At 72.3% G+C, this 228652-nt stretch carries 207 protein-coding genes, 4 tRNA genes and 3 pseudogenes (2 of these 214 running past the window's edge); 126 read left to right on the plus strand and 88 right to left on the minus strand.

Going from position 1 to position 228652, the window contains the following annotated elements:
* Positions 1-432, plus strand: the 3' portion of a protein-coding gene (locus ACIRRU_RS04880) for a hypothetical protein (protein ID WP_403676184.1). Its footprint begins 48 nt before the window's first position; the window shows 432 of its 480 coding nt (coding positions 49-480); its start codon lies off the left edge, out of view; the stop codon is at positions 430-432.
* 118 nt (positions 433-550) lie between these two features.
* Complete coding sequence (locus ACIRRU_RS04885; protein WP_403676187.1) at positions 551-1564, plus strand: lysostaphin resistance A-like protein; 1014 nt, start codon at positions 551-553, stop codon at positions 1562-1564.
* Positions 1565-1598: 34 nt separating this feature from the next.
* Here ACIRRU_RS04885 and ACIRRU_RS04890 read toward each other — a convergent pair whose 3' ends face one another.
* The gene (locus ACIRRU_RS04890; RefSeq protein WP_403676190.1) at positions 1599-2234 is read right to left on the minus strand and encodes a TetR/AcrR family transcriptional regulator; all 636 of its coding nucleotides are present in this window, start codon (positions 2232-2234) and stop codon (positions 1599-1601) included.
* Positions 2235-2350: 116 nt separating this feature from the next.
* On the opposite strand from ACIRRU_RS04890, the gene ACIRRU_RS04895 reads away from it, so the two are divergent.
* On the plus strand, positions 2351-4684 hold the full coding sequence (locus ACIRRU_RS04895) for a glycoside hydrolase family 3 N-terminal domain-containing protein (RefSeq protein ID WP_403676193.1): 2334 nt from the start codon (positions 2351-2353) through the stop codon (positions 4682-4684).
* A gap of 259 nt (positions 4685-4943) precedes the next feature.
* Here ACIRRU_RS04895 and ACIRRU_RS04900 read toward each other — a convergent pair whose 3' ends face one another.
* Entirely contained in the window at positions 4944-5678 is a 735-nt protein-coding gene (locus tag ACIRRU_RS04900; RefSeq protein ID WP_403676196.1) for a hypothetical protein, read from the minus strand.
* Between the two features lie 453 nt (positions 5679-6131).
* Here ACIRRU_RS04900 and ACIRRU_RS04905 point away from each other — a divergent pair, with 453 nt between their 5' ends.
* Positions 6132-6773 (plus strand): TetR/AcrR family transcriptional regulator, encoded by a 642-nt coding sequence (locus ACIRRU_RS04905; RefSeq protein WP_403676199.1) that lies wholly within the window; start codon positions 6132-6134, stop codon positions 6771-6773.
* A gap of 77 nt (positions 6774-6850) precedes the next feature.
* Here the strand turns inward: ACIRRU_RS04905 and ACIRRU_RS04910 are convergent, their stop codons facing one another.
* The gene (locus tag ACIRRU_RS04910) at positions 6851-7615 is read right to left on the minus strand and encodes a GDSL-type esterase/lipase family protein (RefSeq protein WP_403676202.1); all 765 of its coding nucleotides are present in this window, start codon (positions 7613-7615) and stop codon (positions 6851-6853) included.
* Here ACIRRU_RS04910 and ACIRRU_RS04915 point away from each other — a divergent pair.
* Positions 7614-8678 (plus strand): WD40 repeat domain-containing protein, encoded by a 1065-nt coding sequence (locus tag ACIRRU_RS04915; protein ID WP_403676205.1) that lies wholly within the window; start codon positions 7614-7616, stop codon positions 8676-8678. The genes ACIRRU_RS04910 and ACIRRU_RS04915 overlap by 2 nt on opposite strands.
* Before the next feature lie 188 nt (positions 8679-8866).
* Here the strand turns inward: ACIRRU_RS04915 and ACIRRU_RS04920 are convergent, their stop codons facing one another.
* Complete coding sequence (locus ACIRRU_RS04920) at positions 8867-9679, minus strand: TetR/AcrR family transcriptional regulator (protein WP_403676207.1); 813 nt, start codon at positions 9677-9679, stop codon at positions 8867-8869.
* 100 nt (positions 9680-9779) lie between these two features.
* Between ACIRRU_RS04920 and ACIRRU_RS04925 the strand changes: the two genes are divergently transcribed.
* Positions 9780-10319: a GNAT family N-acetyltransferase gene (locus ACIRRU_RS04925; protein ID WP_403676210.1), complete on the plus strand. Its 540-nt coding sequence runs from the start codon at positions 9780-9782 to the stop codon at positions 10317-10319.
* On the opposite strand, the gene ACIRRU_RS04930 is transcribed toward ACIRRU_RS04925, so the two are convergent.
* Complete coding sequence (locus ACIRRU_RS04930; RefSeq protein WP_403676213.1) at positions 10291-10755, minus strand: MarR family winged helix-turn-helix transcriptional regulator; 465 nt, start codon at positions 10753-10755, stop codon at positions 10291-10293. The two genes, ACIRRU_RS04925 and ACIRRU_RS04930, sit on opposite strands and share 29 nt — an antisense overlap.
* A gap of 169 nt (positions 10756-10924) precedes the next feature.
* Between ACIRRU_RS04930 and ACIRRU_RS04935 the strand changes: the two genes are divergently transcribed.
* The 5 genes from ACIRRU_RS04935 (at position 10925) to ACIRRU_RS04955 (ending at position 13888) form a co-directional block, all read left to right on the plus strand.
* On the plus strand, positions 10925-11578 hold the full coding sequence (locus tag ACIRRU_RS04935; protein WP_403676217.1) for a hydrolase: 654 nt from the start codon (positions 10925-10927) through the stop codon (positions 11576-11578).
* A 242-nt stretch (positions 11579-11820) separates the two neighbouring features.
* Positions 11821-12129 carry a GNAT family N-acetyltransferase gene (locus tag ACIRRU_RS04940; protein ID WP_363200358.1) on the plus strand — a complete coding sequence of 103 codons (309 nt, stop codon included), beginning with the start codon at positions 11821-11823 and terminating at the stop codon, positions 12127-12129.
* 32 nt (positions 12130-12161) lie between these two features.
* Positions 12162-12422: a (4Fe-4S)-binding protein gene (locus tag ACIRRU_RS04945; protein ID WP_363200359.1), complete on the plus strand. Its 261-nt coding sequence runs from the start codon at positions 12162-12164 to the stop codon at positions 12420-12422.
* A 273-nt stretch (positions 12423-12695) separates the two neighbouring features.
* Positions 12696-13409, plus strand: a complete 714-nt coding sequence (locus ACIRRU_RS04950; RefSeq protein WP_403676220.1) for a class I SAM-dependent methyltransferase — start codon at positions 12696-12698, stop codon at positions 13407-13409.
* A 65-nt stretch (positions 13410-13474) separates the two neighbouring features.
* Entirely contained in the window at positions 13475-13888 is a 414-nt protein-coding gene (locus ACIRRU_RS04955) for a DUF4259 domain-containing protein (protein WP_403676223.1), read from the plus strand.
* Positions 13889-13901: 13 nt separating this feature from the next.
* On the opposite strand, the gene ACIRRU_RS04960 is transcribed toward ACIRRU_RS04955, so the two are convergent.
* From ACIRRU_RS04960 to ACIRRU_RS04995, 8 genes are all read right to left on the minus strand, one after another.
* Positions 13902-14513: a Uma2 family endonuclease gene (locus ACIRRU_RS04960; protein ID WP_403676226.1), complete on the minus strand. Its 612-nt coding sequence runs from the start codon at positions 14511-14513 to the stop codon at positions 13902-13904.
* Between the two features lie 160 nt (positions 14514-14673).
* Positions 14674-15792 (minus strand): phosphoserine transaminase, encoded by a 1119-nt coding sequence (serC, locus tag ACIRRU_RS04965; RefSeq protein ID WP_403676229.1) that lies wholly within the window; start codon positions 15790-15792, stop codon positions 14674-14676.
* 96 nt (positions 15793-15888) lie between these two features.
* The gene (locus ACIRRU_RS04970; protein ID WP_403676232.1) at positions 15889-17121 is read right to left on the minus strand and encodes a cytochrome P450; all 1233 of its coding nucleotides are present in this window, start codon (positions 17119-17121) and stop codon (positions 15889-15891) included.
* Complete coding sequence (locus ACIRRU_RS04975; RefSeq protein ID WP_403676998.1) at positions 17118-18335, minus strand: cytochrome P450; 1218 nt, start codon at positions 18333-18335, stop codon at positions 17118-17120. Before ACIRRU_RS04975 ends, ACIRRU_RS04970 begins: the two co-directional genes overlap by 4 nt.
* A gap of 182 nt (positions 18336-18517) precedes the next feature.
* Positions 18518-19195 carry a GTP-binding protein gene (locus tag ACIRRU_RS04980; RefSeq protein ID WP_403676235.1) on the minus strand — a complete coding sequence of 226 codons (678 nt, stop codon included), beginning with the start codon at positions 19193-19195 and terminating at the stop codon, positions 18518-18520.
* On the minus strand, positions 19176-19547 hold the full coding sequence (locus tag ACIRRU_RS04985; protein ID WP_363200365.1) for a DUF742 domain-containing protein: 372 nt from the start codon (positions 19545-19547) through the stop codon (positions 19176-19178). The genes ACIRRU_RS04980 and ACIRRU_RS04985 overlap by 20 nt, the downstream gene beginning before the upstream one ends.
* Entirely contained in the window at positions 19544-19966 is a 423-nt protein-coding gene (locus ACIRRU_RS04990) for a roadblock/LC7 domain-containing protein (RefSeq protein ID WP_363200366.1), read from the minus strand. Before ACIRRU_RS04990 ends, ACIRRU_RS04985 begins: the two co-directional genes overlap by 4 nt.
* Complete coding sequence (locus tag ACIRRU_RS04995; RefSeq protein WP_403676239.1) at positions 19963-21681, minus strand: ATP-binding protein; 1719 nt, start codon at positions 21679-21681, stop codon at positions 19963-19965. Before ACIRRU_RS04995 ends, ACIRRU_RS04990 begins: the two co-directional genes overlap by 4 nt.
* Before the next feature lie 359 nt (positions 21682-22040).
* Between ACIRRU_RS04995 and ACIRRU_RS05000 the strand changes: the two genes are divergently transcribed.
* Entirely contained in the window at positions 22041-24932 is a 2892-nt protein-coding gene (locus ACIRRU_RS05000; RefSeq protein ID WP_403676242.1) for an FAD-binding and (Fe-S)-binding domain-containing protein, read from the plus strand.
* On the opposite strand, the gene ACIRRU_RS05005 is transcribed toward ACIRRU_RS05000, so the two are convergent.
* Entirely contained in the window at positions 24925-25854 is a 930-nt protein-coding gene (locus tag ACIRRU_RS05005; RefSeq protein WP_403676245.1) for a LysR family transcriptional regulator, read from the minus strand. The two genes, ACIRRU_RS05000 and ACIRRU_RS05005, sit on opposite strands and share 8 nt — an antisense overlap.
* Positions 25855-26049: 195 nt before the next feature.
* Between ACIRRU_RS05005 and ACIRRU_RS05010 the strand changes: the two genes are divergently transcribed.
* From ACIRRU_RS05010 to ACIRRU_RS05050, 9 genes are all read left to right on the plus strand, one after another.
* The gene (locus tag ACIRRU_RS05010) at positions 26050-27039 is read left to right on the plus strand and encodes an EamA family transporter (RefSeq protein ID WP_403676248.1); all 990 of its coding nucleotides are present in this window, start codon (positions 26050-26052) and stop codon (positions 27037-27039) included.
* A gap of 150 nt (positions 27040-27189) precedes the next feature.
* Positions 27190-28104 (plus strand): TIGR03084 family metal-binding protein, encoded by a 915-nt coding sequence (locus ACIRRU_RS05015; protein WP_403676251.1) that lies wholly within the window; start codon positions 27190-27192, stop codon positions 28102-28104.
* A complete protein-coding gene (locus ACIRRU_RS05020; RefSeq protein ID WP_403676254.1) occupies positions 28101-29954 on the plus strand; it encodes an acyclic terpene utilization AtuA family protein in 1854 nt (617 codons plus the stop codon). Before ACIRRU_RS05015 ends, ACIRRU_RS05020 begins: the two co-directional genes overlap by 4 nt.
* The gene (locus ACIRRU_RS05025; RefSeq protein WP_403676257.1) at positions 29951-31558 is read left to right on the plus strand and encodes an acyl-CoA carboxylase subunit beta; all 1608 of its coding nucleotides are present in this window, start codon (positions 29951-29953) and stop codon (positions 31556-31558) included. Before ACIRRU_RS05020 ends, ACIRRU_RS05025 begins: the two co-directional genes overlap by 4 nt.
* Positions 31559-31650: 92 nt before the next feature.
* Complete coding sequence (locus ACIRRU_RS05030; RefSeq protein ID WP_403676260.1) at positions 31651-33747, plus strand: biotin carboxylase N-terminal domain-containing protein; 2097 nt, start codon at positions 31651-31653, stop codon at positions 33745-33747.
* Complete coding sequence (locus ACIRRU_RS05035) at positions 33744-34913, plus strand: acyl-CoA dehydrogenase family protein (protein WP_403676263.1); 1170 nt, start codon at positions 33744-33746, stop codon at positions 34911-34913. Before ACIRRU_RS05030 ends, ACIRRU_RS05035 begins: the two co-directional genes overlap by 4 nt.
* Before the next feature lie 158 nt (positions 34914-35071).
* Positions 35072-36664 carry a 4-coumarate--CoA ligase family protein gene (locus tag ACIRRU_RS05040; protein WP_403676265.1) on the plus strand — a complete coding sequence of 531 codons (1593 nt, stop codon included), beginning with the start codon at positions 35072-35074 and terminating at the stop codon, positions 36662-36664.
* A complete protein-coding gene (locus tag ACIRRU_RS05045) occupies positions 36661-37404 on the plus strand; it encodes an enoyl-CoA hydratase family protein (RefSeq protein WP_403676268.1) in 744 nt (247 codons plus the stop codon). The genes ACIRRU_RS05040 and ACIRRU_RS05045 overlap by 4 nt, the downstream gene beginning before the upstream one ends.
* On the plus strand, positions 37392-38009 hold the full coding sequence (locus ACIRRU_RS05050) for a TetR/AcrR family transcriptional regulator (RefSeq protein WP_403676271.1): 618 nt from the start codon (positions 37392-37394) through the stop codon (positions 38007-38009). The genes ACIRRU_RS05045 and ACIRRU_RS05050 overlap by 13 nt, the downstream gene beginning before the upstream one ends.
* A 45-nt stretch (positions 38010-38054) precedes the next feature.
* Here the strand turns inward: ACIRRU_RS05050 and ACIRRU_RS05055 are convergent, their stop codons facing one another.
* A complete protein-coding gene (locus ACIRRU_RS05055) occupies positions 38055-38441 on the minus strand; it encodes a DUF4440 domain-containing protein (protein ID WP_403676274.1) in 387 nt (128 codons plus the stop codon).
* 91 nt (positions 38442-38532) lie between these two features.
* Positions 38533-39750, minus strand: a complete 1218-nt coding sequence (locus ACIRRU_RS05060; protein WP_403676277.1) for a MarR family transcriptional regulator — start codon at positions 39748-39750, stop codon at positions 38533-38535.
* A 369-nt stretch (positions 39751-40119) separates the two neighbouring features.
* Between ACIRRU_RS05060 and ACIRRU_RS05065 the strand changes: the two genes are divergently transcribed.
* A complete protein-coding gene (locus ACIRRU_RS05065; protein WP_403676280.1) occupies positions 40120-40569 on the plus strand; it encodes a hypothetical protein in 450 nt (149 codons plus the stop codon).
* A gap of 108 nt (positions 40570-40677) precedes the next feature.
* Here ACIRRU_RS05065 and ACIRRU_RS05070 read toward each other — a convergent pair whose 3' ends face one another.
* Positions 40678-41277: an HD family hydrolase gene (locus ACIRRU_RS05070; RefSeq protein ID WP_403676283.1), complete on the minus strand. Its 600-nt coding sequence runs from the start codon at positions 41275-41277 to the stop codon at positions 40678-40680.
* Between the two features lie 277 nt (positions 41278-41554).
* Between ACIRRU_RS05070 and ACIRRU_RS05075 the strand changes: the two genes are divergently transcribed.
* Positions 41555-42202 (plus strand): HAD family hydrolase, encoded by a 648-nt coding sequence (locus ACIRRU_RS05075; protein WP_403676286.1) that lies wholly within the window; start codon positions 41555-41557, stop codon positions 42200-42202.
* A 78-nt stretch (positions 42203-42280) separates the two neighbouring features.
* On the opposite strand, the gene ACIRRU_RS05080 is transcribed toward ACIRRU_RS05075, so the two are convergent.
* Both ACIRRU_RS05080 and ACIRRU_RS05085 read right to left on the minus strand, forming a co-directional pair.
* Entirely contained in the window at positions 42281-42595 is a 315-nt protein-coding gene (locus tag ACIRRU_RS05080) for a hypothetical protein (protein WP_403676289.1), read from the minus strand.
* A 133-nt stretch (positions 42596-42728) separates the two neighbouring features.
* The gene (locus ACIRRU_RS05085; RefSeq protein WP_403676292.1) at positions 42729-43370 is read right to left on the minus strand and encodes a hypothetical protein; all 642 of its coding nucleotides are present in this window, start codon (positions 43368-43370) and stop codon (positions 42729-42731) included.
* A gap of 5 nt (positions 43371-43375) precedes the next feature.
* Here ACIRRU_RS05085 and ACIRRU_RS05090 point away from each other — a divergent pair, with 5 nt between their 5' ends.
* On the plus strand, positions 43376-44461 hold the full coding sequence (locus ACIRRU_RS05090) for a methyltransferase domain-containing protein (protein WP_403677001.1): 1086 nt from the start codon (positions 43376-43378) through the stop codon (positions 44459-44461).
* Between the two features lie 146 nt (positions 44462-44607).
* Here ACIRRU_RS05090 and ACIRRU_RS05095 read toward each other — a convergent pair whose 3' ends face one another.
* Together ACIRRU_RS05095 and ACIRRU_RS05100 are read right to left on the minus strand one after the other, a co-directional pair.
* On the minus strand, positions 44608-45159 hold the full coding sequence (locus ACIRRU_RS05095; protein WP_403676295.1) for a VOC family protein: 552 nt from the start codon (positions 45157-45159) through the stop codon (positions 44608-44610).
* Positions 45160-45243: 84 nt separating this feature from the next.
* A complete protein-coding gene (locus ACIRRU_RS05100) occupies positions 45244-46353 on the minus strand; it encodes a citrate synthase 2 (RefSeq protein WP_363200387.1) in 1110 nt (369 codons plus the stop codon).
* 433 nt (positions 46354-46786) lie between these two features.
* On the opposite strand from ACIRRU_RS05100, the gene pdxH reads away from it, so the two are divergent.
* Positions 46787-47512 carry a pyridoxamine 5'-phosphate oxidase gene (pdxH, locus tag ACIRRU_RS05105; protein WP_403677004.1) on the plus strand — a complete coding sequence of 242 codons (726 nt, stop codon included), beginning with the start codon at positions 46787-46789 and terminating at the stop codon, positions 47510-47512.
* A 489-nt stretch (positions 47513-48001) separates the two neighbouring features.
* Positions 48002-49441 carry a PAS domain-containing protein gene (locus ACIRRU_RS05110; protein ID WP_403676299.1) on the plus strand — a complete coding sequence of 480 codons (1440 nt, stop codon included), beginning with the start codon at positions 48002-48004 and terminating at the stop codon, positions 49439-49441.
* A 235-nt stretch (positions 49442-49676) separates the two neighbouring features.
* On the opposite strand, the gene ACIRRU_RS05115 is transcribed toward ACIRRU_RS05110, so the two are convergent.
* The 4 genes from ACIRRU_RS05115 to ACIRRU_RS05130 form a co-directional block, all read right to left on the minus strand.
* Positions 49677-50885 (minus strand): ABC transporter permease, encoded by a 1209-nt coding sequence (locus ACIRRU_RS05115; RefSeq protein WP_403676302.1) that lies wholly within the window; start codon positions 50883-50885, stop codon positions 49677-49679.
* Entirely contained in the window at positions 50882-51631 is a 750-nt protein-coding gene (locus ACIRRU_RS05120) for an ABC transporter ATP-binding protein (RefSeq protein WP_403677007.1), read from the minus strand. Before ACIRRU_RS05120 ends, ACIRRU_RS05115 begins: the two co-directional genes overlap by 4 nt.
* Positions 51632-51843: 212 nt before the next feature.
* Positions 51844-52905, minus strand: a complete 1062-nt coding sequence (locus ACIRRU_RS05125; protein WP_403676305.1) for an efflux RND transporter periplasmic adaptor subunit — start codon at positions 52903-52905, stop codon at positions 51844-51846.
* Positions 52902-53414, minus strand: coding sequence for a hypothetical protein (locus ACIRRU_RS05130; RefSeq protein ID WP_403676308.1), 513 nt, complete (start codon positions 53412-53414; stop codon positions 52902-52904). Before ACIRRU_RS05130 ends, ACIRRU_RS05125 begins: the two co-directional genes overlap by 4 nt.
* Before the next feature lie 159 nt (positions 53415-53573).
* On the opposite strand from ACIRRU_RS05130, the gene ACIRRU_RS05135 reads away from it, so the two are divergent.
* On the plus strand, positions 53574-54257 hold the full coding sequence (locus ACIRRU_RS05135) for a response regulator transcription factor (RefSeq protein ID WP_403676311.1): 684 nt from the start codon (positions 53574-53576) through the stop codon (positions 54255-54257).
* Positions 54254-55426, plus strand: coding sequence for a sensor histidine kinase (locus tag ACIRRU_RS05140; RefSeq protein ID WP_403676314.1), 1173 nt, complete (start codon positions 54254-54256; stop codon positions 55424-55426). The genes ACIRRU_RS05135 and ACIRRU_RS05140 overlap by 4 nt, the downstream gene beginning before the upstream one ends.
* A gap of 145 nt (positions 55427-55571) precedes the next feature.
* On the opposite strand, the gene ACIRRU_RS05145 is transcribed toward ACIRRU_RS05140, so the two are convergent.
* Positions 55572-56327 (minus strand): SIS domain-containing protein, encoded by a 756-nt coding sequence (locus tag ACIRRU_RS05145; RefSeq protein ID WP_403676317.1) that lies wholly within the window; start codon positions 56325-56327, stop codon positions 55572-55574.
* 232 nt (positions 56328-56559) lie between these two features.
* On the opposite strand from ACIRRU_RS05145, the gene ACIRRU_RS05150 reads away from it, so the two are divergent.
* Both ACIRRU_RS05150 and ACIRRU_RS05155 read left to right on the plus strand, forming a co-directional pair.
* A complete protein-coding gene (locus ACIRRU_RS05150) occupies positions 56560-57252 on the plus strand; it encodes a metal-dependent transcriptional regulator (RefSeq protein WP_363200395.1) in 693 nt (230 codons plus the stop codon).
* A 680-nt stretch (positions 57253-57932) separates the two neighbouring features.
* Positions 57933-58826 (plus strand): alpha/beta hydrolase, encoded by an 894-nt coding sequence (locus ACIRRU_RS05155; RefSeq protein WP_363200396.1) that lies wholly within the window; start codon positions 57933-57935, stop codon positions 58824-58826.
* Between the two features lie 201 nt (positions 58827-59027).
* On the opposite strand, the gene ACIRRU_RS05160 is transcribed toward ACIRRU_RS05155, so the two are convergent.
* From ACIRRU_RS05160 to ACIRRU_RS05170, 3 genes are all read right to left on the minus strand, one after another.
* On the minus strand, positions 59028-60674 hold the full coding sequence (locus tag ACIRRU_RS05160) for a transporter (RefSeq protein WP_403676321.1): 1647 nt from the start codon (positions 60672-60674) through the stop codon (positions 59028-59030).
* The gene (locus tag ACIRRU_RS05165) at positions 60671-61513 is read right to left on the minus strand and encodes an ABC transporter ATP-binding protein (RefSeq protein WP_403676324.1); all 843 of its coding nucleotides are present in this window, start codon (positions 61511-61513) and stop codon (positions 60671-60673) included. Before ACIRRU_RS05165 ends, ACIRRU_RS05160 begins: the two co-directional genes overlap by 4 nt.
* An 81-nt stretch (positions 61514-61594) precedes the next feature.
* Complete coding sequence (locus ACIRRU_RS05170) at positions 61595-62257, minus strand: bifunctional DNA primase/polymerase (protein ID WP_403676327.1); 663 nt, start codon at positions 62255-62257, stop codon at positions 61595-61597.
* A 288-nt stretch (positions 62258-62545) separates the two neighbouring features.
* On the opposite strand from ACIRRU_RS05170, the gene ACIRRU_RS05175 reads away from it, so the two are divergent.
* Both ACIRRU_RS05175 and ACIRRU_RS05180 read left to right on the plus strand, forming a co-directional pair.
* A complete protein-coding gene (locus ACIRRU_RS05175; protein ID WP_403676330.1) occupies positions 62546-63928 on the plus strand; it encodes a transcriptional regulator in 1383 nt (460 codons plus the stop codon).
* Between the two features lie 143 nt (positions 63929-64071).
* The gene (locus tag ACIRRU_RS05180) at positions 64072-65970 is read left to right on the plus strand and encodes a hypothetical protein (RefSeq protein ID WP_403676333.1); all 1899 of its coding nucleotides are present in this window, start codon (positions 64072-64074) and stop codon (positions 65968-65970) included.
* A 147-nt stretch (positions 65971-66117) separates the two neighbouring features.
* On the opposite strand, the gene ACIRRU_RS05185 is transcribed toward ACIRRU_RS05180, so the two are convergent.
* On the minus strand, positions 66118-67389 hold the full coding sequence (locus ACIRRU_RS05185; RefSeq protein WP_403676336.1) for an ABC transporter substrate-binding protein: 1272 nt from the start codon (positions 67387-67389) through the stop codon (positions 66118-66120).
* A 174-nt stretch (positions 67390-67563) separates the two neighbouring features.
* Here ACIRRU_RS05185 and ACIRRU_RS05190 point away from each other — a divergent pair, with 174 nt between their 5' ends.
* On the plus strand, positions 67564-68010 hold the full coding sequence (locus ACIRRU_RS05190; RefSeq protein WP_363200643.1) for a hypothetical protein: 447 nt from the start codon (positions 67564-67566) through the stop codon (positions 68008-68010).
* 28 nt (positions 68011-68038) lie between these two features.
* Positions 68039-68914, plus strand: coding sequence for a formyltetrahydrofolate deformylase (gene purU / locus ACIRRU_RS05195; protein WP_403676339.1), 876 nt, complete (start codon positions 68039-68041; stop codon positions 68912-68914).
* 147 nt (positions 68915-69061) lie between these two features.
* Here the strand turns inward: purU and ACIRRU_RS05200 are convergent, their stop codons facing one another.
* From ACIRRU_RS05200 to ACIRRU_RS05210, 3 genes are all read right to left on the minus strand, one after another.
* Positions 69062-69766 (minus strand): GPR1/FUN34/YaaH family transporter, encoded by a 705-nt coding sequence (locus ACIRRU_RS05200; protein ID WP_363200404.1) that lies wholly within the window; start codon positions 69764-69766, stop codon positions 69062-69064.
* A gap of 157 nt (positions 69767-69923) precedes the next feature.
* Positions 69924-71441: a zf-HC2 domain-containing protein gene (locus ACIRRU_RS05205; RefSeq protein WP_403676342.1), complete on the minus strand. Its 1518-nt coding sequence runs from the start codon at positions 71439-71441 to the stop codon at positions 69924-69926.
* On the minus strand, positions 71438-72031 hold the full coding sequence (locus ACIRRU_RS05210) for an RNA polymerase sigma factor (RefSeq protein ID WP_403676344.1): 594 nt from the start codon (positions 72029-72031) through the stop codon (positions 71438-71440). The genes ACIRRU_RS05205 and ACIRRU_RS05210 overlap by 4 nt, the downstream gene beginning before the upstream one ends.
* Positions 72032-72409: 378 nt before the next feature.
* Between ACIRRU_RS05210 and ACIRRU_RS05215 the strand changes: the two genes are divergently transcribed.
* Both ACIRRU_RS05215 and ACIRRU_RS05220 read left to right on the plus strand, forming a co-directional pair.
* Entirely contained in the window at positions 72410-72784 is a 375-nt protein-coding gene (locus ACIRRU_RS05215; RefSeq protein ID WP_363200407.1) for an STAS domain-containing protein, read from the plus strand.
* Positions 72785-72889: 105 nt separating this feature from the next.
* Positions 72890-73417 carry an EF-hand domain-containing protein gene (locus ACIRRU_RS05220; RefSeq protein ID WP_403676347.1) on the plus strand — a complete coding sequence of 176 codons (528 nt, stop codon included), beginning with the start codon at positions 72890-72892 and terminating at the stop codon, positions 73415-73417.
* Between the two features lie 166 nt (positions 73418-73583).
* On the opposite strand, the gene ACIRRU_RS05225 is transcribed toward ACIRRU_RS05220, so the two are convergent.
* Positions 73584-75155, minus strand: a complete 1572-nt coding sequence (locus ACIRRU_RS05225) for a class I adenylate-forming enzyme family protein (protein ID WP_403676350.1) — start codon at positions 75153-75155, stop codon at positions 73584-73586.
* A 172-nt stretch (positions 75156-75327) separates the two neighbouring features.
* On the opposite strand from ACIRRU_RS05225, the gene ACIRRU_RS05230 reads away from it, so the two are divergent.
* The 4 genes from ACIRRU_RS05230 to ACIRRU_RS05245 all read left to right on the plus strand — a co-directional run bounded on the left by ACIRRU_RS05230 (position 75328) and on the right by ACIRRU_RS05245 (position 79914).
* On the plus strand, positions 75328-76749 hold the full coding sequence (locus ACIRRU_RS05230; RefSeq protein WP_403676352.1) for an amidohydrolase family protein: 1422 nt from the start codon (positions 75328-75330) through the stop codon (positions 76747-76749).
* Between the two features lie 11 nt (positions 76750-76760).
* A complete protein-coding gene (locus tag ACIRRU_RS05235) occupies positions 76761-77915 on the plus strand; it encodes an acyl-CoA dehydrogenase (protein ID WP_403676355.1) in 1155 nt (384 codons plus the stop codon).
* 5 nt (positions 77916-77920) lie between these two features.
* Positions 77921-79009, plus strand: coding sequence for an acyl-CoA dehydrogenase family protein (locus ACIRRU_RS05240; RefSeq protein WP_403676358.1), 1089 nt, complete (start codon positions 77921-77923; stop codon positions 79007-79009).
* A 407-nt stretch (positions 79010-79416) separates the two neighbouring features.
* Positions 79417-79914 carry an ATP-binding protein gene (locus ACIRRU_RS05245; RefSeq protein ID WP_403676359.1) on the plus strand — a complete coding sequence of 166 codons (498 nt, stop codon included), beginning with the start codon at positions 79417-79419 and terminating at the stop codon, positions 79912-79914.
* Positions 79915-80079: 165 nt separating this feature from the next.
* Here ACIRRU_RS05245 and ACIRRU_RS05250 read toward each other — a convergent pair whose 3' ends face one another.
* Complete coding sequence (locus tag ACIRRU_RS05250; RefSeq protein ID WP_403676362.1) at positions 80080-81006, minus strand: cyclase family protein; 927 nt, start codon at positions 81004-81006, stop codon at positions 80080-80082.
* Between the two features lie 84 nt (positions 81007-81090).
* Here ACIRRU_RS05250 and ACIRRU_RS05255 point away from each other — a divergent pair.
* The 3 genes and pseudogenes from ACIRRU_RS05255 to ACIRRU_RS05265 form a co-directional block, all read left to right on the plus strand.
* Positions 81091-82014, plus strand: a pseudogene (locus ACIRRU_RS05255) (SDR family oxidoreductase); the annotation flags it as partial.
* A gap of 273 nt (positions 82015-82287) precedes the next feature.
* Positions 82288-83442: an acyl-CoA dehydrogenase family protein gene (locus tag ACIRRU_RS05260; protein ID WP_403676363.1), complete on the plus strand. Its 1155-nt coding sequence runs from the start codon at positions 82288-82290 to the stop codon at positions 83440-83442.
* Positions 83439-84488 carry a Zn-dependent alcohol dehydrogenase gene (locus ACIRRU_RS05265; protein WP_403676366.1) on the plus strand — a complete coding sequence of 350 codons (1050 nt, stop codon included), beginning with the start codon at positions 83439-83441 and terminating at the stop codon, positions 84486-84488. Before ACIRRU_RS05260 ends, ACIRRU_RS05265 begins: the two co-directional genes overlap by 4 nt.
* 56 nt (positions 84489-84544) lie before the next feature.
* Here the strand turns inward: ACIRRU_RS05265 and ACIRRU_RS05270 are convergent, their stop codons facing one another.
* Positions 84545-85120, minus strand: a complete 576-nt coding sequence (locus ACIRRU_RS05270; RefSeq protein WP_363200411.1) for a TetR family transcriptional regulator C-terminal domain-containing protein — start codon at positions 85118-85120, stop codon at positions 84545-84547.
* Positions 85121-85239: 119 nt separating this feature from the next.
* Between ACIRRU_RS05270 and ACIRRU_RS05275 the strand changes: the two genes are divergently transcribed.
* Positions 85240-87705 (plus strand): PEP/pyruvate-binding domain-containing protein, encoded by a 2466-nt coding sequence (locus ACIRRU_RS05275; protein WP_403676369.1) that lies wholly within the window; start codon positions 85240-85242, stop codon positions 87703-87705.
* A gap of 90 nt (positions 87706-87795) precedes the next feature.
* Here the strand turns inward: ACIRRU_RS05275 and ACIRRU_RS05280 are convergent, their stop codons facing one another.
* Both ACIRRU_RS05280 and ACIRRU_RS05285 read right to left on the minus strand, forming a co-directional pair.
* Positions 87796-88788, minus strand: coding sequence for a GlxA family transcriptional regulator (locus ACIRRU_RS05280; protein WP_403676371.1), 993 nt, complete (start codon positions 88786-88788; stop codon positions 87796-87798).
* A gap of 110 nt (positions 88789-88898) precedes the next feature.
* The gene (locus ACIRRU_RS05285) at positions 88899-89204 is read right to left on the minus strand and encodes a zinc-binding dehydrogenase (RefSeq protein WP_403676374.1); all 306 of its coding nucleotides are present in this window, start codon (positions 89202-89204) and stop codon (positions 88899-88901) included.
* On the opposite strand from ACIRRU_RS05285, the gene ACIRRU_RS05290 reads away from it, so the two are divergent.
* Entirely contained in the window at positions 89185-90489 is a 1305-nt protein-coding gene (locus tag ACIRRU_RS05290) for an MFS transporter (RefSeq protein ID WP_403676377.1), read from the plus strand. The genes ACIRRU_RS05285 and ACIRRU_RS05290 overlap by 20 nt on opposite strands.
* On the opposite strand, the gene ACIRRU_RS05295 is transcribed toward ACIRRU_RS05290, so the two are convergent.
* The 4 genes from ACIRRU_RS05295 to ACIRRU_RS05310 all read right to left on the minus strand — a co-directional run bounded on the left by ACIRRU_RS05295 (position 90479) and on the right by ACIRRU_RS05310 (position 95010).
* Complete coding sequence (locus ACIRRU_RS05295; protein ID WP_403677011.1) at positions 90479-91078, minus strand: flavin reductase family protein; 600 nt, start codon at positions 91076-91078, stop codon at positions 90479-90481. The genes ACIRRU_RS05290 and ACIRRU_RS05295 overlap by 11 nt on opposite strands.
* 81 nt (positions 91079-91159) lie before the next feature.
* Positions 91160-91747 carry a CGNR zinc finger domain-containing protein gene (locus ACIRRU_RS05300; RefSeq protein ID WP_403676380.1) on the minus strand — a complete coding sequence of 196 codons (588 nt, stop codon included), beginning with the start codon at positions 91745-91747 and terminating at the stop codon, positions 91160-91162.
* Positions 91748-91969: 222 nt separating this feature from the next.
* Positions 91970-92791: an enoyl-CoA hydratase/isomerase family protein gene (locus ACIRRU_RS05305; RefSeq protein ID WP_403676383.1), complete on the minus strand. Its 822-nt coding sequence runs from the start codon at positions 92789-92791 to the stop codon at positions 91970-91972.
* A complete protein-coding gene (locus ACIRRU_RS05310; protein WP_403676386.1) occupies positions 92782-95010 on the minus strand; it encodes an acetate--CoA ligase family protein in 2229 nt (742 codons plus the stop codon). Before ACIRRU_RS05310 ends, ACIRRU_RS05305 begins: the two co-directional genes overlap by 10 nt.
* Positions 95011-95472: 462 nt before the next feature.
* Between ACIRRU_RS05310 and ACIRRU_RS05315 the strand changes: the two genes are divergently transcribed.
* Entirely contained in the window at positions 95473-96348 is an 876-nt protein-coding gene (locus ACIRRU_RS05315; RefSeq protein WP_403676389.1) for an NAD(P)H-binding protein, read from the plus strand.
* A 160-nt stretch (positions 96349-96508) separates the two neighbouring features.
* Here ACIRRU_RS05315 and ACIRRU_RS05320 read toward each other — a convergent pair whose 3' ends face one another.
* Both ACIRRU_RS05320 and ACIRRU_RS05325 read right to left on the minus strand, forming a co-directional pair.
* Positions 96509-97474, minus strand: coding sequence for an AraC family transcriptional regulator (locus ACIRRU_RS05320; RefSeq protein ID WP_403676392.1), 966 nt, complete (start codon positions 97472-97474; stop codon positions 96509-96511).
* 118 nt (positions 97475-97592) lie between these two features.
* On the minus strand, positions 97593-98786 hold the full coding sequence (locus ACIRRU_RS05325) for a flavin-containing monooxygenase (RefSeq protein WP_403676394.1): 1194 nt from the start codon (positions 98784-98786) through the stop codon (positions 97593-97595).
* 412 nt (positions 98787-99198) lie between these two features.
* Between ACIRRU_RS05325 and ACIRRU_RS05330 the strand changes: the two genes are divergently transcribed.
* A complete protein-coding gene (locus ACIRRU_RS05330; protein ID WP_403676397.1) occupies positions 99199-99666 on the plus strand; it encodes a Zn-ribbon domain-containing OB-fold protein in 468 nt (155 codons plus the stop codon).
* A 48-nt stretch (positions 99667-99714) separates the two neighbouring features.
* Here the strand turns inward: ACIRRU_RS05330 and ACIRRU_RS05335 are convergent, their stop codons facing one another.
* The 4 genes from ACIRRU_RS05335 to ACIRRU_RS05350 form a co-directional block, all read right to left on the minus strand.
* Positions 99715-100398: a hypothetical protein gene (locus ACIRRU_RS05335; protein WP_403676400.1), complete on the minus strand. Its 684-nt coding sequence runs from the start codon at positions 100396-100398 to the stop codon at positions 99715-99717.
* A 95-nt stretch (positions 100399-100493) separates the two neighbouring features.
* Positions 100494-101402, minus strand: coding sequence for a zinc metalloprotease HtpX (gene htpX, locus ACIRRU_RS05340; RefSeq protein ID WP_363200418.1), 909 nt, complete (start codon positions 101400-101402; stop codon positions 100494-100496).
* A 111-nt stretch (positions 101403-101513) separates the two neighbouring features.
* Positions 101514-102236, minus strand: a complete 723-nt coding sequence (locus ACIRRU_RS05345; RefSeq protein ID WP_403676404.1) for a pyridoxal 5'-phosphate synthase — start codon at positions 102234-102236, stop codon at positions 101514-101516.
* Positions 102237-102457: 221 nt separating this feature from the next.
* On the minus strand, positions 102458-103654 hold the full coding sequence (locus tag ACIRRU_RS05350) for a thiolase C-terminal domain-containing protein (protein WP_403676407.1): 1197 nt from the start codon (positions 103652-103654) through the stop codon (positions 102458-102460).
* Positions 103655-103886: 232 nt separating this feature from the next.
* Between ACIRRU_RS05350 and ACIRRU_RS05355 the strand changes: the two genes are divergently transcribed.
* Both ACIRRU_RS05355 and ACIRRU_RS05360 read left to right on the plus strand, forming a co-directional pair.
* Positions 103887-105203, plus strand: coding sequence for an acyl-CoA dehydrogenase family protein (locus ACIRRU_RS05355; protein WP_403676410.1), 1317 nt, complete (start codon positions 103887-103889; stop codon positions 105201-105203).
* A gap of 68 nt (positions 105204-105271) precedes the next feature.
* Positions 105272-105679 carry a nitroreductase/quinone reductase family protein gene (locus tag ACIRRU_RS05360; RefSeq protein WP_403677014.1) on the plus strand — a complete coding sequence of 136 codons (408 nt, stop codon included), beginning with the start codon at positions 105272-105274 and terminating at the stop codon, positions 105677-105679.
* Positions 105680-105931: 252 nt separating this feature from the next.
* On the opposite strand, the gene ACIRRU_RS05365 is transcribed toward ACIRRU_RS05360, so the two are convergent.
* Positions 105932-106579 carry a TetR family transcriptional regulator gene (locus tag ACIRRU_RS05365; protein WP_403676413.1) on the minus strand — a complete coding sequence of 216 codons (648 nt, stop codon included), beginning with the start codon at positions 106577-106579 and terminating at the stop codon, positions 105932-105934.
* Positions 106580-107085: 506 nt separating this feature from the next.
* Here ACIRRU_RS05365 and ACIRRU_RS05370 point away from each other — a divergent pair.
* Together ACIRRU_RS05370 and ACIRRU_RS05375 are read left to right on the plus strand one after the other, a co-directional pair.
* A complete protein-coding gene (locus ACIRRU_RS05370; protein WP_403676416.1) occupies positions 107086-107895 on the plus strand; it encodes a VOC family protein in 810 nt (269 codons plus the stop codon).
* Positions 107896-108176: 281 nt separating this feature from the next.
* Positions 108177-110606, plus strand: a complete 2430-nt coding sequence (locus ACIRRU_RS05375) for a PQQ-binding-like beta-propeller repeat protein (RefSeq protein ID WP_403676419.1) — start codon at positions 108177-108179, stop codon at positions 110604-110606.
* A gap of 40 nt (positions 110607-110646) precedes the next feature.
* On the opposite strand, the gene ACIRRU_RS05380 is transcribed toward ACIRRU_RS05375, so the two are convergent.
* Positions 110647-111381, minus strand: a complete 735-nt coding sequence (locus ACIRRU_RS05380) for a hypothetical protein (protein WP_403676421.1) — start codon at positions 111379-111381, stop codon at positions 110647-110649.
* Positions 111382-111599: 218 nt separating this feature from the next.
* On the opposite strand from ACIRRU_RS05380, the gene ACIRRU_RS05385 reads away from it, so the two are divergent.
* Complete coding sequence (locus tag ACIRRU_RS05385) at positions 111600-112097, plus strand: hypothetical protein (RefSeq protein ID WP_403676424.1); 498 nt, start codon at positions 111600-111602, stop codon at positions 112095-112097.
* Between the two features lie 144 nt (positions 112098-112241).
* On the opposite strand, the gene ACIRRU_RS05390 is transcribed toward ACIRRU_RS05385, so the two are convergent.
* The 3 genes from ACIRRU_RS05390 to ACIRRU_RS05400 are packed head-to-tail and all read right to left on the minus strand — an operon-like array spanning position 112242 to position 114652.
* Positions 112242-113036: an enoyl-CoA hydratase/isomerase family protein gene (locus ACIRRU_RS05390; RefSeq protein WP_403676427.1), complete on the minus strand. Its 795-nt coding sequence runs from the start codon at positions 113034-113036 to the stop codon at positions 112242-112244.
* A gap of 3 nt (positions 113037-113039) precedes the next feature.
* A complete protein-coding gene (locus ACIRRU_RS05395) occupies positions 113040-113495 on the minus strand; it encodes a Zn-ribbon domain-containing OB-fold protein (protein ID WP_403676429.1) in 456 nt (151 codons plus the stop codon).
* A gap of 8 nt (positions 113496-113503) precedes the next feature.
* Positions 113504-114652, minus strand: a complete 1149-nt coding sequence (locus ACIRRU_RS05400; protein WP_403676431.1) for a lipid-transfer protein — start codon at positions 114650-114652, stop codon at positions 113504-113506.
* Positions 114653-114750: 98 nt separating this feature from the next.
* On the opposite strand from ACIRRU_RS05400, the gene ACIRRU_RS05405 reads away from it, so the two are divergent.
* On the plus strand, positions 114751-116304 hold the full coding sequence (locus tag ACIRRU_RS05405) for a FadD3 family acyl-CoA ligase (RefSeq protein WP_403676433.1): 1554 nt from the start codon (positions 114751-114753) through the stop codon (positions 116302-116304).
* Positions 116305-116509: 205 nt separating this feature from the next.
* On the opposite strand, the gene ACIRRU_RS05410 is transcribed toward ACIRRU_RS05405, so the two are convergent.
* Entirely contained in the window at positions 116510-116689 is a 180-nt protein-coding gene (locus ACIRRU_RS05410; RefSeq protein ID WP_403676436.1) for a hypothetical protein, read from the minus strand.
* A gap of 230 nt (positions 116690-116919) precedes the next feature.
* On the minus strand, positions 116920-119889 hold the full coding sequence (locus ACIRRU_RS05415; protein ID WP_403676438.1) for a BTAD domain-containing putative transcriptional regulator: 2970 nt from the start codon (positions 119887-119889) through the stop codon (positions 116920-116922).
* Between the two features lie 305 nt (positions 119890-120194).
* Between ACIRRU_RS05415 and ACIRRU_RS05420 the strand changes: the two genes are divergently transcribed.
* Positions 120195-121415: an amidohydrolase family protein gene (locus tag ACIRRU_RS05420; protein ID WP_403676441.1), complete on the plus strand. Its 1221-nt coding sequence runs from the start codon at positions 120195-120197 to the stop codon at positions 121413-121415.
* Positions 121416-121552: 137 nt separating this feature from the next.
* On the opposite strand, the gene ACIRRU_RS05425 is transcribed toward ACIRRU_RS05420, so the two are convergent.
* Complete coding sequence (locus tag ACIRRU_RS05425) at positions 121553-121756, minus strand: cold-shock protein (protein ID WP_003967102.1); 204 nt, start codon at positions 121754-121756, stop codon at positions 121553-121555.
* Positions 121757-122053: 297 nt separating this feature from the next.
* Between ACIRRU_RS05425 and ACIRRU_RS05430 the strand changes: the two genes are divergently transcribed.
* The 5 genes from ACIRRU_RS05430 (at position 122054) to ACIRRU_RS05450 (ending at position 127430) form a co-directional block, all read left to right on the plus strand.
* Positions 122054-122932 (plus strand): menaquinone biosynthetic enzyme MqnA/MqnD family protein, encoded by an 879-nt coding sequence (locus tag ACIRRU_RS05430; protein ID WP_403676444.1) that lies wholly within the window; start codon positions 122054-122056, stop codon positions 122930-122932.
* A 482-nt stretch (positions 122933-123414) separates the two neighbouring features.
* Complete coding sequence (gene mqnC / locus ACIRRU_RS05435; protein WP_363200429.1) at positions 123415-124614, plus strand: cyclic dehypoxanthinyl futalosine synthase; 1200 nt, start codon at positions 123415-123417, stop codon at positions 124612-124614.
* Positions 124615-124621: 7 nt separating this feature from the next.
* Positions 124622-125305, plus strand: coding sequence for an imidazolonepropionase-like domain-containing protein (locus ACIRRU_RS05440; protein ID WP_403676447.1), 684 nt, complete (start codon positions 124622-124624; stop codon positions 125303-125305).
* A gap of 478 nt (positions 125306-125783) precedes the next feature.
* Positions 125784-126707 (plus strand): TauD/TfdA dioxygenase family protein, encoded by a 924-nt coding sequence (locus ACIRRU_RS05445; protein WP_403676450.1) that lies wholly within the window; start codon positions 125784-125786, stop codon positions 126705-126707.
* A gap of 30 nt (positions 126708-126737) precedes the next feature.
* Positions 126738-127430 (plus strand): demethylmenaquinone methyltransferase, encoded by a 693-nt coding sequence (locus ACIRRU_RS05450; protein WP_403676453.1) that lies wholly within the window; start codon positions 126738-126740, stop codon positions 127428-127430.
* A gap of 129 nt (positions 127431-127559) precedes the next feature.
* Here ACIRRU_RS05450 and ACIRRU_RS05455 read toward each other — a convergent pair whose 3' ends face one another.
* A complete protein-coding gene (locus ACIRRU_RS05455) occupies positions 127560-128087 on the minus strand; it encodes a GNAT family N-acetyltransferase (RefSeq protein WP_403676456.1) in 528 nt (175 codons plus the stop codon).
* A gap of 97 nt (positions 128088-128184) precedes the next feature.
* On the opposite strand from ACIRRU_RS05455, the gene ACIRRU_RS05460 reads away from it, so the two are divergent.
* Complete coding sequence (locus ACIRRU_RS05460) at positions 128185-129468, plus strand: geranylgeranyl reductase family protein (RefSeq protein WP_363200434.1); 1284 nt, start codon at positions 128185-128187, stop codon at positions 129466-129468.
* A gap of 22 nt (positions 129469-129490) precedes the next feature.
* On the opposite strand, the gene ACIRRU_RS05465 is transcribed toward ACIRRU_RS05460, so the two are convergent.
* From ACIRRU_RS05465 to ACIRRU_RS05475, 3 genes are read right to left on the minus strand one after another with little or no spacing between them, the layout of a single operon-like run.
* Positions 129491-131212 (minus strand): ABC transporter ATP-binding protein, encoded by a 1722-nt coding sequence (locus ACIRRU_RS05465; protein WP_403676459.1) that lies wholly within the window; start codon positions 131210-131212, stop codon positions 129491-129493.
* Positions 131213-131268: 56 nt separating this feature from the next.
* Positions 131269-132543 carry an asparagine synthase-related protein gene (locus ACIRRU_RS05470; protein ID WP_403676462.1) on the minus strand — a complete coding sequence of 425 codons (1275 nt, stop codon included), beginning with the start codon at positions 132541-132543 and terminating at the stop codon, positions 131269-131271.
* Between the two features lie 18 nt (positions 132544-132561).
* Positions 132562-132714: a hypothetical protein gene (locus ACIRRU_RS05475; RefSeq protein WP_403676464.1), complete on the minus strand. Its 153-nt coding sequence runs from the start codon at positions 132712-132714 to the stop codon at positions 132562-132564.
* Between the two features lie 523 nt (positions 132715-133237).
* Here ACIRRU_RS05475 and ACIRRU_RS05480 point away from each other — a divergent pair.
* Both ACIRRU_RS05480 and ACIRRU_RS05485 read left to right on the plus strand, forming a co-directional pair.
* Complete coding sequence (locus ACIRRU_RS05480) at positions 133238-133909, plus strand: helix-turn-helix domain-containing protein (RefSeq protein WP_403676467.1); 672 nt, start codon at positions 133238-133240, stop codon at positions 133907-133909.
* Between the two features lie 14 nt (positions 133910-133923).
* A complete protein-coding gene (locus ACIRRU_RS05485; RefSeq protein WP_403676469.1) occupies positions 133924-134823 on the plus strand; it encodes a GNAT family N-acetyltransferase in 900 nt (299 codons plus the stop codon).
* Here ACIRRU_RS05485 and ACIRRU_RS05490 read toward each other — a convergent pair.
* The gene (locus tag ACIRRU_RS05490) at positions 134775-135386 is read right to left on the minus strand and encodes a CGNR zinc finger domain-containing protein (RefSeq protein WP_403677017.1); all 612 of its coding nucleotides are present in this window, start codon (positions 135384-135386) and stop codon (positions 134775-134777) included. The genes ACIRRU_RS05485 and ACIRRU_RS05490 overlap by 49 nt on opposite strands.
* A 410-nt stretch (positions 135387-135796) precedes the next feature.
* Between ACIRRU_RS05490 and ACIRRU_RS05495 the strand changes: the two genes are divergently transcribed.
* Positions 135797-136024 (plus strand): hypothetical protein, encoded by a 228-nt coding sequence (locus tag ACIRRU_RS05495; protein ID WP_403676471.1) that lies wholly within the window; start codon positions 135797-135799, stop codon positions 136022-136024.
* A gap of 365 nt (positions 136025-136389) precedes the next feature.
* On the opposite strand, the gene ACIRRU_RS05500 is transcribed toward ACIRRU_RS05495, so the two are convergent.
* Positions 136390-137241 (minus strand): C40 family peptidase, encoded by an 852-nt coding sequence (locus ACIRRU_RS05500; protein ID WP_403676474.1) that lies wholly within the window; start codon positions 137239-137241, stop codon positions 136390-136392.
* A 785-nt stretch (positions 137242-138026) separates the two neighbouring features.
* On the opposite strand from ACIRRU_RS05500, the gene ACIRRU_RS05505 reads away from it, so the two are divergent.
* The 15 genes from ACIRRU_RS05505 (at position 138027) to recQ (ending at position 156485) form a co-directional block, all read left to right on the plus strand.
* Positions 138027-138386: an NADH-quinone oxidoreductase subunit A gene (locus ACIRRU_RS05505; protein ID WP_363200439.1), complete on the plus strand. Its 360-nt coding sequence runs from the start codon at positions 138027-138029 to the stop codon at positions 138384-138386.
* Positions 138387-138404: 18 nt separating this feature from the next.
* Complete coding sequence (locus ACIRRU_RS05510) at positions 138405-138959, plus strand: NADH-quinone oxidoreductase subunit B family protein (protein ID WP_363200440.1); 555 nt, start codon at positions 138405-138407, stop codon at positions 138957-138959.
* Positions 138956-139681, plus strand: a complete 726-nt coding sequence (locus tag ACIRRU_RS05515) for an NADH-quinone oxidoreductase subunit C (protein WP_403676478.1) — start codon at positions 138956-138958, stop codon at positions 139679-139681. Before ACIRRU_RS05510 ends, ACIRRU_RS05515 begins: the two co-directional genes overlap by 4 nt.
* Positions 139681-141003, plus strand: coding sequence for an NADH-quinone oxidoreductase subunit D (locus ACIRRU_RS05520; protein WP_403676481.1), 1323 nt, complete (start codon positions 139681-139683; stop codon positions 141001-141003). Before ACIRRU_RS05515 ends, ACIRRU_RS05520 begins: the two co-directional genes overlap by 1 nt.
* Positions 141004-141032: 29 nt before the next feature.
* Positions 141033-141875: an NADH-quinone oxidoreductase subunit NuoE gene (gene nuoE, locus ACIRRU_RS05525; RefSeq protein WP_363200443.1), complete on the plus strand. Its 843-nt coding sequence runs from the start codon at positions 141033-141035 to the stop codon at positions 141873-141875.
* Complete coding sequence (gene nuoF, locus ACIRRU_RS05530; protein ID WP_403676484.1) at positions 141872-143254, plus strand: NADH-quinone oxidoreductase subunit NuoF; 1383 nt, start codon at positions 141872-141874, stop codon at positions 143252-143254. Before nuoE ends, nuoF begins: the two co-directional genes overlap by 4 nt.
* Positions 143251-145761: an NADH-quinone oxidoreductase subunit G gene (locus ACIRRU_RS05535; protein ID WP_403676486.1), complete on the plus strand. Its 2511-nt coding sequence runs from the start codon at positions 143251-143253 to the stop codon at positions 145759-145761. Before nuoF ends, ACIRRU_RS05535 begins: the two co-directional genes overlap by 4 nt.
* Positions 145758-147161 (plus strand): NADH-quinone oxidoreductase subunit NuoH, encoded by a 1404-nt coding sequence (nuoH, locus tag ACIRRU_RS05540; protein WP_403676489.1) that lies wholly within the window; start codon positions 145758-145760, stop codon positions 147159-147161. The genes ACIRRU_RS05535 and nuoH overlap by 4 nt, the downstream gene beginning before the upstream one ends.
* Complete coding sequence (gene nuoI / locus ACIRRU_RS05545; RefSeq protein WP_403676491.1) at positions 147154-147903, plus strand: NADH-quinone oxidoreductase subunit NuoI; 750 nt, start codon at positions 147154-147156, stop codon at positions 147901-147903. The genes nuoH and nuoI overlap by 8 nt, the downstream gene beginning before the upstream one ends.
* Complete coding sequence (locus tag ACIRRU_RS05550; RefSeq protein ID WP_363200448.1) at positions 147900-148769, plus strand: NADH-quinone oxidoreductase subunit J; 870 nt, start codon at positions 147900-147902, stop codon at positions 148767-148769. Before nuoI ends, ACIRRU_RS05550 begins: the two co-directional genes overlap by 4 nt.
* Positions 148766-149065 carry an NADH-quinone oxidoreductase subunit NuoK gene (nuoK, locus tag ACIRRU_RS05555; protein ID WP_363200449.1) on the plus strand — a complete coding sequence of 100 codons (300 nt, stop codon included), beginning with the start codon at positions 148766-148768 and terminating at the stop codon, positions 149063-149065. The genes ACIRRU_RS05550 and nuoK (ACIRRU_RS05555) overlap by 4 nt, the downstream gene beginning before the upstream one ends.
* Before the next feature lie 13 nt (positions 149066-149078).
* Positions 149079-150974 (plus strand): NADH-quinone oxidoreductase subunit L, encoded by a 1896-nt coding sequence (nuoL, locus tag ACIRRU_RS05560; RefSeq protein WP_403676495.1) that lies wholly within the window; start codon positions 149079-149081, stop codon positions 150972-150974.
* Positions 150975-150978: 4 nt separating this feature from the next.
* A complete protein-coding gene (locus ACIRRU_RS05565; RefSeq protein WP_403676498.1) occupies positions 150979-152550 on the plus strand; it encodes an NADH-quinone oxidoreductase subunit M in 1572 nt (523 codons plus the stop codon).
* A complete protein-coding gene (gene nuoN, locus ACIRRU_RS05570) occupies positions 152547-154211 on the plus strand; it encodes an NADH-quinone oxidoreductase subunit NuoN (RefSeq protein WP_363200452.1) in 1665 nt (554 codons plus the stop codon). The genes ACIRRU_RS05565 and nuoN overlap by 4 nt, the downstream gene beginning before the upstream one ends.
* Positions 154212-154367: 156 nt before the next feature.
* A complete protein-coding gene (recQ, locus tag ACIRRU_RS05575) occupies positions 154368-156485 on the plus strand; it encodes a DNA helicase RecQ (protein ID WP_403677020.1) in 2118 nt (705 codons plus the stop codon).
* Between the two features lie 170 nt (positions 156486-156655).
* On the opposite strand, the gene ACIRRU_RS05580 is transcribed toward recQ, so the two are convergent.
* A complete protein-coding gene (locus ACIRRU_RS05580) occupies positions 156656-158125 on the minus strand; it encodes an alpha/beta hydrolase (protein ID WP_403676501.1) in 1470 nt (489 codons plus the stop codon).
* Positions 158126-158511: 386 nt separating this feature from the next.
* Here ACIRRU_RS05580 and ACIRRU_RS05585 point away from each other — a divergent pair, with 386 nt between their 5' ends.
* Both ACIRRU_RS05585 and ACIRRU_RS05590 read left to right on the plus strand, forming a co-directional pair.
* The gene (locus ACIRRU_RS05585) at positions 158512-159690 is read left to right on the plus strand and encodes a sensor histidine kinase (RefSeq protein WP_403676504.1); all 1179 of its coding nucleotides are present in this window, start codon (positions 158512-158514) and stop codon (positions 159688-159690) included.
* 2 nt (positions 159691-159692) lie between these two features.
* A complete protein-coding gene (locus ACIRRU_RS05590) occupies positions 159693-160385 on the plus strand; it encodes a response regulator transcription factor (RefSeq protein WP_363200455.1) in 693 nt (230 codons plus the stop codon).
* A gap of 63 nt (positions 160386-160448) precedes the next feature.
* Here ACIRRU_RS05590 and ACIRRU_RS05595 read toward each other — a convergent pair whose 3' ends face one another.
* The 7 genes from ACIRRU_RS05595 to ACIRRU_RS05625 form a co-directional block, all read right to left on the minus strand.
* The gene (locus ACIRRU_RS05595) at positions 160449-160715 is read right to left on the minus strand and encodes a DUF4235 domain-containing protein (protein WP_363200456.1); all 267 of its coding nucleotides are present in this window, start codon (positions 160713-160715) and stop codon (positions 160449-160451) included.
* Positions 160712-161365, minus strand: coding sequence for a DUF3618 domain-containing protein (locus ACIRRU_RS05600; protein WP_403676508.1), 654 nt, complete (start codon positions 161363-161365; stop codon positions 160712-160714). The genes ACIRRU_RS05595 and ACIRRU_RS05600 overlap by 4 nt, the downstream gene beginning before the upstream one ends.
* On the minus strand, positions 161362-161778 hold the full coding sequence (locus tag ACIRRU_RS05605) for a phage holin family protein (protein WP_363200458.1): 417 nt from the start codon (positions 161776-161778) through the stop codon (positions 161362-161364). The genes ACIRRU_RS05600 and ACIRRU_RS05605 overlap by 4 nt, the downstream gene beginning before the upstream one ends.
* A gap of 176 nt (positions 161779-161954) precedes the next feature.
* Complete coding sequence (locus ACIRRU_RS05610) at positions 161955-162665, minus strand: GPP34 family phosphoprotein (protein WP_403676510.1); 711 nt, start codon at positions 162663-162665, stop codon at positions 161955-161957.
* Positions 162662-163891 carry a fumarylacetoacetase gene (fahA, locus tag ACIRRU_RS05615; RefSeq protein WP_403676513.1) on the minus strand — a complete coding sequence of 410 codons (1230 nt, stop codon included), beginning with the start codon at positions 163889-163891 and terminating at the stop codon, positions 162662-162664. Before fahA ends, ACIRRU_RS05610 begins: the two co-directional genes overlap by 4 nt.
* A gap of 157 nt (positions 163892-164048) precedes the next feature.
* Positions 164049-166043 carry a CocE/NonD family hydrolase gene (locus ACIRRU_RS05620; protein WP_403676516.1) on the minus strand — a complete coding sequence of 665 codons (1995 nt, stop codon included), beginning with the start codon at positions 166041-166043 and terminating at the stop codon, positions 164049-164051.
* 131 nt (positions 166044-166174) lie between these two features.
* Positions 166175-167674 (minus strand): peptide MFS transporter, encoded by a 1500-nt coding sequence (locus ACIRRU_RS05625; RefSeq protein ID WP_403677023.1) that lies wholly within the window; start codon positions 167672-167674, stop codon positions 166175-166177.
* 169 nt (positions 167675-167843) lie between these two features.
* Between ACIRRU_RS05625 and ACIRRU_RS05630 the strand changes: the two genes are divergently transcribed.
* The 6 genes and pseudogenes from ACIRRU_RS05630 to ACIRRU_RS05655 all read left to right on the plus strand — a co-directional run bounded on the left by ACIRRU_RS05630 (position 167844) and on the right by ACIRRU_RS05655 (position 174303).
* Positions 167844-168854 carry a polyprenyl synthetase family protein gene (locus ACIRRU_RS05630; RefSeq protein ID WP_403676519.1) on the plus strand — a complete coding sequence of 337 codons (1011 nt, stop codon included), beginning with the start codon at positions 167844-167846 and terminating at the stop codon, positions 168852-168854.
* Positions 168855-169105: 251 nt separating this feature from the next.
* Positions 169106-170386, plus strand: coding sequence for an outer membrane lipoprotein carrier protein LolA (locus ACIRRU_RS05635; protein ID WP_403676522.1), 1281 nt, complete (start codon positions 169106-169108; stop codon positions 170384-170386).
* Between the two features lie 158 nt (positions 170387-170544).
* A complete protein-coding gene (locus ACIRRU_RS05640; protein WP_403676524.1) occupies positions 170545-171582 on the plus strand; it encodes an ABC transporter ATP-binding protein in 1038 nt (345 codons plus the stop codon).
* Positions 171569-172502: pseudogene (locus tag ACIRRU_RS05645) on the plus strand (ABC transporter permease). The gene ACIRRU_RS05640 and the pseudogene ACIRRU_RS05645 overlap by 14 nt, the downstream one beginning before the upstream one ends.
* 247 nt (positions 172503-172749) lie before the next feature.
* Positions 172750-173340: a TetR/AcrR family transcriptional regulator gene (locus ACIRRU_RS05650; RefSeq protein ID WP_363200466.1), complete on the plus strand. Its 591-nt coding sequence runs from the start codon at positions 172750-172752 to the stop codon at positions 173338-173340.
* Positions 173341-173526: 186 nt separating this feature from the next.
* The gene (locus ACIRRU_RS05655) at positions 173527-174303 is read left to right on the plus strand and encodes a class I SAM-dependent methyltransferase (RefSeq protein WP_403676528.1); all 777 of its coding nucleotides are present in this window, start codon (positions 173527-173529) and stop codon (positions 174301-174303) included.
* Between the two features lie 334 nt (positions 174304-174637).
* Here ACIRRU_RS05655 and ACIRRU_RS05660 read toward each other — a convergent pair whose 3' ends face one another.
* The 3 genes and pseudogenes from ACIRRU_RS05660 to ACIRRU_RS05670 all read right to left on the minus strand — a co-directional run bounded on the left by ACIRRU_RS05660 (position 174638) and on the right by ACIRRU_RS05670 (position 176009).
* The gene (locus ACIRRU_RS05660; RefSeq protein WP_403676531.1) at positions 174638-174865 is read right to left on the minus strand and encodes a DUF397 domain-containing protein; all 228 of its coding nucleotides are present in this window, start codon (positions 174863-174865) and stop codon (positions 174638-174640) included.
* Between the two features lie 109 nt (positions 174866-174974).
* Positions 174975-175178: a DUF397 domain-containing protein gene (locus tag ACIRRU_RS05665; RefSeq protein ID WP_403676534.1), complete on the minus strand. Its 204-nt coding sequence runs from the start codon at positions 175176-175178 to the stop codon at positions 174975-174977.
* Between the two features lie 11 nt (positions 175179-175189).
* Positions 175190-176009, minus strand: a pseudogene (locus tag ACIRRU_RS05670) (helix-turn-helix domain-containing protein).
* Positions 176010-176117: 108 nt separating this feature from the next.
* On the opposite strand from ACIRRU_RS05670, the gene ACIRRU_RS05675 reads away from it, so the two are divergent.
* Genes ACIRRU_RS05675 through ACIRRU_RS05685 form a run of 3 tightly spaced genes read left to right on the plus strand, consistent with a single transcriptional unit; the run spans position 176118 to position 177600 of the window.
* A complete protein-coding gene (locus ACIRRU_RS05675) occupies positions 176118-176378 on the plus strand; it encodes a hypothetical protein (protein ID WP_403676536.1) in 261 nt (86 codons plus the stop codon).
* Positions 176375-176956, plus strand: a complete 582-nt coding sequence (locus ACIRRU_RS05680) for a hypothetical protein (RefSeq protein ID WP_403676539.1) — start codon at positions 176375-176377, stop codon at positions 176954-176956. The genes ACIRRU_RS05675 and ACIRRU_RS05680 overlap by 4 nt, the downstream gene beginning before the upstream one ends.
* A gap of 11 nt (positions 176957-176967) precedes the next feature.
* Complete coding sequence (locus ACIRRU_RS05685; protein WP_403676542.1) at positions 176968-177600, plus strand: hypothetical protein; 633 nt, start codon at positions 176968-176970, stop codon at positions 177598-177600.
* Between the two features lie 13 nt (positions 177601-177613).
* On the opposite strand, the gene ACIRRU_RS05690 is transcribed toward ACIRRU_RS05685, so the two are convergent.
* Positions 177614-178069, minus strand: a complete 456-nt coding sequence (locus tag ACIRRU_RS05690) for a VOC family protein (protein WP_403676545.1) — start codon at positions 178067-178069, stop codon at positions 177614-177616.
* 22 nt (positions 178070-178091) lie between these two features.
* Here ACIRRU_RS05690 and ACIRRU_RS05695 point away from each other — a divergent pair, with 22 nt between their 5' ends.
* Complete coding sequence (locus ACIRRU_RS05695; protein WP_403676548.1) at positions 178092-178799, plus strand: CGNR zinc finger domain-containing protein; 708 nt, start codon at positions 178092-178094, stop codon at positions 178797-178799.
* Between the two features lie 27 nt (positions 178800-178826).
* Positions 178827-179216 carry an SRPBCC domain-containing protein gene (locus ACIRRU_RS05700; RefSeq protein ID WP_403676551.1) on the plus strand — a complete coding sequence of 130 codons (390 nt, stop codon included), beginning with the start codon at positions 178827-178829 and terminating at the stop codon, positions 179214-179216.
* A gap of 65 nt (positions 179217-179281) precedes the next feature.
* Here the strand turns inward: ACIRRU_RS05700 and rarD are convergent, their stop codons facing one another.
* Both rarD and ACIRRU_RS05710 read right to left on the minus strand, forming a co-directional pair.
* Complete coding sequence (gene rarD, locus ACIRRU_RS05705; protein ID WP_403676553.1) at positions 179282-180370, minus strand: EamA family transporter RarD; 1089 nt, start codon at positions 180368-180370, stop codon at positions 179282-179284.
* Positions 180371-180778: 408 nt separating this feature from the next.
* Positions 180779-181645: an SDR family oxidoreductase gene (locus tag ACIRRU_RS05710; RefSeq protein ID WP_403676556.1), complete on the minus strand. Its 867-nt coding sequence runs from the start codon at positions 181643-181645 to the stop codon at positions 180779-180781.
* A gap of 107 nt (positions 181646-181752) precedes the next feature.
* On the opposite strand from ACIRRU_RS05710, the gene ACIRRU_RS05715 reads away from it, so the two are divergent.
* On the plus strand, positions 181753-182136 hold the full coding sequence (locus ACIRRU_RS05715; RefSeq protein ID WP_403676559.1) for a winged helix-turn-helix transcriptional regulator: 384 nt from the start codon (positions 181753-181755) through the stop codon (positions 182134-182136).
* Between the two features lie 181 nt (positions 182137-182317).
* Here ACIRRU_RS05715 and ACIRRU_RS05720 read toward each other — a convergent pair whose 3' ends face one another.
* The 5 genes from ACIRRU_RS05720 to ACIRRU_RS05740 all read right to left on the minus strand — a co-directional run bounded on the left by ACIRRU_RS05720 (position 182318) and on the right by ACIRRU_RS05740 (position 189615).
* Positions 182318-183391 (minus strand): 2-oxoacid:ferredoxin oxidoreductase subunit beta, encoded by a 1074-nt coding sequence (locus ACIRRU_RS05720; RefSeq protein WP_403676562.1) that lies wholly within the window; start codon positions 183389-183391, stop codon positions 182318-182320.
* Complete coding sequence (locus tag ACIRRU_RS05725; RefSeq protein WP_403676566.1) at positions 183384-185348, minus strand: 2-oxoacid:acceptor oxidoreductase subunit alpha; 1965 nt, start codon at positions 185346-185348, stop codon at positions 183384-183386. The genes ACIRRU_RS05720 and ACIRRU_RS05725 overlap by 8 nt, the downstream gene beginning before the upstream one ends.
* Positions 185349-185618: 270 nt before the next feature.
* Positions 185619-186278: a response regulator transcription factor gene (locus ACIRRU_RS05730; protein ID WP_363200650.1), complete on the minus strand. Its 660-nt coding sequence runs from the start codon at positions 186276-186278 to the stop codon at positions 185619-185621.
* Between the two features lie 377 nt (positions 186279-186655).
* Entirely contained in the window at positions 186656-188017 is a 1362-nt protein-coding gene (locus ACIRRU_RS05735; RefSeq protein WP_403676569.1) for a sensor histidine kinase, read from the minus strand.
* Between the two features lie 425 nt (positions 188018-188442).
* On the minus strand, positions 188443-189615 hold the full coding sequence (locus ACIRRU_RS05740) for a sensor histidine kinase (RefSeq protein ID WP_403676572.1): 1173 nt from the start codon (positions 189613-189615) through the stop codon (positions 188443-188445).
* Positions 189616-189797: 182 nt separating this feature from the next.
* Here ACIRRU_RS05740 and ACIRRU_RS05745 point away from each other — a divergent pair, with 182 nt between their 5' ends.
* The 14 genes from ACIRRU_RS05745 to ACIRRU_RS05810 all read left to right on the plus strand — a co-directional run bounded on the left by ACIRRU_RS05745 (position 189798) and on the right by ACIRRU_RS05810 (position 203383).
* Positions 189798-190250 carry an NADH-quinone oxidoreductase subunit A gene (locus ACIRRU_RS05745; RefSeq protein ID WP_403676575.1) on the plus strand — a complete coding sequence of 151 codons (453 nt, stop codon included), beginning with the start codon at positions 189798-189800 and terminating at the stop codon, positions 190248-190250.
* On the plus strand, positions 190241-190996 hold the full coding sequence (locus tag ACIRRU_RS05750) for an NADH-quinone oxidoreductase subunit B (RefSeq protein WP_403676578.1): 756 nt from the start codon (positions 190241-190243) through the stop codon (positions 190994-190996). Before ACIRRU_RS05745 ends, ACIRRU_RS05750 begins: the two co-directional genes overlap by 10 nt.
* On the plus strand, positions 190996-192285 hold the full coding sequence (locus ACIRRU_RS05755) for an NADH-quinone oxidoreductase subunit C (protein ID WP_403676581.1): 1290 nt from the start codon (positions 190996-190998) through the stop codon (positions 192283-192285). The genes ACIRRU_RS05750 and ACIRRU_RS05755 overlap by 1 nt, the downstream gene beginning before the upstream one ends.
* Positions 192282-193250 carry an NADH-quinone oxidoreductase subunit H gene (locus ACIRRU_RS05760; protein WP_403676584.1) on the plus strand — a complete coding sequence of 323 codons (969 nt, stop codon included), beginning with the start codon at positions 192282-192284 and terminating at the stop codon, positions 193248-193250. Before ACIRRU_RS05755 ends, ACIRRU_RS05760 begins: the two co-directional genes overlap by 4 nt.
* Complete coding sequence (locus tag ACIRRU_RS05765; RefSeq protein WP_403676587.1) at positions 193250-193939, plus strand: NuoI/complex I 23 kDa subunit family protein; 690 nt, start codon at positions 193250-193252, stop codon at positions 193937-193939. The genes ACIRRU_RS05760 and ACIRRU_RS05765 overlap by 1 nt, the downstream gene beginning before the upstream one ends.
* A gap of 8 nt (positions 193940-193947) precedes the next feature.
* Positions 193948-194730: an NADH-quinone oxidoreductase subunit J gene (locus tag ACIRRU_RS05770; protein WP_403677026.1), complete on the plus strand. Its 783-nt coding sequence runs from the start codon at positions 193948-193950 to the stop codon at positions 194728-194730.
* The gene (nuoK, locus tag ACIRRU_RS05775) at positions 194730-195203 is read left to right on the plus strand and encodes an NADH-quinone oxidoreductase subunit NuoK (protein ID WP_403676590.1); all 474 of its coding nucleotides are present in this window, start codon (positions 194730-194732) and stop codon (positions 195201-195203) included. Before ACIRRU_RS05770 ends, nuoK (ACIRRU_RS05775) begins: the two co-directional genes overlap by 1 nt.
* Positions 195200-197200, plus strand: a complete 2001-nt coding sequence (locus ACIRRU_RS05780; protein ID WP_403676592.1) for an NADH-quinone oxidoreductase subunit L — start codon at positions 195200-195202, stop codon at positions 197198-197200. The genes nuoK (ACIRRU_RS05775) and ACIRRU_RS05780 overlap by 4 nt, the downstream gene beginning before the upstream one ends.
* Positions 197197-198951, plus strand: coding sequence for a NuoM family protein (locus ACIRRU_RS05785; RefSeq protein WP_403676595.1), 1755 nt, complete (start codon positions 197197-197199; stop codon positions 198949-198951). The genes ACIRRU_RS05780 and ACIRRU_RS05785 overlap by 4 nt, the downstream gene beginning before the upstream one ends.
* Positions 198952-199109: 158 nt before the next feature.
* On the plus strand, positions 199110-200636 hold the full coding sequence (locus ACIRRU_RS05790; RefSeq protein WP_403677029.1) for an NADH-quinone oxidoreductase subunit N: 1527 nt from the start codon (positions 199110-199112) through the stop codon (positions 200634-200636).
* Positions 200637-200742: 106 nt separating this feature from the next.
* Positions 200743-201201, plus strand: a complete 459-nt coding sequence (mscL, locus tag ACIRRU_RS05795; RefSeq protein WP_403676598.1) for a large conductance mechanosensitive channel protein MscL — start codon at positions 200743-200745, stop codon at positions 201199-201201.
* Between the two features lie 362 nt (positions 201202-201563).
* Positions 201564-202427 carry a zinc metalloprotease HtpX gene (htpX, locus tag ACIRRU_RS05800; protein WP_403676601.1) on the plus strand — a complete coding sequence of 288 codons (864 nt, stop codon included), beginning with the start codon at positions 201564-201566 and terminating at the stop codon, positions 202425-202427.
* Positions 202424-202816, plus strand: coding sequence for a YccF domain-containing protein (locus ACIRRU_RS05805; protein ID WP_403676604.1), 393 nt, complete (start codon positions 202424-202426; stop codon positions 202814-202816). The genes htpX (ACIRRU_RS05800) and ACIRRU_RS05805 overlap by 4 nt, the downstream gene beginning before the upstream one ends.
* 294 nt (positions 202817-203110) lie before the next feature.
* On the plus strand, positions 203111-203383 hold the full coding sequence (locus ACIRRU_RS05810) for a GlsB/YeaQ/YmgE family stress response membrane protein (protein WP_403676607.1): 273 nt from the start codon (positions 203111-203113) through the stop codon (positions 203381-203383).
* Between the two features lie 74 nt (positions 203384-203457).
* On the opposite strand, the gene ACIRRU_RS05815 is transcribed toward ACIRRU_RS05810, so the two are convergent.
* The 3 genes from ACIRRU_RS05815 to ACIRRU_RS05825 form a co-directional block, all read right to left on the minus strand.
* Positions 203458-204117, minus strand: a complete 660-nt coding sequence (locus ACIRRU_RS05815) for an alpha-ketoglutarate-dependent dioxygenase AlkB family protein (RefSeq protein WP_403676609.1) — start codon at positions 204115-204117, stop codon at positions 203458-203460.
* Between the two features lie 33 nt (positions 204118-204150).
* Positions 204151-204738 carry a methylated-DNA--[protein]-cysteine S-methyltransferase gene (locus ACIRRU_RS05820; RefSeq protein ID WP_403676612.1) on the minus strand — a complete coding sequence of 196 codons (588 nt, stop codon included), beginning with the start codon at positions 204736-204738 and terminating at the stop codon, positions 204151-204153.
* Positions 204739-204996: 258 nt separating this feature from the next.
* The gene (locus ACIRRU_RS05825; RefSeq protein ID WP_363200493.1) at positions 204997-205485 is read right to left on the minus strand and encodes a YajQ family cyclic di-GMP-binding protein; all 489 of its coding nucleotides are present in this window, start codon (positions 205483-205485) and stop codon (positions 204997-204999) included.
* 164 nt (positions 205486-205649) lie between these two features.
* On the opposite strand from ACIRRU_RS05825, the gene ACIRRU_RS05830 reads away from it, so the two are divergent.
* Positions 205650-205731: transfer RNA gene (locus ACIRRU_RS05830), tRNA-Tyr, on the plus strand.
* A 104-nt stretch (positions 205732-205835) separates the two neighbouring features.
* On the opposite strand, the gene ACIRRU_RS05835 is transcribed toward ACIRRU_RS05830, so the two are convergent.
* Together ACIRRU_RS05835 and ACIRRU_RS05840 are read right to left on the minus strand one after the other, a co-directional pair.
* Positions 205836-206492: an SDR family oxidoreductase gene (locus tag ACIRRU_RS05835; protein WP_403676614.1), complete on the minus strand. Its 657-nt coding sequence runs from the start codon at positions 206490-206492 to the stop codon at positions 205836-205838.
* Between the two features lie 33 nt (positions 206493-206525).
* Complete coding sequence (locus tag ACIRRU_RS05840) at positions 206526-207824, minus strand: amidohydrolase family protein (protein WP_403676617.1); 1299 nt, start codon at positions 207822-207824, stop codon at positions 206526-206528.
* Between the two features lie 312 nt (positions 207825-208136).
* On the opposite strand from ACIRRU_RS05840, the gene ACIRRU_RS05845 reads away from it, so the two are divergent.
* The 6 genes from ACIRRU_RS05845 (at position 208137) to ACIRRU_RS05870 (ending at position 210851) form a co-directional block, all read left to right on the plus strand.
* Positions 208137-208209, plus strand: a tRNA-Thr gene (locus ACIRRU_RS05845).
* A 43-nt stretch (positions 208210-208252) separates the two neighbouring features.
* Positions 208253-208325, plus strand: a tRNA-Met gene (locus ACIRRU_RS05850).
* A gap of 88 nt (positions 208326-208413) precedes the next feature.
* A complete protein-coding gene (rpmG, locus tag ACIRRU_RS05855) occupies positions 208414-208578 on the plus strand; it encodes a 50S ribosomal protein L33 (protein ID WP_003948671.1) in 165 nt (54 codons plus the stop codon).
* 120 nt (positions 208579-208698) lie between these two features.
* The gene (locus tag ACIRRU_RS05860; RefSeq protein ID WP_363200496.1) at positions 208699-209151 is read left to right on the plus strand and encodes a MaoC family dehydratase N-terminal domain-containing protein; all 453 of its coding nucleotides are present in this window, start codon (positions 208699-208701) and stop codon (positions 209149-209151) included.
* Positions 209151-209579 (plus strand): MaoC family dehydratase, encoded by a 429-nt coding sequence (locus tag ACIRRU_RS05865; RefSeq protein ID WP_363200497.1) that lies wholly within the window; start codon positions 209151-209153, stop codon positions 209577-209579. Before ACIRRU_RS05860 ends, ACIRRU_RS05865 begins: the two co-directional genes overlap by 1 nt.
* Before the next feature lie 216 nt (positions 209580-209795).
* A complete protein-coding gene (locus tag ACIRRU_RS05870) occupies positions 209796-210851 on the plus strand; it encodes a UDP-N-acetylmuramate dehydrogenase (protein ID WP_403676621.1) in 1056 nt (351 codons plus the stop codon).
* Positions 210852-210877: 26 nt separating this feature from the next.
* On the opposite strand, the gene ACIRRU_RS05875 is transcribed toward ACIRRU_RS05870, so the two are convergent.
* Together ACIRRU_RS05875 and ACIRRU_RS05880 are read right to left on the minus strand one after the other, a co-directional pair.
* Positions 210878-211891, minus strand: a complete 1014-nt coding sequence (locus ACIRRU_RS05875; protein ID WP_403676623.1) for an adenosine deaminase — start codon at positions 211889-211891, stop codon at positions 210878-210880.
* A gap of 115 nt (positions 211892-212006) precedes the next feature.
* The gene (locus ACIRRU_RS05880; RefSeq protein ID WP_363200500.1) at positions 212007-213233 is read right to left on the minus strand and encodes a pyridoxal phosphate-dependent aminotransferase; all 1227 of its coding nucleotides are present in this window, start codon (positions 213231-213233) and stop codon (positions 212007-212009) included.
* 211 nt (positions 213234-213444) lie between these two features.
* Here ACIRRU_RS05880 and ACIRRU_RS05885 point away from each other — a divergent pair.
* From ACIRRU_RS05885 to fusA, 13 genes are all read left to right on the plus strand, one after another.
* Positions 213445-213517 (plus strand) — tRNA-Trp (locus tag ACIRRU_RS05885).
* Between the two features lie 106 nt (positions 213518-213623).
* Entirely contained in the window at positions 213624-213911 is a 288-nt protein-coding gene (secE, locus tag ACIRRU_RS05890; protein ID WP_363200501.1) for a preprotein translocase subunit SecE, read from the plus strand.
* A 73-nt stretch (positions 213912-213984) separates the two neighbouring features.
* Positions 213985-214863 (plus strand): transcription termination/antitermination protein NusG, encoded by an 879-nt coding sequence (gene nusG / locus ACIRRU_RS05895; protein WP_403676627.1) that lies wholly within the window; start codon positions 213985-213987, stop codon positions 214861-214863.
* A gap of 176 nt (positions 214864-215039) precedes the next feature.
* Positions 215040-215474 carry a 50S ribosomal protein L11 gene (gene rplK, locus ACIRRU_RS05900; protein WP_018550660.1) on the plus strand — a complete coding sequence of 145 codons (435 nt, stop codon included), beginning with the start codon at positions 215040-215042 and terminating at the stop codon, positions 215472-215474.
* Positions 215475-215553: 79 nt separating this feature from the next.
* The gene (rplA, locus tag ACIRRU_RS05905; protein WP_363200503.1) at positions 215554-216276 is read left to right on the plus strand and encodes a 50S ribosomal protein L1; all 723 of its coding nucleotides are present in this window, start codon (positions 215554-215556) and stop codon (positions 216274-216276) included.
* A 171-nt stretch (positions 216277-216447) separates the two neighbouring features.
* On the plus strand, positions 216448-217362 hold the full coding sequence (locus ACIRRU_RS05910; RefSeq protein ID WP_403676631.1) for a hypothetical protein: 915 nt from the start codon (positions 216448-216450) through the stop codon (positions 217360-217362).
* Between the two features lie 276 nt (positions 217363-217638).
* Positions 217639-218196 (plus strand): 50S ribosomal protein L10, encoded by a 558-nt coding sequence (gene rplJ, locus ACIRRU_RS05915; RefSeq protein ID WP_103534810.1) that lies wholly within the window; start codon positions 217639-217641, stop codon positions 218194-218196.
* An 84-nt stretch (positions 218197-218280) separates the two neighbouring features.
* Complete coding sequence (gene rplL, locus ACIRRU_RS05920; RefSeq protein ID WP_114246089.1) at positions 218281-218664, plus strand: 50S ribosomal protein L7/L12; 384 nt, start codon at positions 218281-218283, stop codon at positions 218662-218664.
* Between the two features lie 616 nt (positions 218665-219280).
* Positions 219281-222766, plus strand: a complete 3486-nt coding sequence (gene rpoB / locus ACIRRU_RS05925) for a DNA-directed RNA polymerase subunit beta (RefSeq protein WP_363200505.1) — start codon at positions 219281-219283, stop codon at positions 222764-222766.
* Between the two features lie 98 nt (positions 222767-222864).
* Positions 222865-226764 (plus strand): DNA-directed RNA polymerase subunit beta', encoded by a 3900-nt coding sequence (locus ACIRRU_RS05930; RefSeq protein WP_363200506.1) that lies wholly within the window; start codon positions 222865-222867, stop codon positions 226762-226764.
* A gap of 452 nt (positions 226765-227216) precedes the next feature.
* Positions 227217-227588, plus strand: a complete 372-nt coding sequence (gene rpsL / locus ACIRRU_RS05935) for a 30S ribosomal protein S12 (protein ID WP_003948652.1) — start codon at positions 227217-227219, stop codon at positions 227586-227588.
* 2 nt (positions 227589-227590) lie between these two features.
* On the plus strand, positions 227591-228061 hold the full coding sequence (rpsG, locus tag ACIRRU_RS05940; RefSeq protein WP_003966970.1) for a 30S ribosomal protein S7: 471 nt from the start codon (positions 227591-227593) through the stop codon (positions 228059-228061).
* Between the two features lie 37 nt (positions 228062-228098).
* A protein-coding gene (gene fusA / locus ACIRRU_RS05945) for an elongation factor G (RefSeq protein ID WP_363200507.1) crosses the window boundary here: on the plus strand, positions 228099-228652 show its 5' end (the start). 1576 nt of this gene lie beyond the right edge of the window; 554 of the gene's 2130 nt are visible here — the first part of the coding sequence; the start codon lies at positions 228099-228101; its stop codon lies beyond the right edge, outside the window.

Genomic DNA, 228652 nt, shown 5'->3' on the forward strand with positions numbered 1-228652 from the left:
ACGGTCGGGGCGATCAAGCCCGAGATCGCATGGGTCAGCGACAGTACGACCACCGGTAGCTGTGATGTGACGCGCTACTGGACCGTGATGACGATCGTCTCCGAGCAGCGCCGGGGCAACTTCCTGGGGCTGGTCGAGCGCTTCTGGAAGGCGAGCGACTACCGGATCGACACGGTCAATCCGAGTAAGGACATGCCTGAGATCATCGCCACGTCCCCGGACGGCTTCGGTATCAGCGTGCTGTTCGGCCACAAGGGGCAGGCGTTCTTCGAGGTCACCAGCCCCTGCGTCGACAAGTCGGAGGTGGCCCCGCCCGCGAAGGCGGCGAACGGCCGCTCGTACGGGATCGAGGACGAGATTCCGCCGCCCGACGTCCGCTCCGACTTCTGGTCCGCCGAGTCTCCGGTGGCGAGCCCCGGTCCCTCGTCCTGACCCTCGGGTTTCGCCGCGATGCGGGTGGCCCTCACGGTCCTGACGTGGATCAATGGGGCCGGAAAGGCGACACCGCGGCTCGGGCTCCCCGGGCCGGCCCGTACAGAAGGCGAACGCTGTGGCATCTGATTTTCCTCCGCCCCCGGCCGGACCGGCGGACCGTGGAACCGCACCCGTCTGGCAGGGGTGGGACCGGCCGCCCGCGTGGTCCCGGACTCCGTCCGGGCCGACCCGGGCGCCTGCCGGGTCGCGTTACGACGAGCAGGGGCGTAACGGGCGGGGTGGAAAGGGGGCGTGGGTCGGGGAGTTCTTCGCCGTCCTCGGGGTGCTCGTGGCGGGGCTGCTGGTCGTCCTCGGCCTCGCCGGGCTCATCGCGGCGGTGTTCGACCTGGGACCCGCCTCCGGCGACAGCGACCTGCTCTTCGCCGATCCGGTCGCCGAACTGGCCGTGTCGCTCGTCAGTATCGCCATCGGCATACCCGCCGTGCTGTTCGGCGCCCGCTGCCTGGGCAAGCGCCCGGCCGGGACCGCGTCCTCCGTCGTCGGCCGGCTGCGCTGGGGGTGGCTCGGGTGGTGTGCCGCCGTGGGCGTGCCGTTGATGATCCTGCAACTGGGCCTGATGATCGCGTGGACCTGGGACGAGGAGCCGGTGGGGGACACCGGTGCGGGGTTCCCCGGCTGGACCGCCTTCGCGGTGAGCCTTGCCGTCGTTCTCGCGCTCGTCCCGTTCCAGGCCGCCGCCGAGGAGTACCTCTTCCGGGGCTGGCTGGTCCAGGTGATCGGCCGGTTCGCCCGCTCGCCGTGGCCCGCCGTGGTCCTGGCGTCGCTGCTGTTCGCCCTGGCCCACGGGTTCGGCGAGGTGACCGGGTTCGTCCTGCTGCTGTACTCGGCGCTGTGGTGGGGGTGGCTGGTCATCCGTACCGGCGGTCTCGAAGCGGTCATCGTCGTCCATGTCGCCAACAACGTGCTCGCCTTCGGCCTGGCGGCGGGGTTCGGTGCGCTCGACGACACCAGCACCGCCGCCGACGCCCCCTGGCAGGCCATGGTCGTCGAACTCGTCTTCGCCCCGCTGTACTGCCTGACCATCGACCGGATGGCCCGCCGCCGTGCCGTCGCCCGGGTGACCCCCTGAGCCCGTCGGCCTCCCGCCTTCCGGGGCACGCGGCTCAGAAACGTACCGTCAACTGCGCCTGTACGTGGGCCCGCAGCACCCCGGCCATGTCCGTCGTGCAGCCGCTGATCAGCCACTGGATCTGGAGGCCGTCCATCAGGGCGATCAACTGCTGGGCGGCGGCGGCCGGTTCGACTTCGTCACGCAGTTTCCCCGCCGCACGGGCCTGGAGGTAGGCGCGTTCGGTATTGGCGACCGACGTACGGTAGCGGTCCTCGAAGTACGCGTGCGCCGGGTGGTCCGGGGCGGTGGCCTCCGCCGCGACCACCGAGAACAGCTCGACGATCCCGCGCCGCTTGGCGTTCAGCTCCGCCAGGTCCACCAGGCGGCGCAGGTGGTCGACGCCCCGCGTGACGCCCAGCGCCAGCCACTCGTCGTCCACGTCGTCCCGGCGCTGGAGCACCGCGAGGAGCAGGGCCTCCTTCGTCGGGAAGTGGTGCAGGAGGCCCGGGTGGGAGATCCCGCAGCGCGTGGCGATGACGCGCAGGGACGCGCCCCGGTAGCCCGCCTCGCCGAACAGGGCCATCGCCTGGTCGAGGATCTCGACGCGCTTGGCCCGGCCCTTGGCGTAGCCGCGCCGCCCCCCGGGACCGTCGGACGCACCGGAGCGCCCCGTTTCGGCCGCTGTCATCGAACGAACGCCTTTCCTCGTGCTGTCGCCCCGGCCCAGATTCTCACATCAATACTTACCAAGCGGTCGGGATTGAGCGTACGGTACTGCGGAGTGCCGTCGTGAAAGGAACGCCCGTGGGTCTCTTGCCGCCGTACCTCGACCCCGCCCGGCCCGTCGCGGAGCGGGTCACCGACCTCCTGGGGCGGATGACGCTGCCCGAGAAGGTCGGCCAGATGCTCCAGCTCAACGCCAAGGAGGGCGTGCGGCACCTCGTCGAGGACCTGCACGCGGGCTCGATCCTGCACGCCTCGCCGGAGCGGGTGCGGGAGGCCGCCGAACTCACCGCGGGGACCCGGCTGCGCATCCCCCTGCTCGTCGCGGAGGACTGCATCCACGGGCACTCCTTCTGGGAGGGGGCCACGATCTACCCCACCCAGCTCGGGATGGCCGCCACCTGGGACCCGGAGCTGGTGGAGCGGATCGCGCGGGCGACGGCGGTGGAGGTCGCGGCGACCGGCGTGCACTGGACGTTCTCGCCGGTGCTCTGCATCACCCGGGACCTGCGCTGGGGCCGGGTCAGCGAGACGTTCGGCGAAGACCCCTACCTCATCGGTGAGTTGGCGTCCGCCATGGTGCGCGGCTACCAGGGCGACGGCCTCGGCGACCCGACCGCGATCCTCGCCTGCGCCAAACACTTCGCCGGGTACTCCGAGACCCAGGGCGGCCGGGACGCCAGTGAGGCGGACATCTCGCGGCGCAAGCTGCGCTCCTGGTTCCTGCCGCCGTTCGAGCGGGTCGCCAAGGAGGGCTGCCGGACGTTCATGCTCGGCTACCAGTCGATGGACGGCGTGCCCATCACCGTCAACCACTGGCTGCTGAACGAGGTCCTGCGCGGCGAGTGGGGGTACACCGGGACGCTGGTCACCGACTGGGACAACGTGGGCCGCATGGTGTGGGAGCAGAAGATCTACGCCGACTACGCCCAGGCCTCGGCGGCGGCGGTGCGCGCGGGCAACGACATGGTGATGACCACGTCGAACTTCTTCGAAGGTGCTCAGGAGGCGGTGACACAAGGGGAGTTGGCGGAGTCCGAGATCGACGAGGCCGTACGGCGCATCCTCACGCTCAAGTTCGAGCTGGGCCTCTTCGAGAACCCGCGCCACCCGGACCCGGCGCGGCAGTCCGAGGTCATCGGCAGCGGGGCGCACGCAGCGCTCAACCTGGAGGCCGCCCGGCGCTCGCTGGTGCTGCTGACCAACGACGGGACGCTCCCGTTCACGGCCACCCCGCCCGCTGCCACGGCCTCCGCGTCCGCTGCCACGGCCTCCGCATCCGCCGCCATCAGGGCCACTATCGCCGCCGACGAGCCCGCCGCCCCCCGGTCCGTAGCCGTCATCGGGCCCAACGCCCATGACGCGCAGACCCAGTTGGGCGACTGGGCGGGCTCCTCCGGGCAGGCGGACTGGCTCCCGGACGGCCAGCCGCGCGCCATGATCCGTACCGTGCTCGACGGGTTCCGCGACCACGTGCCCGACGGCTGGACGGTCACGTACGCGCCCGGGGCCCGGATTCTCGATGTGGGACCCGACCCGGAGGGGGCCTTCTTCCCGGACGGGCAGCCGCGCCCCGAGGTCGTCCACCCGGCCGCTCCCGACGAGGCACTGATCGCCGAGGCGGTCGCCGCCGCCGAGGCCGCCGACCACGTGGTGGCCGTCGTCGGTGACCGGATCGAGCTGATCGGCGAGGGCAAGTCCACGGCCACCCTCGAACTCTTCGGCGACCAGGTCGCGTTGCTGGACGCGCTGGCGGCGACGGGCAAGCCGCTGGTCGTCGTGGTCATCAGCTCCAAGCCGCTGGTGCTGCCGCCGTCCGCGCTCGACGCGGCGGCGATCGTCTACGCGGCCAACCCGGGCATGCTCGGCGGCCGGGCCATCGCCGAACTGCTCCTCGGGCTCATCGAACCGACCGGACGGCTGCCGCTGTCCTTCGCCCGGCACGCGGGGCAGCAGCCGACGTACTACAACCAGGTGCGCGGCCAGCACGGCACGCGGTACGCGGACCTCACCCAGCGCCCGGCGTTCGCGTTCGGGGAGGGGCTGAGCTACACGACGGTCCGGTACGCGGACCTGGAGGTGCTGACCGCCGTCGTCGACGAGTCGGAGACCGTACGGGCCCGGGTCACGGTCAGCAACACGGGGGAGCGGCCCGTGCTGGAGACGGTCCAGCTGTACGTCAGCGACACGGTGACGTCGGTGACGTGGGCGGAGAAGGAGCTCAAGGCCTACCAGCAGGTGGAGTTGGCTCCGGGCGAGTCCCGCGAGGTCCTCTTCGAGCTTCCGGTCGCGGACTGCACGCTGGTGGACGCGGCGGGGCGGCGCGTCGTCGAACCGGGCCGCTTCGAGCTGCTGGTGGGCCCGTCGTCCCGCGACGAGGTTCTGCTGCGGGGGGAGTTCACAGTCAAGGCGTGAGCGGGGGGAGAGGGAGAAGGGGAGAGACGGAAAGGGAAGAGCCAGGGCCCGGGGTGATGGGAAAGGAAGGGCCAGGGCCGGGGTGAGCGTCGGCCGGGGCGCGCGTGGTGCGCCCCGCCGCCACGCAGCCCCGCCGCCACGCAGCCCCGCCGCCACGCCGCCACGCAGCCCCACCCCACTCGTCGGTCGGCGCCCTCCACCCGTCGGTCGGTGCACCCACCTGGCGGTCGGTGCACCCACCCCTTGCGCGGCCGGTGGTTCAGCGGACCTCGTAGAAGTCCACGTTGTACCGGTTCACCTTGATGGCGAGCTTCGTGTAGCCGCCCTGGCGGTCCTCGCCCCCGAACTTGCTCCAGTACTGGCAGTGCAGACCGGTCTCGGTCTCCTCCTCCACCGCCTTGGCCGCGGGCAGGTCCTCGCAGGAGAGCTTGCTGGCGTCGGACCGGCTCTTGTACGAGGCCCAGAGGCGGTCGTACGCGGACTTCGCGACCAGCAGCCCCTTCTGCGGGGTGCTGTTGTAGAACGTCATGAAGCTGCCCGGCTTGTACGAGTCGCTGATCTTGATCTCGTGCGGGATGACCGCGCCCTCGTAGGTGACGTTGCAGACGCTGACCGCGCTCGCCTTCTGGGTCACGCCGTCGGGGCACTCCGCGCTGGTCTTGCCGGGGACCTTCACCCCGGCGAGCAGGTCCTCCTGGAGCTTGTGCTCGACCTTCTCGGTGAACGAGGCGCCGTTGTCCGGCTTCGGGAGAACCTTCAGCTTCGGGTCGGAGCTGGAGGCGAGGACGTCGGGCTGCGGGCCGGTGACCGGGACCGCCAGGTCCGCGCCGGGCTCGGGGGCCTTCTCCTGCTTCTCGGGCGCCCGGCTCGCGGACCCGGCCGAGTCGACCGACGCGCCGGAGTCGCCGTCCGAGGAGCCGCAGCCGGTGACCAGGACACCGACGGCGGCGAGTCCTATGAGGTTCTTCCCAATGAGGTTCTTCGAGATACGCATAAGCGGAGCCTAAGTTGTGCCTGTGACAACGCTGTGTGGCCGAAAGGGCCGTTCAGGGCGCTGGGCGGGGTGATCAAAAGGGGCGAGAAGCGGAGTGATCCGGGTATTCCGGCCCGCTTGTCGCACGCAGCGTGAGGTTGATGGTGACTCAGTCGGGAAAGAGCCGTGGCGCGAATGTGACGGTGGGCCGCGCCGCACCCGGTCCTGCGGCCCGTCCCCTTCCCCATCGCTTCCGCCGCGCTGATCATCCCCAACCCGTTTGAACGCGTTCAAACCAAGGGGTGGCAGAAGGGCACGCCGAGGGCGCGCTGAAAAAGCGTTTCCGCGTGCGGGGATTCGCCCGTACGGGTGTGGCGCGGCCCTCCGGGCGGCGGCGGGGCGAGCACAATGGGGCGGCGGTTCGTGCAGAGGGGCTGAGGTCCCTCTCCCGCACCTTGCGCTCAAGGAGGACCGGTGGCGGACAGCTGGACGGTTCAGCGGACCGGGCCCGGGGATCTGGCCCGTACGCAGGCGCGTGAACAACTCTTCGAGGCCGCGAGGGAGTTGTTCGGCGCGAACGGTTACCGCGAGACCTCCGAGCGGGACCTGTGCGAGGCGGCCGGGGTCCCGGTGGAGGTGCTGCGTCAGGAGTTCGGCTCCCGGGAGGGGCTGCTCATCGCCCTCCACAACCGGGTCACGACGGCGGGCCTGCGCGCCTCGGAGGCCGCCCTGCTGTCCGAGGGCATGGACGACTGCTCGATCGCGGAGCGGGTCCGCCGGCTCTTCGACGCGTACGTGGAGGCGGTCACCCTGGACCCGCGCGAGGCCCGGGTGACGTTCGTCGAGGTGCTGGGCGTGAGCGCCGTGGTGGACGAGCACTGCAAGCTCTGGCGCGCCCTGTGGACGGAGTTCCTGACCGGCGAGACCGAGCGCGCGGTGGAGCGGGGCGAGGCGGAGGACCGGGACTACCGGGTCGACGTGATGGTCATGGTGGGCACCGTCCACGAGCTGATGGCCCATCACGCCCGCCGCTGCCGCCGGGCCCGCCCCGGCGAGGTCTCCGGCGAACTGACCCAGCTGGCGCTGTCGATGCTCGGGTCGTCCTCGGCGGAGTGAGGAGTTCCCCCGCCCCTGGGGCCGCTGGACGGTGCGGCGGGGTGCGTGGGGCGGGACCGCAGGCGGCGGGGCTCGCGTCAGACCGATCCGGCCTGCGCCGGGCGTGCGGTGTACGGGCCGCCGAGCCGCCACGCCTGGTGCATCGCGTCGGCGTAGGCCGCGGCCAGCTTGTGCTCGCCGGTCGGGCCGGGGTGGGTGCCGTCGTAGGTGTCCGCGCGGACGTCGTACCCCGTGGGGCGCGAGGCCAGCAGGAGCGGCGAGGCGGCGGTGTCCAGGTCGGCCACCGCCTTGGCCAGGAGTTCGTTGAAGTGGTCGCAGGAGGCGGCGAAGGAGGCGTCCGTCGCGGCCCGGATGTTCGGTATCACCGGAAGCAGCACCATGCGGACGCGGGGGTTCGCCGTGCGGGCCGCCGCGATGAACGCGCGGGCGTTGGCCGCCGTCTGCTCGGCGTCCGTGTAGAAACCGAGGTCGATCAGCCCGAGCGAGACCAGCAGGACGTCCGGCCGTGCCGCGCGCACCGCGTCCGCGATCACCGGGGCCAGGTGCAGCCACCCCTCGCCCCAGCCGGACAGATGGCGGCGCGCGGGCGGCGGGAAGGCCGGGTCCGCGTAGCTCTCGGAGAGCGGGGCGTCGGCCTCGGCGTCGTACAGCGTCGAACGCGGGCCGACGATCTCGTAACGGAGGCCGGGACACGACTCCAGGTGCTGCCACATCCGGTAGCGCCAGGTGACGTCGCCGGCGCGTCCGATGGTCATGGAGTCGCCGACGAAGAGGAAACGCATGGCGTCATCATGGCCGATCACGGCTCCGGCCTGCGACGTGACGATGGACACTGGGGCCATGCCTTCGTATCCGACGGGGCCGGTGGGCGCCCGCGCAGCCGCTCCTGCCGCCGCCCTCGCCGCCGCTCTGCTGCTCCTCGCCGGGGCCGGGCCCGCCCGCGCCGACGAGGGGCGGCCCGACCGGGACTTCACCATCGAGGATCCCCGGATCACCGAGTCCAGCGGCCTCGCCGCCAGCCGCCTGCACCCCGGCGTCTACTGGACGCACAACGACAGCGACGACGGCCCCTACGTCTTCGCCGTCGACTCCCGCACCGGGAAGACCGTCGCGACGATCACGATGCGGGGGGTGGGGGAGCCGCGCGACGTGGAGGGCATCTCCATCGGGCCGGACGGGGACATCTACGTCGGTGACATCGGGGACAACCTGGACGGCACCTGGGACCACGTCTGGATCTACCGCTTTCCCGAGCCCGCGGAACTGCGCGACGCCACCGTCACCGCCGCCCAGTACGACGTGAAGTACGCCGACGGGGCCCGCAACGCCGAGGCGCTGATGGTCCACCCGAAGACCGGCCGCGTCTACATCGCCTCCAAGAACGAGGACGGCGGCGGGCTCTACGAAGGCCCCGCGAAGCTCACCACCGGGGCCGTGAACACCTTCCGGCGGGTCGGCGAGGTGCCCTGGGTGACGGACGGGGCCTTCTCGCCCGACGGGAAGCGGCTGGTGCTGCGCTCGTACTTCAGCGCTCGCGCGTACGCCTTCGAGGACGGCCGCCTCGGCGAGGACCGGGCGGTCGCCGCGCCGTTCCAGCGGCAGGCGGAGTCGGTGACGTACACGGCGGACGGCTCGGCCCTGATGTTCGGGTCCGAGGGGGCGCGGAGCGGTGTCGTCCGCGTGGACGTGGAGGGCGGCGGCGCCGATGGCGGTGGCGGCGGGGAGCGGGACCGGGAGGAGCCCTCGGGGAGCGGCGGCGGCGGGGGTGAGGACGCCGGTGGCCGGGACGAGGCCGGTGGCCAGGCCGGTGACGGCAAGGGCAGCGCCGGGCTCGGGGCGGTGATCGTCATCGGGGTGGGCGTGCTGTGGTTCGCGCTCCGGCGCAAGCGCGGCGGACAGGGCTGAAGGGCTGCGGGCTGCGGCCGGAGGGCCTGCGGGGCTGACCGGGCAAGCCGGGCAGCCGGATGGTCGGCGTCGGCGGCTGACCGGGCTGGCCGGACGGTCAGGGGCTGATCGGGTCAGCCGGATGGTCGGCGTCGGGGGCTGACCGGGCAGCCGGATGCTCGGGGGCTGACCGCCTGCCGGACGAGCTGTCACTTCCGGTGGTGCCGCCCCGCTGCGGTCCGCTCCGCGACCAGGGCGTCGAACCCCGCGATCAGCCGCTGGAGCCCGAACTCGAACGGGTCGAACGCGGGGCTGAAGCTGTCCTCCGCCAGTGTCGCCACCATCGGGTACGCCCCGCTGAGCACGGCCCGCTCCAGGTAGGGGCGCTGGCGCTCCCGGAACTCCTCGTCACTCAGCCCGTTCTGCGCCCTGGCCTCCGCCGCGTCGGCCTGGGTGCGGGCGAGGCCCTCGACGAAGCTGTTGACCGCGATGATCACGCCGATCAGCTCGGGGTCCGGCAGGCCCATGCCGCGCAGTCCGCTCAGCGCCAGTTCCAGTCCGCGCAGGCCGCTGGGGCCGAGCACCGTACGGGCCTGGTTGATCTTGAGCAGCCAGGGGTGGCGGCGCAGGGTGTCCAGGTGCCCGCGGGCCATCCGGTCGACCGCCTCGCGCCAGTCGGCGGGGGGCGCGCCGGGGTGGTCGGCGAAGAGTTCGCCGAGCACGCGGTCGACCATCAGGTCCAGCAGCTCCGCCTTGCCGGGGACGTAGCGGTAGAGCGACATCGTGCCCGCGCCCAGTTCGGTGGAGAGGCGGCGCATCGAGACGGCGGCCAGCCCCTCCGCGTCTGCGACGGCGACGGCGGCGGTGACGATCCGGTCCAGCGAGAGCCCCGGTTTCGGGCCGCGTCCTGGCCGCTCGGCGGTGCCCCACAGGAGCTCCAGGCTGCGGGCGATGTCGCCGCTCCCGGTGGCGGTCCCGTCCGTCCTCGGCGCGGACCCGGCCGTCGTTCCGTCGTTCGTCATGACCTCAGCGTAATGGCCCGGAAGGAGAACTGCGTACGTCGTACGCGGCGATGGGTGCGCGCGTCGGTGGGTCCGGACGGCACCCCGTAGGGTCGGTGCCGTGCCGACGAACTCCGGGCTCGGGCCCCGTGCCTTCACCACCGCGCGCCTGGACGCGCTCCCCCTCGATCCGGCGCACGCCGACGAGATGGCCACCGTCCTCGCGGACCCGGCGCTGTACGGGTTCACCGGGGGCGGTCCGCCGGACCCGGTCGCGCTGCGGGCCCGGTACGAGCGGCAGGCCGCCGGTTCGCCGGACCCGGGGGAGCGGTGGTGGAACTGGGTGCTCCGGGTCCGTACGGAGGGTCGCCTCGCCGGGTACGTCCAGGCCACCGTCCGGGGCCCGCGGGCGGAGATCGCCTGGGTGGTCGGGGTCCCGTGGCAGGGCCGGGGCTACGCGAGCGAGGCGGCGAAGGGCCTGGCGGCGCACCTGGCCGCCGCGGCGGACGTCCATACGCTCGTCGCCCACATCCACCCCGGCCACACCGCCTCGGCCGCGGTGGCGGCGGCGGCCGGGCTCGCGCCCACCGGGGAGTGGGAGGACGGCGAGCGGCGCTGGGCGGGGAGCCCGGTCAGTCCGGCTGCTTCTCCATGTGAGTGAGGACGCGGTTCGCGATCCGGGCGAGGGTGTCCAGATCCTCCTGGGTGAGGGCGTCGATGAAGAGCCGGCGGACGTGTTCGACGTGGACGGGCGCGGCGCTCTCGATGGCCTGGTAGCCGTCGGGGGTGGCGACGATGAAGGAGCCCCGTCCGTCGTCGGGACACTCCTCCTTGGTCACGAGTCCGCGCTTGGTCATCCGGCCGACCTGGTGGGACATGCGGCTCTTCTCCCACTCCACCGACTTGGCCAGGTCCATGAAGCGCAACCGCCCGCCGGCCTCGGTGAGTTTGGCGAGGACGAGATAGTCGGCGGGTGACATGCGGGAGTCGGCCTGGACTCGTCGGGAGAGGCGTCCGATGAGCTTCTCCTGCATACGGATGAAGCTGTCCCAGGCGGCCTGCTGCTCCGGGGCCAGCCAGCGAGGCGTTGCGTTCATGGCAAGGAGCCTAGCGAGACACCCGGCGGCCCATCCATCCCGTGGGGGTGGCTGATTCTCCGCACCGGCAAATCGGCTCCGCCGAAGGGTAGTTGACGCTTCAAAGATCCCTGCCCTAACGTAGATGACGCGTCAACCAAATGACGTACAGCTTCCGGAGGGGAATTCCATGAGCACCCAGAACAAGGCCGGACTCGACGCGCTGCTGACGCCCGAGGAGAGCGTCCTGGTGCTGATCGACCACCAGCCGTTCCAGATCGCCAACCTGAACAGCCATGAGCCGACGATGGTCATCAACAACGTCGTCGGACTCAGCAAGGCGGCCAAGGCGTTCGACGTGCCGACCATCCTGACGACCGTCATCGAGGAGCGCGGCGGTCTGATCCTCCAGCAGATCCAGGACGTGTTCCCCGAGCAGAAGCCGATCAACAGGACCTTCGTCAACACCTGGCAGGACCAGCGCGTCGTCGACGCCGTCAAGGCGACCGGGCGCAAGAAGCTGATCCTCGCCGGGCTCTGGACGGAGGTCTGCCTGGCGATGCCCGCGATACAGGCGGCGGGCGAGGGGTTCGAGGTCTACGCGGTCACCGACGCCTCGGGCGGCGCTTCGGTGGAGACGCACGACATGGCCGTGCGGCGCATGGTCCAGGCGGGTGTCGTGCCGATCACCTGGGTGGCCGTGCTCGCCGAGTGGCAGCGCGACTGGGCCCGCGAGGAGACCGTGCCGGCCGTGGCCGAGATCCAGGCCCAGCACGCCGGGGCCTCCGGCGTCGCCTACGCCTGGGAGCAGCAGCTTCTCGCGACGCCCACCGGCGGCGCCTGACCTCTTGGCGTCGGCCGCTGTCGGCGGTGGCGCGAGACCTTTCACCCCCGTCGGCGGTTGTCGGAAGCCGTCGGTGGCGGTGCGTGACCTTTCAGGCCGTTGACGACGGCGTCGGACTTCTCCGGGCGTCGGCAGCGGTGTCCGCCCTTCCGGGGCGCACGGTGGGGATGCCGTGCGCCCCGGAAGTTGATGCATCAACCTCGTTGGGGTTAGGCTCGGGAAAAAGGACGGATGGAGGACCCATGGCTGTAGAAGTGCACGACGTTCCCGACGCCAAGCGGTACGAGGCCCGGATCGAGGGAGAGTCCGAGCTGGCGGGCTTCGCGGACTATATCCGTACGCCGGAGCTCGTCGCGTTCGTCCACACCGAGGTCTCGCCCGCCTACGAGGGCAAGGGGATCGGGGGCGCGCTGGTGCGCACCGCCCTCGACGAGGCCCGTGCCGCGAAGTTGTGGGTGCTGCCCACCTGCCCGTTCTTCGCGGGGTGGATCGCCCGGCACCCCGACTACCAGGACCTGCTGTACCAGTCCCGCAGCAGGGTCAGTGACTGAGACGGCCGGGCAGGGCCGTGACGGAGGCGGAGATGAGTAACGGTACGGGGAGGAGGTCCTACGAGGGCCGCTCGGTCACCGTGACCTTCGAGGCCGCGCTGTGCCGGCACGCCGCGGAGTGCGTCCGCGGCCTGCCGGAGGTCTTCGACACGGCCCGGCGCCCGTGGATCCAGCCCGACGCCGCCGACGCCGGACGCGTGGTGGACGTGGTGCGGCGCTGCCCCTCGGGTGCGCTGCGGTACGAACGTCCGGAGGGCGGGGACTCTTCCCCCGTCGGCACCAAGGAGACATGACCGCAGGCGAACTCCCCGCGGCGGACCAGGCCCGGCGCGACATCGGGACCGTCCTCACCGCCATGCGGGAGCTCTTCGGGGAGAGGGACCTCTCGGCGCTCGACCGCTACTGGGCCGAGCCCTGCGTCCAGCACAGCCCGCGGATGTCCAGCGGCCTGGACACCCTCCGTGCCGCGGGGGTCCGGTACCGGGGGTCCGGTACCGGGGACCGGACATGGGCCGGGGCATGGACCGGGCCGGATCATGGACCGGGACCCTCTAGGGTTCCGGTCCATGACCGCCGAAGCTGACTTCCTGCGCACCACCCGGGACTCCTACGACGCCATCGCCGACGGCTACGCGAGCTGGACCCGCGACGAACTGGCGGCCAGGCCGCTGGAGCGCGGGCTGCTGACCGCCTTCGCCGAACTCGCGGCGGCGGACGGCGGCGGGCTTCCGCTGGCCGATGCCGGCTGCGGTACGGGCCGGGTCACCGCGTTTCTGCACGGACTGGGCCTGGGACTCGACGTGTTCGGGATCGACCTCGCCCCGGGGATGCTGGCCGCGGCGCGGCGCGACCACCCGGGGCTGCGCTTCGAGGAGGGGTCCCTCCTGGATCTCCCGTCGGCGGACGCGTCGCTGGGCGGGCTGCTCGCCTGGTACTCCACGATCCACGTCCCCGATGAGCAACTGCCCCTCGCCTTCGCGGAGTTCCATCGCGTGCTGGCCCCGGGGGCCCCGGTGCTGCTGGGCTTCCAGGTGGGGGACGAGCCGCTGCGGCTGACGGAGGCGCTGGGCGAAGAGGTCGCGCTCGTCTTCCACCGGCGGCAGCCGGAGCGGGTGGCCTCGCTGCTGCGGGAGGCGGGCCTGGAGGTGCGGTCCCTGGTCCGTCGGGAGCGGGAGACGGACGGGCCCTTCCCGGAGCGGACGCCGCAGGGGTTCGTGCTGGCGCGCAGGCCGACTGTCAGTGGTGGCTGTGAGGATGGGGACATCGACACGGCGGACTGAGCACGGCGGGTCGTGCACAGCGTGTTGCGCGCGGGGGGCCGCGCGCTCGGACTGAGGGGGACACCATGGGCGCCTGGGACATCGGCCACTTCGACAACGACACCGCGGCCGACTTCGGAGGGCGGGTCGACGACGCGGAGCCCGCGAAGAAGGCGGACGTGCTCCGGGAGGTCCTGGCCACGGTCGCCGGGACCGGGCCGGAGGACTACGTGGACGGCGGCGAGGAGGCGGTGGCCGCCGCCGCGCTGGTCGCCGCCCAGTGCGCGGGCGGTGAGCCCGTCACCACGCCGTACGGCCCGAAGGAGCCCCTGCCCGCGCTCCCGGCGGACCTCCGCCCACTCGCCGTCCGCGCCCTGGACCGCCTCACCGCGAAGAACGCGGAGCCGCTGGACCTGTGGGCCGACGCCGGGGCGGACCAGGAGTGGCTGGCGGGGATAGCCACGCTGCGCGCGGTGCTCGCCCGGACGCCGGGGGAGTGACCTCCGGGCCCTCTCAGCGCTTCGGGCGGCCCGCGCGCACGATCTCGTCCACGTCCAGGGAGACGTCACCGCCGATGGACGCGGGCAGCGGGGCCGCCTGACCGGGGGCGTAGACCTCGTGCCGGTCGTAACCGTCGGGAAGCGGCTCGGTCAGGACGTGGACCCGGTCGTGCCGGCGGTCGACGATCACGTAGACCGGGATCTTGGCCTGGGCGTAGGCGGCGACCTTGTTGCGGAGGTCGTTCTGGTAGTTCCCGGAGGTGACCTCCAGCACCAGGCGGAAGCAGGCTGGATCGTAGCTGTTGTTCTCGCGCAGGTGCTCGTCGAAATCGGCGTCGACGATCGCCAGATCGGGGATCGCGAAGTCCTGAGGGCCGCCTGGGAGCCAGAGGCCGACGCCTTGGAGGACTTCGCTCTCACCGCCGTCGAGACCTGCGGAGACGAAGGGGCGCATGAGCTTGGTGAGCGCGCGTGCGTGCGGGCCGTCCGCGGGTGGTGCCACGGTGATGACGCCTCCGATGATCTCGACGCGATGCCCCGGAAGCTGCTCGGTGAGACGGTTGGCCGTTTCCAGCAGAGTTTCCGGCTCATCGTCACAGGGGTGCTCGACTGCTGCTGCAGACATTGCGGGCCTCCTGGAATGGGCTGGTGTCGAGGGCATCATCGTAGGGCGGAACCGCTCAGGATCGCGCTCCTGGCATATGCCACCCGGTCGAGTGAAGCAGAAACGGCCCGGCACCCACGAGGGGTGCCGGGCCGTCCCCGGGAAGCGGAGAGCCGAGCGGCTACAGCTTCTCGATCACGTAGTCGACGCACGCCGTCAGCGCCTGGACGTCCGCCGGGTCGATCGCCGGGAACATCGCCACGCGCAGCTGGTTGCGGCCGAGCTTGCGGTACGGCTCGGTGTCCACGATGCCGTTGGCGCGCAGCACCTTGGCGACGGCCGCCGCGTCGATCTCGTCCGCGAAGTCGATCGTGCCGATGACCTGCGAGCGCTTCGCCGGGTCCGTGACGAAGGGGGTGGCGTACTTGGACTCGTCGGCCCAGCCGTAGAGGTGGCCCGAGGAAGCGGCGGTGCGGCCCGTCGTGAAGTCGAGGCCGCCCTGGGTGTTCATCCACTTCAGCTGCTCGTTCAGCAGGAAGAGGGTGGCGAGCGCCGGGGTGTTGTACGTCTGGTTCTTCAGCGAGTTGTCGATCGCCGTCGGCAGCGAGAAGAACTCCGGGACGTGCCGGCCCGAGGCGTGGATGCGGGCGGCGCGCTCCAGGGCGGCCGGGGAGAACACCCCGATCCACAGGCCGCCGTCGGAGGCGAAGGACTTCTGCGGGGCGAAGTAGTAGACGTCGGACTCGGTGATGTCGACCGGCAGGCCGCCCGCGCCCGAGGTGGCGTCCACCAGGACGAGTGCGCCCTCGTCGGCGCCCGCGACGCGCTTGACCGGCGCCGCGACACCCGTGGAGGTCTCGTTGTGGGTGAAGGCGTACACGTCGACGCCCGCCTCGGCCCGCGGGTCCGGGTGGGTGCCCGGGTCGGAGGCGATGACGGTGGGGTCGGACAGCCAGGGCGCGAGCTTCGCGGCCTTGGCGAACTTGGAGGAGAACTCACCGAAGTTCAGGTGCTGGGACTTCGTTTCGATCAGACCGTGCGTCGCGATGTCCCAGAAGGCGGTGGAGCCGCCGTTGCCGAGGATCACCTCGTATCCCTCGGGGAGGGAGAAGAGCGCGCGCACGCCGTCCCGTACCTCGCCGACCAGGTTCTTGACCGGGGCCTGGCGGTGGGACGTACCGAGGAGAGAGGTGCCGGTGGCGGCCAGCGCGTCGAGCGCCTCCGTCCGCACCTTGGAAGGACCGGCGCCGAAGCGTCCGTCTGCGGGCTTGATGTCAGCGGGAATCTGGATGTCGGCCACGTGTCGGAGCGTAGTCCCTCGGTGGCACGGCTTTGTAGCCGTGTCCGTCCGGTGAGACGCCTGCTCCGACCCGTGGACGCGGCCGGTGCGGAGCTGCTATGGGGCGTCGTGACCGAACGGGCAGCCCAGTTTCACGGGCAGCTCGTGCAGGTCGTTCTGCGTCACGATCGGCTTGTTGCGCAGCTCGGACGCCGGGACCGCCAACTCCAGCTCGGGGAACCGCTCGTAGAGGGCCGGGAGTGCGATGCCCGCCTCCAGGCGGGACAGCGCCGCGCCGGGGCAGACGTGCGGGCCGTGGCCGAAGGCGATGTGCCGGTTCGGGCTGCGGGTGGCGTCGAACTCGCCCGCTGTGGGCCCGTGTTGCTCCTCGTCCCGGCCCAGCGCTCCGAACGAGACGATCAGGCCCTCGCCCTTCGGCAGCACCGCGTCGCCGACCTCGATGTCCTCGGTCGCGAAGCGGATCAGGACGTGCGAGGTCGGGGTGTTCCAGCGCAGCGTCTCCTCGATCACGCCCTCCCACCCGATCTCCCCGCCCAGGACCTTCTTGCGCTGCTCGGGGTGGGTCTGGAGCGCCTCGACGGCGTTGACGACCAGGCTGATCGTGGTCTCGTGCCCGGCGGCGATGATCAGTTGCAGCGTGTTGACGATCTCCTCGTCGGTGAGGTGGTCACCGTTCTCGGAGGCCGCGATCAGCGCGCTGGTCAGGTCGTCGCCGGGGTTCGCCCGCTTGTCGTTGACGATCTTCGTGAAGAGCGCGCCCAGGTCCGCCATCATCCGCGGGACCTCCTCCGGCGGCGTCTGCGTCGAGAAGAACTTCTCGAACAGCTCCTTCAGCCGCGGGTGGTCCGCCGCGTCCACACCCATCAGCTCGCTGATCACGTTCATGGGCAGCGGATAGGCGAACTCCGCCTTCAGGTCCACCGGCTCTCCGGCGGGCAGGGCGGCCAGCCTCTCCAGGCTCGCGTCCGTCAGTGCCTGGATCCCGGCGCGCAGCCGCTCCACCCGGCGTACGGTCAGCGCCTGCGCCACCAGCGTACGGAGCCGGCGGTGGTCGGCCCCGTCGACCGTCAGCATCGAGCGCCCCGGGTTGACCAGGCCGATCAGCGGCCAGTCCATCGGTATCTCGCCGCGCTGCCAGGCGGTCCAGACGTTGATGTCCTTGACCACCCGGCTGTCGGTGAGCAGCGCGCGGGCCTCCGCGTGGCGGGTAACCGCGTACACGTGTACACCGCCCGGCAGCTCCACCTCCGCCAGCGGACCGGCGGCCCGCAGCGCGGCCCCCTCGCCGTCGAGGTCTCTGACGAACGGGTCGAGCGCGATGCGGGTCATGCGGGGCCTCCGTGGCTCGCGGGTCTGCCGAGGGCGGGTGTGGGTGTGAAGGTCACCGGCAGGTCCGTCAGTCCGCGCAGCCACGGCGAGGGGCGGCGGGTGAGCTGCTCGGCGGGGACGGCGAGGTCCACGTCCGGCAGCCGGTCGAGCAGGACCTCGATGCCGGTACGGGCGACGACCTCGGCGGTCTCCTGGGCCGGGAAGGGGCAGCGGTGCTCGCCGTGGCCGAAGGAGAGGAAGGCGTTGTTGCCGCCGGTCAGCGACGAGCCGTCGGTCCGCACCTGCGGGTCGCCGTTGGCGGCGGCGAGGCCGAGGAGCAGCAGGTCGCCGGAGCGGATGTGGCGGCCGCCGAGGTGGGTGTCGCGGGAGGCCCAGCGGCCCGCCACGTTCTGCGTCGGGGTGTCCTCCCAGAGCACCTCGTTCATGGCCTCCGCGACGCTGTGCCGGCCGCCGGAGAGGGAGGCGGCGAACCGGTCGTCGGTGAGCATCAGGCGCAGCGAGTTGCCCATCCAGTCGGCGGTCGGCTGGTGTCCGGCCGCCATCATCACCATGAGGTCCTGGACGACCTCCTCGTCGGTGAAGCCGCCGGGGTCGGCGAGCATCCGGGTGGCCACGTCGTCGCCGGGCCGGGCGTGCTTGTCCGCCAGCAGCCGGAACATCGAGGTCCCCAGGTGCTGCTGTCCGGCCAGCGCCCGCTCTCCGCCGTCGATCAGGTCGTTGATCGCGCCGACCAGCGGGTGGGCCTCTTCGTCGGAGAAGCCGTAGATCCTGGCCAGTACGAGGGCGGGCAGCAGCTTCGCGTACGCGGCGATGATGTCGACCGAACCCCGGGTGCAGAACCGGTCGATCAGCTCGTCCGCGAACTCCTCCGCGTACCGCTTGAGGGAGAAGGGGTCGACGCCCTCCAGCGCGTTGCTGATCATCATGGCCCGGACGCTGTGGCGTTCCCCGACCGTGTAGAGGATCGAGGGCTGACCGCGTCCGATCATCGGCAGCAGCGGCCAGTCGTCGGGGATGCGGTCCCACTGGTTCCACAGCTCGGAGTCCCGGCTGAAGAGGGCCGGGTCGCCGGTGACCTGGTGGAGTTCGCGGTAGCCGAGGACCAGCCAGGCGGGGACGTCGCCGTGCAGGACGACCGGGGCGACGGCGCCGTGGTCGCGCCGCATGTCCCGGTAGAGCTGGACGGGGTCGCTCTGGAAGCGGGGCCCGGACAGCGGGACGGACCCGTGGGTGACGGGGCAGCCGGAGACAGCGGTCGCGGCTGCTGCGGGGGCGTCGGCGGGGCCGGGTACGTCGACGGGTCCGGCAGTCCCGGCGGCGGCGGTTCCGGCCGTGCCGGGGACGTCGGCGGCGGTTCCGCTCGTGCCGGGGGCGTCGGCGGTTCCGGAGGCAGTGGTCACGGGGCGGGCTCCGGGGTCGGGGCGGCCGCCGCCAGCGCCGCTTCGGGGGCGTTCGCCCCGGCGGCACGCATACGGGCGGCGGAGAGTTCGGCGAGGTGCTCGACGAGCGTGATCAGCACGTACTTGCTGGAGGACCGGTCCCGGGCGTCGCACTCCACCAGCGGCACGTCGTCCGAGAGGTCCAGGGCCTCACGGATCTGCTGCTCGCTGTGGAGCGGCCCGCCGAAGTCGTTGCACGCGACGATGAACGGGGTGCCGTGGTGCTCCAGCCGGTCGATGGCGTACCAGGAGTCGGCGAGGCGGCGGGTGTCGACCAGGACGACCGCCCCGAGGGTGCCGGAGAACAGGCGGTCCCACAGGAACCAGAAGCGTTCCTGGCCGGGCGCGCCGAAGAGGTACAGCACCGAACGCGCGTCGAGCGTGATGCGGCCGAAGTCGAACGCCACGGTGGTGGACGTCTTGGACTGGACGCCGTCGAGGTGGTCGACGGCCTCGCCCGCGCGGGTCATCGTCTCCTCCGTGTTGAGCGGACGGATCTCGCTCACGGATCGGACCATGGTGGTCTTGCCGACGCCGAAGCCGCCCACCACAACGATCTTCAGTCCGTTGTCGGCGGTGTCGCTCAGGGCGGCGCGGCCCGAGGCGGCGGGGCGGTCAGAGGTTGCGGAGTCCAACGAGCACCTGTTCCAGGATGTCGGGGTCGGGGAGCCGGTCCGCGACACGGGCTGTACGGGGGTGGCGGGCGCTGACCCGGCCGGTGTCCAGCAGATCGCACAGCATGATGCGCACGATGCTGACCGGCAGGTTCAGGCTCGCGGATATCTCGACAACGGCGGTCGGAGCCTGGCACATCCGCAGGATCGCGACGTGCTCCGACTGCATGCCGGGGGCCGGATCGCACTCGGCGACGACCAGGGTAACCAGGTCGAAGGCGGCCGAGTCGGAACGGCTGCGTCCCCCGGTGAGGGTGTACAGCCGGTCCGGATCGTCGTCGCGCCCCGGGCGGGGGCGGGGCGCCGTCGTCATAGGGCCGGACCCTCTGCCGCGGGTGTGCGCGGCGGGGCGACCAGGTGTTCGCCGAGCTGTTCGACCAGTTCGCTCATGTTGTGGCCCACCAGGCCCACGTCGGAGTCCTCGTCGGCGACGACGGCCAGGTGGGCTCCGGCGCCCGCCTCGACGATGAACAGCACGCCGCCGTAGAACTCGGCCATCGCGGACCGTACGCCGCCGGTGCCGTCGCCGAACTCGATGGACGCGCCGTGCGAGAGGCTCTGGATGCCGGCGGAGATCGCGGCCAGCTGGTCGGCCTGGTCCACGGAGAGTTCGGGGGTGCGGCACAGCTTGAGGCCGTCGCGGGAGAGGACGAGGGCGTGGCGGGTGCCGGGGGTGCGGTCGAGCAGCCCCTCCAGCAGCCAGTTGAGCTTCTCGTCGGTGGTCGCGGTCATCGGGTGTTGCCCTCCGGGTTCGGGGAGTTGGCACGTACGGCCCGGCTGAAGGTGCTGAAGCGCGCTGCCTGGACCTTCGGGTCGGTGGTACGGGCCTGGGGGGTGTCGGCTCCGCCGGGGGAGGCGTTGCCGTTACGGGCTTCGGCGGCGGCCAGGGTGCGGCCGCGGCGGCGCTTGGGGAGCCCGCTCTCGCCGAACGTGGGGACGCTGCCGGTGGATTCGGACGCGGGCTCCGCCTCCGCCCCGGGAGCTGCCGGAACCCGGGAAGCGGGCATGTGACCGGCGCCGGTGTCCGTTCCAGCGCCGGTGCCGACGCCGGTTCCGGCTCCGGTGCCGGAGAAGGCGCCCGTGCTGGAGCCGGTGCCGGTGCCGTTGTCCGGGGAGGTCCGGGCCGCCGGGAGCGCGCCGGGGGTGCCCGTGTCCGTGTGGTCGGCCGCGGCGTGGGCGGGCTCCGGTTCGACGGGGACGGCGGGTACGGCAGGCGCGGCGGCGGCCGGGATCCCGGTGCGGGGCTGGGCGGCCGGGAGCGCGTTCGCCGGGGCCGCGGAGGCCGCCGGGGCCGCAGGCGTCGCGGGGACGGCAGGCGTCGCGGGCGTCCGGGCGATGAGGTCCTGGGGGAGCATCATCAGCGCGCCGGTGCCGCCGCGCGCGGACGGCCGGAACGAGACGGTCAGCCCGTGCTTACGGGCCAGTCGGCCGACGACGGCGAGGCCCAGCCGGGTGCCGGACAGGTTGGTGAGGTCCTGGTTGTCGGCGGCGACGGCCTTCTCGGCGCGGCGCAACTGCACCTCGCTCATGACGAGCCCGCTGTCCTCGACGGTGATGACGATGCCCGCCGGGACCTCCTCCACGTACACGTGCACCTCGGCGGTGGGCGGCGAGAAGTTGGCCGCGTTGTCGAGGAGTTCGGCGAGCGCGTGCATGACGCCCTCGGCCGCGTGACCGGCGATCGCGACATCGCTGGTGGAGTGCAGGCGGACCCGCTGATAGCTGCCGATCCGGCCCATCGCGCCGCGCAGGATCGACTCCATCACGATCGGCTTGGCCCAGCGGCGGCCGGAGCGCGCCCCGGTCAGCACGGCGATGGAGTCGGCGAGCCGGCCCGCCTGGGCGGTGCGGTGGTCCAGGTACAGCAGGTCCCCGAGCACGGACTCGTCGGTGTGCCGGTGCTCCATCTCGCGCAGGTCGGCCAGCATGCTGGTGGCCAGGGCCTGCATCCGCCCGGCCGCGTTGGCGCAGGCGGCGACGGCCGCGGAGCGCTCGGTCTCGGCGCGGGTGGCGCGGGCGGTCAGCCGGTCGACGGTGACGGCGAGGCGGGCCTGCTCGGTACCGGCCTCCGCGGTGATCCGCTCGTTCTCGGCGCGGGCGTCGGCGGCGACCCGGGCGGTCTCGGCGGAGGCGACGGCCTTGATCCGGGCGCTCTCCGCCGTGAAGCGCTGGGCCTCGGCGGCGGAGGCGGAGACCAGGCGCGAGGTCTCGGCGGTGAACCGCTGGGAGTCGGCGGCCCGCAGGGCGCGCAGGTTCCGCGCGGAGCGCAGGGTGTGGACGGTGACGGCCACACAGACGCTCAGCAGGACGGCGGCGGCTCCGGCGCCCCACGCCAGCGGGGTCCGTACCGCTTGGGGGGCCGCGGCGACGGCCCACAGGGCGGGCGCGCCGGTTACGGCTGCCGAGATCAGCAGGGCGAGTGCGGTGGGCCGGAGTGAGGGGCGCAATCGGAGTCCTCGGTGGCGGACGGTGCGGGACGAGGTGGAACCGGGTGGAGCCGGTGGTACGCGGTGGAGCGGGATGGAGCCGGGTGGTGCGCGGTCGAGCCGGTGGTACGCGGTCGAACCGATGGTGCCAAATCGAGCCGGTGGAGCGAAGGGGGAACCGCCCCGGTCGAATCCGGACAGTTCGCCATCGAGAGGACGATCATGCACAACTGGAGCTGACAATTCCTGCTCAAGTCTTGGTCACTATAGGAGACTTGACAGTCTGTTTGGGAAGAACTTCTGGGGTTTTTTGTGCCGCTTGCCCGTGTTTGACCGTCCACATCCCAAGAGTTCATCTGGACCGACGGCATCCTGAAGCCATGGCCGAACAGCACCGCCCGCATACCGGACCATCCCACCCCGCCACCGGACCATCCAGCCCCGCCACCGGGCCGTCCCACCCCCTCGCCGGACCGTCGCCCGCCTTCGTCCGGGCGCTCCGCTCCGCCGTGCGCGGGGGGAGCGACTTCGGGCCCGCCGCGCGCGCCCTGGCGACGATGGACGCCTCCAACTACCGCCGCGTCCCCCTGGGAGTGCTGGCCCCGCGCGACGCCGACGACGTGGCGGCCGCCCTGGCCGTCTGCCGGGAGCACGGAGTGCCCGTCGTCCCGCGCGGCGGCGGCACGTCCATCGCCGGGCAGGCCACCGGGTCCGGCCTGGTGCTCGACCTCACCCGCCATCTGGACGCCGTCCTCGACGTGGACCCGGCCGCGCGCACCGCCGTCGTCGGGCCCGGCGTCGTCCTGGACGACCTGCGGGCGGCCGCCGCCCCCCACGGGCTCACCTTCGGCCCCGACCCGTCCACCCACAGCCGCTGCACCCTCGGCGGCATGATCGGGAACAACTCCTGCGGCGCGCACTCGGTGGCCTGGGGCACGACCGCCGACAACGTGACGGCGCTGGAGGTGGTCCGCTACGGCGGTGAGACGCTGCGCCTGGCGCGAGGCGGTGGCGGCGGGGAGGGCCCCGAGGGCGTCCGGGCGCTGGTCGCCGCGCACCTCGCCCTCCTCCGCACCGGCTACCCCGACCTCCCGCGCCGCATCTCCGGCTACGCGCTGGACGCGCTGCTCCCCGAACACCCCGGCGGCCCCGACCCGGTCCGGGCGTTCTGCGGCAGCGAGGGCACCCTGGGCGTGGTCACCGAGGCGACGGTCCGCCTGGTCGAGGCCCCGGCCGCCCGCGCCCTGGCCGTCCTCGGGTACGCCGACGAGTCCGCCGCCGCCGAGGCCGCGCCGGGCCTCCTCCCGTACGGGCCGCTCACCGTCGAGGGCATGGCCGCCGACCTGGTGCGCGAACCGGCCGGTCCGCTGCCGCGCGGGGGCGCCTGGCTGTTCGTCGAGACGGGCGGCGCCACCCCGGCCGAGGCCCGCGCCCACGCCGCCCGCGTCCTGCGGGCGGCCGGGGCCGTGGACGGGGCGGTCGTCACCGACCCGGCCGGGCAGCGGGCCCTGTGGCGCATCCGCGAGGACGCCGCCGGGACCGCGACCCGGATGCCGGACGGGAGTGAGGCCTGGCCCGGCTGGGAGGACTGCGCGGTGCCGCCCGCGCGGCTCGGCGCGTACCTGCGCGACTTCCGGGCGCTGCTCGCCGAGCACGGTCTGCGCGGCACGCCCTACGGCCACTTCGGTGAGGGCTGCGTCCACGTCCGTATCGACTTCGACCTGCTCACCGAGGCGGGGGTGGCCCGGTTCCGCCGGTTCTCCGAGGAGACGGCCGACCTGGTCGTCGCGCACGGCGGCTCCCTCAGCGGCGAACACGGCGACGGGCAGGCCCGCGCGGAGCTGCTGCCCCGGATGTACGGGGACGAACTCGTCGCTCTCTTCGGCCGGTTCAAGGACCTGTGGGACCCGGACGGCGGCCTGAACCCGGGGATGCTGGTCCGCCCCGACCGCCTGGACGCGAATCTGCGCTTCGCGGTCCTCCCGAAGCGCCCGGTGGACGTGGCGTTCGGCTACCCGCGCGACGGCGGCGACTTCACGGGCGCGGTCCGCCGCTGCGTGGGCGTCGCCAAGTGCCGTACGACGGAGACGACCGGGGCGGGTGTGATGTGCCCGTCCTACCGGGTGACGGGCGAGGAGGCCCACTCCACGCGGGGCCGGGCCCGGCTGCTGCACGAGATGCTCGCGGGCGAGGTGATCACGGACGGCTGGCGAAGCGCCGAGGTGCGGGACGCGCTCGACCTCTGCCTCTCCTGCAAGGGCTGCCGCAGCGACTGCCCGGTCGGCGTCGACATGGCCACGTACAAGGCGGAGTTCCTGCACCACCACTACCGGGGCAGGCTCCGCCCCGCCGCCCACTACGCGCTCGGCCGCCTGCCCCGCTGGCTGCGCCTGGCCGCCCCCTTCGCCCGCCCGCTCAACGCCCTTGCGCGGATGGGCCCGTTGGCCGCCCTCGCGAAACGGCTGGCGGGGATCGCACCCGAGCGGACCCTCCCGCCCCTGGCGACGACGACCTACGGCCGCTGGCTGCGGGCCCGGCAGGACGGCGGGGCGCGCGTCCTGCCCCCGGACCGGGCGGTGCGCCTGTGGGCGGACACCTTCACCGAGCACCTGTCGCCCCAGGTGGGCCGGGCGGCGGTCCGGGTCCTCGAAGAGGCGACCGGCCGCAGGGTGCGGCCGCATCCGCGCGGGGTGTGCTGCGGCCTCACGTATGTCTCCACCGGCCAGCTGAACGCGGCCCGCCGGGTGATGCGCCGCACCCTGGATCGGCTGGACCTGGCCCCCGGCGAACCGGTCGTCGTCCTGGAACCGAGCTGCGCCGCCACCCTCCGCACCGACCTGCCGGACCTCCTCCCCGACGACCCGCGCGCGGCCGAACTGGCCGGTGCCGTACGCACGTTCGCGGAGTACCTGGAGGAGTACGCCCCCGGCTGGACACCGCCCCGCGTGGACCGGCCCGTCGTCGGTCAGACCCACTGCCACCAGCACGCGGTCCTCGGCGACGGGGCGGACCGGCGGCTGCGCGAGCGGATGGGGCTCACCGGGGAACTCAGCGGAGGCTGCTGCGGACTGGCCGGGAACTTCGGCTTCGAGCAGGGGCGCTGGGAGGTGTCCGTGGCCTGCGCGCAGGAACAACTCCTGCCGTCCGTCCGCGAGTCGGGGCCCGGGGCGGAAGTCCTCGCGGACGGCTTCTCCTGCCGTACGCAGCTCGACCAGCTGGCGGGGCGCCGGGCCCGGCACCTGGCGGAGGTGATCGCGGAAGCCCTCACATAGCGGGCCCCGGGGTGCGGTGGTCCGTGCCCCGGGCGACGATCTCCCGTGCCAGGGCCGCCAGTTCGGGCAGGGCCGGGTGACCGGGTGCGTCGCGGCGGGCGAGGAGGACCGGGACGCCGGGGGCGTCGTCGAGCGGGACGTAGGCGACGCCGGTGTGCGGGTGCATGTCCACGGTGGAGGCGGTGGACACCCCGCTGCCGCGTCCGGCGGCGATGGCGGTGAGCCAGTCGTCGGTGTTGCCGACGGTGAGGGTGGCGGCGGGCCGGGAGTGCGGCGGCCACAGGTCGGTCGTGGTGGTGCCGGAGACGGTGTTCAGGACGATGGGGCCGTCCGCGAGATCGGCGAGGGCCAGTGAGGCGCGTCCGGCCAGCGGCCCGTCCGCGGTGACCGCTGCCACCCGCACCTCGGTGAACAGCACCTCGGTGACGAGCCCCGGCGCGTCCACCGGGCCCCGCAGCAGTGCGGCGTCGACCTCGCCGCGGGTCAGCCCGGCGGTGCGGTCGTCGATCCGCAGGAGTTCCAGCGGGGTCCGGGGGTGGCGCTCCTGCCAGGTCCGCAGCAGCGGTGTGGTGTACGGCCCGAACGCCGACCAGGCGTGCCCGAGCCGCAGCGGCCACCGGCGCAGCCGCCCGGAGTCGAGCGCCTCGTCGAAGGCGGCGACCGCCGCGGTCGCCTTGTCGCGGAAGGCGACGCCCTCGGGGGTGAGGGCGAGGTGGTGGGTCGAGCGGTCGACGAGCCGGACGCCCAGATGCCGCTCCAGGGCGGCGAGGGTGCGGGAGACGGCGGGCTGGGTGAGGCGCAGGCGGGCGGCGGCGCGGGCGACGTTCAGCTCCTCCGCGACGGCGAGGAAGGCCCGCAGGTGGCGCAGCTCGACGGGGCGGCCGGTCGGGCCGGAGGGACCGGCGGCGGGATCCGGGTTCATGCACGCGGAGCATAACGGGAGCGTGATCGGCATTTCACGGGAGGCGCGAGAGGTCTTTACGGTGAGAGGAAAGCCCTGGCGGCAAAGTGCGGTATGCCGTACTGTCCGGTGCACTGCATTGCACTTCCCCGGTCGTCATACACGCCCCCCGTCCTTGCCTCACCCCAGTCCCCTCCCGCCCCCTGGAAGGTTTCCGTGAACGAGCAGCGCGACGCCGCCGCCGAACCGGCCGCAGCGGCCGTCGCCGTACCCGAAGCGGTGACGGCACTGGAGGAGGCGGGCACGGAGACGGGCGCGCCTGCCGGGGGGCGCGGGACCAGGGCCGACCGCCGGGCGGCGCTCGTCCCGGTGGCGCTGGTCGTCGCGGGCGGCCTGTCCGTGCAGTTCGGCTCGGCGGTCGCGGCGCTGCTCATGCCGAAGGCGGGCGCGCTGGGCGTGGTCACCCTCCGGCTGGTGGCCGCCGCGCTGATCCTGCTGGTGGTCTGCCGGCCGAAGCTGCGGGGCCACTCGCGCGCCGACTGGGGGACGGTCCTCGCCTTCGGTGTCGCCATGGGCGGCATGAACACGCTCTTCTACCAGGCGCTGGACCGCATCCCGCTGGGTATCGCCGTCACCCTGGAGGTGCTCGGCCCGCTCGCCCTCTCCGTCTTCGTCTCCCGCCGCCTGATCAACGTCCTGTGGGCCGGGCTCGCTCTCGTCGGCGTCGTCCTGCTGGGCGGCGGAGGCTTCGACCGCCTGGACCCGGTCGGCGCGGCCTACGCCCTGGCGGCCGGGGCGATGTGGGCGGCGTACATCGTCTTCAGCGCCCGCACCGGCCGCCGTTTCCCGCAGGCGGACGGCCTGGCCCTGGCGATGGTGGTTGCCGCGGTCCTCTCCCTGCCCCTGGGCATCTGGGAGTCGGGGGCGAAGCTGACGGTCCCCTCCACCGTGGCGCTCGGCGCGGCGGTGGCGCTCCTCAGCTCGGTCCTCCCGTACACCCTGGAGCTCATGGCCCTGCGCCGCCTGCCCGCCTCCACGTTCGCCGTGATGATGAGCCTGGAGCCGGCGATCGCGGCCGCCGCGGGCTTCCTCGTCCTGAGCCAGGCCCTGTCCGTCACGGACGCCCTCGCCATCGCTCTGGTCATCGGCGCGAGCATGGGCGCGGTACGCAGCCGCTCCCGGTCGGAACCGTTGCGCGAGGGGTAGGCGGCGGCGCTACGGGGCGAGGCGGCCCGTCCCGGCCTCAGGCGCCGGCGACCGCATCCTGCGGGCGGAAAATCATGCAAGCGTGCTTGATTGTTTCTCGGAGCGCTGCCATGATCCTGGGCACCACACCCGGTCCCGAGGGGAGCGCATGTGTCCGCTGTCGTAGCCGTGATCGATGATCTGCGCGAGGAGAGCGAGGAACTCGACGCGCTGGTCCGGGTGTTGGACGGTGCGGCCTGGTACGGGCCCACGCCCGCCGAGCGGTGGACCGTCGCCCACCAGATCGCCCATCTCGCCTGGACCGACGGGGTCGCGCTGCTGGCCGCGACCGAACCCGAACGGTTCGGCGGCGAGGTGGCCAAGGCGCTGGCCGCCCCCGAGACCTTCGTCGACGAGGCCGCCGACGGGCTGGTCGCAGCGCATGCCCCAAACGCCCTGCTCGCCCGGTGGCGGGAGGGGCGGCGACGGCTGGAGGAGGTGCTGCGGAGCGCGCCGGAAGGCGCCCGGATCCCCTGGTACGGGCCCCCGATGAGCGTCGCGTCCCTGGCGACCGCCCGGCTGATGGAGACCTGGGCCCACGGCCAGGACGTCGCCGACGCCCTCGGGGTGGACCGCGGCCCCTCCGCCCGCCTGCGGCACGTGGCGCGGATCGGCGTCCGGGCCCGCGACTACGCCTACGGGGTGCGCGGCATCACCCCGCCCGAGGACGTGTTCCGCGTCGAACTCCACACCCCCGACGGCGAGATGATCGCCTACGGCCCCGAAAGCGCCGCCCAGTGGGTCACCGGTCCCCTCCTCGACTTCTGCCTGCTGGTCACCCAGCGCGCCCACCGCGACGATCTCGCCGTGACCGCCGAGGGGCCCGAAGCCGACCAGTGGCTCTCCATCGCCCAGGCCTTCGCCGGACCGCCCGGACCGGGCCGGACACCCCGCGCGGCACGGCACCCAGCGCAGGACGGCCACCGGCACTCCGGACAGGACGGCCACCGGCACTCCGGACAGGACGGCCACCAGCACCGCGGACAGGACGGCCGCCGGCACCCCGGACAGGAGGGCCACCGGTGAACACCGCACCCGCCGCCACCCCCGTGGCCACCGCCCCCACGCCCGCACCCGTCCTCCGTATCGGCAACGCCTCCGGCTTCTACGGCGACCGCTTCGACGCCGTCCGCGAGATGCTGACCGGCGGCCCCCTCGACGTCCTCACCGGCGACTACCTCGCCGAGCTGACCCTGCTCATCCTCGGGCGTGGCCGCCTCAAGGACCCCACGAAGGGGTACGCGACCACCTTCCTGCGGCAGTTGGAGGAAGGGCTCGGCCTGGCCCAGGAGCGCGGGGTGAAGATCGTCACCAACGCGGGGGGCCTCAACCCGGCCGGACTGGCGGATGCTGTGCGGGAGTTGGCGGACAAGGTCGGGGTCTCCGTACGCGTCGCGCATGTCGAGGGCGACAGCCTGCCGGTGCCGGACGGGTTCCTCACCGCCAACGCCTACCTCGGCGGCGCCGGGATCGCCGCCTGTCTGCGGGCGGGGGCGGACATCGTCGTCACCGGCCGGGTCACCGACGCGGCCCTCGTCACCGGCCCCGCCGCCGCCCACTTCGGCTGGGGCCCCGGCGACCTGGACGCGCTCGCGGGGGCCGTGGTCGCCGGGCATGTGCTGGAGTGCGGTACGCAGGCCACCGGCGGGAACTACGCCTTCTTCGGGGAGCACGACGTGCGCCGCCCCGGCTTCCCGCTCGCCGAGATCCACGCCGACGGCTCGTCCGTCATCACCAAGCACGACGGCACGGGCGGGGTCGTCGACCTCTCCACCGTCACCGCCCAACTCCTGTACGAGACCGGGGGCGCCCGGTACCCGGGCCCCGACGTCACCGCCCGCCTCGACACCGTACGCCTCACGCCCGACGGCCCCGACCGGGTCCGCGTCCACGGCGTACGCGGCGAGGCGCCGCCGCCGACCCTCAAGGCCGGGCTCACCCGGCTCGGCGGCTGGCGCAACGAGGTCGTCTTCGTCCTCACCGGTCTCGACGTCGAGGCCAAGGCCGACCTGGTGAAGGCCCAGCTCGTGGACGCCCTGGAACGCGCCGGCGGCCGCCCGCCCGCCGAGGTCCGCTGGGAGCTGGTCCGTACGGACCGCCCCGACGCGGACACCGAGGAGCGGGCCAGCGCCCTGCTGCGGCTCGTCGTCCGCGACCAGGACGCCGAAGCGGTCGGCCGGGCCGTCTCCGGGGCGGCCGTCGAACTGGCCCTCGGCAGCTACCCCGGCTTCCACCTCACCGCCCCGCCCGGAAAGGGCGCGCCCTACGGGGTGTTCGAGGCGATCCACGTACCGGCAAAGGACGTCGAGCACACCGCCGTCCTCCCGGACCGAAGGCGTACGGTCATCGAACCGCCGCCTGAAACACGGGAGTTGGCGGAGGTCGCAATGCCGCGGCTCCCCGATCCGTACCCCGACGGCGGGCCGACCCGCCGCGCTCCGCTCGGGCTCGTCGCGGGTGCCCGCAGCGGCGACAAGGGCGGTGACGCCAACGTGGGCGTCTGGGTCCGCGACGACGACGCGTGGCGGTGGCTGGCGCACGAACTGACCGTGCGGCGCTTCCGGGAACTCCTGCCGGAAACAGCCGACTTGACCATCGTACGCCATGTCCTGCCCCACCTGAGGGCCCTGAACTTCACCGTCGGCGGCCTGCTGGGGGAGGGGGTCGCGGCGCAGGCGCGGTTCGATCCGCAGGCGAAGGCGGTGGGGGAGTGGCTGCGGTCGCGGTGGCTGCCCATTCCCGTGGCGCTGCTGGAGAACACGCCGCCGGGACCGACGGAGGACGCCCCGGGCGTACGGACGGAAGACCCCGCTCCGGTACGGGCGGAGCGTGTCCGGCCGTCGGAGGACGACTCGCACCCGGAGGTGACCGCATGACCGTCCTGCCCACCGCGCTCGACACCGCCAGCCCGGAGTACGGCGAGAACCGGGCCACCATGCTGGACCGGCTCGCCGAGCTGGAGACCGAGCACGCCAAGGCGCTCGCGGGCGGCGGTGAGAAGTACGTGACCCGCCACCGGGGGCGCGGCAAGCTCCCGGCCCGGGAGCGGATCGAACTGCTGGTCGACCCGGACACCCCGTTCCTGGAGCTGTCGCCACTGGCCGCCTGGGGCAGCGCCTCCCCCGCGTACACCGTCGGGGCCTCGCTCGTCACCGGGATCGGGGTGGTGGCGGGCGTGGAGTGCCTGATCACCGCCAACGATCCGACCGTACGCGGCGGGGCGTCGAATCCGTGGACGCTGAAGAAGGCCCTGCGCGCCAACGAGATCGCCTTCGCCAACCGGCTGCCCTGCGTGAGCCTGGTGGAGTCGGGCGGGGCGGACCTGCCGTCCCAGAAGGAGATCTTCGTCCCGGGCGGGGCGCTGTTCCGCGACATCACCCGGCTCTCCGCGGCCGGAATCCCCACCGTGGCCGTCGTGTTCGGCAACTCCACCGCCGGAGGCGCGTACGTCCCCGGCATGTCCGATCACACCGTGATGATCAAGGAGCAGTCCAAGGTGTTCCTCGGCGGGCCGCCGCTGGTGAAGATGGCGACCGGCGAGGAGAGCGACGACGAGTCCCTCGGCGGGGCCGCGATGCACGCCCGGACGTCGGGGCTCGCCGACCACTTCGCCGTGGACGAGCACGACGCGATCCGGCAGGCGCGCCGGATCATCTCACGGCTCAACTGGCGCAAGGCGCACACCGATCCGGACCCGGCCGAGCCGCCCGCGTACGACGAGGACGAGCTGCTCGGGATCGTCCCCGGCGATCTGAAGGTGCCCTTCGACCCGCGCGAGGTGATCGCCCGGCTGGTCGACGGCTCGGACTTCGACCCGTTCAAGCCGCTGTACGGGACGAGCCTGGTGACGGGCTGGGCCCGGTTGCACGGCTATCCGGTCGGCATCCTCGCCAACGCCCAGGGAGTGCTGTTCAGCGAGGAGTCGCAGAAGGCCGCCCAGTTCATCCAGTTGGCCAACCAGCGGGACATCCCGCTCCTGTTCCTCCACAACACCACCGGCTACATGGTCGGCAAGGAGTACGAGCAGGGCGGCATCATCAAGCACGGCGCGATGATGATCAACGCGGTGGCCAACTCCCGCGTCCCCCACCTGTCCGTGCTGATGGGGGCCTCGTACGGGGCCGGGCACTACGGCATGTGCGGCCGCGCCTACGATCCGCGCTTCCTCTTCGCCTGGCCCAGCAGCAAGTCCGCCGTCATGGGCCCGCAGCAGCTCGCGGGCGTCCTGTCCATCGTCGCCCGCGCGTCGGCCGCCGCGAAGGGGCAGCCGTACGACGACGAGGCGGACGCCGGACTGCGCGCCATGGTGGAGCAGCAGATCGAGGCGGAGTCGCTGCCGATGTTCCTGTCGGGACGGCTGTACGACGACGGGGTCATCGACCCGCGTGACACCCGCACCGTCCTCGGGATGTGCCTGTCCGCGATCCACACCGCACCGGTCGAGGGCGCCCGCGGCGGCTTCGGCGTCTTCCGGATGTGACCGCCCACGAGGAGGCCAGGAGGCCCACGAGGCCGAGAGGCCCATATGACCTGCGCGGCGCCCCTTCCGGACCTGACCCGCACGTGCGGCCCATGAGGAGAGACGTGATCACCACCCTGCTCGTCGCCAACCGGGGCGAGATCGCCTGCCGGATCTTCCGCACCTGCCGTGACCTGGGCATCACCACGGTCGCCGTGTACTCCGACGCGGACGCCGACGCCCTGCACGTCCGCACGGCCGACCTCGCCGTCCGGCTGCCGGGTTCCGCCCCCGCCGACACCTATCTGCGCGGCGACCTCGTCGTGTCCGCCGCGCTGGCCGCCGGGGCGGACGCCGTGCACCCCGGCTACGGCTTCCTCTCCGAGAACGCGGCCTTGGCCGCCGCCGTGCGGGACGCGGGTCTGGTGTGGGTCGGCCCGCCAGTGAAGGCCATCGAGCTGATGGCGTCCAAGACCCGGGCCAAGGAGCTGATGGCCGGGGCCGGGGTGCCGCTGCTGGACCCCGTGGACCCGGCCGCGGCGACCCCGGACGATCTACCGCTGCTACTGAAGGCGGCGTCCGGCGGGGGCGGCCGGGGAATGCGGATCGTCCGGGAACTCGACGCGCTCCCGGCCGAGTTGCTGGCAGCCACCACCGAGGCCGCGTCCGCGTTCGGGGACGGCGAGGTGTTCGCGGAGCCGTACGTGGAGCGCGGGCGGCACGTCGAGGTCCAGGTCATGGCCGACGACCACGACACCGTGTGGGCGCTCGGCACCCGGGACTGTTCGCTCCAGCGCCGCCACCAGAAGGTCATCGAGGAGGCCCCCGCCCCCGGCCTGGACGAGGCGCTGCGCACCCGGCTCCACGAGGCGGCGGTGGCGGCCGCCCGTGCGGTCGGCTACCGGGGCGCGGGAACCGTGGAGTTCCTGCTCTCCGCCGACGGCCGTCCGTACTTCCTGGAGATGAACACCCGGCTCCAGGTCGAACACCCGGTCACGGAAGCGGTGTTCGGCGTGGACCTGGTCGCGCTGCAACTCCGCGTGGCGGAGGGCGAGCCGCTGCCCGCCCCCGGGCCTCCGCCCGCGTCCGGCCACGCGGTCGAGGCCCGCCTCTACGCCGAGGACCCCGCACGCGACTGGCAGCCCCAGACGGGCGTGCTGCACGCGCTGGAGGTCCCGCGGGGGCCCGGTCTGCGCCTGGACACCGGTTACGCGGGCGGCGACACCATCGGCGTCCACTACGACCCGATGCTGGCCAAGGTCATCGCCCACGCCCCCACCCGCCCCGAAGCCGTCCGGCTGCTGGCGCGCGCCCTGGAGCGCGCCCGCGTCCACGGCCCGGTCACCAACCGCGACCTGCTCGTACGGTCCCTGCACCACCCGGACTTCACCGCCGCCCGCCTCGACACCGGCTTCTACGACCGCCACCTGGCCGACGTGACCGCCCCGGGAGCCGACGCCCCCGCCCTCGTCGCCACGGCCGCCCTCGCCGCCGCTCTGGCGGACGCCGTACGCGCCACCGCCCCACGCACCGGCACCACCGCACCCACCGGCACCACCGCACCCACCGGTCTTACCGCCACCACCGCGTCCCCCGGCCCCGCCGCACCCGGTCCCGCGCCCACACCCGCGCACCGTCCCGTCCCCGTCCGCTTCGGGGCTTGGCGCAACCTCCCCTCGCAGCCCCAGGTCAAGCGCTACCGCAGCGAGCCGGACGGCGCGGAGTACGAGGTCGCCTACCGGACCCCGCGCACCGGCACCCCGGAACCGTACGAGGCCTCCGGCGTCCGGGTCGTGTCCGCCGCCCCGCACCAGGTGACCCTCGACATCGACGGTGTGACACGGGACTTCGCGGTCGCGAGGTACGGCGACCGGGTCCATGTGGACACAGCCCGGGGCTCCTGGACCTTCACCGCCCTGCCCCGCTTCACCGACCCCGCGACCCAGACCGAGCCCGGCTCGCTGCTCGCCCCCATGCCCGGCACCGTCGTCCGGCTCGCGGAGGGCCTGGCCGCCGGGGCCACCGTGGCGGCGGGGCAGCCGCTGGTCTGGCTGGAGGCGATGAAGATGGAACACCGCGTCCTCGCCCCCGCTTCCGGCACGCTCACCGCTCTGCACGCCGTCCCCGGCCACCAGGTCGAGGTCGGCGCCCTGCTCGCCGTAGTCCAGGAACGCGCCGCCGGCGCCCCCGAACCTGAGGAGACCGCATGAGCACCGCACGCACCGTCCTCGAAACCGAAGAGCACCAGGCGCTGCGCGCGGCCGTCGCCGCCCTCGGCAAGCGCTACGGACGCGACTACATGACCACCGTCATCCGCGAGGGGTCCCACACCCGCGAGCTGTGGGCGGAGGCCGCGAAGCTCGGCTACCTCGGCGTGAACCTCCCCGAGGCGTACGGCGGCGGAGGCGGCGGCATGGCGGAACTGTCCATCGTGCTGGAGGAGTTGGGGGCGGCCGGTTCGCCGCTCCTGATGATGATCGTGTCCCCCGCGATCTGCGGCACGGTGATCGCCCGCTTCGGCACGGAGGACCAGAAGCGGACGTGGCTGCCGGGCCTCGCCGACGGCGGCCTCACCATGGCCTTCGGCATCACCGAGCCGGACGCCGGGTCCAACGCGCACCGGATCACCACCACCGCCCGCCGGGACGGCGACGGCTGGGTCCTGAGCGGACGCAAGGTGTTCGTGTCCGGCGTCGACATAGCCGACGCCACCCTGATCGTGGGCCGCACCGAGGACGCCCGCTCCGGGAAGCTGAAGCCGTGCCTGTTCATCGTCCCGCGCGACGCCCCGGGCTTCGGACGGAACCGGATCGACATGGAACTCCACGCCCCGGAGAAGCAGTTCGAACTGGTCCTGGACGACGTGCGGCTGCCCGCCGACGCCCTGGTCGGCGACGAGGACGCGGGTCTGCTCCAGCTCTTCGCCGGGCTGAACCCCGAGCGGATCATGACGGCCGCCTTCGGTATCGGGATGGGCCGCTTCGCCCTCGGCAGGGCCGTCGAGTACGCCCGTGCCCGGCAGGTGTGGAAGGAGCCCATCGGCGCCCACCAGGCCATCGCGCACCCGCTCGCCACCGCCCACATCGACCTGGAGCTGGCGCGCCTGATGATGCAGAAGGCCGCCCGGCTCTACGACGAGGGCGACGACACCGGAGCCGGTGAGGCGGCCAACATGGCGAAGTACGCGGCGGGCGAGGCGTGCGTGAAGGCGGTGGACCAGGCCGTGCACACCCTCGGCGGCAACGGGCTGACCCGTGAGTACGGGCTCGCGTCCCTGATCACCGCGTCCCGGGTGGCCCGGATCGCCCCGGTGAGCCGGGAGATGATCCTGAACTACGTCTCCCACCAGACGCTCGGCCTGCCCAAGTCCTACTAGGCCTGCCCAAGTCCTGCCAGGCCTGCCCAAGTCCTACCAGGGGTGTCCGACCTCTCCCCATCCCCTCCCCACAGGGGCGATTCTGACTCTCCACACCCGCACGGCGTCCCGCGCCGCCTCCCGGGCGACGCGGAACGCCGCGACGACAGGGGACCGCCATGGTGTTCCGCAGTGAGTACGCAGACGTACCGGCCCTGGACCTGCCCATCCACGAAGCGGCGCTCGGCGAGGCCGCGCGACTCGGTGACACCCTCGCCCTGATCGACGGGACGAACGGCAACTCCCTCACGTACGCCCAGCTCGACGGCTTCCACCGGCGCATCGCCGCCGCGCTCGCGGAGGCCGGACTGCGCCAGGGCGACGTACTCGCCCTGCACAGCCCGAACACCATCGCCTACCCGGCGGTCTTCTACGGCGCCACGCGCGCCGGGGCGTCCGTCACCACGGTCCACCCGCTCGCCACGGCCGAGGAGTTCGCCAAGCAGCTCGCCGACAGCCGGGCGCGCTGGATCGTGACGGTCTCCCCGCTGCTGGAGACGGCCCGGCGGGCGGCCGAACTCACCGGCGGCGTACGGGAGATCTACGTCTGCGACCAGGCCGAGGGCCACACCTCGATCCTGGACATGCTGGCGTCCACCGCCCCCGCGCCGGAGATCGTCATCGACCCCGGTCAGGACGTGGCGGCCCTCCCGTACAGCTCCGGCACGACCGGCACGCCCAAGGGCGTCATGCTCACCCACCGCTCGATCGCCACCAACCTGGAGCAGTTGCGCCCACTCGTCCCCATGACCGGGGAGGAACGCGTCCTGGCGGTGCTGCCGTTCTTCCACATCTACGGTCTGACCGCGCTCATGAACGCCCCGCTGCGCTGCGGCGCCACGGTCGTCGTGCTGCCGCGCTTCGACCTGGCACAGTTCCTGACGGCCATTCAGACCCACCGGATCACCGGCCTGTACGTGGCGCCGCCGATCGTCCTGGCGCTGGCCAAGCATCCGCTGGTGGGGGAGTACGACCTGTCCTCGCTCCAGTACATCGTCAGCGCGGCGGCCCCGCTGGACGCCGAGCTGGCCGCCGCGTGTTCGGCCCGGCTCGGGGTGCCGCCGGTGCGGCAGGCGTACGGGATGACGGAGCTGTCGCCCGGTACGCACGTGGTGCCGCTCTCCGAGGAGCAGCCGCCGCCGGGCACGGTCGGCAAGCTGCTGCCGAACACCGAGATGCGGATCGTGTCCCTGGAGGACCCGGCGCAGGACGTGGAGCCGGGCACGGAGGGCGAGATCCTGATCCGGGGGCCCCAGGTCATGAAGGGCTACCTGGGCCGCCCGGACGCCACGGCCGCGATGATCGACGCGGAGGGCTGGGTGCACACGGGGGACGTCGGCCGCGCGGACGAGGACGGCTGGCTGTACGTCGTCGACCGGGTCAAGGAGCTGATCAAGTACAAGGGCTACCAGGTCGCCCCCGCCGAGCTGGAGGCCCTGCTGCTGACGCACGAGCAGGTGGCGGACGCGGCGGTCATCGGGGTGTACGACGCGGAGGGCAACGAGATCCCGAAGGCCTTCGTGGTGCGCGGCGCGGCGGGCGGGACGCTGAGCGAGGACGACGTCATGGCGTACGTCGCCGAACGGGTCGCCCCCTACAAGAAGGTGCGGCGGGCCGAGTTCGTCGCGGCGGTGCCCCGGGCGGCGTCGGGCAAGATCCTCCGGCGCGAGCTGCGCGACCGGGAGAAGGCGGAGAGGACCGAGGAGACGTGACCCTGACCCTACGTACGCGGGAGCGGGGCGTCGCGACCGTGACCCTGGACTCCCCGGCGAACCGCAACGCGCTGTCGGCCGCGCTGGTGGGCGAGGTGCGTGAGGCGCTGGCGGCCTGTGCCGAGGACGACACCGTCAGGGCCGTCGTCCTGACCCACAGCGGGACGACGTTCTGCGCCGGGGCGGACCTGACGGCGCCGCCGGACCCGGAGGCGTTCGTCGCGCTGATGCGGGAGATGGTGGCGCTGCCGAAACCGGTGGTGGCCCGGGTGGAGGGCCACGTCCGGGCGGGCGGCCTGGGCCTGCTGGGGGCGTGCGACATCGCGGTGGCGGGCGGGACGTCGACGTTCGCCCTGACCGAGGCGCGCCTGGGCCTGGCCCCGGCGGTCGTCTCCCTCACGCTGCTGCCGCGCCTGGACCGTACGGCCGCGCACCGCTACTACCTCACGGGGGAGCGGTTCGACGCGGCGGAGGCGGCGAGGATCGGCCTGGTCACGGTGGCCGCCGGGGACCGGGACGCGGTGGACCAGGCCCTCGCCCCCGTCCTGGAGGGCCTGCGCCGGGCGTCACCGCAGGGGCTGGCCGCGTCGAAGGAACTGCTGACGGCTACGGTGCTCAGGAGCTTCGACCAGTACGCCGAAGACCTCATCGCCCGCTCAGCCGCGCTGTTCGCCTCCGACGAGGCGAGGGAGGGGATGACGGCCTTCCTCGAACGACGGGACCCGGCATGGGTGCGGTGACCTCTTCCAGCACGGCGAAACAACCCGCCCACGCGCCCAAGCAGGACCGCAGCCGGGCGACGAGGCAGCGACTCCTGGAGGCGGCGGTGGCCTGCCTGGCCGAACACGGCTGGGCGGGCTCCACGGTCTCCGTCGTCGCCGAACGGGCCGGGGTCTCCCGGGGCGCGGCCCAGCACCACTTCCCGACCCGCGAGGACCTGTTCACCGGGGCGGTGGAGTACGTGGCCGAAGAACGCTCGGCCGCCCTGCGCGCGCTCCCCGTCCAGGGCCGCGCCGCGGTGGTGGCGGCCCTGGTCGACCTCTACACGGGCCCGCTGTTCCGGGCCGCCCTCCACCTGTGGGTAGCCGCCTCCAACGAGGCCCAACTACGCCCGCGCGTCACGGAACTGGAGGCGCGGGTGGGCCGCGAGACCCACCGCATCGCCGTCGAACTCCTGCGCGCGGACGAGTCCCGCCCCGGCACCCGCGAAACGGTCCAGGGCCTGCTGGACATGGCCCGCGGCCTGGGCCTGGCCAACCTCCTCACCGACGACACGGCCCGCCGGGCGCGGGTGGTGGCGCAGTGGGCGACGCTGGTGGAGGAGGGGCTGGGGCCCGCGAGGTAAGGGCGCTGCCGCCCTCGTTCCGTACTCCCGGGCTCGGGCCGAGCCTCACGCGTCGGGGACGGGCGTGCCCTGGTGGTAGTACAGCCGCCAGGTAGCACCCGGCTCCCCGGTGCGCTTGCGCCACAACGAACTGCGCCGGGTCCGCCGCCCTCCGGCGAGCGTCTCGTACGTGAGGTGCACGACCCCCGGTGCCAGAACGGTCCCGGTCATGCCGGACGCCTCGACGCGCGGCCTGTCGCCGTCGCCGCCGTCCAGGCCGGGCAGGGCGTCGAGCATCTCCTCGTACGTCCATCGCCGCCCCGAAGCCCCGATCTCGGTGAACTCCGGATCGAGGAGCTGCTGGGCCGAGGAGCGGGAGGAGCGGACGGCGGGTTCCAGCAAGCGGAGTTCGGCGTTGATCGCCGCGTTCACGTCCGTGTTTTCCTGGCTCATCGGGTCATGGTCGCTGAGGCAGCAGGGCCGCGCACCCCCATTTGCTTCGGCCCGCCCCCCCATCAGCCCAGGTGGACCGACGGACCAGGTTTCACGGGGCCCTGAGCAGGTCGCGGAGGTTGGCCATGTGAGCTCTGACGTCGGCGATCTCGGAGGGTTCCGCCGGGGACCGGTGGTTCGTGGAGAGGGTGGTGTGGCAGGGGCGGCAGAGACCGTCGGGGAGGGCTTCGGGCCGGCCGGGACGTCCGCAGCCGGTGCATTCCATGAGGATGCGGCGGGCCGGGGCCGGAGCGCTGGGTGCGGTGTTCGGGGTGGTGGGCAGGCGGGGTGGGATTTTGTCGGTGAGGCGGCGGCGGACGAAGCGGGAAGGACAGTCGACGTGGGCCGGGAGTCCCGCGGTGAGGGCGGCGACCAGGTAGTCGGTGTTCACCCCACGGTCGAGCCATTCCGCGGCCTGGGGCGCGAGGGCGGCGCAGTCGTCCGCGGACAGCGTCAGCCGGTGGTCCCTGCGGCCGAGTTGGGCCAGGGCGAGGTAGGCGGGGGAGTCGGTCACGGGCGCGGCGGTGACCCGGTCCCGCGGCCCGGCGTCGAGGGCGCGCTCACGGTGTACGGATACGGACGAGGGGGCCGGGGAGTGGGCAGGAGCGCCAGCCGGGGTGTGGACCGGGACTGCGCCGGCCGAGGGAGCCGGAGCGTGGACCGCATCCGGAGCCGGAGCGTGGACCGGAGAGGCGGCGCTCGGTGGCGCTTCGCACCCCCTGTCCGCGACGGGGGACGGCCGCTCGACCGCGCCCCGGTGAGAGCCGACGGTGTCGGGGTTGATGCCGACGTCGACCTCGGTGTCAATGCCGTTATCAGGGGCGAGCGTTGCCGATGTGGCGAGGTCGGGGGCGGCCCGCGCGGTCTTCTCGTCGGCCAGGTAGGCGTTCCACCACGCGTTGTCGCGGGCCGTGCGCGACCAGAAGGTACGGAAGACCCAGCGAGTCTCGTCACCCGCGCCGACGACCGAACACCGTACGCGCCGCAGATGCCCGGCCACGGAGAGGGCTTTGAGGGAGGTGGACACGGCCTGTTGGCCGTAGAGGGGTAACTGCTTGGCGAGCTGCTTGACGCTCATCGCCGCGCCTTCGGGGAGGCGGTCGATGAACCCGGCGATGGACCGCTCGCGGACGGGGAGAAGGGCGAAAGTATCGCTGTGGAGCGGAAGTTGCTCCGGGGCGGAGCGCTTCCCGTAACCGGGGTTGGCCATGGGGCACACGGACAGGGATGCGGGGGTGCGCAGGGCAGAGCTAAGGTGCTGGGTAGCCACGGGATCGTTCTTTCTGTGTGTGGCGATCTTGCGGTCAGACCCCGGCCTGGTGTTGTCGCACCGCGTCGGGGTCGCTTAGTTCTCGCACCGTAAGCAGTGGCGACAGCGCGCCGCAAGCTGCCGCGAATAGTCATACTTGCTGGCCGTTACGGGTCGGGGAGGGAGGGCGGTTTCCCCAACCCCGCTTTTCTACCAGCCGGTTAAAGAAAGGGTCTCGAATCCCGGGTCCCGCGTCTCGACGCCCGCATCCCGAAACTCGGGTTTCGGCCGGGGGCGCGGCGAGATGCCCCCTAAAGAGTGAGTAGGCACACTCGGCGCTCGGACCCCGAAACATGGGAGTCGGGCCCCGGCTGATGGGAGGATGCCCGGATGGAGACGACGGATGGCGGCAGCGAAGCACCTCCGGTCCAGTACGTACGGTTCCAGTCGCCCAACCGGAACAACCGGGGCCATTTCACCGGGGTCTTCGGTCTCGTCAACAACCTGGCGAGGGAAGGCAGGCTCTCGGCGGCCGAGGAGACCTTCCGGCGGCACCACAACAGGTGGTACGACGCCGTGTACACCGACCCGTCGACCGTCGCGCCCGACGTCTACGACGACGAGGTCAACCCCGGCGCGGCAGCCTGGTTCAAGCCGTCGGCCACGCACCTTCTCGCTCGCGTCCACGGCTATCTGGAGATCCTGTCGACCCATGGTGTGGACTGCCGCGAGCTGTGGTCCGCGGACCCGGGGCGGGTCGTCTACGAGGACGAGGTGCAGATCGTGGTGGTGCCGTACGGGCGGGACGAACCGACCGCCTCCCGCCCCGAACCCGGGTGACGTCCCCGAACCTGTGTGGCGTCCCCGAACCTGGGTGGCGTCATCGCACCGCGCCCGCGCGGCGCAGCTCCGCCCCTACTCCCGTACCCCCGGAGCCTTCCTCGCCGCTCAAGCCTGCTTCGCGCTGTCTCCCTCACCCTCCCCCATGGCGGTGCGCAGCCAGTCGAGGGGCCCCTGCGCGAGGATTTCGTCGGCCAGCCGGTTCGCGGTCGCGGTGACGAGGCGGGCTCGGCTGTTGTCGATCCAGCGCTGGGCGTTCTCGTAGCCCTGGGCCCGGTACTCGACTCCCTGGAGCAGGCACTCCAGCTTGTCCGCGTCACGGGCGCAGACCGCCTCCGGCGACTCCTTGGCCTCGTACTCGGCGACCAGTTCACGCACCGCCGAGGCCAGCACCTCGGACATGCCCGCCGTCTGGTCGGCGGTGACCTCCTGGGGATCGCCGGCGGGCGCGTACTTCCTGCCGAGGTGGTTCACGTCCCCGGTGCGGCTCTCCTGCGTGTCGTGCCAGACGGCGAGAAAGGCGGCACGTGCGGGGTCGGCGCCTTCGAGTTTCGCGATGACCGTGGCGATCAGAGCGGTACGCCATGAATGCTCGGCGACGCTCTCGGGGTCGCGTACCCCAGCCATCCACCACCCGGTACGCCGCGCCTGCTTGAGCGTGCCCGCCTCATACAGGAAGCGGCCCACCACCGTCAGGTCGTCCGTCACGGCCCTCTCCTCTCACGCCTCGGCGAGGCGGATCGCCTACCGAATGCTTTCCAGCCCCGGGCGCACCCGCACCGACAGCTCCTGGCAGTCCAACATCGCAGGGAACAGCCGCGCGTCGTTCGCTTCCGGTCCCGCACAGCCCTCCCGGGCCGGTGGCCTGGCTCGTTCGTCGGCCCACCGAAGGGGGGAAGGCAGGCCTGCGTCTCCCCGTCCAGTCGGATTCAGCCTCTGATCGGGAGGACTTCCCGACGGTCAAGGGTCGCCATAGGCTCGATGTGTGAAGACGTTCGTGTTCGATATCGGTGAGACCCTCGTCCGCGACGACCGCTACTGGGGATCCTGGGCCGACTGGCTCGGCACGCCCCGACACACCCTGTCCGCTCTTGTCGGTGCCGTCACCGCTCAGGGACTCGACAACTCCGAAGCGCTGAAGCTTGTGAAGCCGGACATCGACATTTCCGCTGAATACGCCGCACGTGAGGCAGCCGGACGAGGCGAGTACCTTGATGAAACCGACCTGTACGAGGACGTCCGTCCCGCACTCGCCGAGCTGCGAGAACTCGGGATGCGCGTCGTTGTCGCGGGTAACCAGACAGTGCGCGCAGGTGAATTGCTCCGGGCTCTCGGTCTGCCCGCCGATCTCGTGGTGACCTCCGAGGAGTGGGGCTGTGCCAAGCCGTCGTCGGAGTTCTTCGCGAGGGTCCTGGAGGCGTCCGGTGCCCCCGCGAAGGACACCGTGTACGTCGGCGATCATCCCGCGAACGACACGTTCCCCGCCGCCGGAGCCGGACTCCGCACCGCGCACGTCCGCCGGGGCCCCTGGGGGCGCCTCTGGGGCGATGACGACCGCGTACGCGCAACTGCCGACTGGGTGATCCAATCGCTCCTGGAGCTCACCACTCTCGCCGGGAAACAGGGACGGTAGGAGACGAGCAGACGGTTCGCTACCCGCTACCCGCTACCGCTACCTGCGCCGTGCGAGTGCGCTGATGTCCGCTCACCGTCATGCCCCCAGCGCGTCCATCAAGTGATCGTCCAGGTCGGCCACGAAGTCTTCCCGGCGCCAGGGCCGCAGCTCGACCCGAGCTCGGCCCAGACGAATCGCGGGTACGCGACCACCTGTCGCCACCGCCGCGAGCACGCACTCGTGCAGTAGCTCGGCAGCCGACCGGGGATCCCCCATCCTGATGCGGGCAAGGGCCTGATCAGTTCTCACGATCGTGCGTTGTACCTGCTCCCGGGGAGCGGTCAGAGCGGCCGCCGAGACGGCGAACCGGTCGTGCGCGATCGAAGGATTACCGACGTACAGTTCGCACACCCCCTCGAACCCACGCAGGTGTCCCGCCGAGAACGTACTGCCTGAGGGGTCGTCACCGCGTAGGCCCAGCATCGCCGCCCCGCGTTTCGGTCGCCCATATCGCCAGGGTCGCGCAGTCCGTGGCGGTGCGTGGCTATACCGGGACGATCAGTCGTGGCTTTCGCTGCTCGGTGGTGTAATCGATCGTCTGCCACGTCCCGGTCGACGGCTCCGTGGCGTGAGGGAAGCCGATGGTCATCGACGTACGGTCGACCATCCACCGGTTACGGGCGTGGTAGGCCGAGGCGTTGAGTTCCGTTGCCCCGAGCTCTACAACTTCCTTGATGCGGCCCCTCGGAAGGGCGACGGCCTCCTGTGCCTCGGCCGGCTGCCGGCCCAGGGTGCCGGGCGCGACGATCGTGATGGCCGCCGACGTCCGGTCGGCGAGCCAGAGCAGGGCGAGCGAGTCGATACCCGTTGCGCCGCCGATGTAGAAGTGAGCACCCTGGGTGAAAGGGCCGAGGTAGTGCTCCAACAGGTCGGCGTATTCGGCAGGAGTCTTGTGACCTGACCGGCGCGTGCCGGTGATCGTGACCGTCCTCATGATCCACTCGGTGTCATAGGTCGTCATATCCCCTGCGGCCCGGCCAGTTGAGACCGTCACGGCATGAACGCCACCGAGCTGCAAAAACTGGCCGGGCACCTGCGCAATCACGGGTTGCGGGTTGTCGCCCTTGAATCCGAACTCCGCCTGCATGTCACGCACGAAACGCCCGTATCCCACACCCAGCAGCACAGCACATCCCCACCTACCCGGACCTGGTCCAGGACCTTGCCGACCGGGGGCTGCTGGATGCCCGATGGCGGGGGGTGTTCGAGGCTGTGCCGCGGAGTCTGTTCGTCCCGGCCGCTGTTTGGCGTCAATTGCCCGACCGGTGTGTGCCGGTCGAGGGGACCGACGCGTGGCTGACCCTGGTCAACAGCGACGAGCCGGTCGTCACGCAGCTGGACGACGGGCACGAGGGAGGGCCGGGGCTGGCGACTTCGTCGAATTCGATGCCCTCCATGGTCGCGCGCATGCTCGGGCTCCTCAATGTCCACGACGGTCAAAGGGTGTTGGAGATCGGCACCGGCACCGGGTATGTCGCCGCGCTGCTCTGCGAGCGGCTCGGGGACGACCAGGTGCACAGCGTCGAGGTGGACGACGGCATCGCCCGGCGGGCGGCCGAGGCGCTGGCTCAGGCCGGGTACCGGCCGCATCTGCGGGTCGGGGACGGCGAACAGCCCTGGCCTGGTCTCGGACCGGTGGACCGGCTGATCGCCACCTGCGCCCTCCGGTACGTTCCGTACGCGCTGCTGCGGCAGGTACGGCCCGGTGGTGTCCTCGTGGCGCCGCTCGCCCGGGAGTTCTGGTCCGGGGCCCTGGTCCGGCTTCGGGTTCAGGACGACGGCACCGCGGTGGGGCCGTTCCGCGGCGGGGCCACCTACATGCCGATGCGTTCCCACCGTCTGCCCGACCTCCACGAGGTCAGGGGGAAGGGGCGGTCCCGAGCCGCCGGTCTGGACCCCGACCGGCTCCTCGACCTGGGGTTCGCTCTGTTCGCCGGGGCCCGGTTGCCCGGCGTGCGCCTCGTCCACCAGACCACCGACGACGGCACCCGGGTGTGGGTGACCCGGGAGGACGGGGCTGCCGCCACCACGGCCACGGGGGAGGAGGTGTGGCAGTACGGGCCGGGGCTCCTGTGGGAGGAGATCGAGCAGGTCTGGTGGGAGTACGAGGTGGCGGGCCGACCCGACGCAGACCAGTTCGGGCTGACCGTGGACGACCGGGGCCAGCACGTGTGGCTGCGGGAACCGGGTGCTGTGATCGCGGCCGGGAGACGGTAGGGAGGCCGGTACGCCCCGTGCGCCAACTCAGGCGCCCACCCGCCCCGCCGCCGTGACCGTGACCTCGGCCCGCTGGTGGTCCAGCAGGGGTGCGGCCCCGTCGGCGGGGGCGGGCGGCTCGGCCTCGGCTGTGCCGGAAGCCTCGGCTATGCCGGAACGCCTTCCCCGGCCCCCGGCTCCCCGGTGCCCGCCGCCTCGCGGCGGTCCGGGGTCGCGGCCTCGGCCGCCAGGGTGTCCTGCGTCCTGATGTCCCGGGCCTGTTCCGCCACCCACTCCGGGCTGATCGGCGGCTCCTCGCCCGGGACCTGGTCGCGGACGAACAGGCAGAACGGGTGGCCCGCCGGGTCGAACAGCACCCGGACGTCGCGCTGCGGCTGGAACTCCGCCGGGGTCGCGCCCTCCGCCACCGCGTGGGCCACGCCCGCCTCCAGGTCCGTCACCTCGAAGTCCAGGTGCAGCATCATCAGCTGCTCGCCGGAGGAGGTGACCGGGGCGGGCCAGACCGGGGGCTCGTACGGCTTCGCGGTCTGGAAGCTCAGGCCGGAGCCGCCGCCCGGCGGGAGCAGTTTCACCCAGTCGGGCTCCTCCTGCACCGGCTCCCACCCGAGGAGACGGCGGTAGAAGTCCGCCAGCCGGGCCGCGTCGGGGGCGTCGATCACCGTGCTGGACAGGGTCAGGGACGGGCGGGGCGTGCTCACTGTGGGCCTCCTCAGCTCGGAGATGTGCCGGTACGACTACCCCGTACCGGCACGTTCACCGACCTCGGGCAGCACCGGGCCGGGTCAGCCCGCGATGTCGCCGATCTCGGCGTACCCCCCGATCTCGTCCGGGTTCCGCGACCCCGGGCCCACGTACGTCGCGGACGGGCGTACCAGGCGGCCCGTGCGCTTCTGCTCCAGGATGTGCGCCGACCAGCCCGCCGTACGGGCACACGTGAACATCGACGTGAACATGTGCGCCGGGACCTCCGCGAAGTCCAGCACGATCGCCGCCCAGAACTCCACGTTCGTCGCCAGGACCCGGTCCGGGCGGCGGTTGTGCAGCTCCTCCAGGGCCGCCTTCTCCAGCGCCTCCGCCACCTCGAAGCGCGGCGCGGCCAGCTCGCGGGCCGTGCGGCGCAGGACGCGGGCGCGCGGGTCCTCGGCGCGGTAGACGCGGTGGCCGAAGCCCATCAGGCGCTCGCCCCGGTCCAGGGCGCCCTTCACGTACGCCGTGGCGTCGCCCGTACGCTCGATCTCCTCGATCATGCCGAGGACCCGGGACGGGGCGCCGCCGTGCAGCGGGCCCGACATCGCGCCGACCGCGCCGGACAGGGCCGCCGCCACGTCCGCGCCCGTCGAGGCGATGACCCGGGCCGTGAAGGTGGAGGCGTTCATGCCGTGCTCCGCCGCCGACGTCCAGTACGCGTCGACCGCCTTGACGTGCTTGGGGTCCGGCTCGCCGCGCCAGCGGATCATGAACCGCTCGACCACCGAGTGCGCCTTGTCGATCTCGCTCTGCGGCACCATCGGCAGCCCCTGGCCGCGCGCCGACTGGGCGACGTAGGACAGGGCCATCACCGCGGCCCGCGCCAGGTCGTCCCGGGCGGTCGCCTCGTCGATGTCCAGCAGCGGTTTCAGGCCCCAGACGGGGGCCAGCATCGCCAGCGCGGACTGTACGTCCACCCGGATGTCACCGGAGTGCACGGGGATCGGGAACGGCTCGGCGGGCGGCAGGCCGGGGTTGAACGCCCCGTCCACCAGCAGCCCCCACACGTTGCCGAAGGAGACGTGACCGACCAGATCCTCGATGTCGACCCCGCGGTAGCGGAGCGAACCGCCTTCCTTGTCCGGTTCGGCGATCTCCGTTTCGAACGCGACGACTCCCTCAAGACCGGGTACGAAGTCGGACATCAGGCGGCTCCCTCAGTTCGGTGGGCGATGGGCGATGGGCGATGGGCGGTGCGCGATGGCGGTGCGGGACGAGCGATGGACGCTGTGCCAGGAACGGCCAACGACGAACGACGAACGTCAAACGGTGCGTGGTGCGCGGTGGGGCGTGCGCGGCGGCTGGGCTGTGCGGAGCCCACAGGTGCCTGCCCCAAGATATTGGCGGGTTCCTCCGATGCGGGGAAGCGTGACATCCGGCACAGTTCCGCATTTCGGCGGGGCGTGGTTACGGCCCCGCGGCGCCGGGCACACTCGGCCGCTGCGGCAGGATGGGCCCGTGCCCACCTCAGATCACTCCGTGCCGCGCCCGGATCACGCTGTGCCCGCACCGGACCAGCCGGATCAGCCGAGTCCCCGCGGGGACGGCCCCGGGGACCTGCCCGTCGATCCGGCCGCCATGCGCGAGCAGTACCGCACCGAGGACTTCACCGAACGGGACCTCAGTGCCGACCCCATGGAACAGTTCGCCCGCTGGTTCCGCCAGGTCGCCGTCGACGGGGTGCTGCACGAACCCAACGCGATGGTCGTCTCCACCGCCACCCCGGACGGCCGCCCGTCCTCGCGCACCGTGCTGCTGAAGCAGTACGACTCCCGGGGCTTCGTCTTCTTCACGAACTACGACTCCCGCAAGGGCCGCGAGCTGGCCGCGAACCCGTACGTGTCGCTGCTCTTCCCCTGGCACCCGATGGCCCGCCAGGTCATCGTCACCGGCACCGCCGCCCGGGTCTCCCGCGAGGAGACCGTCGGCTACTTCCGCACCCGCCCGCACGGCTCCCAGCTCGGCGCGTGGGCCAGTGCCCAGTCCACCGTGGTCCCCTCCCGCGAGGAGCTGATCACCCGCTACGAGGAACTGGCCGCGCGCTACCCCGAGGGCGAGAAGGTCCCGGCCCCGCCGAACTGGGGCGGCTTCCGGGTGGTTCCGGAGACCATCGAGTTCTGGCAGGGGCACGAGAACCGGCTGCACGACCGGCTGCGCTACGTACGGGAGGCGGCCGCGGCCGCGGATCCGGCTGCGGGCCCGGCTTCGGATCCGGCCGCGAACCCGGCTTCGGAGCGGGCGGCGAACCCGGTGGCGCACCCGGCGCCGGATGCCGCTTGGCGTGTCGAACGGCTCTGCCCGTAAGGCCGGAGGGGCCAGAGGGGCCGGACAACGCAGAAACCCGCAGGCTCTGGTTCCTCCGTGCACGAAGGAGCCGGCCGGACTTACCGGCGAGCCTGCGGGTCGGTGACTGCTGGGAATTGGCCGGCGACCGGCCTGCACTGCAGAAAGAGTGCGACGACGGGCGTCAGCCCGCAGCCACCTCACGAGTCCGAAGAGAAATCACTTCCGGAACACCTCCTTTCCTGTGTACCCACAGCCTACGAGCACCCCGGAGCGCGGTTCAACCGATTTGTTCGCCGGTCCGGGGCAAAAGATTCGGGCGAAGTGGATGTGTCCTGGGTCACGTTCGAGTTGAATGGTCTGACGTGCGGCGATACGCACGGCGACGAGCAGGCGAACAGCCGCGTCGGAGAGACGGGCGCGCAGGGACGAAGGCGCGTCGCGAAGACGGCACATCGGGAAGACGGCGCGCCGGGAAGACGAGCCGACATGTTCTGCGGGGGGTCCGGAGTGGGTGCGTCCAGGAGCGGCGGAGCCACGGACGAGCTCGGGCCGGACGAGGATCCCGGCGGCGGGACCCCGGGCGGTCCGCCGCCGGGCGGTCCGGTGCTCCCTGACGTACCGGCTCCCGGTGCGGGCGTCCCGGGTGCCGCGTCCGACGGGTCCGAGCTGCTGGCCGCTCTGCTCGACGGCATGGACGCCGCGCTCTGCGCCTTCGACGCGGACGGCACCGTCACCCACTGGAACCGCGAGGCCGAACGCGTCCTCGGCTGGTCGGCGCGGGAGGCCGTGGGGCGTACGGGGTTCGCGGGCTGGGCGGTGCGGCGCGCCGACGCCGACGAGGTGCAGGCTCGGCTGATGTCGGCCATGGGCGCGGACGGGCGCCAGGTGCACGAGTTCGCGCTGCTGCGCAAGGATGGCGGCCGGGTGCTGGTGCGCACCCAGTCCGCCGGAGTGCGCGGCGCGGACGGGAAGCCGGCCGGGGTGTACTGCGCGTTCAGCGAGGTGCACGCCCGGATCGACCTGGAACGGGCCATCGCGCTGAGCGAGGCGCTGCTGGAGGACGCGTCCTGGGGCGTCGTCCTCGTCGACGTCGACCTGCGCCCGACCGTCGTCAACGCCTACGCCTCCCGCGCGCTCGGCGGCAGCCGCACCACCCTGCTCGGACGTCCGCTCGGGGAGCTGCTGGTCCAGGGGGCCGAGGAGTTGGAGGCCGCGCTGCACCACGCGCTCGCCGAGGGCGTGCCGGACGCCCCGGCCGAGCTGTGGGTGACCCTGCGGACGGCGGAGGGCGAACGGCGGCGGTGCTGGCGCAGCGGGTTTCTCCGGCTGGCCTCACCCCTGGCGGAGGAACCGGTTCCGCTCGGGGTGGGGTGGATGTTCCAGGACGTCACCGCCGCCAAGCTGGCCCGGCAGGAGGCCGACCGGCTGCGGTTCCGGACGAACCAGCTGCACCGGGCCGCCCGTACGGCCTGCGAGTGCGAGGACCCGATGGAGGCGGCGACCTCCCTGCTGGACTTCGCCCTGGCCGGGTTCGCCGACCACGTCCTGGTCGACCTGGTGGCGGGCGAGCGCCTGGTCCGCGCGGCCGCCACCCCCTTCGACGCGCCCGGCCCCTGCCTCCCGGTCTCCGGCGGCTCCGTCCCGGTCCGGTACGCCCCAGGCCACCCGGCCCTCCAGTCCATAGAGCGCACCGGCACCGTGCGGACGGGCGCCGCCGCCGGAGCCTGTCGCCCGGCCGACTGGGCGACCGAGCGGCGCTGGCCCGAGGACGCGGCGCACGCCCTGTGCGCGGTGCTCCGGAGCCGGGGGCGGACCCTCGGCGTCCTGACGTTCCTGCGCACGGCGAACCGGGCCGCTTTCGAACGCCAGGACACGGTGTACGCGGAGACGGTGGCGGCCCGGGTCGCGGGCGCGGTCGACCTGGCGACGGTGACCCGGGGGGAGTGAGCCCGCAGCGGGGGACCTGGGGCGCCACGCCCGCAGGCCGCGTGCGGCGCCGGGGCCGGAGGCCGGGGGGCCCGGGGGAGGGCTTGCCCGCAGGCCGCGCGCAGCCCCCGGGGCCGGGGACCCTGGGGCCAGGCCCGCAGGCCGCGTGCGGCGCCGGGGCCCGGGGGAGGACCTGCCCGCAGGTCGCGTGCGGCGCCTGCGCCCGGGGGGCCGAGGCCCCGGCGGGGGACCGGTCTCACGCCGCGTGCAGCGCCAGCGTCGGGGAGAGCCGGGACGCCCGTACCGCCGGGTACAGGCCCGCCACCGTGCCGATCACCAGCGTCGCGCCGAAGCCCCCGCCGACCGCCCAGGGCGGGACCACCCAGGGCAGCCCGCCGGACTGGGCGTACACCCCCGTCGCCACCGCGCCCAGCGCCACGCCCGCCAGGCCGCCGAGGCCGGACAGCATCAGCGACTCCGTCACGAACTGGACCCGGATCTGGCCCCGCGTCGCCCCCAGGGAGCGGCGCAGTCCGATCTCGTAGCGGCGTTCGAGCACCGAGATGATCATGGTGTTGGCGACGCCGACGCCGCCGACGAGCAGGGCGATGCCGCCCAGGCCCAGCAGCAGACTGCTGAACGCCCCCTCGGTCGCCGCCTTCGCGCGCAGCGCCGACGACGGGTCGGTCACCGTGACGTTCTGCGGGTTGCGCGGATCGACCGTCGCCGCCATCACCTCGCGTACGTCGCCCACCGCCGCGTCCGCCGAGCGCTCGTACACCGACGTCGGGTGGCCGTCGAAGCGCAGCAGCCGCTTCGCGCCCTCCCAGCCGACCAGCGCGGCGCGTTCGATCTCCGGGGCGAGCGGCAGCGGTTCGAGGACCCCGATCACCGTGAAGTAGCGGTCGTCGATCCACACCTGCCCGCCGGGGGCCGTCACGCCGAGGCGCTCCGCCGCGACATGGCCCAGCACGACGGACGGGTAGCGCCCGTTCGCGGCGTTGAGCCAGCCACCGCTGCGGACCTCGCCGCGCAGCACCCGCAGCAGGTCTCCGGTGGTCGCCTTGACCGCGATGCCGCCCGTGTCGTCCTTGTCGACCTTCTCGCTGCGGCGTACGGTCGCGTCCAGGTCGGCCGTCGCGCCCACGTCCTGGACGCCCTTGATCCGGCCCACCATCCCGACCGACTCCTCCGGCAGCTTCACGTCCTCCCCCGCGAACATCGACTCGCCGGGTGAGGCCACCAGCAGGTTGGTGCCCAACTTGTCCAGCTCGCGCAGGAGTTGGGCCTGGCTGGAGGCGGAGATCCCGACCACCGAGATCATCGTGGCGATGCCGATGGCGATGCCCAGGGCGGAGAGGACCACCCGCATCGGGCGGCTGCGCAGACCGGCCGAGCCGACGTGCAGCACGTCCCGGGGGCCGAGCCGGGCCGCCCTCAGCGCCGTGCGCCCGGTGCGGCTCACCGCTGTGCCCCCGCCCTCGTCGCCGCGAGCGCCCCGTGGCGTACGTCCGCCACCACCCGGCCGTCCCGGATCCGCACCTCGCGCGGCAGCCCCTGGGCGATCTCCGTGTCGTGGGTGATGACCGCGATCGTCGCTCCCTCCCGGTTGAGGTCGCGCAACAGGCCCATCACCGCCTCACCGGACGCCGAGTCCAGCGCCCCGGTCGGCTCGTCCGCCAGCAGCAGCGCGGGTTCGCCGACCACCGCGCGGGCGATGGCGACCCGCTGTTTCTGGCCGCCGGACAGCTGGTGCGGCTTGTGGTCCAGGCGGTCCGCGAGACCGACCCGGTCCAGGGCCTCGGCGGCCTTGCGGCGGCGTACGGAGCGGGGGAGCCCGGAGTAGAGGAGGCCCTCCGCCACGTTGTCGCGGGCGCTGACGCCGGGGGCCAGGTGGAACGCCTGGAAGACGAAGCCCACGTGCTGGGCGCGCAGCGCGGAGAGGCGGCGGTCCGTCAGGGCCGCCACGTCGTGGCCCGCGATGTGGACGGACCCGGCGGTGGGGCGGTCCAGGGTGCCGACGATGTGCAGCAGCGTCGACTTGCCCGAGCCGGACGGGCCGACGATGGCGAGGAGTTCGCCCTCCTCGACGCTCAGGTCCACCCCGCGCAACGCGGCGACCGGGCCCGGGTACTCCTTGGTGACGCCGCTCAGCGCGACGACCGTACGAGGGCGGGACGGCGGCCCGGGAGCGGTCCGGACACCTTCCATGGCCGACGCGCCCCGTGTGCCCCGCATGCCCCCGGTGTACGCGGCGCCCTCACCGTCCCCGGCGCCCTCGGCGTGCTTGGCGAACGCGGCGCCCTCGGCCTGCTCGGTGTACGCGGTGGCCTGTGCGACGCGGATGTCCTCGCCGTCCCCCGTACGCTCCGTGCCCCAAGTGCCGTCCGGGTGCTCGGTGTTGGTGTTCGTCTCTCCGGTGCTCATATCTTCGGCACCCCGACCTTCATCCCCGCGCGCAGCCCGCCGCCGGACACCTCGACCCGGCCCTCGGCGAACATCCCCAGCTCCACCTTGACCTCGCGGACCGCGCCGCCCTGGACGACCTGGAGGCCGAAGCCGCCGCCGCGCAGGGCGAGCAGCGCGTTGACCGGGACGGTCAGGACGTCCTCGCGGGTCTCGCCGGTGAGGTTCACGGTGACCGGGGACTGGTCGAAGCCGCCGATGTCGCCCGGCTCGTCGAACGAGACGGTCAGGGTGACCTTGGGGCTGTCGTCCGCCGGGTCGTCGCCCGGCTTCGCGGTCCGGCCGACCGACGCGACCTTCCCGGGGGCGGTGGTGCCGTCCGGGAGCTCCACGGTGACCTTGGTGCCGGCCTTGGCCAACTGGCTCTCGGCGACGTCGAGCTGGAACGTCACGATGCGTTCGTCGCCGGTCGTGGTCAGGACCGGGGCGCCCGGCTGGGCCTGTTCGCCCGCCGCCGCCCCGACGCTCTTGACGCGGACCTTCCCCGGGGCGAACGCGACGTCCCCCGGCCCCACCGTCCCGGTGCGCCGTACGCCGTGGGACTTCTGCCAGCGTTCGACGGCCGCCGCGGTCAGCTCGGTGTACTCGTCGTCGGGGGTGAACCCCGTGTAGCCCAGCTCCGCGAGGTTGCGCTCCAACTGCTCCACGTCCCGGCCCTCGTCCCCCGGCTTCAACGTCCGGTACATGGGCCCGGAGCCGTACATCAGCCGCACCGCGCGGCCGTCGACCTCGTACAGCCGCTCGTCCCGCTCCACGGTCGAGCCGGTCCGCGGGGTCCAGGTCACGGTCCCCGCCGCGCCCGCGTTGACCTTACGCTCCCGGTCGAAGCCGAGTGTCCCGTCCGCCTGCGCGCTGTCGCGCAGATCGCCGCGCTCGACCGGGGCCGTCGCCGGGGGCAGCCCGGAGTTCTTCGCGTCGCCGCCGCCCTCGCCGCGGGGGCCGAGCTGGGTGACGGCGACCGTGCCCGCCGCCACGGCGAGCACCGCCACCGCCGCCGCCACGGCCCTGCCGCGCCTCATCGGGCGAAGCTTTCGCACGCCTTGTTCGCCCGCTCGAACTTCTTCAGCTCGTCGCCCTTGGGCGCGGGCATCGCCTCGATGGCGCCGCCGCCGTCGAACTTCGGGTCGGGCATGTCGACGCCGTTCTTCCGCATGCACCGGGCGAAGGCGAGCATCTTGTCCTTGTCCGCCTGGGTCAGCTCCTTGGGGCCGCCGCCCGCCGCCTTGTCCTGGCAGGCCTTGAACGCCTTCTCCATCTTGTCCTTGCTCATGCCGAGGCTGTCGACGGTGAAGCCGATGCCGTTCTCGCCCGGCTTCGGCTCGGGGATCTTCAGCCCCTGCTCGCGCAGGCACTTCCGGTGCTCCAGCGCCTGGTCCTCGTCCGTCTTCTTCGTCGTCGAACCGGCGTTGTCGCTCTTCGTCCCGCCCCCGCCGCCGTCCGTGCAGCCGGTGGCCGTCAGGGCGAGCGCGGCGGCGATCAGGCAGGCCGCGGCGCGGGGGATCAGGCTGCGGGGGGCGATGGTGGTCATGATCACGGGCTCCTCGTCCGTAGCGGGCAGGCCGTCGCGGGCGGGCCGGTGCCGACCGGCCCGCCGCGAACAGCCCGAGCGTGGGCGAGGACGCCGTTTCGTTTCTCTCAGCGCCGGTGCTTATACCGGCGAAACACCGCTTTCGGATACACAGGGCCCATGCGTGTGCTGGTGGTGGAGGACGAGGAATTCCTGGCGGGGATGATCGCCGAGGGGCTGCGCCGGGACGCCGTCGCCGTGGACATCGCCCCCGACGGCCTCGCGGCCCTGGAGCGGCTGCGGTTCGGCGCGTACGACGTGATGATCCTCGACCGCGACCTGCCGGGGCTGCACGGCGACGAGGTGTGCCGCAGGGTCGTCGGCCTGCGGCTGCTCACCCGGATCCTGATGCTCACCGCCTCGGGGACCGTACGGGACCGGGTCGCGGGACTGGGCATCGGCGCCGACGACTACCTGACCAAGCCGTTCGCGTACGACGAACTCCTCGCCCGGGTCCTGGCGCTCGGCCGCCGCGCGCGCCCCGCGCTCCCGCCCGTCCTGGAGCGGGCCGGGCTCACCCTGGACACCGCCCGCCGCCAGGTCTGCCGCGACGGCCGGTTCCTCTCCCTGTCCCGTAAGGAGTTCGCCGTGCTGGAGACCCTGCTGCGGGCCGAGGGGGCGGTCGTCAGCGGCGACGACCTGATCGAGGAGGTGTGGGAGGAGGACACCAGCTACCGCACCAACGCCGTCCGCGTCACCCTCTCCAAACTCCGCGCCAAACTGGGCGGCCCCCCGGTCATCGAGACCGTTCCCGGCGCCGGGTACCGCATCACGGCGACGCCCCCGGCGGGTGACGCCCGGTGAACGGCGAGCGCACCCGGCTCACCGCCCTGTACGGCGGGCTCCTGATGCTGGCCGGGGCCCTGCTGACGGGGCTCGTCTACGTCCTGGTCAGCGAGGGCCTGGACGTGGCCATCGTCACCGCCGTCACCGACGCCGTACCGGCCTCCCCGACGGACGAGGCCGCCGGACCGGTGCTCCCCACCGGCGACTGGGGGCAGACCGCGCTGCGCGAACCCGGCCAGGTCGCCGTCGCCCAGAAGCTCAGCACCGCCGCCGGGGACGCCGCCCTCAGCAGGCTCCTCACCGTCTCCGGGGTCTCCCTCGCCGGCTACGCCGCGCTCTCCGTCGCCCTCGCCTGGTGGATGGCGGGCCGGGTGCTGCGGCCGGTCGGCGTCATCACCGCCCGCGCCCGGCGGCTCTCCGGCTCCAACCTGCACGAGCGGATCGCGCTGAAGGCCCCGCCCGGTGAGCTGAAGGAGCTGGCCGACACCTTCGACGGGATGCTCGACCGGATCGAGGAGCTGGTCGCCGCCCGGCAGCGGTTCGCCGCCAACGCCGCCCACGAGCTGCGCACCCCGCTCGCCGTGCAGCGGGCCGCCGCCGAGATCGGCCTGGCCGACGACCCGCCGCCCGAGAAGGTCGCCTGGATCCGGGACAAGCTGATCGACACCGCCGCCGACAGCGAACAGCTCATCGAGGGCCTGCTGCTCCTCGCGGTCTCCGACGAGGGCCTGCGGCGGCGGGAGCGGGTCGACCTGGACACGGTCGCCGTCACGGTCACCGAGGCGCTGACGGCCGAGGCGGACGAACGGGCCGTCACCGTCGACGTGGCCGCCCGGCCGGTGAGCGTCGAGGGGGATCCGGTGCTGCTCGGCCACCTCGCGCACAACCTGGTCGCCAACGCGCTGCGCCACAACCACCCCGGCGGGAGCGTACGGGTCCGGGTCGGCCCGGACGGGCTGGAGGTCGCCAACACCGGACCGGCCGTCGACCCGGCGACCGTGCCGCTGCTGTTCGAGCCCTTCCGCCGCGCGCGGGCCCGCCGCCACGCCCCCGGCGAGGGCGCGGGCCTCGGGCTGTCCATCGTCGCCTCGGTCGCCCGCGCGCACGGCGGCACGGTGAGCGCGCGGGCGAACCCGGACGGCGGCCTGACGGCCCGGGTCACGTTCCCGGCGTACGGACCCCCGTGAGGGCCGCCGCGCCCCCGGCCCGGTGGACATCCCGGCCCCGGCCCCGATGGGCATCCCTGCCCCGGCCTCCGCCCGGGTGGGCATCCCGGCCCCGGTGGCGCCGCCGTCCCCGGCGGCCATTCCGGCCCCGGCCTCCGCCCGGGTCTCAGTGACGGTAGAAGATCCGGTCCCGGTACTCCGTCATCACCCGGCCGTTCCACTCGTGGCCGCCGTCGACGTTCCCTGAGCGCAGCAGCGGCGGCTCGACGCCCCGCTCGACCAGCCGCTCGGCGGCGGCCGCCAGCATCGCCTGCATGATCGCGCTGGTCACCACGGTGGAGGCCGGGGCGAAGGGGGCCTCGATGCCGGGGGCGGTCAGCTCCGCGTCGCCGATCGCGATCTTGCTGTCCAGGACGATGTCGCAGTGGTCTCGCAGGAAGCCGCCCGAGGCGTGCCGGGAGCGGGTGTTCTCGGCGTACGCGACGGAGGTGACGCCGATGACCTTCAGCCCGAGCGCGCGGGCGTTCTGCGCCATCTCCACGGGCAGGGCGTTGCGCCCGGACAGCGAGATGATCACGAGGACGTCCCCGGCGGTGGCCGGGCTGGTGTCCAGGACGGCCGAGGCGAGCCCGTCCACCCGCTCCAGGGCCGAGCCCAGGGTGGCGGGCATGACGTCCACGCCGACGACGCCGGGGACGGTGAGCAGGTTCATCAGGGCCAGGCCGCCCGCCCGGTAGACGACGTCCTGGGCGGCGAGCGAGGAGTGCCCCGCGCCGAACGCGAACAGCCGCCCGCCCGCCTCGACGGTGTCGGCGACGGCCGCGCCGGCGGCGGCGATGGAGTCCGCCTCCTCGTCGCGCACCCGCTGGAGCAGGCCGATCGCCGCGTCGAAGAACTGGCCGGCCAGCTTGCTGTCGCTCATCGGGGGAGCCCTTTCGGCGGGGGCGGGGGAGGGGGCCGCACGGGGTGGGAATAGCTGTGCCGCCGATCACGTTGCGGTCTGGACCAGTGGCCTGTCAATACCGCCCGGCGGCCCCGTCCGCAGGGTCTTCCACCGGTCTTCCACCGGGGCGGCACGGTTGTCGTCGCTATGCGTCAGAATTGGTGCAGGGCCATCGCACGACGTTTTCTAGTCACAGCATCGAGGGGCACGTATGTCCGGACTGATCGACACCACGGAGATGTATCTCCGCACCATCCTCGAACTGGAAGAGGAAGGCGTGGTCCCTATGCGCGCCCGCATCGCCGAACGGCTGGACCAGAGCGGTCCGACCGTCAGCCAGACGGTGGCCCGCATGGAGCGCGACGGCCTGGTCCAGGTCGCGGGGGACCGCCATCTGGAGCTGACCGAGGAGGGCCGCCGCCTCGCCACGCGCGTGATGCGCAAGCACCGGCTCGCCGAGTGTCTGCTCGTCGACGTGATCGGTCTGGAGTGGGAGCAGGTGCACGCCGAGGCCTGCCGCTGGGAGCACGTGATGAGCGAGGCGGTGGAGCGGCGGGTGCTGGAGCTGCTGCGCCACCCGACGGAGTCGCCGTACGGCAACCCCATCCCGGGCCTGGAGGAGCTGGGCGAGAAGGCCGAGGCGGACCCGTTCCTGGACGCCTCGATGGTGAGCCTGGCGGAGCTGGACCCGGGCGCCGACGGCAAGACGGTGGTGGTGCGGCGGATCGGGGAGCCGATCCAGACCGACGCCCAGCTGATGTACACGCTGCGCCGGGCCGGGGTGCAGCCCGGGTCCGTGGTCAGTGTCACCGAGTCGGCCGGCGGGGTGCTGGTCGGCTCCAGCGGGGAGGCCGCCGAGCTGGACGCCGAGGTCGCCTCGCACGTGTTCGTCGCCAAGCGCTGACGCGTTCGCCGCCGGGCGCCCGGTTTCCGCGCGGAATCGCAGCGCCGGGGGCCGGTCGCGTGCCAGGCTGAGGCCAGGCAGGGGAGGGAGCAGGAGATGCGCCCGTCGTACCGGCACGCGCACCGGACGGTCTGCGCCGAGCCCTGTGCCGCCCTCACCGCCGCATCCACGGCAGCCCCCCTGGCCGCCGCTCCGCCCGCTCTCCCGCAGCGGGGCGGGGGAGGCGGTCCGCGTCGTCACCTCCCCCGCCCGGAAGGCGGAGATCCGGGATGTCGCCGTCCGGCATCGTTGTCGCGGCCGGGTGGAGCCGCGCCCGGGGTGCGTTCCGGTGTCCGTCCCCGGGTCGCGGACCCCTGCTCGTCGCCCGGCCCGCACCGGTCGGCGGCTTCTCCCCGGACATGGGCCGGCCCCGGCGTCCGAAGACGCCGGGGCCGGCCCTCCCCTGTTCTGACCTGGAGCCCCGAGCTCTCAAGGTCAGTCTCCGCGGACCGTTGTCCCCGAGCGGTCCGCCCCCCGGTGAAGATCTCCCCACGGCCGTCGGCGGCAATCCTCGACGTGTGTCACTCGAACGTGGGGTGTTGGGGGGCGGATCCTCGTTTTCGAATAAAGGTTCGATAGCCTGGCGAGGTGCGACCACGCGGCGCACCGGGTGATCGAGGAGAGAAGGGGGTGCCAGGACTATGGTGCGGCGCATCGACGTGACCGGAGCCGACGGCGTACGCCTCGCGGCATGGGAGTTCGCCGACCCGCCCAAGGGGCGTGCGGAGAGCGAGCGCGCCCCCGGAGTGTTACTGCTCCACGGGCTCATGGGCCGGGCCTCCCAGTGGGCCCCGACCGCCCGCTGGCTCGCCGAGCGCTATCGCGCGGTCGGCCTCGACCAGCGGGGCCACGGCCGCAGCGAGAAGCCCGCCGACGGCCCGTACACCCGCGAGGCCTACGTCTCCGACGCCGAGGCCGCGATCGAACAGCTCGGGCTCGGCCCGGTGACCGTCGTCGGCCACGCGATGGGCGCGCTCACCGGCTGGCAGCTCGCCGCCAAGCGTCCCGACCTGGTCCGCGCCGTCGTCATCTGCGACATGCGCGCCTCCGCCCTCGGCGCGGCCTCCCAGCGTGAGTGGAGCGACTGGTTCGCGTCCTGGCCGCTGCCCTTCGCGACCCTCGCGGACGTACGGAAGTGGTTCGGCGAGGACGATCCCTGGGTGGAGCGGCCGAGCCCCGCGCGCGGCGAGTTCTACGCCGAGGTGATGGCCGAGAGCGAGGACGGCTGGCGCCCGGTCTTCTCCCGCCACCAGATGCTCCGCTCCCGCGCCACCTGGGTCTTCGACGCCCACTGGGAGGAGCTGGCCCAGGTCCGCTGCCCGGCCCTGGTGCTGCGCGGCCTCGACGGGGAGCTGGGCCGCGCCGAGGCCCAGGAGATGGTCCGCGTCCTGCCCCGCGGCCAGTACGCGGAGGTGGCGGACGCGGGCCACCTCGTCCACTACGACCGGCCGGAGGGCTGGCGGGCGGCGGTGGAGCCGTTCCTGGAGCAGCTCGCCGAGGACAACCGGGACGACCGGGAGCCGGTGTCCCCGTAAGACCGCGGGCCGAATGGAGCCGGTGCCCCTCGGTAGACCGCGGGCCGAATGGAGCCGGTGCCCCCCCGGTAGACCGCAGGCCGACCGGGAGGCGGTGTCCCCGTAAGACCGCAGGCCGACCGGGAGCCGGTGGCCCCCCGGCAGTCCGCGGGACGACCGGGAGCCGGTGGTCCCCGGCAGGCCGTGCGTTGAGGCGGGTCGTCAGCCCTTGCTGACCGCCGCCAGGATCTCCGGCAGCCGGTCCGCGGTGCGCGGCGCGGCCAGCTTCAGCCCGGCCCATCCGACGAACGCCCCGTAGACCAGCCCGACCGGGACCATCAGCCACAGCGCGTCGTGGCGGTCCGTGAGGTGCGCCCAGACCGTCAGCGCGATCACCGGCGCGGCCAGCACCGCGGTGACCACCATCCCGCCGAGGATCGAGATCCAGGCCAGTCCGCCCTGCCCCGGGGCCGCGTTCTTGAACGCGCCCTCCTGCGGCACCGAGTAGGGGAACCGCGCCGAGGCCACCGCCCCCGTCGCCACCATCGCGCCCAGCAGCGCGAAGGACAGGCCCAGCGCCCCCGGCAGCGACCGCCAGTCACCGAGCACCGCCGCCGTCACCGCACACACCAGCAGGGTGAACGGGAGGGTGACCAGCAGCAGGGCCAGCGCCCGCGCCCGCAGTTCGGCGTACGCGTCCCGGGGCGAGGAGATCGTCAGCGCCACCATCCAGAAGGCGGAGGTGTCCTGGCCGAACTGGTTGTACATCAGCATCCCGAGCATCCCGGCCGCGAAGCCGCCGAAGTAGACGGAGCCGGTGCCCTGGACCGCGTTGAACAGCGGCACGATCAGGCCGAGCGCCAGCGAGGTCGCCCACGCCGCCTTGGTCTTCGGGTCCCGCACCACGTACCGCAGGGTCCGCCGCATCACGGTGCCCGTACGGCCCTCGGGCAGCAGACCGGCCAGGCCGGCGCGCCCCCCGCCCTCCGGCTTCTCCCGGGACGGCTCGGCGGCGGCCAGTGTCGAGCCGTCCGGTGCGGTCATCAGCCGCACCAGGCTCCGCCGCCACATCCACAGCAGGCCGGCCAGGGCGCCCGCCGTGATCAGCAACTGGAGGACCGCGACCCCGGGCGAACCGGACGACGCCGAGTCGACCGCCCCGATCGCGGAGGGGCCCGGCAGCCACCGCACCACGTCCGCCACCGGGTCCAGCGCGGCGAGCCCGCCGGACTCCCCGAGCCGCTGCGCCCCGAGGTTCACCACCTGGATGCCGACCGCGATGGCCACCCCGCTGAGCACCGCGAGGTCACGGCCCCGGCGGGAGTTCAGCAGCCGCACGTTGGCGGTGGCCACCGTCCGGGACAGGGCCACGCACAGCAGCAGCGTCAGCGGGACCGCGAGCACCGCGCACACGATCCCGGCCGCCCCGTGCGCCACGGCGAGGACCGACCCGGCCACCAGGCACAGCGTGAACAGCGGGCCGATGCCGACCAGCGAGGAGACCAGCAGGGCCCGCACCAGCGGCTCCGGCCGCAGCGGCAGCATCACCAGCCGGGTCGGGTCGAGGGTGTCGTCCCCGCTGGGGAAGAACAGCGGCAGCACCGCCCAGCCCAGCGCCACGACACCGGTGAGCAGCACCACCACCGTGCCCGCGTGCTCGTCGCCGCGCAGCAGGACCAGCCCCAGCACCTGGCCCGCGGCGAGCAGCAGGGTCAGGACCAGGGAGACGACGAACGCGGCCCGGCGCCCGGAGGACTGCCGCAGCCCGTTCCGCAGGAGCGCCAGCTTGAGCCGGACGAAGACCGGGGTGAGGCCCGCCGTCGGCGCGGTCGGGGCGGCCGCGGTGACGGGGGTGTCCAGCACGCTCATCGGGAGCCGCCCAGCCAGTCGAGGGAGTCGCCGGTGTCCCGGCCGCCCGCGCCGACCAGTTCGAGGAAGGCGTTCTGGAGGGACGGCGCGTCACCGCGCACCTCGCTCAGGGTGCCGTGCGCCCTGATCCGGCCCGCCGCCATCACGGCCACCCAGTCGCACAGCGACTCGACCAGCTCCATGACATGGCTGGAGAAGACGACGGTGGCCCCCGACCGGGTGTAGCGCTCCAGCACCCCGCGGATGGTCTGCGCGGAGACCGGGTCGACCCCCTCGAACGGCTCGTCCAGGAACAGCACTTCGGGGTTGTGCAGCAGGGCCGCCGCGAGACCGATCTTCTTGCGCATACCGGTGGAGTAGTCGACGACCAGCTTGTTCTGCGCGCCCGCCAGATCCAGCACGTCCAGCAGCTGGGCGGCCCGCTTGTCGACCTCGTCACCGGGCAGCCCCCGCAACCGCCCGTTGTACGCGAGCAGCTCGCGCCCCGACAGCCGCTCGAAGAGCCGCAGCCCCTCCGGCAGCACCCCGATCCGTGACTTCACCTGGACCGGGTCCCGCCACACGTCGTGGCCCGCGACCTCGATTTTGCCCTGGTCGGGCCGGAGCAGGCCGGTGACCATGGAGAGCGTCGTCGTCTTGCCCGCCCCGTTGGGCCCCACCAGGCCGATGAACCTGCCCGCGGGCAGCTCCAGATCGATCCCCGAGACGGCGACCTGGTCCCCGAACCGCTTCCACAGCCCCTCGACGCGGACAGCGGGGGGCGCCGCCGGCGCACCCCCCGCCCCCGCGCCCGCGCCCGCGGCGTCTGTCCCCGTACGCGTATCCGCCCGGTCCGGCATGGCAGCACAGCCTTTCGATGGTCCCCAGGTGACGGGGACCACCCTACGAAGGGGCCGCGCGCGTTGTGCGGTCCGGGCGCGTCACGCGGTCCGGGCGCGGGCGTCCGCCGCCTCGCGTGCGCAGGCGTACGCCAGCGGGCTGATCAGCTCGTCGACATCGGGCAGCCAGCGGTTCACCTGGGTGGGCTTGCGCGCCCACTGCACGGCCGCTCCGCCGATCCGGGTCGGCGGAGCCGCGATGTAGTGGCCCTCGCCGCGGCCGGTCAGATCGATCGCCTCGGCGTTCCAGCCCAGCGCGCGCACCAGTTCGGGAGCCTTGGCCGCCGCCCCGGGCAGCACGAAGAACAGCATCCGGCGGTCGGGGGTGCGGGTGACCGGGCCGAGGGTCAGGTCCATCCGCTCCATCCGCGCCAGCGCCAGGAAGCCCGCCGCCTCCGGGACCTCCAGCGCGTCGAAGGTGCGCCCGGTCGGCAGCAGCACCGAGGCGCGCGGCTGCCGGGTCCACATACGTCGCGCGGCCGCCCCGCTGCCGGTCGAGCGGCCCGCCCAGTCCGGACCGTCCGCGTGGGCGCCGGGCAGCGCGCAGGCGGGCTCGCCGCAGGAGCAGCGCTCACCGCCGCCCACCGCCTCCAGCCAGGTGCCGGGGAACACGTCCCAGTGACGCTCCTCCGCATACCGCACCGCGGCGTCGAGCGGGTGGTCCCCCCGCTGCTGAGGGACCTGTGCGGTTTCCGTGACTCCCATGGGCTCTTCCACGCCCAGCACAACTCCCGGCGTCACCTGGGGTTACGGCTTGCCCAAGACCCGGTGACGGCGCATCGATCCTGCACGCGGGGCGCATCGGTGCATGTACGGGGGCGCGCGTGAGGCATCGCACCGGAGGGCGGGTAGCACCCAGCAGGACCGGGCGACCCGCCCTGCCCGCGACCGCTCTTACCGATTGCCGATGGGATATGCGCATTTCTTGTGTATGTGCCGGGCAGTGATCCCTTTCACGGTCACTGCACCTTTCCGACTGCTTCAGGGGGACATATGGCTGCAAGGCCTCTCGTAGCCCGCCAGCCCAACGAACGGCTCCAGACGCTCATCCAGGAAGCCGCCTGCTCCAACGCGGGTCTCGCGCGCCGGGTGAACATGGTCGGGGCCGAGCGCGGGCTCGACCTGCGCTACGACAAGACCTCCGTGGCGCGGTGGCTGCGCGGACAGCAACCCCGGGGCCGGGCCCCGGGGATCATCGCCGAGGCGCTGGGCCGCAAGCTGGGGCGTACGGTCACGATCGACGAGATCGGCATGGCCAACGGCAAGAACCTCGCCTCCGGGGTCGGCCTCCAGTACGCGCCGACCGTGGCCGGGGCGATCGAGCAGGTCTGCGAGTTGTGGCGCAGCGACGTCGGCCGCCGCGATCTGCTGACCGGTTCGGCGATCGCCGCCTCCGCCCTGGTCGAGCCCAGCCGGGACTGGCTGATCTCGGGGGCGGACCCGCAGGTCGAGCGGGCGGCCGGGGCCCGGGTCGGGATGTCGGACGTGGAGGCTGTGCGGGCGATGACCGCCGCCCTGACCGACCTCGACCACCGCTTCGGCAGCGGCCACGTCCGCCCGGTGCTCGTGCACTACCTCAACAGCGTGGTGTCCGGGCTGCTTTCGGGGGCGTACCGGGACCAGGTCGGGCGGGAGCTGTTCGCCGCGGTGGCCCGGCTCAGCGAACTCGGCGGGTACATGGCGGTGGACACCGGCCAGCCCGGCCTCGCCCAGCGCTACTACATCCAGGCCCTGCGGCTGGCGCAGGCCGCGGGTGACCGGGCCTACGGCGGCTACGTCCTGGCCGCCTCCATGAGCCACCTCGCCGCCCAGCTCGGCAACCCGCGCGAGATCGCCCAACTGGCCCGCGCCGCACAGGAAGGGGCCCGGGGCCAGGTCACCTCCCGCGCCCAGGCGATGTTCCACGCGGCGGAGGCCCGGGGGCACGCGCTGCTCGGGGACGCCCGCACCTGCCACGCGGCGGCGGGCCGGGCGGTGGCCGCGCTGGAGCGGGCGGACCCGGAATCCGGCGACGACCCGGTGTGGATCCGCCACTTCGACGTGGGCTACCTCGCGGACGAACTGGCCCACTGCCACCGGGACCTGGGGCAGCCGCACGAAGCCGCCCGGCGGGCCAAGGAGGCCCTGGCCGCGCTGCCGGAGAGCCGGGCGCGGCGGCGGGGCATCGGGCTGGTGCTCCTGGCCTCGGCGCAGGTCCAGCAGCGTGAGGTGGAGCGGGCCTGCCACACCGGCACCCGCGCGATGGAGCTGCTGGGAACGGTCCGGTCCGCCCGGGGCGCGGAGTACCTCGACGACCTCCAGCAGCGGCTCGCGCCCTACGCCGAGGAGCCCGCCGTACGCGAGTTCGGCGAGCGCCTGGAGCTCCAGGCGGCGTGAGGAGCCCGACGGCAGCGTCGTACGGCGGGCGGATGGTACCCGGCTGTGAAGGGGTGGTGAGGGGCACCACGCGCTTGGCGGAGGCGGGGGACCACCCGATAGCGTGAGCCGACGATTCCGTAGGTTCACACGTAGGAGTCCCGGTGACGCAGAGCGGACAGGGCGGGCAGAGCGGACAGGGCGGCGAGCATCGGCGTCCCGACACGCGACCCGCGCACGAGGGCGTCGTGCTGCCCTCCGACGGCGGCGCCCCCTGGACCCCGGAGGACGCCGCAGCCGCACGGCAGGGCTCGCAGGGCGGCGACGACCGTACGGTCCCCGCGGGCGGACAGCCGTGGGGGCAGCCCTGGGGGCCGCGGTCCGAGGAGCGGCAGCCGGACCCGCAGGCCCCGCCACCGGGCCACTACGGCTACCCGCAGCCGGAGCCGCAGGCACCGGCGCGGAGCCCTTACGGCTACCCGCAGCCGGACTCCCCGGCACCGGCGCAGGGCCACTACGGCTACCCGCAGCCGCCCGCCCAGCCCCTGCCGCCCGCGCGGACGCCCGGCGGGGAGCCGCACCAGCCGCAGGCGGAGCCCTACCACCAGCCGGGCCCGGATCCGTCGTACCACCAGCCGGGCCCGGATTCCTCGTACCACCAGCCCGGCCCGGACCCGTACGAGCGGCCCGGCGCGGATCAACTGTCCCAGCGGCCCGACCTTTATCAGCAGCCGGACCCGTACCAGCAGTCCGACGCCTACCGGCAGCCCGACCCGTACCAGCAGCCCGACGCGTACCAGCAGTCCCCTCCGTCTCAGCAGCACGAGGCGTACCCGCAGGCTCCGCAGTACGGGCAGCACCCGCAGGATCCGCAGCACTCGCAGGGCGGCTCGTACCAGCAGCCGCAGCCGTCCCAGCCTCTCCCGTACGCGCAGCCGCTGCCGCCGGAGACCGGGCGGGGCGGGGCGGACGCGTCGACGGGCTCCGGTGCGGCCGGTGCGCCCGGCGGCGACGCGGACGCCACCCAGTACATCGCGCCCGTGCCGGGAGGCGCCGGACCCGCCGGGATGCCGCGGTCCGGCGGTGACACGGACGCGACGCAGTACATACCCCCGGTGTCCGACGGCGCCCCGTACGGGATCGGACCGGGTACGCCGGGCGAACGGCAGCCGCCCGCGGAGTTCGACAACCTGTTCCGTACGGAGGCGCCCGCGGGCGCCACGCAGCAACTGCCCCGGTTCGACGGGGGGGAGCCGACCCCGCCCCCGTACCAGCGCTCCCAGCAGCCGGGCTCCGGGGGCCAGTTGCCGCCGCAGGTCCCCCAGCACGGACGGCAGCCCGCCCCGGGCCACCCGTCCGGCCTCCAGGACTTCCGCGGCGGGGCCGGGCAGGACGGGCCGCCGCCGCAGGGGGACGACGAGCCCCGGCGCCGGCGCTCCGCGCACATCCCGCTGATCGCCGCCGTCGTCGTCGGCTGTGCGGTGGTCGGGCTCGGCGCGGGCGCGCTGCTGAGCGGCGGCGACGATTCCCCCAAGGACGACAAGAAGACGGTGTCCTCGCAGAGTTCGCCCCCGGCCGAGGAGTCCGCCTCCGCGGCACCCGACCCGGCGAAGCCGCAGGCCGAGGCGCTGGACAAGCTGCTGGCCGACAGCAACAACAGCCGCGCGGCGGTGATCGGCGCGGTCGAGAAGATCAAGTCCTGCAAGGACCTGGACCAGGCCGACACCGACCTCAAGGGCGCCGCCCAGCAGCGCCGCGACCTGGTGACCCGGCTCGACGGCCTGGCCGTGGACAAGCTCCCGCGGCACGAGGAGCTGACCGCCTCGCTGAACCGCGCCTGGAAGGCCTCGGAGGCGGCCGACGAGCACTACGCGGCCTGGGCCCGGCAGGCCAAGAAGAACAAGTCCGTCTGCAAGGGCGGCCAGGCCCGCTCGACGAACGAGACGGCCAAGGCGAACCAGCAGAGCGGGGTGGCCACCCAGGCCAAGCGCGAGGCCTCGGGGCTGTGGAACGCCATCGCCGGGACGTACGGCCTCACCAAGCACACGCCCACCGAGCTGTGACCCGCGCCCCGGGGGCCTTCGGGTCTCCCGGGGCCATGGGTTCTCCCGGGGGGCCTTCGGGTCTCCCGGGCCCGTGGCGTTCTCCCGGCCCATGGCGTGGGGGGCGTGTGCTCTTCGGGTCTCCGGGCGGTCCGAGGGAGGGGAGGCTCAGCTCCTCGGGGCGTCCGTCAGGGCCTCCGTGACGTCCACGAAGCCCTTCCGCTGGGCGGTGAGACGGCCCTCGCGGACCACCTGGAACGTCACCTTCGTGTTGACGATGCGCGGGTAGGAGGGCGCCCCGACCAGATCCCGGAAGCGCCAGCGGAGCGTCGGGGTCAGGCCGCCGGTGTCGACCTCGGTGCCCCGGTTGAGGGCGGCGCTGACCCGGCCCGGGGTGACGTCCCCGTCGTCGATCGCCCCGACGGCCGCCCGCAGCGCCGTGTACGCGATCCACGTCGTCTGGACGGCGGTGTCGTCCGGGTCGATGCGGTTGTCCCCGAACGCGTACCGCTGGATCACGTCGCGCATCGGCTTCCACCGGGTGTCGCCCGAGTCCGGGTACCAGCCGGTGACGTAGGCGCCCTCGAACGGGCTGTCGCGGCCGCCCGTGCGGTTGATGAGCGGCTGGCTGACGCTGCCGAGGACGGAGGAGACCCTGACCCGCTCCCCGTCCGCCTCCAGTCGGCGGAAGGAGTCGAAGAACGTCTCCGTACGGCCGCCGAGCACCGCCGTCACACAGCTGCCGCCGGACCGCGCCAGGGCCTGTGCGGCCTGCGCGTCGTAGGAGGTGGCGTCCTCGGGGGCCAGGATGTCGGTGGACCGGGGGCGCTCGGCGGCGAGCAGCCCGTTGTCCAGGAGGTGCGGCATGCCGTCGCCGCCGATCGTGTCGGGCCGCACCAGCGAGACCTGCTCGCAGCTGTCCGCCAGCTGGCGTCCGTGCCCGGCCAGCAGCGCGGACTGGCCGCCGTTGACCGGGTAGGAGAGGTAGCTGCTGAACTCCTCGGTGGAGGCGCCGTAGCCGCCGATGTACGGGACGCCGCCCGCCTCCAGGGCGGGCATGAAGCTCTGCCCGTGCCGGCTGTAGGAGCCGACGACCGCGGCCACGCCCCGCTGGACGGCCTCCTTCGCGCACCGCTCGGCGCCGAGCGTGGTGTCCCGCTCGTCGCAGGTGATCACCTTCAGGTCGCGGCCGCCGATGCCGCCGCTGTCGTTGACCCAGCGGGCGTACGCCTGGGCCATCGCGGGTACCCCGGCCATCTTCACGGAGTTGATGTCGTCCGAGCGGTCGGGCGCCCACGTCATCACGGTGACGGGCTCCCTGGACCCCCCCGTGGTTCCAGGGAGCACGCCGCAGCCGGTCAGCAGCAGCGCCCCCGCCGCCGCCGTGGTGATGCCGTGCTGAAGGGGGCGGGGGAACAGGGCGTGTCGCCGTCCGGTCATGTCCCTGGACCCTGCCGCGCCCGGGGTAACGGCGCGGTGTGCGATGCGCAACGGTCGGTGACGGCCAGGTGAATTACGGGGGCCCGTGCGGAGGTGGCGTGGAGGAACGTACGATCGACGACCGTGCAGCAAGGTTCGGAGAACTCTTCCCGTCGCGGCCGTCGCTCCTCCACCATGGGCGACATGCCGCTCACTGACATGCCGTGGTGGCGCTGGCGCACCAATGTGCGCTCGGCGCTGCACATGCTCTCCGATCCCGTCTTCCATCACGAGTTCTGGCTCGCAGGCCGGGAAGGGTACGGCGACGTCACCGACGCCGTGTACCGCCTGGTCGAGGACACCTGGCTGGACAACTGGTCCGCCGAGAAGTACGTCGGCACCATATTCCGGGACGCCGCCGAGGCGGCCGCCGTGGACACGGCCGCCCTGCGCGTCCTGCGGATCATGCACCAGGTCGGCGCGGACGCCCCCGTCTCCGCCTATCTGGACCACCAGGGCTGGCCGGAGGCGGTGCGCGCGGCGCGCGAGGCGCACGTGCTCCTCGCCGTCAACGACGCCGAGGACCCGGACACCCCGCCGCGCTCGCTGGACGTCATCCGCATCATGACCAGGGCCGCCTGACACCGGGCGGCTGTGGCACCCTACGGGGATGACCGCACCGCAGCCCGCCGCCCTGCCCGAGCAGTACGTCCTGACGCTCTCCTGCCCCGACAAACAGGGCATCGTGCACGCCGTGTCGAGCTACCTCTTCATGACCGGGTGCAACATCGAGGACAGCCAGCAGTTCGGGGACCACGACACGGGGCTGTTCTTCATGCGCGTGCACTTCTCGGCGGACACCATCGTCACCGTGGACAAGCTGCGGGCCAGCTTCGCCGCGATCGGGGAGGCCTTCCGGATGGACTGGCAGATCCACCGGCCGGACGAGAAGATGCGGATCGTGCTGATGGTCAGCAAGTTCGGCCACTGCCTGAACGACCTGCTGTTCCGCTCCCGTACGGGCGCGCTGCCGGTGGAGATCGCCGCCGTCGTCTCCAACCACACGGACTTCGCCGAGCTGGTCGCCTCGTACGGCATCCCCTTCCGGCACCTTCCGGTGACGAAGGAGAACAAGCCGGAGGCGGAGGCGCGGCTGCTGGAGCTGGTCCGGGAGGAGGACGTCGAGCTGGTCGTCCTGGCCCGCTACATGCAGGTGCTCTCCGACGACCTGTGCAAGCAGCTGAGCGGCCGGATCATCAACATCCACCACTCGTTCCTGCCGAGCTTCAAGGGCGCCAAGCCCTACCACCAGGCGCACGCGCGGGGCGTGAAGCTGATCGGGGCGACCGCGCACTACGTCACCGCCGACCTCGACGAGGGCCCGATCATCGAGCAGGAGGTCGAGCGCGTCGGCCACGACGTCACCCCGGACCAGCTGGTGGCGATCGGCCGGGACGTGGAGTGCCAGGCCCTGGCCCGCGCGGTGAAGTGGCACGCGGAGCGGCGCATCCTGCTCAACGGCCGCCGTACGGTGATCTTCGCCTAGGGACGACAGGCCCGGGGACACCCGTCCACAGGCCCGGGGGCGCCCGTCGTCCGGACCGGGCGGGGCGTGGACCCCGCGGGAAGGACGGCCGCGGCCCCCGGGGTGTACGTCCCCGGGGTGTGCGGGGACGGCCGTCGCCGGGTTCGTTCACAGCTGGTGGCGGACGCCCGCCTCCTGCTGCGCCTCGGTGAGCTGTTCGCGCAGGTCGCCCTCGATGGACTCGCGGGCCTTGCCCCGGCGGAAGAGCGGCAGCACGGTGCGCTGCTTGGTGTCCTCGATGAGCAGTGCCAGTCCGCCGTAGAGCGCGAAGACGCCGATGGCCAGGCCGGTCCAGCCCGCCGCGAGCTGGAAGGCGTTGCCCAGCGCGGCCTCGTAGAGGCCCGTCAGGGCGAAGCGCGTCGCCGTCAGGGTGAGCAGCACGGCGAACAGGGGCTTGGACTGGACGGAGGCCCCGGCGAGGGCCAGCACGAACGGGACGAGCGCCAGCAGGAAGACGGCCTGGGCCGCCACCGGCTCGCCGGGCGGCGAGTCCAGCGACGTCACGCTCGTCCCGGCCCAGGCGGCGCTGAGCAGCAGCAGCGCCGTACCGGAGCCGGAGTCGCGGGCCAGGAAGGCGAAGATCCCGGCCACGAGCTGGAGCGGGACGACGAAGATGAGGACCAGGAGCAGCAGGACCTCGCTCTGCGCGGTCGGCACCCAGCCGAGTTGCAGGGAGGACAGGACCGTACTGCCGAGGCCGAGGGCGAAGAAGCCCAGCGGGAGGGGGCTGGCGATCGGACGCAGCATGATGCGCGTCACCGCGTCGGTCGTCAGCGGTTCGGAGGGGCCCTGGGGGCCGGAGTCGGGGGACACCGCGCAAGCGTACGAGGCGGGAGGCGGGACCGGTGGCCGGGAGGCACCACAGCCGCCTCCGTGAGCCGCCGCAGCCGCCCGGGACGCCCCCGTCTCTCAGGTCACAAGCACGGCTGGGCGACTTCTCGGGTCACAAACGGCTGAGCGGCCTCTCAGGTCACAAGCGGCTGAGGGAGGCCGCCGCGAACAGCACGTCGCGGATGGCCTCGCGGTCGCCCTCCTGGCCCGCCGCCGCTTCCACGGGGGAGATGTGGCCCGCGACGAGGCGGCAGAACTCCACCCCGTCCAGCGCCACGGTCGCCACCGCGCGCTCGGGCGAGCCGAGGGCGGCGGGTGAGTCCAGGGCGATGAACCAGTCGCCGCCGCCGAGCCCCTCGATCTCCAGATGGAGCGAGCGGCCCGGCGCCCCGGCCGTGACCAACTCCCTTGCAGGTCCGGCCAGTCCGGCGCTGCGACGCCCCGCGAGGGCGGCCGGGAGCAGCCGGGCCGCCAGGTCGATCATCCTGTACAGATGGGCGGCGGACGGGGCCTGGTACGGGTAGTCCACGGCGTCGGCGATGTCACCGCCGTGCACCCAGCACTCGAACGCCCGGTCCAGCAGGGCGTCCTGGAGCGGCAGGGCGAAGGACCCGTAGGAGACGGAGGCCTCGGCGACGTTCCGCCCGGCGAGGGACGCCGTACGGATCAGCTCGTGGCTCTGGTCCCGCCAGGGCTCGCGGACCGCGCGAGTGGCGGGCGGTCCGGTCGCCGACCAGTACGACTCGGTACGTTCGGTGGGGTCGAGCGGCGTGTTGCCGCCGCCCAGCGGGTCGTCGAGCCCGAGCGCGGCGGACAGCAGCCCGTCGACCGCCATCAGGTGGCCGATGACTCCGGCGACCGTCGTACGGCGGCTGACCGGGCGCTCCTCCTCGAACCACTGGAGCCGCACCGGCGCGTGCCATTCGGCGTCCCCGATGTCGCGCAGCAGGGCGTCCAGCCGGGCGGTCTCCGCGTCGTAGGGCGCGGCCCACTCGGGAATGGGGATCCGGGCCGGGCGGCGGGCCAGACAGCCGTCCATCACCCGGGTCCGCAGCGTCGGGTCGAGATCGAGAGACCCGCCGGTGTGCAGCAGCCCCACCGCGTCCCGCAGCCGCACGGCCTCGTCCGCACACGGGGCGCAGTCGGTCAGGTGGTCCTCGACGGCGGCGGTCTCCTCCGCCGAGCAGGCGGACAGCGCCCAGGCGCCGAGGAGCGCCTTGAGGACCTCGTGCGGAAGGACCGGCGCGGCGCTCACCCCGGACCGCCCGGGAAGCGCTGCGCCCTCCCGTACGCCGTCGTCCGGGACACCGTCGTCCTCTCGCGGAGCGTCCTCCGGAAGGCCGCCCTCCCGTACGCCGTCGTCGCTCCGCACGCCCTCGGCCCGTACGCCGTCGTCGGCCGCGGGCGCGGACTCACCGGCTGCGGGCGCGGACTCACCGGCTGCGGGCGCGGAGTCACCGGCACCGGGAGCTCTGGCCGGCTCGCCCGGACCGGCTTGTTCCGGTACGGCGTCCTCGGGCGCGGTCCCGTTGCCGGGCGGGGGCGGTGGCACCGAGTCCAGGTCCAGGTCGTCCACCGCCCAGCGCGGGCCCGGTATCCGGCGGGCGCCCCGGACCTCCTCGTCGCGGCCGTCGCTCTCGCGGCCGTCACCGGTCACCGGGCTCGTCCGTAACCGGGCGGCGTGGTCCCTTCGAGGGGGCGGACGTTGGCCGTGGAGAGCAGCTGGAGCCCCAGCCGCAGACGGCGACGGGCCTCGTCCTCGGTGACCCCGAGGTCGGCCGCGGTCTGGCGGTAGTCGCGGCGCTGGATGTACGCCAGTTCCAGGGCCTGGCGCAGCGGGGTGGGCATCGAGGAGACGATGTAGTCGGCGCGGGCGGCCGCCGTAGCGGTGCGCACCCGCCGCTCCAGCTCCTCGGGGTCGGGTGCTTCGCCGTCGCCGTGCTCCGCCGCGTAGGAGGAGGCCATCGCCCGGCGCAGCCGCCGTACGGACTGGAGGTGGGTGAGCCGGGCCACCCAGGAGCGCATGGAGCCCTGCTGGGGGTCGTACGCCTCGGGGTTCTCCCAGACCTGGGCGAACACCTCGCGGGTCACCAGGTCCGCCGCGTCCTCGTCGTCCAGCATCCGGTGGGCCTGGCTGTGGACGAGCGAGGCGAACCGGTCGTACAGCTCACCGAGTGCCGCCGCCTCGCCGCGTGCCAGCCTCTGCTGCATCCTGCGGTCCCAGCGCGGCGGTGTGTCCTTCGCCATGAAACCCACCCCCAGCCCCGGCCCTCTGCCCAGCTCCGTGGACCCGCTCCCCGCGGGGTCCCACCCGTGCGAGAAACGCGTAGATCCACCCTCGTGCCCTCGCTGACCGAATGTAGTCCGCCGGGCGGGCGGCGTACGCGCCTTTGCGTCAACTCCGCTGCCGCGGAGCGTGGCGCCCGACGGTAGTGCATTTCAGCCACCCATGCCTCCCCGACCCTTCTGATCTGCGAAAACGTGCCCGGTCTGATCATTTCCGCCGGAAACCGACTGTGCCCCGAAGGAGGTGTCGGTGTTTCATGGAGGTGCGGTTGGGCAGCCGCGAGGAGGAACGGAAACTTCCGCATCGCCGGGAGCCCCCGGAACGAGAGGTCCAGTCGCGTGACGCTGAAGGTGGACGAGACCGAGCAGGGCGACTGGACCGTCCTGCGCATACAGGGCGAACTCGACCTGGTGACGTCACCCGTCGTGCGCCAGTCCGTCCACGAGGCGGTCGCCGAGGGCCAGCACGACGTGGTGCTGGACCTGTCCGACGTCCTGTTCTGCGACTCCAGCGGGGTGGGTGTGCTGATCGCCTCGCGACGCCTGATGAAGTCTTGCGGCGGCCGACTGCGGCTGATCCTCCCGGCCCGCGGCGCCGAGGACGGCTCCCACGTCAACAAGGTGCTCGGAGCGCTCGGCGTACGCCGCCTGTTCGACGTGTACCCGGACGCGACATCGGCGACCGACGAACAGTGCCGCCCCCTGAGCGCCTGATGACACACGCACCGGCCCCCACCACGGGCCGGGTGATGCGAGGTTGTCACACACGATGCGCCGCGCGGTGACACGTGGGCGGCCTCGGGGACGTACGCTCCCCGCATGGACAGCGCAGAGTACGAGCGAAAGATCGCGCACCGCTTCGCCGCCTTCGACCAGGACGGCAGCGGTTACATCGACCGTGCCGATTTCAACGCCGCGGCCGCCCGTCTGCTCACCGAGTTCGGTACGACGGCTCGTTGTGACAAGGGTCAGGCGCTCTACAGCGGTGCCGAGGCCTTCTGGCAGGGCATGGCGGGGATCGCCGATGTGGACGGCGACCAGCGGGTCACCCGTGAGGAGTTCGTGGGCGGGGCGGTGAAGCGGCTCCGTGACAGCCCGGAGCGGTTCGCGGAGATCGCGCGGCCGTTCCTGCGGGCGGCCATCGCGGTCGCGGCGGCGGACGGCAGTGACGACGGCAGAGCGTCGGTGGCGGACGTGGAGCGGGCGCTGCGGGTCCTCGGGGCCGGGGACGAGGTCGCGGGCATCGCGGCGCAGAGCCTGGACACGGACCAGGACGGGACGATCGCCGAGAGCGATGTCGTGGCCGCGTTCTCCGTGTACTTCACCGTGATCGAGCCGGACAAGTAGACCGAGCCGGACACGTAGTCGGACACGTAGCCGGACAGCCGGGTTCTCCGGGCGTTACGGGGACGGCGCGCCGCCCCCGTAACGCGGCCCCGCCCCCGTGACGCCGTCGTGCCCGCCCCCCCCGTAACGCCGTCGTGCCCGCCTCCGTTGACGGCGCCCGCCGCCGTCACCCGGTGAACCGTTCCCGCAGCCGGTACTTGAGCACCTTGCGCAGTGTCTCGTTGCGGGGCAGGGCGTCCAGCAGTTCCAGCTGCTCGGGCACCTTGTGGACGGAGAGGCCCGCGCCGCGCAGGTGCGCGGAGAGTTCGGCCAGGGTCAGGGGCGGGGCTCCCGGGGGCTGTTCGACCACCGCGCAGACGCGTTCGCCGCGTTCGGCGTCGGGGAGTCCGATCACCGCCGCGTCGGCCACGCCGGGGTGGGTGTGGAGCAGGTCCTCGATCTCCCTGGCGGAGATGTTCTCGCCCTTGCGGATGATGACGTCCTTCAGCCGCCCGGTGAGCGTGAGGTGCCCGCTCTCCTGGAGCCGCCCCAGGTCCCCGGTGATCAGGAACCCCTCGGCGTCGAAGGCCGCCCCGGTGGCCGCCGGGTCCAGATAGCCCTGGCAGACGGCCTCCCCGCGCAGCCGTACCTCGCCCTCCACGCCGTACGGGAGCGGCTCGCCGTGCTCGTCGGTGATCCGGATCTCCATGCCCCTGGGCGGCCGCCCCTCGGTGAGGGCCAAGTGTTCGGCGGTGTCGTCCGGGTCGCCCATGGTGATCATCGGGACCTCGGTCATGCCGTAGCCGTGGGTCAGCTGGACGCCCATCTCCCGGACCACCGCGTGGTACAGCTCCGGCGGTCTGGGCGCGCCGCCGCCCGCCAGGAGGCGGAGGGAGGGGATGAGCGGGCTGCCCGGGTCCTTGCGCTGCTCGGCCAGGAACATCGCGTAGAACGCCGTCGAGCCGCCCGCCACGGTCACTCCGTGCCGCCGGTACTCCGCCAGCGCGTCCGGCAGCGCGAACTGCTCGAACAGCACCGCGGGGAACCCGTACAGCAGCAGCATCACCGTGTAGTCCGGCCCGGCGACATGGGCGTAGGGGAACGCCATCGAGCCCACGTCGTCCGGCGACAGCCTCAGCGCGTGGGCGAGGCAGGAGCCGCCCGCGATCAGGGAGCGGTCGGTGTGCCTGACGCCCTTGGGGTCGGAGGTGGTGCCCGAGGTCCAGTAGATCCAGCGGACCTCCTCGCCCGTCGGCGGTTCCGGCGGGGGCGGCAGGAGCGCCGGGTCCCCGTCGGGGAGGGTGTCGTACGCCTCGAAGACGCGCGGCGGGGCGGGGAGTCCGGCCGTGATCCGCCCGGCCATCGCCGTGTGGTCGAAGCCGCGCCAGGTGCCGGGCACGGCGAAGAACGCGGCCCCCGACGCGCGCAGCGCGAACCGCACCTCGCGGTCCCGGTAGAACGGGATGACCGGGCTCTGCACGGCCCCGAGCCGGGTCAGCGCGCAGGAGAGCAGGGCCGTCTCCAGCCGGGTCGGCAGCTGCCAGGCGACGACGGTCCCGGCCCGCACCCCCATCCCGTACAGCCCGGCGGCCACCCGTTCCGCGCGCTCCCGCAGCGCGCCGAAGGTCAGGGTGCGGTCCTCCTGGAGCAGTACCGGCCGGTCGGGGGTGAGGGCGGCGCGGGCCTCGATCAGTTCCCAGAAGGTGCGGGAGGCGCCCAGCGCGTGGGCGCGTGCGGTCACGTCGTTCACGGCGGTCACAGGGGTCCCTCCGAACTGACGGACAGTCAGATACTGCGGAGAGCGTAGGGCTCCGCGCCTTGTCGGTCCAGGGGTGCGGGGCTAGCCTGAGGGCCGCCACATATCTGACGGTCCATCAGAAAGTGCCTGGGTGCGGGAACCCCCCCGGGTGCGCCGGAGGGGACGACTCGCCATGACGGACACGGGCATGACGGACACGGGCACGACGGACGCGGGCGTGACGGGTACGGGCGTAGCGGGTACCGGCGCGACGGGCCGGGGCCCGACGGGTACGAGCGGGACGGAAGCGGGCGCGACGGGCCGGGAGCTGCCGCGGATCGTCAGCGTCGACGACCATGTGATCGAGCCCGCCCACCTCTTCTCCACCTGGCTCCCCGCGAAGTACCGCGAGCGCGGCCCGCAGCCGCTCACGGCGGGCATCGGGGAGCTGGCGTACACGGGCGGGAAGTACGTCATCACCATGGACCCGGACGGGCCGCCGGCCGACTGGTGGATCTACGAGGACCTCAAGTTCCCGTACAAGCGGAACATCGCCGCCGTCGGCTTCGACCGGGACGACATGACCCTGGAGGGCATCACCCGGGCCGAGATGCGGCCCGGCTGCTGGGACCCGGCCGAACGCCTCAAGGACATGGACCTCAACCATGTCGAGGCCTCGCTCTGCTTCCCGACCTTCCCGCGCTTCTGCGGGCAGACCTTCGCCGAGGCGCACGACAAGGAGGTCGCCCTCGCCTGCGTGCGCGCCTACAACGACTGGATGGTCGAGGAGTGGTGCGGCGACAGCGGCGGGCGGCTCATCCCGCTCTGCGTCATCCCGCTCTGGGACATCGGCCTCGCCGTCGCGGAGGTCCGGCGGAACGCGGCCCGGGGCGTCCGCGCGGTCACCTTCTCCGAGATCCCCACCCACCTCGGGCTCCCCTCCATCCACACCGGCTACTGGGACCCGTTCTTCGCCGTCTGCCAGGAGACCGGCACCGTCGTCAACATGCACATAGGGTCCAGCTCCCAGATGCCCGCCGCCTCCCCGGACGCGCCCCCGGCCGTGCAGGCCTCGCTCTCCTTCAACAACGCGATGGCCTCGATGATGGACTTCCTCTTCAGCGGGGTCCTGGTGCGGTTCCCGACGCTCAAACTGGCGTACAGCGAAGGCCAGATGGGCTGGATCCCCTACGCCCTGGAGCGCGCCGACGACGTGTGGGAGGAGCACCGGGCCTGGGGCGGGGTGCGCGGCCTGATCCCCGAACCGCCGTCCACGTACTACTACCGGCAGATGTACTGCTGCTTCTTCCGCGACAAGCACGGCATCTCCGCCCTCGACGTCGTCGGCCGCGACAACGCGACCTTCGAGACGGACTACCCGCACGTGGACTCGACCTTCCCGCACACCAAGGAGGTCGCCCTCGACCACGTCAGGGGGCTGGACGAGGAGACGGTCCACAAACTGATGCGCGGAAACGCGATCCGGATGCTCGGCCTGGACCTGGACCGCGACCGGGACCGGGACCGCGACCGGGACCAGGGCCGGTACCAGGGCCGGGACTTGGAGCGGGAGCGGGGCCAGGAATGGGGCCGGGGCCCGGAGCGGGACCGGTAGGCGGCGGGTTCGTGGATCTCGCGTACACGGAGGCGGAGGAGGAGTTCCGGGCGCGGCTGCGCCAGTGGCTGGCCGCCGTCCTCCCCACCCTGCCCCCGAAGCCCTCCCCGGACGACTGGCCCGGCCGCCGGGCGTACGACACCGCCTGGCAGCGGATGCTGTACGACGCCGGGTACGCGGGGCTGCACTGGCCCGTTGACGCGGGCGGGCAGGGCGCCACCCCGGCCCAGCACCTCATCTACCTGGAGGAGACCGAGAGGGCCGGAGCCCCCTATGTCGGGGCGAACTTCGTCGGGCTGCTGCACGCCGGGCCGACCATAGCCGCCGAGGGCACGGCCGGACAGCGCTCCCGCTGGCTGCCCCCGGTGCTGCGCGGCGACGAGATCTGGTGCCAGGGGTTCAGCGAGCCGGACGCGGGGTCCGACCTGGCCGCGCTGCGCACCCGGGCGGTGCGCGACGGCGACGACTACGTGGTCAGCGGCAGCAAGATCTGGACCTCGCACGCGGAGGTCGCCGACTGGTGCGAACTGCTGGTGCGGACCGACCCGGACGCGCCCAGGCACCGGGGGATCAGCTGGCTGGCGATGCCCATGGACACTCCCGGCGTCACCGTCCGGCCGCTGCGCACGCTCGCCGGGTCCACGGAGTTCGCGGAGGTGTTCCTCGACGAGGTCCGGGTGCCGGTGGACAACCGGGTCGGGGCCGAGAACGACGGCTGGCGGGTCACCATGGTCACCCTCTCCTTCGAACGCGGCACCGCCTTCGTCGGCGAGGTCGTCGCCTGCCGCCGCACCCTGGACGCGCTGGCCGCCGAGGCCCGCCGCAACGGGCGGTGGGACGACCCCGTGCTGCGGCGCGGACTGGGACGGCTCAACGCCGAACTGCGGGCCCTGTGGCGGCTCACCCAGGGAAACGTCGGCGAGTCCCAGCGCACCGGCGGGGTCCCCGGCGCCGGCGGCTCGGTCTTCAAGCTGCGCTACTCCGAGGTCCGCCAGGAGCTGTACGAGGCGGCGGCCGAGGTGCTGGGCGCGGACGCCTTCGACCTGGACCGTGCCTGGGTCCTGGACCGGCTCTCCGCCCTCTCGTACACCATCGCCGCGGGCACCTCCCAGATCCAGCGGAACATCGTCGCCGAGCGCGTCCTCGACCTGCCGAAGGGGCGCTGAGCGCCGTGGACCTCCAGCTCTCGGACGACCAGCGGGCCCTGCGCTCCGGGATGCGCGACCTGCTCGGGGCGGTGTGCGGCCCCGCGCGGCTGCGGACGGCGGTGGAGCGGGGCGGGACGGTGGACCGGGGGGTGTGGCGGGAGCTGGGCGCGGCCGGGTTCTTCGCGCTGCGGCTGCCGGAGGCGGCGGGCGGGGTGGGCCTCGGGCTGCCCGACGCGGTGCTGCTCTTCGAGGAGGCGGGCCGTGCGCTGCTGCCCGGACCCCTGGTCGCCACCCACCTCGCGGCGGGCCTGGTGGAGGGGGCGGCGGAGGGCGAGGCGGTGGTCACGGCCGTGGACGGGGAGCTGCCCGTGGCCCACCTGGGGGACGCGGACGGGGTGCTGACGGGCGGGGACGCGGAGGGAGCGCCGGCGGGGGATCCCCGTGTGCTCACCGGGGAGGCGCTGCGCGCCTTCGCGGCCGCCGCCCGGCCCGTACGGTCCATGGACCCGCTGACGCCGCTGCACCGGCCGGGGCGCGGACCCTTGGGACGTCTTGGACTCCCAGGGCCCTCCGAGCCTGCCAAGCCTCCAGGGCGCCCCGAGCCCCCCGGGCCCCCCGGGCTGTCCGGTCGGCTGCGCTACGAGGCCGCGTTGCTCACCGCCGCCGAACAGCTCGGCAGTTCCGCCCGGACCACCGAGACGGCCGTCCAGTACGCCCGGGAGCGCGAGCAGTTCGGGGCGCCCATCGGGTCGTTCCAGGCGGTCAAGCACCTCTGCGCCGACATGCTCGCCCGCACCGTACCGGCCCGCGCCGCCGTGTACGCGGCCGCGCTGACCGCCGACCCGGTGGAGATCGCGGCCGCGAAGCTGCTCGCCGACGACGCGGCCGTCCGCAACGCCCGCGACTGTCTCCAGATCCACGGCGGGACGGGGTTCACCTGGGAGGCAGATGTTCACCTCCACCTCAAACGGGCCTGGCTGCGCTCCGCCTCCTGGCTCACCCAAGCGGCGGCCGAGGAGCTGCTCGCCGCCGACCTGGGGACTCCGGGGCCGCTTCCCGGCAGCTCAGCGGCGTACGGCTGCGAAGGAACGGAAGCGGGGGGTGGAGGGTGACACAGCGCAGTCGGCCGGCGTCGATACCGGCTTGTGTCCTTTGCGTGATTCGTCACCGGGTGGAGTCGGGGCCCGGCTCGGGTACGCTCCGTGGGATGCGAGTGGTTCTGGAACCGGGCGATCCGGGGCTGGCCTGTGCGGCGGCTCCGGTCCGGGGCGAGGGCTCTTGCCGGAGATGCGCCGGGCCTGCCCGGGAAGCGATTCCCGCGGTCTCCGCGCGCTCCTGTTCGACTCCCCGCAGCGTGCGTCGCACAGTATGCACCACGCGTACTCCTTCGCGCTGGAATATGCCCGAAGCGCTTGTTGCGGTGACTGTACGTCAACCATGCTGTCGCGTAAGGGAATCACGTTCCGTGACCCTGAGGAGGCGCGAGGCGATGTGTCCGCCGGTTCGGATGGTGTGAGCGGTGCAGGTGCTTCAGGTTCAGCTGGAGGTCGGTCCGGATCCCGCAGAGGTGGGCCGGGCCCGTAGGTGGGCGCGGTCGCGTCTGCTCGGTTCCGGGATAGGGGATGACGAACCGCTCGCCGAGACGCTCATCCTGCTGATCTCGGAGCTGGTCACCAACGCGGTCGTCCACACGGGCTGCCCGGCCGTGCTGCGGATGCTGTTCGGCGGTGCCGGGGCGTCCGGCGCGGCCGGTACGGTCCGGGTGGAGGTCGCGGACGCCAGCGACCGCCCGCCGCTCCAGCGGCACGCGGACGGCGACGAGACGGGCGGGCGGGGCCTGGAGCTGGTGGACGGCCTCGCGGACCGCTGGGGCTGGCTGCCGGAGGGCGCCGGGAAGCAGATCTGGTGCGAGGTCGACCGGAGCGCGCCGCGCCTCCCGGAGCCGCCGACGGTGGTCGTCCAGGGCGGCGCCGAGGCGCGCGCGTCGACCTCCTGCGTCTTCACCCAGCTGTCCTGAGCGGCGCCCCGTGCTGAGGGGACGCCTGTCCTGAGCAGCGCCCCATGCTGAGGGGGCGCCTGTCCTGAGCGCGTGCGGCCTGTGCCGAGTGGCCACCAGTGCCGAGCGGCGGGCCGTGCTGAGTGCCTGCCCGTGACGAGTGGTCGGGGCGCGTGAGCGGACCGCTCACAGGAGGGCGACCGGGGCGACCGGGGAGCCGGTGGCCCCGGTGAACGGCTCCGGCGCGGCGGTGAGCAGGAAGGCGTGCCGCCCCGCGTCCGCGCAGGCGGTGGACAGCTCCTCCAGGTCCCAGTTCTGGCCCTGGAGCATGCCCATCTCCACCAGGTGCAGGGCGTGTACCGGCAGCCACAGGTCCTCGATCTCCGGCGGGAAGATCTCGAAGGTCAGGGTGTCGTTGGCGACGGCCGCCACGTCCCGGGCATGGAACCACTCGGGCGTCCGGACGGAGAGCCCCGGAGACGGATGGCCGTAGCCGTGCCGGTCCCCGGCCCGTGCTAGGCGGATCTGCCCGGTCCGTACGAGCACGATGTCCCCGGCCCGTACGCGTACGCCCCCGAACTCCTCGGCCGCCGCCAGGTCCTCCGGGGTGACCGCGTGGTCGCCCGGCAGCCGGTCCACCCCCCGGGCGCGGGCGACGTCCAGCAGCACGCCGCGGGAGACCAGGGCGCCCGTGGTCGCGATGGAGGAGAACCGCGCGCCGGCGTGCGCCGTGATCGTGTCCGCCGGGCGGCCGTTGTAGATCCTCCCGCCGTGCGAGGCGTGCGGCAGGGCGTCCCAGTGGGTGGCCGCCTGAAGGCCCATGGTGACGACGTCGTCGCTGGTGGCGACCGTACCGGGGCCGAAGATCTCCTGGTTGATCTGGACCATGGTGTGCAGCGGGTTGACGCGGCCCGGAATCCTCCCGCTCTGCACCCCGTCCTGCCGGAGCGGCAGCGCGAGCGGTATCCGGCGGCCGGTGCGGACGGTGGCCACGGCCTCCCGTACGACGGCGTCGGTGATCAGGTTGAGCGTCCCCCGTTCGTCGTCGGCCCCCCAACGGCCCCAGTTGTTCACGCGCTTCGCGATCTCGTGGAACGCGGCGGGCAGGGACATGGGGGCCTCCTGGGTCTTGTGCCGGGGCGTCCGGCTGCCCGTAAAATCTAACGGTCCGTCAGAAAACGCGGGAAGGGGCCGGGCATGGGGAACTTCTTGGCAGGCCGGGTGGTCGCCGTGACGGGGGCGGGCCGGGGGATCGGCAGGGCGGTCGCGCTCGCCGCCGCGGCCCAGGGGGCGCGGGTCGTCGTCAACGACTACGGCGTCTCCGTGGCGGGCTCCGAGCCGACCAGCGAGGTCGCCCGGTCCGTGGCCGAGGAGATCCGGTCCGCGGGCGGCGAGGCGGTCGCGGTGGCCGACGACATCTCCACGATGGCGGGCGGGCAGCGGATCGTCGACACGGCACTGGCGGAGTACGGGCGGCTCGACGGGGTCGTGTGCGTGGCCGGGATCCTGCGCGAGCGGATGCTCTTCAACATGTCCGAGGAGGAGTGGGACCCGGTCCTCGCGACGCATCTGAAGGGCACCTTCACGGTCTTCCGCGCCGCGTCGGCGGTGATGCGCGAGCAGGAGGGCGGGGGCACGCTGATCGGCTTCACCAGCGGCAACCACCAGGGCAGCGTCTCCCAGGCCAACTACAGCGCGGCCAAGGGCGGAATCATCTCGCTGGTCCGCAGCGCGGCGCTGGGCCTGCACCGTTACGGGGTCACGGCCAACGCGGTCGCGCCCGTCGCGCGGACCCGGATGTCGGCCGGGGTCCCCATGGAGCTGACGGAGACCGGCGAGCCGGAGGACGTGGCGGCGCTCGTCGTCTACCTGCTCGGGGACCGCGCGCGGGCGGAGGGGATCACCGGCCAGGTGTACACGATCGCGGGCCCCAAGATCGCCGTCTGGGCCCAGCCGAGGGAGCTGCGGGCGGCGTACGGGGAGGGCCCCTGGACCCCGGAGCGGATCGCGGACTTCCTGCCCGGGACGGTGGGCGCCGACCCGATGCCGATGCTGGCGCGCCTGGAGGAGATGGCGGCGGCGGCGAAGGCGGGAACCCGCCCGAACGCCTCGGACTCGCCGGGCCCTTCGGACCCGCCGGGCTCTTCGGGCTCGCCGGGCCCTCCGGACTCGCCGGGCTCTCCCGGCACATCCGGCACCCCCGGTGTGCCGAGCCCTCTCAGTACCCCGAACGATCCCCGTACCCCCGGCCCTTCCGGCGCCCCTGGCACCCCCGACGACCTCAGCACCCCGAAAGCCCGTACCGCGTCGACCACTCCCACCACTCCCACCACCCCCACCACCCCCACCATCTCCGGCGGTTGAGGGCCGGGGCACGGACGACAGGAGGCACCCGTGGACTTCGGTTTCACGCCCGAGGACGAGGAGTTCCGCGCCGAGGCCCGGGTCTGGCTGGCGGACCGCCTCGCCGCGACGGACCCCGTTCCCGAAACCCGCGCCTGGGAACGCGAGTTGGGGCGGGGTGGCTGGATCGGGCTCGGCTGGCCCGGGGCGGACGGCGAGAGCTACGGCAACCGTCGCGCCACCCTCACCCAACAGGTGCTCTGGGCCGAGGAGTACGCCCGCTCCGCCGCCCCCGCCCGCGCCGGGCACATCGGGGAGAACCTGCTCGCCCCGACTCTCATCGCGTACGGCACGGAGGAGCAGAAACGCCGCCATCTGCCGTCCGTCGCCCGGGGCGAGACGCTGTGGTGCCAGGGGTACAGCGAACCGGGCGCGGGCTCCGACCTCGCCGGGATCCGGACCAGGGCCACCCCGGACGGCACCGGCGGGTACGCGGTGAGCGGGCAGAAGATCTGGACCTCGCTCGCGCGGGACGCCGACTGGTGCTTCGTGCTGGCCCGCACCGAGCCGGGCTCCACCCGCCACCGCGGCCTGTCCTTCCTCCTGGTCGACATGGACCAGCCGGGCAGGATCGAGGTCCGGCCGATCAGACAGCTGACCGGGACCAGCGAGTTCAACGAGGTCTTCTTCGACGGGGCCCGCGCCACTGAACCCGTCGGCGGCGCGGGCAACGGCTGGCGGGTCGCCATGGGGCTGCTCGCCAGGGAGCGGGGGGTCTCCACCCTCGCCCAACAGGTGGGATTCGCGGCGGAGCTGGACGCGGTGATCGCCGCCGCCGAGGCGAGCGGGGCCGCCGGGGACCCGGTCGTCCGAGCCCGGATCGTACGGCAGTGGGCGGAGCTGGACACGATGCGCCGCCACGCCCTGCGCACCCTCGGCGCCACCGGCGACCCGGGCGCCCCCAGCGTGGCGAAGCTGCTGTGGGGCGGCTGGCACCGGCGGCTCGGGGAGCTGGCGATGGAGGCGGGCGGCGCGGCGGGGGCGGTCGGACCGCGTCCCTGGTCACCGTCGCACTCGTACGAACTGACCGAAGCGCAGCGGCTGTTCCTCTTCAGCCGGGCCGACACCATCTACGGCGGCTCCGACGAGATCCAGCGGAACATCATCGCCGAGCGGGTGCTCGGCCTACCGAGGGAGCCGGGATGAGGGGCGTCGTCTTCGACGGCACACGGACCGAGGTCGTGGACGACCTGGAGATACGCCGGCCGGGCCCTGGTGAGGTGCTGGTGGCGGTGGCCGCCGCCGGTCTCTGCCACAGCGACCTGTCGGTGGTGGACGGCACGATCCCCTTCCCGGTCCCCGTGGTGCTCGGCCACGAGGGTGCGGGCGTGGTGGAGGCGGTCGGACCGGGCGTCGGACACGTACGGCCGGGGGATCACGTGGCGCTGTCCACCCTCGCCAACTGCGGGGCCTGCGCCCAGTGCGACCGGGGCAGGCCTACGATGTGCCGGAGGGCCATCGGGCGTCCGGGGCGGCCGTTCTCGCGGGGCGGTGAGCCGCTGTTCCAGTTCGCCTCCAACTCGGCCTTCGCGGAACGTACGGTGGTGCGCGCCGTCCAGGCCGTGAAGATCCCCGCCGACCTGCCCCTCACCTCCGCCGCCCTGATCGGCTGCGGGGTGCTGACCGGTGTCGGGGCCGTCCTGAACCGGGCCAGGGTCGACCGGGGCGACAGCGTCGTGGTCATCGGCACCGGCGGCGTCGGCCTCAACGTGCTCCAGGGGGCCCGGCTGGCGGGTGCGCTGACCGTCGTCGCCGTCGACAGCAACCCGGCGAAGGAGGCGGCGGCCCGGCGGTTCGGCGCCACGCACTTCCTGACCTCAGCCGAGGGCGTCCGCGGCATCCTGCCCGACGGTGCCGACCACGCCTTCGAGTGCGTCGGCCGCACCGAGCTGATCCGGCAGGCGATCGACCTGCTCGACCGGCATGGCCAGGCGGTGCTGCTGGGCGTCCCGGCGGCGAGCGCCGAGGCGTCGTTCCTGGTCTCCTCGATGTACCTGGACAAGTCGATCCTGGGCTGCCGCTACGGCTCCGCACGGCCGCAGCGCGACATCGCCCTCTACGCGGACCTCTACCGGGAGGGCCGCCTGCTGCTGGACGAACTGGTCACGAGGACCTACCCGGTGGAGGACTTCGCCAAGGCGGCCGACGACGCGCACCACGGGCGGGTGGCCCGGGGGGTGCTGGTGTTCTGACCCGGCCCACGGCCGACGCCGGCCCGGGGGTGCGGCCGTCCGGTCCACCGTCGGCCTCAGCGCGCGTCGAAGATCAGGTCGAGCTGGGCGTCCAGCGCCGCCACCGCGTCCCGCTCCGTGTACTGCCGCGACAACAGGTGGATGCCGAGGCCGTCCACGAGCGCCAGCAGACCGGTCGCCGCGCGGTCGGGGTCGACGCCCTTCGTCCCGGCCGCGCGCAGCTGTTCCGCGATGAACCCGCGCATCCTCCCGGCGTCCTCGCGGACACCCGCCTGGATCGCCGGTTTCACCGCGGCGTACGCGAGGAACGCGAGCCCGACGTGACCCTCCAGGCGGCGGGTGTCGTCGAGCGGCAGGATCTGGAGCAGCAGGGCCCGGACCAGGTCGCGGGGTGCGTCCGGCGCCTCCGCCGTCTCGCAGCGGGCCCGGATCCGGTCCTCGACCATGGTGAAGGCGAACGTCATCATCTCGTCCTTCGTGCGGAAGTAGTGCTGCACCATCCCGGTCGAGACGCCGGCCTCGGCCGCCACGTGGCGCAGGCTCACCCCGTCGAGTCCCTGGGTGGCGGCGAGCCGCATCAGGGCGTCGGCGAGCAGTTCCCGGCGGGCGCGGTGGTCGACCTTACGAGGCATGGGCCCCACTTTACATTGCACCCGTATTGTGTTCACCTTTTCATTGCAGTCGTATGGCAAAAGGTGGCCGGTCGCGGCCGACGCGGTCGGCCCGGAGGCCGGAGGAGGAGGTGGCAGGGGTGAACGTGCTCCAGCTGACGGAGATCGGGGCCGGGCGGCGCGACCTGGTGGGCGGCAAGGCCGCCGGTCTCGCCGAACTGATCCGCCTCGGCGAGCGGGTGCCGGACGGCTTCTGCGTGACGACCGAGGCGTACGCGAGAGGAGAGGTGCCGCGCGGCGAGGTGCTGGCGGCGTACGAACGCCTCGGCGGCGGACCCGTCGCCGTCCGCTCCAGCGCCACCGCCGAGGACCTGCCCGACGCGAGCTTCGCCGGTCAGCAGGACACCTGCTTGGGCGTCACGGGCGACGAGGCGCTGATCGGAGCCGTCGAGGCGTGCTGGGCCTCGCTGCACACCGAGCGCGCGACCGTCTACCGCGAGGCCCACGGCGTCCCGCACGAGGGTGTGCGGATGGCGGTGATCGTCCAGCGCATGGTGGACGCCGAGGTCGCGGGGGTGCTGTTCACGGCCGACCCGCTGACCGGGACGCGCGGCGTGTGCGTGGTCGACGCCGCGCCGGGGCTGGGGACCGCGGTCGTCGACGGTGCGGCGGCCGTGGACCACTACGTGCTCGACGGGCGGGGGGAGGGGGCGGACGGCTGCCTCACTCCGGCCCGTCTGAAGGAGCTGCGCGCGACCGGTGAGCGCCTCAGGGCCGCGCTCGCCGCACAGGAGCCCGCCCACGGGCACGAGCACGGTCCGGTGCGGAGCCCGGGGCACGGGCGGGCCCGGAGGGACGGGCCCGAGCAGGACATCGAGTGGGCCTACGACCGTGACGGGACGCTGTGGCTGTTGCAGGCCCGCCCGATCACGACGCTCTTCCCCGCGCCGCCGCCGACCGACAAGCCCGGCCCCCGGTTGTACGTCGAGTTCGGCCACGTGCAGGGCATGCTGCGGCCCGCCACCCCGATGGGCATGTCGACGCTGAAGTCGATGCTGGCGGGGATGCTCGCGGCCTTCGGCCTCACGGTCGAGATCGTCGACATCGGCGGACGGCTGTACGGCGATCTGACCGACGCGCTGCGCGACCCCTCGACCCGGCGGCGGCTCGTCCGGCTGATGGCGGTCGACTTCGGGCCGCGAGCCCAGAAGGTGGTCGAACACCTGCTGGAGGACCCGAGGTTCGCCCCACGTAAAGCCCCTCGTCAGCGCGGCGCCGCCACGCTGAGGACCGGACTCCGGGCGTCCGTCGGCATTCTCGGCGCGCTGGCCCGGCCGGAGCGGGCCCGCGAGCGGGTCTACGGGGAGCTCCGGCGCCTCCGCGAGGAGCCGGTGACCGATCCGGCCACCACGGCCGAACTGCTGGACCTGGTCGAGCGGGACGCGGAGCCCGGCTCGCCCACCGGCGCGCTCGTCTGGCCCGTCGTCAGCGGACTCGCCGTGGCCGCCGCCCTGCCGCCGCTCCTCAGGGGCGTCGCGAGTGAGGACGAGATCCGCACGGTGCTCGGCGGCATGCCGTACAACGTGACCATCGAGATGGACCTCGCCCTGTGGGAGGTGGCCCGGCGGGCGGAGCCGTACCGCACGATGCTGCTCGGCACTCCGCCGACCGAGCTCGCCCGCGCCCAACTCGCTGGCGAACTTCCCGACTTCGGCCTCGACGGATTCCTCCGCAACTACGGCGTACGGTCGGCCGCGGAGATCGACGTCGGCGTGGAGCGCTGGGCGGAGGACCCGGCTCCGGTGTTCGCGGCACTGGCCAACTGCCTGCGGGTCACCGACCCGCGGCAGGCTCCCGACCGCCGCTTCGGCCGCGCGGCGGAGCGCGCCGAGGCGATGGCCGCCGAACTCGCCGGGCGGGCACGGCGGGAGAGGTCCCCGCGCGGGCGCCTCGCGGGATTCTTCCTGCGCAGGACGCGGGAGCTGTCCGGGCTGCGCGAGGCGGGCAAGTTCGCCGGGCTGTACGCGCTGCGCGACCGTCGCCGCCGCCTGCTCCTGATCGGTGCGGAACTCCACGCGCGGGGGCTGCTCGCCGCCGCCGGCGATGTCATGTTCCTCCACCTGGACGAGGTGCGGGCGTCGGTGGAGACCGGGGCGGACCCGCGGGCCGTGGTCACCTCCCGGCGCGCGGTGTACGAGCGCGAACTGCGCCGCCGTACCGTCCCGGTGGCCCTGCTCTCGGACGGTACGGACGTCGAGACGCTGCTGCCCGCACCCGTGCCCGACGACCGGACGCTCACCGGCATGGGGGCGGCGTCCGGCCGGGTCACCGGTCGCGCCCGGGTGGTGCTCGACCCCGCCGACGCGACCGTCGAACCCGGGGACATCCTCGTCGCTCCGACCACCGACCCCGGCTGGACCCCGCTGTTCCTCACCGCGGGCGGCCTCGTCACGGAGACCGGCGCGGTGATGGCCCACGGGCCCACGGTGGCCCGGGAGTACGGCATCCCGGCCGTCATCTGCGTACCGGCCGCCACCGCGCGCATCCGGGACGGCCAACGGATCACCGTCGACGGGGCGACGGGCACGGTGACGCTGGACGTCTGAGCCCGGGACGGCCACCGGGCGGGTCCGGGAGCCGCGTCCCGCCCGGGTGGTCGCGGCCCCGGGCCCGGCTCGGCGCGGGGGACGTCCGGCTCAGCGCGCCGTGTCCGCCGACGCGCGGAACGTCCGCCGGTAGGCCGTCGGCGCTACGCCCAGGGCCGCCTGGAAGTGCTGGCGCAGGGAGGTCGCGGTGCCGAACCCCGCGTCCCGGGCGACCCGGTCGACGGACAGGTCCGAGGACTCCAGCAGGTGCCGGGCCCGCTCCACGCGCTGCTGGGTGAGCCACTGCCCCGGGCTGATCCCGGTCTCCTCGCGGAAGCGCCGGGTGAACGTGCGTACGCTCATCGCCTCCCGCTCCGCCATGTCCCGCAGCAGGATCGGCCGCTCCAGCCGGGCCAGCGCCCAGGCGCGGGCCGCGGTGGTGGTCGTGAACTGCGGTTCGGGGACGGGCCGGTGGATGAACTGGGCCTGCCCGCCGTCCCGGTGCGGCGGCACCACCGTGCGGCGGGCGATGTCGTTGGCGACGGCCGCCCCGTGGTCGCGGCGCACGAGGTGCAGGCACAGGTCGATCCCGGCGGCGACCCCGGCCGAGGTCAGCACGTCGCCGTCGTCGATGAACAGGACGTCCGGGTCGACCCGGACCCGCGGGAACAGCCGCTGGAAGTGGTCGGCGGAGGACCAGTGCGTGGTGGCGGGGCGGCCGTCGAGGTACCCGGCGGCGGCCAGGACGTAGCTGCCGGTGCAGATGGAGACCATCCGGGTCCCCGGCCGGACCAGTGCGAGCGCCGCCGCCAGCTCCTCGGTGAGCCTGCCCTCCTCGAAGACCGGGCCCAGCTCGTAGGAGGCGGGGACGACGACCGTGTCGGCGGTGGCCAGCGCCTCCGGCCCGTGCCGCACGACCACGGCGAAGTCCGCGTCCGTACGGACCGGTCCCGGCGGGCGGACGGAGCAGGTGACGACGTCGTACAGCAACTCGCGCGGACCGTCCGGCTCCCGGCTGACGGGACGGCCGAAGATCCGTTGCGGGATGCCCAGTTCGAAGGGGAGCAGCCCGTCGAGGGCCAGGACGACGACCCGGTGCGGCATGACGGCCTCCTCGGTGATCGGTGCTGGTGCAGACCCTGCCCGCCCCGGGGGCCGATGGGAAGGGGCCGCCGGACCGCGGGCCCGGTGCGCCGGCAGGCCTCGGGGCGGCGTCAGCCGCCGGGCGTCAGCAGGATCTTCCCCCGGGTGCCCCCCTTCTCCAGCAGCGCATGGGCCCGCGGGCCCTCCTGGAACGGCAGGGTGTGGGCGATCCGCAGGGGGAGGCGCCCGGACTCGACGTGGCGGGCGAGCGTGTCGAGCATGGCGCCGTCGGTGCGGACGCCGAAGATCCGACCTCGACCACCTCCCCCGAGGGCATCCTCCCATGGCCCGATCCTTGCGAACCATGTCCCCCCGGCCACTCGTCCCGGGGTGTGCCCCGGTCGGAAGCTGTCCCACGTGACCCAGACGACGAGCACCGCTCACCGCGCCGGAAGACCCGTCCGTCCCCGTACGTTCTCCCCGCACCGGGCGTGGATCGTCGCCGCCGTCACCTTCGTGACGATCATCGGCGGCGCGGCCTTCAACTCCCTGCCCGGCCTTCTCATCGACCCCCTCCACACCGAATTCGGCTGGTCCCGGGGCGAGATCGGGCTCGCGGTCTCCATCGACATGGCGCTGTACGGGCTGACCGCGCCGTTCGCCGCCGCGCTGATGGACCGCTTCGGCATCCGGCGGGTGGTGGCCGTCGCGTTGAGCATGGTGGCGGCCGGAGCGCTGGCCAGTGTGTGGATGACGGCCTCCTGGCAGCTGATGATCTACTGGGGGCTGCTCGTCGGGCTCGGCACCGGGTCCATGGCGCTGGCGTTCGCCGCGACCGTCACCCACCGCTGGTTCGTCGCCCGCCGGGGTCTGGTCACCGGCGTCCTCACCGCGGCGGGAGCCTCCGGGCAGCTGGTCTTCCTGCCGCTCTGCGCGTGGATCGTCGTCGAGCACGGCTGGCGGCCCGCGTCGGTCACCGTCGCCCTCGCGGCCCTCATCGTCGTCCCGTTCGTCTGGCTCCTGATGCGCGACCACCCGGCCGACGTGGGCCTCGCCCCGTACGGCGGGGAGTACGTGGCCAAGCCCGCCCCCGCCCGGGGCGCCGCCCGTCGCGCGGTGCGGGTGCTCCTCGACGCGGCGCGCACCGGCCCCTTCTGGTTGCTGGCCGGGACCTTCGCGATCTGCGGTGCCTCCACCAACGGGCTGATCCGCACCCACTTCGTCCCCTCCGCCCACGACCACGGCATGCCGGTCACGGCGGCCGCCTCGCTGCTCGCGGTGATCGGGGTCTTCGACGTCGTCGGCACGGTCTTCTCCGGCTGGCTCACCGACCGCTTCGACGCCCGGCGGCTGCTCGCCGTCTACTACGCGCTGCGCGGGATCTCGCTGCTCCTCCTGCCGATGCTGATGGCGCCGGACGTGCGGCCGCCGATGATCTTCTTCATCGTGTTCTACGGGCTCGACTGGGTCGCCACCGTCCCGCCGACGCTGGCGCTCTGCCGTGAGCGGTACGGCGAGGACAGCGCGATCGTCTTCGGCTGGGTGCTCGCCTCGCACCAGGTGGGCGCGGCGCTCGTCGCGTTCCTCGGCGGGGTCGCGCGGGACGTGTTCGGCGGTTACGACGTGGTCTGGTACGCGTCGGGGGCGCTGTGCGCGGTGGCGGCGCTGATGTCGCTGGTGATCCGCCGGGGAGCGGAACCGAAGGCGTCCCTCAGCGGCTGAACCGGCCGAAGGCCCCCCGGTGGAACAGCAGCGGTTCGCCCTCGTCCACCGCGTCCAGCGCCGCCACCCGGCCCACCACGACCAGGTGGTCGCCGCCGGGGTGGACGGCGTGGACGCGGCAGTCGATCCAGGCCGGCACGGAGTCCAGCAGCGGTGACCCGGTCGCCGGGGCGTCCCCGTGGGGCACCCCCGCGAACTTGTCGCCCCCGCTCACCGCGAACGCCCGGCACAGCGCGCCCTGTTCGGCCCCCAGGATGTTCACGCAGAACGCCCCGGCGCGGGCGATGCGCGGCCAGGTCGTCGACGTTCGGGCGACCATGAAGGACACCAGGGGCGGGTCCAGCGAGAGCGAGGCGAAGGACTGGCAGGCGAAGCCCGTCGGCCCGTCCGCGTCACGCGCGGAGATCACGGTGACGCCGCTCGCGAAGTGGCCCAGCACACGCCGGAATTCAGCCGGGGCGACCGGGAGCCGTTCGTCGTCCCGGACGGCTCTGAGGTCCGGCCGGGGCAGCACCCCGGGCGGTGCGTGCGGCCCGGACGCCGTCGCGGCGCCCACGGCGCCGAGGTAGCGGACGGCGGTGGCGGCCATGCCTGCGTGTCCCATCACCCCGCCCATTAGAACTGACGGAGCGTCAGGTGTGAAGCCATGTGTGCTGCGGATGCCGGGAGTTCAGGCGCCGGAGCGCCGCGCGTAGTGGCGCTGCGCCTTCGCGCGGTTGCCGCAGCCCGCCATGGAGCACCAGCGGCGCGTCCCGTTCTTGGACACGTCGTAGAAGTGCAGGACGCACGCGTCGTTCGCGCACGGGCGGATGCGGTCGGGCCGGTCCGCGACCAGCCGGAGCCAGCTCTCCGCCGCGTGCCAGGCGGGGGCCCAGGACGGATCGTCCACCTCCACCGCGGACACCGGCGCCCCCTCGGGCCCCAGGGTGCGGCGGATCCGCCCGTGGGAGAGGACCTCGTTCAGCCGGGCCGCGTCCTCGGGGGCGGCCCGGCCGGGGCGGGCCGCCGCGGCGGCGAGGGCGCCGAGCGCCGTACGGGCGAGGAGCAGCCGGTCCAGCGTGGCGCGGTCGGCGGTGGGGGTGGGGCCGGGGCCCAGGTGTTCGCGCACCGGCGGGCTCTCCAGCCAGACGGCCAGGCCGGTCGGGGAGTCCAGCAGGTCGTGCGGCCCGTCCCCGCCGAGCCAGCGGGTGTTGAGCAGGTCGAGGGCGAGCGGTTCGCCGGTCAGGGGGCGGGGGTCGGTCCCGGGGGGCGGCGTCACGGCTGGACTCCTTTCGTTCGTCGTCACGCGGGAAGCGGGAAGAGGGACGGTTCGTCCAGGATAACCAGTAAAGTGGGGATCACCGGTTGGCTCCTGCCCGTATAACCCCTGAAGGCTCTGTCAGGGGTTGCGGGATCGTCGCGCGACCCCTGACCGGAGGGGGGTGACGGCGGGGCCGGGGTGCGAGGGGCCCGGAGGCCGCGATGGCCTCGGCGGCTCCGGTCAGCGCCCCCGGTACGTCGGTGAGCGGCGCTCCACGAAAGTGCTGACGCCCTCGGCGGCGTCACGCGTGGTCATGTTGATCTCCTGGGCCGCGGCCTCGGCGGCGAACGCGGTGGCCCGGTCGCCGTCCAGGGAGGCGTTCACCAACTGCTTGGTCAGGGCCAGGGCCCGGGTGGGCCCCTCGGCGAGCCGCCCCGCCCACTCCTCGGCCAGCGCGGCCAGCTCACCCGCCGGAACCGTACGGTTGACCAGCCCCATCCGCTCCGCGTCCACCGCACCGAGCGCGTCCCCGAAGAACATCAGCTCCTTCGCCCGCCGCGGGCCCACCAGCCGGGGCAGCAGATACGCCCCGCCGCCGTCCGGGACGAGCCCCCGGCGGACGAACACCTCGATGAACGTCGCCGTGTCGGCCGCCAGGACCAGGTCGCAGGCGAACGCCAGATGCGCGCCGATCCCGGCCGCCGTCCCGTTGACGGCGGCGATCACCGGCTTCTCGCAGTCCAGTACGGCGTCGATCAGCCGCTGCGCGCCGAGCCGGATCGTGCGGGCGACGTCGCCGGGGATCCGCTCGCCCGTCCGGTCCGGGGCGGCGCGCAGGTCAGCGCCCGCGCAGAAGCCGCGGCCGGTCGCGGTGAGCACGACGGCCCGGACGGCGGGGTCGGCGGACGCCCCGGCGAGCAGGGCGATGACCCGCTCCCGCTGGTCCGGGGTGACCGCGTTCATCGCCTCGGGCCGGTTGAGCGTGATCCAGGAGACACCGCCGTCGAGCAGGTGCAGGACGGTGTCGGCCGGGTCCGCCGGCGGGCCCCCGCTCACCGGCACACCGCCAGCGCGTCCAGCGCCACCGCGCCCTGCCCGCGGCCGAGCACCACCAGCGGGTTGATGTCCAGCTCGGTCAGCTCGTCGCCCAGCTCCAGGGCCATCCGCTGGACCCGCAGCACCACCTCGACGAGCGCGTCCACGTCCACCGGGGCCCTGCCGCGCACCCCCTCCAGCAGGGCCCGGCCGCGCAGCTCACCGAGCATGTCCCGGGCGTCCTGCTCGCCGAACGGCGGCACCCGGACCGCCGCGTCGTGCAGCACCTCCACCAGAACCCCGCCCAGCCCCACCGTGACCGTCGGGCCGAAGAGGGGGTCGTGGGCGACGCCGACCATCATCTCGACGCCCCGGTCGATCATCTGGCAGACCAGGACGCCGTCCAGATCGACGGGCTCGTACCGCGCGATGTCGGTCAGCTCGCGGTAGGCGTCCCGGATCTGGCTGGCGGAGGTCAGCCCGACCTTGACCAGGCCCAGCTCCGTCTTGTGGCCGAGCCGGGGGCCGGAGGCCTTCATCACCACCGGGTAGCCGACCGGCCCGGCGGCCCGTACGGCGGCGGCCGCGCTGGTCACCAGCTGTTCGCGCGGCACCCTGATCCCGTACGCGCGCAGCAGCTGCTTCGCCGCGTGCTCGCTGAGCTGCTGCCCCGGCCGCAGCAGACCCCGCGCCTTGCGGAAGGAGGGCGAGGGGGTGCGCGGGGCCTCGTCGAAGGGGGAGCGGTAGCGGCCGGTGAAACGGTGGTGGTCCAGGTAGGCCCGCACGGCGGTGACGCAGTTGCCGAAGGTGCGGAAGGTGGCGATCCGGGAGGAGCCGAGCAGGGTGGTGCGGTAGGCGTCCTCGGTGCCGACGGGTGAGCCCCAGATGACGCAGATCAGCTTGTCGGTCTCCTCCGCCGCCTCCGCCAGGTCGCGGGCGAGGCGGTCGCTCATCGGGGGGAACGGGCCGGTGATCGGACAGATCAGCACCCCGATCGACGGGTCGGCGAGGATCGCGTCGATGATCTTCCGGCCGCGCCGGTCGCCGACCGGGTGACCGCCGTTGTCGACCGGGTTGGCGACGTTGAGGTACCCCGGTATCCAGCGGTGCAGCTCGTCCTGCTTGGCGGGGGAGAGGGCCGGGAGGGTGAGCCCCGCCGCCGTGGCCAGGTCCGCGAGGTGCGCGCCGGTGCCGCCGGAGATGGAGTACACCGCGACCCCCTCGGCCCGCGGCGGCCGGGCGCGGGCCAACAGGGCCGCGGTGTCCTGGAGTTCGTCGAGACCGTCGACCCGGATCACTCCGAACTGCCGCATCGCCGCGTCCACCACCCGGTCCGCGCCGGTCAGCTTCCCGGTGTGCGAGGCGGCGGCCCCGGCCCCGGTCTCCGTACGCCCCACCTTCACCGCGACGACGGGGACCCTGGCGCGGGCGGCCCGGTCGGCGGCGAGCAGGAACGACCGGCCGTCCTTGAGCCCCTCCAGGTAGCAGGCGACGGCCCCCGTCTCGGGGAGCTGCGCGAAGTACGCGAGGAAGTCGGCGGTCTCCAGGTCGGCCTCGTTGCCCGTGGGGGCCCAGTGCGAGAGCCGGATGCCCAGCTCCTGGAGGGCGTGCAGCGGGCGGCCCTGGTGCCCGGACTGCGTGATCAGGGCGATGGCCGGGCCCTCCAGGTCATCCCGGAATCGCTCGAAGGCGTTCAGGTTGGTGTTCGGCCCGAGCAGGCGCACCCCGGACCGCTCCACGGCCGCCGCCAGCCGGGCCTGGGCCACCGCGCCCGCCTCCCCGGTCTCCGCGAACCCGGAGGCGAAAGCGACCGCGAAGGGAATCTTCGCCTCGCCCAGCTCGTCGATCACCGGGAGCGGATCGGCGACCAGCAGGACCGCGAGGTCGACGGGCTCGGGCAGCTCGGTCACCGAGGGGACGCAGGGCCGCCCGAACACGGCGTCCCGGGCCGGGTGCACCGGGTGCAGCCGGGCCCCGGCCCGTTCGGCCCAGTCGATCAGCTGCCGGGTGATCCCGGCGTTGGGGCGGCCCTCGGTGTCCGAGGCCCCGACGACGGCCACCGAGCGAGGCCGGAAGAAGCGGTCCAGGTCGGGCACGGCCAGGTGCAGCGGCCGCCCGCTGACGTCGAGGCCGCCCTGTCGGGTGGCGGTGGGCAGGCTGACGACGGAGGCGTGCGGCTCCTCGCCGCAGGCCACCACCCGGGCGCGGAAGCCGGTGGTGAAGGTGCCGTGAGTCGATCCAAGCATCGTTTCCGCCCACTCCTGCTCGTCGGCCCGGCGGTGAACGGGCCGGGCCGGCCAATTAACTGACGCAGTGTCAGTTTACTGAACTGACGGGACGTCAGGAATGGGCGTGCGGGCAAAGGCTGCATGTCCGGGGTGCGCGTGCCCCGGCCCCGGGCGGGGCGGCTCGTGTGCCCCGGCCCTGGCGGGGGGTGCCCCGGCTTGAGTGCTCCGGAGGGCGTGCCCGGTGGGATGCCCCGGCTCGTGTCCCCGGGGGGGCGTGCCCGGTGGGGGCGGCTCGGGCCCCTGGGGCTTGGGTGTGCCGCCCGGCTCGCGGGTCCCTTCCGGCTTACGTGCCCCTCCGGCTTGCGTGTCCCTCCGGCTCGCTCGCCGCGTCGTGCCCCGGTCACCAGGCCGGACGCTCGCACATCCTTCCCGGACGCTGACCCATGGGCGGTAGGCCGGGCGCGGGCGCACGCTGGATCCATGACATCCGACACGCAGACAGACGCGACGCCGGCGCAGGGCCCCGTACTGGTGGTCGGCGGTACCGGCAAGACCGGCCGCCGGGTGGTGGCCCGCCTCCGGGAGCGGGGCGTGGAGACCCGCGCGGCCTCCCGGTCCGGCGACACCCCCTTCGACTGGCAGGACCGCACGACCTGGCAGACCGCCCTCGACGGGGCCGCCGCCCTCTTCGTCGTCCCGCTCGACGCCTCGCCCTCCCCGACGCCCGCCCTGATCGAACAGGCCGTCGCGAGCGGGGTGCGGCGCATCGTCCTGCTCTCGGCCCGGGGCGTGGACACACCGGGGTACTTCGGCCCCGATCAGGACGGCGGCGGCCCGCACGGAGAGGGCGAGCAGGCCGTCCGGGCCGCCGGGGTGCCCTGGACGATCCTGCGGCCCGGCTGGTTCGCGCAGAACTTCGACGAGGGCGCCTTCCTCCCCGGCGTACGCGGCGGGACGCTGGCCCTGCCCACCGGGGACGGCCGCGCGGCGTTCGTCGACGCGGACGACATCGCGGACGTGGCCGTGGCCGCGCTCACCGAGGACGGCCACACGGGCGAGGTCTACGAACTCTCCGGGCCCCGCGCGCTCAGCATCCCGGAGGCCCTGGAGGAGATCGCCAAGGAGAGCGGGGTGCGGGCCGCCTTCGTCTCGATCGACGAGTCCACGTTCCGTGACGGCCTGCTGTCCCAGGGTGTCTCGGAGGTCGAGGCCAACCTCTGGACCGGGGCGCTCAGGCCGATCGCCGCGAGCCGGGAGGCCGTGGTGCTGGACGGCGTACGGCGCGCGCTCGGCCGGGAGCCGCGCGACTTCACCGACTTCGTCCGGGACGCGGCGGCGAGGGGGGCGTGGGGCTGAGGCCCGGGGGCTCCTCCGCTGAGGAGCCCCCGCCTGCTCGGGGCGCCCGGGAGCTTTCAAGGCGCCCCGGCGCCCCCGGCGTCCCACGTGCCGCATGTGTCAGTGCCGCATGTGCCCCACGCACCCGCAGCGCCACGAGCGCCGTGAGCGTCCCGAGCGCTCATCCCACCGGCGCCGGTGCGTTCACGGCTCCGGATGCCAGGGCGTCCCGCCGGTAGGCGCTCGGGCTCTCGCCGCGCAGCCGTTTGAACGCCGCGCTGAAGCCGAACGCGTCCGCGTAGCCGACCCGCCGGGCCACGGCCGCCACGGTCAGCTCGGGGCGGGTCAGCAGGTCGGCGGCGAGGGTCATCCGCCAGTCGGCCAGATACGCCACCGGCCCGTCCCCGACGAGTTCGGTGAACCGCTTCGCCAGGGTCGTCCGCGACACCCCCGCCCGGCTCGCCAGCTCCGCCGTCGTCCAGGGGTACGCCGGGTCCTCGTGCATCGCCCGCAGGGCCGGGCCCGCCACCTCGTCGCCCAGCGCGCCGTACCAGCCCGGCGGATCGGCCTCGGGCCGGTCGAACCAGTCGCGCAGCGTGCACACCAGCATCCAGTCCAGGAGCCGGTCGAGGACGATCTGGTCCCCCGGCCTCCTGCCGCCCATCCGCGCCTCCAGATAGTCGCGCAGCGGCGCGCAGTCCTCCTCGTCCGTGACGACGAGGGCTGGGGGCAGCGCCCGCAGGAGCCGCTGCGGGACCTCCGTACGCACGTCGTAGGTGGCGGCCAGCAGGACGGTGGAGCAGTCCAGTTCGGGAGAGCCGTCCGGAGCGACGGCCATGTCCTGGCCCCGCCTCCAGCGCACCTCCCGCACGCCGTCGCCGGACCCGGCCCCCGGGCCCGTGCCGCCCGACGGCCGGTCGGTGAAGCAGAACGGCGCCGGACCCCGTACGACCGCGGCCGCGCCGGTCTCCACCCGCAGCGGCTCGCCGCCCTCGGGCACGATCCACCCCTCACCCCGCAGGGGCATGCACAGGGTCAGATACGCCCCGTCGGTGAACCGCAGCGACCACGGCGGCCACAGCAGCGAACGGCCGAACACCGCCCCCGTGCCCCGTACGCCGCGCAACAGTTCGTCGAACACGTCCATGGCGCTCACGATAAGCAGAACACCGGCGAGGGCGCGGTGCTTCCCGGCAGGGGAGGAGGGTTCGATCCGCGGGCGCCCGGTGTCAGTGTGCGAGCGCCCGGTGTCGGTGCGCCCGGTGTCAGTGTGCCCGGGACACCTTCTTGGCGATCTTCCCGGCGTCCAGCGCCAGTTCGCGGAGCATCCCGCTGATCGGGTTGGTGAAGCCGGTGAAGTAGAGGCCCGGGGTGTGCTTCGGGGCGCGGGGACCATGGGCGAGCGGGCGGCCCCGGGCGTCCAGGACGTCCAGGTGGCCCAGGAGCGGCTCCAGGGCGCGCGTGTAGCCGGTCGCGGCGATGACGGCGTCCGGGGTCAGGCGGGTACCGTCCGCGAGGACCACCGTGTCCTTGTCGAACGAGGCGACCGTCGCCACCGGGGTGACCTTCCCGGTCCGTACCGCGTCGATCAGGCCCACGTCCTGGACCGGGATCGCGCCCTCCCGGACCCGGGAGTACAGGCCCGGCGCCGGGCGGGGGAGGCCGTGGGCGGAGAGGTCCGGCACGGCGATCCGCGCCAGTACGGCTCCCGCCCGGTCGACGAGGCGCACCGGCAGGCGGCGGACCAGGATGCCGGTGGCCTGGGCGGGCCAGCCCGCGGTGGAACGGCGCACGATGTGCGGGGGCGTCCGGACCGCGACGCGCACCCGGGACGCGCCGCCCTCGGCCAGGTCCGCCGCGATCTCCGCGCCCGTGTTGCCGATGCCGACGACCAGGACGTCCCGGTCGGCGTACGGGGCCGGATCGCGGTACTCCGCCGCGTGCAGCAGTTCGCCGGTGAACGTGTCGCGGCCCGGCCAGTCCGGGATGCGCGGGGTGTGGTTGAAGCCCGTGGCGACGACGACCGCGCGAGCGCGCAGGACCCGCCCTCCGGTGGCGGTCAGCCGCCAGTCGCCGGAACCGTCGGGGGCCTGTTCGATCCGGGTCACCTCGACGCCGGTCACCACTTCGAGTTCGTGGTGCTCGGCGTACTTCTCCAGGTACCGCACCACATCGTCCCGGCCCACCCAGCGTCCGAACCTGCGCGGCATCTTCAGCCCCGGCAGCGCCGACCAGCGGCGGGTGGTGTGCAGGCGCAGCCGGTCGTAGTGGCCGCGCCAGGACGCGCCGACCCGGTCCGACTTCTCCAGGACCACCGCCCGGACGTTCCGTGCGCGGAGCGCCGCGGCGACGGCGAGACCTCCGGGGCCGCCGCCGATGACGTAGACGGGCCGGTCGTCCGTCCGGTCGGTGAGGGTGGCGGCTCCGTGACGGCCTGCGGTGGAGGGGCTGTTGGGCATGGTTCGGAGCGTAATCGCCCGCTCTGTTGATGGGTCTCGGTCAAGAGGGAAATCGATTGCGAATTGATCACGGGGGGCCGGGTGCGGTCCTCGCGCCCCCTTTTGCGCCCTTCGCCCCCCGGGTGAACTGCCGCCCGTCGCGCTGCCGGAAGTCTCCTGAGGGAGGTGCGTCGTGAGAGGTGCTCTGCGGGGAGGTGCCCTGTGCGGTGTGCGGTGCGCGGTGTGTGGTGCGCGCCTCTTGCGCCGCCGGTCCGCATCCGCTGAACTGACGTACCGTCAGAAATGCTCGACCGGGAGGCCCGATGGCCCTGATCTCTCTGGCGGCCCTGTTCGCGGTGGCCCTGTTCGTGGCGGCCCTGTTCGTGGTGGCCTGGCGGACGTGGTCGCTCGACGCGGCGTCCGGGCCGTTCCGGTGAGCCCCGGCCCCGGGGCGGCGCCCCGCTTCGACCTCCCCGAGCCGGACCCCTTCACCCGCCCGTACTGGGACGCGGCGGCAGAGGGGCGGCTGCTGATCCGCCGCTGCGCCGGGTGCGGCCGGGCGCATCACTACCCGCGCGAGTTCTGCCCGTACTGCTGGGGCGAGGACGTCGGGTGGGAGCGGGCGAGCGGGGACGCGACCCTCTACACCTGGTCCGTCGTCCACCGCAACGACCTGCCGCCCTTCGACGGGCGCGTGCCGTACGTCGCGGCCGTCGTCGACCTCGCGGAGGGGCCCCGGATGATGACGGAGATCGTGGAGTGCGCGGCCGTGGACCTCCGCGTCGGCATGGGGCTGACGGTCACGTTCCGGGAGGCGGAGGGCGGCGGTGCGGAGGGGAGGACCGGGGGCGGGAGGGCCGGGGAGGCGGTGGCGGTCTTCCGGCCCCGGCGGGGGCGGTGACGGTGATGGGGGATGGCGACGGGGGCGGCCGTCGGGGGCGGCCGTCGGTCAAAGTCCCGGAGCGCCCCACACCGGGAACCACCGGGACAGGTCCTTCTCCACCCGTAGATCGTCGCCGAGAGCGCTCCTGACCTGGAGCTCCAGCTGGTTATCCCGCTTCTCGGCGGTGCCGGGCAGCGGGGCGAACGGGTAGAACGTCCCGCGCTTGTACAGGTAGACGAGCGCCAGCGCCCTGCCACCGGAGCCGGGGCCCGAACCCGAGCCGGAGCCGGAGCCCGAATCCGAGCCGGAATCGGAGCCGTAATCGGGGGAGGACCCGGCGTCGGTGGGGGACCCCTCCGGGGCCCGGAAGCCGATCAGCGAGCACAGCAGGTGCGGCCCGAAGCCGCCCTCCTGGAGCAGGGTGTTCACCGCGTGCAGGTCGTTGACCAGGGCGGCCGCGTCGTCCGCCGGGTGCTCGGCGAGCAGCCAGGTGTAGCCGTACGCGTCGCGGCTGAACCGTACCGGCACACCCCCGCGCCCGGTGTCCGCGTCCAGCAGCTCCCGTACGTCCTCCTGGAGCCGGGCGAAACCGGCGCCCTCCACGCCCGCGAAACAGACCGAGCCCCGGCCGGTCGGGACGAAGCCGGTGGCGGCCTGGAGGGTGAGGGCGGCGGAGGGGACGGCGAAGAGCTGGTCCAGGTCGGGGCGGACCGGTTTCGTCCGGCCGAGGATGGCGTCGAGCAGGCCCACGGGCGTCACTCCTTGTCGTGACTCGGTAGCTCACTCGCTTGGTGGCCCAGCGGGTCAGCGGGTCCGTAGTGCGGCGGGGTCCGTCGTGCGGCGGGTCAGCGGGAGAGGTCGGCGGAGATGCGGGACAGCTGGTCCAGGCGCTGTTCGAGCGTCGGGTGCGAGGAGAACAGTCGGCTCAGGCTCTCCTTCGCGGAGAAGGCGGGCACGAAGTAGAAGGCGTTGTACGGCTCGGCCTTGCGCAGGTCCTCCGTCGGGATACGGGCCATCTGCCCGCTGACCTTCGTCAGGGCGGCGGCGAGGGCGGAGGGGCGGCCGGTGAGCAGGGCGGCGGCACGGTCGGCTGACAGCTCGCGGTAGCGGGAGAGCAGCCGGGTCAGCAGGAAGCTGATCGCGTACACGACGGCGCTGATCAGCGGGATGAGCAGGAGCAGGATGCCCGCCGGGTCGTTGCCCGGCCTGCTGCGGGCGAAGCCGCCCCACAGGGCGATACGGGTGATGACACCCGCCAGCACGCCGAGGAACGAGGCGATCGTCATGACGGCGACGTCCCGGTGCGCGACGTGCGACATCTCGTGGGCGAGGACGCCTTCCAGCTCCTCCGGCTCCAGTCGGCGCAGCAGCCCCGTCGTCGCGCAGACCAGGGCGGTCTTCTCGCTCCGGCCGGTGGCGAACGCGTTCGGCACGTCGCTCTCGGCGATGGCCACCCTGGGCTTCGGCATGTCCGCCAGCGCGCAGATCCGGTCGATGGCGCCGTGCAGCTCGGGGGCCTGCTCCGGGGTGACCTCGCGGGCGCCCATGCCGTACGCCGCGATGCGGTCGCTGAACCAGAACTGGGCGATGAACAGGCCGCCCGTGATGATCAGGATGATCGGCCAGGAGCCGCGCAGGGCCGCGAGGAGCACGCCGACGAAGACCACGTACAGCAGGCCGATCAGGAACATGGTGGTGACCATGCGACCGGTCAGCCCCCGGTCGGGGGCGTAACGGGAACGGGCTCGCGGCATCGGCGCCTCCTGACGGCTCACCTTTCACATCTCACGTCCCCCTGCTTCCCATAGTGCCCCTTTCTTGTTGAAACCGGGTTAAAGACGGGGAGGCGCGGTGGGAGAGGGGCGTCAGGGCCAGAGCAGTTCACGCTCCCAGGCGCCGGCCTCCGTGCGGCGGTAGCGCAGCCGGATGTGCCGTCGCCGGGCGTCGCCCTGGAAGAACTCGGCCTCGGCGGGCTCGACCACGTAGCGGGTCCAGGTCGGGGCGTCGGCGTCCGGTTCCGTCCGGGCCCGCTCCCAGGCCGCGTCGGCCGCCCGGTGGAGGGTCGCCGCCGCGTCCAGGATCTCGCTCTGCGTCCCGGTCAGCGCGGCGGCCAGCGCCCCCCTGGACCGGGCGTGCAGGTCGGCCCGGCTCTCCTCCGGGGTGCAGCGGCGGACCGGACCCCGGACGCGTACTTGTCGGCCCTGCACGGGCCAGTAGAAGCCGAGCGCCGCGTAGGGGCGGGCGGCGAGCTGGTGGCCCTTGGCGCTGGTGCGGTGCGTGGCGAAGTGCCAGCCCCGCTCGTCCGCGTCGTGCAGCAGGAGCGTGCGTACGTCGGGCAGCCCCTCGGCATCGGCGGTCGCGAGGCTCATGGCGTGCGGCTCGGACTGCCCGGCCGCCACGGCCTCGGCGAACCAGCGGTGGAAGAGCGGCAGGGGTGCGGGCGGCGCGGTCTCCGGATCGAAGGGCGGCAGGTCGGTGTCCCAGACGCGCTGGGCGTGCAGGAGATCGCGGAAGCCGTCGGCGGAGGACGCGGGGCGCGGGGGCTGCGCGGGGCCCGAGGGGCGCGGGGCGGTGTCGTCGCTGCTCATGGGGACCATTGGACCGCACGGGCGGCCTGCCCGGGTGGCGTCGGCGCCGACGCCGACGCCGGAGAGCACGCTCGCGGTCGCAGCGCTCTGGCATCCGGCCCTGCCTCTGGCGTCCCGGCCCAGCCTCTGGCATCCGTCTCGGCCTCCGACGTCCGGCCCCGGCTCGCACCCCGATGGCCCCGGCTGGCCCCGGCTCGCCCCAGTGGGCCCCGGCGTCCGGCTCACCCCCGTCCCAGCACCACCGTCCCGGACGAGCAGAACCAGCCTCCCGTGCCCGAGGCCACCGCCAGCTCCGGCAGGCTGCCGCCGGGGCGGCGAACCTGGCGGGCCCCGGCCTCGCCGCGCAGTTGCCGTACCGCCTCCACCAGCAGGAACAGTCCGCGCATCCCGGGGTGGCAGGCGGAGAGGCCGCCGCCGTCCGTGTTCACCGGGAGTTCGCCGCGCAGGCCGGTACGGCCCCGCTCGACGTACGCGCCGCCCTCACCCTTCGCGCAGAACCCTAGGTCCTCCAGGGTCACCAGGGTCATGTACGTGAACGCGTCGTAGATCTCGGCCAGGTCGATGTCGGCGGGCCGCACCCCGGCCCGTTCGAAGGCGAGACGGCCGGAGACGGCGGCGGGGGAGACCGTGAAGTCCTCCCACGCGGACATCGTGGCGTGGGAGGTGTGCTCCCCGGCGCCCAGCACCCACACCGGTGGCTTCACCGTGTCCGGCAGGTACTCCTCGGAGGCCAGCAGGACCGCGCAGCCCCCGTCGCTGCGGATGCAGCAGTGCAGCTTGGTGAAGGGGTCCGCGATCATGGGCCCCGCCAGCACGTCGTCCACGGTGATCGGGTCCCGGAACATCGCCTCCGGGTTCGCCGCCGCGTTCGCCCGCGCCGTCACGGCCACCTCGGCGAGCTGTTCCAACGTCGTGCCGTACTCGTGCATGTGGCGGCGGGCGGCCATGGCGTACTTGGCGATCAGGCTGTGCCCGTACGGGACCTCGAACTGGAGCGGCCCGCGCGCCCCGAACGACAGGTTCGACGGGCGACGGCCCGCCTTGATGTCCGCGCGGGCGGTCGAACCGTAGACGAGGAGGACCGCCTTCGCCCGGCCCGCCGCGATGGCGTCCGCCGCGTGGGCGGCCATCATCTCCCAGGTCGCGCCGCCCACCGCCGTGGAGTCGACCCAGGTCGGCCGCAGCCCCAGATACTCGGCGACCTCCACCGGAGCCAGGGCCCCGAGCCCGGCGGAGGCGAAGCCGTCCACGACCGAGCGGTCGAGGCCCGAGTCGGCGAGGGCGCGGCGGGCGGCCTGGGCGTGCAGGGCGTACGGGGTGGCGCCGTCCACGCGCCCGCAGTCCGCGAGCGCGACACCGACGACGGCGGCACGGCGGGGACGGCGGGGACGGAGAGGGGAAGTCCGCTCCACAGACATAGATCTGACGGTACATCAGATATGTACGACGGGCGCTTCCTCGGGGCCGCGTGCGCACGGAGGGGCTTTCCTCGGCCCCGCGCGTGCGGGCCCCTGGGAATTCCCCTCCGTCGCACCTACCATGACGGATCATCAATTCAGGGGCGCCGGTCCCTGAAGAGAGCCGGAGGGGAATCTGAGGGCCAGTGGGGCCTGAGGGACCTGAAGGATTTGAAGGGGAGGGAGCCCGACCGTGGACGCCGCCTTCACCGCGGAACAGGACGAGATCCGCCGCACCCTGCGCGACCTGCTCACCCGCCACGCGGGGCCGCAGGCGGGCCGGGCCGCCGTGGGGAGGGCCGAGGGCTACGACCCCGACCTGTGGGGCAGGCTCGCCCGCGACCTCGGGCTGCCGGGGCTCGCGCTCCCCGCGGAGTACGGCGGGGCGGGCTGTACGGCGACCGAACTGGCCCTCGCCTGCGAGGAGACGGGCCGTGCGCTGCTGGCCTCCCCGCTCTTCGCCACCGCCGCGCTCGCCGCCCCCCTGATCGCCGCCCTCGGCACCCCGCGGCAGCGTGCCGCCCTGCTGCCCCGGATCGCGGACGGCACCCTGACCGCCACGCTCGCCGTCCCCGGCCCCTCCCTCGCCACCGCTCTCGGGCTCACCGGCGACCACCGCGGCGGAGCCTGGGCGGGCGGCGGCCGCGCGGGCGGTGTCCAGGCCCGCAGGGACCCGGACACCGGCACCAGTGACGGCACCCGCACCGGCAGCACCGACGCCGACGGCAGCGGCAGCACCGCCCCCATCACCGACACCGACGGCACCGGCTCTGCGCGCGCCGAGGGGAACGGCCGCTGGCGGCTGTACGGGGAGACCGACCGGGTCCTCGACGGCCACAGCGCCGGGCTGCTCCTGGTCGCCGCCCACGCGGGAGGGTGGCCGCGCAGCCGTACGCTCCTGTTCCTGGTCCGTCCGGAGGAGGCCGCGGGGGTGGTACGCACCCGGCTCACCGCGGTGGACGAGACCCGCCCGCTCGCCCGCGTGGAACTGCGCGACACCGTCGCCGAGCCGCTGGGCGCGGACGACACCGCCGACGTGACCGCCGCGCTCGCCGCCGTGGGGCGCGTGGCCGCCGCGGTCCTGGCCGCCGAGGCGGTCGGCACGGCGGCGAGCGCGCTGGAGCGGACCGTGGAGTACGTGAAGGGGCGCGAGCAGTTCGGTCGGCCCATCGGGTCCTTCCAGGCCGTCAAACACCGCCTCGCCGACCTGTACGTACGGGTCGAGGCGGCCCGCTCCGCCGCCTACTACGCAGCCTGGGACCCGGACGCCGGACCCCTCGCGCTCGCCCAGGCCCTGGAAGCGGCCCGGATCACCACCGCGGAGGCCGTCCAGTTGCACGGCGGCATCGGCTTCACCTGGGAGCACGAGGCGCACCGCTTCTTCAAGCGGGCGGCGGGCGACGAACTGCTCTTCGGCCCGGTCCACCGACTGCGCGACCACGCGGCCCGAGGCGCCGGGCTCTTCGCAGCCGATCGGGCCGCGGCCGGGGCCGGGGTGGGTGTCCGGTGACCCGGGTAACGCGCCTGGTCCAGAAGGTCTCCGCCTCCCGCGTCTTCGCCCGCGTCGCCCCGCACGTGATGCCCGCCCTGGACCGGACCGTGCACCGGCTCACCCGGGGCAAGGTGCTGCTGAGCGCCCGGGTGGTGCCGGGGCTCGTCCTCACGGTGCCCGGGGCGCGTACGGGCCGGCCGAGGACCACTCCGCTGGTCTGTATGCCGGAGGGTGCGGTGGAGGGCACCTGGATTCTGGTCGGCAGCAACTTCGGCCGTACGGGGCACCCGGCCTGGACCGCGAACCTGCTGGCCCGTCCGGACGAGGCCGTCATCAACTGGCGCGGCCGGGACATCCCGGTGCGCGCGGTCCTGCTGGAGGGCGAGGAACGGGCCAGGGTGTGGCGGGCCGTGCTCGCCTTCTGGCCGCCGTACGCGGCGTACCAGGAGCGCGTGGAGCGGGAGATCCGGCTGTTCCGCCTGGAGCGGCGATAGCCGGACGCCGGTGGCCCAACACGGGGCGGCCCCCGGGATACGCCCGCCGGACGGCTTCCCGGTGTACGGCGGCCTCGGGATACGCCCGCCGGACGGCTTCCCGGTGTACGGCTTCCCGGTGTATGGCGGCGGGGTGGGCGGTGATCCGGGGAGGCGGTGGCGTGGCGGGTGCCGTCCGGGAACGCCGACGGCGGACCACAGGCGAAGGCGCGTGGTGGTCCGCCGTCGGTGAGACAGGAACGTGCGGGTGGGCTACTTCGCGGGCTTCTTGCCCGTGATGCCGAGGTGGACCAACAGCGCCAGGTTCGGACGCAGTTCGGCCTGCTTCACCCCCCAGGTGGTGAAGCCCTTCTGATGCGAGGCGACCGCGGCCAGCATCGCGACGAGGGACCCCGCCATCGCCGCCGGGCTGACGTCCTTGTCGACCTTGCCCTTGGACTGGAGCTCCTTCACCGCCTCCGTGAGGGAGTTGGTGACCGAGTTCAGGATCTTCATGCGGATCTTGTAGAACCGCTTGTCCCCCTCGGCCGCACCGAGGTCGATGACCCGGAGGATCGCGTCGTTGTGCCGCCAGAAGTCGAGGAACCCCTCCACGAGTTGCTCGGAGGTCTGCCAGCCGGACTTGCCGACCCAGGAGCGCCCGGCGACCAGTTCGGTCAGTCCGGCGCCCTCCTTGGCGACTTCCTCGGCGATGTCGAGGACGGCGCCCTCCACATCGGGGAAGTACTGGTAGAAAGTCGCGGGTGAAGTCCCGGCCTTCCGGGCGACGTCGATGACTTTGACGTCCCGGTACGGCGAGGAGCTGAGCATCTCGCTGAGGCAGTCGAGCAGCTTCTGCCGCGTCGCCTGACCGCGTCGGCCGGCCACGCGGCCGTCGACGGTGCGTACTTGTCCTGTCATGCCGTCAGCTTACCGAGGGGTGATGGGAGCGCGATTCGGCCGACTGCAAATGGGGAACGCCGCAGGACTTCCAGGGCTTCCGGGCCTCCCGGACGGCGGAGCGATGCTTTTCGGCCGGGGAGCGGGAGAGGGCCGGGGCAGGTCCCGGAGCGCCCGCCGCAGTAGCCCGCCGCGAGGGCGCGCGCGGCCCTGCGGGGGTCGCGGCTGCACCGGATCGGTCGCTCCAGTCGGGCGCTCCAGTCGGGCGCTCCAGTCGGTCGCTCCCATCGATTGCTCCCATCGGTTGCTCCACAGGGAGGCGTAAGTGTTATCAACAGCCTGTGGACAACTTCGGTGGACAACTTTCGTCCACATGGTGAGTCGACCTTCACTGTTCGGTCAGGCGTTCCCTCCGTGTCCCCCGGCGTCCCCCTGGGGGTGCGGACGGCGGTGTCAGGGCGCGCGGGACGGGACCCGACGTTACGTTGACCGTGACGGGCGTCACTTCGACGGAAGGACTCGGGCCCATGGCCGCATTCGCGCATTCCGCGCCGTGCTGGGCGGACGTGCAGCTCTCCGACCTGGAAGCGGGCAAGCGCTTCTACGGCGGCCTCTTCGGCTGGACCTTCCGTGCGGGTGACGGCATGCCCTTCGCGGACGCGCTGAGCGACGGCCGCCTGGTCGCCGCCCTGGCCGCCAAGAAGGACGGCCGGATGCCCACCGCCTGGGGCGTCTACTTCACCACCGACGACATCCGGGCCACCGTCACGGCGATCCGGGACCACGGCGGCCAGGTCATCACCGACCCGGTCCGGGCCGGGCAGGCCGGGTTCGTCGCGCAGGCGGCCGACCCCGGGGGCGCGGTCTTCGGCCTCTGGCAGCCGCAGGAGCGCGAGGGCTTCGAGAAGCAGAACGAGCCGGGGTCCTTCTGCTGGACCGAGGTCTACACCCGGCAGCCTGACCGGGTGGACGCCTTCTACGAGAACGTCCTCGGCTTCCACGGGACGAACCTGGACGAGGCGGGTCGGGACGTCTCCGACGACCCGCAGGCGCCGGTCGACTTCCGGATGTGGTCCCCCGAGGGCGTCGAACCGGGCGCCGACACCGCCGTCGGCGGGCGCAGCGTCATCACGGACGCGTTCCCGGCCGAGATGCCGAGCTACTTCCTCGTCTACTTCGCCGTCGCCGACTGCGACGCGGCCGCCGAACTCGCCGTACGCCTGGGCGGCCGGGTCGCCCAGCCGCCCTTCGACATCCCCTACGGGCGGATGGCGGTGCTCCACGACGACCAGGGGGCCGCCTTCGCCGTACTCCAGCCCAGCGAACTGATCCCGTAACCGCGCCGCCGCCCCCCCCCACCCCCTGCCCGCGCCGCCGCCCGCCCCCTGCCCGCGCCGCCCACCGCCCCCTGCCCTCGCCGCCCTCCGCCTGGCCGAGCGCCCCTCTCACCCGGTGTGGGCGGATACCGGGCGAAGTGACATGGGACACCCCGATCCGCCCCCGGGTTCGCAACCGGCGCCCGAGCCAGCAACAATCGGGGTGCGCGCAGGGTGGGATTCGACCGGTCGGTAAGGCGCGGACTCCGTCGCCGGAGTCCGTACGGGGAGGTGGCAGGCACGTGGTGGAGCAGCTGACGCAGCACGACCCGAGACGGATCGGCCCGTTCGAGGTGCTGGGGCGGCTCGGCGCGGGCGGCATGGGGCTGGTCTATCTCGCCCGCTCGGCGTCCGGCCGGCGGGTGGCGATCAAGACGGTGCGGACCGAACTCGCCGAGGACCAGCTCTTCCGGGTCCGCTTCACGCGGGAGGTCGAGGCGGCCCGAGCCGTCAGCGGCTTCTACACCGCCGCCGTCGTCGACGCCGATCCGCGTGCCGCCGTGCCCTGGCTCGCCACCGCCTACGTCCCCGCGCCCTCGCTCGAAGAGATAGTGAACGAGTGCGGCCCCATGCCCACCCAGGCCGTGCGCTGGCTGGCCGCGGGCATCGCCGAGGCCCTCCAGTCCATCCACGGCGCGGGCCTCGTCCACCGCGACCTGAAGCCGTCCAACGTCCTCGTCGTCGAGGACGGCCCCCGGGTGATCGACTTCGGGATCGCCTCCGGCGTCTCCAACACCCGCCTCACCATGACGAACGTCGCCGTCGGCACGCCCGCCTACATGTCGCCCGAGCAGGCCCGGGACTCCCGCAGCGTCACCGGGGCCAGTGACGTCTTCTCGCTGGGCTCCACGCTCGTCTTCGCCGCCACCGGCCATGCCCCCTTCCACGGGGCCAACCCGGTCGAGACGGTGTTCATGCTGCTGCGCGAGGGCCCCGACCTGGAGGGGCTGCCCGACGACCTGCGGCCGCTGATCGAGTCCTGTATGCGGATGGACGCCACCCAGCGCCCCAGCCCCGCCGACCTCCAGGCGCAGCTCGCCCCGCACCTTTTCGCCTCCGGCGGCGACGACAGCGGGACGGCGTCGGCCTGGCTGCCGTCCCGGGCCACGGCGATGATCGAGCGGCGCAGGGGCGGCGGGCGCACCGCCCCGCCCGCTCCGGCCGTGCCGCCGCCCCCGCGGCAGCCGCCCCGGGCCCCGGAGCGGGACACCGCCTGGCGCAGCGGCGCCGACCTGCGCTCGTCCTCCCCGCTGGCCTCGCCCTCTCCGGTGCCCGCGGGCCCCGCCGGGGCGCCCGCCCCGGTCCCGGCCGCCGCCCCGGACAGCGGGCCCGTCCAGCTGCCCGGCGCGAAGGCGCCGATCGGTCCTGGACCACGGCCCGGCGAGGTGCGCGGCGCGGCGGCCGCGCATCCGGCCGCCGCGACGGGCTGGGTCCGGCCGCCCGCCGGGCTGAACGGCTCGACCCCGGCGCCCGTCGCCCCCACCGCCCCCGTTCCGGCCCCCGGCCCGCCCCAGGACGGCGCGGCCCCCGCGCCCGACCGCTGGCGGCCCTGGCGCTTCCGCATGTCCAACGACGTGTGGGGCACCCCGGTCGTCTCCGGCGACCTGCTGTACGTGACGTCCTTCGAGGTCCACGCGCTGGACGTGGGCAACGGCCGCCGCCAGTTCAAGACCCGGGACGTGGCGTGGGCCATGGCCGTCGAGGGCGGCCGCATCCTCGCGTCGGACGGCCCGTCCCTGTACGCGCTGGACGCCACGTCGGGCGCCGAGCGGTGGCGGCTGTCCACGGACGCCTGGGTGTACGCCCTGAAGGCGGACCGGGGCACGGTCCTGACCGCGACCCGGGGCGGCGGCGTCCAGGGCTGGGAGGCGTCCAGCGGCGACAAGCTGTGGGAGATCACCGGCGCCCAGACCGACTTCGAGACGGCGGAGGCCGCTCCGGTCATCCACGACGGCACGGTCTACGTCTGGCAGGACGCCCGCCTCCGCGCCCTGGACGCCCGCACGGGCATCGAGCGCTGGTCCTACCCCATCGGCGACGCGGCCTCCTGCGGCGGCGTCCCGGTCCGGGTGACCCCGGCCTCCGACGGCTACGTCTACGTCGCGGCGGGCACCCGGGTGCTGGCGGTGGATGTCGCCTCCGGCCGGGTGCGGTGGCACTTCGAGGCCCCGGCGGTCTTCCTCTCGCCGCCCGCGTTCGCGCCCGGCCCGGCGGTGACCGGCGGCGGGGTGTATCTCGCGGACTACCTCGGCACGGTGTACGCGCTGGACGCGACGACCGGCAAGGACCGCTGGCGGATCGCCACGGAGGCCCGCTCCTCGATCGAACCGGTACTGGTCGCCGTGGGCAACGTGCACGTCGGCAGCGGCAGCGCGCTGTACACCCTGGACGCCGTCACCGGTACGCCGAAATGGCGCTTCGCGGCGGGCGGCGACGTGGTGGGCTCCCCGGTGGTGGCGGACGGACGGGTCCACTTCGGCTCCGCGGACCACGTGCTCTACACCCTGGACGCGGCGGGTGGCCAGCTCCGCTGGAAGCTGGCCACGGGCGGCGAGATCACCGGCTCCCCGGTGGCACGGGCGGGCGTGGTCTACGCGTGCAGCAAGGACCGGTGCGTCTACGCCCTGGACGCGCTGAAGGGCACCGGCACGGGCAACAGGGCCCGGACCTGACCTGACCGGTCCCGCCCCCTCCCCTCCGGTCGGCCGGACGTCAGCCCCGCGGCGGAGGCGGCGGAGACGACGGGGGCGGTGGAGGTGACGAGGGCGGCGGATTGTGGTGCGCGGGATGGGCCGGGTCCCGGGGGTCCTCCTCCGGGTACGGCACCCGCGGCAGCGGCCGCGTGTCGGAATCGCCCGGATCGGGCCCGGTGTACGGGTCCCTCTCCTGCTCCGGCCACGGCGACGTCTGCACCGACATCCCCGGCTCCTGCGTCGGCGGCCACATGTCCACCTGGTCGGCGGGCGGCGCCCCGTACGGCTCGACCGGCTCGCGCTCCCGCTCGCGGCCACGCGTCCACGTCCGCTCCCGCCGCCTCGCCCGGCCCCGCATCAGCAGCGCCCCGATCAGCATCAGCGCCCCGCCCGCCAGCGCGTTGGCCACCCCCGTCCGCAGCCCCGCGCCGTCCCCGCCCACCACCAGCGAGCCCGCCGCCTGTCCCTGGCGGACCATCCACAGGACGGTGAACCCGAGCGTCACCAGCCCCGCGAGGGCGACGACGGCCCGCGAGCGGAGCACCACGCCCGCGAGCACCAGCAGCCCCGCGAACAGGAACGGCAGCAGGATCGAGACCAGCACGCCCGACTCGGTGGCGGTGATCCCCTCGAAGAGGTCCCGGACCCGGTACTCCCGGCCCAGCCGCTGGTCGTACCACGGGCGGAACGGACTCAGCACGGCGGAGACCGCCCCGGCGACGGCCACGAGGGAGCCGAGGATGTTGCGGATCATCGGTGCGGCCTCCAGAGGGTCACCCAGCGGTTCGCGCGGCGCGTACGCGTACGCCCCCCTCGGCGCGTACGCCCCCTCCCGTTCCGACGCTACGCCCGGACGATCACCCCTGCCACGCAGACCATGACCGGACCGTGACAGGGTCATGACCTCCACGGGGAGTCGCGCACGGCATCCTGAGGGTGACAGCGCAACGACACTCAAGGGGGGCTGCGTCGATGATGCGGCGACAGATGAAGCTCGCGGCGGTCCTGATCGTGGTGGTGCTCGCGCTCACCGGGTTCACCACCTCCACCAGCGGCGGCAAGAGCGGCAAGAGCAGGAGCGGCGGGAGCAGCAGTTCGGGCGGCGGCTGCTCCAGCTCGAAGAAGAGCAACAACGGCTACTCCTCTACCCGCTCCCACAAGAAGTCCTCGACGGGCTCGGGGACCACGTCCCCCACCGTCCGGGTGGTCCGCTGCGCCGAGCCGGGCGAGGGCGCGCGCAAGGCGGTCCCCTCCTCACTGGTCGAGGTGCGCGCGCAGTCGAGGGCGACGGGCTCCCGCCAGTACCGGGTCGATGTGAGGTTCCTCGACGCCGCGGGCCGGACCGTGGACACCGCCGTGGCCACCACCTCCGTCAAGGGCGGCGAGTCCCGCCGGGTGACCGTGCCGATGGACGACGTCGACAAGGTGTCCCAGGTCGAGCGTTGCGAGGCGACGGTCCGCAGGGCCTGAGCCGGGCCCCGGGGCGGGGCCTGCGTCCCGCCCGCCCGGCCTCCCGCAACCAGAACCGGCCGCGGCACCGATCCCACAACCGGCACCGGAACCGGCCCCTCAACCGGCACCGGCCCCACAACCGCCCCACAGGCCCGCCCCGTCTCACCGCACCCTCGGTGCCCGGCCCCCGCCCCTGTTCGCGCCTCGGTCCCGCCCCGCGAACAGTTCCGCCTGCTCCTCCGGGGCCAGGTTCCCCAGCGCGATCAGCGCGGGCGCCTGGGCCGTCGCCTGGGTGCGGGCCGCCTCCCGTGCCGCCCAGACCGCCCGGACCGTGCCCTGCGCCGCCGCCGTCGGGTACCCGGCGATCACCGCGGCCGCCCGCAGCGCCGCCGCCACCGCGCCGCCCGGCTCCGTCACCTCGCTGACCAGGCCGACCGCGTACGCCCGCTCCGCGCTGAGCCGTTCCGCGGTGCCCATCAGGGACAACCGGGCGACCTCCCCGTACGGCATCCGCTGGGCCATCGCGATCGCCTCGTACGCCGGGACCATTCCGTACGCCGTGTGCGGGTCGAAGAACGTCGCCTCCCGGGACGCGACGACGAACTCCGCCTCGCCCAGCAGGTAGAACGCCCCGCCGCAGGCCATCCCCTCGACCGCCGCGACCACCGGCTTCCACAGGTCGTTCGCCTTGGGCCCGATCCGCAGGAGCGGGTCGTCGAGGGCGTACGGGGACGGGGGCTGCGGGACGGAGACGTCCCGGTCGATCCCGGTGCAGAAGGCCCGGGTCCCCGCCCCGGTGAGCACGGCTGCCCGTACGCTCTCGTCGTAGCGCAACTCCTGCCACAGCGACGTGAGTTCCCCGGCGGTCTCCAGGTCGATCGCGTTCAGCTTCGCCGGCCGGTCGAGCGTGACGAGGGCGACCCCGGCCGCCGCCTCCCGCTCGATGCGCAGGGCCACCGCTCACCGCTCCAGGAGCCAGCGCACGAGCGTGACCGAGCCGCCCGGCCCCGCCGGGCAGAACAGCGCCCGCACCGGAGCGCCGATCCGCAGCCGCGCCGGGTCGACGGAGTTCAGCGGGGCGTCGGGTCCGGTGACGACGTTCCCGGCCAGCCGGATGCGCGGGGCGTCCGCCAGCTCCACCAGCACCACGTTGTACGGGGCCTGTTCGGCGTAGGCGGGCAGCAGCGGGGGGTGCGGGACGACGTAGGACCAGATCCGGCCCCGTCCGTTCGTCTCCCGCCACACGCTCGCGAAGGACCCGCAGTGCGGGCAGCAGGGCCGGGGCGGGAAGCGGAGTTCGCCGCAGGCGGGGGAGGCGCAGGCCTGGACGCGGAGTTCGCCGCGGGCCGCGTACTCCCAGAAGGGCGCGCCGTCCTCGTCGGGGACCGGCAGCAGCAGTGAGTCGTTCGCCGTCATGGATCGCCTCAACTCCTCAGCAGGACAGCGGATGTGGGCACACCCTCGCCCGCGGTGACCAGGCAGGTGGCGGCGTCGGGGACCTGGGCGGTGGAGGTGCCGCGCAGTTGCTTGACGCCCTCGGTGATGAGGTTGAAGCCGTGGACGTACGCCTCGCTCAGCCCGCCGCCCCCGGTGTTGACCGGCAGCCGTCCGCCGCTCTCCAGTGCCCCGCCCTCGGTGAACGCGCCGCCCTCGCCGCGCGCGCAGAAGCCGTAGCCCTCCAGGGAGAGCGGGACGAGCGGGGTGAACGCGTCGTAGATCTGGGCCACGTCGACGTCGTCCGGGCCGAAGTCGGCCTGTTTCCACAGCTGTCGGGCGGCGGTCCAGGCGGGTCCGGTGAGCGGGTCGTCGTTCCAGTAGTTGACCATTCCGTGGTGCTGGGCGGGCAGGCCCTGCGCGACGGAGTGGAGGTAGACGGGCTTGCGGCGGCAGTCGCGGGCGCGTTCGGCGGAGACGATGACGCAGGCCAACGCCCCATCCGTTTCAAGGCAGTTGTCGAAGAGGCAGAGGGGTTCGCTGATCCAGCGGGAGGTCATGTACATCTCGCGGGTCAGCGGCCGGTCGTACATGATCGCGTCCGGGTTCTGGTTGGCCCGGTTGCGGCAGGCGAGGGCCACGTTGAAGAGGTGGTCGCGGGTGGCCCCGTACTCGTGCAGGTAGCGCCGGGCCAGCAGGGCGATCTCGTCGGCGGGCCGCAGCAGCCCGTAGGGGCGGGTCCACTGGGCGGGGGTGGGGAGCTGGACGGTGGTGTTGCTCCAGGGCCGGGGGCCCGAGCCGCGCTTGCGGGACCGCCAGGCGACGCCGACGCTCGCCTGGCCGGTGGCGATCGCGGCGGCGAGATGGGCGAGGGTCGCGCAGGAACCGCCGCCCCCGTAGCCCACCTTGCTGAAGAAGGTGACGTCCCCCGCCCCGATCGCCTTGGCGACCTCCACCTCGTCGGTCTCCTCCATGGTGTAGGAGGCGAAGCCGTCGACCTCCGAGGGGGCGATGCCCGCGTCGTCGAGGGCGGCCAGGATCGCCCGGCAGGCGAGCGTCCGCTCCGGTTCCGGGAGCCGTTTCGCGAACGCGGTCTGCCCGATCCCGGCTATCGCCGTCGCGTCCTTGAGCGTCGTCATCGCTGACCTCCCGCACCGTCACCCCTGCTGACAGCGGCAGAGGCTACCGTTAATCTGACGGATAGTCAGCTGGTGCGGCGGCGGAAGGCGGACGCGTGATGCGGGGCGACGAGGAGTGGGGCAGCATCCCGGGGCTGGTACGGGCGGCGGCGGAGCGCTACGGACCCGCCGAGGCGGTGGCCGACGGCCGCACCCGCGTCTCCTACGCCGGACTCGGCGACCGGGTGGAGCGCGCCGCCGCCGCGTGCGTCGCCTCCGGCGTCGAGCCGGGGGACCGGGTCGCGATCTGGGCGCCGAACACCCTGGACTGGATCGTCTCCGCGCTCGGGGCGGTCACGGCGGGCGCGGTGCTGGTCCCGCTGAACACCCGCTTCAAGGGCACCGAGGCGGCGCACATCCTGCGGGACGCCCGGGTCCGGCTGCTGTTCGTGACGGGCACCTTCCTGGGCACCTCCTACGTGGCGTCCCTGCGGCGGGCGGAGGTGAGGCTGCCGGACCTGGAGCGGGTGGTGGTGCTGGCGGACACGGCCCCCGAGGACTACACGAGCTGGCCGGAGTTCCTGGCGGCGGGGGAGCGGGTGCCGGCCGCGGCCGTACGGGAGCGGGCGGCGGCCGTCGCCCCCTCGGACCCCTCCGACATCGTCTACACCTCGGGCACCACGGGCGCACCCAGAGGTGTGGTGATCACGCACGCGCAGACGCTGCGCGGATACGCGATCTGGAGCGAACTGGCGGGCCTGCGCCAAGGCGACCGCTATCTGATCGTGAACCCCTTCTTCCACACCTTCGGCTACAAGGCGGGGATCATCGCCTGCCTGACGCGGGGCGCCACGATGGTGCCGCAGCCGGTGTTCGACGTGGACACGGTGCTGGCGAACATCGCGGCGGAACGCATCTCCGTGCTGCCCGGCCCGCCGACCCTCCACCAGTCCCTGCTGGACCACCCGGCCCGCGACGCCCACGACCTCTCCGCCCTGCGCTTGGTGGTGACCGGCGCGGCGGTGGTCCCGCTGCGCCTGGTGGAGCGCCTGCGCGACGAACTCCGCGTCTCCACCGTCCTCACGGCGTACGGCCTCTCCGAGGCGAGCGGCATCGTCACCATGTGCCGCCGGGGCGACGCTCCGGAGGTGGTGGCCACGACGTCGGGCCGCGCGATCCCCGGCACCGAGGTCCGCGTCCTGGCGGAACCGGGCTCCCCGGGCGAGGTCCAGGTCCGCGGCTTCAACGTGATGAGCGGCTACTTCGAGGACCCGGACACCACGGCCGCCGCCCTCACCCCGGACGGCTGGCTCCGCACCGGGGACGTGGGTGTCCTGGACGCGGCGGGGAACCTGCGGATCACGGACCGGATCAAGGACATGTTCATCGTGGGCGGCTTCAACGCCTACCCCGCCGAGATCGAACAGCTCCTCGGCCTCCACCCGGACATCGCCGACGTCGCCGTCATCGGCATCCCGGACCCGCGCCTGGGCGAGGTCGGCAAGGCCTACGCGGTCCGCCGCCGGGGCGCCACGGTGACGGCGGACGACCTGATCGCCTGGTCCCGCCGCGCGATGGCGAACTTCAAGGTGCCAAGAGCGGTGGAGTTCGTCCCGGAGCTCCCGCGCAACGCGAGCGGGAAGGTGCTCAAGGGGCAGCTGCGCGGGCGGTAGCCCCGCCCTGGCCCGTCCCCCAGAGCCGAGAGGCCGGAATCCGTTCCCCCACGCCCGAGGGGCCGGAATCCGTTCCCCCACGCCCGAGGGGCCCGAGCCCGTCCCCGGGCTCGGGCCCCTCGGTGTACGGCGGCCGCGACGGCTCCCCCTCCTCGCCGCCGTGGCCGCTCCCCCGTACGTACCCCCGTATCCCCGTCGTGAAGGTCTACTTGGTGGGCTCGCCGGTGGCGTGCATGTCGCCGTTGGTGGTGTCCCCGCCGGTGGCGTGCATGTCCTTCGGCTTGAGCGGGCTGCCGGTGGCGTGCATGTCGCCGTTGGTCGTCTCACCGCCGGTGGCGTGCATGTCCTGCGGCTTGATCACCGGGTTCTTCTTCGCGTCAGCCATGTCGCTGTTCTCCCCTTGGCAGTGCTTCGTTTCCGGTTGGTGCGGGGCCCGCCCGGCTGTTCCCCCGTGGACTGCCGGGCGGGCCCCTCGGGGCCGCTCACCTTACGTCGCGGCCCCGCCGTCAGCCCGTCTGCCCCCCGACGCGACGGATCGACAGGCATGAGACTGACCGGTCGCGATAAACGAATGATGAACACCCGCACCGAAGGGACCGGGAGCACCGGAAGCGGTTACGAGGGCGAGGGCGAGGCGGCCGACGAGAGCAGTGACCGGACCTCGGCCGCCTCCTGCGAACCGAGGGCGTCGTAGATGCCCAGCGCCTCGCGCCAGCAGGCCTCCGCCCGGCCGGACTGGCCGAGCTGGGCGAGGGAGCGGCCCAGCACGGTGAGGACGTTGCCCCGGCGCCACTCGCCGCCGATGCCCCGCAGGGCGGTGAGTGCCTGCTCCGCCTTGACCGCCGCGTCCGCCGCGTTCCCCGCCGTCAGATCGACCTCGGCGAGGCGGAAGAGGGTCATCCCCTCCCACAGGCGTTGGCGGCTGGCGCGGAAGACGTCCAGCGCCTCCAGCAGCCGCTCGGACGCCTCGGTGAACCTGCCGCTCCGGGTGAGCGCCATCCCGAGCGCGTAGCGGCCGTTGGCGCTGCGCAGGGCGTGGCCCATGCTGTCGTAGACGGCCGTGCCCTGCTCGGCCAGGGCCACCGCGCTGTCGGTGCGGCCGGTCGCCAGGTGGATGCGGGAGAGGTTGCAGAGCGCGCTGGCCTCGCCCGGCCGGTCCTGGAGGGAGCGGAAGCTCTCTATGGCCCGGTTGAAGTGCCGTTCCCCGTCGTCGTGGCGGCTCTGGTAGAGCGCCATGATGCCCCGGGCGTTCGACGCCCAGCAGGCCGGCAGCGGGTCCTGGTCGGCCTCGACCAGGCGCATCACGCTCTCCGCCTCCTGCTCGGCCTGGTCGAACCGGCCCGACGTGTGGTGCACGTCGGCCAGCGTGACCAGGGCCCGGACCTCCGAGCGCCGGTCGCCGCTCCTGCGGGCGGCCTCCAGCAGGGTCAGGGCGACGGTCTCGTACTGCTTCGCGTTCGCCCCCGACTCGCCGAGGTCCAGGGCCGTCCAGAGCAGGTCCACGCCCCGCCGCAGGGTGGAGGGCTCGCAGGACCGGCGTACGCACGCGAGCAGCGGGCCCGCCTCCGTGTACAGCCAGTCCAGCGCCGCCTGTCGGTCGCCGAAGGTGAGACCGGGGTGGTCCGTCGGCTCCAGGTGGTCCACCAGCCGGTCGGCCGGCCGCTCCAGCGCGTACACCCCCGCCGCCGTGGCCAGGTAGAAGTCCAGCAGCCGCGACAGCGCCAGCTCCCTTTCCACCGGCGGCTGTTCGTCGCGCTCGGCGCACGCACGCGCGTAGAGCCGTACGAGGTCGTGGTAGCGGTAGCGGCCCGGCGCGGCCGACTCCAGGAGGGAGGTGTCGACCAGAGCCTCCAGGAGGTCCTCCGCCGTGTGCGGCTCCAGGTTCAGCAGGGCCGCGGCGGCCGCCAGCGAGATGTCGGGGCCGTCGGCGAGGCCCAGGAGGCGGAAGGCGCGGGCCTGGGCCGGTTCCAGCTGGCCGTAGCCGAGTTCGAAGGTGGCCTTCACCGCGAGGTCGCCCGCCTGGAGCTCGTCCAGGCGGCGCCGCTCGTCCGCGAGCTTGGCGGCGAGCACGGAGACCGTCCAGGTGCGGCGGGCGGCCAGCCGGGAGGCGGCGATCCGGATGGCGAGGGGGAGGAAACCGCAGGCGGCCACCACGTCCAGGGCCGCCTCCCGTTCCGCGCCGACCCGCTCCTCGCCCACGATCCGGGTGAAGAGCTGGAGCGCCTCGTCCGGCGCCATCACGTCCAGGTCCACCAGGTGTGCCCCGGCCAGGTCCACCATCCGCACCCGGCTCGTCACCAGCGCCGCGCACCCCGGCGTCCCGGGCAGCAGCGGCCGGATCTGGGCCGCGTCGTGCGCGTTGTCCAGCAGGACCAGGACCCGGCGGCCGTCCAGCGTCGAGCGGTAGAGCGCGGCCCGCTCGTCCAGGGTGTCCGGGATCGCCGAGTCCGCGGTCCCGAGCGCCCGGAGGAACGAACCGAGCACCGTCTCCGGCTCGGCCGGCCGTGCGCCCGTGCCCTGGAGGTCGACGTAGAGCTGCCCGTCGGGGAAGTGCGGGCGGGCCTGGTGGGCGACGTGCACGGCCAGGGTCGTCTTGCCGACCCCGCCGATCCCGGCCAGTGCCGAGACCGCCATCACGGACCCTCCGGCGGTCGCCAGTTGGGCGCCCAGATCCCGTACGAAGGAGTCGCGTCCGGTGAAGTCGGGGACGGTCGCCGGGAGTTGCGCGGGCTTCACGGGCGCCGGTGCCACGGGCGGTTCGTCCGCCGGGCGGGCCAGCTCCTCGTCGGCGCGCAGGATGCGCTGCTGGATCTCGGCCAGTTCGGGGCGCGGGTCGACACCCAGCTCCTCGGAGAGGAGCCGCCGGGTGTCCGCGTACACGGCCAGCGCCTCCGCCTGCCGCCCGCTGCGGTAGAGCGCCACCATCAGCAGCTCGCGCAGGCGCTCGCGCAGCGGGTGGGCGGCGGTGAGCGCGGTCAGCTCGGAGACGGCCTCCGCGTGGCTGCCCACCTCCAGGTCCAGGTCGAGCAGGGCCTCGGTGAGCTGGAGGCGCCACTCCTCCAGCCGGGTCCGCTGGTTCTCCGCGTACGGACCGGGCACGGAGGCCAGCGCCTCGCCGTTCCACAGCCCCAGCACCTCGTTGATCAGCGCGCGGGCCTGGTAGCGGTCACCGCTCGCGCGGGCCTTCTCCGCCTCGGCGGCCAGATCCTGCGCCAGGGTCAGGTCGAGCGAGCCCCGGCGGGTCCGGAGCGCGTAGCCGCCGGCCTCGCTCACCAGCGTCTCCTGCCCCAGGATCTTGCGGAGCCGCGAGGCGTAGGTGCGGATCGTGGCCTTCGCCTGCGACGGCGGGGCCGCGCCCCAGAACGCGTCGATCAGCTCGCCCGCCGTGGCCGTCCGGCCCTCCCGCAGGAGCAGGGCGGCGAGCAGCGCGCGCTGCTGGGGGGAGCCGGAGGGCAGCGGGTCGGCGCCGCGCCAGGCCCGTACCGGACCCAGGACGGTGAACCTGAGGGAGTCGGCGGCCCCCGGTTCCGGCGCCGGAGCGCGCTGCTCCGGTACGCGGACGCGTGGCTCGTGGTCACGGTCCATTGATGCCCCCCTGTCCTGCTCGCCCACCGGCCCGCCTCGTCGGCGGAACCTGCCGGTGGTGCCTGTCCCCGAAGGTCCGCCCGCTCTCAGCCGGTGGTCGTCCGTCCGTGCGTCGTGGTGCGGTGTCCGTCCGGTCGGCCCGGTACCGCTGGTATCGCGCTCAACAGTCTGCCTTGTCGCGGGCGGGCGCGTCAGCAGTGGGTGATGCTCTGCACAAGCCCTCGACAACGATCCGGGAACCGTGTCCCCGTCTCGTGCGCGCACGCGAGCTGACGGTTCGTCAGATCGGCGCTACCGTGGAACGCATGGAGACCTTCCCGAAGATCATCTCGGTGGACGACCACACGGTGGAGCCCGCACATGTCTGGCGGGACCGGCTCCCGTCCCGGTACGCGGACTCCGGGCCCCGCGTCGTCCGCGCGCCGCTGAAGGAAATGACCTTCATGGGCGGCACGTTCGCACCCGTGATGGGTTCCCGGGGCGACGAGGGGCCGGTCGGCGACTGGTGGGTGTACGAGGACCTGCGCCGCCCCCTCACCCGGCTGGACACCGCCGTCGGCTACGACAGGGACGAGATCAAGCTGGAGATCATCACCTACGAGCAGATGCGGCCGGGCTCCTTCTCGGTCCCGGACCGGCTGGCCGACATGGACGTCAACCACGTCCAGTCCGCGCTCTGCTTCCCGACCTTCCCGCGCTTCTGCGGACAGACGTTCACCGAAGCGAAGGACCGCGAACTGGGGCTGCTCGGGGTGCGGGCGTACAACGACTGGATGGTCGAGGAGTGGTGCGGCCCCGCGGCGCACGGCCGCCTCATCCCGCTCACCCTCGTCCCGCTGTGGGACGCCCGCCTGGCCGCCGCGGAGGTCCGGCGCAACGCGTCCCGGGGCGTGCGCGCCGTCGCGTTCTCCGAGATACCTCCCCATCTCGGACTTCCGTCCATACATACGGACGACTGGGATCCGTTCCTCGCGGCCTGCGACGAGACGGGCACGGTCATCGCCATGCACATCGGCTCCTCGTCGCGGATGCCGTCCACCTCCGCCGACGCCCCGCCCGCCGTCGGCTCCACCATCACCTTCGCCAACTGCTGCTTCTCGATGGTCGACTGGCTGATGAGCGGCAAGTTCGAACGCTTCCCGAACCTGAAGATCATGTACGCCGAGGGCCAGATCGGCTGGATTCCGTACATCCTGGAGCGCGCCGACGTGGTCTGGGAGGAGAACCGGGCCTGGGGCGGCGTCGCGGACAAGGTCCACCGCCCGCCCTCCGAGCTGTTCGCCGACCACGTCCACGGCTGCTTCTTCGACGACGCCTTCGGCCTGCGGAACCTCGACGCGATCGGCGTGGGCAACGTCCTGTACGAGACGGACTACCCGCACTCCGACTCCACCTGGCCCAGGTCCCGCGAGGTCGGCGAGGAACAGATGGGACACCTCGCTCCGGACGTCGTCGAGCGGATCGTCCGCGGCAACGCGATCGATCTGCTCGGGCTCACGCCGGACGGCCTCTGGGCGGGGGCGTAGGCGGCGCGGGGCGGCAGGCCGGGAGGGGGGCGACGGCCGTGCCGCACACAGGCAGGAGCCCCGTTCCTCCGCCGGGGCGGGGGAGCGGGGCTCCTTGGGTACTGCTAGGTGCGACCGCGACCGGCCGACCCGGGCAACTAGGCCGGGGTGACGTTCTCAGCCTGCGGACCCTTGGGTCCCTGAGTGACGTCGAAGTTCACGACCTGGTTCTCCTCCAGGGAGCGGAACCCGGACGCGTTGATCGCGGAGTAGTGAACGAAGACATCCGGGCCGCCGCCGTCCTGGGCGATGAAGCCGAAGCCCTTTTCAGCGTTGAACCACTTGACGGTTCCGGTAGCCATAAGCCCTCCTTGGGCCAAAGGGTTGCCCTGCTCCAGAACCTGCAAACAAGTCTGAAAACTACAAAAGCCTGCGGGTTACATGCTCCGCAGGCTCTGTACTGCAAGGGAAACCAAACTGCAACTTGCGGGCGAGCCTAGCACGCGGCCTCTGGCGAGCGGTAGAGGGAAAGATCACTTCACTCGAATGTTTGACGGCCTTCGTCGGACGCCTTCCGGAAGGCCGCCGGGACCCCCGCCCGGGGGTGCTCGCCGGGCCCCGGTGGTGCCCGGTGCCGGGTCCGGGTCTAGCCTCGCGATGTGGACAATTCAACCGTCTCCCCCCGCCCCGGCGACGACGACCGTCGCCGCCCCCGCGTCGGCCACATCCAGTTCCTGAACTGCCTGCCGCTCTACTGGGGGCTGGCGCGGACGGGCGCCCTGCTCGACCTGGAGCTCTCCAAGGACACCCCGGAGCGGCTCAGCGAGCAGCTGGTCGCGGGAGACCTGGACATCGGCCCGGTCACCCTCGTGGAGTACCTGCGCAACGCCGACGACCTGGTCGCCTTCCCCGACATCGCCGTCGGCTGCGACGGCCCCGTCATGTCCTGCGTCATCGTCTCCCAGCTGCCGCTGGAGCAGCTCGACCGGGCCCGGGTGGCCCTGGGCTCGACCTCCCGCACCTCGGTGCGGCTGGCCCAGCTGCTGCTGGCTGAGCGGTACGGCGTGCGGCCCGACTACTACACCTGCCCGCCCGACCTGGGGCTGATGATGCAGGAGGCGGACGCCGCCGTGCTGATCGGCGACGCCGCGCTCCGCGCCAACCTGCACGACGCCCCCCGGCTCGGCCTCCAGGTCCACGACCTGGGGCAGATGTGGAAGGAGTGGACGGGGCTGCCGTTCGTCTTCGCCGTCTGGGCGGCCCGCAAGGACTTCCTCGCCGCCCACCCCGAGCGGACCGCGCAGGTCCACGAGGCGTTCCTCGCCTCCCGCGACCTCTCCCTGGAGGAGGTCGCCAAGGTGGCGGAGCAGGCGGCCCGCTGGGAGGCGTTCGACGCGAAGGTGCTGGAGCGCTACTTCACGACGCTCGACTTCCGCTTCGGCCCGGACCAGCTGGCCGGCGTCCGCGAGTTCGCCCGCCGCACGGGCCACGACACCGGATACCCGCGGGACGTGCGGGTGGAGCTGCTCGGCGGCTGAGGGGAGCCGCACCGAGCCGCTTGCGGAGCGGCCGGAGAAGAGCCGGAGAAGGGCGGGACAAGGGCGGGACAAGGGCGGGGAAGGGCCCGGGGAAGGGCCGGGGAATTCGCTTTCCCGTTTCCGTCCCCGCCGTACTCGCCGCCCCCCGGCTCCTCCCCGCTCTTCCCGTCTCCTCTTCCCGCCTCTTCCGGTCTTCCTGTCCGGTCCCGTATACGGAATTCCGTCGAACCGTGCGGCGGAACGGCACAATCGGGCCTTTTCTCCTGGCGAGAACGTTCCCCCCTGACCGGAGAAGCCGGAATGGTCCGCCCCTTTCCCGGTGACCGCCGTCGCGGTACCGACCGGGCTTCGCTCCGGGGAACGCGGCGCGGGCCTCCGTACGGGCAGCTCACCCGGTCCGGCCGCTGACGGCTCGCGGGGCTGGCGTACGCTGGATCGGTCCGAGGATCCGTAGCGAAACCCGCCCGAAAGGTGACAGCCCGGTGACCGAGAAGGCCGACCTCCAGCCCGTCCTCGACCGAGCCGCCGAGGGCGGTCGGATCACCCCGCAGGAGGCGCTCGACCTCTACCGGTCCGCGCCGCTGCACGCGCTGGGCGCCGCCGCCGACGCCGTACGCCGCCGCCGTTACGCCGGTACGGAGCACATCGCGACGTACATCATCGAGCGCAACATCAACTACACCAACGTGTGCGTCACGGCCTGCAAGTTCTGCGCCTTCTACGCCCCGCCGAAGGACACCGGCAAGGGCTGGACCCGCGACCTCGACGACATCCTGCGCCGCTGCGCGGAGACCGTGGAGCTGGGCGGCACCCAGATCATGTTCCAGGGCGGCCACCACCCGGACTTCGGCGTCGAGTACTACGAGGAGCACTTCTCGGCCATCAAGAAGGCGTTCCCGCAGCTGGTCATCCACTCGCTCGGCGCCTCCGAGATCGAGCACATGGCCCGGATCTCCCAGGTCTCCGCCGAGGAGGCCATCAGCCGCATCCACGCCGCCGGACTGGACTCCTTCGCCGGGGCGGGCGCCGAGCTGCTGCCCGCCCGGCCGCGCACCGCCATCGCCCCGCTCAAGGAGTCCGGCGAACGCTGGCTGGAGATCATGGAGATCGCCCACGGCCTCGGTGTCGAGTCCACCTCCACCATGCTGATGGGCACCGGCGAGACCAACGCCGAGCGCATCGAGCACCTGAGGATGATCCGGGACGTCCAGGACCGCACCGGCGGCTTCCGCGCCTTCATCCCGTACACCTACCAGCCGGAGAACAACAAGCTGAAGGGCCGCACGCAGGCCACCCTCTTCGAGTACCTGCGGATGATCGCCATCGCCCGGCTCTTCCTGGACAACGTCGCCCACATCCAGGGCTCCTGGCTCACCACCGGCAAGGAGGTCGGCCAGCTGTCGCTGCACTACGGCGCGGACGACCTCGGCTCGATCATGCTGGAGGAGAACGTCGTCTCCTCGGCCGGGGCCAAGCACCGCTCCAACCGGCTGGAGATCATCGACCTGATCCGCAAGGCGGACCGGGTCCCCGCCCAGCGGGCCACGACCTACGAACACCTCGTCGTGCACGACGACCCGGCGAACGACCCGGTCGACGAGCGCGTCGTCTCGCACATCTCGTCCACCGCGATCGCGGGCGGCACGGCCCACCCGGAGCTGAAGCTCCTCAACGCCAACTGACGTACCCGTGCTGACGATCCACGCCGCGCCCCTGGTCCTCCCGGTGGGCGCGGCGGCCGTCGCGGACGGGGCGGTCGCGGTGGACGGCGACCGGATCGCCGCCCTCGGCCCGTACGAGGAGGTCGCCGCCGCCCGCCCGGCGGCCCGGGTCCGGCGCTGGCCGGGCGTCCTGGTGCCAGGCCTCCGCCAGGACCACGCCCGCGAACTGCTCACCCGCTGCTACCACCCGGACCCGCGCGAGGCCGACGAGCTGGGTGAACTCCCGCTGTGGGGTGAGGAGTTCGAGCGCATCGCGGCGACGATGGACGCGACCCGGCGGGCGGGCAGCGTCCGGCGCGGGCTCCAGCGGATGCTGCGGCACGGCACCACCCATGTGGCGGGCCCGTTCGCCGCGGACGACCCCGCGCTGCGGACGGCCATCGCCCGGTCGGGACTGGTCCGGACCGAGGGCTCCGCCCGGACGCACGGGGTGGCCCGCACGCAGGGGCGGCCGGGAGGCGGTCCGCCGGACCTGGACCCGCTCGCGGCGGGCGGCGGACCGGCCCGTGCCGCCCACGGCCCGCTGACCGTGGGTGGCCGCGCCGACTTCGCGGTCCTCGACGTGCCCGACGAGGCGGCGCTGTACGGGGAGGGGCTCCGGAGGTGCGTGGCGACGGTCCTCGCGGGACGGCTCGTGCACCGCGCCCGCTGAGCCCGGGTCCGGGGGGCGGTCGGCGGGCGTCTCACTCCCTGGCGGAGCCTGGTGCCCGCCCGGAACGCTGTGCTAGAACAGCGCCCGTGCCAGTCGATCGTTTTCTGGTGGAGTGCCTCCACATCGATCTCTGCCGCGTCTCCAGCGCATCGTGTTGATGCCGGCCGCGGCATCCTCGGCGATGCCCACGTGATGCCTGCGCGCGTCCCCGGTATCCGCGCCCCGCGCGACTGATCCGCTCCCGGCCCGCTCGCTTCTCGCATCGTCGCCCGGCCGTAGCGGCCATCCGTCCCGGCCGTCCTGCCCCGTACCGGCACCGCGGTCCGCGAAGCGCCGCCCGCCCCCGTACAGCCCCCAACCCGAGCACGTACACCGCACTCGGGCGCACCCGCCCCGCCCGGACGCGTACGCCCCCCACCCGGGCCCATCCGGCCGGTCCCGCCCGTCCCCGTACGGCCCCCACCGGAGGAGGAGAACCATGACCACCACCGCACCCCCCGCCCTGCGCGACCACCGCATCCCCGCCGACGGCCTCTACGAAGGGCCGCGCGAGCTGCGCCGGGTCCCCGACGGCTGGACCGACCGCCCCTACGAGCGCTTCCGCCTGGTCCCGCTCGGCCGGGTCATCGGCGCGGAGATCCACGGCGTCGACCTCTCCCGACCGCTCAGCCCGGACCTCCGCGCCGAGCTGGACCGGGCGCTGGTCGAGTGGAAGGTGCTGTTCTTCCGCGACCAGCACCTCACCTCGCTCCAGCAGCGCGCGTTCGCCGGGCACTGGGGCGAGCTGGAGACCAACCCGCTGCTGGCGACCGGCGACGACCCGGAGGTGGCCCGGCTCGACCGCTCCGCCGTCCCCACCTTCGAGAACATCTGGCACGCGGACGTCACCTTCCGCGAACGCCCCGCGCTCGGCGCGGTCCTCCAGCTGCGCGAGGTGCCGCCGGTGGGCGGCGACACGCTGTGGGCGGACATGGCGGCCGCGTACGACAACCTGCCCCAGGAGGTCAAGGAGCGCGTCGAGGGGGCGCGGGCGGTGCACGACTTCCTCCCCGGCTTCGCCCGCTTCTTCCCGCCGGAGCGGCTGGCGGCCCACCAGGAGCGGTTCCCGCCGGTCGAGCACCCGGTGGTGCGCCGCCACCCGGTCACCGGACGGCGGACGATCTTCGTCAACGCGTCCTTCACCACCCGGATCACCGGATGCGCCCGGGAGGAGAGCGACCGGCTGCTGCGGCTGCTGTTCCAGCAGGCGCACGCCCCGGAGTTCCAGGTCCGGTTCTCCTGGCGCGCGGGCGACGTCGCGTTCTGGGACAACCGGGCCACCCAGCACTACGCGGTCAACGACTACGCCCCGCACCGCCGGGTCGCCGAACGCGTGGCCATCGCGGGCGACCGTCCCCGCTGATCACCGCGGGCGGGCTGCTTGAATGGGCGGGTGACCCGAGCCTCCCTGGAAAAGCAGCCGCACGAAGTCGCCTCGATGTTCGACGGGGTGGCGGCCAACTACGACCTGACCAACGACGTGATCTCGCTCGGCCAGGCCCGGCTGTGGCGCAGGGCGGTCGCGGCGGCGGTCGACGCCCGGCCCGCGCAGAAGATCCTGGACCTGGCGGCGGGCACCGCGACCTCCTCGCAGCCCTTCGTGCGGGCGGGCGCCTACGTCGTGCCGTGCGACTTCTCGCTGGGGATGCTCAAGGTCGGCAAGGAGCGCCACCCGTGGATGCCGTTCACGGCGGGCGACGGGATGCGGCTGCCGTTCAGGGACGAGACGTTCGACACCGTCACGATCTCCTTCGGGCTGCGCAACATCCAGGACACCGGTGTCGCGCTGCGTGAGCTGCACCGGGTGACGAAGCCCGGCGGCCGGGTCGTGATCTGCGAGTTCTCCCAGCCGACCTGGGCCCCGTTCCGCACGGTCTACACCGAGTACCTGATGCGGGCGATCCCGCCGGCCGCGCGGGCCGTGTCCTCCAACCCGGACGCGTACGTCTATCTCGCCGAGTCCATCCGCGACTGGCCCGACCAGCCCGCCCTGGCCGCGCTCCTCCAGGAGGCGGGCTGGTCGAAGGTCGCCTGGCGCAACCTGACCGGCGGCGTGGTGGCCCTGCACCGGGCCACCCGCGCCTGAGTCACCCCCGGCCGGGGCCCGCCGCGGGGCCTGCGGGGCTCCGGCAAATCCGGGCCCCCGGGACCCCCGGGCAGCTCCGGGACCCCCGGCAGCTCCGGGACCCCTGGCAGCCCTGGGACCCCGGGGGCCTCACAGCTCCAGCCGGAAGCAGACGGCCTCCTGGCCGCGCGGGGTGCCGTACGACTCGGCCCGCCGCATCCCGAGCCGTTCCGCCACCGCCATCGACCGGGCGTTGCGGGAGTGGACCATCGCGACCACCTCGCCCACCCCGGCCGCCCGCACCCGCTCCAGAGTGGCGCGGGCGGCGGCGGTCGCGTACCCCCGCCCCCACGCCGCGCGCCCCAGCCGCCAGCCGATCTCGGTCGCGCCGACCGGGCCGTAGTGGGTGTGCGGCCAGGGCTGCGCGCCGGTGAAACCGAGCACGGCGTCGCTGTCGTCGGTGACGGTCCACAGGCAGTAGCCCAGCTCCGCGTCGTGGCGGCGCTGGCGGGCGGTCAGCTCCTCGTAGACCGAGCGGTCCGCTCTGCGGCCCCCGAAGAACTCCATGACCTCGGGGTCGTCGAAGACCCGGTGCCAGGTCAGGGCGTCCTCGTCGGTGGGGACGCGGAGCCGTACGACGGGGGCCGGGGCGGCGGGCGAAGCGGGCGCGATCGACATGGGGGAGCCCTTCGGAGGGTTGTTTCGCAGGCCCCCATAGACTGCATGGGACATGTGCCGCGCGGCACGCGAATTCGAGTCTTCGGGAGATCCGACCGTGACCGAGCCCCTCTCCGAGCACAGCGCGGACGTCATCGTCGTCGGAGCGGGCCCAGCGGGCTCCACGACCGCGTACTACCTCGCCAAGGCCGGACTCGACGTCCTGCTGCTGGAAAAGACCGCCTTCCCCCGGGAGAAGGTCTGCGGCGACGGGCTCACGCCGCGCGCCACGAAACAGCTCGTCTCCATGGGGATCGACATCTCCGAGGAGGCGGGCTGGCTGCGGAACAAGGGCCTGCGCATCATCGGCGGCGGCGTCCGCCTCCAGCTCGACTGGCCGGAGCTGGCCTCCTACCCGGACTACGGGCTGGTCCGCAAGCGCGACGACTTCGACGAACAGCTCGCTCGGCAGGCGCAGAAGGCCGGTGCCCGGCTGTACGAGCGCTGCAACGTGGGCGCGCCCGTCCGCGACGAGCGCACCGGCCGCATCACCGGCGTCGAGGCGAAGATCGGCGAGGAGAAGACCCCGGTCACCTTCCACGCCCCGCTCGTCGTCGCCGCCGACGGCAACTCCACCCGGCTCTCCCTCGCGATGGGCCTGCACCGTCGCGACGACCGCCCGATGGGCGTCGCCGTCCGTACCTACTTCACCTCGCCCCGCCACGACGACGACTACCTGGAGTCCTGGCTGGAGCTGTGGGACCGGCGCGGCGCGGAGGACCGGCTGCTCCCCGGCTACGGCTGGATCTTCGGCATGGGCGACGGCACCTCCAACGTCGGCCTCGGCATCCTCAACTCCTCCTCCGCCTTCAAGGAGCTGGACTGGCGCGAGGTGCTCAAGGCCTGGTGCGCCTCGATGCCGGAGGACTGGGGCTACACCCCGGAGAACATGACGATGCCGATCCGGGGCGCCGCCCTCCCGATGGCCTTCAACCGCCAGCCGCACTACACCAAGGGCCTCCTCCTGGTCGGTGACGCGGGCGGCATGGTCAACCCGTTCAACGGCGAGGGCATCGCCTACGCCATGGAGTCCGGCCAGATCGCCGCCGACGTCATCGTCCAGGCCCACGCCCGCGCCACCCCCGCCCAGCGCGAACTGGCCCTGAACAACTACCCGAAGGTGCTCAAGGAGACCTACGGCGGCTACTACACGATGGGCCGCGCCTTCGTGAAGCTGATCGGCAACCCGAAGGTCATGAAGGTCGCCACCCAGCGCGGCCTGACCCACCCGCTGCTGATGAAGTTCACCCTCAAGATGCTCGCCAACCTGACCGACCCGCAGGGCGGCGACGCGATGGACCGCATCATCAACGGCCTCTCCAAGGTGGCCCCGAAGGCGTGACGCCCGCAGGCGGCGCTCCCGGTCAGGCGGTCACCCGGTGCTGGGGCAGAAGGTCCCGCACGTCGTCGTAGCCGCCGGTGGCGACGACCTGCCCGGCGTCCAGGACGACCACCTGGTCCGCGGCGCGGATCGTCGACAGCCGGTGGGCGATGACCAGGAGGGTGCACTCGGCGGAGATCCGGCGGAGCGTCCGGGTCAGCAGCTGCTCGTTGGCCGCGTCGAGATGCGAGGTCGGTTCGTCCAGCAGGAGGATCTCCGGCCGGGCCAGCAGCGCGCGGGCGATCGCCACCCGCTGCTGTTCGCCGCCGGACAGCGAGGAACCGTGCTCGCCGACCTCGGTGTCGAGCCCGGAGGGCAGCCGGTCCACCAGGGCCGTCAGACCGGCCATGTCCACGACCTGGCGCAGCCACGTCTCGTCCGCGTCGGGCGCCGCGTAGCCGATGTTGTCCCGCAGCGTGCCGTACATCAGCGGGGAGTGCTGTTCCACCAGGCCGATGCGGGCCCGCCACTGGGCGATGGAGTGGTCGGTGTGGACGTCCCGCCCGTCGAAGACGATGCTCCCGCTGTCCGGTTCGTAGAACCGCCCGAGCAGACTGAACAGGGTGCTCTTGCCCGCGCCCGAGGGACCGGCCACCGCGGTGCAGCTGTTGCGGGGCACGTGGAACGACGTTCCCCTCAGGATGTCGCGGTCGGTGTAGCGGAACCGCAGATCCCGCAGGACGAGCCCCGCACCGGGACCGGACGTCGGCGCCGCTGTCCGGCGCTCACGCTCGCTCTCGACCGGCAGGTCCAGCACCTCCTGGGCCCGCTCCAGCGCCGCGAGCCCCGTCTGGAGCGCCGGGGCGATGTCGAACAGTCCGGACATCGGCGCGGCGAGGTAGTTCACGTACAGCAGGAACGCCACCAGCTCCCCCACGGTCATGGCCCCGGCGGAGACCCGCGACAGGCCCACGACGATGACCACGATCAGCGACCCCTGGACTGCGAGGTCGATGGCCGGTGACACGACGGCCGAGAGCCGGGCGGCCCGCACGTTGTGCGTGTAGACCGCGCCGTTCCGGCCGGCGAGCGCGGCGGACTCCCGGGACTCCGCGCGGTTGACGCGCACCGTCCTGATGGCGCTGAGGACCCGTTCGAGGTCGGCGGCGAGGGATCCGGTGGCGTCCTGGGCGGCGACCGTCTCCCGGCGGATGCCCTTGAGGACCGCGGCGACGACCAGTCCCGAGCTCAGCGTGACCGCCAGGACCACGGTGGCGAGCAAGGGGTCGAGCCAGACCATCACGGCGACGCCGCCCGCGACGACGATGCTGTTCACCACGGCGTTCGCGGCGTCCGTCGCCAGCACGTCGCGCAGCAGGGTGGTGTCCGTCGTCGTACGGGAGATGAGGTCGCCGACCCGCTGCCGGTCGTACACCGCCATCCGCAGCCGCAGCAGTTGGTCGATCATCGCCTGCCGCAGCCGGCGGACGATGCCCTCCCCGGCCCGGTCCAGCCGGTAGGTGGACCACGCCTGGAGCAGGGCCTGCCCGGCGAAGAGCGCGGCGAGCAGGACGAGCAGCCCGGCGACGGAACGGCTGTTCGTCGCCGCCTCGATGGTCGAGTTGACCAGCAGGGGCTGCGCCAGTCCGAGCGCCGCCCCCGTCAGGGCGCACCCGAGGGCGGTCAGCAGGGCGCGGCGGCTGCCCCGGGTCCAGCTCCACAACTGCCGGAGGGTGCCGCGGCGGGTTTCCAGTTCTTCGTCCATGACTCCGCAGAGGTTCCGATACGAGGAGGAGCGCGCTCGGGCGCTCGGGGAGGGGCTCAGTCGACGAGGTCGTACCCGCGCTCGACGGCGGTCGACAGCCACTGTTCGACCTCGACGACGCGGGTCGCGACCATGGGGTCCAGGTTTCCGCGAAGGGCGCCGGGGCTGAGTATTCCGCTCTCCAGCAGGTTCCTGGCGTCCAGTTCGGCCGGATTCACCCGGTCGACGATGGCCCGGCTGAAGATCTGTTTGGCGGTGGGCAGGCAGGCCCGCGTGCCGGGGGGCATCAACGCGATCACCTGGGACTTCATCCGCCAGTACGGATAGGGATGGTCCGGTTCGTAGCGACGGTGCAGGGGCAGCAGTTTCGCGCGCTCGGTGAACTCGGCGTCCAGGAAGGGGTCCTCGTTGCGCATCAGCCCTGCGGTGCGCAGTCGCTGGTGGGGGTAGAGGTCGCTCCACGCCTCCATGGCCGCCAGGGAGCTGTGGTGTCGCTCGTGCAGCTCCACGAGGGTACGGATCCAGTCGTTCGTCCAGCTCTCCGCCACGTCGCGGTAGGGCGCGGCGAGGAAGTCGTGCGGCGGGTTGCGGCACAACTCGGGCCAGGAGCAGGCGAGGTACGTCATGGCGCGCCGCCGTCGCCCGGTGAGCCGGGCCAGCACGCCGACGGCTTCCAGTTTCGCCGTACGGTGGTGCTCGCCCCGGTGGTCGCGCCAGTAGGCGCCGAGCGCCCGGGGACCGCGGCTCCGCAGCACCGCCGATGAGAGGTACTGGCCGCTGCCGAGAAGCTCGTCGGCCCCGTCGCCGGTGAGGAGGACGTCCGCCCCCGCGTCGTGGGCGACTTCCACCAGGAGCCGGTTCGCGTCGGGGAGGGCGTCGAGGCGTGGCCCGTCGGGGTGCCATTCCGGGGCGCCGGCCGACTGCTGGGAGAAGGGGACGATCCGCAGGTCGCACCGTGGGCCGAGGGCGTCGAGCAGTCTGCGGACGAAGGGGATGTTCGACCGACCGCGGTCGTCGGTCATCTCGATCGCCACCGCGGTGACGCGGCGCCGGTCGCCGTGTTCCAGGACGGTGTTGGCCAGGACAGCGAGGGAGTCGAGGCCACCGGAGGTGGCGACCGCGACGCCCTCGCTGTCCGCGACGGCACGCCGCAGCGAGGCGAGGAAATCCACCCGCAGGTCCCGGACGCGAGGATCACCGGAGGGCCAGGGAGGCTCCGGGGCCATGCGCGGACCGTCCTCGAAGGGATGGACCGGGCCGAATTCTCCCCTGATGGCCGGCCAGGTCAGCCAGAGGGCCAGCCTGCTGCGGGATATGCGCTCGGGCGGCATGCCGTCACCTGCCTCTTCTTACTTGCGGTCGCCGCGGTCCAGCGTCTCGGAAAGGCTGGCGAGAGCGGTGCGGATGGGGCCGGAGTTCTCGGTGGACTCCACTTCCGCGATGAACCGCCCGCGTACGCCCTTTCCGCGGATTCCGTCGCCCGGCTTGCTCTTCTTCGACATTGCTTTCTCCTTCGGTCGGATGAGAACAGGGGAAAGCGCTCCCCTTCACGGTGAAGCGAGGCGGCAGAGGCATTTCTCCGCCCGCTTCGCCGTCCATGGAATCCCGTCCAGGGAGTGGAGGGCAATACGGAGAATTGGACGAACGCGGTGTACGAAATCCCGGGTGACTTCCCTTACCACGAGAGGGCGGAGCCCGCCGGGAAGTCATTCGGACAGTTTGTGGACAGTGCCGCCCCGCGCAGTGGCGGCCGGAGCGGCGACTTCCAGCCGACGGTACGGGGGCTCGCCCGTGATCGAAGGCACGGCCGGATTCCGGAGGTGTGCCGGATGCGGGCCTCGCGGGCTTCCCGGAATTCCTCCGGACCCGAATGGCGAAACTGGCCGATGACTGCTTCCCCGGGGCAGGTGTGACCCACGTCTCAACGGTTACGGCTATTGTCTGGGATACCGTGAACGCGGCCTGTCCTGTGAATCAGACGTGTGTGCTGGCCTGATTCATGCGCTTGGTAGGGGGATTATCGGCATGGGGCGACCGTTGCGAAAGCTGACTCCGTACGTATCGGCTCAGCACCGGTTCGGTGCTGAGCTGCGCCGTTTGAGAAAACAGCAGGGAATGTCGCAGAAACAGCTCGGTCTGCTGATTATGCACAGCGGGTCCACCGTTTCGAAGGTCGAGAAGGCCGAGCGGTGGCCGAGCCGGGAGTTCGCGGATCGCAGCGATCACGTCCTCGGCGCCAAAGGGGCGCTGACCGACCTCTGGCTCAGGGCGCAGGAGGAGCGGAACGCGGACGTGCTCGCCCCCGGAGCCAGGAGGCGGCGGGCGGAAGCGGAGGGCGTCTGCGGCCGGGGCGGCGCGAGCGGACTCACCGTCCTGGACGAGGTGCTGATCCTCTCGGACTCCGACCGGCAGCGGCGCTACGACCTGCGCAGGCTGGTCGAGCGGATCGCCGCCGACCTCCGGCACCTGCGGGCCATCGTCACCGAGCAGCAGGACGCCGCCCGCCTGAGCAGGCGGGTCGACCAGGCGATCGGACTGCTGTCGGACGGCATGGAGCAGCCGCCCGGGAACACCGCCTCGGACGGTGGACCGCGGCCGGGTGCGCCGGCCGACCGGGCGCCGTCGTCCAGGCGGTGGAAAACGGCGCGTTCTCATGGTCACCCGCGGGCGGTTCTGGACAAGGGACGGGACCACTGATCACCGTGGTGCCCATGTCCTCCTCCACGCGCCCGGTTCTCCGCCCCTACGCCCCCACGGATCTGCCGGCGGTTCTCGCCCTGATCGACGAGGACCGGCTTCCCGGCCAGCCGCAGGCCCGAGCGGCCCTGTTAGCGGAGGCGTCGAGAGGCAGCGAGGAGGGGGACGGCACCTGGTGGGGCGCCTACGAGGCGCCGGACATCCTGGTCGCGGAGGACTCCGCGGACGGCGGGATCACCGGGGTGGCCGCCTTCGCGCGGCGGACGAAGGACGGTGCGGGCCTGATCCCGTGGCTGCACTGCCGGGAGGACCCGGCGGTGGCCGACGCGTTGCTCGCCCACGCCACGGCGGCCCTGTCGCCGTACTCCGTGGACGCGTTCCCGTTCGCCACCGCCCTCACCCAGGGCCTCGAAGGGCTCCCGGCCGGCCGACGGCCCCAGACCCATGCGGCGCTCAAACGCGCCGGATACACCGGTGAACGCCTCTGGCGCTACATGCGAGCCCCGCTGCCCCGCCCGGGTCTGCCCCGTGCCGAAGGAGTGAGCGTCGGACCGGCGCCGGACCGGGGGGCGTCCCAGCGGCTGGAGGTCGTACGGGACGGGCGGTCCGTCGCCGAGGCGGTGATCGGCCACCCGGTGCAGGGGATCGGCGTCCTGTGGTGGATCGAGGTCGACGAGGAGGCCCGGGGCCGGGGCACCGGCCGCGCGCTCCTCGGCTCGGCTCTCGAAGCGCTCCGCGGGCTCGGGGCCACGCAGGCGGTGCTGTACGTGGACGACGACGAGACACCGGGCGGCGAGCGCGACCGCACGGCGGCCAACCGGCTCTACGAGTCGGCCGGGTTCGAGGAGGTGGACCACCTGTGGTCCTACACGCTGGCGCCTGGCCCGCCGCCCCCCGCCCGGGAACGTTCGTAGTGGCGGGCCACCCGGGCCCGGTTGCCGCAGGAGGGCTTGCACCACTCCTGGCGGCCGTGGCTCTTGACGAAGTACCGCACGCAGCGCGGCGCGCGGCATGCCCGTAGCCGCTCGCGCTGGGGGCCGCTCAGGAAGTCGACGGCGTCGCGGGCCAGGGTGGCGATCAGCCGTACCCGGGGGTCCTCCTCGACCGACAGCAGGCGGGAGACGGGGGCCTCTCCGGCGGGCCAGGTCAGCTGCGGGGCGACGCGCTCGCGGGCGGCGGCCGTGTTGAGGAGGGCCAGTGCCTCGTCGACGGGCATCAGCCGGTGGGCGTCGGCCGGACTCGGCGGGTCGGGGCTGACCGCCCGCGCGAACAGGGACCGGACCGCCCGCCGGACGCCGACGACCGCCTCCCGCAGCTCCTCGTCCGCCACCGGAGGCGGGGCGGGGGCGCCGGTTCTCCCGCCGGTGGTCAGCAGACCGGGCTGCTGCTGGAGCCACCGGTTCGTCCCCCGGACCGTGGCCAGATCGTCGAGGACTCCGCCGTCCCCGTCGTGGCGGATGGTGCTCACCAGCTCCATGACGATGCGCTGCGCCACGGGCCGCTCCCTTCGCCGTCCCTTGTTCTGGTGCGCTCCCCAGTTTATGGGCCTCATTTTGTGGGCCTAATGGAAAACGGGAAGCAGACCTTAGGTGCAGGGTGCCCGGCGGCGGCCGACTCATGTCCGCCTGATGCTCCGCGCCTGCCCCGGCCCCCGACGCCCGTTCCGCCGCCCGCATAATCCGCGGTTCCGCAGGTGATCGTGTGCGATGATTTGCCCGCCTTCCCCGGTCGTCGGGCCGTTCCCCGGACCAGGTCGGCGCCCGCCCCCGCCCGAAGCGGCGCACGCGGTGCGTACGAAGCTTTTTGACGCGCACTCACATCGAACGCAGGCCGGCGGGGTACGGATCAAGCCGATACAGCGCTGCTCGACCCCAAGGACAGACAGCCATGACCACCGCCTCCCTGCCCCTGACGTCCGTCCGTCCGGAACCGGCCGTCACCACCGCCATCGCCGCGCCCCAGCACCTCGGGCTCTTCCTGGAGCCCCACTTCACCGTGGACCTGACGGTGACGGACGACGACGAGGACCTGGACTCCGCGTACGACGCCCTGCCCGCCCCCACCACCTCGGCGCGGGAGCCCGAGCGGACCAACCGCCGCCCCCGCCGCCGCTGAACGGCGAAGACGCGCCCTTGGCCGCCCCGGCCGAGGCGCCGCCCTCTTCGCTGCCGGGATGGTCGTCTTCGCCGCCGGGATGGTCGTCGGCGCTCCGCTGACGGCGCTCCCCAGCCGCACCCCACCCCGCCGCCGCGCGCTGCTCCTCTTCCTCGCGGTGTTCGCCGCCGCCCATGTCGCCGCTACCCTCACCCCCCGGTTAGGGGGTGCTCCTGACGACCCGGGTCGCCGGGGCCCTCGCCGACGCGGGCTTCTGAGCCGTCGCCCTGCTCCCGCTGCCGCGACCACGGCCGAGGGCCGCCGCCCCCGAGCGGGGGAGCGGCGGCCCTCAGCCGTGCACCGGAGCGCCCGCAGGCGCTTGTGAATCAGAGAACGCGGACCGCGCCGGTCGGCCGGTCGTAGTCCATGGAGCGCTGCACGGTGCCCGTGCTGGAGTTCTGCGCACCGACGAACTCGCCGCCGCCGACGTAGATCGCGACGTGGTACGCGCTGCCCGCACCGCCCCAGTACAGGATGTCCCCGGGCTGGAGGTTGTCCAGGGAGACCTGGGTGCCCGCGGTCGACTGCGACTGCGAGACGCGGGGGAGGTCGATGCCCGCCGTGCGGTAGGCGGCCTGGACCAGGCCGGAGCAGTCCCAGGCGTTCGGGCCGGTGCCGCCGGCCACGTACGCGTCGCCGACCTGCGCCTTGGCGAACGCCACGATGGACGCCGCGGAACCGCTGACGTTCGACGAGGAGGACGACGGGGCGGAAGGCGCGGAGGCGGTGTTGCCCGAGGAGCCGGAGGAGGCGCTGAGCGTCGTGCGCTCGGAGGTACGGGAGGCGCGCTCGGCGCGCTCCTGGGCCTCGGCCGCCGCCTTGGCCTTCGCCGCGGCCTCGGCCTTCTTCTTCGCCTCGGCCTCGCGGACGGCCTCGGCGTGCGCCTTCTTGGCCGTCTTGGCGGCGCTCTTCGCGGCCGCGGCCTCGTCGGCCTGCGTCTCCAGGTCCAGGGCCACCTGCTGGGTGGCCTGCGCGGACGCGGCGACGGCGGTGGAGAGCCCGGAGGTGATGGTGGGCATCTCGATCGTCTGGGTCACCGGTTCGGCCTGGGCCGGACCGGCGGCACCCGCGACCGCGATGGTGCTGAGGACGCCACCGGCAACTCCGGCTCGCAGCGCCGACTTCGAGGAACGCTGTCGGGGCTTCCGGTGGCTGGGTATGTGAGCGGTGTGGGACATGGGTACTAGCGCTATCAGGGGTGTAGGGGTCCCATCAAGAAACGTGTGTTGCGACACAGTTACGTTCGGAATCTGCGAATCCGCTTTCTGTGGGCCCTTATTGACGCCGTAACGGGCAAAACGGGCAGGTGCGATCAGGCCCGTGATCACTGACTTTCGGTAATACGCCCGAATTGCCCGTCGCCTACCATTCGTTCACGCCGATGGCCAAGCCCGGTTTTCCGGTGCGGGGTGCCGAGTGACGCAGGTCACGGTGGCGGTGTCCGGTGGCAGGCAACCCTCGCGCCCGCCGCCGAGGTCTCCCCCTCTTCCGTCCCGGTCGCCCCGCCCTCCTGTCCGGGAGGGTTCGTGGTCCATCCGGAACTTCGTGAATGCGCGCACATGTCCCCTTCGGTCCGCGCGACCCCTCGTCCGGGTGAGCGGAGGGCGGCCGGGCGCTCTTACCACTCCATCGTGGTCCACCGCCAATTTGCTTGTAGTGGCGGTCTATTGATACCGCGATACGCCTTTGACCAGCGGTAACACCGCTGAATGTCACGTCTCGTGATCACTCGGCCGCTTCGCGTACGAAGATCACCGCTCATACGACTTCATGATCGTTCGTCAGGTGGTGGAGATCACAAAGACGTTGGCGCACCCCGTGTCGCAGATCACAGGGGAGCGGGCATAGGATGCGGGGCAGTCGGGCTTGTGAACTGCCTCACATGTGCACGATCTTGGTGAGGCGGCGAGCCGGTCGCCCGATGCGGTCCAACGGTCAAGGACGACTGGAAGGAGCGAGGAGCGTGAATGCTTACACGCCCATCCTCGTGCTCGGCGCCCTCGGGGCAGGGTTTGCGATCTTCTCCGTGGTCATGGCCACGCTTATCGGCCCCAGGCGGTACAACCGGGCGAAGCTCGAAGCGTACGAGTGCGGTATCGAACCCACGCCGACACCGGCCGGAGGCGGCCGCTTTCCCATCAAGTACTACCTGACGGCGATGCTTTTCATCGTCTTCGACATCGAGATCGTCTTCCTCTATCCCTGGGCGGTCTCCTTCGACGCCCTGGGGATCTTCGGGCTCGTGGAGATGCTGCTCTTCGTGCTCACCGTCTTCGTCGCCTACGCGTATGTCTGGCGTCGCGGCGGCCTGGAATGGGACTGAGGGGCTGAGGGGCACACCATGGGACTCGAAGAGAAACTGCCGAGCGGCTTCGTTCTGACCACGGTCGAGCAGGCTGCGGGCTGGGTGCGGAAGTCCTCCGTCTTCCCGGCCACGTTCGGACTCGCCTGCTGCGCCATCGAGATGATGACGACCGGCGCGGGCCGCTACGACCTGGCGCGATTCGGGATGGAGGTCTTCCGCGGATCGCCGCGTCAGGCGGACCTGATGATCGTCGCGGGGCGGGTGAGCCAGAAGATGGCGCCCGTCCTGCGGCAGGTCTACGACCAGATGCCCAACCCCAAGTGGGTCATTTCCATGGGGGTTTGCGCTTCATCGGGTGGAATGTTCAACAATTACGCCATTGTGCAGGGTGTTGATCACATCGTCCCGGTCGATATCTATCTGCCGGGTTGTCCGCCGCGTCCCGAAATGCTGCTGGACGCCATCCTCAAGCTCCACCAGAAGATCCAGGACGGCAAGCTCGGGGTCAACGCCGAGGAGGCCGCCCGCGAGGCGGAGGACGCCGCCCTCAAGGCGCTGCCCCTGATCGAGATGAAGGGGCTGCTGCGGTGAGCGAGCACACCCACGGCGAGGAGGGCGACGGCAACGCCGTCCCCGCCCCCCGCGACACCGGCGGCGAGGTCATCCGCGTCCGCAGGGGCATGTTCGGCGCGAACAACGGCGGCGACACCTCCGGTTACGGCGGGCTCGTCCGCACGGTCACCCTGCCGGGAGCCTCCTCCCGCCCCTACGGCGGCTGGTTCGACGAGGTGGCCGACGAGCTCGAAGGGGCCCTGGAGGAAGGGGACCTGCTCCCCTCGAACGCCATCGAGAAGACCGTCGTCGACCGCGACGAGCTGACCTTCCACATCGCCCGCGAGCACCTGCTCCAGGTGACCCGCACCCTGCGCGACGACCCCGCCCTGCGCTTCGAGCTCTGCACCGGCGTCAGCGGCGTCCACTTCCCCGGCGACAAGGGCCGCGAACTGCACGCCGTCTACCACCTGCGGTCCCTCACGCACGGCCGGATCATCCGGCTGGAGGTCTCCGCCCCGGACAGCGACCCGCACGTCCCCTCGCTCGTCGAGGTCTACCCGACCAACGACTGGCACGAGCGGGAGGCGTACGACTTCTTCGGGCTCGTCTTCGACGGGCACCCCGCCCTGACCCGGATCATGATGCCGGACGACTGGCAGGGCTTCCCGCAGCGCAAGGACTACCCGCTCGGCGGCATCGCCGTCGAGTACAAGGGCGCCCAGATCCCGGCTCCGGACCAGCGGAGGTCGTACTCCTGATGACCACTCCCCGAGCAACCCCCCGTGCCACGACCGAGGGGACCGTCTACACGGTCACCGGCGGCGACTGGGACGAGGTCGTCGAATCCGCCGTCAAGTCCGACGACGAGCGCATCATCGTCAACATGGGTCCCCAGCACCCGTCCACGCACGGCGTGCTGCGGCTGATCCTGGAGATCGACGGCGAGACCGTCACCGAGGCCCGCTGCGGCATCGGCTACCTCCACACCGGCATCGAGAAGAACCTCGAATTCCGCAGCTGGACCCAGGGCACCACCTTCGTCACGCGGATGGACTACCTGACGCCGTTCTTCAACGAGACGGCGTACTGCCTGGGCGTGGAGAAGCTCCTCGGCATCGAGGACCAGATCCCCGACCGGGCCACGGTCATCCGCGTGCTCCTGATGGAGCTCAACCGGATCTCCTCGCACCTGGTCTGCATCGCGACCGGCGGCATGGAACTGGGCGCGACCACGATCATGATCTACGGCTTCCGCGATCGTGAACTGGTTCTCGACCTCTTCGAGCTGATCACCGGCCTGCGGATGAACCACGCCTTCGTCCGCCCCGGCGGCCTCGCCCAGGACCTGCCCCCGGGCGCGGTCGACCAGCTGCGCGAGTTCATCAAGACCATGAAGAAGAACCTGCCGGAGTACGACAAGCTCGCCACCGGCAACCCCATCTTCAAGGCCCGGATGAAGGACGTCGGCTACCTCGACCTCACCGGCTGCATGGCCCTCGGCGCCACCGGACCGGTCCTGCGCTCCGCCGGGCTCCCGCACGACCTGCGCAAGAGCGACCCCTACTGCGGCTACGACACCTACGACTTCGAGGTGCCCGTCGCCGACACCTGCGACTCCTACGGACGCTTCCTCATCCGCATGGACGAGATGCGCGAGTCGCTCCGGATCATCGAACAGTGCCTGGAGCGGCTGGAGCCGGGCCCGGTCATGGTCGCCGACAAGAAGATCGCCTGGCCCGCCCAGCTCGCCCTGGGCGCCGACGGCCTCGGCAACTCGCTCGACCACATCCGGAACATCATGGGCACCTCCATGGAGGCCCTGATCCACCACTTCAAGCTGGTGACCGAAGGCTTCCGGGTCCCGGCCGGGCAGACGTACACCGCCGTCGAGTCCCCCAAGGGCGAACTCGGCGTGCACGTCGTCTCCGACGGCGGCACCCGCCCCTACCGGGTCCACTTCCGCGACCCGTCCTTCACCAACCTCCAGGCCATGGCGGCGATGTGCGAAGGCGGCCAGGTCGCCGACGTCATCGTCGCCGTCGCGTCCATCGACCCCGTGATGGGAGGCGTCGACCGGTGACGACACCACGCCAAGACGTCAGTCTGGGGATGCCGCAGCTCCCCGCCACCCCCTACCCGGCCGAGGTGCGCGCCCGGCTCGACGCGGACGCGAAGGAGGTGATCGCCCGCTACCCCGGCAGCCGCTCCGCCCTGCTGCCGCTGCTGCACCTCGTGCAGTCCGAGGAGGGCCACGTCTCCCGTACGGGCGTCGCCTTCTGCGCCGAGACGCTGGACCTCACCACCGCCGAGGTCACCGCCGTCGCCACCTTCTACTCCATGTACCGGCGCAAGGCCGGCGGCGACTACCAGGTCGGCGTCTGCACCAACACCCTGTGCGCCGTGATGGGCGGCGACGCCATCTTCGACACGCTCAAGGAGCACCTCGGGGTCGGCAACAACGAGACCACCGAGGACGGCAAGGTCACCCTCGAACACATCGAGTGCAACGCCGCCTGCGACTTCGCGCCCGTCGTGATGGTCAACTGGGAGTTCTTCGACAACCAGACGCCGGAGAGCGCCACCCGGCTCGTCGACGACCTGATCGCGGGCCGGACCGTCGAGCCCACCCGGGGCGCCCCGCTCTGCTCGTACAAGGAGACCGCCCGCATCCTGGCCGGGTTCCCCGACGAGCGCCCCGGCGCCGTCGCGGCCACCGGTGGCGCGGGCCCCGCCTCGCTGATCGGGCTGAAGCTCGCCAAGGGGGAGGCGCCGCAGGCGCGCGTGGTCTCCCCCCGCGGCGAGCGCCCGCACGGCGACGCCCAGCCGCAGGACGGCGCACAGGTCCACGACCCGTCGCCGACCGAACGCCTCAGCTCGCACGACGCGCCGCAGCAGACCTCGGCCTCCGACCCGGAGCACCCGGCCGGGCCCGCGGCCGAGGAGGGGGAGTGATGACCGTGGCAGCCGAGATCGACCGCAACGGGACGAGTCCCGAGAAACTGCTCGCACCCGTCCTCTCCTCCTTCTGGGACCAGCCCGAGTCCTGGACCCTGGAGACCTACCGCCGCCACGAGGGCTACGAGGGGCTGCGCAAGGCGCTCGCCATGCCGCCCGACGACCTCATCGCGTACGTCAAGGACTCCGGTCTGCGCGGCCGCGGCGGCGCGGGCTTCCCCACCGGGATGAAGTGGCAGTTCATCCCGCAGGGGGACGGCAAACCGCACTATCTGGTTGTCAACGCCGACGAGTCGGAGCCGGGGACCTGCAAGGACATCCCGCTCCTCTTCGCGAACCCGCACAGCCTCATCGAGGGCATCGTGATCGCCTGTTACGCGATCCGTTCGTCGCACGCGTTCATCTACCTGCGCGGTGAGGTCGTCCCCGTGCTGCGACGACTGCACGAGGCCGTACGAGAGGCGTACGAGGCGGGTTATCTGGGGACGAACATCCTGGGTTCAGGACTCGATCTGGAACTCACGGTGCACGCGGGCGCCGGTGCGTACATCTGTGGTGAGGAAACCGCGCTGCTCGACTCTCTCGAAGGACGGCGTGGCCAGCCCCGGCTGCGACCTCCCTTCCCCGCGGTCGCCGGTCTGTACGCCTGCCCCACTGTGGTGAACAACGTCGAGTCCATCGCGTCGGTTCCCGCGATCCTGAACAAGGGCAAGGACTGGTTCAGGTCGATGGGCAGCGAGAAGTCCCCGGGCTTCACGCTCTACTCGCTCAGCGGCCACGTCACCAGCCCCGGCCAGTACGAGGCCCCGCTCGGTATCACGCTGCGCCAGCTGCTCGACATGAGCGGCGGCATGCGGGCCGGACACCGGCTGAAGTTCTGGACCCCGGGCGGCTCCTCCACCCCGATGTTCACCGACGAACACCTCGACGTCCCCCTCGACTACGAGGGCGTCGGCGCCGCCGGGTCCATGCTCGGCACCAAGGCGCTCCAGTGCTTCGACGAGACGACCTGCGTGGTGCGGGCCGTCACCCGCTGGACCGAGTTCTACGCCCACGAGTCCTGCGGCAAGTGCACACCCTGCCGCGAAGGCACGTACTGGCTGGTCCAGTTGCTCCGTGACATCGAGGCGGGCAAGGGCCGGATGTCCGACCTGGACAAGCTCAACGACATCGCCGACAACATCAACGGCAAGTCGTTCTGCGCGCTGGGCGACGGCGCGGCCTCGCCGATCTTCTCCTCGCTGAAGTACTTCCGCGAGGAGTACGAGCAGCACATCACCGGCCAGGGCTGCCCGTTCGACCCCGCCCGGTCCACGGCCTGGGCCGACGACAAGAACACCGACGGCACCAACGCTCACCGGGGGGTGAACGCATGACAGTCACCACGAGTGCGCCCTCCGGGGGCGGCGAGGCGGCGGTCCCGCCCGAGGACCTGGTCACGCTGACCATCGACGGCATCGAGATCAGCGTCCCCAAGGGGACCCTGGTCATCCGGGCCGCCGAACTCCTCGGCATCGAGATCCCGCGCTTCTGCGACCACCCGCTCCTCGACCCGGCCGGGGCCTGCCGCCAGTGCATCGTGGAGGTGGAGGGCCAGCGCAAGCCGATGGCCTCCTGCACCATCACCTGCACCGACGGCATGGTCGTCAAGTCGCAGATCACCTCTCCTGTCGCCGAGAAGGCGCAGAAGGGCGTGATGGAGCTGCTGCTGATCAACCACCCGCTGGACTGCCCGGTCTGCGACAAGGGCGGCGAGTGCCCGCTCCAGAACCAGGCGATGTCGCACGGCGGCGCCGACTCCCGCTTCGAGGGGAAGAAGCGCACCTTCGAGAAGCCCGTCCCGATCTCCACCCAGGTGCTGCTGGACCGTGAGCGATGCGTGCTCTGCGCACGCTGCACCCGGTTCTCCAACCAGGTGGCGGGCGACCCGATGATCGAGCTGATCGAACGCGGCGCGCTCCAGCAGGTCGGCACCGGCGAGGGCGACCCCTTCGAGTCGTACTTCTCCGGCAACACCATCCAGATCTGCCCGGTCGGCGCGCTCACCTCTGCGGCGTACCGGTTCCGCTCCCGCCCCTTCGACCTGGTCTCCACGCCCTCGGTGTGCGAGCAGTGCGCGGGCGGCTGCTCGATGCGGACCGACCACCGCCGCGGCAAGGTCATGCGGCGCCTCGCGGCCAACGAGCCCGAGGTCAACGAGGAGTGGATCTGCGACAAGGGGAGGTTCGGCTTCCGCTACGCCCAGCAGCGCGACCGCCTCACCACCCCGCTCGTCCGCAACGCCGAGGGCGTCCTGGAACCGGCGAGCTGGCCCGAGGCGCTCGAAGCCGCCGCGGCCGGTCTCCTCGCCGCCCGCGGCCGGACCGGCGTCCTGACCGGCGGCAGGCTGACCGTCGAGGACTCCTACGCGTACAGCAAGTTCGCCCGGGTCGCCCTCGACACCAACGACATCGACTTCCGCTCCCGGGTCCACAGCTCCGAGGAGGCCGACTTCCTGGCCGCCCGGGTCGCCGGACGCGGCCGGGACCTGGACGGCACGGGGGTCACGTACACCGCGCTGGAGAAGGCCCCCGCGGTGCTGCTCGCCGGGTTCGAGTCCGAGGAGGAGGCCCCCGGGGTCTTCCTCAGGCTGCGCAAGGCCCACCGCAAGAGCGGTCAGCGGACCTTCTCGATCGCCTCGCACGCCACCCGGGGCCTGGAGAAGGCGGGCGGCACCCTGCTGCCCGCAGCCCCCGGCACCGAGTCCGAGTGGCTGGACGCGCTCGCGGGCGGCGTCGGCCTGGAGGGCGAGGGGGCCGCGGCCGCCGAGGCGCTGCGCGCGGAGCACTCCCTGATCATCGTCGGCGAACGGCTCGCCGGAGTGCCCGGCGCGCTCTCCGCCGTCCTGCGCACCGCCACGGCCACCGGCGCACGCCTGGTGTGGATTCCGCGCCGGGCGGGCGACCGGGGCGCGATCGAGGCGGGCGCGCTCCCCTCGCTGCTGCCCGGCGGCCGCCCGGCCACCGACCCGCGGGCCCGCGACGAGGTGGCCGCCGTGTGGCGCGTCGCCGAACTCCCCGCCCGCCACGGCCGCGACACCGGCCAGATCGTCGAGGCCGCGGCCACCGGCGAACTGGGCGCGCTGCTCGTCGCCGGGGTCGGCGTCGAGGACCTGCCGGACCCGGCCCGTGCCCTTGAGGCCCTGGACGAGGTCGGTTTCCTGGTCTCGCTGGAGCTGCGGCCGAGCGCGGTCACCGACCGGGCCGACGTGGTCTTCCCGGTCGCCGCCGTCGTCGAGAAGTCCGGCACCTTCCTCAACTGGGAGGGCCGGGCGAGGATGTTCCAGGCGGCGCTGAAGCCCGAGCAGATGTCCCGGACTCTCTCGCCGACGGACGCCCGCGTCCTGCACATGCTGGCCGACGCCATGGACGTGCACTTCGCGCTGCCGGACCTGACCGCCGCCCGCCGCGAACTGGACCGGCTCGGCGGCTGGGAAGGCGGTCACGCGGACGACCCGCGTGAGGCCGCGCGGCCGCTGCCCCGGCCCGGAGACGGCGAGGCGGTCCTCGCGGGCCACCGGATGCTGCTGGACCTCGGCCGCCTCCAGGAGGGCGACACCGCGCTCGCCGGGACGCGGCACGCGGCGCTCGCCCGGCTCTCGGCCACCACCGCGGCCGAGACCGGCGTCAAGGACGGCGACCTGCTCGCTGTCACCGGACCCGCCGGCACCGTCGAACTGCCCCTCGCCGTCACCGACATGCCGGACCGGGTGGTCTGGGTGCCGCTGAACTCGGTGGGCCGCGGCATCCCCGCCGACACCGGTGCGCACCCCGGCGGCCTGGTGCGGATCGGCCCCGCCGCCGCACCGGGCGCTCCCGTCGAACCATCGGAGGTACGAGCGTGACTGGCCTCACCGCACTCACGACGGCGCCCGAGCGTGCCGTCCTCGCCGCCGAGGACCTCTCGATGTTCGGCGCCGACCCCTGGTGGCTGGTGCTGCTCAAGGCGGTCTTCTGCTTCGCGTTCCTGATGCTGATCGTGCTCTTCTCGATCGTCTGGGAGCGCAAGGTCGTCGCCTGGATGCAGCTGCGCATCGGGCCCAACCGGCACGGCCCCTGGGGGCTTCTCCAGTCGCTCGCCGACGGCGTCAAGCTGATGCTGAAGGAGGACGTGGTCGTCAAGGGCTCGGACAAGGCGGTCTACATCCTCGCCCCGATCCTCGCGGCCATCCCCGCCTTCATGGCGATCGCGGTGATCCCCTTCGGGCCCGCGGGCAACGAGATCTCGATCTTCGGCACCCGTACCACGATGCAGCTGACGGACCTGCCGATCGCCGCGCTGTACATCCTCGCGGTCGGCGCGGTCGGCGTGTACGGATTCGTCCTCGGCGGCTGGTCCTCGGGATCGACGTACCCGCTGCTCGGCGGAATCCGCAGCTGTGCCCAGATGATCAGCTACGAGATCGCGATGGGCGCCGCCTTCGCCTCGGTCTTCCTCTACTCCGGTTCGATGTCGACCTCGACGATCGTGGAGGCGCAGGCCGACCGGTGGTACATCATCCTGCTCCCGGTCTCCTTCCTCATCTACATGGTGACCATGGTCGGTGAGGCCAGCCGGGCGCCGTTCGACATGCCGGAGTCCGAGGGCGACCTGGTCGGCGGCTTCAACACCGAGTACAGCTCGATCAAGTTCGCGATGTTCATGCTCGCCGAGTACATCCACATGGTGACCGTGTCGATGATCGCGGTGACGCTGTTCCTCGGCGGCTGGCGGGCCCCGGCCCCCATCTCCCTGTTCTGGGAGGGCGCGAACCACGGCTGGTGGCCGATGCTCTGGTTCTTCCTCAAGCTCCAGGCGCTGATCTTCTTCTTCATCTGGCTGCGCGGCACCCTGCCCCGGGTCCGCTACGACCAGCTGATGAAGCTGGGCTGGAAGGTCCTGATCCCGGTCTCGGTGGTCTGGCTGATGCTCGTGGCCACCGTCCGCGCCCTGCGCAACGAGGGCTACGACTTCTCACGGATCGTGATGTACGTCGCCGCGGCGGTGATCGCGATCCTGCTGATCTCCTTCGTCGTCGACATGTACCGCGACCGCAGGACCAGGGCCGGGACGGAAGAGGCCGGCCCGGAGCCCGCCTTCGACCCGATGGCGGGCGGGTACCCGGTGCCGCCGCTGCCCGGACAGTCCCTCCCACCGGTGCCCCGGCGCAGGCCGCGGCACGAGCGGGAGCTGGTTGTCAGTGGTGGGCCCGATACTCAGAGTGACGGAAACGCGAGTGACGGAAAGGAGGTCGGCGGTGTCTGAGAAACCAGAGCTCACGGGCTCATCGGGATCCGCTGGGTCCTCGGGCGAATCGGGAGCGGCGGGGGAGAAGTTCCAGAACCCCGTGGCCGGCTTCGGCGTGACCTTCAAGGCCATGTTCAAGAAGCGGCTCACCGAGCAGTATCCGGAGACGCCGAAGGTCACGGCGCCCCGCTTCCACGGCCGCCACCAGCTCAACCGCCACCCGGACGGCCTGGAGAAGTGCGTCGGCTGCGAGCTGTGCGCCTGGGCCTGTCCGGCCGACGCCATCTACGTGGAGGGCGCGGACAACACCGAGGAGGAGCGCTACTCCCCGGGTGAGCGCTACGGCCGCGTCTACCAGATCAACTACGCGCGCTGCATCCTGTGCGGACTGTGCATCGAGGCGTGCCCCACCCGGGCGCTGACGATGACCAACGAGTTCGAGCTGGCCAACACCACCCGCGAGAGCCTCATCTACACCAAGGACGAGCTGCTCGCGGGCCTGGACGAGGGCATGGTCGACAGCCCGCACGCGATCTTCCCCGGCATGGACGAACAGGACTACTACCGGGGTCTGGTCACCGAGGCCGCGCCCGGCACGGTCCGTCAGACGGCCGTCTCCCGGGGCGAGAGCGACAAGCCGGACGGGGACGGCGGGACCGGCGGGACGGAAGGGACCGGCGGGGCCGACGCGTCCGACGAGGACCCGATCGCCTCGACCCGGGCCGCAGGCGCCCGGCAGGACAAGGGGGTGGGCGCGTGAACGCGCTGGCCGCAGCCACCACCACCTCCACCGGTGAGGCCGTCCAGTTCTGGATCCTGGGCACCGTCGCCGTGGTCGGGGCACTCTCCACGGTCCTGATGAAGAAGGCCGTGCACAGCGCCCTGTCGCTCGCCGGGACCATGGTGATCCTGGCCGTCTTCTACCTCGCCAACGGGGCGTACTTCCTCGGCATCGTCCAGATCGTCGTCTACACCGGCGCGATCATGATGCTGTTCCTCTTCGTCGTCATGCTGGTCGGCGTCACCGCGGCGGACTCCCTGAAGGAGACCCTCAAGGGCCAGCGCTGGCTGGCGCTCGGCTGTGCGCTCGGCTTCGCCATCCTGCTGACCGCGGGCATCGGCAACGCCTCGCTGAGCACGTTCAACGGGCTCGGCGCGGCCAACGCCCAGCACGGCGGGAACGTCGAGGGACTCGCCAACCTCATCTTCACCAAGTACGTCTTCGCCTTCGAGATCACCGGCGCTCTGCTGATCACCGCGACGGTCGGCGCGATGGTGCTCACGCACCGCGAGCGCACCGAACGGGCCCGCACACAGCGGGAGATGGCCGAGCAGCGGGTGCGCGAGGGCAAGCACCTGCCCCCGCTGCCCGCCCCCGGCGTCTACGCCCGGCACAACGCGGTCGACATCCCCGGTCTGCTCCCCGACGGCACGCCGTCCGAGCTGACCGTCATGCAGACACTGCGCCGCCGCGGCCAGATGCGGGACGTCTCGCAGGAGTCCCTCGCCGACCTCAGGGCCCTGGAGCAGCGCTCCGGGGAGCGGCTCGGACGTGGGGACGCGGACGCCACGGCGCGCGGGACCGGTCCCGCCGCCGCGGCGGAGAATTCGGAGGCCGCCAAGTGAACCCGGTCAACTACCTCTACCTCGCGGCCCTGCTGTTCGCGATCGGCGCCTCCGGGGTGCTGATCCGGCGGAACGCGATCGTGGTGTTCATGTGCATCGAGCTGATGCTCAACGCGTGCAACCTGACGCTCGTCGCGTTCTCCCGGATGCACGGCAACCTCGACGGGCAGATCGTCGCCTTCTTCACGATGGTCGTCGCCGCCGCGGAAGTCGTCGTCGGACTCGCGATCATCGTGTCGTTGTTCCGCTCCCGCCACTCGGCCTCGGTCGACGACGCCAGCCTGATGAAGCTGTAAGGGGTCCGGAAACGTGGAGAACCTGATCGCGCTGCTCGTCGCGGCGCCCCTGCTCGGAGCGGCGGTCCTGCTCTGCGGCGGACGCCGGCTGGACGGGGCCGGCCACTGGCTCGGCACGGCACTGGCCGCCGCCTCCTTCGTCGTCGGCCTGGTGCTGTTCGCCGACATGCTGGGGAAGGGCGCCGAGGACCGGGCCCTGCACCAGCACCTGTTCAGCTGGATCCCGGTGGAGGGTTTCCAGGCCGACATCGCCTTCCAGCTCGACCAGCTGTCGATGACGTTCGTCCTGCTCATCACCGGTGTGGGCACCCTGATCCACATCTACTCCATCGGCTACATGGAGCACGACGAGCGCAGGCGCCGCTTCTTCGGCTATCTCAACCTGTTCCTCGCGGCGATGCTGATCCTGGTCATCGCCGACAACTACCTGCTGCTGTACGTCGGGTGGGAGGGCGTCGGTCTGGCGTCGTTCCTGCTCATCGGCTTCTGGCAGCACAAGCCCAGCGCGGCCACCGCCGCCAAGAAGGCCTTCCTGGTCAACCGGGTCGGCGACGTCGGCCTGTCGATCGCCATCATGCTGATGTTCACCACCTTCGGCACCTTCGCCTTCGGCCCGGTGCTGGACTCGGTGGGCGAGAGCGGCCAGGGCACGCTGACCGCCATCGGCCTGATGCTGCTGCTGGCCGCCTGCGGCAAGTCGGCCCAGGTGCCGCTCCAGTCCTGGCTGGGTGACGCGATGGAGGGCCCGACCCCGGTCTCCGCCCTCATCCACGCCGCGACCATGGTCACCGCCGGTGTCTATCTCATCGTCCGCTCCGGCGCGATCTTCAACGCCGCCCCGGACGCCCAGCTGGTCGTGGTCATCGTCGGCGCGGTCACACTGATCTTCGGTGCGATCGTCGGTTGCGCGAAGGACGACATCAAGAAGGCCCTCGCGGGCTCCACGATGTCGCAGATCGGGTACATGATCCTGGCCGCGGGCCTCGGTCCCATCGGCTACGTCTTCGCGATCATGCACCTGGTGACGCACGGCTTCTTCAAGGCCGGGCTGTTCCTCGGCGCGGGCTCGGTCATGCACGGCATGAACGACGAGGTCGACATGCGCAAGTACGGGGGCCTGCGGAAGTACATGCCGGTCACCTTCGTCACCTTCGGTCTCGGCTACCTCGCGATCATCGGCTTCCCGGGCCTGTCCGGCTTCTTCTCCAAGGACAAGATCATCGAGGCGGCTTTCGCCAAGGGCGGCGCCGAGGGCTGGATCCTCGGCTCGGTGGCCCTGCTGGGCGCCGCGATCACCGCGTTCTACATGACACGGGTGATGCTGATGACGTTCTTCGGCGAGAAGCGCTGGCAGCCCGACGCGGAGGGCCACGAGCCGCATCCGCACGAGTCCCCGAAGTCGATGACGGTCCCGATGATCGTGCTGGCCTTCGGCTCGGTGTTCGCCGGTGGGTTCTTCGCCATCGGCGACCGGTTCGTCACCTGGCTGGAGCCGGTGACGGGATACGACCACGGGCACTCCCCGCTCAGCGCGGCCACCGTCACCGGGGCCACCGTGGTGGCGCTCCTCGTCGGTGTCGCCATCGCCTGGTCGGTGTACGGACGCAAGCCGGTCCCGGTGGTCGCCCCGCGCGGTTCGGTCCTCACCCGGGCCGCCCGGCGCGACCTCCTCCAGGACGACTTCAACCACGTGGTCCTGGTCCGCGGCGGCGAGCACCTCACCCGCTCGCTGGTCTACGTGGACCACTCCCTGGTCGACGGCGTCGTCAACGGCACGGCCGCCTCGGTCGGCGGGCTCTCCGGACGGCTGCGCAAGCTCCAGAACGGCTACGCCCGCACCTACGCGGTCTCGATGTTCGGCGGTGCGGCGGTCGTCATCGCCGCGACCCTGCTGATGAGGGCGGTCTGATCACATGTCCTTTCCCCTCCTGACCGCGACGGCGGCGCTCCCGGCGATCGGCGCGATCGCCACCGCCGCCGTCCCCGCCGCGCGGCGCACCGCGGCCAAGTGGCTCGCGCTGCTCTTCTCCCTGGGCACGCTCGTCCTGGCGGCCGTCGTCTTCGTCCGTTTCGAACCGGGCGGCGACCGCTACCAGCTCACCGAGTCCCACGCCTGGATCGCCGACTTCGGCGTCCGCTACGACCTGGGCGTCGACGGCATCGGGGTGGCGCTGCTCGCCCTGACCGCGCTGCTCATCCCGTTCGTCATCGTCGCGGGCTGGCACGACGCGGACCCCCTGGAGACGAAGTCCTCGCGCTGGCGTCCGACGCAGGGCTTCTTCGCCCTGATCCTCATGGTCGAGGCCATGGTGATCCTGTCGTTCGTCGCGACCGACGTCTTCCTCTTCTACATCCTGTTCGAAGCCATGCTCATCCCGATGTACTTCCTCATCGGCGGCTTCGGGGACCGGGCCCACGCGGGCACCGACGAGAACGCCGCGGCGCAACGCTCGTACGCGGCGGTCAAGTTCCTCCTGTACAACCTGGCCGGCGGTCTGATCATGCTGGCCGCGGTCATCGGCCTGTACGTGGTCGCGGGCAGCTTCTCGCTCCCGGAGATCGCCGAGGCCCGCGCCAACGGCTCGCTGGAGATGGCGACCAGCACCGAACGGTGGCTGTTCCTCGGGTTCTTCTTCGCGTTCGCGGTGAAGGCCCCGCTGTGGCCGCTGCACACCTGGCTGCCGAACGCGATGGGTGAGGCCACCGCCCCGGTCGCGGTGCTGATCACCGCGATCGTCGACAAGGTCGGCACGTTCGCGATGCTCCGCTTCTGCCTCGGGCTGTTCCCGGAGGCCAGTAAGTGGGCCACCCCGGTGATCATCGCCCTGGCGCTGGTCTCCATCGTCTACGGGGCGCTGCTGGCGGTCGGCCAGCGCGACATCAAGCGGCTCATCGCCTACGCCTCGATCTCGCACTTCGGCTTCATCATCCTCGGCATCTTCGCGATGACCAGCCAGGGCCAGTCGGGCGCCACGCTCTACATGGTCAACCACGGCATCTCGACGGCCGCGCTGCTGCTGGTCGCCGGATTCCTCATCACCCGGCGCGGCTCGCGGCTCATCGCGGACTACGGCGGGGTGCAGAAGGTCGCCCCCGTGCTGGCGGGGACGTTCCTCATCGGCGGGCTCGCCACCCTGTCGCTGCCCGGACTCGCCCCGTTCGTCAGTGAGTTCCTGGTCCTGGTCGGCACGTTCAGCGCGTATCCGGTGGCCGGGATCATCGCCACCTCCGGCATCGTGCTCGCCGCGCTCTACGTCCTGGTCCTCTACCAGCGCACGATGACCGGGCCGGTCCAGGAGTCGGTCCGCTCCATGCCCGACCTGAAGGGCCGGGAGCTGGCCGTGGCGGTGCCGCTGATCGCCGTGCTGATCTTCCTGGGCGTCTTCCCGAAGCCGCTCACCGACGTCGTCAACCCGGCGGTCGAGCACACCATGTCCGACGTACAGAAGAAGGACCCCCAGCCCGACGTGGAGGCCGCCAAGTGAGCGCAACAGCTGTCCACAGCCTGTGGACGACGGCGAGCGGGGTGACATCGGCGGCGCCCGGCGACTCGTTCTCGGCGCCGAAGATCGAGTACACCCAGCTGATGCCCGTCCTGATCATCGTGGGCATCGCGGTCGTGGGCATCCTGGTGGAGGCCTTCGTGCCGCGCCGGGCCCGCTACCACACCCAGCTCTTCCTGACGGTGACGGCGATCGCCGCCTCCTTCGCCGCGATCGTCGGCCTCGCGGCCGGGGGCTACGGCACCACGAAGGCCCAGATCGCCGCCATGGGCGCCATCGCGATCGACGGTCCCACCCTGTTCCTCCAGGGCACCATCCTGCTGGTCGCCATGGTGGCGGTCTTCACCTTCGCCGAGCGCCGACTCGACCCCACCTCCCACGGCAACCGGGTCGACTCCTTCGCCGCCCAGCCGGGGGCCGTGCCGGGCAGCGAGGGCGAGAAGGCCGCGGTCCGGGCCGGGTTCGCCACGACCGAGGTCTTCCCGCTGCTGATGTTCTCGGTGGCGGGCCTGCTGGTCTTCCCGGCCGCCAACGACCTGCTGACGCTCTTCATCGCGCTGGAGGTCTTCTCCCTCCCGCTCTACCTCCTGTGCGCCGTCGCCCGCCGCAAGCGGCTGATGTCGCAGGAGGCGGCCGTGAAGTACTTCCTGCTCGGCGCGTTCTCCTCGGCGTTCCTGCTGTTCGGCATCGCCCTCCTCTACGGCTACGCGGGCTCCCTCTCGTACGCCACCATCGCCAACGTCGTCGACGGCTCGGTCCTGGAGATCGACCCGGCCCTCGCCGACACCATGGGCAACGACGCGCTGCTGCTCATCGGCGGCGCGATGCTCCTGACCGGCCTGCTGTTCAAGGTCGGTGCGGTGCCGTTCCACATGTGGACCCCGGACGTCTACCAGGGCGCACCGACCCCGGTCACCGGGTTCATGGCCGCCGCGACGAAGGTCGCCGCGTTCGGCGCGCTGCTGCGCCTGCTGTACGTGGCGCTGCCGGGCCTCACCTGGGACCTGCGGCCGGTGCTGTGGGCGGTGGCGATCCTCACCATGCTGGGCGGGGCGATCGTCGCGATCACCCAGACCGACATCAAGCGGCTGCTGGCCTACTCCTCGATCGCGCACGCGGGCTTCATCCTCGCGGGCGTCATCGCGGCCAGTCCGGAGGGCATCTCCTCGGTCCTCTTCTACCTCGCGGCCTACTCCTTCGTGACGGTCGGCGCGTTCGCCGTGGTCACGCTGGTCCGGGACGCGGGCGGCGAGGCGACGCACCTGTCGAAGTGGGCCGGGCTCGGCCGCCGCTCGCCGCTGGTCGCGGCGGTCTTCGCGGTGTTCCTGCTGGCGTTCGCCGGTATTCCGCTGACCTCCGGGTTCTCGGGGAAGTTCGCGGTGTTCAAGGCGGCCGCCGAGGGCGGCGCGGGTGCGCTGGTCGTCGTCGGGGTGCTCTCCTCGGCGGTCGCGGCGTTCTTCTACATCCGCGTCATCGTCCTGATGTTCTTCAGCGAGCCGAAGGCGGACGGCCCCACGGTCGCCGTCCCGTCCCCGCTGACCATGACGACGATCGCGGTGGGCGTCGCCGTCACCCTGGTGCTCGGCCTGGCCCCGCAGTACTTCCTGGACCTGGCGAGCCAGGCGGGGGTCTTCGTGCGGTAGCCCGGTTGCGAGGGGCGAGGACAACGCCGGTCGGTCCGATATCCACGGACCGTCCGGCGTTGTCACTGCGGCCGCCTATCGTGGACGGGGACGAGAGCAGGACGGGCGGGGCGGCCCCAGGCGCGGCCCCCGGGGGACAGAGCATTGGGCGTGACCATGGATGTGACCGGGACGGTGACCGAGACCCCTGCGGGCGACGGGAGCGAGGCGCTGAGCACACTGCACCGCGTCTTCGGCTACGAGTCGTTCCGCGGCGAGCAGGGCGCGGTCATCGAGCACGTGGTGGCCGGTGGCGACGCCGTGGTCCTCATGCCCACCGGCGGCGGAAAGTCCCTGTGCTACCAGATCCCGTCCCTGGTCCGGCGCGGGACGGGCGTCGTGGTCTCGCCGCTGATCGCCCTCATGCAGGACCAGGTCGACGCGCTGCGCGCGCTGGGTGTGCGGGCCGGGTTCATGAACTCCACGCAGGACTTCGACGAGCGCCGCTCGATGGAGGCGCAGTTCCTCGCGGGCGAGCTGGACATCCTCTACCTGGCTCCGGAGCGGCTCCGCCTCGACTCGACCCTCTCGCTGCTGGCCCGCGGCGAGGTCTCCGTCTTCGCGATCGACGAGGCGCACTGCGTCGCGCAGTGGGGCCACGACTTCCGCCCCGACTATCTGGCCCTGTCGGTCCTCGGCGAGCGCTGGCCGGACGTCCCGCGCATCGCCCTGACGGCGACCGCGACCAACGCCACGCACGAGGAGATCACCCGCCGCCTCGGCATGCCGGACGCGAAGCACTTCGTGGCCAGCTTCGACCGGCCGAACATCCAGTACCGGATCGTCCCCAAGTCCGAGCCGAAGAAGCAGCTCCTGACCTTTCTCAAGGAGGAGCACGCCGGGGACGCGGGCATCGTCTACTGCCTCTCGCGCAACTCCACCGAGAAGATCGCGGAGTATCTCAGCCGCAACGGCGTGGCGGCCGTGCCGTACCACGCGGGCCTGGACGCCGTCACGCGCGCCGACCACCAGGCGCGGTTCCTCCGGGAGGAGGGGCTGGTCGTCGTCGCGACGATCGCCTTCGGCATGGGCATCGACAAGCCGGACGTCCGCTTCGTCGCCCACCTGGACCTTCCCAAGTCCGTCGAGGGCTACTACCAGGAGACCGGCCGCGCGGGCCGCGACGGGGAGCCGTCGACGGCCTGGATGGCGTACGGGCTCCAGGACGTCGTCCAGCAGCGCAAGCTGATCCAGGGCGGCGAGGGCGACGAGGCGTTCCGTCGCCGGGCCGCCTCCCACCTGGACTCGATGCTGGCCCTGTGCGAGACGGTCCAGTGCCGCCGTGCCCAGCTCCTGACGTACTTCGGCCAGGAGCCGACGGCCGACGCCTGCGGCAACTGCGACACCTGCCTGACCCCGCCGGAGACCTGGGACGGCACGGTCGTCTCCCAGAAGCTGCTCTCCACGGTGGTGCGGCTGAAGCGCGAGCGGAACCAGAAGTTCGGCGCGGGCCAGATCGTGGACATCCTGCTCGGCCGCAAGACCGCCAAGGTCATCCAGTTCGACCACGACCAGCTCTCCGTCTTCGGCATCGGCGAGGAGCTGGCCGAGGCGGAGTGGCGCGGCGTGGCGCGCCAGTTGCTGGCGCAGGGCCTGCTCGCCGTCGAGGGGGAGTACGGCACGCTGGTCCTCACCGAGGAGAGCGGCAGCGTCCTGGGCCGCGAGCGCGAGGTGCTGCTGCGCAAGGAGCCGAAGAAGCCCACGTCCCGCTCGTCGTCCTCGTCCGGCGGCGGCAAGGGGGCCAAGGGGAAGGCGGCGGCGGCCGACCTCCCGCCTTCCGCCGTGCCGGTCTTCGAGGCGCTGCGCGCCTGGCGCGGGGCGACCGCCAAGGAGCAGGGCGTCCCGGCGTATGTGATCTTCCACGACGCCACGCTGCGCGAGATCGCGACCCTCCACCCGGCGACGCTCGGCGAGCTGGGAGGCATCAGCGGCCTGGGCGAGAAGAAGCTCGCGACGTACGGGGAGGGCGTGCTGGAGGTCCTGGCCCGGACGACCCCGGCGGCTGCGGACCAAGGCGCTGCGGACCCGGTCGCGACGGACCCGGTCGCGGCGGGCCGAGAAACCCCGGACGCGGACCAGGCGGCTACCGACTCGGACCGGGCGGCCACGGACCCGGAGTCCTCGGCTCCCGCCCCACGCCCGGCGGCGGCCCCCGCGCGGGCGCAGGCCCCGGCGGCCGGGACCCACGAGGACGCGGAGTTCGGCTGGGACGAGGAGCCGCCCGAGTACGCGTGAGCCCGCCGCGCGGGCGGCGGGCTCAGAGGTGTCTCACCCGGGTCGCGGGCTCGGCCGGCGTATCCGCCGGGAACCGGATCCGGATGGTCCGAATGAGGGAACGCCTGTCGCGGGGCGGGCCGGTGGCGCCGTGTGGTGCTCCAGGCGTTCCCACGTTCGGGGACGTTCCGTTACTCGGCGGCGCAGTTCAGATCGCGTGCCGGGCGTTCGCCGGTGGTGAGGAAGCGGGTGGTGGCGTTGTTGGCGCAGGTGTTGGTGCCGAAGGGGTAGACGCCGTGGCCGCCCTGGTCGGCGGTGATCATCCTGGCGCGCTGGCCCAGTGCCGTGCGGAGCTTCAGGGCGCCCGCCAGGGGGGTCCCGGGGTCGCGTTCGTTCTGGATGATGAGGATGTTGGACGGCCCGCGGTCGGTGATGTTCACCGGTGACTGGTGGTGGCGGGCGGGCCAGGAGGCGCAGGGGCTGATGTTGGCGGTGGAGGCGCCGAGCTTGGGGTAGCGGGCGCGGTCGATGAGGACGTTGAGCTGGTAGGTGAGCTGGTGGCGGGGCCACCGGGAGTCGGCGCACAGGACGTGGAGGCGGGAGGCCGCGGAGTTTTCCTGGGCGGGGGTCGGCTCGAAGGGGTAGGGCTGGCCGGCCTTCAGGGTCTGCCACATCTTCGCCAGGGCGGGGAGCTGCGTGTCGGAGTAGAGCAGTTCCAGGGTCAGTCCGCGGAAGAGGGTGCCGGTGATGTCGCCGACGGGCTCGGCGTCCAGGCGGCGGGCGAGGCGGTGGTAGGTGGCCTCCACCTGGGCGGAGGTGGTGCCCAGGCCGTATTCGGGGTGCTCGGAGGCGTGGGCGGCGAAGTCGGGGAAGCGGTCCTCCATGCCGCGGGCCAGCTGCCGGAGGGCGTTGACGTCGTAGCCGTCGGGGCCCAGGGCGCTGTCGAGGACGATGCGGTCGCTGTGCTGGGGGAAGAGCTGGGCGTAGGTGGCGCCGAGGTAGCTGCCGTAGGAGGCGCCGAGGTAGGAGAGCTTGGACTCGCCGAGCGCGGTGCGCAGGTGGTTCATGTCCCGTGCGGTGTTCGCGGTGGTGGTGTGGGGGAGCATCCACGCGGTGTCGGAGGTGGCGCACTGCTGGGCGATGGTGCGGGCGTGCCCGGCTTCGCGGGCCACGTCGGCGGGGGTACGGGCGTAGGTGGGGAAGGCGCCGCGTTTCAGCTGGGCGGTGGTGAGGTCGCAGGTCACCGGGGTACTGCGGCCGACGCCTCGGGGGTCCATGCCGATGATGTCGTAGGCGTCCTTGACCTGCTGGGGCAGGCCGGTCGCCAGGCCCACGGGGTAGCCCAGGCCGCCGCCGCCGGGGCCGCCGGGGTTGGTGATAAGGACACCGCGGCGCTGGGAGGGCTTCTGGCTGGGCAGCCGGGACAGGGCGATGTCGATCTGGCGGCCCGCGGGGTCGCGGTAGTCCAGGGGCACCTTGAGCGTGGTGCACTGGAGATCCTTGGGGGGGTTGGCACCCGGGCAGGTCCCCCACTTCACCGGTGCCGGCGAAGGTGCGGGTGCGGCGGCCGGCCGGTTGGGCGTGGTGCCTGAGGCGGGAGCCGCCCAGGTCACGGCGACGGCGGTGGCCGCGAGAGCCAGGGCCAGGGGTGTGCGGCGCATACGGAGAACTCCTCGTCGTCCGGAAGAGACCCCCAGCCTTCAGGTCGCGCCGCCGTCGGCGCATCGCCCCAGCGGGCCGGTGCACCCGGCACCGCGGACGGGAGGCCGGGCCCGCACCCCCGACCGGAGTCGAAACCGCTCCCCTTCCCAGGTCGGACGCCCCGGGAGAAGGGCGTCGCGATAATGAACCGATGGATACGGACGCCGTGCCACCTCAAGGGCCCGTGCCACCCCACGAGCCCGCGCCGCCTCACCAGTCCCAGCAGTCCCAGCAGCCGAAGGCGCGCGGGGCGGTCGAGGCGCCCGGGACTCCTGCGGTGTCTCAGCAGCCCGCGCCTTCGCGCGTACCCGTTCCGTCGCACGTCCCCGGACCGCCTCGGCAGCCCGTGCCGCCACCGCCCCAGCGGCCCTGGCAGCAGGCGGTGCGGATCGTGGCGGCCGCCGCGGTGGGGGTGGCGGTCTGGCTCCTCACGGGGGCCCTGCTGCCGCGTGGGTGCGCGGCGGACTCCTGCGTCTGGTTCATCACCGGCGACCCGCTGATCGCTCTCGGCTGCCTGGCCGCGGTGGCCTGGCGGCGGCGGTTCCCCGTATCCGTGGCCTTCGCCGTCTCCCTCGTGTCCGCCGCCTCCGCCCTGGCGTCCGGGGCGGCGCTGCTGGCGGTCGGGTCGCTGGCGACCCGACGGCGTCCGGCCGAGATCGCCACGGTCGCGGGCGCGTTCATCGTCGCGCCGCTGTTCACCACCGGGCTCTATCCGATAGAGCAGGCGCCCGGCACCCCCTGGACCCTGCTCGCGCTCCAGACGCTGACACTGGGGGTCGCCGTCGCCACCGGATGGGCCATCGGGGCCCGCCGCGCCGAGGTCCGGTCGCTACGGGAATGGGCCCGCGGCGCCGAACGCGAACAGGCCGCCCTGGCGGACCGGGCCCGGGTGCTGGAGCGCAACCGGATCGCCCGCGAGATGCACGACACCCTCGCCCACCGGATCTCCCTGGTCGCCCTCCAGGCCGGGGCGCTGGACCACCGCGCCGACCTGCCGGACGAGGAGCGGGGCGTGCTGGTCCGGGGCATCGCGGACGGTTCGTACCGGGCGCTGGAGGATCTGCGCGACGTGCTCGGTGTGCTCCGGGCCGAGCAGTCGGACCGCCCCGCGCCACCGCCCCCCGCCTACGACGGCGTCACCGGCCTGGTGGCCGACGCGCGCACGTCGGGGATGGACGTCACGCTCACCGACGACCTGACCAGCGGGCCCCCGGACGCGCTGGGCGACCTCTGCTTCCGCGTCGTGCGGGAAGCGCTGACCAACGCCGCCAAGCACGCCCCCGGCGCCCCGGTCCTCATCACCCTGGACGGCGGACCCGGCGGGGCGCTCGGCGTCACCGTCCGCAGCGGCCCGGCCGCCCGTACGCACACCGCACCGCCCACCTCCGGGTACGGTCTGCCGGGCCTCGCGGAGCGGGTCCGGGCCCTCGGCGGGAGCATCGCCCACGACCCGGCGGCCGACGGCGGGTTCGTCCTCAGCGTCCGGCTACCCTGGCCTGAAGGCGAGCCCGAGCGGAGGCACTGAGCGTGGAGTCCGGTAAGCCACCGGTGCGGGTGGTCGTGGTCGACGACGAACAGCTGATCCGGATGGCCGTCCGTCTCGTCATCGACGGCGAGAGCGACCTCACCGTGGTGGCGGAGGCGGCCGACGGGGAAGAGGCCCTCGCCGTCGTACGGGAGAAGACGCCGGACGTCGTGCTCATGGACGTACGGATGCCGGGGCGGGACGGGGTGAGCTGGACGCGGGAGCTGCTGGCGCTGGACCGGCCACCGCGGGTCATCGTGCTGACCGCCTTCGACTCCGACGCGCTGGTCCTCGACGCGCTGCGCGCGGGGGCCCTCGGCTTCATCCTCAAGCACACCCCGCCCGACCGGATCATCGAGGCGGTAAGGACGGTCGCGAACGGCGAACCCGCCCTCTCGCCGCAGGCCACGGCGCGGCTCATCGCGGCGGCCACCGCGGCCGGTTGCCCGGCGGTCGACGGTTCCGCCCGCGAGGCGGCCCGCAAGCGGCTGTCCGTCCTGACCCGGCGCGAGCACGACACCGCGCGGGCCATCGCGGACGGACTGGGCAACCGGGAGATCGCCGAGCGGCTGGGGATCACCGTCGCCACCGTCAAGGCCCACACCAGCAGCCTGTTCAGCAAGCTGGAGGTGGACAACCGGGTGCGCATCGCCCTGCTGGTCCGGGACGCCGACCATCCGGATCGGGATTCCTGAGAGCAGCCGTCGCGTCGGCCGCGTCGGGGGCCCGCCCCATGGCGAGGCGGGCCCCACCACGGGTCAGGCCGGCCAGCTGCCCGTGACGCGACGGGTCGCCTGCGCGCCCGAGCGTTCGACGGCGGCCTTGACCACCGCGAAGATCGCGCCCTGGATGGCGGCGGCGAGGAGGATCTCCCGCCACGGGCGTTCCTCGTCGAGAGCGTCGGGGGCGTCGCCCTCGCCCTCGATGAGCTTCCACGTCTGCTTGAACGCGGCGCCCGCGATCATGCCGCTGAGCGCGCCGAGGGCGAAGCCCACCGGCTTGTAGGCGAGCTTGGACGCCTTCACTTGGCACGTCCCCGGCTACGCCGTATCAGCAGGAAGGCGATCAGCAGCGCACCGCCCGCGAGGAGCGGGGTGCGGTTGGCACGGGCGGCCTTCGCGACCCGGTCCGCCTTCTCCAGCAGGGGGTCGGGGGTGTGGTCCGTCGCGAACTGCCCGGCGCGCGCCGCGCTCTCCCGCACCTGCGTGGCGGCCTGGGCCGTCTTCTCCTGTACGGACTCCGGCGTCTTGTCCTTCACCGCCTGGGCGGCCTGCGCCGTCTTCTCGCGGATCTGGGCGGTGGCCGCCGCGGCCTGCTCCTTCACCGCCGCCGTCTTCTCGGCGGTCTGCTCCTTCAGCTCGGCCGACTTCGCGGCGGCCTGCTCCTTCAGCTCGGCGGTCTTCTCCGCGGCCTGTTCCTTCAGCTCGGCCGACTTCTCCGCGGCCTGTTCCCTGACCTCGGCGGTCTTCTCGGCGGCCTGCTTCTTGGCGGCCGTCGCCCTCTCCGCGGCCTGTTCCTTCGCCGCGGCGGTCTTCGCCTTCGCCTGCGCCTTGACGTCCGCCTTGCCCGCCAGCGCCTCGACGGTCTGACCGAGTTCGTCGCGCGTGCGCTCGACCTGCTCGCGCAGCTCCTCGGGGGTGGGCGAACCCGTCTTCTTCTGTGACTCGTCGTTCATCGGTGAGCCCTCTCCTTGACCTCGGCCAGATCGGCCTTGACGCTGTCGATGGTCTGCTCCGGGGCGGGGGTCCCGGCGCGGGCGATCTGCTTCTTGCCCGCCAGGGCGGCCGCCCCGGCCACCGCGGCCAGCACCACCGTGACGATGAGGGCCGCGGCCCACACGGGCAGGGCCAGCGCGAGTGCGGCGATGCAGGTCGCCACCAGAGCCTGGGCCGCCAGAATGCCGACGAGCCCCGCGGCGCCGAACAGGCCGCCGCCCTTACCGAAGCGCTTGCCCTTCTGCGCCATCTCCGAACGTGCCAGCTGCATCTCCTCGCGGACCAGTTCGGAGATCTGCTGCGAGGCACGTGAGACGAGAACGCTCACCGGTTCGTCGCCGGTGGCGGGGGCCTGCCGTCCTGCTGTGCTCATGATGAGGTCACCTAGCTCTTCCCTGCCGGAATCGTCCCGACCGTCGCGCGGGAGCGGGCCGCCGTGACGGAACCTCCGCATCCGGATGTGTGTGCCGTTGACGCCCGGTTACCCGCCAACCGCGCTCGCACCCGTCCCCCGGCGAGGTACCTCGAAAGAGTCAGGCCGACGGAGGGTCAGTCCCCGCCCCCACCGCATCCGCCGCCGCCCCCGCCGTCGCCGTCGCCCCAGCCCCCGCCGCCGTCCCCGCCGCCCGAGGAGCTGTCCTGCCTGACGTTGCGGTACACCGCGTGGGCGGTCCACTCCGCGCGGCGCAGGACCTTCATCGCGGACCGGCCGCCGCCCCCCTTGGCGCTCAGCGTCGAGGCGAGGCCCACCGCGGAGACCAGGCCGGCCATGACCCGGCCGCGCCGGTCCTGGAAGCCGTGGCTCTCGGCCTGCCGGAAGCGCCGGAGGGCCGACGCGGTGGTCTCCGGACGGACCGGGAAGTGCCGCTGGTAGGGGAGGAGTCCGAGGAATCGGCGGGTCTCCCTGTTCAGGACACCGCGCTGGACCAGGGCCTCCAGGCAGTTCTCCTCGGTGTACCGGGCGTACTGCCGCACCCAGTTCTTGGCGTGGGTCCCGGTACGGAAGCGGCTCTTGCGCGGCGGTTCCAGCGTGTCCAGCAGACGGGCGAGCAGCGGGTCGGCGGGCGCCAGCGGGTTCACCACCTGGACCCGCCCGCGCTCCTCGCGTATCCGCCCCTGGAACTCCAGCTCGGCGAGGGCCGCGCCGGCCGTCGCGTAACGGAGGGAACCGCGGCCGCAGAGCGGCTTGCCGCGCCGGGGGTCCAGCGTGAGCAGCAGTATCTCCTCGGGCAGCGTCAGGGCGGGGGCGGGGAAGCTCATGGCGCGGTGACGATCCTTCCGCTCACATCGCCCAGGCCCACGCGGGTGCCGTCCGGGCCGGGGGCCCAGGCGGTCAGGGTGACCGTGTCGCCGTCCTCCAGGAACGTCCGCGTGCCGCCGGGCAGTTCCAGCGCGTCGCGGCCGTTCCAGGTCAGCTCCAGGAGCGAGCCGCGCTGGCGCGCCTCGGGTCCGCTGACCGTGCCGGAGCCGTAGAGGTCACCGGTGCGCAACGACGCGCCGTTCACCGTCATGTGGGCGAGCTGCTGGGCGGCCGTCCAGTACATCGAGGCGAACGGCGGCTCGGCCACGGTCTGCCCGTTGATCTCCACGGTGATCCGGATGTCGAAGCCGCCCGGCTCCTCGTCGGCGGAGTCGTCCAGGTAGGGCAGCAGCGGGAAGTCCCGGGCCGGGGGAGCGGTGCGGGCGGCGTCCAGGGCCTCCAGCGGGGTGACCCAGGCGGAGACGGAGGTGGCGAAGGACTTGCCGAGGAACGGGCCGAGCGGGACGTACTCCCAGGCCTGGAGGTCGCGCGCGGACCAGTCGTTGAGGAGGCAGAGCCCGAAGACGTGGTTGCGGAAGCCGGCGAGCGGGACCGGGGCGCCGTGCGGGGAGGGGACGCCGACGACGAAGCCGACCTCGGCCTCGATGTCGAGCTTCACCGAGGGGCCGAAGACCGGGGCCGGGTCGGTGGGGGCCTTGCGCTGGCCGCTGGGGCGCACCACGTCCGTGCCGGAGACCACGACGGTGCCGGAGCGGCCGTGGTAACCGATCGGCAGGTGCTTCCAGTTGGGGGTGAGTGCGTCGCCGTCCGGCCGGAAGATCCTGCCGACGTTGGTGGCGTGGTGCTCGCTGGCGTAGAAGTCGACGTAGTCCGCGACCTCGTACGGCAGGTGCAGGGTCACCGCGTCCACCGGGTGCAGCAGTGGCTCGATGGCGGTGCGGTGGGCGGGGACGGTCAGCCAGGCGGTGAGCGCGCGGCGCACATCGCTCCACGCGGTGCGGCCCGCCGCGAGGAGCGGGGTCAGGCTCGGCTGGGCCAGCAGCTCCGCGTACGGGGAGCCGAGCGCGTGGGCGGCGGCTCCGGCGTCCAGGACGTGGTCGCCGATCCGGACGCCGACCCGGCGGTCCTCGGGGTGGCCGGGGGTGGAGAACACACCGTAGGGAAGGTTGTGCGGGCCGAAGGGGTCGCCCTCGGCCAGATCGAGCGGGCTGCTCTGCTCGGGCATGTGGTGCTGCCTCGCTTTCCAGGTCGCGTGGGGGACACGTTACGTCGGGGCTCCTGCCCGGCGGCAGTGCCCCGACCATCCCCAACTGCGCGTATTGACCGGAAAGTTCGACGGCCCCGGCGGCGCGGGGGCCCGGTGAGGGAGGCGGGGGAGGGGTTCAGCCCGCCGTGCGCGGAATCCGCTTCTCCCAGGTGCGGTGGAAGACCACCTCGTCGCCGCTGGTGCAGATCACCTCGTCGGAGGTGATGAAGTCGTGCTCGTCGGCGGTGATCTCCGAGCGGGTCTCGATCCGCGCGTCCCAGGCCGTCTCCGGCCGGTGCAGCCGGATCGCCCAGTCCGAGCGGGTCCGCGCCGAGAGCGGGTCGTCCTGCTGGATGGTGTACGTCTCCAGCGCGTCCTCGGTGAATTCGAGGCCGTCCGGGTAGACCCGCGTACCGCCGTAGCGGGGGTCGACCTCCAGTCGCCACTCGCCCTTGGCGACATCGCGGACGACGAGCCGTTCGGGGCGCGGCTCCTCCAGGGTGACCGGGTGGACCACGCCGAGCGGTGCGGACTGTTCCGGTGCGCCGAAGGTGATCGCCGGGTCCTCGGTGTGGCGGCGCACGGGCAGTTCGACGAAGCTGCCGTCGGCGTCCAGGGTGAAACCGGCCGACCCTGCCTGCGGCCAGATCCAGGGCCAGTACGCGGAGGAGATCGCGATCCGGATGCGGTGGCCGGGCGGAAAGGTGTGCCCGATGCCGTTGAGGTCCAGGACCACGTCCTCGGTGTCGCCGGGTGTCCAGTCGTCGGTGCGGTCGCGGCCGTGCCGGGCGGCCAGGTTGAGCACGCCCCGGGTGACCAGGGTGGAGGAGCCGTCGGGCGCGACGTCGCAGAGGCGGGCGACGGCCTGGCCGCGCGGGACGTCCATCCGCAGGCGCAGCCGCACCCGGGGGCGGCCGAGGATCTCGATGGGGGCCTCGGACACCGGGAACTCGAACGACACCGACTTCGCGTCCTCGTCGCGCTGGTCCGGCGGCAGGTCGGCGTCGTTGCCGAAGGGGAAGAAGCGGCCCGCGTCCAGCCCGGTCTCCTGCGGCGAGGCGACGATCCGCTCACCGCCCTGGAGGGCGTACGTCGCCGGCGTGACGTTCTCCGATGGCCAGGAGGCGTCCCCGACCCAGCGGCCGGGCAGCGTCTCGTACACCGTGGCGGGCGGGTGCGAGCCGCTGATCCAGGACCGCAGCAGCGGTTCCCGCATCACGCCCGTCTCCTTGCCCTTGAGGTGCTGGTCCCACCAGCGCAGCGTCTCCTGGAGGAAGCCGATCGCGGGCCCCGGCGGCAGCCCCCGGTCCGGGTACTGGTGCGACCAGGGGCCGATGATCCCGCGCACCTGGCCGGGGTCGAGGTGTTCGACGAGCCGCAGGACGGTGTCGCGGTACGGGTCGTGCCAGCCGCCGACCGCCAGCACGTTCGCCTTGATCGCGCCGTAGTCCTCGCAGACGCTGCCGTGCTTCCAGTAGGCGTCGCGGGTCTGGTGGGCGAGCCAGGTGTGGCTGAAGGGCTCGACGGCCTCCAGCCGGTTCAGCCACATCTCCCGCCAGGCGTCGCCGACGTGCGCGGGGTCGGGCGGGCGGCAGACGAAGGCGAGCATGGTGGCGGCCCAGGCGTGCATGTCGACGGCGAGGACGGAGCCGCCCATGTAGTGGACGTCGTTGTCGTAGCGGTCGTCGGCCGAGCAGACGGTGACGATCGCCTTCAGCGGTTCGGGGGCGAGCGCGGCGATCTGGAGCGAGTTGAAGCCGCCCCAGGAGATCCCGAACATCCCGACCCGCCCCGAGCACCACTCCTGCTGGGCCAGCCAGTGGACGACGGCGACCCCGTCGGCCAGCTCCCGCGCGTCGTACTCGTCGCCCGGCAGCCCCTCGCTGTTGCCGTGCCCCCGGACGTCGACCCGCACCGAGGCGTAGCCGTGGCCCGCGTACCAGGGGTGCCGCTGCCAGTCGCGGGGGGCGGTCCAGTCGCTGAGCCGGTAGGGCAGGTACTCCAGCAGGGCGGGGACCGGCTCGTCGGTCAGCGGCCGCCAGATCCGGGCGTAGAGCCGGGTGCCGTCGGACAGCGGGATGGACACGTCCTCGTGGGTCGTCTCGTACGGGAACTCGGTCGTGATGTTCATGGGTCACCTCGATGTACGACGACGGGGCGCGGGAGGGGCGTGCTGGAGGGGCCTGCTGGAGAGGCGTACGGGTCGGTGAGCGGGGTGCGAAACGGGTTGGTGGGCGGGGGCGGGAAACGGAGCGGGACCGGTCAGTGGACGGGGTGCATGGTGCGTTTCAGCCAGGGCGCGGCGAGGATCATGGCCACGCCCGCCGCCACCGCCACGGCTCCGTTGACGCCGAAGTAGGCCGGGGTGGAGACCTCGCCGTACACCTTCACGACCTGGGCCTGGATGCCGTTGGCGACGGCCAGTGACAGGAACCACAGGGCCATCGTCTGGCTGGCGAACGCCTTCGGGGCGAGCTTGCTGCTGGCGGAGAGGCCGGAGGTCTCCAGCAGCACGTCACCGAGGCCCAGCAGCAGGTAGGAGCCGACGATCCACCAGGCGGCCATCTTGTACGTGTCGTCCGCGTGCCCCGAGGTGGGCAGGACCATCAGCAGGAACGACAGACCGCCGAGGACGACACCGAAGGCGATCTTGTTGGAGGCGTGCGGCTGGCGGCGGCCCATCCGGACCCAGGCGGCGGCCACCACGGGCGCGAGCGCCACCTCGAAGGCGCCCAGCGCCGAGGCGTACCAGCTGGCCGGGAAGGTGAAGCCGAGGACCTCGGTGCGCGCGTTGGTCGACGCCAGCAGGATCATCGTGGAGTAGGCCTGGAACAGGATGAAGTTGAAGACGACCGATCCCAGGAACAGCACGATGTACGGGCGGAGCCTGCCGCGCTCCTCAGCGGTGACGCGGGGGCTCTTGAACATCACCACGAAGTACGCGATCGGTGCGATGACCGAGACCACGGTGAGCAGGTCCACGAACCGGTCGACGGTGAGCCAGCCGGCCAGGGCCAGGGCGGTGGCGAGGACGGCGGCCAGGACGGCCCCGCCGATGATCAGCCGCACCGCGCGGCGCATGGCGGGCGGGGCCAGGGCGAACTCGGCGCCCTCCTTGCGCCCGACCAGGTGACGGCGGCCCGCGACGTACTGGATCAGCCCGAGGGTCATCCCGATCGCGGCGGCCGAGAAGCCCCCGTGCCAGCTCCAGTGCTCGCCGAGCCAGCCGGTGATCAGGGGTCCGGCGAAGGCGCCGATGTTGATGCCCATGTAGTACAGGGCGAAGCCCGCGTCGCGCCGCTCGTCGTCGGTGCGGTAGAGCTTGCCGACCATGGAGGCCACATTGGGCTTGAGCAGCCCGGTCCCCGCGCTGATCAGACCGAGGCCCACCCAGGTCATCGCGTCGGTCGGCACCGCCATCGCGTAGTGGCCGCAGGCGATGAGGATGCCGCCGTACAGCACGGCCCGGTAGGAGCCGAGGATGCGGTCGGCCAGCCAGCCGCCCGCGACGGAGACCAGATAGACGAGGGTCCCGTACGCGGCCGACACGGAGGCGGCGGTTCCGGGATCCATGCCCATTCCGCCGTCGGCGACCGCGTCGGCGAAGAACAGCACCAGGATCGCCTGCATGCCGAGGAACGAGAACCGCTCCCAGACCTCCAGGCCGGACAGGGTCATCAGACCCCGTGGCTGGCCGAAGAACGCGTGGTCGTCCTCGGGCGGCGGCTGGGCCGGTCCGGTGCCGGCGGCGGTGTGGGACAAGGCGGACACTCCCGATCGTATGAGCTGATCAAGAACATACCGGGGGAGGCGGGCAGCCGCCCGTGGTGATCCGTAAGGGACCGGATACGCTGAAGTTGATAGTGGAGACAGCGACACACGGCGACAGATCGACATTGCGTGTGATCGTCAGCAGACAGGAGATGCCCTCGTGACCGTCGTCGGGCCGTTTGGACTGCACGTGCGGGACCAGTCTCTTGAGGCCGATGTCCAGGCGGGCCTCGCCGCCGTCGAAACCGGTCTGCTGGAAGCCACCAAGAGCGATGTCCCCTTCATCACGGAGGCCGCTCAGCACCTGGTCCGGGCCGGGGGCAAGCGGTTCCGCCCCTTGCTGGTCATGCTCGCGTCACGGTTCGGCGATCCGGACGCGCCGGGCGTCGTCCCCTCGGCCGTCGTCGTCGAGCTGACGCACCTGGCCACGCTCTACCACGACGACGTCATGGACGAGGCCGACGTGCGGCGCGGCGTGCCCAGCGCGAACGCCCGCTGGGGCAACTCGGTGGCCGTCCTCACCGGCGACTTCCTCTTCGCCCGCGCCTCGCACATCCTGGCCGACCTGGGCCCCGAGGCCGTCCGCATCCAGGCGGAGGCCTTCGAGCGGCTGGTCACCGGCCAGATCCTGGAGACCGCGGGCCCGCGCGACGGCCGCGACCCCGTCGACCACTACCTGGACGTGCTCAGCGGCAAGACCGGCTCGCTGGTCGCCGTCTCCGGCCGGTTCGGCGCGCTGATGTCCGGCGCGGACGACCGGACCGTGGACATCCTCACGCAGTACGGGGAGCGGCTCGGCATCGCCTTCCAGCTCGCCGACGACGTCCTCGACATCGCCTCCGACTCCCACGAGTCCGGCAAGACCCCCGGCACCGACCTGCGCGAGGGCATCCCGACCCTCCCGGTCCTGTGGCTGCGCGCCCAGGCGGCCGAGGACGGCAAGCCCGACGACGTGGAACTGGTCCAGCTGCTCGACGGCGACCTGAGCGACGACGCCGTCCTCGCCGAGGCGCTGCGCCGACTCCGCGCCCACCCGGCACTGGAGCGGGCCCGCCAGGACACCGTCCGCTACGCCCAGGAGGCACGCGCCACGCTCGCCCCGCTGCCGGAGGGGTACGCGAAGTCCGCGCTGGAGGAGCTGTGCGACGCGGTGGTGCACCGCGCGGGCTGAGCGCCCCGCGGGCGTACGGTCCGGGTGCGCGGCACAGACGTACGGACCAGGCGCATGGTCCGGGTGCGTGGTCCGGGTGCGCTGACGCGACGTCATCCTCGTTCGGCCCCCTAGTGGATGGCCCCGATCCCCCGTCTGGTTGTCATACCGGAGCAGTAGGCGGAGTTGATTCCCCGGTCTGACGCTTCAGCCCCGCGGTTTTGGTCAGATGGATAACAACGGAAGCCGCCGACCACGGAGGTAGGGCACACATGGCACCGAACGACAGCGCGGAGACCACCGGGGAGGCCACGGGCACTGTCGTGGGCCGCCGGAAGGCAGCGCGCTACATCGTCCCCGTCGCGGTCGTGGGGGTGACGGTCGCGACCATCGGACTGGTCCCGGCCCTCGCCAGCTCCGGCGACCCGGACCTGCCGAAGATCAGCGCACAGGAACTGGTCGAGAAGATCGCCGCTTCCGACCAGGAACAGCTCTCGGGCACGTTCAAGATCAGCACCGACCTGGGGCTGCCGCTCGACGGCCTCGCGGGCTCGCTCGTCCCGGACGGCGCCGCGGGCGAGGGCAAGGACGGCGGGGCCGCCGCGCCGCAGGACAAGCTCATGGAGCTGACGTCCGGCACGCACACGCTGCGGGTGGCCGCCGACGGCCCGGAGAAGCAGAAGCTCTCCGTCCTCGGGGACGCCTCCGAGTACAGCGTCATCCACAACCAGGGCGAGGTCTGGGCGTACGACAGCGCCTCCGACGAGGTCTACCACTCCGAGGCCCCCGCGGGCCGCGACGCCGAGGGCAAGACCCCCAAGGCCCCCAAGGGCGCTTCGGCCACCCCGAAGGACCTCGCCGAGCAGGCGCTCGCGGCGGCCGGGGACACCACCTCGGTCACCGTCGACGGCTCGGCGCGGATCGCCGGGCGGGACGCCTACCAGCTGCTGATCAAGCCCAAGCAGTCCGGTTCGACGATCGGCTCGGTCCGGATCGCCGTGGACGCCGAGAACGGCGTCCCGCTGAAGTTCACCCTGTCCGCGGCGAGCGGCGGCAAGGCCGTGGTCGACGCCGGGTTCACCAAGGTCGACTTCGCCCGTCCCGCCGCCTCCACGTTCGACTTCAGCCCGCCCAAGGGCGCCAAGGTGACCGAAGCCGACCAGCTGGAGCCCGGCAAGCACCAGGGGAAGACCGGAAAGGGCGAGCAGGAGACCGGCAAGGACGAGTGGGGCGCGGCCCACAAGGCGCTGCCCGGCGGGCTCGGCGGACTGGAGGGTGCCGACGGCGTCAACGTCATCGGCAAGGGCTGGACCTCGATCGCCGAGATCAAGGTCCCCGGCGGCAAGGGCCTGCCCGCACCGGGCTCGGGTGACGTCCCGGCCGAGGCGCAGAGCTTCCTCGACGCCGTCGGTGACAAGGTCAGCGGGAAGTTCGGCTCGGGCACGGTCTTCAAGACGCGCCTCGTCAACGCGCTGCTGACGGACGACGGCAGGGTATACGTCGGAGCGGTGACGAAGGACGCACTGGTGCGCGCCGCCGACACCGCGAAGTAGCACCACCGGAAGACTCCGACCTGCCGATCTTCCGGTCCACGACGGCCGCGGCGGCCACCACGGCCGCCGCGGCCCGTGACGGCCACGACCGCCCCGCCGCGCACCTGTGCGGCGGGGCGGTCGTCGAGCCGCCCGGGAGAGGACGGAGAGGTGACCGGATGACGGCGGCGGAGGCGACGCGTTCGACGGCGGCGGGGAGAGCTGACACCCCCGCCCCGCGCGAGACGGACCCGAGCGGGACGGACGGCGCCGACGGCCCCGCCCCCGTCATCCGCACCCGGGGCCTGACCAAGCGCTACGGGGGCGGCCGGCTCGCCGTGGACGGCCTCGACCTCACCGTGCCCGGCGGCAGCGTCTTCGGCTTCCTCGGCCCCAACGGCTCCGGCAAGACCACGACGATCCGGATGCTGATGGGTCTCATCGACCCGACGTCCGGCACCGCCGAGGTGCTGGGCGCACCCATGCCACGGGCCTCCCGTACGGTGCTGCCCCAGGTCGGCGCGCTGATCGAGGGGCCCGCGCTGTACGGGTTCCTGAACGGCCGGGACAACCTCCTGCGGTACGACCGGGCCGACCCCACCGCCGACCCGCGCACCCGCCGCGCGCGCGTGGACGACGCCCTGGAGCGGGTCGGGCTCGCCGCCGCTTCGGGCCGGAAGGCCAAGGCGTACTCCCTCGGCATGAAGCAGCGCCTCGGGCTCGCCGCCGCCCTGCTGCGCCCGCGCAGGCTGCTCGTCCTGGACGAACCGACCAACGGCCTCGACCCGCAGGGCATGCGCGAGATCCGCTCCCTGGTCCGGGAGCTGGCGGCGGAGGGCACCACGGTCTTCCTCTCCTCCCACCTGCTGGACGAGATCGAGCAGGTCTGCACGCACGCCGCCGTGATGGCCCGGGGCCGCCTGATCGTCCAGGGCCCGGTCGCCGACCTGGCCGCCACCGCCCGGGGCCGGCTCACCGTCCTCTCTCCGGACCCGGCCGCCGCGGCCCGCGTCCTGGCGGAACACGGCCTGACCGGCCTGACGGCCGACGGCGACCGGCTGACCGCCGACGCCCCGCCCCCCGCCCTGGACCTCGCCGACCTGAACGCGGCGCTGGTGGGCGCCGGGGTGCGGGTGCGGTTCTTCGGCGTCGAGCGGGGCTCGCTGGAGGACGCTTTCGTCGCACTCACCGGAGAGGGATTCGATGTCGCGGGCTGAGCAGAGGTCCACCGCCGGGGGACGACCGGTGACCCCGGAGCCTCCGGGCGGCCCGGACCCCGGGGGCTCCCGTAACCCGCTGTGGACCCTCGGAATCCTCCGGTCCGAGGTCGCCCTGCTGTTCCGCCGCCACCGCACCTACGCCCTGCTCGCCGTCCTCGCCGCCGTACCGGTCCTCATCGGGATCGCGGTGCGCGTCGAGACGGGCGGCGGCGGAGGCGGCGGGGGCGGACCGGAGGGCGGCGGAGGCCCGGCGTTCCTCGCCCAGGTCACCAACAACGGAGTCTTCCTCGTCTTCGCCGCGCTCGCCGCGACCCTGCCGGTGTTCCTGCCGATGGCCGTCGGCGTGGTGGCGGGTGACGCGATCGCGGGCGAGGCGAGCAGCGGCACCCTGCGCTATCTGCTGGTCGCCCCGGCGGGCCGTACCCGGCTGCTTCTCGCCAAGTACGCCTCCGTCCTGTCGTTCTGCCTGGTCGCGGCCCTGGTGGTGGCGGCCTCGGCGCTGGCGGTGGGGGCGCTGCTGTTCCCGGTGGGGGAGGTCACCACGATCTCCGGGACCCGGATCAGCTTCGGTGAGGGGCTGGTGCGGGCCGTCGTGACGGCCCTCGTCGTCGCGGTCTCGCTGGCCGGGTTCGCCGCGCTGGGGCTGTTCGTCTCCACCCTGACGGGCAGCGGGATCGGGGCGATGGCGGCGGCGGTGGGGCTGCTGATCACGGCGCAGATCCTCGACAGCATCCCGCAGCTGAGCGCGATCCACCCCTATCTCTTCCCGCACTACTGGCTCTCGTTCGCCGACGTCCTGCGGGAGCCCGTCCACTGGGACGACCTGGTCAGGAACTTCCAACTGCAAGGGGTGTGACGTGGCGGTGTTCGGCTCGGCGGCCTGGGCCCGCTTCACGGCCAAGGACATCACGGCCTGATCCGCGCCCAGGGGACCGGGACCGGGAGCGGGTCGGGAGCGGGATCGGGGTGGAGTTGCAGAGGATTCGTCCGCGCCGTCGGCCGGGCAAGCCGTCCCCCGATCGGCTCGTCGCGGCCCGGACGGCACGAACGACGCGGAGAGGGAACAACACGACACGGTACGTTCCGTTTCCGCTCGGGATATATTCGGTCCTGGACGACGAGCTGTCAATAAGAGACTGATCGGACCACCTCTATGCTCTCCGAATGATCACGCCGCCGAACAGTGCGCGCCGAAGCGAACAGTCCCGCCGCGCCATCCTGCGGGCCGCCCTGGACCTCTGTACGGAGCGGGGCTACGGGCACGTCACCATAGAGGCCATCGCGGCCCGCGCCGGGGTCAGCAAGAAGACGATCTACCGCTGGTGGCCGTCAAAAGGGGCGGTCCTGCTGGAGGCGTTCACCGACGCCCTGGTCGACGCGACACCGTTCGAGGACACCGGCGACATCGGCGCCGATCTGCGCAAACACGCCGCGGGCGCGGTGAACCTGCTCTCCGTCCCCCCGTTCGGCCCCGCCTACGCGGGCATCCTCTCCGAGCTGCACCACGACGACGTCCTCGCGCGGGCGCTGCGGGAGCAGTTGGTCGACCCGCGCGTCGAGCAGGCGGCGGAACGGCTGCGCAGCGCCCAGCGGGCGGGCCAGATCCCGCCCGACGCGGACCTGTATCTGGCCGTGGAGATGCTGTACGGCCCCCTCTACTACCGCCACGTGCTGCGCAAGCCGGCCCAGGACGAGGAGACGATCACCGCACTGGTGGCGCATGTGCTGCGGGCGCTGGGAGCGCCGGGTTACTGAACCGTCGGCCCCACGCGGGCAGTCCCGCGTTCCCCGCGTGACGGAGGAAGGCTTCACTGGCCGGTGGGCCGTCCGCACCGGCGGCACGTCGGAGGCCGGGACGCCGCATGCCGTCGACAACTCGGCTCCGCGTGAATCGGCCGCCTTGTATTCCTCCGGCTGTCGCTTTCCGGAAAGGAACGCTTGGTGGGCGTCGGCGTCGCCGGACTCACTCTCCTGCCTGACCGCCGACCGAACAGTCGGCGTTTCGCCGAAAGGGCGCCGGACCGGGCGGCAGTGGGAGCCGACTCCGCCGTCCTGGATGTCGCCGCGGGGACTGGCGCACTCGCCCTGACCGCGGTGGGCCGGGGACACCAAAAGGTCACCGCCATCGACAGATCGCCGGATATGGTCCAGAGGCTGCGGCAGCGCCTCGGCCCGTTCCCCGGGTGCTCTGCCGAGGTCATGGACGCTCGCGAACTCCGTTATCCCGACCACCGGTTCGACGCCGCCTTCTCCGTGTTCGGCGTCCTGCTCCTGGGTGCGGACGCGTTGACGGCTGTGCGGGAGACGGTCCGCGTCGTTCGACCGGGCGGCCTGGTCAGCGTGGTCCATCGGGCGGGACCCGTGGGCGGTGCGCCGGTGTTCGTGCCGCTCGCTCGGGCGATCCAACGCCTCGGAGATCCGGAGGTGGGAAGCCTCCCGCTCCCGGTGTTCTCCGACTTCTTGGAGCGGGAAGAGGTCGAGCAGGTGCTGGTCGACGCCGGCTGCGTCGATGTGCAGTCCGAAGAGGTTACGGAGCCTTTTTCCCTGCCGACGGCACGTTCCTTGAACGCCTTCCTCCGGATCATTCCCCAATACAATGCTGCGATCTCTCGCTACAAAGACGAATTTACGCAGATCCTGGACCAGGAGATCAGCCGCCTCGATCTCGGCGAACGCGGCGCGCAAGGCAGGATCGCCTCCGGCAGGGTGCCGGAATAAACCGTGGGCGAAAACGCGGGCGAAACCCGTGGAAATAGATCGTGGGCGAAACTCATCCGGTTGATGAGTGGCGGCCTCGGCGAGATGCTCAGTCGTCAGGGCGGATAGCCGCGCGGCGTCATATGTCCGGGCCGCCCTGCCGGATGCCCCGCTCGACGCCGACGGACCTCGATGGCGATGGCAGGGGGCAAGGGGCAAGGGGTTCGCGTTCCGTGACGGGAAAATGAGGCCCGGACGCGCGGCGAGGCCTGAGCGCGTGAGGCCTGTCCGCGCGAGCCCGGCCGCACGGCGAAGCCCCACCGCGCGGGCACGGTGGGGCGGTTGCCGGGGTGGCTCAGACGGCGTCGACGTGCCCGTTGCCGAAGTGCCCGTTCCGGACGCCCGCGACGAAAGCGGTGAACGCCTCGGCGGGGAGGGTGAGGAGCGGGCCGGTGGCGTTCTTGGAGTCACGGACGGGGACGACCCCGCGCGGGGTGGTGGCGAGGTTCGTGGCGACCTCGACGCACGCGCCGCCGTTTTCGCTGTACGAGGACGTGAACCAGCGGGGAGGTTCGGCTGTCATGAGTGCCCTTCCGTCGTGCCGGTGCGAACGGGTGCGTGCGCGTACGCACCGGATGCCTACGCATACGTACCCGGGCGCGTACGAGAGCCGTACCGGGTGCTTACGGGTGTTACAGCTCCCCGGACTTGATACCCGCGACGAAGGAGGAGAACGCCTCGGCGCGGAGGGTGACGACCGGGCCGCTGGTGTTCTTGGAGTCGCGGACCGGGACGACGCCGTGCGGAATGGCGGCGAGGTTGGCGGCGACCTCGACGCACTGGCCGCCGTTTTCGCTGTAGGAGGAGGTGAACCAGCGGGGGGTTTCGGTTGTCACGAGGAGCCCTTTCAGAACTGCTGCCTGATGATGTCTACGGAGGCCTCCTGGGAGGGGGCTACCGCCTGCATCTGATGGTAGGACGTCAACTGGGGTACCACCGAGCCACTTTCCCGCTCCAGATAGCCCTGCTGTGCGGACTCGGCGTACGACATCAGTGAGCGGTCGGGCAGGGTCAGGATGGTGATCGGCAGGCTGAACGGGCGGTGCTCTCCCATGGAGAACGGCACGACCTGGAGCACGGTGTGGGGCTGCTCGGCGAACTCCAGCAGCCGTTCCATCTGTGCCTTCATTACAGCGGGGCTGCCCACTGGCCTGCGTAGGCAACTCTCGTCCAGCATCGCGAAGATCAGGGGGAGATTTCCCCGGACGAGGGCGGCCTGACGCTCCGCGACCAGCGCGACGCGTTCCGCGGCCTGGTCGGCGGTGATCGCGTGCCGCCGCGGCGTCGGCCAGGACCGTGGCGTACTCGGGGGTCTGGAGCAGTCCCGGCATGACGCCGACCTCGTACAGCCGGATCTCCGCCGCCCGGCCCTCGTAGTTGAGGAACTCCGGGAAGCCTTCCAGCAGGCTCCCGTGCTTGATCTGCTGGAGTTCACGCTCGAACGCGTCGTCGGTCCCGGACAGGCCGAGAGCCCGGTCGGTATTACGCGAAAAGCGCAAGGTCGCAAGTTTGCGACCAGTTTCCACCGAGGAGACGTGCGTGCTGGAGTAGCCGATCCGGTCGCCCAATCCCTCCTGCGTCCAGCCGCGCTGAGTCCGTAACGTGCGCAGGCGTGCGCCGTAGGCGGCCTTGGCGGATGCTTCGGGATTCAGTTCCTTGATGTTCACAGGCTGCCCGCTCTATCTTCCGTGCCGAATAGGCAAGTTGAATGCCTTCTCACGGTAGGTCACGCTGAATCGCCCCGGTAGTCGAACGGCTACAGAGAGGAGCGATAGGTGTACGGCGAGAACGTCTGCCCGAATACCCAGCAGCCTCCCGACCCTCCGGCCCCCGGCACGCTCATGGTCGACACCGGCCGGGGCGACCGCGTCGGGGAGTTCCGCGGGGTCGCCGGTCCCTACTGGTCGCTCCGGCCGGTCGGCGGCGGCCGGGAGTGGGAGGCGGAACCCCGGCTGGTCCGCCTCGCGCTCCCGATGGAAGGGCTCCGCGCCCGGACCGCCCGGCTCAACGCGCGCAGCCGGGGTGAGGTGCTGTGAACACGGCCCGCACGCACACCGGTTGGTACGTCGCCGAGTGCCACGGAGGCGACGCGGCACGGACCGTCCGCCTCGGCAGGACCCTCGCGCCGACGCGGCGGCTGGCCCTGCGCTGGCTGCGGCGGCAGGCCCGGCGCTTCGCGGACGCCCTGGACCCGGACCCGTACACCCCCTGGATCCCGGCCCGCGCACTCCAGTCGTTCTCCGGGGTCACGCAGGGCGTCGGAGGCGGAGTCACACCGGGTGTCGGAGGCGGTGGCGTGCCCGGCATCGGAAGCGGGGTCACGCCCGGTATCGGAAGCGCGGGCGCGCCGGGCATCGGAGCCGGTGGCGCGCCCGGCGGCGTCCACGGGGTGATGCCCGGCCGCGTCTTCGCGTGTGTCCCCGACATCCCCACCGAACTCCGTTCCTGGGCCGGCAGTTTCCGCGAGCACGACTACGCGCTGCTGCGGCTCGCGGACGGACTGCCGTACGAGTTCGTGGCCCGGGACCACACGTCCTGGTACGGGCTCGTCATGCGCCCCCTGACCCCGGCCCGTCCCGTCGGCCCGCCGCATCCCCCTACCCCCCGCCCGTAAGGAAGAGCGACATGTTGCAGTGCACCGCCCTCACCGAACTCCCGGAGATGGGAATGCGGGTGGCACTCCTGGTCCTGGAGGACGAGCCCGGCCAGGAGGAGGGCGCGAAGCTCGCCCTGGACGACTTCCTGCTCTGCGAACTCGGTGAGCACGACAAGGACACCGAGCACGCGGCCCAGCTCTGGGCGGCCGACCGGCCTGCCGCGCGGGACCTGTGGATGTTCTGGACGGACACCGCCACCGACACCGAGATGCGCCGGAAGTTCCGCTTCGCCGAACTGCTGCCGTGCCCTGCGGTGATCCACCGGCTGTCCGTCACGGAGGGCGACGTGTGCGTCCTCTACGACCGGCACCCCGGGGCGCACTCCTGGGATGTGACGGACCCGCTCGCGGAGCTGATGGCCGAGCAGATCCGGCAGGACATTCTGCGTGAGCGGGAGGGGCAGGACGGGTCGGCTGCGGGGGATGGGCACGACGGGCGCGACGGCCCGGATGGACCGGATGAGCCGGGTGGGCGGGACAAGCCGGGCGAGCCGGGTGGGCCGTCGGGTGGGTCGGATGGGCAGGGCGGGTCGGATGGTCCGCCGGGTGGGTCGGATGGGCGGGGCGGGTCGGACGGTCCGCCGGGTGGGCAGGGCGGGTAGGCCGGGCCGCCCCTCAGTGCAGGCAGAACTCGTTGCCCTCCGGGTCGGCCAGGACGAGCCAGCTGCCGCCCTGCTCGTCGACCGTACGGAGCGTTCGCGCGCCCAGGCCCGTGAGCCGCTCGGCCTCCGCGTCGCGTCGGCCCGGCTCGGAATGGACGTCGATGTGGAGCCGGTTCTTGACCGTCTTCGGCTCCGGCACGCGCTGGAAGAGCAGCCGCCGCCCCAGCCCCGTACCGCTGTGCTCCTCGTGCGGGTCGTCCGGGTGCCGTGCCGCCGCGAGGTCGAGCCAGGCGCGGCGGCCGTGGGCACGGGTGGTGATCGCCTCGGGCACCGCTCCGGCGGCCAGCAGCTGCTCGACCAGGGCGCTGTTGTCCTCGACGAGATAACCGAGGGCTTCGGCCCAGAAACCGGCCTGGGCGTGCGGGTCGGCGCTGTCGATCACGAGCTTCCAGGACAGGGTCTTCGTCATGGAAACCGTTTATAGTGGTTACATGAGCGTCAAAGCAACGGACACGCCGGAACCGGGGGCGGCGCCCAACCGGCCCGTCCCGCTCGCACCGGCCGGGCCGCCCCCTGGGCTGCTGCTGCGGCATCCGGACGGCAGCTCGTTCCGGTTCGACCCGGGCGCGCTGTCCCTGGAACTGCTGGTGACCGGCGGTCCCGGCCGGCTGGCGTACTTCGAGACCCTGCACGCGCCGGTGGACCTGGTCCGCTGGGCCTCGGAATCCCGGCTCCCCGGGGGGCCCTGGCCGACTGAGGGGGCCGGGTCGACCGCTGGGGCTCGGCTCAGCGTGAGTGCGGAGGAGGTGGCCGCCGCTCGCGCGCTGCGCGACGCGCTCTGGCGGATGGTGGAGGGGCATGTGCACGCGGCGCCGCCCGCTCCGGAGGACGTGGCCGTCGTCAACGGGGCGGCGGCGCATCCGCCCCTGACGCCCCGGCTGGACGCGGCCGGCGGCCGGGAGTGGGCGGCGGGGGGCACCGGGACCGGGCTTCTGTCGACCGTCGCCCGGGACGCGATCGACCTGCTCACCGGGGCATATGCCCACCGGGTCCGCACCTGCGCGGCGCACGACTGCCGCCTGCTGTTCGTGGACACCTCCCGCCCCGGCAAGCGCCGCTGGTGCTCCATGGAGCGCTGCGGCAACCGGCACAAGGTCCGGGCCCACCGGGCCCGGACCACCACGACCACCGAGAACTGACCACCGAAGAGCGGAAAGGTCTTCCTCATGCCGACCGGACTCACGCAGGACGCGGGCTGGGAGATCGGCGTCTCCCGGACCATCCACCGACCGCTGACCGCCGTGTGGGAGTTCGTCAGCGGACCGAGGGGCCTCGCGCTCTGGCTCGGCGTCGACGGCCCCCTGCCCACGGAGAAGGGTGCGCCGTACCGTACGGCCGACGGGACCGGCGGCGAGATCCGCGGTTACCGCCCCGGCGACCGCTTCCGCCTCACCTACGGCACGTCCACCGTCCAGGTCGCCGTGGCACGCGGCAGCTCCGAGGACCGGACCGTGCTGCGCTTCCACCAGGAGCGCCTGGCGAGCGCCGAGGAGCGCGCGGAGCGGCGTGCGTACTGGAAGGGCGTCATGGACCGGGTGCAGGCCGAGTTGACCTGACGGACGCGGGTGCGCCAGTCAGCCTTGACCGCATGCTTGACCGCACGCGCCCACCACGCCGACGACTAGGTCCGCTTCTGCTGGACGCGCGCGCCGTCGCGGTCCGAACCGAGGCCGGCGGTCGTGGGGGCGGCCTCAGCGCTCATGGGGGTGGCGGCGGCGCTCGTGGGGGTGGCGGCGCTCGTGGCCGCGGAACCGGGGCTCGGGCTCACGGTCGCCGACGCGGGGGCGGCTGCGGCGGCGGCCAGGAGCTTCACCGCCAGCGCCCGGTTGCGGCGCGCCGTGCGCAGCGCGTCCCAGGTCAGCAGCGACAGCGCCAGCCACACGAGGGCGAACCCGGCCCACCGCTCGGGCGGCATCGCCTCATGGAAGTAGAGGACACCCAGCGCGAACTGGAAGACCGGGGCCAGATACTGGAGCAGCCCCAGCGTCGACAGCGGCACCCGGACCGCCGCCGCGCCGAAGCAGATCATCGGTACCGCGGTGACGATGCCCGTCGCCGCGAGCAGCGCCCCGTGCCCCGCGCCCCCGGCCGTGAACGTGGACGCGCCGGTGGCGGTCAGCCAGAGCAGAAAGCCGGACGCGGGTACGAACAGCACGGCGGTCTCGGCGGCCAGGGACTCCAGACCGCCCATGTTCACCTTCTTCTTGACCAGCCCGTACGTGGCGAACGAGAACGCCAGCACCAGCGAGATCCACGGCGGTCGCCCGTATCCGATGGCCAGCACGAGGACGGCGACGAAGCCGGTGGCGACCGCGGTCCACTGGACCGGCCGCAGCCGTTCGCCCAGCAGCAGAACTCCCATGGCGATGGTGACCAGCGGATTGATGAAGTAGCCGAGTGAGGCCTCGACGACCTGCCCGTTGTTCACCGACCAGATGTAGAGACCCCAGTTGAGGGTGATGGTCGCCGCCGCGATCGAAATCAGCCCCAGCTTGCGCCGGTCGCGGACGAGCTCACCGACCCAGGCCCAGCGGCGCAGCGCGAGCAGGACGATCCCGACGAGCACCAGCGACCACACCATCCGGTGGGCGAGGATCTCGATCGCCCCGGACGGCTTGAGCAGCGGCCAGAAGAGCGGCACCAGACCCCACATCCCGTACGCGCCGAACCCGTACAGCAGGCCGGCCCGCTGCTCGTTCTTCCCCTCCACGGGCCCTCCCGGTCCACCTGTGCGCCGACGGATGCGCCGACGGGACGACGGTAGCGCCGGAAGGGGCGCCCTGTCATACCCGTCTCACGAAAACGCTCATGACACCTTGGTGTACGGCAAGCGCGCCGCGCGGGCGCGCTCGGCACTCCACCCCGGGCCTCCGGCTTCCGGCTTCCTGCCTCGGGCCCCGGGCGGCGGGCGGAGGTGACGAGCTCCGGGCCTTCGGTCCCGGGCGGCGGGCCCCGGCCTCCGGCCTCCGGCTTCGGGTGGCGGGCCCCGGCCTCCGGCTTCGGGTGGCGGGCCCCGCGGCCTCCGGCCTCGGGTGGCGGGCCCGGCGGCGAGCTCCGGGCCTTCGGACCCGGGCCCTACCTCTCCCGGGGGCCCGGGTGGCGGGCCCCCGGCCGGTGCTCAGGCCTTCGCTGCCGCCAGGGCCGTCCGTACGCTCTCGGCGAGAGGGGTCGTCGGGCGGCCGATGAGCCGGGCGAGGTCGCCGCTCGTCCCCGCGAGCAGCCCGCGCCCGATCGCCCGGTCCACGTCCACGAGGATCGCGGCGAAGCCCTCGGGCAGCCCCGCCGCGACCAGGATCTCCTGGTGCACGGCCGCCGGGACGTCGTTGTACGCGATCTCCCGGCCGGTCTCCTCGGACAGGACCGCGGCGTACTCGGCGAACGACCACGCGGTGTCGCCGCTCAGCTCGTAGGTGGCGTTCAGGTGGCCCTCGCCGGTCAGGACGGCGGCCGCGGCCGCGGCGTAGTCGGCGCGGGACGCGGAGGAGACGCGTCCGGCGCCCGCGTTGGCGACGACCGCGCCGTGCTCCAGGACCGGGGCCAGGTTGGCGGTGTAGTTCTCCGTGTACCAGCCGTTGCGCAGGAAGGTGTACGGCAGTCCGGAGGCCAGGATCAGCCCCTCGGTCTCCTTGTGCTCGTCGGCCAGGGCGAAGTCCGCGTCCGGCCCGCCGAGGATGCCGGTGTACGCGAGCTGCGCGACCCCGGCCGTCTTCGCCGCCTCGATGACCGCGGTGTGCTGCGGGACCCGCTTGCCCACCTCGCTGCCGGAGATCAGCAGCACCCGGTCGCCGGAGTGGAACGCTCCGGCAAGAGTCTCGGGGCGGTCGTAGTCCGCGATGCGCAGCTCGACGCCCCGGGCGGCGAGCCCGGCGGCCTTCTCCTTGTCGCGCACCACGGCGGCGATGCCGTCCGCCGGGACGGTGGTCAGCAGGGAGTCGATGACGAGGCGGCCGAGTTCTCCGGTGGCGCCGGTGACGACGATGCTCATGGGGGGTGCTCCGATTTCAGTCGATCTGATCCGTTTCCGCGTTCAGTGACAAACTTACGGCTAGCGCTATCGATAAGAAAGTACCCACTTTGAAGTAAGGTACTGTCATGGGAGTAAGCAAGCAGGTCAACCCAGTGCCGGACGTCAATCAGCCGATGTGTCCGTCCCGGCTGGTGCTGGAGCATGTGACGAGCCGCTGGGGCGTCCTCGTACTGGCGTCGCTGCTGGAGCGTTCGTACCGCTTCAGCGAGCTGCGCCGCACGGTCGGTGGCGTCAGCGAGAAGATGCTCGCCCAGACGCTTCAGACGCTGGAGCGAGACGGCTTCGTCCACCGGGACGCGAAGCCGGTGATCCCGCCCCGGGTGGACTACTCCCTCACTCCGCTCGGCGTCGAGGCCGCCGAGCAGGTCTGGGCGCTCGCCCGCTGGACCGAACGCCAGGTGGACGCGGTGCGCTCCGCGCGCGAGGAGTACGACAGGGCCCGGAGCTGATCCCCTCAGCGGTGGCCACGGCCCTCAGCGGTGGCCACGGCCTTCAGCGTTAGCCGCGCCGGGTGGCTCGGGCCGCGGTGCGGTCGCTCGGGTCGCCGGGACGAGATGGCTCCGGCCGCGGCCAGGGCGAGATGGCTCGGGCCGCGGCCGGGGCGCGGTGGCCCGAGCCGCGGCCGGGAGGTCAGCCGATGACCGTCCAGGTGTCGTTCCCGGCGAGCAACGCGCCGAGGTCGCCCTTGCCGTCGCGGTCCACCGCACTGTCCAGCTGGTCGGACATCAGCGTGTCGTAGACGGGCCGCTCCACGCTGCGCAGCACCCCGATGGGGGTGTGGTGCAGGGTGTCGGCGTCGGCGAGCCGGGACAGCGCGAACGCCGTGGTGGGGGAGTCCGCGTGGGCGTCGTGGACGAGGACGTCCGCGCGGTTCTCGTCGGTGACCGCGACGACCTCCAGGTCACCGGTGGCCTGGTTGCGGACGACCCCCTTGGACCCCTCGGCGCCGAACAGGACCGGCTCCCCGTGCTCCAGCCGGATCACCGCCTCGGTCGCCTGCTCCTTGTCCTTGAGCACCTCGAACGCGCCGTCGTTGAAGATGTTGCAGTTCTGGTAGATCTCCACCAGCGCCGTACCGGGGTGCTCGGCCGCCGCGCGCAGCACGCTCGTGAGGTGCTTGCGGTCGGAGTCGACCGTCCGGGCCACGAAGGTCGCCTCCGCCCCGATGGCGAGGGACACCGGGTTGAAGGGCGCGTCGAGCGACCCCATCGGCGTCGACTTGGTGATCTTGCCGACCTCGGAGGTGGGGCTGTACTGGCCCTTCGTCAGCCCGTAGATCCGGTTGTTGAACAGCAGGATCTTCAGGTTGACGTTGCGGCGCAGGGCGTGGATCAGGTGGTTGCCGCCGATGGAGAGCGCGTCGCCGTCCCCGGTGACCACCCAGACCGACAGGTCCCGGCGGGAGGTGGCGAGCCCGGTGGCGATGGAGGGCGCCCGGCCGTGGATGGAGTGCATCCCGTAGGTGTTCATGTAGTACGGGAAGCGGGAGGAGCAGCCGATTCCGGAGACGAAGGCGATGTTCTCCTTCGCCAGGCCCAGCTCCGGCATGAACCCCTGCACCGCGGCGAGCACGGCGTAGTCACCGCAGCCGGGGCACCAGCGGACTTCCTGGTCGGACTTGAAGTCCTTCATGGACTGCTTCGCCTCGGCCTTGGGCACCAGCTGGAGCAGGTCGTTGTGCTGGAGCTGCTCGGTGTCAGGCATCGATGGCCTCCTTGAGAGCTGTGGCGAGCTGCTCGGCCTTGAACGGCATCCCGTTGACCTGGTTGTACGAGTGCGCGTCCACCAGATACCTCGCCCGCAGCAACAGCGCGAGCTGGCCCAGGTTCATCTCCGGCACGACGACCTTGTCATAACGCTTCAGGACCTCGCCGAGGTTCCTCGGGAAGGGGTTGAGGTGGCGCAGATGGGCCTGGGCGATGGCCAGCCCCTCCGCGCGCAGCCGGCGCACGGCGGCGGTGATCGGCCCGTACGTCGAACCCCAGCCGAGCACCAGCGTGCGGGCCTCGGCGGGGTCGTCGACCTCCAGGTCGGGGACCTCGATGTTGTCGACCTTGGCCTGACGCGTGCGGACCATGAAGTCGTGGTTGGCCGGGTCGTAGGAGATGTTGCCGGTGCCGTCCTGCTTCTCGATGCCGCCGATCCGGTGTTCGAGGCCGGGCGTGCCGGGGATCGCCCAGGGGCGGGCCAGGGTCTGCGGGTCGCGCTTATAGGGCCAGAACACCTCGGTGCCGTCGGCCAGCGAGTGGTTGGGGCCGGTCGCGAAGGGGGTGGTGAGGTCGGGCAGGCTGTCCGTCTCCGGAATCCGCCACGGCTCGGAACCGTTGGCGAGGTAGCCGTCCGAGAGCAGGAACACCGGGGTGCGGTAGGTCAGCGCGATCCGTGCCGCGTCGATCGCGGCGTCGAAGCAGTCGGCCGGGGTCCGCGGGGCCACGATCGGCACCGGGGCCTCGCCGTTGCGGCCGAACATCGCCTGGAGCAGGTCGGCCTGCTCGGTCTTGGTCGGCAGCCCGGTCGAGGGACCGCCACGCTGGATGTCGATGATCAGCAGCGGCAGCTCCAACGAGACCGCCAGGCCGATCGTCTCCGACTTCAGCGCCACCCCGGGGCCGGACGTCGTCGTGACCCCCAGCGCACCGCCGAACGCCGCGCCCAGCGCCGCCCCGATCCCGGCGATCTCGTCCTCGGCCTGGAAGGTGCGCACACCGAAGTTCTTGTGCCGCGACAGCTCGTGCAGGATGTCGGAGGCCGGGGTGATCGGATACGAGCCCAGGTAGAGCGGCAGGTCCGCGAGCTGCCCGGCGGCGATCAGCCCGTAGGACAGGGCCAGGTTCCCCGAGATGTTGCGGTAGGTGCCGGTGGGGAACGCCTGGGTGGCCGGGGCGACTTCGTAGGAGACCGCGAAGTCCTCGGTCGTCTCGCCGAAATTCCACCCGGCCCGGAAAGCCGCCACGTTCGCCTCGGCGATCTCCGGCTTCTTCGCGAACTTCCGCCGCAGGAAGGCTTCCGTCCCCTCGGTCGGGCGGTGGTACATCCAGGACAGCAGCCCGAGCGCGAACATGTTCTTGCTGCGCTCGGCCTCCCTGCGGGGAAGCCCGAACTCCTTCAGCGCCTCGATCGTGAGCGTCGTCAGCGGCACCGGGTGGACGTTGTAGGCCTCCAGCGAACCGTCCTCCAGCGGGCTGGTCGCATAGCCCACCTTCGCCATCGGCCGCTTCGTGAACTCGTCCGTGTTCACGATGATCTCCGCGCCGCGTGGCACGTCGTCGATGTTCGCCTTCAGCGCGGCCGGGTTCATCGCCACCAGGACGTTCGGGGCGTCGCCCGGCGTGAGGATGTCGTGATCGGCGAAGTGGAGCTGGAAGGAGGAGACCCCCGGCAGCGTGCCGGCGGGGGCGCGGATCTCCGCCGGGAAGTTCGGCAGGGTGGAGAGATCGTTGCCGAAGGAAGCCGTCTCCGAGGTGAACCGGTCGCCCGTGAGCTGCATACCGTCACCCGAGTCGCCCGCGAAGCGGATGATCACCCGGTCCAGGCGGCGGATCTCCTTGCCCTCGCCGCCCGTGGTTCCCGTCGTACCTGACAGGGGCGCGCGCTGGCCCCCGAGAACGGCGTCGTTGGCCTCGTCGGCCTTCCCTGCCGCGCTACTGACCTGGCTCGTCACTGAACTGGACCTCCCTTGGGGCGGCGGTTCGGAACCGTCCGGCCGACCGGTGACTCCAGGGGCCACCCTACGTCCGCGCAGGCTGCCCTCCGGGGACCGATCATATGGTGGACACTATTTTGAGACACCCTTTTAGACCGTTTTGACATGCTGTGCAACTCCCCCGATCGTGAGACACATGCGTTCCGCTGTGGTTCTTTGGGCCTAGTCCTCCCTACGTGCCGACCTTGCGAAGGGCGCCGGTGCGCGGCGTGCTGAACCGGCCGCTGTCTAGGAGTTCAGGTAGGTGAGGACAGCGAGGACACGCCGGTGGTCCCCGTCGCTGGGCGAAAGTCCCAGCTTCTGGAAGATGTTGCTGACGTGCTTCTCCACCGCCCCGTCGCTCACCACGAGCTGCCGGGCGACCGCCGAATTGGTCCGGCCCTCCGCCATCAGGCCCAGCACCTCGCGCTCGCGCGGCGTGAGCCCCGCCAGCACGTCCTGCTTCCGGCTGCGGCCGAGCAGCTGCGCCACCACTTCCGGGTCCAGCGCCGTGCCGCCCTGGGCCACCCGCACGACCGCGTCCACGAACTCGCGGACCTCGGCGACCCGGTCCTTCAGCAGATACCCGACGCCCCGGCTGGTGCCCGCCAGCAGCTCGGTGGCGTACTGCTCCTCCACGTACTGCGAAAGGACCAGGACCCCGACTCCCGGATAGTCCTTCCGCAGGCGCACCGCCGCCCGCACCCCCTCGTCCGTGTGCGTCGGCGGCATCCGCACATCCGCCACCACCACATCGGGAAGCTCCTTCCGGGCGTCGAGATCCGCCACGGTCTTGAGCAGCGCCTCGGCGTCCCCCACCCCCGCGATCACATCGTGACCGAGATCGGTGAGCAGGCGGGTCAGCCCTTCCCGAAGCAGGACCGAATCCTCGGCGATGACTACGCGCACCCTGTTCTCCACGTTCTCCACGATGTCGTTCCCCCACTGTTCCCGGCTGTTCCGGCGATTCTCGCGCCTCGCTGCGCGCGCCGCGCCCGACCACTGCGCCCCGCGTCCCGACGGAGTCAGCATCCCAGGACCGGCACGCGCGTGGGGACCCTGTGGATAACTCGGCCGGACGGCCCCGACAGCAGCCGAAAGCGCCACGTCGCCCGGCGCGGCGGCCAGGCGACGTGGCGAGCGGGGGTACGGGGTGGGACGGTGGTCGGGCGGTCAGTGGCCGGGGCTGTCAGGACGGCCGGGCGGCCGGGCGGTCGGGGTGATCGGGGCGGTTGGAGCGGTTGGACGGTCGGGGGGGGGCAGGGTCCCTGGCGGGGTGACCTGGATCAGCCGCGCCAGGGCAGCTCGGCCGTGATCGTCGTCGGGCCGCCGACCGGGGAATCGACCACGAGCACCCCGTCCACCGCGTCCAGCCGCTCCGTCAGCCCGGCCAGCCCGCCGCCCGCGGACACCGAGGCCCCGCCCCGGCCGTTGTCCGTGATCTGGAGCATCAGCCGGTCGCCCGCGCGCCACACATCGATCGTGGCCCGGGTCGCCCGGGAGTGCTTGCTGATGTTCTGGAGCAACTCCGAGACCGTGAAGTAGGCGATGCCCTCGATGGCCTGCGCGGGCCGCGACTCCAGGTCCACCTCGACCGTCACGGGGACCGTGCAGCGGGAGGCTATGGCGGAGAGGGCCGCGTCCAGGCCCCGGTCGGTGAGGACGGCGGGGTGGATGCCCCGGGCCAGGTCGCGCAGCTCCTGAAGGGCCACCTTCACCTCGCCGTGTGCCTCGTCGACCATTTGCGCTGCCGCTTCCGGGTCGTGCGCCAGCTTCTCCTTCGCCAGGCCCAGATCCATGGCGAGGGCGACGAGGCGGGCCTGGGCGCCGTCGTGGAGGTCGCGTTCGATGCGGCGCAGGTCGGCGGCGGCGGTGTCCACGACGACACCCCGGTCCGACTCCAGCTCGGAGACCCGGGTGGCCAGCCGGGACGGGCCCAGCAGCCCGGTCACCAGCAACCGGTCCACCGTCAGCAGCCCCCGCACGATCCACGGCGCCGCCAGCACCAGCACCAGCCCCAGTGCCGCGGTCACCGCCAGCTCGGCCGGTGAGTCCAGGAACTCCTGGTGGGTCCGGGTGCTGAACAGCTGGATGCCGTCCTTCCCGGCGTACACCGGGAAGACCCAGTGCCACAGCGGATAGGTCAGAGCCATCAGCCCGTACGTCCAGAACGTCACCGCGACACAGAACGTGAACACCGCCCACGGGAAGTGCAGCAGTGTGTACAGCAGATGCCGCCAGGACACCCCGCTCTTCAGGATCGCGCCTGTCCACGCCATCGGGCCGCCGGTCTTCCCCCGCACCCGCTCCGGGTCGGCGACCTCCACCCCCAGCAGCCCGCGCGCCCGGTGCCGCTCCATCGCGCCGAACCCCCGGCAGACGGCCAGACCGACCGCGAGGAGGGGAATCCCTATGAAGGTGATCAGGAGGCCCGCGCTCAGAGAGATCATGGTGACCGCGAAGACGAACATCACCATGCTCAGCGGGAAGCTCAGCAGCACATAGAGCAGCTCACGCCAGGCGCGTGCCTCCAGCGGCGCTCGCAGCGGTGCCGGAAGGAAGTGCTTGACCGGGGTCTTCGCCCCGAAGCCGGGGCCGGAACCGTGGTGCTCCCGGTCCCGTGTGTCCGGTCCGTATGCCGTGGCCATGAGTCCCGTCCGTTCCGTCTCTTGTCTCAGTCTCTCAGCGGGTTGTCTGTGGGTTGTACGCGGATTTTGGTGCGGAGCCGCCGTCGTCGGCGGCACCGGCGGCGCCTACGGCGGCACCGGCGGTGCCTTCAGCGCCGGTTGCGCCCGCGCTGGTGGCGGTGGCAAGGCCTTCGGCAGCGGTCGTGCCTGTCTGCCCGCGCTGGTGCCGTCGGCGCGGCCTTCGGCAGCGGTCGTGCCCGCGCTGGTGGTCAGTGGTGTCGGCGAGTGGGCCTTCGCCCACGGGAGCCGTTCTTCCTCAAGGATGCTGGCCGGGCGGCTTCCGCACCATGAGGCTCCTCTCCGTATCCGACCGGGGGTTTTCCCCACCCCCCACCGGGCTCCACGCCCCCCCCCGGCCCTCGTACCGTCATGTCCCGGGCCCGGCCTCAGGCCGCCCGGTCCCGCCAGGGCAGCGCCGCGGTGACGGTCGTCGGGCCGCCCTGGGGCGAGTCCAGGACGAACACCCCGTCGACCGCTCCCAGCCGCTCGGCGAGCCCCGCCATGCCCGTACCGCCGTCCATGCGTGCTCCGCCCGTCCCGTCGTCCACGACCTGGACCAGCAGACGGTCCGAGGCGCGCCACACCTCGACCGAGGCCGATCGAGCGCCGCTGTGCTTGCTGACGTTCTGGAGCAGTTCCGAGACCGTGAAATAGGCGATGCCCTCGATCGCCTCCGCGGGGCGGCCCGGGAGCTCCACCGACACCTGGACCGGGACCGTGCAGCGGGAGGCTATGGCGGAGAGGGCCGCGTCCAGGCCCCGGTCGGTGAGGACGGCGGGGTGGATGCCCCGGGCCAGGTCGCGCAGCTCCTGAAGGGCCACCTTCACCTCGCCGTGTGCCTCGTCGACCATTTGCGCTGCCGCTTCCGGGTCGTGCGCCAGCTTCTCCTTCGCCAGGCCCAGATCCATGGCGAGGGCGACGAGGCGGGCCTGGGCGCCGTCGTGGAGGTCGCGTTCGATGCGGCGCAGGTCGGCGGCGGCGGTGTCCACGACGACGCCCCGGTCCGACTCCAGCTCGGCGATCCGCCGCTCCAACTCGTCCGACGGCGACAGCAGCGTCCGCACCATGACCCGGTCCACCGTCGTCAGCCCCCGGGTGATGTAGGGGAGCACCGGCCACAGGACGAACAGGCTCACCAGCGTCAGCGTGAACGTGAGCACCCCCCAGGGCAGCCGGACGAAGCCGTACAGCAACGACCGCCAGCCCACCGGGTCCTTCAGCCCCGACCACAACCGGTTGAACACCCCTTGCCCCTGGTGGGCGCGGGCCAGCGGGCTCGGCTCGTCGACCCGTACGCCCAGCATCCAGCGGGCCCGGCGGCGGTCCAGCCGGCCCAGCCAACGCGCGGCCCGCAAACCGCCGACCAGCAGCGGAAGGCCGACCACCGTGACGGAGAGCCCCGCGCCCACAGAGATCACCAGAACCGTGAGGAGGAACCCGGCGACGGCCAGCGGAAGGTTGGCGAGCAGATATCCGACCTCCCGCCAGGTCCACCGGTCGAGCGCGAACCGGGCGGGTGGCAGCGGGTCGGAACCCGGGACGGAAGGGGTCATGGTCATACCGACAGCCTGCCGGGCCGTGTTCCCGCACGCCATGGGGCTCGTGGGTGGGATGAAGTAGGGATAACCCCACCCGATGGCTCCACGCGGCTGCCTACGGTCCGTTTGACACCCCCTAGACTCCCGTCCGTACAGATCTGGGACAGGTACGGGCAGCGAGGGAACGAGGGCGGGGGGCTGAAGTGGCTGGTGTGACCGGGGCGACGGGTGCGAGCGGAGGGGCCGGAGGGGTCGGAGCGCCGGTTGACGGACTTCCCGTCCTCGCGTCGGACTACTTCCAGAGCTACTCGGTGATCGGTCTGCTCGCCCTGGTCGGTGTCCTGTTCGTCGCCGTGGCCTTCGGGGCCGGTCGCCTCCTGCGCCCCGTCGTCCCCACGCCGGAGAAGCTGCTCACCTACGAATGCGGCGTCGACCCGGTCGGCGAGGGCTGGGCGCACACTCAGGTCCGCTACTACGTCTACGCGTTCCTCTACGTGATCTTCGCGGTCGACTCCATCTTCCTGTTCCCGTGGGCCACGGTGTTCGCGGCTCCCGGATACGGCGCGACGACGCTGGTCGAAATGTTCGTCTTCCTCGGCTTCCTGGCCGTGGGACTGCTCTACGCATGGAAGAAGGGCGTCCTCGCATGGGCCTGACGAGTCGGCCGGCCGCCGCGGCACAGCAGTCCGCGGCGCAGCGGCCCGGGTCCCCGCCCGAGGCGGCCCTCCCGCCGGAGCCCGTGTCCCTTCCGGAACCCCAGCGCCTCGGTGTGCTCTCCCGGCTCGCACCCGAGCCCATGAAGGTCGTCCTCAACTGGGGCCGCCGCTACAGCCTCTGGGTCTTCAACTTCGGACTCGCCTGCTGCGCCATCGAGTTCATCGCCGCCTCCATGGCGCGCCACGACTTCATCCGCCTCGGAGTGATCCCCTTCGCCCCCGGGCCCCGCCAGGCCGACCTGATGATCGTGTCCGGCACGGTGACGGACAAGATGGCCCCGGCCGTGAAGCGGCTGTACGAGCAGATGCCCGAACCGAAGTACGTCATCTCCTTCGGCGCCTGCTCCAACTGCGGGGGCCCCTACTGGGACTCGTACTCCGTCACCAAGGGCGTCGACCAGATCATCCCCGTCGATGTGTACGTACCCGGCTGCCCGCCCCGGCCCGAGGCCCTGCTCCAGGGCATCCTCAAGCTCCAGGAGAAGATCGCCCGCGAGTCCCTGGCGGAGCGGTACGCCCCGGAGGACGGCGGTGCCGTCAGGGCCTCCGGCCGGGGTCCGTCCACCGCCGCCCTGCGCAGCGGTCTCGTCGCCCCGCCGACGGCACCGGACGCTACGCCCGGCTCGCCCTCGTCGGGCTCGACGCCTGACGTGCCGTCGGACCCGGGACCGGGGGAGGGGCGGTGATGAGCGACCAGGAACAGGGCCGCACCCGCCAGCAGCCCGGCGGGTCCGCCGCCGACGCCTACGACCGGCTGCCCGACGCCGTGACGGAGCTGTTCGGCGAGGAAGCGACGGCGGAGTCGGCCTACGACCTGCTCACCGTCGACGTCCCCGCATCCGACTGGCTCACCGCCCTGCGGACCGCCCGCGACGAGCTGAACTGCCGCTACTTCGACTGGCTCAGCGCCGTGGACGAACCCGGCGTCGGCTTCCGCGTCTGCGCCCACGTCGCCGCCCTGGGCGCGGGTGCGGTCCGGCGGCTGATGGTACGGACGACCGTGCCGCACGACGCGGCGGTCCTGCCCACCGCCGTCGACGTCTACGCGGGCGCGGCCTGGCACGAACGCGAGACGCACGAGATGTTCGGGGTCGCCTTCGACGGCCACCCCCATCTCGTACCGCTGCTGCTGCCGGAAGGCTTCGAGGGGCATCCGCTGCGCAAGGACTTCGTCCTGGCGGCGCGGGTCGCCAAGGCCTGGCCCGGCGCGAAGGAACCGGGGGAGTCCGCGGAGGGCCACGGCGGTCCCAAGCGCCGCGCGATGCTCCCGCCGGGAGTCCCCGACCCCAACGAGTGGGGTCCCCAGAAGGGCCAGCTCCCTCCGGCCCCCGTCCGCCCGGCCCGAGCGGCCCGCACCACGGCGGACCGCCCGCCCCGTCGTACCCGCAGCGCGAGCGAAGGGTCCGCGGCCCAGCGCTCCACCCCTGCCGAGACCCCTGCCGCGCCTCCGGGAGCCGCCGCGTCCCCGGGGGCTGCCTCCCCGGAAGCCACGCCTCCGGGAGCCACGTCCGGGCCTGCGGGCGCCGCGTCCCCGGAAGCCCCGTCCGGGCCTGCGGATACCGCGACCCCGGCACCGGAAGCCGCGTCCCCGCCTGCGGAGGCGCCGCCCGGCGCCCGTCCGCGTCGTTCCCGTTCGTCGGCGGAGGGGTCCGCGAGCCAGCGCCCGGCCCGGCGTTCCCGTTCCGCCTCGGACGGCTCGGCCAGCCAGCGGACCACCCCGGAGGCGCCGGCCTCTCCTCCCGCCGCTCAGGAGACACCGGCCTCTCCTGCCGCCGCTCCGGAGAGTTCCGGGTCCACCCCCGCGCCGCCGCACCGGGTGCGCAGTACGGACGCCCCGTGGCACGACGCCCAACCGGCGTTCGACGAACCCGAGCGCGCCCCCGAACCCCAGCCCCGTGTCGCGCCGTCGGACCCCGACTCCGAGCCCGAGCCCGACCCCGACTCCGACAAGCCTGCCGGAGGAGATCCCGAGTGAACGACGTACTCGACGTCGCCCTCCGCCTGGCCATCGTCTTCGTCGTGTTCCTGGTCGCTCCCCTCCTCGTGGGCCAGACCGAACACAAGGTGATGGCCCACATGCAGGGGCGTCTGGGCCCCATGTACGCGGGCGGCTTCCACGGCTGGGCCCAGCTCGTCGCGGACGGCGTGAAGTTCGCGCAGAAGGAGGACGTCGTCCCGGCCGCCGCCGACCGCCGCGTCTTCCAGCTCGCCCCCGCCGTCGCCCTCCTCCCGTACCTCCTCGTCCTCGCCGTCATCCCCGTCGGCCCGGGAGAGGGCGCGGTGGGCCAGGCCGTCGACGCGGGAATCTTCTTCGTGCTCGCGGTGATGGGCATCGGCGTCCTCGGCTCGCTCATGGCGGGCTGGGCGTCGGCCAACAAGTTCTCCCTCCTCGGGGGCCTCCGTACCGCCGCCCAACTGCTCTCCTACGAGCTGCCGATGCTCCTCGCGGCCGCCTCCGTCGCCATGGCGGCCGGAACGGTCTCGCTCACCGGCATCCTCGACGCGTTCGAGTGGTGGTGGCTGCCCTGGCAGATCGTCGGCGCCCTGGTCTTCTTCGTCGCCGGCCTCGCGGAGCTCCAGCGGCCCCCCTTCGACATGCCCGTCGCCGACTCCGAGATCATCTTCGGCGCGTACACCGAGTACACGGGGCTCCGCTTCGCGCTGTTCCTCCTCGCCGAGTACGCGGGCATCGTCATCCTGTGCGCCCTGACCGCCGTCCTCTTCCTCGGCGGCTGGCACGGTCCGTTCGGCGCCGACGGGCTGGGCTGGGTCTGGACCCTCCTCAAGACCGCCCTTCTCGCGTTCGTCGTCATCTGGCTGCGCGTCAGCTACCCGCGTCTGCGTGAGGACCAGTTGCAGAAGCTCGCCTGGACCACGCTCGTCCCCCTCGCCCTCGCGCAGATCGCGCTCACCGGCATCGTGAAGGTGGCGATCAACTGATGCCCCCGGTACCCGGATCCGGCCTGGCCAAGGGCCTCGCCGTCACCTTGCGCACGATGACGAAGAAGTCCGTCACCGCGCAGTACCCCGAGACTCAGCCCGAACTCCCGCCCCGCTCGCGCGGTGTCATCGGGCTGTTCGAGGAGAACTGCACGGTCTGCATGCTGTGCGCCCGCGAGTGCCCCGACTGGTGCATCTACATCGACTCCCACAAGGAGACGGTGCCGCCCGCCGCCCCCGGCGGGCGGGAGCGCAGCCGCAACGTCCTGGACCGCTTCGCCATCGACTTCTCCCTCTGCATGTACTGCGGCATCTGCATCGAGGTCTGCCCCTTCGACGCACTGTTCTGGTCGCCCGAGTTCGAGTACGCCGAGACGGACATCCACGAACTCACCCATGAGCGCGACAAGCTCCGCGAATGGATGTGGACCGTTCCGGAGCCCCCGGCGCTCGACCCGGGCGCCGAGGAGCCGAAGGAGATCGCGGCCGCCCGCAAGACCGCCGACAAGCTCGCCGCCCAGCACGCGCGGGAGCAGGCGGAGGAACGCGAGCAGGCCGAAGCACGGGGACAGGCCGAGGAGCGCCAACAGGCCGAAGCGCGCGAACAGGCCGGGGAACGCCAACAGGCCGAAGCACGGGGACAGGCCGAGGAGCGGGAACGGACCGAGGAGACGGGGGAGACCCCATGACGCTCACGATGTCGATGACGTCCACCGCGGCGAGCGCAGCGCACAGTCGGCTCGCGGCCACCGTGACGCACCCCCTGGCCGCCGGTGACCACCCCGGTTTCCTCTCTCCGACCGGCGTCGAGATCGCCTTCGTCCTGGTCGGCCTCGTCACCCTCGGCGCCGCCGTCATCACCGTCACGACGAAACAACTGGTGCACGCCGCCCTCTGGCTCGTCGTCGCACTCGGCGGACTGGCCGTCGAATACCTCCTGCTCACGGCGGAGTTCATCGCCTGGGTACAGGTCCTCATCTACGTCGGTTCCATCGTCGTCCTCCTGCTGTTCGGGCTGATGCTCACGCGGGCCCCCATCGGCCGCTCCCCGGACGCCGACTCGGGCAACCGATGGGTGGCCCTCGGGGTCGCGGTCGCCACGGCGGGCGCGCTCGTCTGGGTCGTGGTCGACGCCTTCCGTACCACCTGGATCGATCTCGACGGGCCGGCGCAGGGCTCCACGAAGGTGACCGGTGCCTTCCTGTTCCGGAACTGGGTCCTGCCTTTCGAGGCGCTCTCCGTCCTGCTGCTCGCCGCCCTCGTCGGCGCCATCGTCCTGTCCCGCAAACGCGACACCGACGCCGACGCCCGCCCCACCCAGCACAGGACGCGCCCGAGCAGCACGCCCCGGGGCGAGGCAGCCCGGGGCAGGACGCAGCCGGACAGGGCGGTTCCGGGCAGCACGCCCCTGGGCGAGGCGGTCCAGGAGAAGCCCGCCCCGGACCGGGGTACTCCGTCCGGCCAGGAGGAGCAGAGCTGATGCACCTCGCCTATCCCGCCGTGCTCGCCGCCCTCCTCTTCTGCGTCGGCCTCTACGGCGTCCTCGCCCGCCGCAACGCGATCCTCGTCCTGATGTCCGTCGAGCTGATGCTCAACGCCGTCAACCTCAACCTCGTCGCTTTCGACGTCTGGCTCCGCGACACCCTCCACTCCGGTCAGGCCCTCACCCTCTTCACCATCGCCATCGCCGCCGCCGAGATCGGCATCGGCCTGGCGATCGTCCTGGCCGTCTACCGCAACCGGGGCAGCTCCGACATCGACCGGCTCCGCGACACGGCGGAGAGCGACGACCTGGACGGGATCGACAACGCGGACGGAAGCGACAACGTGGCCGAGAGCGACGGTCAGTCCGGGAGCCGCGACAGTCACGGCCAGCCCGGGAGCGGCGGCACCGCCGGACCGGGCCACGCCGGAACGACGGGGAACCCCACGAACGCAGAGGCCACCGCGTGACCACCACGACCCTCGCCGCCCTCGTCCCGCTCCTGCCCTTCCTCGGAGCCGTCGCCGGACTCGCCGTCGGCCGCACCGCCCCCGGCTTCGTCCGCCCCCTCGCCCTCCTGCCGACGCTCACCGCGACCGCTCTCGCCGTGATCGTCGCCCTCAGGCAGGGCGGTGGCCGGGCCATCGACGCCGCGACCCAGCTCACCCCGACCGGCTCGGTACCCATCGACCTCGCCCTCCACCTGGACGGCTTCGCGGTCCTCGTCGCGGTCCTCGTCGGGCTCGTCGCCACCTGCGTACAGCTGTACTCCACGGCCTACCTCCGCAACGACGCCCGCTACCCCTCCTACGCCGCCCTCGTCTCCCTCTTCACCGCCGCGATGCTGCTGGTCGTCTACTCCGGCGACCTGATGGTCCTCCTGGTCGGCTGGGAGATCATGGGCATCTGCTCGTACTTCCTCGTCGGCCACTACTGGGAGACGCCCGAAGCCCGCGCCGCCTCCCTCAAGGCCTTCCTGGTCACCAAACTCGGCGACGTCCCCTTCCTGATCGGCCTGTTCGCCCTCGCCGCCGACACCGGCAGCTTCCGGATCACCGAGATCCTCGCCGCCGTGTCCAGCGGCGGTCTCGACCACCCCACCCTCATCGCGCTGCTGCTCCTCGCGGGCGTGGCGGGCAAGTCCGCGCAGTTCCCCCTGCACACCTGGCTGCCCGACGCGATGGCCGGTCCCACCCCCGTCTCCGCGCTCATCCACGCCGCGACGATGGTCGCCGCCGGCGTCTACTTCGTGGCCCGCCTGCTGCCCGTCTTCGCCGCGTCCGGCGCGGCGCTCGTCGTCCTCGCGGTGATGGCCGCCGTCACGATGACCGGCTCCGGGCTGGCGGCGCTCGCCCAGGACGACATCAAGCGGGTCCTCGCCTACTCGACGATCGGGCAACTCGGCTACATGTCGGGGGCCCTCGCCGTCGGCGACCGCGGAGCCGCCGTCTTCCACCTGATCTCGCACGGTGCGTTCAAAGCCGTCCTCTTCCTCGCCGCCGGTGTCGTCATCCACGCCGCGGGCACCAACTCCCTTGCCGCCATGTCCCGCATGAACGGCCTCGCCCGCCGCGTCCCGGACGCCTACTGGACGATGACCGTCGCCCTCCTCGCGCTCGCCGCCATCCCGCCGTTCGCCGGCTTCTTCTCCAAGGAAGCCGTCCTCGTTGCCGCCGAGCACACCGCCCTCGGGGACCGGACCGTCGCCCCGGCCGCCGCGGGCTGGACGATCCTCGTCGCCGGGCTCCTCGCGGCCGTCCTGACCGCCGCCTACGCCGCGCGCCTCTGGCTGCTCGCCTTCCGCGGCCGGGGGGCCGAGGCCCCCGAACGCGGCAAGCAGCCCCTCGCCATGACCTCCGTCCTGTGGGTGCTGGCCGTCCCCACGATCGGCTTCGGCCTCACCGCCGGAGCGATCGGCGACTGGTTCGACGGGCACGACCTCACCCCGACGCTCACCACCGCCGTCCTCTCCACCGGCGTCACCCTCGTCGGCGGGCTCGTCACCTACGCCGCGTGGCGGCACACCACCGCGCTGGCCGCCCGCACCCCGATCGGCGCCGTCGCCGCCCACCCCGACGCCGACCCCGCCCTCGTCGAAGCCGAGGCCATGACGTCCCACACCGCGGCCTACGGCACCATCGCGGACGCCCCCGACCCGGCCGACCCCGGCAGGCTCCTCCTCGGCCCCCTGCACCGCCACGCGGTCACCGGCTTCCACCTGGACGCCCTGTACACAGCGCTGTTCGTCCGGCCCGTGCAGGCCGCCGCCCGCCTCGTCCGCTTCCTGGACCGGGAGGTCGTCGACACCTACGTCAACGGATCGGGCGCCGTCACACGCCTTCTCGGCAACGCCGTCCGCCGGACCCAGACCGGCAACGTGCAGACCTACGTCAGCGCCCTGCTCGCCGGATCCCTCGTCCTGGCGATCGCCGCCGTCGTCTTCGCCAACGTCAACGCGGGGTCGTGACCGTGATCGATATCAGCCCGTCCGTGATGCAGTTCCTTCTGGCGTTCATCGTCCTCGCCCCTCTCCTCGGCGCCGCCGCGGCCCTGCTCCCCGCCCCACCCGGGCTCCAGGGGAAGAACCCGGACCAGGCCGTGCTGCGCCACGGCGTGACCGTCACCGGGACCGTCCTCATCGCCGCGATCTTCCTGGCCGCGGGCTTCGACCACGGCCACCCCGCCACGATGCAGGCGACCACCGACATCAGCTGGATCCCGGCGCTCGACGTCCGCATCCACCTCGGTGTCGACGGCATCTCGCTCCCCCTTCTGCTCCTGACCGCGCTGCTGACCTTCCTCTGCGCGCTGTACAGCTACTTCAAGCCGCCCGCGGGCCCCGCGCCGAAGGCCTTCGTCGCTCTCGTCCTCGTCCTGCAATCCGGCACCCTCGCCACCTTCGCCGTCCTCGACCTGCTGCTCTTCTTCCTCGCCTTCGAGATGGTCCTCATCCCGATGTACTTCCTCATCGCCCGCTGGGGCAGTGGTCAACGGCAGGGCGCCGCCTGGAAGTTCATCCTCTACACGCTGCTCGGCTCGGTCGTCATGCTGCTGGGCCTCCTCCTCATCGGACTGAAGAGCGGCACCTTCGACATGGTGGCACTCGCCACTGACAACGGCCGGGGTCTCACCGCGTCCGTGCAGCTCATCGCCGTTCTGGCGATCGGTCTCGGCCTCGCCGTGAAGACCCCGATGTGGCCCCTGCACAGCTGGCTTCCCGACGCCCACACGGCGGCCCCCACCGTCGGGTCCGTCCTCCTCGCGGGCGTCCTGCTCAAGATGGGAACGTACGGATTCGTCCGGATCCTGCTCCCCATCGCCCCCGACGGGATGCACACTTTCGCGCCCTACCTCGCCGCCTTCGCCGTCGTCGGCATCGTCTACGGCTCCCTCGCCTGTCTGGCCCTCGCCCGTACCGGAGCCAGGGGGGACCTCAAGCGGCTGATCGCGTACTCCTCCGTCGGCCACATGGGTTTCGTGCTCCTGGGCATCGCCACCATGACCCCCACCGGGGTTAACGGCGCGCTTTTCGCCAACATCGCCCACGGCCTCATCACCGGCCTGCTGTTCTTCCTGGTCGGCGCCGTCAAGGACCGGTACGGGACCGCCGACCTCGACACCCTCGCCGGGGCCACCGGCGCGGCGCTCTACGGCCGCGCCCCCCGCCTCGGCGCGCTGCTCGCCTTCGCCGCCGTCGCCTCGCTCGGCCTGCCCGGACTCGCCGGGTTCTGGGGCGAGATGCTGACGCTGTTCGGCGCGTACAGCCCCGCCGAGGGGCTCAGCCGCCCGGCGTTCCGCACCTTCCTGGCGATCGGGGCGTTCGGCACCCTGCTCACCGCCGCGTACATGCTCATCGTCATCCGCCGCGTCTGCATGGGTGAGCACGCGCCCCTCTCCTCGCTCCCGCCCGGTACAGGTCTCGTGCCGCCGACCGCGACCACCGGAGCCCGACCGGCCAGCACCCCGAGCCCCGCCGAAGCCGTGCCGGACAGGCAACCTGTCGAAGCCGAGCCGAACAGGCAGCCCGCCGAAGCCGGACCGGACAGGCAACCGGCCGAAGCGGTGCCGGACGGCCGGCTCGCCGACATCCGGACGTACGAAGCCGCCGCCTGGACCCCGCTCGCCGCTCTCACCGTCCTCGCCGGGCTCTGGCCCGCCGTCCTCCTCGGCCTCACCGACCCGGCCGTGCAGAAGCTCCTCGCAGGAGGCAAGCAGTGATCGCGGACCTCAGCACCGCCACGGGTCTCGGCACCACCCCGGGCCTCCTCAGCACCGCCACGGGCCTCAGTACCACTGCGGGCCTCCCCACCCCGGCCGCGGCTTCGCCCGGTCTCGCCGCGGCGTCGGCCGACAGCGCCCCCAGCCTCGTCCAGTCCATCGACTGGCTCGCCATCGCACCCCCCACGCTCACCGCCCTGGCCGCCCTGGTCGTCCTCGTCGCCGACCTGTTCCTGCCCGCGCACCGCAAACGGCTCCTCGGCCACGCCACCCTCACCGCGCTGGGCGCCGCCCTTCTCCTCCTGATCCCGCTGCGCTCCGGCGACCGGTCCACCTTCTGCGTCACGACCGGCGCCCAGGCGTGCAGCTACACAGCCGACCACTTCACGCTCGTCATCCAGGCCCTCGTGCTCGGCGGCGCGTTCCTCACGGTCCTGCTCTCCCTCGACGAAACGCGCGGACTCCCCGTAGGGGAGTACTGGTTCCTGCTCCTGGCCTCCGCGGCGGGCGCCGCTCTGCTGCCCGCCGCCCGCGATCTCGCCACCCTCGTCGTCGCCCTCGAAGTCGCCTCGCTGCCCGCCTTCGCGCTGGTGGGGATCGTGCGCGGCGACCGGCGCTCCTCCGAAGCGGCGCTGAAGTTCTTCCTCTCCTCCGTCGTCGCCACCGCGGTCATGCTGCTCGGCGTCAGTTTCGTGTACGCGACCACCGGCAGCCTGCACCTCACCGAGATCGCCGAACGGCTCGGCGACGTGCCTCCGGTGCTCGACACCCTCGCCAAGACCGGCGTCGCCCTCACCCTCGTCGGTTTCGCCTTCAAGACCGCGGCCGCACCCTTCCACTTCTGGGTCCCCGACACATACGCCGGGGCGCCACTGCCGATCGCCGCCTATCTCTCCGTCGTCGGCAAGGCCGTCGGCTTCTCGGGGATCATCCTGGTCACCGTCATCGCGTTCCCCGCCTATGCCGACGTCTGGGGACCCGCCCTCGCGGTTCTCGCCGCGCTCACCATGACCGTCGGGAACGTCGCCGCCCTCCGTCAGGACGCCACCCGCGCCCGCAGCGCCGTCCGCCTCCTTGCCTGGTCCTCCGTCGCCCAGGCCGGCTATCTGCTGGTCCCGGTCGCGGCCGCCGCGTACTCCAATGACGAGCAGATCGGCTCCACCGTCGCGTACGCCCTCATGTACGCCGTCGTGAACCTCGGCGCGTTCGCCGTGGCCGCCCTCGTGGCCCGCACGCACCCCGGCAACCGCGTCGCCGACTACCGGGGCCTCTACGCGACCCGCCCCCTCACCGCCCTCGCCCTCGGGTTCTTCCTGCTCTGCCTGGCCGGACTGCCGCCCGGTGTGATCGGGCTCTTCGCGAAGGTCACCGTCTTCTCGGCGGCCGTCGACGCGGGCCTCGGCTGGCTCGCCGTCGTCATGGCCGTCAACGTGGTGATCGCGCTCGTTTACTACCTTCGGTGGACCGCGATCCTTTTCCGTACCCCGGAAGCCACGAGGGAGCCCGTCAGGTCCGGCCCTCGTGAGGAGGCTGGAACAGCCCCCGGTGAACCGGCCGCCGAACCCCGCCACCGCCACGCGCCGTCCCCCCTCACCACCGCGCTCATCCTCACGACCGCCGCCGGAATCCTCCTCTCCGGAGCCCCGCAACTGGTCCTGCGTTTCGCCGCCGTCAATCTCTTCTGACGCCGGTAAGGCCGGTTTGCCCCTGGCCGCCCGCGCAGGGCAAGGTCTTGGCTGCATACGTCACGTACACGGCGCGGACGTCGCCGGGACACGAGGAGAGAGAGCAGTGCTGAACGGGTTCAAGGACTTCATCCTGCGCGGAAACGTCATCTCCATGGCGATCGGCCTCGCGGTCGGAGCGGCCTTCACCGCCGTCGTCACGGGCTTCAGCAACGCCTTCATCACTCCGCTGATCGGCCTCGCCACCCGGGGCACCGGCGACTTCAGCAAGGCCTTCTACGAGGTCGACGGGGTGAAGTTCCCCTACGGGCTCTTCATCAGCGCCGCCATCGCCTTCCTCATCACCGCCGCGGTCCTCTACTTCTGCGTCGTGGTCCCCATGGCAAAGGTGCAGAACCGCTTCGCCAAGGAGGAGGAGGTCGACATCAAGGCCGCCCTCCGCGACTGCCCGCGCTGCTTCAGCGCGATCCCGGCCATCGCCTCCCGCTGCGGCCACTGCACCAGCGAGGTCGAGCCCGACCCCGAGGCCCTCTCCCTCGCCAAGCTCCCCGCCCAGCAGCACTGACCGCACCGAAGCGAGCGTCGCCCCACCGGACCGCACCGGACCCACCCGACCGCTCCGCCCCACCGCACCGGACCCCACCGCACCTGACCGCCCCGCGCTTCGCCCGATCGCCCCCGCCTCCGGTGCCTCACCCACCCCGGCACCACCAGCAGGACGCCCCGCCACCCGTACGGCCCAGTGCCGTCCCGTACGGGCCCAAGGGCTGTCCCGGCCCGAACACGCCGCCCGGCCCCGCCCTCCGGCCGCACGCACAAGGGAACTAGCTTCCGTCGCCTGGCGTTGACCAGTACGGAAGGCTCCACTGGGGAGTGGAGCACCACCACGCGAAGGGTTCCCCTGCCGCACCACTTGGAGGGCGTACCGTGCACCGCCGGCACAACGGGCTGAAGACCGCCGTACTCCTCGGGGGACTGTCCGCACTCATCATCGTCATCGGCAGCTTCTTCGGACGCGCGGGCCTGCTGGTCGCGCTCCTGGTCGCCGTGGGCACCAACGCGTACGCGTACTGGAACAGCGACAAGCTGGCCCTGCGCGCCATGCGGGCCCGGCCCGTCAGCGAATTCGAGGCCCCGCAGCTCTACCGCATCGTCCGTGAGCTCTCCACGGCCGCCCGTCAGCCCATGCCGCGTCTCTACATCTCCCCGACGCAGGCGCCTAACGCCTTCGCCACCGGCCGCAACCCGCGCAACGCCGCGGTCTGCTGCACCGAAGGCATCCTCCAGATCCTCGACGAGCGTGAGCTGCGCGGTGTCCTCGGCCACGAGTTGAGCCATGTCTACAACCGGGACATCCTCATCTCGTCCGTGGCCGGAGCGCTCGCCTCCGTCGTGATGTTCCTGGTCAACTTCGCGTGGCTCATCCCCGTGGGCCGCTCCAACGACGACGAGGGACCCGGCCTGCTCGGCATGCTCATGATCATGATCCTGGGGCCGCTCGCGGCCTCCGTCATCCAGCTCGCCGTCAGCCGCTCGCGCGAGTACGAGGCCGACGCCTCCGGGGCGCAGCTCACCGGGGACCCGCTGGCCCTCGCCAGCGCCCTGCGCAAGCTGGACGCCGGGACGAAGCAACTGCCGCTCCCGCCCGAGCCGCGGATCGAGACCGCGAGCCACATGATGATCGCGAACCCCTTCCGCCAGGGTCAGGGGATGGCGAAAATGTTCTCGACACACCCGCCGATGGCGGAGCGCATCGCCCGACTAGAACAGATGGCAGGTCATCGCCCGTGAAAACCATCCTGAACGTCATCTGGCTCGTCCTCTGCGGATTCTGGATGTTCCTCGGCTATCTGCTCGCGGGCGCCCTGCTCTGCATCACCATCATCGGCATCCCCTTCGGCGTGGCCGCCTTCCGGATCGGCCTCTACGCCCTCTGGCCGTTCGGCAACACCGTCGTCGAACGGCGGGACGCGGGCTCACCTTCCTGCGCCGGGAATGTCCTCTGGCTGATCCTCGCCGGATGGTGGCTCGCCCTCGGTCACATCACCACCGGCATCGCGCTGTGCATCACGATCATCGGCATCCCGCTGGGCATCGCCAACTTCAAGCTGATCCCGGTCTCCCTCATGCCCTTCGGCAAGGAGATCGTCCCTACGGACCAGCCCTTCGCAGCCCGCTAGCCCGCCGCCCGTAGACAGCCCGTCAGCCCGTCAGCCCGCCGCCCGTGAGGCACCCCGCTAGCCCGCCGCCCGTGAGGCCACGGCTCGGGGGGACCCGCGGCGCGCGGGCATCCGCGCGGGCATTCGCCGCTCACGGGACACCACGCCCTCGCCGTGCCCGGAGGGCTCCCGTGCGCCCCGGTCCGCCCGGCCGTGCCGCAGGTCACCGCCGTGTGCCGCCCGTGCCGGGTGCAACCGAACATCTGCTCGCCGCGTCTTGCATCCCAAGACGAAGCCAAGGGTAGGAGCAGCGGCATGAGCATCATCGGTTGGATCATTCTCGGGCTGCTCGCCGGAGTCATAGCCAAAATCCTGCTCCCGGGACGCGACCCGGGCGGCATCGTCGGTACCACCCTCATCGGCGTCGCCGGGGCCTTCGTCGGAGGCTGGCTCTCCAGCCAGTTCCTGGACCGCCCCATCAGCAACGACTTCTACGACACGGCGACCTGGATCGCCGCGATCGCCGGTTCGTTGGTCCTGCTCATCCTCTACCGACTGCTGTTCGGCCACTCCCGCGACCGCCGCTGACCGCACTCTCACGTCCTGGTGAACGCGGTCGGCGCCGGAGCCGCACTGCGCGCCCGGACGGCGACCGCGTGCCGTCAGCTCAGCCCGGTCTCCCGCAAGGTCAGGTTCAGCCGGCCGGTCCGCAGCCCCGCCGCCGGGTCGCCCGGTCCCGGGTACACCTTCGGCACCCCGTGGAACGCGAAGCGCGACGGCCCGCCGAAGACGAAGAGGTCCCCGGACGTCAACTCCACGTCCGTATAGGGCCGTCCGCGCCCCTCCGTGTTGCCGAAGCGGAACACGCACCTCGCCCCGATGCTCAACGACACCACCGGAGCCCCCGACCGCTCCTCCTTGTCCTGGTGCATCCCCATCCGCGCGGCGTCGTCATAGAAGTTGATCAGCGCCGTGTCCGGAGCGAATGCCTCACCCGCGCTCTCGTCCTCGTACGCCTCGGCCACCGCCGCCCGCCCCAGGTCGCCCAGCCACTCCGGGAGGGCCGCCACCCGGGCGCCGTTGACGTCGTCGGCCGTGCGCACGTACCGGTACGGCTGCCAGTGCCACCCCAGGCACACCGTCCGCACCGACATCACTCCGCCGCCCGGCAACACCGTGTGCCGCAGCGGAACCGGCCCCCGCGCCCACTCCCGGCACGCCGACACCAACTCCGCCCGCCGCTCGACCGGCAGCCACTCCGGCACATGGACGGCACCCGGCGCGACCACCCTGCGCGGCCGCCGGAACAGCCCGTCCGACACCTGCGGAACCTCATCGCTCTCCGGGGTCACGGCTCAGCCCACCGCGCCCTCAAGTCCCAGCAGCAACTTCTTGCGCTCCAGGCCACCCGCGTACCCCCGCAACGCGCCGTCCGCGCCGATCACCCGGTGACACGGGCGCACGACCAGCAACGGGTTGCGCCCGATCGCCGTGCCCACCGCCCGCACCCCCGCGCCGGAAGCCCCGACCCGCGCCGCGACCTCTCCGTACGACACCGTCCTCCCGTACGGGATCGACTCCAGCACCTCCCAGACCCGGCGCTGGAAATCCGTGCCGATGCTTGCGGCGATCGGCACGTCGAACCGCGTCGACCGCCCCGCGAAGTACGCCTCCAACTGCCCGACGATCTCCGTGAACGCCTTGGGGGAGTGCCGCCAGCCGTCCCGCACGACCGCACCGCCCTTCTGGCCGGGCACCGACAGCGAGCACAGCCGCACCTCCGCGCCCGCGGCCGCGCCGAGGTCGCCCCCGACCGCGCCGAGGTCACGACCGGCCGTCGCACCGGCCCCGCCTCCGGCCGCCGACCCCGAGCTCTCCCCCGCCTCGCCGACCAGCAGCAGTTCGCCCAGCGGGCTGTCCACCCACGCGTACACCGTCGTCATGTCTGCCCGCTCTCCCGCTCGTGCGCTCGTCCGCTCGTCCCTGAGACTCCGGAATCCGTCGAGACTTCGGGATCCCTCGAGATTCCGGAATCCGTCCGTACGACCAGTCTGCGCCTGACCGTCACCTGATGACTGGCGGTATCCGGACGCCGCGTCCGGCATCACACGCGGGCCGGGGCCGGGGACGGAAAAGCGCCCCGTCGAGGCGATCTCGACGGGGCGCTCCCGCGGCGCGGTCGCCGTGGACCACCGCGCGGACTACCGGTAGTTCACGAACTGGATCGCGAAGTCGAAGTCCTTGCCCTTCAGCAGCGCCTGAACGGCCTGGAGGTCGTCCCGGCTCTTCGAGCTGACCCGCAGCTCGTCGCCCTGGACCTGCGCCTTGACACCCTTGGGGCCCTCGTCGCGGATGGTCTTCGCGACTTTCTTGGCGTTCTCCTGGGAGATGCCTTCCTCGATCGAGGCGAAGATCTTGTACTCCTTGCCGGAGAGCTGCGGCTCGCCCGCGTCCAGCGACTTGAGCGAGATGCCCCGCTTGACCAGCTTGGACTGGAAGATGTCGAGGATGGCCTTGACGCGCTCCTCGCCGTTCGCCTCCATCAGGATCTTCTCGCCCGACCACGAGATCGAGGCGCCGGTGCCCTTGAAGTCGTAGCGCTGGGAGATCTCCTTGGCGGCCTGGTTGAGGGCGTTGTCGACCTCCTGCCGCTCGACCTTCGAGACGATGTCGAAACTGGAGTCGGCCATGACGTGTGGCTCCTTGCGTCGAATGTGCGTGGGATACGACGCAAGCCTAGCCACCCCCGCCCCCTCCCCACGCGGATCAATCAGGTGGCGGAGCACCCCTGGCCATCAGGTATCGTTTACGTCGTCGCCAAGGAGCTCACGCAGAGATCCGACGCGTCGTTCGAGGCGGTGTGCCCGAGTGGCCAAAGGGAGCAGACTGTAAATCTGCCGGCTCAGCCTACCCAGGTTCGAACCCTGGCGCCGCCACGCGAACGAAGCCCCCGACCGGTCCTTCCGGTCGGGGGCTTCCTCGTTTTTTGATTCCCCGGAGGTCCGGAGGCGCCCCCAGAGAACCGGAGGCGCCGGCTCCGTCAGTTGCCCGCGATGTCCCTCACGGCCACCGTGACCGGCACGTTCCCCGAGATCGCCTCCAGGGTGAGGCCCGACGTCGCCGGGGTGTCCAGCAGCTCCAGCAGCGTGGCCGCCACGTCGTCCCGGGGGATGGGGCCGCGACCGGTCTTCTCCGCGAGCAGGACCTGCCCGCTGCCCGCGTCGTCGGTGAGCATCCCGGGGCGCAGGATCGTCCAGTCGAGCGCGGACCGGGAGCGTACGTCGGCGTCCGCCGCCCCCTTCGCCCTCAGGTAGACGTCGAACACCTCGTCGCCGGGGTGGTCGGGGTCGGCGCCCATGGAGGAGACGACGATGTAGCGGCGGACGCCCGCCGCCTCGGCCGCGTCAGCGAACAGCACGGCCGCGCCGCGGTCGACGGTGTCCTTGCGAGCGGTTCCGCTGTCGGGGCCCGCTCCCGCGGCGAAGACGGCCGCGTCGGCGCCGCGCAGGATCTCCGCGGCCTGCTCGACGGTGGCCGATTCGAGGTCCAGCACGGCGGGTTGGGCACCGGCGTCGACGAGGTCCTGGCTCTGTTGGGGGTTGCGGATGATCCCTACGGCTTCATCCCCGCGAGCGGCGAGCAGCCGCTCCAGCCGCAGTGCGATCTGTCCGTGTCCACCTGCGATGACAATGCGCATACCCCGACCGTACGCCCGAGGGCGGCCGCGTGCTCAGTTCCGCTGGCCCGTACCGGAGTCGGGGCGTCCCTGCCGGGGGAGACCGAGGCCCGCGGCGGCGTCGGATTCCGGGTCGGAGTCGCAGTACTCGCGTACGGCGCTGGTGCGGGCGACGACCCGGCCCCGGTGGACGACGATACGGCTGTAGGCGAGGGACAGCGCCGTGGAGAGCCGTTCGCCCCGTAGGGCGAGGAGTTCGGCCGGGAAGCCCGCCTCGACGCGGACGTCGGGCAGGCCCAGGGCGGCGCGGGCGCCGGTGGAGACCATCGCGTACGCCTGCTCGGCGCGCAGGCCGACCTGCGAGGCGAGGAGGTACGCCGCTTCCAGGGGGTCGCCGCGGCCGACCGGGTTCGCGGTGTCGCGCAACGCGCCGCTGCCCGCCGCGAGGCGTACGCCGGCGGAGCGCAGCAGGCGTACGGGAGCGGTCGTACGCCGCTCCGATCCGGCGCAGCCGCCCTGGGGCAGGCAGACGACGGTGATGCCCGCCGCGGCCAGCTGGTCGGCGGCCCGGCCGGCCACGTCCAGCGGCAGGTGGGCCAGGCCCGCGCAGGGGCCGAGGACGACACCGGGGCGCAGCCCCGCGGCCATCGCGGCGATCCGGGCCAGCCGGGCGGGGTCGTCGGCGTCGGTGTGCAGATCGACCGGGCAGCCGTGCTCGGCGGCGATCTCCAGGACGGCCGCCGTGTAGCCGATGGGGTCGGGGTCGAGGTCGGGGCGGCCCCCGACGACCGCCGCTCCCATCTTCACCGCGTCGCGGAGCATCGCGAGGCTGTCCGCCCCGGCGACGCCGGTGAGCAGGCGGGGCACCGCGACGGGCGTGAGGTCGGCGAGGCCGCGCAGGGCGCGCCGGGCCTGGAGGACGGCTTCGAGCGGGGCGAGGCCCTGGACGTCGCCGATGCGGACGTGGGTGCGCAGGGCGGTCGCGCCGTGGCCGAGCTGGAGGAGCGCCGCCTCGGTGGCGCGGCGCTGGATGTCCTCGGCGCGGTGTGAGGCGGGTCCGGGGCCGTCGGGGCCCGCGCCGTCCGCGGTGAGCGCGGTGTCGCTGTGGGCGTGGGGTTCGGCGGGGGCGGGGAGCAGGAGATAGCCCCGCAGGTCGATGCGCGGGCCCCGGGCGGCGAGGCTCCCCGCGGTACCGACGGCCTCGATCCGGCTGCCGCTGAGGCGTACGTCGACGGCGCGCCCGTCGGCGAGCCGCGCACCGCTGAGGACGAGGGCGGGGGTGTCGGCGGTGGTGGCCGCGTCGGCGCTGTCGGGCGCGTTGTCGTCGGGCCGCCGCGGCTGACTGTCAGGCATCGCGCTCCTGGGAAACAGGTGCGGGATCGCACCGAAGGGTCGGGTCCGGGGCCGGTCGCTCCCGGGGGGCCCGTCGATCATGACCGGGTCCACGGCGCCTGGCACGGCGGCTTCCGGAAGGAGCGCAATAGTCGTACCGGTAGGCCCGTTCCTGCCCCGGGTGGCGGCCGGTCCGGGCGGCGGTGCGGGCTGGATCAGGGCCTGATCAAGGCCTGATCAGGGGGTGTGGGCGAGGGCGGCGAAGGCCCTTGAGGACGCTGCCGAAACGGATTTGGGCAACCGGCCCAGGAGCGTGTAATGTCTTCATCGCTCGCCCCAATAGCTCAGTCGGTAGAGCGTCTCCATGGTAAGGAGAAGGTCTGCGGTTCGATTCCGCATTGGGGCTCTGGTGATCGGGAACCCCGCTTCGGCGGGGGGATCGTCATCAAAGCGGTGTAGCTCAGTCGGTAGAGCAAGCGGCTCATAATCGCTGTGTCACCGGTTCAAGTCCGGTCACCGCTACTAACGGTAGCCGATTGTGGGGTCGGTCCTTCGATCGGCTACTCTTTTATGCGTTCATCCGTCCATCCGTCCGTCAAGGAGCACTCACGTGGCTGCCACCGACGTCCGCCCGAAGATCACGCTGGCCTGCGTGGAGTGCAAGGAGCGGAACTACATCACCAAGAAGAACCGGCGTAACAACCCGGACCGTCTTGAGATGAAGAAGCACTGCCCGCGCTGCAACGCGCACACCGCGCACCGCGAAACGCGCTGAATCAGGCTCGTACACGAGGCCGCCCCCTCTGGGGGCGGCCTCGTGTCGTTGTACGGGGTCGTTCCCCGCACGGGGGGCGTGCCCTCCCTTGACGTCTTTCCATCAGGAGGTAGCGGGCTCATGGCGCTCGACCAGTCCTTCGTGGGGCGGAGCTATCCGCCCACCCCGGCGTACGAGGTCGGCCGGGAGAAGATCCGAGAGTTCGCCGAGGCGGTGGGCGACCCCCATCCGGCATACGTCGATGTGGAGGCCGCGCGTGAGCTGGGCCACCCCGATGTGATCGCGCCGCCCACGTTCGTGTTCTCGATCACCTACCGGGCCGCCGGTGAAGTGGTGCAGGACCCGCGGCTGGGCCTGGACTACAGCCGGGTGGTCCACGGCGACCAGAAGTTCTCCTACGTCCGCCCGGTGCGGGCGGGGGACCGGCTGACGGTCACGTCGACGATCGAGAGCATCAAGTCCCTCGCGGGCAACGACGTTCTCGACATTCGCGGGGATGTGCACGACGAGGCCGGTGAGCTGGTGGTCACGGCGGTCACGAAGCTGGTGGCGCGCGCCGCCGAGGAGGCGTGATGGCAGCGAAGGTGTCTTACGGGTCGGTCGAGGTCGGGACGGAGCTGCCCCCGCAGTCGTTCCCGGTGACGCGGGCGACGCTCGTGCGGTACGCGGGCGCGTCCGGCGACTTCAACCCGATCCACTGGAACGAGAGGTTCGCGCGCGAGGTCGGCCTGCCGGACGTCATCGCGCACGGCATGTTCACGATGGCCGAGGCGATCCGTGTGGTCACGGACTGGGCCGGGGACCCGGGCGCGGTCGTCGACTACGGGGTGCGGTTCACCAAGCCCGTCGTCGTCCCCGACGACGACAAGGGCGCGCTGATCGAGGTCAGCGCCAAGGTCGGCGCGAAGCTGGAGGACAACCTGGTCCGCGTGGACCTGGTCGCCCTGTGCGCCGAGAAGAAGGTGCTGGGCCTGTCCCGCGCCGTCGTCCGCCTCGCCTGACCGGAAAGCACGCGCCTGACCGGGACGTACGCGCCTGACCGGGACGTCCGCGCCTGGGCCGGGACGTACGCGCCGGAGCCGTCAGATCCCCGCCCCGGTCCCGGCCCGGGCGGACGCGGGGGAGCGGGGCGCAGTGGCCGTCCGAGCCCGCCGGACCAGACGCGCGGTCCGCGGCCCCACCCGAGCGGCGGGGTCGCGGACCGTACTCTTGTCCCCGTGCAGGAACTCCACGACGCCCCCCTCGCCCCCCTGACCACCTTCCGGCTCGGCGGCCCCGCCGCCCGGCTGCTGACGGCCACCACCGACGCCGAGGTCGTCGCGGCCGTGCGCGAGGCCGACGACAGCGGCACCCCGCTCCTGGTGATCGGCGGCGGCTCCAACCTGGTGATCGGGGACAAGGGCTTCGACGGCACCGCGCTGCGCATCGCCACGAAGGGGTTCACGCTCACCGGTACCTCGCTGGAACTGGCCGCCGGAGAGGTGTGGACCGACGCCGTCGCCCGGACCGTCGAGGCGGGCCTCGCGGGCGTCGAGTGCCTGGCGGGCATCCCCGGCTCCGCGGGCGCCACGCCCATCCAGAACGTCGGGGCGTACGGGCAGGAGGTCTCCTCCACCATCACGGAGGTCGTCGCCTACGACCGGCACACCCGGGAGACCGTGACGATCCCGAACGAGGAGTGCGCCTTCTCGTACCGTCACAGTCGCTTCAAGGCCGACCCTGACCGGTTCGTGGTGCTCCGTGTCCGATTCGAGCTGGAAGAGGCTGCCGGGCTGTCCGCGCCCCTCAGGTACCCCGAAACGGCCAGGGCGATGGGCGTCGAGCAGGGCGAGCGCGTTCCCGCGTCGGCCGCCCGGGAAACCGTGCTGAAGCTGCGCGCCGGCAAGGGCATGGTGCTCGACCCGGAGGACCACGACACCTGGTCGGCCGGCTCCTTCTTCACCAACCCGATCCTGGAACCGGCGGCGTACGAGGACTTCCTCGCCCGGGTCCACGAGCGCCTCGGCCCGGACGTCGTGCCCCCGGCCTTCCCCGTCGGGGACGGCCGCACCAAGACGTCGGCGGCCTGGCTGATCGACCGGGCCGGGTTCACCAAGGGCTACGGCGGCGGCCGCGCCCGGATCTCCACCAAGCACACGCTCGCCCTCACCAACCGGGGCGGGGCCACCACGGAGGACCTGCTGGCCCTGGCCCGCGAGGTGGTCGCCGGGGTCCACGACGCCTTCGGGGTCACCCTCGTCAACGAGCCGGTGACGGTCGGCGTCAGCCTCTAGCGTCGTACGCGCCCGGCGGGCCGGGCTCAGCCGGCCAGCCAGTCGTCGATCCCCGACAGCAGCTTCTCCCGTACGTCGACGGGGGCCGCCGACCCCCGGACCGACTGACGCGCCAGCTCGGCCAGCTCTTCGTCGGTGAAGCCGTGGTGGCGGCGCACCAGCTCGTACTGGGCGGCCAGCCGTGAACCGAACAGCAGCGGGTCGTCCGCGCCCAGCGCCATCGGCACGCCCGCGTCGAACAGAGCGCGCAGGGGTACGTCGGCGGGCTTCTCGTAGACGCCGAGCGCCACATTGGAGGACGGGCACACCTCGCAGGTGATCTGCCGCTCGGCGAGCCGGCGCAGCAGCCGGGGGTCCTCGGCGGCCCGCACCCCGTGGCCGATCCGCGAGGCGTCCAGGTCGTCGAGGCAGTCGCGCACGCTGGACGGACCGGCCAGCTCGCCGCCGTGCGGGGCCGCCAGCAGTCCGCCCTCCCGCGCGATGGCGAAGGCCCGGTCGAAGTCCCGGGCCATCCCGCGCCGCTCGTCGTTGGAGAGCCCGAAGCCCACCACGCCCCGGTCCGCGTACCGCACGGCCAGCCGGGCCAGGGTCCGGGCGTCCAGCGGGTGCTTCATCCGGTTCGCGGCGATCACCACGCGCATCCCGAGGCCGGTGTCCCGGGCGGCGCTGTCCACGGCGTCGAGGATGATCTCGATGGCCGGGATCAGCCCGCCCAGCAGCGGGGCGTACGAGGTGGGGTCGACCTGGATCTCCAGCCAGCCGGAGCCGTCCACGACGTCCTCCTCGGCGCTCTCGCGGACCAGGCGCTGGATGTCCTCGGGGGACCGCAGACAGGACCGGGCGATGTCGTAGAGCCGCTGGAAGCGGAACCAGCCGCGCTCGTCGGTGGCCCGCAGCCTGGGCGGCTCGCCGCCGGTCAGCGCGTCGGGGAGGTGGACCCCGTACTTGTCGGCCAGTTCGAGCAGGGTGGTGGGCCGCATCGACCCGGTGAAGTGCAGGTGCAGGTGGGCCTTGGGCAACAGACGTACATCACGCTCCATTCAAAGATCCTGCCGCACGGGCGGGCCGGAGCGGAAGTCGCCCTCCTCTTTGGAGTGGGCCTCGAACAAAAAGTGCCCCCGGCCGGGGCGGCCGGGGGCACAATTCCGCGGGCGGTCAGGCCTTGGCCTCGCCCAGCAGCTTCTGGAGCCGGGAGACGCCCTCGACGAGGTCGTCGTCGCCCAGGGCGTAGGACAGCCGCAGATACCCCGGGGTGCCGAAAGCCTCGCCCGGGACCACGGCGACCTCGGCCTCGTCCAGGATCAGCGCGGCCAGCTCGACGGAGTCCGCGGGGCGCTTGCCGCGGATCTCCTTGCCGAGCAGCTCCTTCACCGACGGGTAGGCGTAGAACGCGCCCTCGGGCTCCGGGCAGAGGACCCCGTCGATCTCGTTGAGCATCCGCACGATGAGCTTGCGGCGGCGGTCGAAGGCGGCGCGCATCTCGGCAACGGCGTCCAGCGGGCCGGAGACGGCGGCGAGCGCGGCGACCTGGGCCACGTTGGAGACGTTGGACGTGGCGTGCGACTGGAGGTTGGTCGCGGCCTTGACGACGTCCTTGGGGCCGATGATCCACCCCACCCGCCAGCCCGTCATCGCGTACGTCTTGGCGACGCCGTTGACGACGACGCACCGGTCGCGCAGCTCGGGCACGATCGCCGGGAGCGAGGTGAACTCCGCGTCGCCGTAGACGAGGTGCTCGTAGATCTCGTCGGTCAGCACCCACAGGCCGTGCTCGACGGCCCAGCGGCCGATCGCCTCCGCGTCCGCCTCGCTGTAGACCGCGCCCGTCGGGTTGGACGGCGAGACGAAGAGGACGACCTTGGTCCTCTCCGTACGCGCGGCCTCCAGCTGCTCGACGGAGACCCGGTAACCGGTGGTCTCGTCGGCGACGACCTCGACCGGGACCCCGCCCGCGAGCCGGATCGACTCGGGGTAGGTGGTCCAGTACGGGGCGGGGACGATGACCTCGTCGCCCGGGTCGAGGATCGCGGCGAAGGCCTCGTAGATGGCCTGCTTGCCGCCGTTGGTCACCAGGATCTGGCTGGCGTCGACCTCGTAGCCGGAGTCCCGCAGCGTCTTCGCGGCGATGGCGGCCTTCAGCTCGGGGAGCCCGCCGGCCGGGGTGTAGCGGTGGTACTTCGGGGTGCGGCAGGCCTCGACCGCGGCGTCGACGATGTAGCCGGGGGTCGGGAAGTCGGGCTCGCCCGCCCCGAAGCCGATCACCGGACGCCCGGCGGCCTTGAGGGCCTTGGCCTTGGCGTCGACGGCGAGGGTCGCGGACTCGGAGATCGCACCGACGCGGGCGGAGACCCGGCGCTCGGACGGTGAAGTTGCAGCGCTCATGGGGGTCATGCTCGCAGACCGGAAAACCCCACGGCGCGCGGGTTTCAGGGACCGGACAGGACTCGGACACGATGCGGACAGGACCGGTCGGTAGTTGTCTGTTCGACGCGGAGCCCCCGAGCACGTACACTCACCTGTCGTTGGGCTTCACCAGCCGCGCCGTTCCGCACCCGGTCACCGGGGAGGATGGGGTAGGTTGGGGAAACCACCAAGGGTCGTAGCTCAATTGGTAGAGCACTGGTCTCCAAAACCAGCGGTTGGGGGTTCAAGTCCCTCCGGCCCTGCTACACACTCCTTCGCCAGGATGTGTGCGCATGTACGTACTTCATTGCACAGCCGTGCGGCTCCACCGGGCGCGGCGCGGCCACGACCCGGAATCAGGTGAGTAGCGTGACGGACGCCGTGGGCTCCATCGACATGCCTGATGCCGATGATGAAGCTCCCGAGTCGAAGAAGAAGGCTCGGAAGGGCGGCAAGCGCGGCAAGAAGGGCCCTCTGGGCCGTCTCGCGCTCTTCTACCGCCAGATCGTCGCCGAACTCCGCAAGGTTGTCTGGCCGACCCGTAGCCAGCTGACGACGTACACCACCGTGGTGATCATCTTCGTCGTCGTCATGATCGGTCTCGTGACCGTTCTCGACACGGGATTCGCGCGGGTCGTCAAATACATCTTCGGCTGATCCCGCGAAGGGCGTCCGACCGGCGCCCCTTTCGCACGTTCCACCCCTTTGTAACCAGGAAGAAGCAGCCATCGTGTCTGACCCGAACCTGAACGACGCCGTCGAGCCCGAGGCTGGCTCCTCCGAGCCCGCCCAGGACAAGCTCGACGTCGCCCAGGCTGCTGACTCCGCCGACCAGGCCGACGCCGCTGTCGAGGTGGCCGAGGAGGACGCCGCCGAGGAAGCGGCCGCCGAGGCGGTCGAGGCTGAAGCGGCGGTCGAGACCGAGGCAGAGGGCGAGCACGCGGACGAGGACGAGAGCGCCGACGAGGCGGAGGCCGAGCCGGCCGCCCCCGTCGACCCCGTCGCCGCCCTGCGCGATGAACTCCGCGGACTCCCGGGCGAGTGGTACGTCATCCACACGTACGCCGGTTACGAGAAGCGAGTGAAGGCCAACCTGGAGCAGCGCGCGGTCTCGCTCAACGTCGAGGACTTCATCTACCAGGCCGAAGTCCCCGAGGAAGAGATCGTCCAGATCAAGAACGGCGAGCGCAAGAACGTCCGCCAGAACAAGCTTCCCGGCTACGTCCTGGTGCGCATGGACCTGACGAACGAGTCCTGGGGCGTCGTGCGCAACACGCCCGGCGTCACCGGCTTCGTCGGCAACGCCTACGACCCGTACCCGCTGACCCTGGACGAGATCGTCAAGATGCTCGCCCCGGAGGCCGAGGAGAAGGCCGCCCGCGAGGCCGCCGAGGCCGAGGGCAAGCCCGCTCCCTCCCGCAAGGTCGAGGTCCAGGTGCTGGACTTCGAGGTGGGCGACTCCGTCACCGTCACCGACGGCCCGTTCGCGACGCTCCAGGCCACCATCAACGAGATCAACGCCGACTCGAAGAAGGTCAAGGGCCTCGTCGAGATCTTCGGCCGCGAGACCCCGGTCGAGCTGAGCTTCGACCAGATCCAGAAGAACTAGCGCTTCCCGCCGGTCACTGGACACATGCCTACCCAGCAGGTCAGAAGGGCTTCGCGGCTCTTCTGACCTGCTGGGTTTTTGGTCGCACAGCTATACCCGTTATCGTTGTGCGGTATGCCTCCATCCGGATGACCGGAATGGCGGCGAAACACTCTCAACTGGACCCGGAGAGAGCAATGCCTCCCAAGAAGAAGAAGGTCACGGGGCTGATCAAGCTCCAGATCAACGCCGGTGCGGCGAACCCGGCCCCGCCGGTCGGCCCCGCGCTCGGTCAGCACGGCGTCAACATCATGGAGTTCTGCAAGGCCTACAACGCGGCGACCGAGTCGCAGCGTGGCATGGTCGTGCCGGTGGAGATCACGGTCTACGAGGACCGCTCCTTCACCTTCATCACCAAGACTCCGCCGGCCGCCAAGCTGATCCTCAAGGCCGCGGGTGTGGACAAGGGCTCCGGCGAGCCGCACAAGACCAAGGTCGCCAAGCTGACGGCCGACCAAGTCCGCGAGATCGCCACGACGAAGCTCCCCGACCTGAACGCCAACGACCTCGACGCCGCGTCGAAGATCATCGCTGGCACCGCCCGTTCCATGGGCATCACGGTCGAAGGCTGACCCAGTCCCGTAACCCCAGTGGTAGGGCCAAGCGCTGGTCCGCACCACGACTCCGTAATCGGAAACCACAGGAGTAGAAGTGAAGCGCAGCAAGAACCTCCGCGCTGCGGACGCCAAGGTCGACCGGGAGCGCAACTACGCCCCGCTCGAAGCCGTCCGTCTCGCCAAGGACACCGCCTCCACGAAGTTCGACGGCACCGTCGAGGTCGCCTTCTGCCTGGGTGTCGACCCGCGCAAGGCCGACCAGATGGTCCGCGGCACCGTGAACCTCCCGCACGGCACCGGCAAGACCGCCCGGGTCCTGGTCTTCGCGACCGGTGACCGTGCTGCGGCCGCGGAAGCCGCCGGAGCCGACATCGTCGGCGCCGACGAGCTCATCGACGAGGTGGCGAAGGGCCGTCTGGACTTCGACGCCGTCGTCGCCACCCCGGACCTCATGGGCAAGGTCGGCCGCCTCGGCCGCGTGCTCGGTCCGCGTGGTCTGATGCCGAACCCGAAGACCGGCACCGTCACCCCCGATGTCACGAAGGCTGTCACCGACATCAAGGGCGGCAAGATCGAGTTCCGCGTCGACAAGCACTCGAACCTGCACTTCATCATCGGCAAGGTCTCCTTCGACGAGACCAAGCTGGTGGAGAACTACGCGGCGGCGCTGGAGGAGATCCTCCGTCTGAAGCCGTCCGCCGCCAAGGGCCGCTACATCAAGAAGGCCACGCTGGCCACCACGATGGGCCCCGGCATCCCGCTGGACGCCAACCGCACCCGCAACCTCCTCGTCGAGGAGGACCCGGCCGCCGTCTGAGCCACCGTGCTCATCCGGTAGCCGCGTCGTCGCGTGCGCTGTGATGCGGGCCCCGCAACCTTTCGAGGTGCGGGGCCCGTCCTCGTTTCCGCGAGGACCGATAGCTGTCAGTACCCTGTGCCACTGTGGCGCGGGGAGACAGCCGCGCGAACACGAGGGGTGGAGCGTTACATGAGGACGAGCACGGCACGACGCGTGGGTACGGCGCTGGCGGCTGCGGCGGCGCTGACGTCGCTGGCGGCCTGTAGCGGCTCCGACGGCTCGCAGGGGGCCGCCGGGTCCGGGAAGGACCAGGCGGGCGCCGTCGCCGGGACGAGCCCGGTGGCCGCCCTGAAGCAGGTGCGGCGCACGACCGGGGGCGCCCAGTCGGCCAAGGTCGACGGCACCATGGACATGGGCGGCGTCATGTCCATGAAGCAGTCCGGGGTCATCGGCTGGGCGGACGGTCTCTCCGGCGAGATGACCATCACCTACACCGGCGGCACCATGGGCGAGGCCCTGAAGCAGTCCGGCGGCGACGGCACGGTCAAGGCCCGCTACTTCCAGGACGCGTACTACGCGAACATGGGCGACGGCTTCGCCTCCACCACCGGGGGCAAGCCTTGGATCCGTTACTCCTACCAGGACATGGCCGCCCTGGGCGGAGCCTCCGGTGACGTCATGAAGGACCAGCTCCAGAACAGCTCGCCCGAGCAGGGCGTGAAGGCACTGCTGGCCTCCGGCGACGTGAAGAAGGTCGGCCAGGAGGACGTCCGCGGGGTCTCCGCGACGCGCTACTCCGGCACGGTCGACGTCGCGGAGCTGACCGCCAAGAACAGCGATCTGGACGCCGGGCAGCTGGCCGCCTTCAAGGAGCAGCTGGCGCTGGCCGGGGTGACCACCCAGACCGTCGACATCTGGGTCGACGAGCGTGACCTGCTGGTGAAGAAGGCCGAACGCGGCGAGATGAAGACCGGCACGTTCACCTCGACGCTCTTCTACAGCGACTACGGCACCCAGGTGCCCCGGCAGAAGCCCCCGGCCTCGGACACGGTGGACTTCAAGGAGCTGGTGAAGCAGGGCGTTACCCCGGGCGGCGCCTCCTGACACCTCCCGCACGGGACGAACGGGGACGGATTTGCTCCGCCCGCATCCGGTCGCGTACTCTCACCAGGAAGCCAAAGACCGCTGGTCGTCGCCGCGCTCTCGCACGAGGGACGGTGACCGAAGGTTCCGACTGGATCGGACGACCTGCGCAGGTGACTGTGGAACGCTCCCGGATCTCTGTCCGGTCGAGCTGCGCCCTGGCACTTGTGCTGGGGCGTTTCGTCTTTCCCGGCCCCTTCTGAGCGGTCCTCATCACCCGGAAGGAGGCCGACGCTCATGGCAAGGCCCGACAAGGCTGCCGCGGTGGCCGAGCTGACGGACCAGTTCCGCAGCTCGAACGCCGCCGTGCTGACCGAGTACCGGGGTCTCACCGTGGCCCAGCTCAAGGAGCTGCGCCGTTCGCTCGGTGAGAACGCCCAGTACGCCGTGGTGAAGAACACGCTGACCAAGATTGCGGCCAACGAGGCCGGGATCGACACGCTGGACGACCTGTTCTCGGGTCCGACGGCGGTTGCCTTCGTCACCGGTGACCCGGTGGAGTCGGCGAAGGGTCTTCGTGACTTCGCCAAGGACAACCCCAACCTCATCATCAAGGGCGGTGTCCTTGACGGTAAGGCGCTGTCCGCCGATGAGTTCAAGAAGCTCGCGGACCTCGAGTCCCGCGAGGTTCTGCTCTCCAAGCTGGCCGGTGCTTTCAAGGGCAAGCAGACGCAGGCGGCGCAGGTCTTCCAGGCCCTGCCCTCCAAGTTCGTCCGCACCGCGGAAGCTCTTCGCGCCAAGAAGGAAGAGCAGGGCGGTGCCGGTACTCCGGCTCCCGCCGAGGCCGCCGAGTAATCACGCTCAGCGGTCCAGCGGGCTCCACGTACGCCCGCCGACATATACATCCGGCACCTGCCGAATAGTGGAAGGACGCCTGTCATGGCGAAGCTGTCCCAGGACGACCTGCTCGCGCAGTTCGAAGAGATGACCCTCATCGAGCTCTCCGAGTTCGTGAAGGCCTTCGAGGAGAAGTTCGACGTCACCGCCGCCGCGGCCGTCGCCGTCGCCGGCCCGGCCGGCCCGGGTGCCGTTGCCGAGGCCGTCGAGGAGAAGGACGAGTTCGACGTCATCCTCACCGGCGCCGGCGAGAAGAAGATCCAGGTCATCAAGGTCGTGCGTGAGCTGACCTCGCTGGGCCTGAAGGAGGCCAAGGACCTCGTGGACGGCACCCCGAAGCCGGTCCTCGAGAAGGTCGCCAAGGAGGCCGCCGAGAAGGCTGCCGAGTCCCTCAAGGCCGCCGGCGCTTCCGTCGAGGTCAAGTAACACCCCGGGAGCCCACGGGCTCCCCGGGCACGTCAGGTGCCCGCACCAAGGGCGATCACCCATCCGGGTGGTCGCCCTTCGGCGTGCCCGGTGCGGGTGCCTTGCTCTTGCGCCGGCGACGAGTAGGGTGATCTTCGCCGTGCGCCTCTCGCGGGCTCCCGAGGGAGGTCCCGCGGACCTCCCGGGGGCGGCCGGTGAAGGCCTGTGGAGGTCCGATCGGACCGGTGGGCCTTGACGAACCGGACGCGGCGCGCAATTCTCAGGACGCGTCCTCACTTCGATCCGTATCCGAGGCATGGATCGAGAGTGAAGAGGGAAGTAAAGAAGCGCGCACCCCGCGCGAGGGCAAGACATAGGTGTTGAGAACAGCTGTTGAGAGCAACGTGGGTCTCTGAGAACCCCGACTGGACATCAGTGTGCCGCTTGGCTACACTGACCCTTTGCGCTGCCTGTTAGCTGCCTCCTGCCCGTCACCAGGGGCATGCCCACGCTGAAGCACCGATGACCGACCCCCTCCGACCTGGTCGTTTGCGACCGATTCGGAACGGCCTGTCTATGTGTCCAGAGTGGGACCGGTACGCGCGTAGTGAGTCCGAGCCCTCGGAAGGACCCCCTCTTGGCCGCCTCGCGCAACGCCTCGACCGCGAATACGAACAACGGTGCCAGCACCGCCCCGCTGCGCATCTCTTTTGCAAAGATCAAGGAGCCCCTCGAGGTTCCGAACCTCCTCGCGCTGCAGACCGAGAGCTTTGACTGGCTCCTCGGCAACGCCGCGTGGAAGGCTCGCGTCGAGGCTGCTCTGGACAGTGGCCAAGACGTCCCCACCAAGTCCGGCCTGGAGGAGATCTTCGAGGAGATCTCTCCGATCGAGGACTTCTCCGGGTCGATGTCGCTCACGTTCCGTGACCACCGCTTCGAGCCCCCGAAGAACTCGATCGACGAGTGCAAGGAGCGCGATTTCACGTACGCCGCTCCGCTCTTCGTCACGGCCGAGTTCACCAACAACGAGACCGGCGAGATCAAGTCCCAGACGGTCTTCATGGGCGACTTCCCGCTCATGACCAACAAGGGCACCTTCGTCATCAACGGCACCGAGCGTGTCGTCGTGTCGCAGCTGGTCCGCTCGCCGGGTGTCTACTTCGACTCCTCCATCGACAAGACGTCCGACAAGGACATCTTCTCCGCCAAGATCATCCCCTCCCGGGGTGCCTGGCTGGAGATGGAGATCGACAAGCGCGACATGGTCGGTGTCCGTATCGACCGCAAGCGCAAGCAGTCCGTCACCGTCCTCCTCAAGGCTCTCGGCTGGAGCACCGAGCAGATCCTGGAGGAGTTCGGCGAGTACGAGTCCATGCGCGCCACCCTGGAGAAGGACCACACCCAGGGCCAGGACGACGCGCTGCTCGACATCTACCGCAAGCTGCGTCCGGGCGAGCCGCCCACCCGCGAGGCCGCTCAGACGCTGCTGGAGAACCTCTACTTCAACCCCAAGCGCTACGACCTCGCCAAGGTCGGCCGCTACAAGGTGAACAAGAAGCTCGGCGCCGACGAGCCGCTGGACGCCGGGGTGCTCACCACCGACGACGTCATCGCGACCATCAAGTACCTGGTCAAGCTGCACGCCGGTGAGACCGAGACGACCGGCGAGTCCGGCCGGGAGATCGTCGTCGAGACCGATGACATCGACCACTTCGGCAACCGTCGTCTGCGTAACGTCGGCGAGCTCATCCAGAACCAGGTCCGTACGGGCCTGGCGCGGATGGAGCGCGTCGTGCGCGAGCGCATGACCACCCAGGACGTCGAGGCGATCACGCCGCAGACCCTGATCAACATCCGGCCGGTCGTCGCCTCCATCAAGGAGTTCTTCGGCACCAGCCAGCTGTCGCAGTTCATGGACCAGAACAACCCGCTGTCGGGTCTCACCCACAAGCGCCGCCTGTCGGCTCTGGGCCCCGGTGGTCTCTCCCGTGAGCGGGCCGGCTTCGAGGTCCGGGACGTGCACCCGTCCCACTACGGGCGCATGTGCCCGATCGAGACCCCCGAAGGCCCGAACATCGGCCTGATCGGTTCGCTCGCCTCGTACGGCCGCGTCAACGCGTTCGGCTTCATCGAGACGCCGTACCGCAAGGTCGTCGACGGCCAGGTCACCGACGACGTCGACTACATCACCGCCGACGAGGAGGACCGCTTCGTCATCGCCCAGGCGAACGCGACCCTCAACGACGAGCTGCGCTTCACCGAGCCGCGCGTCCTGGTCCGCCGCCGTGGCGGAGAGGTCGACTACGTGCCCGGCACGGACGTCGACTACATGGACGTCTCGCCGCGCCAGATGGTGTCCGTCGCCACCGCGATGATCCCCTTCCTGGAGCACGACGACGCCAACCGTGCCCTCATGGGCGCGAACATGATGCGCCAGGCGGTTCCGCTCATCAAGTCGGAGGCCCCCCTGGTGGGCACCGGCATGGAGTACCGCTGCGCCACCGACGCCGGTGACGTCCTCAAGGCGGAGAAGGACGGTGTGGTCCAGGAGGTCTCCGCGGACTACATCACCGTCACGAACGACGACGGCACGTACACCACGTACCGCATCGCCAAGTTCATGCGCTCCAACCAGGGCACCTCGGTGAACCAGAAGGTCGTCGTCTCCGAGGGCGACCGGATCATCGCCGACCAGGTGCTCGCCGACGGCCCCGCCACCGAGAACGGTGAGATGGCCCTCGGCAAGAACCTCCTCGTGGCGTTCATGCCGTGGGAGGGTCACAACTACGAGGACGCGATCATCCTGTCGCAGCGCCTCGTGCAGGACGACGTCCTCTCCTCGATCCACATCGAGGAGCACGAGGTCGACGCCCGTGACACCAAGCTCGGCCCCGAGGAGATCACCCGGGACATCCCGAACGTCTCCGAGGAGGTCCTCGCCGACCTCGACGAGCGCGGCATCATCCGGATCGGCGCCGAGGTCGTCGCCGGTGACATCCTCGTCGGCAAGGTCACGCCCAAGGGCGAGACCGAGCTGACCCCCGAGGAGCGCCTGCTCCGCGCGATCTTCGGTGAGAAGGCGCGCGAGGTGCGCGACACCTCGCTGAAGGTGCCGCACGGTGAGATCGGCAAGGTCATCGGCGTCCGCGTCTTCGACCGCGAAGAGGGCGACGAGCTGCCGCCGGGCGTGAACCAGCTGGTCCGCGTCTACGTGGCGCAGAAGCGCAAGATCACCGATGGTGACAAGCTCGCCGGCCGTCACGGCAACAAGGGCGTCATCTCCAAGATCCTGCCGATCGAGGACATGCCGTTCCTGGAGGACGGCACTCCGGTCGACATCATCCTCAACCCGCTGGGTGTCCCGTCCCGGATGAACCCGGGACAGGTCCTGGAGATCCACCTCGGCTGGCTCGCCAGCCGCGGCTGGGACGTCTCCGGCCTCGGTGACGAGTGGGCCCAGCGCCTCCAGGCCATCGGCGCCGACCAGGTCGCCCCGGGCACCAACGTCGCCACGCCCGTCTTCGACGGTGCGCGCGAGGACGAGATCTCCGGTCTCTTCGAGGCCACGATCCCCAACCGCGACGGCGACCGCCTGGTCCAGCCCTCCGGCAAGGCCCAGCTGTTCGACGGCCGCTCCGGCGAGCCGTTCCCGGACCCGGTCTCGGTCGGGTACATGTACATCCTCAAGCTGCACCACCTGGTCGACGACAAGCTCCACGCGCGCTCGACCGGCCCGTACTCCATGATCACCCAGCAGCCGCTGGGTGGTAAGGCGCAGTTCGGTGGTCAGCGCTTCGGTGAGATGGAGGTGTGGGCCCTTGAGGCATACGGTGCCGCATACGCCCTCCAGGAGCTCCTGACGATCAAGTCCGACGACGTGACCGGCCGCGTGAAGGTCTACGAGGCCATCGTCAAGGGCGAGAACATCCCCGAGCCCGGCATTCCCGAGTCCTTCAAGGTGCTCATCAAGGAGATGCAGTCGCTCTGCCTCAACGTGGAGGTGCTGTCCTCGGACGGCATGTCCATCGAGATGCGCGACACGGACGAGGACGTCTTCCGCGCTGCGGAGGAGCTCGGTATCGACCTGTCCCGGCGCGAGCCGAGCAGCGTCGAAGAGGTCTGACGGGCCGGTCGGCCGCCTCACCCCGAGGCGGCCGGCCCTCCCCGGACCCGTTCAGACCATTGATTGAGACGAGACCCCGAAAGAGGGATTGACGACAAGTGCTCGACGTCAACTTCTTCGACGAGCTGCGGATCGGCCTTGCCACCGCGGACGACATCCGGACCTGGTCGCACGGCGAAGTCAAGAAGCCGGAGACCATCAACTACCGCACGCTCAAGCCCGAGAAGGACGGACTCTTCTGCGAGAAGATCTTCGGTCCGACCCGGGACTGGGAGTGCTACTGCGGCAAGTACAAGCGTGTCCGCTTCAAGGGCATCATCTGCGAGCGCTGCGGCGTCGAGGTCACTCGCGCCAAGGTGCGTCGTGAGCGGATGGGCCACATCGAGCTTGCCGCCCCCGTCACCCACATCTGGTACTTCAAGGGCGTTCCCTCGCGCCTCGGGTACCTGCTGGACCTCGCGCCGAAGGACCTGGAGAAGGTCATCTACTTCGCCGCGTACATGATCACGTTCGTGGACGAGGAGCGTCGTACCCGCGACCTGCCGTCCCTGGAGGCCCACGTCTCCGTCGAGCGCCAGCAGACCGAGAACCGCCGCGACTCCGACCTGGAGGCCCGCGCCAAGAAGCTCGAGACCGACCTGGCCGAGCTGGAGGCCGAGGGCGCCAAGGCGGACGTGCGCCGCAAGGTGCGCGAAGGCGCCGAGCGCGAGATGAAGCAGCTGCGCGACCGCGCGCAGCGCGAGATCGACCGTCTCGACGAGGTGTGGAGCCGCTTCAAGAACCTCAAGGTCCAGGACCTGGAGGGCGACGAGCTGCTCTACCGCGAGCTGCGTGACCGCTTCGGCACGTACTTCGACGGCTGCATGGGCGCCGCCGCGCTCCAGAAGCGCCTGGAGTCCTTCGACCTCGACGAGGAGGCCGAGCGCCTCCGCGAGATCATCCGTACCGGCAAGGGCCAGAAGAAGACCCGTGCGCTCAAGCGCCTCAAGGTCGTCTCGGCGTTCCTGCAGACCAGCAACAAGCCCAAGGGCATGGTGCTGGACTGCGTGCCGGTCATCCCGCCGGACCTGCGTCCGATGGTGCAGCTGGACGGTGGCCGCTTCGCGACCTCCGACCTGAACGACCTGTACCGCCGCGTGATCAACCGCAACAACCGCCTGAAGCGCCTTCTCGACCTCGGTGCGCCCGAGATCATCGTGAACAACGAGAAGCGCATGCTCCAGGAGGCCGTGGACGCGCTGTTCGACAACGGCCGTCGCGGCCGTCCGGTCACCGGTCCCGGCAACCGCCCGCTGAAGTCGCTGTCCGACATGCTCAAGGGCAAGCAGGGCCGCTTCCGTCAGAACCTCCTCGGCAAGCGTGTGGACTACTCCGCGCGTTCCGTGATCGTCGTCGGTCCGCAGCTCAAGCTGCACCAGTGCGGTCTGCCGAAGGCGATGGCGCTGGAGCTGTTCAAGCCGTTCGTGATGAAGCGCCTGGTCGACCTGAACCACGCGCAGAACATCAAGTCGGCCAAGCGCATGGTCGAGCGTGGCCGCACCGTCGTGTACGACGTCCTCGAAGAGGTCATCGCCGAGCACCCGGTGCTGCTGAACCGTGCGCCCACCCTGCACCGCCTCGGTATCCAGGCCTTCGAGCCGCAGCTGGTCGAGGGCAAGGCCATCCAGATCCACCCGCTCGTCTGCACCGCGTTCAACGCGGACTTCGACGGTGACCAGATGGCCGTGCACCTGCCGCTCTCCGCGGAGGCGCAGGCCGAGGCCCGCATCCTGATGCTGTCCTCGAACAACATCCTGAAGCCGGCCGACGGCCGTCCCGTCACCATGCCGACGCAGGACATGGTGCTGGGTCTGTTCTTCCTCACCACGGACGACTCCGAGCGCGAGGTCAAGGGCCAGGACCGCTCCTTCGGCTCCACGGCCGAGGCGATCATGGCCTTCGACGCCCGCGAGCTGTCGCTCCAGGCGAAGGTCGACATCCGCTTCCCGGTCGGCACCATGCCGCCGCGTGGCTGGGTGCCGCCGGTCGCCGAGGAGGGTGAGCCCGAGTACCAGCCGGGCGACACCTTCCGGCTGAAGACCAGCCTGGGCCGCGCGCTCTTCAACGAGCTGCTGCCCGAGGACTACCCGTTCGTCGACTACTCGGTGGGCAAGAAGCAGCTCTCCGAGATCGTCAACGACCTGGCCGAGCGCTACCCCAAGGTCATCGTGGCGGCGACGCTCGACAACCTGAAGGCGGCGGGCTTCCACTGGGCGACGCGCTCCGGCGTCACCGTGGCCATCTCCGACGTCGTCGTGCCCGAGGCCAAGAAGGCCATCGTCAAGGGCTACGAGGAGCAGGACGAGAAGGTCCAGAAGCAGTACGAGCGCGGTCTGATCACCAAGGACGAGCGCACGCAGGAGCTCATCGCGATCTGGACCAAGGCGACCAACGAGGTCGCCGAGGCGATGAACGCGAACTTCCCGAAGACGAACCCCATCTTCATGATGGTCGACTCTGGCGCCCGCGGAAACATGATGCAGATGCGTCAGATCGCCGGTATGCGCGGTCTGGTGTCGAACGCCAAGAACGAGACGATCCCGCGTCCCATCAAGGCGTCCTTCCGCGAGGGCCTGACCGTGCTGGAGTACTTCATCTCCACGCACGGTGCCCGTAAGGGTCTGGCGGACACCGCTCTGCGTACCGCCGACTCGGGTTACCTGACCCGTCGTCTGGTGGACGTCTCGCAGGACGTGATCATCCGCGAGGAGGACTGCGGCACCGACCGCGGCCTGAAGCTGAAGATCGCGGTCAAGGGCGCCGACGGCGTGCTCCGCAAGACGGACGACGTCGAGACCTCGGTCTACGCCCGCATGCTCGCCGAGGACGTCGTGGTGGACGGCAAGGTCATCGCGCCTGCCAACGTCGACCTCGGTGACGTCCTCATCGACGCCCTGGTGGGCGCCGGAGTCGAGGAGGTCAAGACCCGCTCGGTCCTGACCTGTGAGTCCGCGGTCGGCACCTGTGCCTTCTGCTACGGGCGCTCCCTCGCCACCGGCAAGCTGGTCGACATCGGTGAGGCGGTCGGCATCATCGCCGCCCAGTCCATCGGTGAGCCCGGCACCCAGCTGACGATGCGTACCTTCCACACCGGTGGTGTGGCCGGTGACGACATCACCCAGGGTCTGCCCCGAGTCGTCGAGCTCTTCGAGGCCCGTACGCCGAAGGGTGTCGCCCCGATCTCCGAGGCCAAGGGCCGCGTGCGGATCGAGGAGACCGAGAAGACCAAGAAGCTCGTCGTCACCCCGGACGACGGCAGCGACGAGACGGCGTTCCCGATCTCCAAGCGTGCCCGTCTCCTGGTCGGCGAGGGCGACGCGGTCGAGGTGGGCCAGAAGCTCACCGTGGGTGCGACCAACCCGCACGACGTGCTGCGCATCCTCGGCCAGCGTGCGGTCCAGGTCCACCTGGTCGGCGAAGTCCAGAAGGTCTACAACTCGCAGGGCGTGTCGATCCACGACAAGCACATCGAGATCATCATCCGGCAGATGCTCCGCCGCGTGACGATCATCGAGTCCGGCGACGCGGAGCTGCTTCCGGGCGAGCTGGTCGAGCGGTCGAAGTTCGAGACCGAGAACCGTCGTGTGGTCACCGAGGGCGGTCACCCCGCCTCCGGCCGTCCGCAGCTGATGGGTATCACCAAGGCCTCGCTGGCGACGGAGTCCTGGCTGTCGGCCGCCTCCTTCCAGGAGACGACCCGAGTGCTGACGGACGCGGCGATCAACGCCAAGTCCGACAGCCTCATCGGCCTCAAGGAGAACGTCATCATCGGTAAGCTCATCCCGGCCGGTACGGGCCTGTCCCGCTACCGCAACATCCGGGTCGAGCCGACCGAGGAGGCCAAGGCCGCGATGTACTCGGCCGTCGGCTACGACGACATCGACTACTCGCCGTTCGGCACCGGCTCCGGCCAGGCCGTTCCGCTGGAGGACTACGACTACGGTCCGTACAACCAGTAGGCGAGCCGTCTGAACGCCTGAGGGCGGCTGTTCCGTGGACGTACGCGGAACAGCCGCCCTTCGGCGTGTACGGGGTCGCTGCCGGGCCCTGGAGACCGACGCGGGCGGCCCCGGTGTCCGGCAGTGCGCCCGGGGGCGGTGGACCACCTGGGGAGGCGCCGGAGGGGGCATCACCGCTGTCCGCGGTGGGGGCCGGAGCGGGGGTGCGTGGGGGTGGACAGCATTTGTTTTGACCCAGCTCCGTGAGGTAGGTACGCTCAAGCCTTGTGCCTGGGGTGTGCCTGGGCTCGGGTGCGTGTCCTCAACCGCATCGCGAGTCCGTCGGTAGCCACCGCAATCTGCGCCTCTTCCGCCTCTCGGGCGGGGGTCTGCAGTATTCGACACACCCGACCGCGTGGGTCGGAGATGTTCCAGGTTAGTTTCACGAACGGCACACAGAAACCGGAGAAGTAGTGCCTACGATCCAGCAGCTGGTCCGGAAGGGCCGGCAGGACAAGGTCGAGAAGAACAAGACGCCCGCGCTCGAGGGTTCGCCCCAGCGCCGCGGCGTCTGCACGCGTGTGTTCACGACCACCCCGAAGAAGCCGAACTCGGCCCTCCGTAAGGTCGCGCGTGTGCGTCTGACCTCCGGCATCGAGGTCACGGCCTACATCCCGGGTGAGGGACACAACCTGCAGGAGCACTCCATCGTGCTCGTGCGTGGTGGCCGTGTGAAGGACCTGCCGGGTGTTCGCTACAAGATCATCCGCGGCTCCCTTGACACCCAGGGTGTCAAGAACCGCAAGCAGGCCCGCAGCCGCTACGGCGCCAAGAAGGAGAAGTAAGAATGCCTCGTAAGGGCCCCGCCCCGAAGCGCCCGGTCATCATCGACCCGGTCTACAGCTCTCCTCTTGTCACCTCGCTGATCAACAAGATCCTGCTCGACGGCAAGCGTTCCACCGCCGAGCGGATCGTGTACGGCGCCATGGAAGGCCTCCGCGAGAAGACCGGCAACGACCCGGTCATCACGCTCAAGCGCGCGCTGGAGAACGTCAAGCCGTCGCTCGAGGTCAAGTCCCGCCGTGTCGGTGGCGCCACCTACCAGGTGCCGATCGAGGTCAAGCCCGGTCGCGCCTCCACCCTGGCGCTGCGCTGGCTCGTCGGTTACTCCCGCGCCCGGCGCGAGAAGACCATGACCGAGCGCCTCATGAACGAACTGCTCGACGCCTCCAACGGCCTCGGCGCTTCGGTCAAGAAGCGTGAGGACACCCACAAGATGGCCGAGTCCAACAAGGCCTTCGCGCACTACCGCTGGTAGTCGCTACCCCATCGAGACCGAGAGAAGACTGAGCCTTATGGCCACCACTTCGCTTGACCTGGCCAAGGTCCGCAACATCGGGATCATGGCCCACATCGACGCGGGCAAGACGACCACCACCGAGCGGATCCTCTTCTACACCGGTGTGAGCTACAAGATCGGTGAAGTCCACGACGGCGCTGCCACGATGGACTGGATGGAGCAGGAGCAGGAGCGCGGCATCACGATCACGTCCGCCGCGACGACCTGTCACTGGCCGCTCGACAATGTTGACCACACCATCAACATCATCGACACCCCGGGTCACGTCGACTTCACCGTCGAGGTGGAGCGTTCGCTCCGCGTCCTCGACGGCGCCGTCACCGTGTTCGACGGTGTCGCGGGCGTCGAGCCGCAGTCCGAGACCGTCTGGCGTCAGGCGGACCGCTACGGCGTGCCGCGTATCTGCTTCGTCAACAAGCTCGACCGCACCGGTGCGGACTTCTTCCGCTGCGTCGACATGATCGTGGACCGCCTCGGCGCGACCCCGATCGTCATGCAGCTCCCCATCGGCGCCGAAGCGGACTTCACGGGCGTCGTCGACCTCGTGTC

It is taken from the genome of Streptomyces sp. NPDC101181 (genome assembly GCF_044767975.1).
Classification (GTDB): Bacteria; Actinomycetota; Actinomycetes; order Streptomycetales; family Streptomycetaceae; genus Streptomyces.

Coding starts and splice junctions, on each gene's coding strand:
- ACIRRU_RS04890 (WP_403676190.1), bottom strand. CDS start 2,234: ATGACAGCGGCCGAAACGGGGCGCTCCGGTGCGTCCGACGGTCCCGGG.
- ACIRRU_RS04900 (WP_403676196.1), bottom strand. CDS start 5,678: ATGCGTATCTCGAAGAACCTCATTGGGAAGAACCTCATAGGACTCGCC.
- ACIRRU_RS04915 (WP_403676205.1), top strand. CDS start 7,614: ATGCCTTCGTATCCGACGGGGCCGGTGGGCGCCCGCGCAGCCGCTCCT.
- ACIRRU_RS04910 (WP_403676202.1), bottom strand. CDS start 7,615: ATGGCCCCAGTGTCCATCGTCACGTCGCAGGCCGGAGCCGTGATCGGC.
- ACIRRU_RS04920 (WP_403676207.1), bottom strand. CDS start 9,679: ATGACGAACGACGGAACGACGGCCGGGTCCGCGCCGAGGACGGACGGG.
- ACIRRU_RS04930 (WP_403676213.1), bottom strand. CDS start 10,755: ATGAACGCAACGCCTCGCTGGCTGGCCCCGGAGCAGCAGGCCGCCTGG.
- ACIRRU_RS04935 (WP_403676217.1), top strand. CDS start 10,925: ATGAGCACCCAGAACAAGGCCGGACTCGACGCGCTGCTGACGCCCGAG.
- ACIRRU_RS04940 (WP_363200358.1), top strand. CDS start 11,821: ATGGCTGTAGAAGTGCACGACGTTCCCGACGCCAAGCGGTACGAGGCC.
- ACIRRU_RS04945 (WP_363200359.1), top strand. CDS start 12,162: ATGAGTAACGGTACGGGGAGGAGGTCCTACGAGGGCCGCTCGGTCACC.
- ACIRRU_RS04950 (WP_403676220.1), top strand. CDS start 12,696: ATGACCGCCGAAGCTGACTTCCTGCGCACCACCCGGGACTCCTACGAC.
- ACIRRU_RS04955 (WP_403676223.1), top strand. CDS start 13,475: ATGGGCGCCTGGGACATCGGCCACTTCGACAACGACACCGCGGCCGAC.
- ACIRRU_RS04960 (WP_403676226.1), bottom strand. CDS start 14,513: ATGTCTGCAGCAGCAGTCGAGCACCCCTGTGACGATGAGCCGGAAACT.
- ACIRRU_RS04970 (WP_403676232.1), bottom strand. CDS start 17,121: ATGACCCGCATCGCGCTCGACCCGTTCGTCAGAGACCTCGACGGCGAG.
- ACIRRU_RS04985 (WP_363200365.1), bottom strand. CDS start 19,547: ATGACGACGGCGCCCCGCCCCCGCCCGGGGCGCGACGACGATCCGGAC.
- ACIRRU_RS04990 (WP_363200366.1), bottom strand. CDS start 19,966: ATGACCGCGACCACCGACGAGAAGCTCAACTGGCTGCTGGAGGGGCTG.
- ACIRRU_RS05000 (WP_403676242.1), top strand. CDS start 22,041: ATGGCCGAACAGCACCGCCCGCATACCGGACCATCCCACCCCGCCACC.
- ACIRRU_RS05005 (WP_403676245.1), bottom strand. CDS start 25,854: ATGAACCCGGATCCCGCCGCCGGTCCCTCCGGCCCGACCGGCCGCCCC.
- ACIRRU_RS05025 (WP_403676257.1), top strand. CDS start 29,951: ATGACCGTCCTGCCCACCGCGCTCGACACCGCCAGCCCGGAGTACGGC.
- ACIRRU_RS05030 (WP_403676260.1), top strand. CDS start 31,651: ATGAGGAGAGACGTGATCACCACCCTGCTCGTCGCCAACCGGGGCGAG.
- ACIRRU_RS05035 (WP_403676263.1), top strand. CDS start 33,744: ATGAGCACCGCACGCACCGTCCTCGAAACCGAAGAGCACCAGGCGCTG.
- ACIRRU_RS05040 (WP_403676265.1), top strand. CDS start 35,072: ATGGTGTTCCGCAGTGAGTACGCAGACGTACCGGCCCTGGACCTGCCC.
- ACIRRU_RS05050 (WP_403676271.1), top strand. CDS start 37,392: ATGGGTGCGGTGACCTCTTCCAGCACGGCGAAACAACCCGCCCACGCG.
- ACIRRU_RS05055 (WP_403676274.1), bottom strand. CDS start 38,441: ATGAGCCAGGAAAACACGGACGTGAACGCGGCGATCAACGCCGAACTC.
- ACIRRU_RS05065 (WP_403676280.1), top strand. CDS start 40,120: ATGGAGACGACGGATGGCGGCAGCGAAGCACCTCCGGTCCAGTACGTA.
- ACIRRU_RS05100 (WP_363200387.1), bottom strand. CDS start 46,353: ATGTCCGACTTCGTACCCGGTCTTGAGGGAGTCGTCGCGTTCGAAACG.
- pdxH (WP_403677004.1), top strand. CDS start 46,787: ATGCGCGAGCAGTACCGCACCGAGGACTTCACCGAACGGGACCTCAGT.
- ACIRRU_RS05120 (WP_403677007.1), bottom strand. CDS start 51,631: ATGGAAGGTGTCCGGACCGCTCCCGGGCCGCCGTCCCGCCCTCGTACG.
- ACIRRU_RS05125 (WP_403676305.1), bottom strand. CDS start 52,905: ATGAGGCGCGGCAGGGCCGTGGCGGCGGCGGTGGCGGTGCTCGCCGTG.
- ACIRRU_RS05130 (WP_403676308.1), bottom strand. CDS start 53,414: ATGACCACCATCGCCCCCCGCAGCCTGATCCCCCGCGCCGCGGCCTGC.
- ACIRRU_RS05135 (WP_403676311.1), top strand. CDS start 53,574: ATGCGTGTGCTGGTGGTGGAGGACGAGGAATTCCTGGCGGGGATGATC.
- ACIRRU_RS05145 (WP_403676317.1), bottom strand. CDS start 56,327: ATGAGCGACAGCAAGCTGGCCGGCCAGTTCTTCGACGCGGCGATCGGC.
- ACIRRU_RS05150 (WP_363200395.1), top strand. CDS start 56,560: ATGTCCGGACTGATCGACACCACGGAGATGTATCTCCGCACCATCCTC.
- ACIRRU_RS05155 (WP_363200396.1), top strand. CDS start 57,933: ATGGTGCGGCGCATCGACGTGACCGGAGCCGACGGCGTACGCCTCGCG.
- ACIRRU_RS05160 (WP_403676321.1), bottom strand. CDS start 60,674: ATGAGCGTGCTGGACACCCCCGTCACCGCGGCCGCCCCGACCGCGCCG.
- ACIRRU_RS05165 (WP_403676324.1), bottom strand. CDS start 61,513: ATGCCGGACCGGGCGGATACGCGTACGGGGACAGACGCCGCGGGCGCG.
- ACIRRU_RS05170 (WP_403676327.1), bottom strand. CDS start 62,257: ATGGGAGTCACGGAAACCGCACAGGTCCCTCAGCAGCGGGGGGACCAC.
- ACIRRU_RS05175 (WP_403676330.1), top strand. CDS start 62,546: ATGGCTGCAAGGCCTCTCGTAGCCCGCCAGCCCAACGAACGGCTCCAG.
- ACIRRU_RS05185 (WP_403676336.1), bottom strand. CDS start 67,389: ATGACCGGACGGCGACACGCCCTGTTCCCCCGCCCCCTTCAGCACGGC.
- ACIRRU_RS05190 (WP_363200643.1), top strand. CDS start 67,564: ATGGGCGACATGCCGCTCACTGACATGCCGTGGTGGCGCTGGCGCACC.
- purU (WP_403676339.1), top strand. CDS start 68,039: ATGACCGCACCGCAGCCCGCCGCCCTGCCCGAGCAGTACGTCCTGACG.
- ACIRRU_RS05210 (WP_403676344.1), bottom strand. CDS start 72,031: ATGGCGAAGGACACACCGCCGCGCTGGGACCGCAGGATGCAGCAGAGG.
- ACIRRU_RS05220 (WP_403676347.1), top strand. CDS start 72,890: ATGGACAGCGCAGAGTACGAGCGAAAGATCGCGCACCGCTTCGCCGCC.
- ACIRRU_RS05230 (WP_403676352.1), top strand. CDS start 75,328: ATGACGGACACGGGCATGACGGACACGGGCACGACGGACGCGGGCGTG.
- ACIRRU_RS05250 (WP_403676362.1), bottom strand. CDS start 81,006: ATGTCCCTGCCCGCCGCGTTCCACGAGATCGCGAAGCGCGTGAACAAC.
- ACIRRU_RS05265 (WP_403676366.1), top strand. CDS start 83,439: ATGAGGGGCGTCGTCTTCGACGGCACACGGACCGAGGTCGTGGACGAC.
- ACIRRU_RS05270 (WP_363200411.1), bottom strand. CDS start 85,120: ATGCCTCGTAAGGTCGACCACCGCGCCCGCCGGGAACTGCTCGCCGAC.
- ACIRRU_RS05280 (WP_403676371.1), bottom strand. CDS start 88,788: ATGCCGCACCGGGTCGTCGTCCTGGCCCTCGACGGGCTGCTCCCCTTC.
- ACIRRU_RS05295 (WP_403677011.1), bottom strand. CDS start 91,078: ATGGCCGCCACCGCCGTCCGCTACCTCGGCGCCGTGGGCGCCGCGACG.
- ACIRRU_RS05310 (WP_403676386.1), bottom strand. CDS start 95,010: ATGCTTGGATCGACTCACGGCACCTTCACCACCGGCTTCCGCGCCCGG.
- ACIRRU_RS05315 (WP_403676389.1), top strand. CDS start 95,473: ATGACATCCGACACGCAGACAGACGCGACGCCGGCGCAGGGCCCCGTA.
- ACIRRU_RS05320 (WP_403676392.1), bottom strand. CDS start 97,474: ATGGACGTGTTCGACGAACTGTTGCGCGGCGTACGGGGCACGGGGGCG.
- ACIRRU_RS05325 (WP_403676394.1), bottom strand. CDS start 98,786: ATGCCCAACAGCCCCTCCACCGCAGGCCGTCACGGAGCCGCCACCCTC.
- htpX (WP_363200418.1), bottom strand. CDS start 101,402: ATGCCGCGAGCCCGTTCCCGTTACGCCCCCGACCGGGGGCTGACCGGT.
- ACIRRU_RS05345 (WP_403676404.1), bottom strand. CDS start 102,236: ATGAGCAGCGACGACACCGCCCCGCGCCCCTCGGGCCCCGCGCAGCCC.
- ACIRRU_RS05350 (WP_403676407.1), bottom strand. CDS start 103,654: ATGTCTGTGGAGCGGACTTCCCCTCTCCGTCCCCGCCGTCCCCGCCGT.
- ACIRRU_RS05360 (WP_403677014.1), top strand. CDS start 105,272: ATGCCCGCCCTGGACCGGACCGTGCACCGGCTCACCCGGGGCAAGGTG.
- ACIRRU_RS05365 (WP_403676413.1), bottom strand. CDS start 106,579: ATGACAGGACAAGTACGCACCGTCGACGGCCGCGTGGCCGGCCGACGC.
- ACIRRU_RS05370 (WP_403676416.1), top strand. CDS start 107,086: ATGGCCGCATTCGCGCATTCCGCGCCGTGCTGGGCGGACGTGCAGCTC.
- ACIRRU_RS05380 (WP_403676421.1), bottom strand. CDS start 111,381: ATGATCCGCAACATCCTCGGCTCCCTCGTGGCCGTCGCCGGGGCGGTC.
- ACIRRU_RS05385 (WP_403676424.1), top strand. CDS start 111,600: ATGATGCGGCGACAGATGAAGCTCGCGGCGGTCCTGATCGTGGTGGTG.
- ACIRRU_RS05395 (WP_403676429.1), bottom strand. CDS start 113,495: ATGACGGCGAACGACTCACTGCTGCTGCCGGTCCCCGACGAGGACGGC.
- ACIRRU_RS05400 (WP_403676431.1), bottom strand. CDS start 114,652: ATGACGACGCTCAAGGACGCGACGGCGATAGCCGGGATCGGGCAGACC.
- ACIRRU_RS05405 (WP_403676433.1), top strand. CDS start 114,751: ATGCGGGGCGACGAGGAGTGGGGCAGCATCCCGGGGCTGGTACGGGCG.
- ACIRRU_RS05410 (WP_403676436.1), bottom strand. CDS start 116,689: ATGGCTGACGCGAAGAAGAACCCGGTGATCAAGCCGCAGGACATGCAC.
- ACIRRU_RS05415 (WP_403676438.1), bottom strand. CDS start 119,889: ATGGACCGTGACCACGAGCCACGCGTCCGCGTACCGGAGCAGCGCGCT.
- ACIRRU_RS05420 (WP_403676441.1), top strand. CDS start 120,195: ATGGAGACCTTCCCGAAGATCATCTCGGTGGACGACCACACGGTGGAG.
- ACIRRU_RS05425 (WP_003967102.1), bottom strand. CDS start 121,756: ATGGCTACCGGAACCGTCAAGTGGTTCAACGCTGAAAAGGGCTTCGGC.
- ACIRRU_RS05445 (WP_403676450.1), top strand. CDS start 125,784: ATGACCACCACCGCACCCCCCGCCCTGCGCGACCACCGCATCCCCGCC.
- ACIRRU_RS05455 (WP_403676456.1), bottom strand. CDS start 128,087: ATGTCGATCGCGCCCGCTTCGCCCGCCGCCCCGGCCCCCGTCGTACGG.
- ACIRRU_RS05465 (WP_403676459.1), bottom strand. CDS start 131,212: ATGGACGAAGAACTGGAAACCCGCCGCGGCACCCTCCGGCAGTTGTGG.
- ACIRRU_RS05470 (WP_403676462.1), bottom strand. CDS start 132,543: ATGCCGCCCGAGCGCATATCCCGCAGCAGGCTGGCCCTCTGGCTGACC.
- ACIRRU_RS05475 (WP_403676464.1), bottom strand. CDS start 132,714: ATGTCGAAGAAGAGCAAGCCGGGCGACGGAATCCGCGGAAAGGGCGTA.
- ACIRRU_RS05480 (WP_403676467.1), top strand. CDS start 133,238: ATGGGGCGACCGTTGCGAAAGCTGACTCCGTACGTATCGGCTCAGCAC.
- ACIRRU_RS05485 (WP_403676469.1), top strand. CDS start 133,924: ATGTCCTCCTCCACGCGCCCGGTTCTCCGCCCCTACGCCCCCACGGAT.
- ACIRRU_RS05490 (WP_403677017.1), bottom strand. CDS start 135,386: ATGGAGCTGGTGAGCACCATCCGCCACGACGGGGACGGCGGAGTCCTC.
- ACIRRU_RS05495 (WP_403676471.1), top strand. CDS start 135,797: ATGACCACCGCCTCCCTGCCCCTGACGTCCGTCCGTCCGGAACCGGCC.
- ACIRRU_RS05500 (WP_403676474.1), bottom strand. CDS start 137,241: ATGTCCCACACCGCTCACATACCCAGCCACCGGAAGCCCCGACAGCGT.
- ACIRRU_RS05510 (WP_363200440.1), top strand. CDS start 138,405: ATGGGACTCGAAGAGAAACTGCCGAGCGGCTTCGTTCTGACCACGGTC.
- ACIRRU_RS05520 (WP_403676481.1), top strand. CDS start 139,681: ATGACCACTCCCCGAGCAACCCCCCGTGCCACGACCGAGGGGACCGTC.
- nuoE (WP_363200443.1), top strand. CDS start 141,033: ATGCCGCAGCTCCCCGCCACCCCCTACCCGGCCGAGGTGCGCGCCCGG.
- ACIRRU_RS05535 (WP_403676486.1), top strand. CDS start 143,251: ATGACAGTCACCACGAGTGCGCCCTCCGGGGGCGGCGAGGCGGCGGTC.
- ACIRRU_RS05565 (WP_403676498.1), top strand. CDS start 150,979: ATGTCCTTTCCCCTCCTGACCGCGACGGCGGCGCTCCCGGCGATCGGC.
- recQ (WP_403677020.1), top strand. CDS start 154,368: ATGGATGTGACCGGGACGGTGACCGAGACCCCTGCGGGCGACGGGAGC.
- ACIRRU_RS05580 (WP_403676501.1), bottom strand. CDS start 158,125: ATGCGCCGCACACCCCTGGCCCTGGCTCTCGCGGCCACCGCCGTCGCC.
- ACIRRU_RS05600 (WP_403676508.1), bottom strand. CDS start 161,365: ATGAACGACGAGTCACAGAAGAAGACGGGTTCGCCCACCCCCGAGGAG.
- ACIRRU_RS05605 (WP_363200458.1), bottom strand. CDS start 161,778: ATGAGCACAGCAGGACGGCAGGCCCCCGCCACCGGCGACGAACCGGTG.
- ACIRRU_RS05610 (WP_403676510.1), bottom strand. CDS start 162,665: ATGAGCTTCCCCGCCCCCGCCCTGACGCTGCCCGAGGAGATACTGCTG.
- fahA (WP_403676513.1), bottom strand. CDS start 163,891: ATGCCCGAGCAGAGCAGCCCGCTCGATCTGGCCGAGGGCGACCCCTTC.
- ACIRRU_RS05620 (WP_403676516.1), bottom strand. CDS start 166,043: ATGAACATCACGACCGAGTTCCCGTACGAGACGACCCACGAGGACGTG.
- ACIRRU_RS05635 (WP_403676522.1), top strand. CDS start 169,106: ATGGCACCGAACGACAGCGCGGAGACCACCGGGGAGGCCACGGGCACT.
- ACIRRU_RS05640 (WP_403676524.1), top strand. CDS start 170,545: ATGACGGCGGCGGAGGCGACGCGTTCGACGGCGGCGGGGAGAGCTGAC.
- ACIRRU_RS05650 (WP_363200466.1), top strand. CDS start 172,750: ATGATCACGCCGCCGAACAGTGCGCGCCGAAGCGAACAGTCCCGCCGC.
- ACIRRU_RS05660 (WP_403676531.1), bottom strand. CDS start 174,865: ATGACAGCCGAACCTCCCCGCTGGTTCACGTCCTCGTACAGCGAAAAC.
- ACIRRU_RS05685 (WP_403676542.1), top strand. CDS start 176,968: ATGTTGCAGTGCACCGCCCTCACCGAACTCCCGGAGATGGGAATGCGG.
- ACIRRU_RS05690 (WP_403676545.1), bottom strand. CDS start 178,069: ATGACGAAGACCCTGTCCTGGAAGCTCGTGATCGACAGCGCCGACCCG.
- ACIRRU_RS05695 (WP_403676548.1), top strand. CDS start 178,092: ATGAGCGTCAAAGCAACGGACACGCCGGAACCGGGGGCGGCGCCCAAC.
- ACIRRU_RS05700 (WP_403676551.1), top strand. CDS start 178,827: ATGCCGACCGGACTCACGCAGGACGCGGGCTGGGAGATCGGCGTCTCC.
- ACIRRU_RS05710 (WP_403676556.1), bottom strand. CDS start 181,645: ATGAGCATCGTCGTCACCGGCGCCACCGGAGAACTCGGCCGCCTCGTC.
- ACIRRU_RS05715 (WP_403676559.1), top strand. CDS start 181,753: ATGGGAGTAAGCAAGCAGGTCAACCCAGTGCCGGACGTCAATCAGCCG.
- ACIRRU_RS05720 (WP_403676562.1), bottom strand. CDS start 183,391: ATGCCTGACACCGAGCAGCTCCAGCACAACGACCTGCTCCAGCTGGTG.
- ACIRRU_RS05735 (WP_403676569.1), bottom strand. CDS start 188,017: ATGGCCACGGCATACGGACCGGACACACGGGACCGGGAGCACCACGGT.
- ACIRRU_RS05740 (WP_403676572.1), bottom strand. CDS start 189,615: ATGACCATGACCCCTTCCGTCCCGGGTTCCGACCCGCTGCCACCCGCC.
- ACIRRU_RS05750 (WP_403676578.1), top strand. CDS start 190,241: ATGGGCCTGACGAGTCGGCCGGCCGCCGCGGCACAGCAGTCCGCGGCG.
- ACIRRU_RS05755 (WP_403676581.1), top strand. CDS start 190,996: ATGAGCGACCAGGAACAGGGCCGCACCCGCCAGCAGCCCGGCGGGTCC.
- ACIRRU_RS05765 (WP_403676587.1), top strand. CDS start 193,250: ATGCCCCCGGTACCCGGATCCGGCCTGGCCAAGGGCCTCGCCGTCACC.
- ACIRRU_RS05770 (WP_403677026.1), top strand. CDS start 193,948: ATGTCGATGACGTCCACCGCGGCGAGCGCAGCGCACAGTCGGCTCGCG.
- nuoK (WP_403676590.1), top strand. CDS start 194,730: ATGCACCTCGCCTATCCCGCCGTGCTCGCCGCCCTCCTCTTCTGCGTC.
- ACIRRU_RS05810 (WP_403676607.1), top strand. CDS start 203,111: ATGAGCATCATCGGTTGGATCATTCTCGGGCTGCTCGCCGGAGTCATA.
- ACIRRU_RS05820 (WP_403676612.1), bottom strand. CDS start 204,738: ATGACGACGGTGTACGCGTGGGTGGACAGCCCGCTGGGCGAACTGCTG.
- ACIRRU_RS05825 (WP_363200493.1), bottom strand. CDS start 205,485: ATGGCCGACTCCAGTTTCGACATCGTCTCGAAGGTCGAGCGGCAGGAG.
- ACIRRU_RS05835 (WP_403676614.1), bottom strand. CDS start 206,492: ATGCGCATTGTCATCGCAGGTGGACACGGACAGATCGCACTGCGGCTG.
- ACIRRU_RS05840 (WP_403676617.1), bottom strand. CDS start 207,824: ATGCCTGACAGTCAGCCGCGGCGGCCCGACGACAACGCGCCCGACAGC.
- ACIRRU_RS05860 (WP_363200496.1), top strand. CDS start 208,699: ATGGCGCTCGACCAGTCCTTCGTGGGGCGGAGCTATCCGCCCACCCCG.
- ACIRRU_RS05865 (WP_363200497.1), top strand. CDS start 209,151: ATGGCAGCGAAGGTGTCTTACGGGTCGGTCGAGGTCGGGACGGAGCTG.
- ACIRRU_RS05875 (WP_403676623.1), bottom strand. CDS start 211,891: ATGGAGCGTGATGTACGTCTGTTGCCCAAGGCCCACCTGCACCTGCAC.
- ACIRRU_RS05880 (WP_363200500.1), bottom strand. CDS start 213,233: ATGAGCGCTGCAACTTCACCGTCCGAGCGCCGGGTCTCCGCCCGCGTC.
- rplK (WP_018550660.1), top strand. CDS start 215,040: ATGCCTCCCAAGAAGAAGAAGGTCACGGGGCTGATCAAGCTCCAGATC.
- ACIRRU_RS05910 (WP_403676631.1), top strand. CDS start 216,448: ATGAGGACGAGCACGGCACGACGCGTGGGTACGGCGCTGGCGGCTGCG.
- rplJ (WP_103534810.1), top strand. CDS start 217,639: ATGGCAAGGCCCGACAAGGCTGCCGCGGTGGCCGAGCTGACGGACCAG.
- rplL (WP_114246089.1), top strand. CDS start 218,281: ATGGCGAAGCTGTCCCAGGACGACCTGCTCGCGCAGTTCGAAGAGATG.
- rpsG (WP_003966970.1), top strand. CDS start 227,591: ATGCCTCGTAAGGGCCCCGCCCCGAAGCGCCCGGTCATCATCGACCCG.